Source organism: Ligilactobacillus sp. LYQ135, from assembly GCF_053711055.1.
Map to the genome: position 1 here is coordinate 115,343 of NZ_JBSJYT010000002.1, position 186,059 is coordinate 301,401.

185 protein-coding genes, 13 tRNA genes, 1 rRNA gene, 1 pseudogene and 1 other annotated feature (1 of these 201 cut by a window edge) are annotated in these 186,059 nt (G+C 32.4%); of the genes and pseudogenes, 27 read left to right on the forward strand and 173 right to left on the reverse strand.

The genetic code is table 11. The annotated features are described in order from the left end of the window. A protein-coding gene (yidC, locus tag ACWCL1_RS02510; RefSeq protein ID WP_454545360.1) for a membrane protein insertase YidC crosses the window boundary here: on the forward strand, positions 1-667 show its 3' portion. Its footprint begins 257 nt before the window's first position; only the last 667 of its 924 coding nucleotides appear in the window; its start codon lies beyond the left edge, outside the window; the stop codon is at positions 665-667. Between the two features lie 28 nt (positions 668-695). Here yidC and ACWCL1_RS02515 read toward each other — a convergent pair whose 3' ends face one another. The 5 genes from ACWCL1_RS02515 to ACWCL1_RS02535 all read right to left on the reverse strand — a co-directional run bounded on the left by ACWCL1_RS02515 (position 696) and on the right by ACWCL1_RS02535 (position 9,846). Beyond that, positions 696-2,198: a HAMP domain-containing sensor histidine kinase gene (locus ACWCL1_RS02515; RefSeq protein ID WP_454545361.1), complete on the reverse strand. Its 1,503-nt coding sequence runs from the start codon at positions 2,196-2,198 to the stop codon at positions 696-698. Position 2,199: 1 nt separating this feature from the next. Next, positions 2,200-2,886, reverse strand: a complete 687-nt coding sequence (locus tag ACWCL1_RS02520) for a response regulator transcription factor (protein WP_454545362.1) — start codon at positions 2,884-2,886, stop codon at positions 2,200-2,202. Positions 2,887-2,988: 102 nt separating this feature from the next. Then, positions 2,989-4,413 carry an NADP-dependent phosphogluconate dehydrogenase gene (gndA, locus tag ACWCL1_RS02525; protein ID WP_454545363.1) on the reverse strand — a complete coding sequence of 475 codons (1,425 nt, stop codon included), beginning with the start codon at positions 4,411-4,413 and terminating at the stop codon, positions 2,989-2,991. A gap of 63 nt (positions 4,414-4,476) precedes the next feature. Continuing rightward, complete coding sequence (gene clpX, locus ACWCL1_RS02530) at positions 4,477-5,709, reverse strand: ATP-dependent Clp protease ATP-binding subunit ClpX (protein ID WP_454545364.1); 1,233 nt, start codon at positions 5,707-5,709, stop codon at positions 4,477-4,479. Positions 5,710-5,895: 186 nt separating this feature from the next. Then, positions 5,896-9,846: an MMPL family transporter gene (locus tag ACWCL1_RS02535; protein WP_454545365.1), complete on the reverse strand. Its 3,951-nt coding sequence runs from the start codon at positions 9,844-9,846 to the stop codon at positions 5,896-5,898. A 240-nt stretch (positions 9,847-10,086) separates the two neighbouring features. Between ACWCL1_RS02535 and ACWCL1_RS02540 the strand changes: the two genes are divergently transcribed. Next, positions 10,087-10,725 (forward strand): TetR/AcrR family transcriptional regulator, encoded by a 639-nt coding sequence (locus tag ACWCL1_RS02540; RefSeq protein WP_454545366.1) that lies wholly within the window; start codon positions 10,087-10,089, stop codon positions 10,723-10,725. A gap of 46 nt (positions 10,726-10,771) precedes the next feature. Here the strand turns inward: ACWCL1_RS02540 and tig are convergent, their stop codons facing one another. The 5 genes from tig to rpsO all read right to left on the reverse strand — a co-directional run bounded on the left by tig (position 10,772) and on the right by rpsO (position 16,754). Continuing rightward, positions 10,772-12,082, reverse strand: coding sequence for a trigger factor (gene tig / locus ACWCL1_RS02545; RefSeq protein WP_454545367.1), 1,311 nt, complete (start codon positions 12,080-12,082; stop codon positions 10,772-10,774). Between the two features lie 167 nt (positions 12,083-12,249). After that, complete coding sequence (gene tuf, locus ACWCL1_RS02550; protein WP_454545368.1) at positions 12,250-13,437, reverse strand: elongation factor Tu; 1,188 nt, start codon at positions 13,435-13,437, stop codon at positions 12,250-12,252. 179 nt (positions 13,438-13,616) lie between these two features. Beyond that, the gene (locus ACWCL1_RS02555; RefSeq protein ID WP_454545369.1) at positions 13,617-14,516 is read right to left on the reverse strand and encodes a CDC27 family protein; all 900 of its coding nucleotides are present in this window, start codon (positions 14,514-14,516) and stop codon (positions 13,617-13,619) included. Between the two features lie 85 nt (positions 14,517-14,601). Beyond that, the gene (locus tag ACWCL1_RS02560) at positions 14,602-16,338 is read right to left on the reverse strand and encodes a ribonuclease J (protein WP_454545370.1); all 1,737 of its coding nucleotides are present in this window, start codon (positions 16,336-16,338) and stop codon (positions 14,602-14,604) included. Between the two features lie 146 nt (positions 16,339-16,484). After that, entirely contained in the window at positions 16,485-16,754 is a 270-nt protein-coding gene (gene rpsO, locus ACWCL1_RS02565) for a 30S ribosomal protein S15 (RefSeq protein ID WP_454545371.1), read from the reverse strand. Between the two features lie 262 nt (positions 16,755-17,016). Here rpsO and rpsT point away from each other — a divergent pair, with 262 nt between their 5' ends. Next, on the forward strand, positions 17,017-17,271 hold the full coding sequence (gene rpsT, locus ACWCL1_RS02570; protein WP_454545372.1) for a 30S ribosomal protein S20: 255 nt from the start codon (positions 17,017-17,019) through the stop codon (positions 17,269-17,271). Between the two features lie 34 nt (positions 17,272-17,305). Here rpsT and holA read toward each other — a convergent pair whose 3' ends face one another. The 13 genes from holA to ACWCL1_RS02635 all read right to left on the reverse strand — a co-directional run bounded on the left by holA (position 17,306) and on the right by ACWCL1_RS02635 (position 28,625). Further along, positions 17,306-18,319, reverse strand: coding sequence for a DNA polymerase III subunit delta (gene holA, locus ACWCL1_RS02575; RefSeq protein WP_454545373.1), 1,014 nt, complete (start codon positions 18,317-18,319; stop codon positions 17,306-17,308). Then, entirely contained in the window at positions 18,306-20,027 is a 1,722-nt protein-coding gene (locus ACWCL1_RS02580; RefSeq protein ID WP_454545374.1) for a ComEC/Rec2 family competence protein, read from the reverse strand. Before ACWCL1_RS02580 ends, holA begins: the two co-directional genes overlap by 14 nt. Before the next feature lie 239 nt (positions 20,028-20,266). After that, a complete protein-coding gene (locus tag ACWCL1_RS02585; RefSeq protein ID WP_454545375.1) occupies positions 20,267-20,551 on the reverse strand; it encodes a hypothetical protein in 285 nt (94 codons plus the stop codon). Beyond that, a complete protein-coding gene (locus ACWCL1_RS02590) occupies positions 20,542-21,024 on the reverse strand; it encodes a ComE operon protein 2 (RefSeq protein ID WP_454545376.1) in 483 nt (160 codons plus the stop codon). Before ACWCL1_RS02590 ends, ACWCL1_RS02585 begins: the two co-directional genes overlap by 10 nt. 30 nt (positions 21,025-21,054) lie before the next feature. After that, positions 21,055-21,723 (reverse strand): helix-hairpin-helix domain-containing protein, encoded by a 669-nt coding sequence (locus ACWCL1_RS02595; protein WP_454545377.1) that lies wholly within the window; start codon positions 21,721-21,723, stop codon positions 21,055-21,057. Positions 21,724-21,827: 104 nt separating this feature from the next. After that, complete coding sequence (locus ACWCL1_RS02600; RefSeq protein ID WP_454545378.1) at positions 21,828-22,865, reverse strand: SepM family pheromone-processing serine protease; 1,038 nt, start codon at positions 22,863-22,865, stop codon at positions 21,828-21,830. Beyond that, positions 22,855-23,337: a pantetheine-phosphate adenylyltransferase gene (gene coaD, locus ACWCL1_RS02605; protein ID WP_454545379.1), complete on the reverse strand. Its 483-nt coding sequence runs from the start codon at positions 23,335-23,337 to the stop codon at positions 22,855-22,857. Before coaD ends, ACWCL1_RS02600 begins: the two co-directional genes overlap by 11 nt. A 3-nt stretch (positions 23,338-23,340) precedes the next feature. Beyond that, on the reverse strand, positions 23,341-23,904 hold the full coding sequence (gene rsmD, locus ACWCL1_RS02610) for a 16S rRNA (guanine(966)-N(2))-methyltransferase RsmD (protein WP_454545380.1): 564 nt from the start codon (positions 23,902-23,904) through the stop codon (positions 23,341-23,343). Further along, positions 23,901-24,218 (reverse strand): YlbG family protein, encoded by a 318-nt coding sequence (locus ACWCL1_RS02615; RefSeq protein ID WP_454545381.1) that lies wholly within the window; start codon positions 24,216-24,218, stop codon positions 23,901-23,903. The genes rsmD and ACWCL1_RS02615 overlap by 4 nt, the downstream gene beginning before the upstream one ends. A gap of 7 nt (positions 24,219-24,225) precedes the next feature. Next, positions 24,226-25,431, reverse strand: a complete 1,206-nt coding sequence (locus tag ACWCL1_RS02620) for an FtsW/RodA/SpoVE family cell cycle protein (RefSeq protein WP_454545382.1) — start codon at positions 25,429-25,431, stop codon at positions 24,226-24,228. Between the two features lie 165 nt (positions 25,432-25,596). Further along, positions 25,597-27,438, reverse strand: a complete 1,842-nt coding sequence (typA, locus tag ACWCL1_RS02625; protein WP_454545383.1) for a translational GTPase TypA — start codon at positions 27,436-27,438, stop codon at positions 25,597-25,599. Between the two features lie 131 nt (positions 27,439-27,569). Beyond that, on the reverse strand, positions 27,570-28,343 hold the full coding sequence (locus tag ACWCL1_RS02630; protein WP_454545384.1) for an inositol monophosphatase family protein: 774 nt from the start codon (positions 28,341-28,343) through the stop codon (positions 27,570-27,572). A gap of 3 nt (positions 28,344-28,346) precedes the next feature. Then, positions 28,347-28,625, reverse strand: a complete 279-nt coding sequence (locus tag ACWCL1_RS02635; protein ID WP_454545385.1) for a UPF0223 family protein — start codon at positions 28,623-28,625, stop codon at positions 28,347-28,349. 99 nt (positions 28,626-28,724) lie between these two features. Between ACWCL1_RS02635 and def the strand changes: the two genes are divergently transcribed. Continuing rightward, positions 28,725-29,282 (forward strand): peptide deformylase, encoded by a 558-nt coding sequence (gene def, locus ACWCL1_RS02640; protein WP_454545386.1) that lies wholly within the window; start codon positions 28,725-28,727, stop codon positions 29,280-29,282. 44 nt (positions 29,283-29,326) lie between these two features. Here the strand turns inward: def and ACWCL1_RS02645 are convergent, their stop codons facing one another. Beyond that, positions 29,327-29,812 carry a hypothetical protein gene (locus tag ACWCL1_RS02645; RefSeq protein ID WP_454545387.1) on the reverse strand — a complete coding sequence of 162 codons (486 nt, stop codon included), beginning with the start codon at positions 29,810-29,812 and terminating at the stop codon, positions 29,327-29,329. Between the two features lie 213 nt (positions 29,813-30,025). Here ACWCL1_RS02645 and ACWCL1_RS02650 point away from each other — a divergent pair, with 213 nt between their 5' ends. The 3 genes from ACWCL1_RS02650 to ACWCL1_RS02660 all read left to right on the forward strand — a co-directional run bounded on the left by ACWCL1_RS02650 (position 30,026) and on the right by ACWCL1_RS02660 (position 32,996). Further along, positions 30,026-30,238 carry a DNA-directed RNA polymerase subunit epsilon gene (locus tag ACWCL1_RS02650; protein WP_454545388.1) on the forward strand — a complete coding sequence of 71 codons (213 nt, stop codon included), beginning with the start codon at positions 30,026-30,028 and terminating at the stop codon, positions 30,236-30,238. Positions 30,239-30,241: 3 nt separating this feature from the next. Further along, positions 30,242-31,921 carry a ribonuclease J1 gene (gene rnjA, locus ACWCL1_RS02655; RefSeq protein WP_454545389.1) on the forward strand — a complete coding sequence of 560 codons (1,680 nt, stop codon included), beginning with the start codon at positions 30,242-30,244 and terminating at the stop codon, positions 31,919-31,921. Between the two features lie 118 nt (positions 31,922-32,039). Further along, positions 32,040-32,996 (forward strand): diacylglycerol/lipid kinase family protein, encoded by a 957-nt coding sequence (locus tag ACWCL1_RS02660; protein WP_454545390.1) that lies wholly within the window; start codon positions 32,040-32,042, stop codon positions 32,994-32,996. A gap of 28 nt (positions 32,997-33,024) precedes the next feature. On the opposite strand, the gene recD2 is transcribed toward ACWCL1_RS02660, so the two are convergent. From recD2 to ACWCL1_RS02785, 25 genes are all read right to left on the reverse strand, one after another. After that, the gene (recD2, locus tag ACWCL1_RS02665; RefSeq protein WP_454545391.1) at positions 33,025-35,436 is read right to left on the reverse strand and encodes an SF1B family DNA helicase RecD2; all 2,412 of its coding nucleotides are present in this window, start codon (positions 35,434-35,436) and stop codon (positions 33,025-33,027) included. Between the two features lie 4 nt (positions 35,437-35,440). Further along, on the reverse strand, positions 35,441-36,106 hold the full coding sequence (locus ACWCL1_RS02670; protein WP_454545392.1) for a tetratricopeptide repeat protein: 666 nt from the start codon (positions 36,104-36,106) through the stop codon (positions 35,441-35,443). A gap of 13 nt (positions 36,107-36,119) precedes the next feature. Beyond that, complete coding sequence (locus ACWCL1_RS02675; protein WP_454545393.1) at positions 36,120-36,776, reverse strand: histidine phosphatase family protein; 657 nt, start codon at positions 36,774-36,776, stop codon at positions 36,120-36,122. A gap of 135 nt (positions 36,777-36,911) precedes the next feature. Then, the gene (gene mnmA / locus ACWCL1_RS02680; protein ID WP_454545394.1) at positions 36,912-38,042 is read right to left on the reverse strand and encodes a tRNA 2-thiouridine(34) synthase MnmA; all 1,131 of its coding nucleotides are present in this window, start codon (positions 38,040-38,042) and stop codon (positions 36,912-36,914) included. 119 nt (positions 38,043-38,161) lie between these two features. Next, complete coding sequence (locus ACWCL1_RS02685) at positions 38,162-38,503, reverse strand: DUF1831 domain-containing protein (protein WP_454545395.1); 342 nt, start codon at positions 38,501-38,503, stop codon at positions 38,162-38,164. 21 nt (positions 38,504-38,524) lie between these two features. Then, positions 38,525-39,682 carry a cysteine desulfurase family protein gene (locus ACWCL1_RS02690; protein WP_454545396.1) on the reverse strand — a complete coding sequence of 386 codons (1,158 nt, stop codon included), beginning with the start codon at positions 39,680-39,682 and terminating at the stop codon, positions 38,525-38,527. A 3-nt stretch (positions 39,683-39,685) separates the two neighbouring features. Continuing rightward, complete coding sequence (locus tag ACWCL1_RS02695; RefSeq protein ID WP_454545397.1) at positions 39,686-40,378, reverse strand: 5'-methylthioadenosine/adenosylhomocysteine nucleosidase; 693 nt, start codon at positions 40,376-40,378, stop codon at positions 39,686-39,688. 11 nt (positions 40,379-40,389) lie between these two features. Further along, positions 40,390-40,761 carry a hypothetical protein gene (locus ACWCL1_RS02700; protein ID WP_454545398.1) on the reverse strand — a complete coding sequence of 124 codons (372 nt, stop codon included), beginning with the start codon at positions 40,759-40,761 and terminating at the stop codon, positions 40,390-40,392. Positions 40,762-40,766: 5 nt separating this feature from the next. Further along, a complete protein-coding gene (locus ACWCL1_RS02705) occupies positions 40,767-41,309 on the reverse strand; it encodes an NUDIX hydrolase (protein WP_454545399.1) in 543 nt (180 codons plus the stop codon). A 124-nt stretch (positions 41,310-41,433) separates the two neighbouring features. Further along, the gene (gene ileS, locus ACWCL1_RS02710) at positions 41,434-44,229 is read right to left on the reverse strand and encodes an isoleucine--tRNA ligase (RefSeq protein ID WP_454545400.1); all 2,796 of its coding nucleotides are present in this window, start codon (positions 44,227-44,229) and stop codon (positions 41,434-41,436) included. Between the two features lie 248 nt (positions 44,230-44,477). Beyond that, positions 44,478-45,239, reverse strand: a complete 762-nt coding sequence (locus ACWCL1_RS02715) for a DivIVA domain-containing protein (protein ID WP_454545401.1) — start codon at positions 45,237-45,239, stop codon at positions 44,478-44,480. 200 nt (positions 45,240-45,439) lie between these two features. Continuing rightward, entirely contained in the window at positions 45,440-46,222 is a 783-nt protein-coding gene (locus ACWCL1_RS02720; protein WP_454545402.1) for a YlmH family RNA-binding protein, read from the reverse strand. Positions 46,223-46,226: 4 nt separating this feature from the next. Continuing rightward, positions 46,227-46,481, reverse strand: coding sequence for a YggT family protein (locus ACWCL1_RS02725; RefSeq protein WP_454545541.1), 255 nt, complete (start codon positions 46,479-46,481; stop codon positions 46,227-46,229). A 15-nt stretch (positions 46,482-46,496) separates the two neighbouring features. After that, positions 46,497-46,928, reverse strand: coding sequence for a cell division protein SepF (locus tag ACWCL1_RS02730; protein ID WP_454545403.1), 432 nt, complete (start codon positions 46,926-46,928; stop codon positions 46,497-46,499). A 17-nt stretch (positions 46,929-46,945) separates the two neighbouring features. Further along, a complete protein-coding gene (gene ftsZ, locus ACWCL1_RS02735) occupies positions 46,946-48,199 on the reverse strand; it encodes a cell division protein FtsZ (RefSeq protein WP_454545404.1) in 1,254 nt (417 codons plus the stop codon). Positions 48,200-48,237: 38 nt separating this feature from the next. Then, on the reverse strand, positions 48,238-49,587 hold the full coding sequence (ftsA, locus tag ACWCL1_RS02740; RefSeq protein ID WP_454545405.1) for a cell division protein FtsA: 1,350 nt from the start codon (positions 49,585-49,587) through the stop codon (positions 48,238-48,240). A gap of 128 nt (positions 49,588-49,715) precedes the next feature. Then, the gene (locus tag ACWCL1_RS02745) at positions 49,716-50,564 is read right to left on the reverse strand and encodes a cell division protein FtsQ/DivIB (RefSeq protein WP_454545406.1); all 849 of its coding nucleotides are present in this window, start codon (positions 50,562-50,564) and stop codon (positions 49,716-49,718) included. Positions 50,565-50,581: 17 nt separating this feature from the next. After that, positions 50,582-51,676, reverse strand: a complete 1,095-nt coding sequence (gene murG, locus ACWCL1_RS02750) for an undecaprenyldiphospho-muramoylpentapeptide beta-N-acetylglucosaminyltransferase (RefSeq protein WP_454545407.1) — start codon at positions 51,674-51,676, stop codon at positions 50,582-50,584. Then, positions 51,673-53,052, reverse strand: a complete 1,380-nt coding sequence (murD, locus tag ACWCL1_RS02755) for a UDP-N-acetylmuramoyl-L-alanine--D-glutamate ligase (RefSeq protein WP_454545408.1) — start codon at positions 53,050-53,052, stop codon at positions 51,673-51,675. Before murD ends, murG begins: the two co-directional genes overlap by 4 nt. 19 nt (positions 53,053-53,071) lie before the next feature. Further along, positions 53,072-54,025, reverse strand: a complete 954-nt coding sequence (gene mraY, locus ACWCL1_RS02760; protein WP_454545542.1) for a phospho-N-acetylmuramoyl-pentapeptide-transferase — start codon at positions 54,023-54,025, stop codon at positions 53,072-53,074. 25 nt (positions 54,026-54,050) lie between these two features. Then, complete coding sequence (locus ACWCL1_RS02765; protein ID WP_454545409.1) at positions 54,051-56,204, reverse strand: penicillin-binding protein; 2,154 nt, start codon at positions 56,202-56,204, stop codon at positions 54,051-54,053. Continuing rightward, positions 56,204-56,563, reverse strand: coding sequence for a cell division protein FtsL (gene ftsL / locus ACWCL1_RS02770; protein WP_454545410.1), 360 nt, complete (start codon positions 56,561-56,563; stop codon positions 56,204-56,206). The genes ACWCL1_RS02765 and ftsL overlap by 1 nt, the downstream gene beginning before the upstream one ends. Before the next feature lie 24 nt (positions 56,564-56,587). Next, positions 56,588-57,538 (reverse strand): 16S rRNA (cytosine(1402)-N(4))-methyltransferase RsmH, encoded by a 951-nt coding sequence (gene rsmH / locus ACWCL1_RS02775; protein WP_454545411.1) that lies wholly within the window; start codon positions 57,536-57,538, stop codon positions 56,588-56,590. Positions 57,539-57,547: 9 nt separating this feature from the next. After that, entirely contained in the window at positions 57,548-57,979 is a 432-nt protein-coding gene (gene mraZ, locus ACWCL1_RS02780) for a division/cell wall cluster transcriptional repressor MraZ (RefSeq protein ID WP_454545412.1), read from the reverse strand. Positions 57,980-58,308: 329 nt separating this feature from the next. Then, positions 58,309-58,668, reverse strand: coding sequence for a DUF3397 domain-containing protein (locus ACWCL1_RS02785; RefSeq protein ID WP_454545413.1), 360 nt, complete (start codon positions 58,666-58,668; stop codon positions 58,309-58,311). A 150-nt stretch (positions 58,669-58,818) separates the two neighbouring features. Between ACWCL1_RS02785 and ACWCL1_RS02790 the strand changes: the two genes are divergently transcribed. Then, positions 58,819-58,941: a DUF4044 domain-containing protein gene (locus ACWCL1_RS02790; RefSeq protein WP_454545414.1), complete on the forward strand. Its 123-nt coding sequence runs from the start codon at positions 58,819-58,821 to the stop codon at positions 58,939-58,941. A gap of 21 nt (positions 58,942-58,962) precedes the next feature. On the opposite strand, the gene ACWCL1_RS02795 is transcribed toward ACWCL1_RS02790, so the two are convergent. The 11 genes from ACWCL1_RS02795 to ACWCL1_RS02845 form a co-directional block, all read right to left on the reverse strand. Further along, positions 58,963-59,673: an aspartate/glutamate racemase family protein gene (locus ACWCL1_RS02795; RefSeq protein ID WP_454545415.1), complete on the reverse strand. Its 711-nt coding sequence runs from the start codon at positions 59,671-59,673 to the stop codon at positions 58,963-58,965. 5 nt (positions 59,674-59,678) lie between these two features. After that, complete coding sequence (locus ACWCL1_RS02800; protein WP_454545416.1) at positions 59,679-60,935, reverse strand: carboxylate--amine ligase; 1,257 nt, start codon at positions 60,933-60,935, stop codon at positions 59,679-59,681. Then, on the reverse strand, positions 60,928-62,472 hold the full coding sequence (locus ACWCL1_RS02805) for a UDP-N-acetylmuramoyl-L-alanyl-D-glutamate--2,6-diaminopimelate ligase (protein WP_454545417.1): 1,545 nt from the start codon (positions 62,470-62,472) through the stop codon (positions 60,928-60,930). The genes ACWCL1_RS02800 and ACWCL1_RS02805 overlap by 8 nt, the downstream gene beginning before the upstream one ends. Positions 62,473-62,583: 111 nt before the next feature. After that, complete coding sequence (gene asnB, locus ACWCL1_RS02810; RefSeq protein ID WP_454545418.1) at positions 62,584-64,470, reverse strand: asparagine synthase (glutamine-hydrolyzing); 1,887 nt, start codon at positions 64,468-64,470, stop codon at positions 62,584-62,586. Between the two features lie 86 nt (positions 64,471-64,556). Beyond that, positions 64,557-65,492 (reverse strand): alpha/beta hydrolase, encoded by a 936-nt coding sequence (locus ACWCL1_RS02815; RefSeq protein WP_454545419.1) that lies wholly within the window; start codon positions 65,490-65,492, stop codon positions 64,557-64,559. Positions 65,493-65,601: 109 nt separating this feature from the next. Beyond that, on the reverse strand, positions 65,602-66,408 hold the full coding sequence (minD, locus tag ACWCL1_RS02820; protein ID WP_454545420.1) for a septum site-determining protein MinD: 807 nt from the start codon (positions 66,406-66,408) through the stop codon (positions 65,602-65,604). A gap of 2 nt (positions 66,409-66,410) precedes the next feature. Continuing rightward, on the reverse strand, positions 66,411-67,088 hold the full coding sequence (locus ACWCL1_RS02825) for a septum site-determining protein MinC (protein WP_454545421.1): 678 nt from the start codon (positions 67,086-67,088) through the stop codon (positions 66,411-66,413). A 16-nt stretch (positions 67,089-67,104) separates the two neighbouring features. Beyond that, positions 67,105-67,617, reverse strand: a complete 513-nt coding sequence (gene mreD / locus ACWCL1_RS02830) for a rod shape-determining protein MreD (RefSeq protein WP_454545422.1) — start codon at positions 67,615-67,617, stop codon at positions 67,105-67,107. 9 nt (positions 67,618-67,626) lie between these two features. Then, positions 67,627-68,478 carry a rod shape-determining protein MreC gene (mreC, locus tag ACWCL1_RS02835; RefSeq protein ID WP_454545423.1) on the reverse strand — a complete coding sequence of 284 codons (852 nt, stop codon included), beginning with the start codon at positions 68,476-68,478 and terminating at the stop codon, positions 67,627-67,629. 94 nt (positions 68,479-68,572) lie between these two features. Then, on the reverse strand, positions 68,573-69,571 hold the full coding sequence (locus ACWCL1_RS02840; protein ID WP_454545424.1) for a rod shape-determining protein: 999 nt from the start codon (positions 69,569-69,571) through the stop codon (positions 68,573-68,575). Between the two features lie 113 nt (positions 69,572-69,684). Next, a complete protein-coding gene (locus ACWCL1_RS02845; protein WP_454545425.1) occupies positions 69,685-69,894 on the reverse strand; it encodes a cold-shock protein in 210 nt (69 codons plus the stop codon). Positions 69,895-70,089: 195 nt separating this feature from the next. On the opposite strand from ACWCL1_RS02845, the gene ACWCL1_RS02850 reads away from it, so the two are divergent. Beyond that, positions 70,090-70,836 carry a sulfite exporter TauE/SafE family protein gene (locus ACWCL1_RS02850; protein ID WP_454545426.1) on the forward strand — a complete coding sequence of 249 codons (747 nt, stop codon included), beginning with the start codon at positions 70,090-70,092 and terminating at the stop codon, positions 70,834-70,836. On the opposite strand, the gene radC is transcribed toward ACWCL1_RS02850, so the two are convergent. From radC to ezrA, 7 genes are all read right to left on the reverse strand, one after another. Beyond that, on the reverse strand, positions 70,806-71,477 hold the full coding sequence (gene radC / locus ACWCL1_RS02855; protein ID WP_454545427.1) for a RadC family protein: 672 nt from the start codon (positions 71,475-71,477) through the stop codon (positions 70,806-70,808). The genes ACWCL1_RS02850 and radC overlap by 31 nt on opposite strands. A gap of 44 nt (positions 71,478-71,521) precedes the next feature. After that, complete coding sequence (locus tag ACWCL1_RS02860) at positions 71,522-72,175, reverse strand: HAD family hydrolase (protein WP_454545428.1); 654 nt, start codon at positions 72,173-72,175, stop codon at positions 71,522-71,524. Further along, the gene (locus ACWCL1_RS02865) at positions 72,175-73,494 is read right to left on the reverse strand and encodes a bifunctional folylpolyglutamate synthase/dihydrofolate synthase (RefSeq protein ID WP_454545429.1); all 1,320 of its coding nucleotides are present in this window, start codon (positions 73,492-73,494) and stop codon (positions 72,175-72,177) included. The genes ACWCL1_RS02860 and ACWCL1_RS02865 overlap by 1 nt, the downstream gene beginning before the upstream one ends. Before the next feature lie 92 nt (positions 73,495-73,586). After that, positions 73,587-76,271, reverse strand: coding sequence for a valine--tRNA ligase (locus ACWCL1_RS02870; RefSeq protein WP_454545430.1), 2,685 nt, complete (start codon positions 76,269-76,271; stop codon positions 73,587-73,589). A 54-nt stretch (positions 76,272-76,325) separates the two neighbouring features. Continuing rightward, positions 76,326-76,547 (reverse strand) — a binding site (T-box leader). Between the two features lie 42 nt (positions 76,548-76,589). Continuing rightward, the gene (gene thiI / locus ACWCL1_RS02875; protein ID WP_454545431.1) at positions 76,590-77,807 is read right to left on the reverse strand and encodes a tRNA uracil 4-sulfurtransferase ThiI; all 1,218 of its coding nucleotides are present in this window, start codon (positions 77,805-77,807) and stop codon (positions 76,590-76,592) included. A 15-nt stretch (positions 77,808-77,822) separates the two neighbouring features. Beyond that, positions 77,823-78,971 (reverse strand): cysteine desulfurase family protein, encoded by a 1,149-nt coding sequence (locus tag ACWCL1_RS02880; RefSeq protein WP_454545432.1) that lies wholly within the window; start codon positions 78,969-78,971, stop codon positions 77,823-77,825. A gap of 134 nt (positions 78,972-79,105) precedes the next feature. Then, complete coding sequence (gene ezrA / locus ACWCL1_RS02885) at positions 79,106-80,824, reverse strand: septation ring formation regulator EzrA (RefSeq protein WP_454545433.1); 1,719 nt, start codon at positions 80,822-80,824, stop codon at positions 79,106-79,108. A gap of 367 nt (positions 80,825-81,191) precedes the next feature. On the opposite strand from ezrA, the gene rpsD reads away from it, so the two are divergent. Together rpsD and ACWCL1_RS02895 are read left to right on the forward strand one after the other, a co-directional pair. Further along, complete coding sequence (gene rpsD / locus ACWCL1_RS02890) at positions 81,192-81,797, forward strand: 30S ribosomal protein S4 (RefSeq protein WP_454545434.1); 606 nt, start codon at positions 81,192-81,194, stop codon at positions 81,795-81,797. A 100-nt stretch (positions 81,798-81,897) separates the two neighbouring features. Beyond that, complete coding sequence (locus ACWCL1_RS02895; RefSeq protein ID WP_454545435.1) at positions 81,898-82,362, forward strand: YueI family protein; 465 nt, start codon at positions 81,898-81,900, stop codon at positions 82,360-82,362. A gap of 54 nt (positions 82,363-82,416) precedes the next feature. Here the strand turns inward: ACWCL1_RS02895 and ACWCL1_RS02900 are convergent, their stop codons facing one another. Together ACWCL1_RS02900 and ACWCL1_RS02905 are read right to left on the reverse strand one after the other, a co-directional pair. After that, the gene (locus tag ACWCL1_RS02900) at positions 82,417-82,653 is read right to left on the reverse strand and encodes a hypothetical protein (protein ID WP_454545436.1); all 237 of its coding nucleotides are present in this window, start codon (positions 82,651-82,653) and stop codon (positions 82,417-82,419) included. 273 nt (positions 82,654-82,926) lie between these two features. Further along, on the reverse strand, positions 82,927-84,930 hold the full coding sequence (locus tag ACWCL1_RS02905) for a hypothetical protein (protein ID WP_454545437.1): 2,004 nt from the start codon (positions 84,928-84,930) through the stop codon (positions 82,927-82,929). Between the two features lie 112 nt (positions 84,931-85,042). Between ACWCL1_RS02905 and ACWCL1_RS02910 the strand changes: the two genes are divergently transcribed. The 5 genes from ACWCL1_RS02910 to ACWCL1_RS02930 all read left to right on the forward strand — a co-directional run bounded on the left by ACWCL1_RS02910 (position 85,043) and on the right by ACWCL1_RS02930 (position 89,147). Beyond that, positions 85,043-86,332, forward strand: a complete 1,290-nt coding sequence (locus ACWCL1_RS02910; protein ID WP_454545438.1) for a replication-associated recombination protein A — start codon at positions 85,043-85,045, stop codon at positions 86,330-86,332. 298 nt (positions 86,333-86,630) lie between these two features. Continuing rightward, a complete protein-coding gene (locus ACWCL1_RS02915) occupies positions 86,631-86,924 on the forward strand; it encodes a hypothetical protein (protein ID WP_454545439.1) in 294 nt (97 codons plus the stop codon). A 73-nt stretch (positions 86,925-86,997) separates the two neighbouring features. Further along, entirely contained in the window at positions 86,998-87,504 is a 507-nt protein-coding gene (locus ACWCL1_RS02920) for a universal stress protein (protein ID WP_454545440.1), read from the forward strand. A gap of 106 nt (positions 87,505-87,610) precedes the next feature. Beyond that, on the forward strand, positions 87,611-88,150 hold the full coding sequence (locus ACWCL1_RS02925; RefSeq protein ID WP_454545441.1) for a cysteine hydrolase family protein: 540 nt from the start codon (positions 87,611-87,613) through the stop codon (positions 88,148-88,150). A gap of 22 nt (positions 88,151-88,172) precedes the next feature. Next, the gene (locus ACWCL1_RS02930) at positions 88,173-89,147 is read left to right on the forward strand and encodes a glycosyltransferase family 8 protein (protein WP_454545442.1); all 975 of its coding nucleotides are present in this window, start codon (positions 88,173-88,175) and stop codon (positions 89,145-89,147) included. A 24-nt stretch (positions 89,148-89,171) separates the two neighbouring features. Here ACWCL1_RS02930 and ACWCL1_RS02935 read toward each other — a convergent pair. The 24 genes and pseudogenes from ACWCL1_RS02935 to ACWCL1_RS03050 form a co-directional block, all read right to left on the reverse strand. Further along, a pseudogene (locus ACWCL1_RS02935) lies at positions 89,172-90,201 on the reverse strand (zinc-binding dehydrogenase). Further along, the gene (locus ACWCL1_RS02940; protein ID WP_454545443.1) at positions 90,182-90,607 is read right to left on the reverse strand and encodes a MerR family transcriptional regulator; all 426 of its coding nucleotides are present in this window, start codon (positions 90,605-90,607) and stop codon (positions 90,182-90,184) included. Before ACWCL1_RS02940 ends, ACWCL1_RS02935 begins: the two are co-directional and overlap by 20 nt. A 102-nt stretch (positions 90,608-90,709) precedes the next feature. Further along, positions 90,710-91,258, reverse strand: coding sequence for a DNA-3-methyladenine glycosylase I (locus ACWCL1_RS02945; protein ID WP_454545444.1), 549 nt, complete (start codon positions 91,256-91,258; stop codon positions 90,710-90,712). A 255-nt stretch (positions 91,259-91,513) separates the two neighbouring features. Beyond that, a complete protein-coding gene (locus tag ACWCL1_RS02950; RefSeq protein ID WP_454545445.1) occupies positions 91,514-92,668 on the reverse strand; it encodes a D-alanine--D-alanine ligase family protein in 1,155 nt (384 codons plus the stop codon). A gap of 87 nt (positions 92,669-92,755) precedes the next feature. Next, positions 92,756-93,745 carry a DNA-processing protein DprA gene (locus tag ACWCL1_RS02955; protein WP_454545446.1) on the reverse strand — a complete coding sequence of 330 codons (990 nt, stop codon included), beginning with the start codon at positions 93,743-93,745 and terminating at the stop codon, positions 92,756-92,758. A gap of 142 nt (positions 93,746-93,887) precedes the next feature. After that, the gene (locus ACWCL1_RS02960) at positions 93,888-95,090 is read right to left on the reverse strand and encodes an FtsW/RodA/SpoVE family cell cycle protein (protein WP_454545447.1); all 1,203 of its coding nucleotides are present in this window, start codon (positions 95,088-95,090) and stop codon (positions 93,888-93,890) included. 31 nt (positions 95,091-95,121) lie between these two features. Continuing rightward, positions 95,122-95,340: a DUF2969 domain-containing protein gene (locus ACWCL1_RS02965; protein WP_454545448.1), complete on the reverse strand. Its 219-nt coding sequence runs from the start codon at positions 95,338-95,340 to the stop codon at positions 95,122-95,124. A gap of 12 nt (positions 95,341-95,352) precedes the next feature. Beyond that, positions 95,353-95,640 (reverse strand): membrane protein insertion efficiency factor YidD, encoded by a 288-nt coding sequence (gene yidD / locus ACWCL1_RS02970; protein ID WP_454545449.1) that lies wholly within the window; start codon positions 95,638-95,640, stop codon positions 95,353-95,355. A 4-nt stretch (positions 95,641-95,644) separates the two neighbouring features. Continuing rightward, positions 95,645-96,640: a rod shape-determining protein MreB gene (gene mreB / locus ACWCL1_RS02975; protein ID WP_454545450.1), complete on the reverse strand. Its 996-nt coding sequence runs from the start codon at positions 96,638-96,640 to the stop codon at positions 95,645-95,647. A 153-nt stretch (positions 96,641-96,793) separates the two neighbouring features. Then, a complete protein-coding gene (murA, locus tag ACWCL1_RS02980) occupies positions 96,794-98,101 on the reverse strand; it encodes a UDP-N-acetylglucosamine 1-carboxyvinyltransferase (RefSeq protein ID WP_454545451.1) in 1,308 nt (435 codons plus the stop codon). Between the two features lie 13 nt (positions 98,102-98,114). Then, positions 98,115-98,357, reverse strand: coding sequence for a DUF1146 family protein (locus ACWCL1_RS02985; protein ID WP_454545452.1), 243 nt, complete (start codon positions 98,355-98,357; stop codon positions 98,115-98,117). Positions 98,358-98,515: 158 nt separating this feature from the next. Continuing rightward, on the reverse strand, positions 98,516-98,938 hold the full coding sequence (locus ACWCL1_RS02990) for a F0F1 ATP synthase subunit epsilon (RefSeq protein WP_454545453.1): 423 nt from the start codon (positions 98,936-98,938) through the stop codon (positions 98,516-98,518). Between the two features lie 13 nt (positions 98,939-98,951). Further along, positions 98,952-100,361, reverse strand: a complete 1,410-nt coding sequence (gene atpD / locus ACWCL1_RS02995) for a F0F1 ATP synthase subunit beta (protein WP_454545454.1) — start codon at positions 100,359-100,361, stop codon at positions 98,952-98,954. An 18-nt stretch (positions 100,362-100,379) separates the two neighbouring features. Continuing rightward, positions 100,380-101,327: a F0F1 ATP synthase subunit gamma gene (locus ACWCL1_RS03000; protein WP_454545455.1), complete on the reverse strand. Its 948-nt coding sequence runs from the start codon at positions 101,325-101,327 to the stop codon at positions 100,380-100,382. 18 nt (positions 101,328-101,345) lie between these two features. Further along, positions 101,346-102,857 (reverse strand): F0F1 ATP synthase subunit alpha, encoded by a 1,512-nt coding sequence (gene atpA, locus ACWCL1_RS03005; protein WP_454545456.1) that lies wholly within the window; start codon positions 102,855-102,857, stop codon positions 101,346-101,348. Between the two features lie 15 nt (positions 102,858-102,872). Further along, positions 102,873-103,418 carry a F0F1 ATP synthase subunit delta gene (locus ACWCL1_RS03010; RefSeq protein WP_454545457.1) on the reverse strand — a complete coding sequence of 182 codons (546 nt, stop codon included), beginning with the start codon at positions 103,416-103,418 and terminating at the stop codon, positions 102,873-102,875. Next, positions 103,405-103,926 carry a F0F1 ATP synthase subunit B gene (atpF, locus tag ACWCL1_RS03015; protein WP_454545458.1) on the reverse strand — a complete coding sequence of 174 codons (522 nt, stop codon included), beginning with the start codon at positions 103,924-103,926 and terminating at the stop codon, positions 103,405-103,407. Before atpF ends, ACWCL1_RS03010 begins: the two co-directional genes overlap by 14 nt. 53 nt (positions 103,927-103,979) lie before the next feature. Continuing rightward, a complete protein-coding gene (gene atpE, locus ACWCL1_RS03020; protein ID WP_454545459.1) occupies positions 103,980-104,204 on the reverse strand; it encodes a F0F1 ATP synthase subunit C in 225 nt (74 codons plus the stop codon). Between the two features lie 30 nt (positions 104,205-104,234). Then, on the reverse strand, positions 104,235-104,954 hold the full coding sequence (gene atpB / locus ACWCL1_RS03025) for a F0F1 ATP synthase subunit A (protein ID WP_454545460.1): 720 nt from the start codon (positions 104,952-104,954) through the stop codon (positions 104,235-104,237). Between the two features lie 297 nt (positions 104,955-105,251). After that, complete coding sequence (gene upp, locus ACWCL1_RS03030) at positions 105,252-105,881, reverse strand: uracil phosphoribosyltransferase (protein ID WP_454545461.1); 630 nt, start codon at positions 105,879-105,881, stop codon at positions 105,252-105,254. Positions 105,882-105,950: 69 nt separating this feature from the next. After that, the gene (locus tag ACWCL1_RS03035) at positions 105,951-106,949 is read right to left on the reverse strand and encodes an L-threonylcarbamoyladenylate synthase (RefSeq protein ID WP_454545462.1); all 999 of its coding nucleotides are present in this window, start codon (positions 106,947-106,949) and stop codon (positions 105,951-105,953) included. Positions 106,950-106,963: 14 nt separating this feature from the next. Further along, on the reverse strand, positions 106,964-107,806 hold the full coding sequence (gene prmC, locus ACWCL1_RS03040) for a peptide chain release factor N(5)-glutamine methyltransferase (RefSeq protein ID WP_454545463.1): 843 nt from the start codon (positions 107,804-107,806) through the stop codon (positions 106,964-106,966). Continuing rightward, positions 107,799-108,884 (reverse strand): peptide chain release factor 1, encoded by a 1,086-nt coding sequence (prfA, locus tag ACWCL1_RS03045; protein WP_454545464.1) that lies wholly within the window; start codon positions 108,882-108,884, stop codon positions 107,799-107,801. Before prfA ends, prmC begins: the two co-directional genes overlap by 8 nt. A 16-nt stretch (positions 108,885-108,900) precedes the next feature. Further along, positions 108,901-109,497, reverse strand: a complete 597-nt coding sequence (locus ACWCL1_RS03050) for a thymidine kinase (protein ID WP_454545465.1) — start codon at positions 109,495-109,497, stop codon at positions 108,901-108,903. Between the two features lie 192 nt (positions 109,498-109,689). Here ACWCL1_RS03050 and ACWCL1_RS03055 point away from each other — a divergent pair, with 192 nt between their 5' ends. The 3 genes from ACWCL1_RS03055 to ade all read left to right on the forward strand — a co-directional run bounded on the left by ACWCL1_RS03055 (position 109,690) and on the right by ade (position 113,644). Then, entirely contained in the window at positions 109,690-111,039 is a 1,350-nt protein-coding gene (locus ACWCL1_RS03055; RefSeq protein WP_454545466.1) for a MurT ligase domain-containing protein, read from the forward strand. Continuing rightward, entirely contained in the window at positions 111,039-111,743 is a 705-nt protein-coding gene (locus ACWCL1_RS03060) for a type 1 glutamine amidotransferase (RefSeq protein WP_454545467.1), read from the forward strand. Before ACWCL1_RS03055 ends, ACWCL1_RS03060 begins: the two co-directional genes overlap by 1 nt. Positions 111,744-111,964: 221 nt before the next feature. After that, positions 111,965-113,644 carry an adenine deaminase gene (gene ade / locus ACWCL1_RS03065; protein ID WP_454545468.1) on the forward strand — a complete coding sequence of 560 codons (1,680 nt, stop codon included), beginning with the start codon at positions 111,965-111,967 and terminating at the stop codon, positions 113,642-113,644. Positions 113,645-113,691: 47 nt separating this feature from the next. Here the strand turns inward: ade and manA are convergent, their stop codons facing one another. The 3 genes from manA to ACWCL1_RS03080 all read right to left on the reverse strand — a co-directional run bounded on the left by manA (position 113,692) and on the right by ACWCL1_RS03080 (position 116,394). Next, positions 113,692-114,657, reverse strand: a complete 966-nt coding sequence (gene manA, locus ACWCL1_RS03070) for a mannose-6-phosphate isomerase, class I (protein ID WP_454545469.1) — start codon at positions 114,655-114,657, stop codon at positions 113,692-113,694. Between the two features lie 77 nt (positions 114,658-114,734). After that, a complete protein-coding gene (locus ACWCL1_RS03075) occupies positions 114,735-115,730 on the reverse strand; it encodes a serine hydrolase domain-containing protein (protein WP_454545470.1) in 996 nt (331 codons plus the stop codon). Continuing rightward, positions 115,705-116,394, reverse strand: coding sequence for a histidine phosphatase family protein (locus ACWCL1_RS03080; RefSeq protein ID WP_454545471.1), 690 nt, complete (start codon positions 116,392-116,394; stop codon positions 115,705-115,707). The genes ACWCL1_RS03075 and ACWCL1_RS03080 overlap by 26 nt, the downstream gene beginning before the upstream one ends. Positions 116,395-116,529: 135 nt before the next feature. On the opposite strand from ACWCL1_RS03080, the gene ACWCL1_RS03085 reads away from it, so the two are divergent. After that, positions 116,530-116,865 (forward strand): hypothetical protein, encoded by a 336-nt coding sequence (locus ACWCL1_RS03085; protein WP_454545472.1) that lies wholly within the window; start codon positions 116,530-116,532, stop codon positions 116,863-116,865. 42 nt (positions 116,866-116,907) lie between these two features. Here the strand turns inward: ACWCL1_RS03085 and ACWCL1_RS03090 are convergent, their stop codons facing one another. Then, positions 116,908-117,174 (reverse strand): LysR family transcriptional regulator, encoded by a 267-nt coding sequence (locus ACWCL1_RS03090; RefSeq protein WP_454545473.1) that lies wholly within the window; start codon positions 117,172-117,174, stop codon positions 116,908-116,910. A 156-nt stretch (positions 117,175-117,330) separates the two neighbouring features. Between ACWCL1_RS03090 and ACWCL1_RS03095 the strand changes: the two genes are divergently transcribed. Both ACWCL1_RS03095 and ACWCL1_RS03100 read left to right on the forward strand, forming a co-directional pair. Continuing rightward, positions 117,331-117,403: transfer RNA gene (locus ACWCL1_RS03095), tRNA-Gln, on the forward strand. Between the two features lie 263 nt (positions 117,404-117,666). Continuing rightward, positions 117,667-118,470, forward strand: a complete 804-nt coding sequence (locus tag ACWCL1_RS03100; protein WP_454545474.1) for an NAD kinase — start codon at positions 117,667-117,669, stop codon at positions 118,468-118,470. Between the two features lie 1,171 nt (positions 118,471-119,641). Here the strand turns inward: ACWCL1_RS03100 and ACWCL1_RS03105 are convergent. From ACWCL1_RS03105 to ACWCL1_RS03135, 7 genes are all read right to left on the reverse strand, one after another. Then, positions 119,642-119,995: a DUF1304 domain-containing protein gene (locus ACWCL1_RS03105; RefSeq protein ID WP_454545475.1), complete on the reverse strand. Its 354-nt coding sequence runs from the start codon at positions 119,993-119,995 to the stop codon at positions 119,642-119,644. A gap of 545 nt (positions 119,996-120,540) precedes the next feature. Continuing rightward, positions 120,541-121,083 carry a hypothetical protein gene (locus tag ACWCL1_RS03110; RefSeq protein WP_454545476.1) on the reverse strand — a complete coding sequence of 181 codons (543 nt, stop codon included), beginning with the start codon at positions 121,081-121,083 and terminating at the stop codon, positions 120,541-120,543. Positions 121,084-121,296: 213 nt separating this feature from the next. Beyond that, positions 121,297-121,569 (reverse strand): hypothetical protein, encoded by a 273-nt coding sequence (locus ACWCL1_RS03115; protein ID WP_454545477.1) that lies wholly within the window; start codon positions 121,567-121,569, stop codon positions 121,297-121,299. Between the two features lie 508 nt (positions 121,570-122,077). After that, entirely contained in the window at positions 122,078-122,389 is a 312-nt protein-coding gene (locus tag ACWCL1_RS03120) for a hypothetical protein (RefSeq protein ID WP_454545478.1), read from the reverse strand. Positions 122,390-122,601: 212 nt separating this feature from the next. After that, positions 122,602-122,898, reverse strand: coding sequence for a hypothetical protein (locus ACWCL1_RS03125; protein ID WP_454545479.1), 297 nt, complete (start codon positions 122,896-122,898; stop codon positions 122,602-122,604). Positions 122,899-123,030: 132 nt separating this feature from the next. Beyond that, positions 123,031-123,103: transfer RNA gene (locus tag ACWCL1_RS03130), tRNA-Glu, on the reverse strand. A gap of 240 nt (positions 123,104-123,343) precedes the next feature. Continuing rightward, the gene (locus ACWCL1_RS03135) at positions 123,344-123,946 is read right to left on the reverse strand and encodes an XTP/dITP diphosphatase (protein WP_454545480.1); all 603 of its coding nucleotides are present in this window, start codon (positions 123,944-123,946) and stop codon (positions 123,344-123,346) included. 126 nt (positions 123,947-124,072) lie between these two features. On the opposite strand from ACWCL1_RS03135, the gene ACWCL1_RS03140 reads away from it, so the two are divergent. After that, entirely contained in the window at positions 124,073-124,651 is a 579-nt protein-coding gene (locus ACWCL1_RS03140; RefSeq protein WP_454545481.1) for a DUF2507 domain-containing protein, read from the forward strand. 14 nt (positions 124,652-124,665) lie between these two features. On the opposite strand, the gene ACWCL1_RS03145 is transcribed toward ACWCL1_RS03140, so the two are convergent. From ACWCL1_RS03145 to ACWCL1_RS03370, 46 genes are all read right to left on the reverse strand, one after another. Further along, on the reverse strand, positions 124,666-125,637 hold the full coding sequence (locus tag ACWCL1_RS03145) for a ribonuclease Z (RefSeq protein WP_454545482.1): 972 nt from the start codon (positions 125,635-125,637) through the stop codon (positions 124,666-124,668). A 98-nt stretch (positions 125,638-125,735) separates the two neighbouring features. Then, positions 125,736-128,096: an endonuclease MutS2 gene (locus ACWCL1_RS03150; protein WP_454545483.1), complete on the reverse strand. Its 2,361-nt coding sequence runs from the start codon at positions 128,094-128,096 to the stop codon at positions 125,736-125,738. A gap of 26 nt (positions 128,097-128,122) precedes the next feature. Then, positions 128,123-128,623, reverse strand: a complete 501-nt coding sequence (locus ACWCL1_RS03155; RefSeq protein WP_454545484.1) for a CvpA family protein — start codon at positions 128,621-128,623, stop codon at positions 128,123-128,125. A gap of 13 nt (positions 128,624-128,636) precedes the next feature. Beyond that, the gene (gene zapA, locus ACWCL1_RS03160) at positions 128,637-128,882 is read right to left on the reverse strand and encodes a cell division protein ZapA (protein ID WP_454545543.1); all 246 of its coding nucleotides are present in this window, start codon (positions 128,880-128,882) and stop codon (positions 128,637-128,639) included. A 124-nt stretch (positions 128,883-129,006) separates the two neighbouring features. Then, positions 129,007-129,312: a DUF1292 domain-containing protein gene (locus ACWCL1_RS03165; RefSeq protein ID WP_454545485.1), complete on the reverse strand. Its 306-nt coding sequence runs from the start codon at positions 129,310-129,312 to the stop codon at positions 129,007-129,009. 10 nt (positions 129,313-129,322) lie between these two features. Then, positions 129,323-129,763 carry a Holliday junction resolvase RuvX gene (gene ruvX / locus ACWCL1_RS03170; protein WP_454545486.1) on the reverse strand — a complete coding sequence of 147 codons (441 nt, stop codon included), beginning with the start codon at positions 129,761-129,763 and terminating at the stop codon, positions 129,323-129,325. Then, entirely contained in the window at positions 129,751-130,029 is a 279-nt protein-coding gene (locus ACWCL1_RS03175) for an IreB family regulatory phosphoprotein (RefSeq protein ID WP_454545544.1), read from the reverse strand. Before ACWCL1_RS03175 ends, ruvX begins: the two co-directional genes overlap by 13 nt. A gap of 162 nt (positions 130,030-130,191) precedes the next feature. Next, positions 130,192-132,834 carry an alanine--tRNA ligase gene (alaS, locus tag ACWCL1_RS03180; protein ID WP_454545487.1) on the reverse strand — a complete coding sequence of 881 codons (2,643 nt, stop codon included), beginning with the start codon at positions 132,832-132,834 and terminating at the stop codon, positions 130,192-130,194. Positions 132,835-133,090: 256 nt separating this feature from the next. Then, the gene (locus ACWCL1_RS03185) at positions 133,091-134,422 is read right to left on the reverse strand and encodes a DEAD/DEAH box helicase (RefSeq protein WP_454545488.1); all 1,332 of its coding nucleotides are present in this window, start codon (positions 134,420-134,422) and stop codon (positions 133,091-133,093) included. Then, positions 134,415-135,383 (reverse strand): DHH family phosphoesterase, encoded by a 969-nt coding sequence (locus tag ACWCL1_RS03190; protein ID WP_454545489.1) that lies wholly within the window; start codon positions 135,381-135,383, stop codon positions 134,415-134,417. Before ACWCL1_RS03190 ends, ACWCL1_RS03185 begins: the two co-directional genes overlap by 8 nt. 58 nt (positions 135,384-135,441) lie before the next feature. After that, complete coding sequence (gene dinB, locus ACWCL1_RS03195) at positions 135,442-136,521, reverse strand: DNA polymerase IV (RefSeq protein ID WP_454545490.1); 1,080 nt, start codon at positions 136,519-136,521, stop codon at positions 135,442-135,444. 127 nt (positions 136,522-136,648) lie between these two features. Further along, positions 136,649-138,121: a glucose-6-phosphate dehydrogenase gene (gene zwf, locus ACWCL1_RS03200; RefSeq protein ID WP_454545491.1), complete on the reverse strand. Its 1,473-nt coding sequence runs from the start codon at positions 138,119-138,121 to the stop codon at positions 136,649-136,651. Positions 138,122-138,193: 72 nt separating this feature from the next. Beyond that, positions 138,194-138,952, reverse strand: coding sequence for an enoyl-ACP reductase FabI (gene fabI / locus ACWCL1_RS03205; RefSeq protein ID WP_454545492.1), 759 nt, complete (start codon positions 138,950-138,952; stop codon positions 138,194-138,196). A gap of 17 nt (positions 138,953-138,969) precedes the next feature. After that, entirely contained in the window at positions 138,970-139,749 is a 780-nt protein-coding gene (accA, locus tag ACWCL1_RS03210) for a carboxyltransferase subunit alpha (protein ID WP_454545545.1), read from the reverse strand. Between the two features lie 10 nt (positions 139,750-139,759). Next, positions 139,760-140,596, reverse strand: coding sequence for an acetyl-CoA carboxylase carboxyltransferase subunit beta (locus tag ACWCL1_RS03215; RefSeq protein WP_454545493.1), 837 nt, complete (start codon positions 140,594-140,596; stop codon positions 139,760-139,762). Further along, positions 140,596-141,960 (reverse strand): acetyl-CoA carboxylase biotin carboxylase subunit, encoded by a 1,365-nt coding sequence (accC, locus tag ACWCL1_RS03220; RefSeq protein ID WP_454545494.1) that lies wholly within the window; start codon positions 141,958-141,960, stop codon positions 140,596-140,598. The genes ACWCL1_RS03215 and accC overlap by 1 nt, the downstream gene beginning before the upstream one ends. Positions 141,961-141,962: 2 nt before the next feature. Further along, entirely contained in the window at positions 141,963-142,391 is a 429-nt protein-coding gene (gene fabZ, locus ACWCL1_RS03225) for a 3-hydroxyacyl-ACP dehydratase FabZ (protein WP_454545495.1), read from the reverse strand. A 1-nt stretch (position 142,392) separates the two neighbouring features. Further along, a complete protein-coding gene (locus tag ACWCL1_RS03230) occupies positions 142,393-142,818 on the reverse strand; it encodes an acetyl-CoA carboxylase biotin carboxyl carrier protein (protein ID WP_454545496.1) in 426 nt (141 codons plus the stop codon). 2 nt (positions 142,819-142,820) lie between these two features. Beyond that, the gene (gene fabF / locus ACWCL1_RS03235) at positions 142,821-144,053 is read right to left on the reverse strand and encodes a beta-ketoacyl-ACP synthase II (protein WP_454545497.1); all 1,233 of its coding nucleotides are present in this window, start codon (positions 144,051-144,053) and stop codon (positions 142,821-142,823) included. 12 nt (positions 144,054-144,065) lie between these two features. Then, positions 144,066-144,794, reverse strand: coding sequence for a 3-oxoacyl-[acyl-carrier-protein] reductase (gene fabG / locus ACWCL1_RS03240; protein ID WP_454545498.1), 729 nt, complete (start codon positions 144,792-144,794; stop codon positions 144,066-144,068). Next, positions 144,794-145,747, reverse strand: a complete 954-nt coding sequence (locus ACWCL1_RS03245) for an ACP S-malonyltransferase (RefSeq protein WP_454545499.1) — start codon at positions 145,745-145,747, stop codon at positions 144,794-144,796. The genes fabG and ACWCL1_RS03245 overlap by 1 nt, the downstream gene beginning before the upstream one ends. A gap of 5 nt (positions 145,748-145,752) precedes the next feature. Further along, complete coding sequence (locus ACWCL1_RS03250; RefSeq protein WP_454545500.1) at positions 145,753-145,998, reverse strand: acyl carrier protein; 246 nt, start codon at positions 145,996-145,998, stop codon at positions 145,753-145,755. Between the two features lie 20 nt (positions 145,999-146,018). Continuing rightward, positions 146,019-146,993: a beta-ketoacyl-ACP synthase III gene (locus ACWCL1_RS03255; RefSeq protein ID WP_454545501.1), complete on the reverse strand. Its 975-nt coding sequence runs from the start codon at positions 146,991-146,993 to the stop codon at positions 146,019-146,021. A gap of 16 nt (positions 146,994-147,009) precedes the next feature. Continuing rightward, positions 147,010-147,450 carry a MarR family winged helix-turn-helix transcriptional regulator gene (locus ACWCL1_RS03260; protein ID WP_454545502.1) on the reverse strand — a complete coding sequence of 147 codons (441 nt, stop codon included), beginning with the start codon at positions 147,448-147,450 and terminating at the stop codon, positions 147,010-147,012. Between the two features lie 75 nt (positions 147,451-147,525). Continuing rightward, positions 147,526-147,975, reverse strand: coding sequence for a 3-hydroxyacyl-ACP dehydratase FabZ (fabZ, locus tag ACWCL1_RS03265; protein ID WP_454545503.1), 450 nt, complete (start codon positions 147,973-147,975; stop codon positions 147,526-147,528). Positions 147,976-148,444: 469 nt separating this feature from the next. Next, positions 148,445-148,939, reverse strand: a complete 495-nt coding sequence (gene tpx / locus ACWCL1_RS03270; protein ID WP_454545504.1) for a thiol peroxidase — start codon at positions 148,937-148,939, stop codon at positions 148,445-148,447. 79 nt (positions 148,940-149,018) lie between these two features. After that, complete coding sequence (gene yajC / locus ACWCL1_RS03275; protein WP_454545505.1) at positions 149,019-149,384, reverse strand: preprotein translocase subunit YajC; 366 nt, start codon at positions 149,382-149,384, stop codon at positions 149,019-149,021. Positions 149,385-149,466: 82 nt separating this feature from the next. Next, positions 149,467-150,612, reverse strand: a complete 1,146-nt coding sequence (tgt, locus tag ACWCL1_RS03280) for a tRNA guanosine(34) transglycosylase Tgt (RefSeq protein ID WP_454545506.1) — start codon at positions 150,610-150,612, stop codon at positions 149,467-149,469. A 17-nt stretch (positions 150,613-150,629) separates the two neighbouring features. Beyond that, a complete protein-coding gene (gene queA, locus ACWCL1_RS03285) occupies positions 150,630-151,676 on the reverse strand; it encodes a tRNA preQ1(34) S-adenosylmethionine ribosyltransferase-isomerase QueA (protein WP_454545507.1) in 1,047 nt (348 codons plus the stop codon). Positions 151,677-151,691: 15 nt separating this feature from the next. Beyond that, entirely contained in the window at positions 151,692-152,699 is a 1,008-nt protein-coding gene (gene ruvB / locus ACWCL1_RS03290) for a Holliday junction branch migration DNA helicase RuvB (protein WP_454545508.1), read from the reverse strand. A gap of 35 nt (positions 152,700-152,734) precedes the next feature. Beyond that, on the reverse strand, positions 152,735-153,340 hold the full coding sequence (gene ruvA, locus ACWCL1_RS03295; RefSeq protein WP_454545509.1) for a Holliday junction branch migration protein RuvA: 606 nt from the start codon (positions 153,338-153,340) through the stop codon (positions 152,735-152,737). Between the two features lies 1 nt (position 153,341). Beyond that, entirely contained in the window at positions 153,342-155,303 is a 1,962-nt protein-coding gene (gene mutL / locus ACWCL1_RS03300; RefSeq protein WP_454545510.1) for a DNA mismatch repair endonuclease MutL, read from the reverse strand. Between the two features lie 15 nt (positions 155,304-155,318). Continuing rightward, on the reverse strand, positions 155,319-157,919 hold the full coding sequence (gene mutS, locus ACWCL1_RS03305; RefSeq protein WP_454545546.1) for a DNA mismatch repair protein MutS: 2,601 nt from the start codon (positions 157,917-157,919) through the stop codon (positions 155,319-155,321). Positions 157,920-158,114: 195 nt separating this feature from the next. Next, the gene (gene rny / locus ACWCL1_RS03310) at positions 158,115-159,680 is read right to left on the reverse strand and encodes a ribonuclease Y (RefSeq protein ID WP_454545511.1); all 1,566 of its coding nucleotides are present in this window, start codon (positions 159,678-159,680) and stop codon (positions 158,115-158,117) included. 217 nt (positions 159,681-159,897) lie between these two features. After that, positions 159,898-160,962, reverse strand: coding sequence for a recombinase RecA (gene recA / locus ACWCL1_RS03315; protein WP_454545512.1), 1,065 nt, complete (start codon positions 160,960-160,962; stop codon positions 159,898-159,900). A gap of 69 nt (positions 160,963-161,031) precedes the next feature. After that, positions 161,032-161,508: a CinA family protein gene (locus tag ACWCL1_RS03320; protein WP_454545513.1), complete on the reverse strand. Its 477-nt coding sequence runs from the start codon at positions 161,506-161,508 to the stop codon at positions 161,032-161,034. 128 nt (positions 161,509-161,636) lie between these two features. Beyond that, on the reverse strand, positions 161,637-162,230 hold the full coding sequence (gene pgsA, locus ACWCL1_RS03325; protein WP_454545514.1) for a CDP-diacylglycerol--glycerol-3-phosphate 3-phosphatidyltransferase: 594 nt from the start codon (positions 162,228-162,230) through the stop codon (positions 161,637-161,639). A 34-nt stretch (positions 162,231-162,264) separates the two neighbouring features. Continuing rightward, entirely contained in the window at positions 162,265-163,284 is a 1,020-nt protein-coding gene (locus ACWCL1_RS03330; protein WP_454545515.1) for a RodZ domain-containing protein, read from the reverse strand. A 78-nt stretch (positions 163,285-163,362) separates the two neighbouring features. Further along, entirely contained in the window at positions 163,363-164,088 is a 726-nt protein-coding gene (gene ymfI, locus ACWCL1_RS03335) for an elongation factor P 5-aminopentanone reductase (RefSeq protein ID WP_454545516.1), read from the reverse strand. A gap of 1 nt (position 164,089) precedes the next feature. Continuing rightward, entirely contained in the window at positions 164,090-165,379 is a 1,290-nt protein-coding gene (gene yfmH, locus ACWCL1_RS03340) for an EF-P 5-aminopentanol modification-associated protein YfmH (protein ID WP_454545517.1), read from the reverse strand. Continuing rightward, positions 165,379-166,653, reverse strand: coding sequence for an EF-P 5-aminopentanol modification-associated protein YfmF (yfmF, locus tag ACWCL1_RS03345; RefSeq protein ID WP_454545518.1), 1,275 nt, complete (start codon positions 166,651-166,653; stop codon positions 165,379-165,381). The genes yfmH and yfmF overlap by 1 nt, the downstream gene beginning before the upstream one ends. A gap of 13 nt (positions 166,654-166,666) precedes the next feature. Then, on the reverse strand, positions 166,667-168,976 hold the full coding sequence (locus ACWCL1_RS03350) for a DNA translocase FtsK (protein ID WP_454545519.1): 2,310 nt from the start codon (positions 168,974-168,976) through the stop codon (positions 166,667-166,669). Between the two features lie 12 nt (positions 168,977-168,988). Then, the gene (locus ACWCL1_RS03355) at positions 168,989-169,501 is read right to left on the reverse strand and encodes a tRNA (cytidine(34)-2'-O)-methyltransferase (RefSeq protein WP_454545520.1); all 513 of its coding nucleotides are present in this window, start codon (positions 169,499-169,501) and stop codon (positions 168,989-168,991) included. 187 nt (positions 169,502-169,688) lie between these two features. Continuing rightward, a complete protein-coding gene (locus tag ACWCL1_RS03360; RefSeq protein WP_454545521.1) occupies positions 169,689-170,555 on the reverse strand; it encodes a methyltransferase domain-containing protein in 867 nt (288 codons plus the stop codon). Beyond that, complete coding sequence (locus tag ACWCL1_RS03365; RefSeq protein ID WP_454545522.1) at positions 170,545-171,045, reverse strand: aminoacyl-tRNA deacylase; 501 nt, start codon at positions 171,043-171,045, stop codon at positions 170,545-170,547. Before ACWCL1_RS03365 ends, ACWCL1_RS03360 begins: the two co-directional genes overlap by 11 nt. Positions 171,046-171,057: 12 nt before the next feature. Beyond that, a complete protein-coding gene (locus ACWCL1_RS03370) occupies positions 171,058-171,408 on the reverse strand; it encodes a PTS glucitol/sorbitol transporter subunit IIA (protein WP_454545523.1) in 351 nt (116 codons plus the stop codon). A 164-nt stretch (positions 171,409-171,572) separates the two neighbouring features. On the opposite strand from ACWCL1_RS03370, the gene ACWCL1_RS03375 reads away from it, so the two are divergent. Then, positions 171,573-172,595: a lactonase family protein gene (locus ACWCL1_RS03375; protein WP_454545524.1), complete on the forward strand. Its 1,023-nt coding sequence runs from the start codon at positions 171,573-171,575 to the stop codon at positions 172,593-172,595. Positions 172,596-172,616: 21 nt separating this feature from the next. Continuing rightward, positions 172,617-173,210, forward strand: coding sequence for a copper homeostasis protein CutC (locus ACWCL1_RS03380; RefSeq protein ID WP_454545525.1), 594 nt, complete (start codon positions 172,617-172,619; stop codon positions 173,208-173,210). Positions 173,211-173,267: 57 nt separating this feature from the next. Here the strand turns inward: ACWCL1_RS03380 and ACWCL1_RS03385 are convergent, their stop codons facing one another. From ACWCL1_RS03385 to ACWCL1_RS03395, 3 genes are read right to left on the reverse strand one after another with little or no spacing between them, the layout of a single operon-like run. Beyond that, the gene (locus ACWCL1_RS03385; RefSeq protein WP_454545547.1) at positions 173,268-174,158 is read right to left on the reverse strand and encodes an RluA family pseudouridine synthase; all 891 of its coding nucleotides are present in this window, start codon (positions 174,156-174,158) and stop codon (positions 173,268-173,270) included. After that, positions 174,148-174,954, reverse strand: coding sequence for an NAD kinase (locus ACWCL1_RS03390; RefSeq protein ID WP_454545526.1), 807 nt, complete (start codon positions 174,952-174,954; stop codon positions 174,148-174,150). Before ACWCL1_RS03390 ends, ACWCL1_RS03385 begins: the two co-directional genes overlap by 11 nt. Further along, positions 174,951-175,598, reverse strand: coding sequence for a GTP pyrophosphokinase (locus ACWCL1_RS03395; protein ID WP_454545527.1), 648 nt, complete (start codon positions 175,596-175,598; stop codon positions 174,951-174,953). Before ACWCL1_RS03395 ends, ACWCL1_RS03390 begins: the two co-directional genes overlap by 4 nt. A gap of 160 nt (positions 175,599-175,758) precedes the next feature. On the opposite strand from ACWCL1_RS03395, the gene ACWCL1_RS03400 reads away from it, so the two are divergent. Further along, entirely contained in the window at positions 175,759-176,370 is a 612-nt protein-coding gene (locus ACWCL1_RS03400) for a DsbA family protein (protein ID WP_454545528.1), read from the forward strand. Positions 176,371-176,425: 55 nt separating this feature from the next. Here the strand turns inward: ACWCL1_RS03400 and pepF are convergent, their stop codons facing one another. The 8 genes from pepF to ACWCL1_RS03440 all read right to left on the reverse strand — a co-directional run bounded on the left by pepF (position 176,426) and on the right by ACWCL1_RS03440 (position 184,083). Further along, positions 176,426-178,231, reverse strand: a complete 1,806-nt coding sequence (gene pepF, locus ACWCL1_RS03405) for an oligoendopeptidase F (RefSeq protein ID WP_454545529.1) — start codon at positions 178,229-178,231, stop codon at positions 176,426-176,428. Positions 178,232-178,279: 48 nt separating this feature from the next. Continuing rightward, positions 178,280-179,176, reverse strand: a complete 897-nt coding sequence (locus ACWCL1_RS03410; RefSeq protein WP_454545530.1) for a competence protein CoiA — start codon at positions 179,174-179,176, stop codon at positions 178,280-178,282. Between the two features lie 42 nt (positions 179,177-179,218). Further along, the gene (locus tag ACWCL1_RS03415; protein WP_454545531.1) at positions 179,219-180,004 is read right to left on the reverse strand and encodes an adaptor protein MecA; all 786 of its coding nucleotides are present in this window, start codon (positions 180,002-180,004) and stop codon (positions 179,219-179,221) included. Between the two features lie 112 nt (positions 180,005-180,116). Further along, entirely contained in the window at positions 180,117-180,515 is a 399-nt protein-coding gene (gene spxA / locus ACWCL1_RS03420; RefSeq protein ID WP_454545532.1) for a transcriptional regulator SpxA, read from the reverse strand. Positions 180,516-180,876: 361 nt separating this feature from the next. Then, positions 180,877-181,047 (reverse strand): hypothetical protein, encoded by a 171-nt coding sequence (locus ACWCL1_RS03425; RefSeq protein ID WP_454545533.1) that lies wholly within the window; start codon positions 181,045-181,047, stop codon positions 180,877-180,879. A gap of 92 nt (positions 181,048-181,139) precedes the next feature. Next, positions 181,140-181,418 carry an MFS transporter gene (locus ACWCL1_RS03430; protein ID WP_454545548.1) on the reverse strand — a complete coding sequence of 93 codons (279 nt, stop codon included), beginning with the start codon at positions 181,416-181,418 and terminating at the stop codon, positions 181,140-181,142. Between the two features lie 11 nt (positions 181,419-181,429). Then, positions 181,430-181,636 (reverse strand): hypothetical protein, encoded by a 207-nt coding sequence (locus ACWCL1_RS03435; RefSeq protein ID WP_454545534.1) that lies wholly within the window; start codon positions 181,634-181,636, stop codon positions 181,430-181,432. A gap of 680 nt (positions 181,637-182,316) precedes the next feature. Further along, the gene (locus tag ACWCL1_RS03440) at positions 182,317-184,083 is read right to left on the reverse strand and encodes an MFS transporter (RefSeq protein WP_454545535.1); all 1,767 of its coding nucleotides are present in this window, start codon (positions 184,081-184,083) and stop codon (positions 182,317-182,319) included. Between the two features lie 156 nt (positions 184,084-184,239). On the opposite strand from ACWCL1_RS03440, the gene ACWCL1_RS03445 reads away from it, so the two are divergent. Then, positions 184,240-184,788 (forward strand): TetR/AcrR family transcriptional regulator, encoded by a 549-nt coding sequence (locus ACWCL1_RS03445; RefSeq protein WP_454545536.1) that lies wholly within the window; start codon positions 184,240-184,242, stop codon positions 184,786-184,788. 113 nt (positions 184,789-184,901) lie between these two features. On the opposite strand, the gene ACWCL1_RS03450 is transcribed toward ACWCL1_RS03445, so the two are convergent. The 12 genes from ACWCL1_RS03450 to rrf all read right to left on the reverse strand — a co-directional run bounded on the left by ACWCL1_RS03450 (position 184,902) and on the right by rrf (position 186,055). Beyond that, positions 184,902-184,985 (reverse strand) — tRNA-Leu (locus ACWCL1_RS03450). A gap of 38 nt (positions 184,986-185,023) precedes the next feature. Further along, positions 185,024-185,094: transfer RNA gene (locus ACWCL1_RS03455), tRNA-Cys, on the reverse strand. Between the two features lie 24 nt (positions 185,095-185,118). Further along, positions 185,119-185,190 (reverse strand) — tRNA-Gln (locus tag ACWCL1_RS03460). A 9-nt stretch (positions 185,191-185,199) separates the two neighbouring features. Next, a tRNA-His gene (locus ACWCL1_RS03465) sits at positions 185,200-185,273 on the reverse strand. A gap of 13 nt (positions 185,274-185,286) precedes the next feature. Further along, positions 185,287-185,357: transfer RNA gene (locus tag ACWCL1_RS03470), tRNA-Trp, on the reverse strand. Positions 185,358-185,367: 10 nt separating this feature from the next. Next, positions 185,368-185,450: transfer RNA gene (locus tag ACWCL1_RS03475), tRNA-Tyr, on the reverse strand. A 1-nt stretch (position 185,451) separates the two neighbouring features. Beyond that, positions 185,452-185,527: transfer RNA gene (locus ACWCL1_RS03480), tRNA-Phe, on the reverse strand. Positions 185,528-185,582: 55 nt separating this feature from the next. Next, a tRNA-Val gene (locus ACWCL1_RS03485) sits at positions 185,583-185,655 on the reverse strand. A 6-nt stretch (positions 185,656-185,661) separates the two neighbouring features. Then, positions 185,662-185,733: transfer RNA gene (locus ACWCL1_RS03490), tRNA-Glu, on the reverse strand. An 18-nt stretch (positions 185,734-185,751) separates the two neighbouring features. Then, positions 185,752-185,843: transfer RNA gene (locus ACWCL1_RS03495), tRNA-Ser, on the reverse strand. A 16-nt stretch (positions 185,844-185,859) separates the two neighbouring features. Next, positions 185,860-185,932 (reverse strand) — tRNA-Asn (locus ACWCL1_RS03500). Between the two features lie 6 nt (positions 185,933-185,938). Then, positions 185,939-186,055, reverse strand: a 5S ribosomal RNA gene (rrf, locus tag ACWCL1_RS03505). Positions 186,056-186,059 lie beyond the last annotated feature (4 nt).

The following is a 186,059-nucleotide window of genomic DNA, read 5'->3' on the forward strand; positions in this document are numbered from 1 at the left end:
AATTCAACAAGAAAAAGTGGCTGCAATTCAGCCTCAACTAGTTGAATTACAAAAACAAGCTAAGAATGCACAAACACAAGAAGAACAAATGGCATTAAGTCAACAAATGATGTCATTGTATCGAGATAATGAAATCTCTATGACTGGTGGGATTGGTTGTTTACCACTTTTAATTCAAATGCCAATTTTCGCTGCATTGTACGCAGCCATTCAATATTCTCCAGAATTATCACATTCAACCTTTTTCGGAATCAATCTTGCAGGAAGAAGCTTTACCTTTGTAGTATTAACATTTTTAATTTATGCACTTCAAGGGTGGCTATCAACTCGTGGATTACCTGAAAGTCAAACAAATAGAATGACTACAGGAATGATGATGATTTACACACCTGTAATGTTTGCTTTCATGACATGGATTGCACCAGCTGGTTTAGGACTTTATTTCTTTGCTGGAGGAATCATTGCATGTTTCCAAACATTACTAATTAACGGAATGCGTCCAAAAATTAAAAAAGAAATTGAAGCGCAAATGGCACAAAAAAATAAAAATAAGCCTAAAAAAGTTGAACCAGTTAAAACTAAAATTCAAAATGCACAAAACAAAGCCGTTGAAACTCATAATTTAAATCGGCAAAGAAATGCTGGAAAACAAAAGCGAAACAAATAAAAAAATCGTGATTAAAATCACGATTTTTTTATTTTGCTAAGAGTAACTGAACTCTAAAAATAGATCCTTGACCTTCTACACTTTCCACGTTAATTTTGCCATGATACCCTTCAACTAAACGATGTGCAATCGACAATCCTAGCCCATTACCACCTTTATTTCGACTCCGTGCTTTATCAACCCGATAAAATCGATCAAAAATTTTTTTAATATTTTCCTGAGAAATTCCTTCTCCAAAATCTTGAACTAAAAATTCAACATATCGTGTATTTTTTGACATTGTGATGTGAATTTCCTTTCGTTCAGTTGAATACTTAACCGCATTATCTAACAAAATAATTAAAATTTGTTCTAAGTGATTCCGATAAATTTTAACTAGGGTTTTTGCTTTTAAATCATTATCTAAAATTATTTGAAAATCTGGATGAATCATTTTAAAATCATTATAAACTTGTAATCCCACTTCACGTGCATCTGAAACTTCATTTCCATATTGAATTTCAACTTGTTCTGCACGGGATAAATCTAACATTTCTTGAACTAAATTTTTCATCCGATCAATTTCTTGCAAAGATGCTTTAATTGATTCATCCAAAACTTTGGGATCATCTTTCCCCCAACGCTTTAGTAAATCAAGGTGCCCTTGAATAATTGCAACTGGCGTACGCAACTCATGTGAAACATCTCCCACAAATTGTTGCTGTTGTTCAACATATCGTTGCATTCGATCAAGCATTTCATTAAACATTACTCCTAATTGAGCAAGCTCATCTCCACTTGATATTTTTGGAACGCGCACATTTGACAATGCCTTGGCTTCATCATCATCTTCATTGATTTGATCAATCGTTTCATTGATAGTATCAATTGGTTGAAGAAGCACCGATGAAAGCCAATAACTCATTAATGCAATTGCAAAACAAACGGTAATCCCACAAATAATAAATAAAATCAATAATTTATGGTGAATGCGATCATATTCACTTAACTTATCTGTAATTTGAATATAACCAATCACTTTTTTAGTTTGTTTTGATTTAACTGGTTTTCGCATTACTAAAATGGAATGTCCATTTTTCTTAAAGCGCTCTTCTTGATTTTTAGAAACTTTCTTGAAATTAACGTTTTCTTCGCGGGTGGCATACAGTTGTTTGCCCTGCTGATTATAAATTCCAACAACAATGTTTTCAGGAGCAGCAGATTTAATGAAAGAATCTTTATACGGCGTTTCATCTCTTGATGGCTTAGCTAAATAACTAATATTAAAAGAATGCTGAATATCTTCTTGTGATAAATTTTTAGAATATACAGATAATTTTTTCTCCGTTGCATTCATTGCATTTTTTGTATATGTGTGTTGCTGTTCTAACAATATGTTAGAGAAACTTTGAAATAACAAAATTGCAAAAATTGCAAAAATCAAGGTTGCTCCAATCGCTGTTCCAATCGACCACTTTAATTTTAAAGAAACAGTTTTAGCAGGCCTTTTAGACTCAATTTGATCTGCATTAATTACTTCACGCTTTCCCATTTTACGAACGCATTACATACCCAGTTCCACGAACAGTTTGAATATAACTATCTTCACCAGGACGGTCGATTTTATTTCTTAAGTATCTAATATATACATCAACTACATTAGTTTCGATTTTACTTTCATAACCCCAAACTTTTTTAAGTAATTTTTCACGTGCTAAAACAACATTAATATTCTCCATTAATGTTAATAAAAGTTCATATTCGCGCTTAGTAAGCTCAATAACCTCATTTCCACGACGAACCACTCTATTTTCTTTTTCAATGGTTAAATCACGATACGTAACAGTAGTTGCTTTATTAGCACTTCCTTGTCCTTCTAAATCGACACGTCTTAAAACTGCTCGTAAACGCGCAAGTAATTCTTCAATTGCAAATGGTTTAATAATATAATCATCTGCTCCATGATCAAGTCCTGAAACACGATCAATCACTGAATCACGTGCAGTCATCATGATGATTGGAGTAGTTTTCACTTGACGAATTCGCCGACAAACTTCTAATCCATTCAATCCTGGAAGCATTAAGTCAAGTAAAATTGCATCCCATTTTTCATTTAACGCTAAATCTAATGCTTCTCGTCCATCATAACAAACTTGAGTATCATACCCTTCGTGTTTTAATTCTAATTCTACAAAACGTGCTAAATTTTCTTCATCTTCAACAATTAAAATTCTACTCAACACATTCACTCTCCTGTCATTAAACTAAAAGCGCCACGAGCTAACGCGATTTACCATGAACGGTGATGCGAATAGGACGCGACGCCTTTTATTTTTTATAATCTATTCTTCGGGATACCATTCGTAGTGATAATTACCTTCGCGATCTGTACGTTCATAAGTATGTGCGCCAAAGTAATCTCTTTGAGCCTGAATTAAATTGGCTGGAAGCCGTTTTGCTCGATATTGATCATAATATGTGACTGCACTTGTAAAACATGGACATGGAATCCCTGCTTTAACTGCTAGTAACACAATTTCACGCACATCATTTTGATAACCACCAACTACTTCTTTAAAATAGTCATCTAACAATAAGTTATCTAATTTTGGATTTTTTTCATAAGCATCTGTAATTTTTTGTAAAAATTGAGCTCTAATAATGCAACCTGCACGCCAAATTTTCGCTAAATCACCTAATTTAATATCCCAATGATAATTATCAGATGCAACTTTAATTTGTTCAAATCCTTGAGCATAACTCATAATCTTACTAAAATATAAAGACTTACGAATTTGTTCAATCACTTGATCTTTATTAAGTTCACCAAGATCAATTTGAGGAGCTGATAAAACCTTACTTGCAGCTACACGTTCATTTTTCATTGCAGAAATATACCGTGCATAAACCGCTTCAGTAATTAATGTTTGAGGCATTCCTAAATCAAGTGCACTTTGAGAACTCCATTTTCCAGTTCCTTTATTTCCAGCACTATCAAGAATAACATCAATAATATCTTTTCCAGTTTCTAAATCATCTTTTCGAGTTAAAATTTCAGCAGTAATATCAATTAAATAACTATTTAATTCTGAATCACGCCATTGATCAAATACGGCAGCAATTTCTTGATTAGACATTTTCAAAATTTGCTTCATTAAATCATAACTTTCAGCAATTAATTCCATGTCCCCATATTCAATTCCATTATGAACCATTTTCACATAATGACCTGCTCCATTAGGTCCAATATAAGTTACACAAGGTTCATCATCTTCAGGCGCTTTGGCTGCAATTTGTTTTAAAATTGGAGCCACTAATTCATATGCTTCTTTTTGTCCTCCTGGCATTAATGAAGATCCTGTTAAAGCTCCTTTTTGACCACCAGAAGTCCCCATTCCAATAAAATTAATTCCAGAATGTTCTAATTCTTGATTACGGCGCATTGTGTCTTTAAAAAATGTATTCCCACCATCAATTAAAACATCGCCTTCTTCTAAATATGGCAAAACGTTTTGAATTGTAGAATCAGTTGGAGCACCTGCTTTTACCATCATTAAAATTTTTCGTGGTTTTTCAATTGATTCGACAAATTTTTCCATTTCATAGTTAGGAATAAAGTTTTTATCGCTATGATCTGCCATAACTTTCTTTGTATACGTTGAATCCCAGTCATAAACTGCTACTTTATAACCTTTACTTTCAATATTTAAAGCAAGGTTTTTTCCCATTACGGCCATTCCAATTACGCCAATTTGTGCTTTTTCCATTCTGAAGCCTCCCGCATTTCATCTAATGCCTATTTTAGCAAAAATTAATTTTATGGAAAAGTCCTATTTATTATTTGACATAATAATTTCCGGTTTTCCTGTTCCCTTAACAGTATCGCCAGTAATAATAACTTTTCCAATCCGTTCATTACTTGGAGTTTCATACATTACATCCATCATTGTATGTTCAATAATTGAACGTAACCCACGTGCACCTGTATTTCTTTTAATCGCTAACTTAGCCATTTCATCTAATGCATTATCAGTAAATGATAGTTCCACATCATCTAAAGCCATTAATTTTTTATATTGCTTTACCAATGCGTTTTTAGGTTCAGTTAAAATTCTAACTAAATCATGTTCATTTAATTTTTCAAGTGAGGTTAAAATTGGTAATCGACCAATGAATTCAGGAATTAAACCAAATTTCATTAAATCTTCAGGAATAATTTGTTGCATTAAACTCTTTGATTCATCAATTCCTTGTTGTGAATCAGTTCCAAATCCAATCGTTTTATCTCCTAAACGATGTTTAACAATTGATTCAATTCCATCAAAAGCACCACCAACAATAAATAAAATGTTAGTTGTATCAATTTGAATTAATTCTTGTTGGGGATGTTTGCGTCCCCCTTGAGGAGGAACTGAAGCCACTGTTCCTTCTAAAATTTTAAGTAACGCTTGTTGAACTCCTTCTCCAGAAACATCCCGTGTAATTGATACATTTTCAGCTTTTTTAGCAATTTTATCAATTTCATCGATATAAATAATGCCACGTTCAGCCCGTTCAATATCATAATCTGCATTTTGGATCAACTTAAGTAAAATGTTTTCAACATCTTCCCCTACATAACCAGCTTCAGTTAAAGTAGTCGCATCTGCAATGGCGAACGGAACATTTAAAATTTTAGCTAAGCTTTGAGCCAAATAGGTTTTCCCTGAACCTGTTGGTCCTACTAAACAAATATTACTTTTTTGCAACTCAGTATCATCATCTAATGAAGAGGTAATTCGTTTATAGTGATTATATACTGCAACAGCTAAAATCTTTTTAGCATTCTCTTGACCAACCACATATTGATTTAATGTATCAACAATTTCCTTTGGCGTTGGAATTTTTGAAAAATCACTTGCCATTTCATTTTGCTGCTCTTGTTTGATAATTGATGAAGCAACCGCTACACATTCATCACAAATATATACTCCCGGACCAGAAATCATATTTTTGACTTGCGATTCGGATTTACCGCAAAATGAACATCTAATTTCATCTTGAAAATCTTTATCTTCACGCATAATAATCTCACCTTATACTCTTGTTCAAAATCAATACATATATCTTAACAAATTTTAATTGTTTAAGCTAATTTTTGGCTTTTAAAATTTTTTCAAATTAGGCATTTGATTTGCTTTTAACTTTAACTACAAAATTTAATAACAAAAAAAGATTGTGAAAAAAATCACAATCTTTTCTATTGAATTCTAATTTTTATTCTTTGGCGTTCCCATTTTATCTTTAATTGGATACGTCAAACTCAAAAGACTTGGAATAATTGTTGGAATTGCAAATACTAAAATTGTTAATCCAATAATTACTACCATCGCTACTTGAATCAATGTTAATACTCCAGATGGCATTAAAGCAGCAAACGTTCCACTTAAAATCAATGCTGCAGAAACAACAACAGCTCCAATTTCAGTTGACGCTTTTACAATGCGTGCTCCTGGAGTAGCCGAAGCACTATCATATTCTTGATACTTCATCATCAAGAAAATACTATAGTCAACACCTAATGCAATTAACATAATAAAGCTAAAGAATGGAGTGTTCCATGTCAACATACTTTGACCTAAGAAGGCTTTACTAATTAAATGCGTAATATCCAATGCCATAATATATGTTAGTAATAATGTACCTAAAATATAGAATGGTTGTAGGATTGAACGTGTAATTAACATCAATGCTAACAAGATACCTGTCAACATAATGATTGCCGTTCTAATAAAGTCTTTAGATGCAATGTTACGTGTATCGTTAATGTATGCAGTTTGTCCACCTAAGGCTACTTTTGCACTTGAAAGTGATGTTCCTTTAATGGATTTATTAACTAAACTTTGAATATTTTCAACAGTATGCATTGCACTTAATGAACTTGGATTTTCATCTAATATAATTGTAAATTTCACAGCATGTAAGTCTTGTGACATGTATGAATCAATTGCTTTTTGGTATTCTTTACTCTTCAATACATCTTTTGGTACATAGTAAGTATCTGCAGCTGCGGAATTCTTCAATCCTGTTAAGTAATTATTTGCTGTACCTAAACCAGAATTAATCTTATTAGCACCTGCACTTGCTGATGAAAGTCCATTTTCTAAAGTTCCAATTTGCCCAACTAATCCACTCATTTGATTGTACATTTGTCCCAGTCCATTAGTTAATGTTCCTTGGTTTTGTGCTAATAATGTTGCTCCTGATGAAATTTGAGAAGCACCAGATTGTAATGCTGGAGTATTAGCTGCAAGTTGATTTGTACCTGAACTAAGTGCCGAAATTGCACCAATCATTGTAGGCATTTGAGCTTGCATTGAACCAATTCCATTTGTAACTTGGTTTGAACCATTTGCTAATTGTGAGACTGCACTCGTTAGTGTAGGCACTTGTGAACCTAGTTGATTCAATCCGCTATTTAATGCATTTGCTCCATTATTAAGTTGATTTGCACCATTAGCGGCTTCTGTTACTAATTGTTGCATTTGTCCAGTTGCTGAACTTAATTGATTCAATCCATCAGCAACTTTTCTTGAACCAGAAACTAGTCCTTGTTGTCCTAAAGCATTATTAATTTGTTGTAATCCTTGAACCGCTTGATTTAACTTATCTAATGCTTGTAATGAAGCATTATTAGCTTGAGTTTGATTTTGCGCTAATGTCTTAATACTACTTAATTGATTTCCAAGTGATTGTAATTGAGTTAATTCACTTGATAGTGTATTTCCATTTGAAGATACACTTTGCATATCATTTTGTAAGTTTTGAGCACTCGTAGTGGCACTATTAATGCTATCATTCAAACCACTTAACATTTGTTGTTGCTTTTGTCCAATTTGACTTGATGTATCTTGTAATGCAGAACGTAAAGCTTGTTCTTGTTGAGAAGTAAGTGCTTGTCCACCTTGTTGATTTACAGCATTAACAATATTATTAATATCTGAATCGCTTAGTGCATTTCCACTACTTACAGAAGATGCATCTTGTTTCAATTGATTTAATGAATTTTGTAGATCAGCTGCATCACTTTTGGCTTTATCACTACTTGAAGATAAGGCCTGAGCTGATTTTTGAATATTAGCAAGATCAGGCGTTGATGAGTTATTCAATTGTGCCAACGCTTGATTAAGTTGATTTAAACTATTCTTCAATTGGGCAATTTGAGAAGTATCCATGTTTTGCGCTTCAATTTGTTGTTGCATTTGACTCAAACCATTTGCAATTTGATTTGCACCACTTTGAAGTTGTGAAACACTTGTACTTAATTGGTTTACTTGCCCACTATTTTTAACAGCATTTAACTTATTTGCAAGCTCACTTGTACCATTCGCTAATTGTTGTCCACCATTTGTTAGTTGACTTACTCCGCTACTTAAAGAACCTGTTTTTTGATTTAATGTAGCTAAACCATTACTTACTTGACTAGAGCCAGAGTAAAGTTGATTTACTCCTGAACTTAGTCCATTCGTAGCACTTGATAATTGGTTCATACCAACATTTAGTGTATAAACACCATTAGCATACGTTGCCATTCCACTATTTAAAGTTGCCGCCCCGTTTGCTAATGTATTTGCTCCTGATTGAAGTTGTTGACTACCTGTATATAATTGTTGCACTCCAGATAATCCAGCTTGAACATTAGCACTCTTCAATTTATTATTAGCTTCATCTAATCCGCTACTAATTTGAGTTAGTCCTTTACGTGCATCTTTAGTTCCACTTGTAACTGTTTTTAACTGGTCTTTAACGTATAATTGTTTTAATTCTGAGCCACCTGGTTCTGTAACCGTAGCAACAGTTTTTACTCCTTTAATTCCTTTAATTTGATGAGCTAATTCATCAATTTCTTTTAAATCTTCCTCATTATTTAGTGCATGATCTGTTTTTAAATAAAGAGTCGTTGGTTCTGCTGTTCCCTTTGAAAAATGTTTCTCAACTACTTTAAATCCTTGTTTAGCAGGAACCGAATCATTTAATTCAACTAATGTGTCATAATTTAATGGTGTACCTTTAGATAGTAAGAATGGTAATGCACATAAAGCTGTAATTAATAAACCAAGAAATGGCATTTTAACCATTGTTTTGGAAATATTATGCCACATTTTATTTGTAGATGATCCATTAAATTGTTTACTTGGCCAGAAAATGCGTTTACCTAAAAGGGCCATAAAAAATGGATTTAATGTTAGTAAAGCTAACAACAAAATTGCAACCGCAACTGCTACTCCAACTGCTGAACGGTAAATACTAAATTTAGCTAATCCTAACGTTGAAAAACCAATCAAAACTGATGAACCACTAAATAAAATTGTTTTTCCAGCGATCTTCAATGATCTTCGCGTGGCCTCTAGCGAAGATAGTCCTTTACTTAATTCTTCTTTAAATTGGTCAAACATTAAGATGTTGTAATCCGTTCCAATCCCAAATAAAACAACCACCATAAATACTTGAGTGAAGTTTGATAATGGAAAATTAAAGTGTTCAGATAAGTTCATTACTAAACTCAATGAAATTAACATTGAAATTCCAACTGAAAGTAATGAGAAAATTGGAGTCAATGGTGACCGGAAAATAAATGCTAATACAATAAAAATAAATACAATTGTAATTGCCTCAGTCTTTTTAATTCCTTCTTGAGTTTCATTAATGAAATCATCATTTAAAATATCACTTCCGGTTACACAAGTCTTCACTCCTGGGGTCTTAGCACCCTTAGTGATTAATTCACGTGTTTTAGTAACCGTAATATTTTTATCAACATTTAATTGTAAAAGCTCAGTTGTTTTATCCTTTGAAATTAACTGCTCTTTTGTATATTGATTTTCGTTTGGAGCAGTCATTGACTTAATGTGATATTTCTTCTTTTGTACTCTTAATGAATGAATCGTATCGTCAATATTTTCTTTTTGAGAATTTGTTAATTTTTTATCTCCATTGCTAAAAACAACTACAACTTGGCGAGTATTGTCTTGATGACGTCCCCAATGATTTTGAATTGTATCCGCAATTTGACTAGTAGTTGAACTTGGCAATGTAATTTGGCCCTTTTCACGAACCAATTTATTAATATTAGGCATTGCAACTAAAGAAGCAATCAATAAAATTAACCAAATAATTGCTTGAACTATGTATCGCTTTTTAGTGCCCTTTTTTTCCTCCATTTTTGATCCCTCTTTCTCATTTAAAATAGACACAGTGTTGTTTTACATTTACATAATATATCTCATTAATGAAATAAATGCAATCATCATTTTCTTTGAAATGTTGATTTCATTCCACTTATATTTGCATTTTGCAATTTTAAGCAAAAAATAATAGCAACAACCTGTTGATTTTATATTGTTTTTTATTATCAAACAATTATAATATTAATGGATATATCAAAAGGAGTGAATTTGTTCATGCATCAAAAAGTCGCAACAACTGAAAAAAAAATTAAGGCTGCATTTATTTATCTTGTAAATGAAAAAGGGTTAAATCACGTTACTGTAAAAGATATCACTGAAGCAGCCCATATTAATCGTAGTACTTTTTATAAGCATTTTGTTGATAAACCAGCTTTAGTTGAACATTATGAGAAACAATTTTTAGACCATGTACGTAATTCTTTAAATGTTGAATCTTTACACCAAAAATCCGAAAAAGCAGCGATGATTTCAAATTCTAAAGAAATGCAAATGAAATTGTACTCTACTATTAATCAAATTATTGAATATGTCTATGATGAACTTGAATTAGCTAAAGCACTGATCGGACCAAATGGTGATTCCTTTTTTGAAGAAAGAATTAAAAAACTTTTAAATGAAGTCTTAAATTCTGATTTGGTTTTTTTAAAAGGTTCACCACGATTAACTCGTCTTATTCCTGATGATTATGCGCATGAAATTATCATTTCAGAACTTTTAAGTATCATTAAACTATGGTTAACCAAAAATAACCCTGAACCTCCTCAAGAAATTTCAGAAATTATTATCAAGACTAGATATTTAAGTCCTCATGACATCCTTGAAGTTAACGATTTTAAATATCAAGAAGATTAATATGTAAAATAAAAAAACCGCTAATTGCGGTTTTTTTAGATAATGATTACTTATCTTCTTTCTTTTCTTCTAAAACTTGTTTAGCAGAACTTGTCATTTCATCAACAACCTTACGGATGGCAATGTCATGTTTCAACATATCATCAGATAATGCTGAACGTACGGCCTTTTCATCCATACCATATTGTGATGCTAAACTTTTAATTTCGCTTTCAATTTCATCATCTGAAATTTCAACGTCTTCTTTATCAACAATTGCTTCTAACACAAGATTTGTTTTTACACGTTCTTCAGAGCCTTCACGGAATTGTTTGCGTAAATCTTCTTCTGATGTACCAGTTAATTTGAAGTACATATCAGGATTGATTCCTTGTTGTTGCATGCCACTGAAGTATTGATCCATTTGACGTTGAACGTCATCTTCAATCATTGCTTCCGGAATGTTACCAATTGTGGCATTTTCAACAGCTTTAGAAATAGCTTCTTCTTGAACAGCATTTTTAGCAGCTGCTTCTTTTTGATCTTTGATTTGATCTTTAATTTTTGCCTTTAATTCTGTTAATGTATCAACATCTTCGTCGATATCTTTAGCAAAATCGTCATCAAGTTCAGGAAGTTCTTTTTCTTTAACCTCATGAATAGTTACATCAAATACAGCATCTTTACCTTTTAAGTCTTCTGCTTGGTAATCTTCTGGGAATGTTACTTTCACTTCAACTTGATCGCCAGCTTTGTGACCAACTAATTGATCTTCAAAACCTGGAATAAATGTATTTGATCCTAATTCAAGTGAGTAATTTTCTGATTTACCACCTTCAAATGGCTTACCATCAACTTTACCTTCAAAGTCAATTACAACTGTATCACCATTTTCTGCAGGTTCATCTTCTTTTAAAACAAGTTCTGCTTGTTGTTGACGACGCCGTTCTAATTCATCTTCAACTTCTTTATCAGATACTTCTGTTGAGTGTTTCATAACTTCTAAGCCTTTATATTCGCCCAATTCAACTTCTGGTTCAACAGTAACCTTAGCTGAAAGTACCCATTCAGAACCCTTTTCCATCGATTCAACATTAATTTCTGGTTGAGCTACTGGCTTAATCTTAGCTTCAGAAACAGCGTTAGCATAAGCTTCTGGTAATAATGCATTCAATGCATCTTGATATAATGCTTCTTCCCCATACATTTTATTAAAAATTTGACGAGGAACTTTTCCTTTACGGAAACCTGGGACATTTAATGACTTTTTAACTTTGTTAAAAGCAACGTCCAATCCTTCTTTAATTTTATCTGGTTGGATTTTGAAGGTTAACTTACCGTTATTTGTACCTTCTTCTTTTTCCCACTTAACAGACATGTTATTCCCTCCGAACTACTAATTTTATACAATAAATAGTATCTGTATATTAATTAAGTTTACCCTAGATAACGCTAATTGTAAATGAAATCTACTAAAATTCCAAGAATTAATCTTTGAATATAAAAAAAAGTCTGGCAAAGCCAGACTTTTTAATTAAGTTTGAATTAGTCAAGGATGTCTGAAACAACACCGGCACCAACTGTACGGCCACCTTCACGAACTGTAAATTTAAGACCTTTTTCAATAGCAACTGGTGCGATTAATTCTACTGTAAATGTTACGTTATCGCCAGGCATAACCATTTCTACACCTTCTGGTAATTCGATAACACCTGTAACGTCTGTTGTGTGGAAGTAGAATTGTGGACGGTAGTTTGAGAAGAATGGTGTGTGACGTCCACCTTCTTCTTTAGTTAAGACATAAACTTCACCTTTAAATTTCTTGTGAGTTTGGATTGAACCTGGTTGAGCCAATACTTGACCACGTTCTACTTGGTCACGGTTAACACCACGGAGCAATGCACCGATGTTATCGCCGGCTTCACCCATGTCAAGTGTCTTACGGAACATTTCAACACCTGTGATTGTTGTCTTAAGGATTTCATCCTTCAAACCAACGATTTCAACTTCGTCACCAACTTTAACTGTACCACGATCTACACGACCTGAAGCAACAGTACCACGACCTGTGATTGTGAAGACATCTTCAACAGGCATTAAGAATGGCTTATCTGTTGGACGTTCTGGTGTTGGGATGTATTCATCAATTGTATCCATTAATTCCATGATCTTAGCTTCAGCATCTTTGTCACCTTCCAATGCCTTCAAAGCTGAACCACGAATTACAGGAATATCATCACCAGGGAAGTCGTATTCACTTAATAAGTCACGAACTTCCATTTCAACTAAGTCTAACAATTCGTCATCATCAACTAAGTCTGTCTTGTTTAAGAATACAACGATGTATTCAACACCAACTTGACGAGCAAGTAAGATGTGTTCACGTGTTTGTGGCATAGGACCATCTGTTGCAGCAACAACTAAGATAGCACCATCCATTTGAGCAGCACCTGTGATCATGTTCTTAACATAGTCAGCGTGTCCTGGAGCGTCGATGTGAGCGTAGTGACGTTTTTCTGTTTCATATTCAACGTGAGCTGTGTTGATTGTGATACCACGTTCACGTTCTTCTGGAGCAGCATCGATTGAAGCGTAATCTTCAGCTTGTGCTAAACCTTTTTCAGCTAAAACTTTTGTAATAGCTGCTGTTAAAGTTGTTTTCCCATGGTCAACGTGGCCGATTGTACCAATGTTAACATGGGGCTTTGTTCTTTCGTAATGTTCTTTTGCCATTAAAATGAACCTCCTGAATTTTTCCAAAGATATCCACAAAAAATGTTTGCTGATAATCTTTTGCTATTATTATACTACTTCTCCTAAATAAAACCAAGATGTAAAATGGTTTTATCTTAAAAAGAAGAATCCTTGATTCATTATATAAGTGAATTCCAGGTTTGTAAATAAAAAAATGATTAATTTTGTAAATAATCGAGTTTATTTAATTCATTTTCAATTTTTGACCTTACTTTCTGCTCATTTTTATTCAAATCGGTTTTATTATTTAATAAAATGTTAACTAAAAATTGAACATCTAATTTGTCTAAGTCTGAATATAAAATCATTAATTTTGTTTTTGTTTCACTTAAAATTTTCAACTTCAAATTTTCTGAAATATTTTTTGATTCTAAGATCTTTTTTTGAACTACGTTAAAAATTTCAAATTGTTCTAATGGTTTAAGTGTCGCTAAATTTATTTCCACTACTTCATTCTTAAAATTTCTTACTTTAACTAAAGTACTGGAAACTTGACGCAGTGTGTCAAGTAACGTCATTCGAACTAAGCATAAAACATTTTCATCAAGTAACACACTTTTAGTATTTAAATTTAATTCTTGGGGACTTAGTAACTCCAGTTGTTTTATTATTAGTTGCTGTTCCTTAGGATCAAATGCTGGTAAATATTTTAATTTTCTTAAAATTTCCTTCTTTTTTTGCTGTTTTTGCTTTGTTAAATATGCAGGATAATTCTTTAATCGCTTAATTAATTCCTCCTTTTCAATATCATTTAAATAGCATTTTAAATTTTGAAAAATTTTAAATGCTGTCAAAATTTTACCAGCATGTAACAATGCATTGAAATATTCATAAAATTTAACATCATCTTCAATATAATCATTGAGATAATCATTTGCTACTAAAATTGCTTGATCCCAATCATGATTTCGCAATAAAGCATGAAATAATAAATAATTATTTTCTAAACTATTTGTTCTAATATAGTTCTTTTCATATATTTCAATTGCTTGCTTATAATTTTTATTCTCTAAAAAATGCTGTGCCTGTTTAAGTATGTCATATTCGTTTTTTTTCATAAATTCATCCTTAATTAAAAATAAGCTCATTGAGCTTGATACCATTTTTTATATCTAAAAATTATTCAATGAGCTTAATTATATTTTATTTACTTTTTTGTTTTGACTTCTTTATATTATTTGGTTTCCCTTTATTTCTGCGTCCTTTTTTGGGATATGATTGGTTAATTTCCATAATTACGGGCATAATTACTGGATGACGTTTAGTTTGCTCATATAGAAAATGATTTAACTGATCACGAATATCTTGTTTTAAATGCGTCCAATCAAATTCTTTATTATCTAAATTGCTTTGAACAACTTTAGTTACAATTTTACGACTTTCAGCCATTAAATCTCGACTTGATTTCACATAAACAAACCCACGTGAGGTAATTTTAGGAGTGTCTACAATTTTACGTTTTTTACGATCAATTGTAACTACTGCAATAAAAATACCATCTTCAGCTAATAATTTACGATCACGTAAAACAATATTTCCAATGTCACCTACTCCAATTCCATCAATTAAAGTATTAGTAGCATCAATTGATTGAACTAGTTGGAATTTTTCATGTGCATATTCTAAAACATCACCTTTATTTACTAAAATCACATTTTCATTTGGAATACCAATTTCTAGTGCACATTCTTTAGTTGCATATAATTGCCGATATTCTCCTTGAACTGGAATTAAATATTGTGGTTTTAGTAAGTTAATCATTAATTGAATATCATTTCGACTTGCATGTCCTGATAAATTCAAATTGTCTGAAATTGTTTTTACATCTGCACCTGATCTAAAAATCATATCACGAGTTTTAGCCATATTAGTTTCCATTGCTGGAGATGGTGTGCTTGTAACTACAACTAAGTCACCTGCATGCAATTTTACTGATTTATGGCGTGCCAGTGCCATTTTTTGTAATGATTTCATTGGTTCCCCTGAACGACCGGTTTGTAAAATTACTAATTGGTGATCTTTATACTTATCAATGTCCTTCACATCAATTAGCATATCATCTTCAGGAAGATGTAATTTATCTAATTTCATTGCGGTACGCACAATTTTTTCAACATCATGTCCAATCAAAGCCACCTTACGTTCATTAGTAGCTGCTGCATTTAAAACTTGTTGAATTCGCGTAATATTGGAAGAATGTGCTGATACTATAATTCTTCCATTGTGATATTCAAACACTTCCATAATGTAATCAAGAACATCTTTTTCATTTTCAATTTCAATTGGATTTTCAGCATTAGTAGAATCACTTAATAATGCTAATACTCCTTGACTACCAATTTCTGCAATTCGAGCAAAATCCGTTTGATAATCCTTAGTTGCAGTTTGATCAATCTTGAAATCGCCAGTATATACAATATTTCCATGTTGAGTTTGAATTACAATTCCTAGTGAATCAGGTACTGAATGAGTCGTTTTAAAAAATGATACTGTTACATCATTAAAATCAATTTCCGTTTGTTCATCAATTACATGAAAATCATTAAATTTACGTGCTTTAGTTTCATTTTCACAAGCAATTTTAGCAAGTGCAATGGTTAATTCTGAACCAAAGACTGGAACTGAATGTTTACTTACAAAGTAAGGTAATGCACCAATTGCATCTGCATGCCCATGTGTTAAGAAAATCCCTGCAATTTTGCTTGCATTTTCTTCTAAATATTCAAAATTAGGAATTACAATATCAATTCCTAGTAGTTCATTTTCAGGATACATTAATCCACAATCTAAAACAAAAATTTGATCATCGACTTCAACAGCATACATGTTTTTTCCGTTTTCACGTACACCGCTTAAAATGTCGAGCTTAATATCACTCATAATTTCACTCCTAAATGCTTAATTAATAACCGTTCTTGTATCTTATGTTTTAGTATACCACATTTATTAAATTAATTTGCATTCAATGAATATTAGAAATAAAAAAAGAAGCTTTGACATCATAGTCAAAGCTTCTTTCAGTGAAATTAACGACGTAAGCCTAAGCTCTTGATTAATTCACGATAACGTTGAACATCTGTATTACGTAAGTATGCAAGCAAGTTACGACGATGTCCAATTTTCTTCATTAAACCACGTTGAGCAGCAAAGTCTTTTTTGTGTTCCTTTACGTGATCATTTAATTCGTTAATGTCTGCAGTCAATACAGCGATTTGAACTTCTGCTGAACCTGTATCGCCTTCATGACGTGCATATTTCTTCATGATTTCGTTTTTCTTTTCTTGTGAAATAGCCATTTCAATTTCCACCTTTCAAAATTTTGTAGCCTCACACCGAGTAAGGCGTTGGTGAATCGTTACAAACTCAGTAAGAGGTCAATAAAATTAATACGCTCTTTAGTGTACCTAATTTCTTTTTAAATTGCAAGTTAATATTAAAAAAATTGCTAGCGCTCTTTCTTTTTAATATTGCATTGTTTAATTTACTCTTGTATAATTACTTGTGTTATAGTTTAATAATGACCGATAACGGAACTTTTATAAGTGGAGGTGAATTTGGATGCCAATCATTAAATCTGCTATTAAGCGTGTAAAGACAAATGAAAAAGCTAATGATCGCAACTCAGCACAACTTAGCAAGATGCGTACAGCTGTAAAGAAATTTGAAAAAGCTGTAACTGCTGGTGCTGACAACATCGAAGAACTTCACCAAGCAGCTGTTTCAGCTGTTGATAAAGCTGCATCAAAAGGTCTTATCAAAGCTAACAAAGCTGCTCGTGATAAGTCAAGAATGGCTGCTCGTTTATCTAAATAATAAAAAAGACTGTGAATCTTCACAGTCTTTTTTATTATTTTATTTTTAGTAGGAACAATTGAAAAAGTAACTCTGGATCTTGATTAGTCGATTTCATTTTTTGCTCATTGTCAACTAAACCTAAATACGCACTTTTTAAATCCAATAACTGAAATTGATTTACTTTTCGCATTGCTAACTTGACCCGATATGGATGAATTTTAAGCATACTTGCAATACTTCCTTGAGCATAGCCATTATTTCGTAAAATCTTAACTTGTAATAATAATCTAAATTGCCCTAATAAAATTGCATTAATCTTTAAAGGTTCTTCTTTTTGTTGAATTAATTCGTGATACATTTGAAGTGCTTGGGAAACTTGATGTTTCATTACTAAATCAACTAAGTCAAAAACATTTTGTTCAAGCGATACCGGAACTAATTGTTGCACTTGATTAAAAGTAATTAACTTTGTCTGATTAGTAGCAATTTTGAGCTTAGTTAACTCTTTCATTGCCAAAGTTAAATTTGAGTTAGTTTTCTCAAGTAAACTTTCTAATGCCCTATCTTCAATTTTAAATTGCTCATTTTCCAAAGTTTTTAGAATTGTCAACTTCACATCTTTTTCAGAAAGTTTTTGATTATCAATAACAACTGCATTATTCTTTAATTCCTTAACAATTTTTTTCCGTTCGTCCAACTTTTCATAAGTAGCAAAAATCACTAGAATGCTTGATTGTTGAGGATAATTTATATATTGAATTAGTCCATTAAGATCATGTTCGACTTTTGTTTTTTTATTATCTGCTGTTAAAAAAAATGGATTATTAACCATTACTAATCTTTTTTCTCCAAAAAAAGGTACAGATAAAGCATCATCTAATGCTGTACTTAATGAAACTTCTTCCATATCATATTGACCTACGTTAAATTGTCGCTCTTCATGAGGAATTAAATTTAAAAAGGCATTTCTAATTTTTTGCGTTTGAAATTCCTCATCTCCAATTACTAAATATACTGGTGCTATAGTTGAGGAATTAAGTTGTTTTAATAACTCATTGACCTTCAAAATATGCTTTCTCCTTCACAAATTTTTCTATTTTTAGTTTCTTTTGATCTACAGTAATTTTAATCATTCCATCACGTGCAGTTGACAAATAGGGAATATTTAGTTTATTTAAAGTATCTAAGGTACTTTGATCTGGGTGATGGTAGCGATTATTTCTCCCAGCTGAAATAATTGCTAAGTGTGGTTGAATTTGCTCAATAAATTGTGGATTAGACGAAGTTTTACTCCCATGATGCCCATTTTTCAAAATATTAATTTTTAAAGTAGGATATCGTTTTAAAATTTCAAGCTCGCCTTTTTGATCTAAGTCTCCCATAAATATAAAACGATAACGCGCAAATTTCTTATAAAGAACAAGTGAGTCTTCATTAGTTCCTTTACCTGAAGTAAATGGATGTAAAATTTTAAGATTGTTTTGTGCTTTTACATCTGTTGTTACTGGAATTATCTCGCATTTTTGATTCAGCTGTTTTAGGCGTTTTTGAAATGTCACTAATTTTTCCATTCCTGCTGGAACAAATATTTTTTGTCCAATACTCGGAAAATTTCCTACATGATCAGTATCTTGATGAGTTAAATATAAACCGCTAATTTTATTAATTCCTTTACTTAACAAATAATTAGCTATTATTGTTTGTCCTTGAGTCTTTGATAACTCTTGACTATTATTTTTAAAGTTTAATTTACCTCCAGTATCAATTAAAATAACCTCTTTATTAAACTTTTCTCGAATTAAAATACTATCGCCTTGTCCAATATCAAAACAAACAACCTCATCTTTAAAGGGGTAGTGGATGCTAATATAACTTCCGATATATATTAAAATTAGGATTCCCCATTTAAATTTTAAAAATTTCTGCTTTTCAAGTGTAAATAAAATTAAAATAATTATTAAACACATGATTGAAGATAATTTACCAAAAGTAATAATTGTTGGTAACATACTGCACTTTTCAATCAGTATATTAAATATGCCTAAAATTAATGCGCTTCCCCTTCTTAAAAATGGAATCAATGCACCGATTAAGGTTATGGGAAAAATGATCTTCTCAAAGATAAATCCGAATATTACTGAGAAAAACGTAGTTAAAACGTTCCATTGATACGTAGCATTCAAAATGATAGGCATACTAAAATTGTTTAATTTAAAGCTAGTTTTAACCAAATTAGTTTCACTTGTACATAACAAAATGAATGTCATCAAATAACTCAATTGAGCACCTAATGTTAAAAATGTTGCTGGATATTTAATTAAGTAGCAAATTACTACAATGCTCCAACTTTCTATTCCAACAAGTCTATTTTTAAGTAGAAAAGTTGATAATATTCCTAACCAAATCATCCAAATCGCACGTGTTAAACTAACATTATTCCCACCTAAAATCCAATAAAACGGAAAAATGATGAGTAATAAAATATTGATCGTTTCTTGGGCAACCTTAAATCGTTGTAAAAGATAACTTAGATATTTTTTGATAAAGAAAGCATGCAATCCAGAAAGACAAAATAAATATAGCAATCCTAATTTTTTTATGTTTTCGTTTACGTGGGCAAAATCTTCATCTAAAATTCCTAAAATTAATGCTTTAGAATACTCATTTAAAGGAGTTGGAAAACTTTCAAATTTTTGAACTAAAACGCTGCGTAATTGATGAATAGTATTTTGAATTTGAAAATTTTTATTGAATTTAACTTCTTTAATCGCCAACTTCTGTGCCCAAATCACTGTTTTAATATTTTTACTAAGTAAAAATTTAGAGTAGTCAAATTGATTTTCATTTGTTGGCTTAGTAGGTGCTTTTTGCTCGCCAGATAAAGTTATCTTTACTAAACCAGTTAACGATTTTAAATTTAATGAATCATCTTTAGGTTCATTGTAAAAAACTTGAACTTTTTTAGAATTTCGTAGATTGATTACCTCAATTTTAATTGACCCATTTGTCTTTTTTATTTTATCAGCATATGCATAAACCGTTTCATTACTGATCCTTTTTTAGGTTCAACTTTTTGTGAAAAAAATACTGAATTATATTGAATTTGAAATCCCCACCAAAAAATGGCAGTAACAATGCATCCTCCAATTAATTTCCAGTGTCGTGTTAACAAAATTCTTCCAAATAAAATAATTAAAATTATCTTGGATAAAATCCCTGAATTAAGCAAAAAATTATTAATCGCAATTGCTTCTAGTGCACAGAACAATAAATAATATTTTCTCGTTTTTAATTCCAATTTTCTTTAGCAACATCAACAACTGATTGTAAATATTGTGGATTTATACTAACTTGCTTACATTCCACTTTTTTCTTTTTTAATAAGGAGAGCGCATATGGATCATTATGATAGTTTCTTAAATAGTAAATTTTCTTAATTCCCGCTTGCAATAACATTTTAGTACATTGCAAACATGGAAAATCTGTTACATAAATTTCAGCATTAGCAGTTGGGATTCCAAATTTGGCACATTGTAAAATTGCATTCATTTCTGCATGAATGGTTCTTAAGCAATGACCATCTACCATATAGCAGCCTTCATCAATGCAATGTACATCACCTGAGACAGAACCATTATAACCGCCTGCAATAATTCGTTCATCTCTAACTAAGATTGCTCCTACTGATAATCTTTTACAAGTCCCACGCATTGAAAGTAAAATTGCTTGGGCCATAAAATATTGATTCCATGGAATTCTCTTATTTTCCATAACCTTACCTCCATTTATTTTAGTATAACATTAAACACAAACTTGACTGGCAAGTTTTTGATAACTTTTTTCACCAATTCCATCAATGTTTTTCAATTCTTCTGTACTTTTAAAACCTCCATGTTGTCGTCGATAATCTAAAATTTTTTGCGCTTTTTTCTCTCCTACTCCATCCAGTTGTTTTAATTGCTCTAATGTTGCAGTATTTAAATTAATTTGTCCTGTGCTTTGCTGTCCGGAATTACTAGTTATCCTTTCCTGGTTTTTAGATGCTTCTCCGCCATTTTCAATTGGGATTACTTCTCCTTTACGTGGAACATATATCACCATTTGATCAGTAAGTTTTTTTGCTAAATTAATTCGATTTGAATCTGCACCATCAATAAAACCTCCTGCTTTTTCAATCGCATTTCCAACTCGTTGATTCATGCCTAATTGGTATGCTCCTGGATTTTTAACAGCTCCTTTAACATCAACATATATTTCATTTGAAAGACTATTTATTGAAAAAAAATGCTCAAAACTCATTGTTGAAAATTTCTTTGAATCATACTCTGAAAAATTGTCATCCGTTTGTTTTGAATCTGTTTTTTGATTAGATATTGGCCAAAACACAACCATTCCAATTGCTCCAACTAAAACACTAATAATTATTTTGGTCTTATATTCTTCCCAAAATTCTAAAATTTTTTCAATCATTAAAATTCCTCTTTCATTTAAATTACGTCACAGTCAAAGGTGCCGCTACTGATAACTTACGCAAAAAAAATAGTTATTCAGAAAAATCTGAATAACTACTCTAATTAATTTGTATGTTCTAAATATTTAACTGCATCTTCAAAAGTCTGAACTGGTACAATTTTCATTTTAGTGTGAATCTTTTTAGCAGCTTGTTTAGCTTCTCGGTAATTAGTTTGCAAATCTGGATAGGCTTTTTTCACAGCCTTTGGAATTGGATTGTTAGGAACAAAGAAAACAGTAGCACCTGATTTAGCTGCCGCCACTACTTTTTTATCAGCACCTCCAATATCTCCCACTTGACCTTTAGCATTGATTGTTCCAGTTCCAGCAACTTTTCTACCATGAAGCAAGTTTTGATTGGTTAAATCATTATAAATTTGAAGTGCCATCATTAAACCAGCAGATGGGCCTTCAATCCCATCCATATCTGCTGAAACCTTTATTGATGTCTTTACTTTAGTTCGATCCGTTAAAGTGATCCCAATTCCATATTGCTTGGTTCCTTCTAATTTCTTAGTTTTACCAGTTAAAGTTTTATGTTTACCGTTACTTTCAACTCCGATGGTAATTTTAGAATTTTTAGGAAGACTCTTAATATAATTAATATAACTTTGTGAATCATCAAAATGCTTTCCATTTACAGATTCAACTGTATCTCCTACATGCAATTTTCCTTTAAAACTTGAATTAGGCATCACTGACATTACATAAAGTCCTAAATATTGCCGTTTTACTGATTTATTTGCTGCCTTAAATGCAACGTATTCAGCTTCATTGATAGCATTTTGCATATAATACTCTTGAATTTTTTGATAATCTTCTTCTGAATTTCCTTGATAAATATCTTCTGCACTATTTCGTTCAGCAAAAGGATTTAAATAACTTAAAGCATATGATAATGGAGTTGCACGCATTTCCCGAATATAAACTAGCATTAATTTACCAGATTTATTCTTACTATCCTTTACTTTAATATATTGTGAAATATTTTCAGCCGCTCCAGGTAATTCAATATAATATGGAATTGGCAAAAAAACAGTAACTAGAATAAAGACTGAAACAACTGTCCATAAAATTATTTTTTTCACTTTATTTTTCATTGATTTTTCCCTCGATTGCCTTTGCAACATTTAACGGAACAAACTTTGAAATGTCTCCTTTAAATTTTGCAATTTCTTTAATTAATGAAGATGAGATTTCGTTATATTGAGGAGATGAAGGTAACAAAAGCGTTTCAATTTGATCATCTAGTTTGCGATTCATAACAGCAATTTGTTGTTCAAATTGATAATCATTCACATTACGTACTCCACGAATAATCACATCTGCGTTAATTTGTTTAGCCAAATCAACTGTTAGACCTGTTTTTACTTCAACAACTGAAACATTTTTTAATTTCTTAATTTCATTTTCAATTAAAACTAGTTTCTCTTCAGGTGAAAACATGGATTTTTTAGTTATATTAGTCATTACTGCAACTACTACTTGATTGAAAATCTTACTTGCACGTTTAATTAAGTCCAAATGGCCATTAGTAATAGGATCAAAACTCCCAGGAAATAAAGCCTTCACTTGCTATTCTCCTTTTCTTTTATACTGATAAATTGTAACAATTGTAATACCATAGACCGCTTTTTTTAACATTTCAAAATGATCAATTGTTTCAGGAAGCTGTGCATTTTGATCGGTTTCACAAATAATAAATGCACCATCGGTTAATAAATTTAACTCTTCTAATTTAGATAAGTTTTCAATTATTTTTTGTTGTGCATATGGTGGATCTAAAAACACATAATCAAACTGAACGCTCATAGTTGTAAGTTTTAAAAGTGCTTTAGTTGCATCCATCTTTAAGACATTAAATTTTTGTGGTTCTTTAGTAATTTGAATATTTTCTTTAATTGTCTTAATTGCTTGATATTGACGATCAATTAAGTATGCTTGACTAGCTCCTCTAGAAACTGCCTCTATACTTAATGCTCCACTTCCAGCAAATAAATCTAATACATTGCCACCATCAAAATATGGCCCAATTATATTAAACATTGATTCCTTTACCTTGTCAGTAGTCGGACGCGTTTTCATTCCCGGAACTGCCTTTAATTTTCTTCCACCGTATTGGCCTGCAATTATTCTCATTTAACTTCACTCTTTATTTTTTTAAATTTTTCTTGATCTTCTTCCGTTAATTTATAGTGTTCTTGTTCATTACTATCGCCATAATCTACCTTGAGAAAAGGACGATTTGATAATTCAACTTTTTTTACAAATCGCAACTTATTAAGCCGTTCCACAGTATCTTCAACCTTGTCTTGATCCATATATATGATGACATACTTCATTCTTTTAGAAATATATTGAATATGACCAAATTTCCGCAATTGCCGACTTTGACGTAAACGATATAAATAAACAATAACTCCTTGACGTGGATTTTCTTTAAACTTTTCCATAAATACCTCACTTATTTCTGTAACGATCAAATGGATTATATTCAGTATGTCGTTTTTGATTTGCTGAAATATTCATGACCATTCCTAACATCATCGATAAGACAATCATACTGGATCCACCATAAGAAACAAACGGTAACGTTACCCCGGTAATTGGCAAAATTCCAATGACAGCCCCAATGTTAAAGAAAGCTTCAACAAACATAAATGTCCCTGCTCCAAAACAGAATAAGCGATTGTAAATATTATTTGAGCGAATTCCTACCAAATAAATTCTCAAAATAATAAATAAAATTAACAAAATAACAACTGTAGCTCCTACAAAGCCAAGTTCTTCAGTTGTTACGGATAAAATAAAATCAGTGTATGGTTCTGGTAAATAACCTCTTTTTTCAATACTATTACCTAACCCTAAACCAAAGAAGCCTCCATTACTAATTGCATAGTATGAATTAACCAATTGTCGTCCTGCTCCTTGAACATACTTAAAAGGATGATAAAAAGCAGTAAAGCGTTGAATTCGATAATCCGTGGCATTTTGAAGAAAACCATTTTGAAAAAAGCGTGGAATTATCAATATAGCTGCGAAAAGTATAATTAAAATTAAAAGGAGTCTTGTATTACTAAACTTATTAAATTTACTTGTTTGCGGATCGCGATAAGCCAAATACATAATTACAATGATGGCAAAGTTAATCATAAAACCACCTGTATCTGGTTCAAACAAAATTAATGCTAAAATGAGTGCAATTACTAGATACGGTTTTTTCCCATGATGAAGAATCCCTTGATTACGTCTTTCATACCAATTTGTAAAAGTATATGAACAAAATAAAATATTGTATAGTTTAGCAATTTCTGAAGGCTGAATACTAATCGGGCCTAGTGAAATCCATCCATTTGCACCATTAATTGCAGTAGTAAAAAATTTTGCAATAACTAACAAAGCAATCACAACAGCAGCTTCAATCCCAAGAGCAGTTGGACTTACCCACAACTTAGTTTTAGCATGCGCCATCATAAATACAAGAAAAATACCAATTAAGACATATATCATTTGTTTTACCATATATGAAGTTGTACTTCCGCCTACATATGATAAGTTAATCGAACTAGCTGAATACACCATAATAATTCCAATCACACATAAAACCATATATGGAATAAATAGCATCCAGTCAAAGTATTTTACTTTTTCTTTTAGATTTTTCATAAATAATATTAGGCTATAAAGTGATTAACACCTAATGCTTAACCACCTTTCTGTGTAATTTAAATACTCCTTGAAATTATACCACACCAATTAAAAACGTGAAAATCAATAAAAAAGCAGTTAAAAGATCAATTAAGACCTTCTAACTGCTTTTATAATGCTAAATTATTGTTTAGCTTTTTTATCTTTTTTTGCAGCCTTTTCACGTGCATTTGTATTCAATATTCGTTTACGTAAACGTAAATGATGTGGAGTTACTTCCAACAATTCATCCTCATTTAAAAATTCCATGCTTTCTTCTAATGTAAGATGTTGTGGAGTTTTAATTGTTGCTGTTTGGTCCTTAGCAGCAGCACGCACGTTAGTTAAGTTTTTACCTTTTGTAACGTTAACTGAAATATCGCGTTCACGAGAAGACTTACCAACAATCATTCCTTCATAAACTTCTGTACCTGGATCTACATAAATTGTACCACGACCTTCAACTCCCATAATTGCATAGGTAGTTGCTTTTCCTTGATTAATAGAAACTAAGGCACCATTTCTTCTACCAGGTTCCCAGTTACGAATTACTGGCTTGTATTCTTCAAAAGTATGGTTCAAAATTCCATATCCACGTGTCATTGATAAGAATTGTGAATCATATCCAATTAAACCACGAGTTGGAACTGAAAATTCTAATCGAGTTTGACCATTTCCATTTGGTTCCATGTTCTTCATTTCACCTTTACGTTGAGCCAATGAATCGATAATTGAACCAGTATATTCATCTGGAGTATCAATGATTACATTTTCAAAAGGTTCACTTAATTTACCATCAACTTCACGGTAAATAACTTTAGGACGAGATACAGCCAATTCAAAGCCTTCACGCCGTAATTCTTCAATTAAAATTGATAAGTGCAATTCCCCCCGTCCAGAAACTGTCCATGCATCTGGAGAATCTGTATCTTCAACTTTTAATGAAACATCAGTATGAAGTTGTTTTCTTAAACGATCTTCTAATTTGCGTGCAGTTACATGTTCACCGTCTTGACCAACAAATGGTGAATCACTTTGCATAAATGTCATTTGCAATGTAGGGGGATCAATCCGTAAAATTGGCAATGCTTCAGGATGATCAACTGGACAAACCGTTTCACCAACATTAATTTCTTCCATTCCTGAAACCGCAATTAAATCGCCGGCTTTAGCCTCTTGGATTTCAACTTGGTTAAGTCCCATAAAACCAAATAATTTTGTAACCCGGAAGTTTTGTTGTGAACCATCAAGTTTCATAACTGTAACTTGATCACCAACCTTAATTGTTCCCCGGAATACGCGTCCAATTCCAATTCGACCAACAAAGTCATTATAATCTAACATTGCAACTTGGAATTGAAGTGGTTCATCAGAATTATCAACTGGAGCAGGAATAGTATCCAAAATTGTTGTAAAAATTGGATCCATTGTATGTTCTTGTGTTGCTGGATCTGGATCCATTGAAGTTGTTCCATTCATTGCTGATGCATAAATTACTGGGAAGTCTAATTGATCTTCATCTGCACCTAATTCAATAAATAAATCTAAAACTTCATCAACAACTTCTTCTGGACGAGCACCTTCACGGTCAATTTTATTAATTACTACGATTGGTGTTAAGTGTTGTTCTAAAGCCTTCTTCAAAACAAAACGTGTTTGTGGCATTGTTCCTTCAAAGGCATCCACAATTAGTAAAACACCATCAACCATTTTCATAATCCGTTCAACTTCACCACCAAAGTCAGCGTGACCTGGAGTATCTAAGATGTTGATTTGTTTATCACCATACTTAACAGCAGTGTTCTTTGAAAGAATTGTGATTCCCCGTTCTTTTTCAATGTCATTTGAATCCATTGCACGATCGCTAATTTCAGTATGTGAATCAAGTGTGTTTGACTGTTTCAATAATTCGTTAACTAATGTAGTTTTACCATGGTCAACGTGCGCAATAATAGCAACGTTGCGAATATCTTCACGTCTTTTCAAATTTTTTCTTCCTTTCATTTCCATTTCAAACAACTAAAAAGTGCATCAACATTTTCATAAAAACTGAAAAAACAAATTGCTTTTTCATGAATTCTCATAAAAAAACTGTGACAAATTGCCACAGTTAATTTTTAGGCATGAATAATTTGATTAATTTCCGTTTGAGCGCTTTTTGTCGCTACTAATACAACTTTTGATGATAGCACATTTATATCACTGCCGTCAATTGCCTCAACGGTTAATCCTAAACTTTCAGCTAAAATTTTTCCAGCTGCAAAATCCCATGCATGTAGTTTTGACATATAACCAATATTCTTACCTGTTAAGACATGGATAAATTCAATTCCTGCACTTCCATACATTCGAATTCCTGAAGCTTTACGTGCAATTTCAAATGGATGAAATTCATCATGGATCAACATTGGTAAACCAATGCCTAATAATCCATCAGCAAGTGATTTATTTGCAGGGACTTTTAATTTTTCATAATTTTTGTATACTCCCATTGAAGCACCACCCCAATATAAATCGCCATTGATCATATCCATAATATATCCCAAAAGTGGTTTTTGATTTTGATAAACTGCAATCATACTTGCAAAGTGATCTTTTTGTTTTACAAAATTCATTGTTCCATCAATTGGATCAATTACAAAGAATAATTCTCCTGCATCTTTTAAAGCATCCTTTTCGCTTTCTTCACCCATTATTTTAGCTGTAGGAAAGCTTTGCTTTATATTTTCTATATAGTATTTTTCAACTGCTTTATCCATATTTGTAACTAAGTCTTTTCGGTTGGATTTAGTTTCAACATCTAACTTTTGATTAAAACTTGTCAATACCATTTCACGTGCATGAAACATTAACTCTTTAATTTTTTCATCAATAACTTGCCACTCTGTCACTTTTTATTCCTCCACTTTAATAAATTTTTTAGACGTATTTTGGACTGCTTTAATTGCACGATAAATACTAAATCCTGAAACTTTTTGATATTGGTGATCAATTCTTTTTTGATCTGCAATTGCCGGTTCAATTTGTTTAAAGTCTGCTACTTTTGCTAAAAATTCTGTTTTTGAAACGCCGGTTGTATAAGCATTTTCAACTTCAGCATAAAACTCAACCATTTTAATAATTTCTTCTTTTGACCAATCCGGCATTAATGGATATTCAAAATTTTCACTCATAATGACGCCTTCCTTAAGAATATTTAAACTTAACTCTTAAATTTATTATACTTTGTGATATTATAAGTGGTAAAGAATTAATTTTGGGAGGGATTAAAAGTGATTACAATGGATAGTATTATCCGTGAGGGTCATCCTACTTTACGCAAAAGAGCAGAAAAATTAACTTTTCCATTATCTGATGAAGATCGGCAATTAGCCCACGATTTGATGGAATTTTTAGAAAACAGTCAAAATGAAGAAATTGCTGAAAAATATCATTTACGTGCAGGCGTTGGTTTAGCTGCCCCTCAAGTAAACCGTTCTATTCGAATGACTGCAGTACTTGTTCCGGGTGCTGAAAATGAAGATCCAATTTTTAAACATATCTTAGTTAATCCAACAATTGTCAGTGAATCAGTTCAAAAAGCTGCTTTAGCTGAAGGCGAAGGTTGTTTATCTGTTGATCGTGATGTTCCAGGATATGTTCCTCGCTCTGCTCGTATTAAGTTACGATGGTTTGATTTAGACGGAAACAAACATGAAGAACGTTTACGTGACTATCCTGCAATTGTTGTGCAACATGAAATTGATCATTTAAATGGGATTTTATTCTTTGATCATATTAATGATGAAAATCCATTTACTGCTCCTGAAGGAACAATGCTTTTAGAATAAAATAAAAAAATTGCATTAAAGCTTTTGACTTTAATGCAATTTTTTTATTTAATTTTATCAGATTTTTGCACATCTTCTACATATGCCCATGTTTCTTCATTAATTATATGTGATACATCAATGTGTAAAACATTTGAAAATATCCAAATATCCGAAACATAAAACACAAGATGTTCCTTATAGGCTTTTAATTGATGCTTTTCAGCATATTTTTGCAAATTAAACTGAACTTCTGCTTTAATTTGAGGCAAATCTACAATTTTAATTCCAGGAACTTCAAGTGAAAATTCAAATGCGGTTACTTTACTACCCCATACACTAGAAACAAATTCAGAATTAAACTGAGTATCACTTTTCTTTAATTCAAGTAAATTAACATGATGGATAGCGTAAGAAAAAGCCTTATTAGTAATTTTTTGACTTTCTTTTTGCATTAAAAAAAGTGCCCGTTTCCGTTTTTGATTTCGAATAATAATCAAGAGTATTAACAATGCTATAATTAATAAAACTATTAAAAAATATTTAACCATTTCCATCACCTACTACATTAATTATAATTCATATATCCGCAAATATCTAAAATTAATTTCTAAAATGAATTCATTTAGCTTTTCTATACTTAATCATTACGATATGCTAAAATATAGATAACTATTGTGTATGCAATTCTAGTTCGGAAGTTTTAATTTATTTGCAAACTCTTACTTAAATGTAAGAAATATTTTTTAAAGGAGAATTTTATAATGATTTTTAAAGTATATTATCAACCTACTAAAAGAATTAACCCTCGTCGGGAAAACACTGAAACTTTATATCTAGAAGCTAAATCTGAAGTTGAAGCTCGCTTGCTTGTAGAAGAACATACCGAATATAATGTAGAATTCATCGAAGGACTAGATGGAAAAGCATTAGATTACGAAAAGCAAAGTGAGAACTTCAAAATAACGGAGTTTTAACCTATGAAACAGTTTAAGGTTAAAAATAATGAAACTGCTGTATTTGCAATTGGTGGTTTAGGTGAAATTGGAAAAAATATGTATGGCGTTCAATTTCAAGATGAAATTATTGTAATTGATGCTGGGATTAAGTTTCCTGAAGATGATTTACTTGGAATTGATTACGTAATTCCTAATTTTCAATATCTAGTTGCAAATAAGCAAAAAATTAAAGCTTTAGTGATTACCCATGGTCATGAAGATCATATCGGGGGAATTCCTTATTTACTTAAACAAATTAATGTTCCAATTTATGCAGGGCCTCTCCCACTAGCTTTGATCAAAAGTAAACTTGAAGAACATGGGTTACTTAGAACTGCAGAATTACATGAAATTAATGAGGAAACTGTTTTAAAATTCAGAAAAACAAGTATTTCCTTCTTTAGAACAACTCACTCAATTCCTGATACTTTAGGTGTAGCAGTTAAAACACCTTCTGGTACAATTGTTGAAACCGGTGATTATAAGTTTGATCTAACTCCTGTTACAAACCAGCCACCTAACCTTCAAAAAATGGCAAAATTAGGTTCTGATGGGGTTTTATGTCTTCTTTCCGATAGTACTAATGCTGAAGTGCCTGATTTTACTAAATCCGAAAAATGGGTAGGCCATTCCATTCGGCATATTTTTGAAAAAGTTGATGGCCGAATTATTTTTGCTACTTTTGCTTCAAATATTTCACGAATTCAACAAGCAACTGAAGCAGCAATTAAACGTGGACGTAAAATTGCAGTATTTGGACGTAGTATGGAAGCGGCTATCGTTAATGGACGCGAGTTAGGTTACTTGAATATTCCTGAAGATGCAATGGTTGATGCTCGTGAAATTAACAATTTGCCTGCTAATCAAGTAATGATCTTGTGTACTGGTTCTCAAGGTGAACCAATGGCAGCTTTGAGTCGCATTGCTAATGGGACTCACCGGCAAGTTAATATTCAACCTGGAGATACGGTTGTCTTTTCAAGTTCTCCAATTCCAGGTAATACTACAAGTGTTAACCGTGTGATCAATGAATTAGAAGAAGCCGGTGCTAACGTTATTCATGGTAAAGTTAACAATATTCATGCATCTGGTCACGGTGGACAAGAAGAACAAAAATTAATGTTACGTTTAATTAAACCTAAATACTTCATGCCAATTCATGGTGAATACCGGATGTTAAAAATTCACACTGAATTAGCTGAACAATGTGGTGTCCCACAAAAACGTTCATTTATTTTAGAAAATGGTGATGTGCTCGCGTTAACTGCGGATTCTGCTCGGGTAGCAGGACACTTTAATGCTAGTGATGTCTATGTAGATGGTTCTGGAATCGGTGATATTGGAAACATCGTTTTGCGCGACCGCCGGACTTTATCTGAAGAAGGATTAGTTGTTGTTGTAGCTACTATTGACATGAAAAAACGGCGCATTGTTGCTGGTCCCGACTTTTTATCACGTGGTTTCATTTACATGCGTGAATCTGGGGAATTAATCAGTAAAGGCAAACGTCGAATTTCAAGAACTATAAATCGAGTTTTAAAAAACAATAAAAAAGTTACTGAATCAATGATTAAGGATGCAATTATTTCAGACCTACAACTATTTTTATTTGAACAAACTGAACGTCATCCAATGATTTTACCAATGTTAGTTACAATTTAACAACATCAAAATAATTAACCAGGCTATATAGCCTGGTTAATTATTTTATTAATGCTTGTAATTTTCCCATAACATTGGGATAATTAACACAGGAAATGGCTTGAAAGGAGTTGAGAGAATGAAATCTTTTTTTATTATTGTAAATCCCCATGCTAATTTTGGTAAGGCACGTGAGTCATGGAATCAAGTTAAAGAACAATTATCACAAGAACAGATTGATTTTCGTTCTCAAGAAACTAATAAACCTGGAGATGCACAAGAATATACCCAAAATTTTTTAAGGCAACTTAATTATCACGATTATGACAACTACGTTATTTTGGTCGTTGGTGGCACGGGAACATTAAATGAAGTTTTAACAGGAATAAAAGAAGTTGATATTACTAATATGCCACTTGGGTTTATTTCTGTTGGACAACATCATCAGTTCGCTCAACAAATTGGAATTGCACGTAACCCTTTAGTTGCACTAAAACAAGTTTTGAATGCAACTGAAGCCATCGACTACTCTTTAGTACAGTATTATGAATCTAATCATGAAGAAACTGGCTATTTTTTGAATAATTATTCAATTGGGATGAATGCCCTTTTATCAAATTTGCGTAAGCGCAAAAAGAAAAGTTGGCTTTCACGTCACTTAGCTAAAATTTCAAATTTCATTACTCTTTGTAGTGCTTACTACAATAGTCCTGATTCTTTTAAAATTACAGTACGTATTGGTCATAAATATAAATTTTATAAGCATGGATTTATTATCAATTTAAAAAATCATGCCCATGAAGCCGACTTTTCAAATGATACTGATCCACTTGATTTAATTATCGTTGATAAAGTTAATATTTTTGTTTTTATATTCTTTACGATTTTCGCCAAATTTAAAAACCCGACTAACCTCTCATTTGTTCATCGTTTTAAAGCACATAATCTTCACTTAACAGTAGATTCGCTGGAACAAACTGAAATTGATAGCCGTGAAGTCGGTGGTAAATATAATGACTTATATATTAAAATTGTTAAATATCCATTTTGGATAAATATTGATAGTGTCTCCTTAAAAGAACGTCGAAAAAAATAAGGGATTGTTTAAAACAATCCCTTATTTTTTAGTTTTCCATAAAATCACTTGGTTTAACTCCTTGCATCCCAATTAAAGGATCAATTAATCCTTCATTGATCATTTTCAATGTTAAAATAGGCTCACTATTATCTTTTATTTCTAATTGCTTGGCTTGAGGCTTTTCAACGCCAAATGCACTTAAAATCATTTCTTGCAAACCGGTTTGGCGATTAGATGAAACTGTTTCAACACATTTTTTAAAAGCAGATACTTCACCAAGTAAAACTAATTTTTTCTTTGCTCGACTAATTGCTGTATATAGCAAGTTACGAGCAAACATGCGGGCAAATTGACGCACCATTGGTAAAATTACTAACGGAAACTCTCCTCCTTGTGATTTATGAATTGACATGCAATATGCTAATGTTAGTTGGTTCCATTCTTTTCGCTCATAACTAACTTCATTACCATCAAAATCAACAATAATTTTATCTACTGGAATATGTTTTTTGGCATCTTTTTGATCAATTCCAATAATCTTGCCAATATCACCATTAAAAATATTATGTTCAGGATCATTAACAAGTTGCAAAACTCGATCACCAATTCTAAAGACTTGATGATTAACTTCAATTTCTTTTCTTCGCTGTGCAGGTGGATTAATAATTGCTTGAAGTTCCCTATTCAAATTATCAATTCCCGCACTTCCCTTGTACATTGGAGCTAAAACTTGTAAGTCATCCACACTGTTTCCTTTATCAATCCATAACTGAACTACTTGTCGCAGTACTTGAGGCACTTGAAAAGCATTACACTCAATAAAAGAACGATCAGGGTGTTGAGCAGTAAAATCAAAAGGTAATTTACCTTCTTGGATACTATGTGATAATTCAATAATTGAAGAATCTTTAGACTGACGATAAATTTTAGTAAGTTCTTTTTTAGGAATTTGGTCTGAAGCCAACATATCAGCAAAAACTTGCCCAGGTCCCACTGAAGGCAATTGATTTTTATCTCCAACAAAAATTAACTGCATTCCAATTGGGATTGCCTCAAGTAAAATATCCATTAATTCAGTATCAACCATTGAGGTTTCATCCACAATTAATAAATCACCAGCAAGTTCATCTAATTTTGTCTCTGATAAATCTTCATCATGTCCATTAATCCCTAATAACCGATGAATAGTTCGGGCTGATAAAGCAGTTGTTTCCGTCATTCTTTTTGCTGCTCGCCCAGTTGGTGCTGCTAGCAAAATCGGAGAGTTTTTTAAATTTTCTCCTTGTTTAATTACCTCTAAGTCAACTTGATTTAATTTCGCAAATAATTCTACAATCCCATTAATAATGGTTGTTTTACCTGTTCCAGGTCCACCAGTTAGCAGAAACACTTGTGAATTAATCGCTGTAAAAATAGCTTCTTTTTGGATTTGATCAAACTTAATTTGCAGTTTTTTCTCAACGTTATCTAATTTCTTTTTTAACTGCGTTAAATCATAGTTTAAAGGCTTTTGATTTTTTATAATAGCATAAAGTTTATTAGCAATTCCCCGTTCTTCTTGAAACAGTTTCCTTAAATATATATGGTGATGATCAATTACAATTTTATGTTGTTTTTCAAGTTCTAAAATTTGGTCAGCAACTTCAGACGGATCAATTGTAATTTGACGTCCTTTTTCAAGTAATTTAATAGAGCTTTCAATTAATTCCTTACTTTGCACAAAAGTATTTCCGTTTTCAAAGCATAAATCATTAATAACTTGAAAAATTGCTCCATTGATTCGAACTGGAGAATCTGCTTTAATTCCCATTTCTTTTGCAATCTGATCTGCCTTAATAAATCCAATCCCTTCAATGTCAATTGATAATTTGTATGGATTTTCATTAATAATATCTAAAGCTTTTTCATGATACTTAGCAAATATCTTAGCAGATAAGTTACTTGAAAAACCATAATTATTCAATCCAATAATAATTGAATCTGCTTGATTATTATCTTTAACCCCTTCTTTTAATGTTTGAGCTTGGCGCTTACTTAAACCTAAATTATCAGCTCTTTGAGGGTCTTGTATTAATAACTGTAAGGCATTTTCACCTAAAATTTTAACAATCCGTTCTGCGGTCTTCTTTCCAATCCCAGCAAACTTTTCACTTGAAAAATAGTTAATGAGTCCTTCAGTTGTATCTGGCATATTGACTTCATATGTGTCCGCTTTAAATTGTTTTCCATAACGCGGATGTTCAACTAAATGTCCTATAAATTTATATTCATTTTCTTCTTGTAAGTTTGCAAAATTGCCTGTAACTGTGATTGTATGCTCTTTCCATTTAAAGCTAGCTTTTTTTACACTGATAAGGAGCACTTTATAAAAACTATCTGGACTTTGAAAGAAGATACTCTTTACTTTCCCTTCAACATATTGCTGATTATCATCATTAATTAATTGCATTTGCTCCATTTAATTAATCATCCTTTAAGTTAATTGTCTTTTGAATATCTCCTAAACGTTCTTTCATTTTATTAAAGTATCTTTCATCAATTTTCTTAGCTTTTTCAAAATATTCTTGCCCTGCTTGAGGACTTTCTTGAGTAAATTCAATTAAACCCAGTTGAAATAACGTATGTGCATCTTTGTAATCAATCTCTAATGCTTGTAAGTAAAAATTTTTAGCTGTCTTTAAATCTCCTAATGCCAGTAAACAGTCCGCAACTAATTTTTTAGGAGCTTTATCTTGAGGTAACTGATCACTTGCTGTTAAAGCAAATGCCATTGCTTGCTGATAGTTATTTTGAGCATACATTGATTGAGCAATCATCAAATATGCATTGCCTTTTAATTCATTGTTTGAAACTTGTTGAAATTCTTCAATTGCTTCTTGATAAAGACCAGTACTGTAAAAAACATTCCCTAAGCCATAATGTAATAAACTTAGTTCTTTATCATTTTCAAAAATTGTTAATGCCTTTTTAAACAATTCTTCTGCTTGAGGAAAACTTTGCATCTCAGTTAGAAGTGTCCCTAACTCATAATAATTTTGCACATCATATGGATTTTGGTCAATTTTATGAATTAATTTCTTCGTTGTTTCTTCTGCTTTTTTTTGTTCTTGCTTTCTTTTATCTGTCATTTCAATCAATTCCTTAAATAATATCGCTTGAATCTAATTTACGTTTTAAGTAATCTGTTTTATTCCATGCGATACACTTAAAATTATTTCCATCAGCCGTTTTTAAAATTGTAGTACTTGTATTAGCTAATCCGCCTTTATCCCGAATATGTGCCAAAGGAATTCCAATTAAATGTCTAATTTCAGCTCCTAAGGCCGCCCCATGACTAACAATTAAAATATTTTCATCAGGATAACGATCATAAATTTCCTTAATTTTTGGAGTCATTCGCTTAAATAAGTCTTCATATGATTCACCATTAATAATAGTAGGATCATATTTATCAGGATGATGTCTGAAATTTTTTACTTGTTCAGGATACTTAGCTTCGGCATCCGTAAACTTCATTTTTTCCATTTTTCCTAAGTTAAATTCCATGAAAGCTGGATTTGCTTCAATTTTTAATCCTGGTTGATCTAAATTTTTTAACAATTCTTGTGCAGTAGTCAGCGTTCTTTTTAATGGACTACAATATATTTTAACAAAATTGATATTTTTTAAATAATCTGCAAGTTCTTTAATTTCTGTATAGCTTTCTGGCAATAAAGGAGAATCTCCCTTTGATCCTTGATAGCGTCCTTCTAAATTCCATTCAGTTTTTCCATGTCTTACAAAGTAAAAAGTTGTCATTTCCTTAATTCCTTCGATATATAGTTAGTTTTATTATATACCAAAACCCAATCATGAAAAACTATTCTCTCTAAAACCAAGCAGCAAAATAAAAGCAGACTGCAACTTACGTTACAGCCTGCTTTTATTTTTTAATTATACATATTGCAATAATTTCCCATTTTGATATGCATGATCAATTGTACCACTACCGATACATTCTTCACCATCATATAAAACAACTTCTTGTCCTGGAGTAATTGCACGAACAGGATCATCAAATTCAATTGTCATCTTAGAATTATCTTCATTTAAATGCACTCTTACTCCTGAATCTTTTTGACGATATCTAAATTTTGCAGTACAATGAAAATCTTTCCCCCGTCCTTCAATTGGAGCAATAAAATTTGTTTTTGTTGCATCTAAACTTGTCGCATAAAGATGTTCGTTATGATAACCTTGTCCTACATATAAAGTATTAGTTTTAATATCCTTACCAACTACAAACCATGGCTCATTACTTTTACCATCGCCACCAATTCCTAAACCACGTCGTTGTCCAATGGTATAGTTCATTAAACCAAAGTGTTCTCCTTTAACTTCACCATCAAATGTTTTCATTACACCTGGTTTAGCTGGTAAAAATTCACTTAAAAATTTGCTAAAGTTTCGTTCTCCAATAAAGCAAACTCCAGTTGAATCTTTTTTCTTTGCAGTTGCTAAGCCTGCTTCTTCAGCAATTTTTCTCACTTCTTCTTTAGGCATTCCACCGATTGGAAACATTGCTTTTTCCAAATGTTTTTGTGTCAACTGACTTAAAAAGTAAGTTTGATCTTTATTAGGATCAGCTCCTCGTAAGAGATGAATTGTACCATCTTCATCACGTTTTACTTGTGCATAATGTCCCATGGCAATATAATCTGCATCTAATTCCATGGCATAATCTACAAAAGCTTTAAACTTAATTTCACTATTACATAAAATATCTGGATTAGGCGTTCTTCCATGCTTATATTCATCTAAAAAATATTCAAATACACGATCCCAATATTCTTTTTCAAAATTTACAGAATAATATGGAATACCAATTTGAGCAGCAACCTTAGCAACATCTTGATAATCTTCAGTCACTGTACAAACGCCACTGTCATTTTTTTCATCCCAGTTCTTCATGAAAACACCAACGACATCATATCCTTGTTGTTTTAATAAATAAGCACATACGGATGAATCTACGCCACCGCTCATTCCAACAACTACACGGATTTTACTTTTATCTTTTTTCATGAACTCACCATCATTTCATTTAGATTCTGAATCATTAACGATTTGAAGGTCGTTTTGTTCAGTAACTACCATTATATACACGCGAAGTCCTCTTTGCAAGAAAACTTCCTTATAGTAAGTTAAATTTTTTCAATAATTTGTCGTTCAATTAAACTATCAATAATGTAGTTTAATTGCTCTAAATGAACATCTACATCTTTACCTTTATGAATATCCACTTCACGCATTCCATTTGCAGTAGTTGTAGCCATTTTAAATTTAGTCAATTCCGACTCGATTGTTACTTTAAATTTAAATCCTTGATTGTAAGGTGAAGATGGATCTAAAGAACGTTCTAATTGAAATTTACCGTTCTTTGATTCAGTAAAACCTACATCTCGTAATGAGTATTTCTTGATTTCAGGAGATAAGCGATATTTTTGAGAATCTCCTTTAATTTGAACTGTATCTGAATATGCCATGTTAACTTCCTCCAATTATTTTTACATTCTAATTTTAAAACGATCAATTATTTTTGCAATCGTTTCAACTGTTTGATCAATTTCTGCAATCGTGTTTTCTCCCCCAAAACTAAAGCGAATTGATTCTTTAATTCGTTGAGAATTCTTCCCATACATTGCAATTAAAACATGTGATGGTCCTAAAGAACCTGCTGTACAAGCTGAGCCAGCTGCAACTGCAATCCCATTTAAATCTAAATTCGTAATAAATGCATCATTTGGAATTGCTTTAAACCAAATGTTTAAAATATGAGGTAATTCTCCTTCATCCATTTTACCATTAATTTCAAAATCAATTTGATGTTTTATTAGTCCATCAACTAAGCGATGCTTAAACTCATAGTATTTTTTTCTTCTAATTTCTTTTTCGATTGAATTATCAATTTCAACTGCCTTTGCAAATCCAGCAATTGCGGGAACATTTTCTGTTCCTGCTCTGCGCATTAACTCTTGATCTCCACCTTTAATATATGAAGGAAATTTAATGCCATCACGTTGATATAAAAATCCTAAAAACTTAGGTCCATTTAATTTATGAGCAGATGTTGACAATAAATCAATCTTATCTTTTTGAACATCAATATCTAGTAAACCATATGCTTGCACTGCATCTGTATGAAACCATGCATTTGTATTTTCAACGATTTCTCCAATTTCATGAATTGGCATTTTACTGCCCACTTCATTATTCCCCATCATGATTGAAACTAATATTGTATCATCTCGTAAAGCATTTTTTAAATCAGTTAAACTAATTTCACCATCTTTATTTACAGGAAGATATGTTACTTCAAATCCTTGTGTTTCTAAATATTGCATTGGTTTTAAAACTGCTTCATGTTCAATTGCAGTCGTAATAATATGACGACCTTCATTTTTTCTTTTCATAGCTGTTTGAATAATCGCTGTATTATCACTTTCAGTTCCACCACTAGTAAAAATAATTTCATTATCAAATTTTGCATTGATTGATTGTGCAATTAAATGACGACTTTGATCTAAAACAGACCGCGCTTGTCTTCCAAAGTAATTAATTGCAGAAGCATTGCCAAAATTTTGAACCATTGCTTGACTAATTGTTTCCACTACTTGTGGATCCATTGGTGTAGTTGCAGCATTATCCAAGTAAATTCTATCCATTTTTTATCCTTCCTTTGATAATAAGGTTAAAAGCATTTTAGCAGATCTTTTACCTGCATCAATAATAAATTCATCAAACGATTGACTTGCTTCTTCATCAGCAGTATCTGACATTGCCCGAATTACTAAATGTGGAATATTAAACTCATAAGCTACTTGTCCAACAGCAGCCCCCTCCATCTCACAGCAAAGTGCTTGGGGAAAAATTTCTTTAATTTCATTAATCCTATCTTTAGAATTAACAAATTGATCTCCAGTTACAATTAATCCCTCATGAATTTTTATTTTATTTTCAACTGCAGCTTGACTTATTTTAGTAATTAAATTTTTATCTGCTGGAAAAATTTGTGGTTGACTAGGTAATTGACCCATTTTATAGCCAAATGCAGTTGCATCAGCATCATGATAAGCTGTTCCGGTAGATAAAACTAAATCTCCTACATGTAATCCCTCACCAATTCCACCAGCAGACCCGGAATTAATTACACAATCAACATTGAAATTTTGAATTAAAAATGCAGTTGTTATCCCCGCTTGAACTTTCCCAATTCCACTTTGAACTAAAACCACATCATTATCAAAAATTTTTCCGGAATAATAGTGCATGTCGCCAATATTTTGTCCTTGAACTTCTTTTAAATTTGCAAGAAGTTCTTTGATTTCTTCTTCCATTGCGCAAATAATACCATATTTCATAATTGTTCCTCCTAAAAATTAACAAATCGCATAAACAAATAAGTTAAAACAATTAGTCCGATTAAAATGTAAATTGCACGGTTTAGTTTTTTTCCTAAAACTTGTGCTTTACGTTCATTTTCTTCATCAATACTTTTTTGTCGTTGAGAAACACGTGATAATTCTTCTTCCTTCGATTCTGGTTCCTCTAAAGGAGCAGTTGTTTTATTCTTTTGGTTTAATTTATTTTTTATGTTTTTCCATAAAGCATTTTTTTCGTCACGTGCTTGATGACGTCGTAATGGTTCTTCTTGTGAAATTTTATTTTGCTTTGCTTGACTTCTTCTTAAAGGTTGTTCATCATCTTGATCATAAAAATGACGTTCTTCATCGTTTAAACTCATATAAATTACCCCATCATTTGCCAAAACATAATTGCCATTAATGTTTTAGCATCACAAATTTCGCCTCGATCAATTGCTTTTTGCACTTCCATTGGTGACAATTCTACTAATTCTAAAAATTCATCTTCATCCTGTGGTAATTTTTCTTTAACTGCTTTCAAGTTAACTGCATGATATAAATACATGATTTCATCTGCAAATCCAGGAGAAGTGTAAAATTTAGTTAATAGTTCAAATTGGTCAGCTGCAAAGCGTGTTTCTTCATTTAATTCTCTTCGTGCTGTTTTTTCTGGATCATCTTGTTCATTTGGCTCGATTTTACCAGCTGGAATTTCTAAAGTTACTTGCCCTAAAGGTGCACGCCATTGCCGAATCAACACTAATTTATTACTATCAGTGACTGCAATTACACCAACTGCACCTTGATGGCGTACGATTTCACGTTGTGCTTTTTTTCCATTGGGAAGTTGAACTTGCTCTTCATACAAATGAACCACTTTACCATTAAAAATTTCTTTTGTTGATAATACTTCTTCTTTAAATTCCATATTACTCTTCCTTAATTATCCGCTTTAAGTTTAATAATAGCAAAGAATCACTAAAAAATATAGTCACCCATTTGCTCAATCAATAAATAAAAAGGTTCCAACCTTTGTTGCAACCTTTTATTAATTAATCTTCTAATCCTTCTGTTACTGCTTCTGGATAATCCTTACGTACAATTTGAGCACAGTGTGCACATAATTGTGGCAATTCTTGATCGCTTCCAATATCGTTTTTAATCATCCGACAACGTGGACAAACTTCACCTTGAGCCTTGTTAATTTTTACCTTAACTTCATCATAGTCTTGTGCATCTTCAGGTGCATCAACAATTGGAAGGATTTGTAAATCAGAAACAATCAATGCTTGGCGAATATCTGCATTTAAATTATCTAATTCTGTTTTAACGCCTTCTGTTACATATAGTTCAACTTGGGCTTCAAAAGATTTTCCAATCATCTTTTCATCCCGTGCAATTTCTAATGATTTATACACATTTGAGCGAATCTTCATGAAACGTTCCCAATTTTCAAGTACTTTAGCTTGACCATCATAGTAATTTACACCTGGCATTTCAGCCAATTGAACAAAATCTTCGCCTTCATGCAAGTATTCCCAAACTTCTTCAGTTGTGTGTGGAATAATTGGCGTTAATAATTTTGCAAGACGAACAACAATATCATATAACACTGTTTGCATTGAACGCCGTTTAAGTCCATCTTTTTCTTCAATATAAATTACATCTTTAGCAATATCTAAATAGAAAGCAGATAAATCAGTAGTAATAAATTTAATTACTTTTTTGAAAATATCATTAAATTCATAGTTAGCATAATCATCTAAAATTTCTTTTGTAAATTGATTTACCTTAATTTCCATGTATTGATCAATTGCTTCTAATTTTTCAAATGCAACTTCATTAGTTTCAGGATCATAATCTGCTACATTTGATAATAAGAAACGGAATGTATTTCTAATCTTCCGATAACTTTCAGCAATTTGTTGGAAACTTCCCATTGAAACACGCACGTCAGCAGAAGTATCCGCACTTAAGACCCATAACCGAATGATTTCTGCTCCCATCTTTTTAATAACATCATCAGGAACAATGGTATTTCCAAGCGATTTACTCATTTTATGACCCTTACCATCTAATGTGAATCCTTGTGAAATTACGCTCTTGTATGGTGCTTGATCTGAGACAGCTACACTTGTAATTAAGCTTGAATTAAACCAACCACGATATTGATCAGATCCTTCAAGTACTAAATCAGCTGGATATGTTAAATAATCACGTGCTGCTAGTACACCTTGATGAGATGAACCAGAATCAAACCATACATCCATAATATCCATTTCTTTTGTAAAAGTACCATTTGGAGAATGTTCGCTCGTAAAGTTTTCTGGTAGTAAATCTTTAGCATCTTTTTCAAACCAAATATTAGAACCATGCTTTTCAAATAATTGGGCAACATGTTCAATTGTTTCTGGAGTCATAATTGCTTCGCCATCTTCAGCATAGAAAATAGGCAATGGAACTCCCCAAACACGTTGTCGTGAAATTACCCAGTCTCCTCGATCACGAATCATATTGTGAAGACGTTTTTGTCCCCATTCAGGAGTAAAATTAACTTGATCAATTGCATCTAAAATATTTCCCCGAATTTTATCAACAGATGCAAACCATTGAGGAGTTGCACGGAAAATAATTGGCTTTTTAGTCCGCCAATCGAATGGATAACTGTGTTCATAATCCATTTGCTTAATTAAAGCATGCGTTGCCTTTAATTTGTCCAATGAAACTTGATTAGCGTCTTCATAAAAGACTCCTTCAAAGTCTTTTCCAGCTTCTTTTGTCAAGTACCCTTTAGCATCAACTGGAGCAAATACATCTAATCCATATTTCATTCCCACTTTATAATCATCTTCACCAAAACCAGGAGCAGTATGAACTAATCCAGTTCCGGCATCTAATGTTACAAAATCACCTAACATTACAACTAAACTTCTTGTATCATCAAATGGGTGTTGGGCCTTCATATTTTCTAAATCTGAGCCTTTTACAACTTGAAGAGTCTTAATATCATTCCAACCAAATAATTCCGCATCTTTTTCAAGTAATTCGGTTGCAATTACAAATTTGCGTGGATCATCATCATGTTGAATTACTGAATAATTAAAGTCAGCTGATACTGTAATTCCCTCTGATCCTGGAATTGTCCATGGAGTAGTTGTCCATACTACCATGTATGTATCACCATCTAAAATGCCTTTGCCATCAATAATTTTTTCACCATAAAATGCTGAAGGAGAAGTTACGTCATGATATTCAACTTCAGCTTCGGCTAATGCTGATTCACTTGACCATGACCAATAAACCGGCTTACGTCCTTTGTAAATTAGACCTTTTTCAACCATCTTACCAAATACTCTAACTTCTTGAGCTTCAAATTTTGGATCTAAAGTTACATATGGGTTATCCCATTCAGCAGAAATTCCTAGACGCTTAAAGTCTTTTCGTTGTTTATCAACTTGTTTTAAAGCATACTCACGACATTTTTCACGAAATTCAGCTGTTGATAATGATTTACGATCAACACCTTGTTTCTTTAGTTCTTGTTCAATTGGTAATCCATGAGTATCCCAGCCTGGAACAAATGGGGCGCGAAATCCCATCATTGACTTAGCACGCACAATAAAGTCTTTTGAAATCTTATTCATTGCATGTCCCATATGAATATTTCCATTCGCATATGGAGGGCCATCATGAAGAACAAATGAAGGTTTACCCTCATTTAATTTTTGCCGACGTTCATAAATCTTATTTTCTTCCCATACTTTTTGGCGTTCAGCTTCTTTTACTGGAAGATTTCCACGCATTGGAAATTTAGTTTTTCCCATATTTAAAGTTTTTTTAATTCGCATAATGTTCTCCTTTCATACAAAAAAATCCCGTCCAACAAGGGACGAGATTTCCGTGGTACCACCCAAATTTAAGATAAAAATATCTTCTCAAGTCATTATTAACGGTAATGAACCGATCATTCTTACTGTAACTTCAGAATAATAACATTTTAAGATGATAATAAATTTATAGGGAATTATCAGTCTTTCACCATCTACTGACTCGCTTTAACTATATAAATTTATTGTGTTCTTAAATCTTTTGACTATTAATTTTGATCATCATCAGCAAAATGTTGACCAGTTACATTATCATTATTGTCAACAACATCTTGCTTATCATCATTATCTGGGAAAACTACAACTGTTTCTGCTTGCCCATTATCAGCAGGAGTTGATTGCGGTTCTGCTTCAACTGGTTGGAAGTTAAATTCTTCATCATCTTGAACTGGTTTAATTTCCTTAGCAGTTTCCTTATCAAGTGTTTCATCTTGACGAATTGCATCTTGAATTTCTTCATAACTGCTTGTCTTACCTTGTTTCAAGATTTCATCCCATTCACTACCCTTAACAACTTCTAATTGTGATTCCATCATTACTTGAAGTTTTTGACGGAAAATTCGTGCTTGTTTACGTAAGTCATCAGTTTCAATTGCTAACTTTTTAGCTTTTTTAGATGCTTCATCAATAATACTACGTGCTTTTTCATTAGCTTGATCAATAATATCTTGACCTTGCTTTTGAGCTTCACGATTAATAATTTCAGCTTCACGTTGTGAATTTGCTTTAACCTTATCAGCAGCTTCTTGAGCAACAATGATTGATTGGTTGAGTGAATCTTTTAAGTCATTAAAATACTTTAATTTCTCTTTATTTTGATTCAAACTTTCACGTAATGCATCATTTTCTTGAATTAATGCTTGGTAGTCTTTATTAACTTGATCTAAAAATTCATTAATTTCATCTTGATCATATCCACGTAACTTTACGTGAAATTCTTTATTGTTAATGTCCATGGGAGTTAAAACCATCCCTGTCACCTCCACTATTTTTAAAACGCTTCTCTATAAATTCAAATTCATTACAAAAGATATTTTTCACAATTAACGCTAAGTAAGAGTTAAAAGCACTTATATTTACATAATTTTACGTTAAATTATTGATTAAAAATATCTCTAAATTAAAGCGATCTGCTTATCATTCATTCTACCATTAAAACAATCTTTTAGAATTATTTTTTTATAATTGAAAGCAATACTTTAAATTTTTGTTTGCGAGTTTGTCCTATTACGTCATCCAACCGAATTCTTCCAAACCTACGTACTGAAATGATATCCAGTTTATCCACTAAATAATCTGGCTTATTAATGTTTGTCCAGTTAACTTGTACTTTAGAATTATTAATTAACTCTTTAGTACGCGTACGTGATATATGATATGCATTTGAAACTAAATTATCTAATCTCAAAGATGAAGTTAACAACGTTAATTGTTCCCATGCATTCACTGGATTTAAAACCAAATTTAATGATTGTGCTTCCATTTTAACGTTGACTTTACCAATATGAGTAATTTGATCAATTAAAAATCGACTAATTTTAGTTTCAGTAAGAACTTGCCAGTTTTGGCCATCAGTGATGATATCTCCAATCACATCACGCCGAATCCCAGAATTAGCCAAAGTCCCTAAAATCTGACCATGATGTAAATTAGCAAATTTAATTGGATATTTTATTTCTAGCAAAGCTAATTCAAAGTCGCTTTTTTCATATTGATAATAATTAGGATAAAAAATCACCCGTTTACGATCAGCGTGATGATAACCACCAAAACTTGCCATCTTAATTTCAAACTGACTGCCAATTAATGTTTGAGCAATGAATCTTTCACGTGGATTAAAAAAATCCGTTAAAATGGGTTGATAATTCAATTGAGCTTTAGCAATTAACTCGCCAATTTTATCAATAGTTTCACGTTCGTCCGCTTTAAAATGTTGATAAACATTCTCATTCATAATTTTATGCACCAAATAAAATTCGAATAATATAAACTAATCCATATTCAACAAATTGTAAAACAAATAATGCAACAATTGGTGAAAAGTCAATATTAAAAATTGGCGGAATAAAGTGAAATAAGTCTAGAAAAGGTTCAACTATGCGACTTAAAAAATAACCAAATTTTGTTTGAATAGCACCTGGAAACCAAGTCATCAAACAATATACAACAATTGCTAAGGTATACAAATTAAACAATGCACTTATTATAGCTATCACTTTTCACTCCTATTAGAAATCTCGAATTTTAGTTGACTCCATAAGCATTCCTTCTACTGAAAAGTCTGCTGGAGTACATAGAAAAATTTCTTCACCAATACGTTTAACATCACCATTAATGGCAAATACAACACCTGATAAAAAATCAACAATCCGATGGGCTTGTTGATCATCCATTCGACTAAAATTCACAATTGTGGCTTGACCATCAAGTAATCTAGTTGAAATTTGCTTTACATCAGAAAACATCCGTGGCTCAAATAACATAATTTTCTTTTGGATATTTTCATTTTTTCCAACAATTGACATTATTTTACTATTCCGTTGATTTCCTTGAGGAACTTCATTTTCCGATTTATTTATTTGATTATTATCATAATAATCTTCCGTTGCTATCCCATCTTCTCCATTGAAAAAACGATTAATTTTTTCAGCTAGCGACATGATTCAAGCCTCCTTTATTATTTACGACGGTGGCGTAAGAATGGTGGCATGCTGTCATCATCATCATCACTATAATTAGTATTTGATGAATCTGATCCAAATACATCAAAGTCTTTCTTTTCTACATTATCAAAATTGTTGCGTTGAGATGAACTAGGACGAAGATTGTTATCATTCATCTCTGTAGTAATGTCCCAATCAGCCAATGGATCGTTATTACGTTGACTATTACTATTTGAAACTGATTGATTTTGTGAAGCAGAATTATTTAAAATTCCATTTGACATAGATGATTTAGTTACACTTTTACGTGTATTCCGCTTTTTATCAATACCTGTAGCAATTACAGTAACCACAACTTCATCTTCTAAGTTTTCATTAATTGATGTACCAAAAATGATATTAACATCACTTGAAGCGGCATTTGTTACAATTTCAGAAGCTGTTTGCGCTTCAAACAAGCTCAAATCAGGCCCTCCTGTAATATTTAACAAGACTTGTTCAGCACCATCAATTGATACTTCTAATAATGGAGATGAAATTGCTTTTTTAGTTGCTTCTTCAATTCTATTTTCACCATTTGCAGAACCAATTCCCATCAATGCAGAACCTTTATCTTTCATCACAGTAGTTACATCCGCAAAATCAAGGTTAACGTAACCTGGTGAAGTAATTAAGTCAGTAATTCCTTGAACACCTTGACGTAAAACATTATCTGCTTCTTGGAATGCTTGTAACATTGGAGTTTTCTTATCAACAATTTCAAGCAAACGATTATTAGCAATAATAATTAATGTATCAACGTGTTCTTTCATTTTTTGAACACCTTCAGCAGCAAAACGTGCACGCTTTGGTCCTTCAAATGAGAACGGACGAGTTACAACACCAACTGTTAAGGCACCCATTTCTTTAGCAATCTTAGCAATCACTGGAGCAGCTCCTGTTCCTGTTCCACCACCCATACCAGCAGTTACAAAGATCATATTTGCTCCTTGTAAGGCTTCTGAAATTTGGCTTTCACTTTCTTCAGCTGCCTTTTCACCAACATCTGGATTAGCACCAGCACCTAAGCCACTTGTTAATTTAGGTCCTAATTGAATTTTTGTTTCTGCATTTGAGTTCTTTAAAGCTTGAACATCTGTATTAGCTGCAATAAATTCAACACCTTTTACATCTTCTGAAATCATTCGGTTTACGGCGTTACCACCAGCACCACCAACACCAATAACTTTGATGTTGGCTTTGTTGTTTTCATCTACTTCGTAGTCCATTTAGTTCTCCTCCGTTGTATATTAAATTCCATCCTTAACTAATCAAAGAAATTGTTAAATTTATCTTTGAATGAAGAAAAAATATTTGTCTGTTTCTTTGGCTTTTCAGCTTTTTGTGTTTGTCCTTGTTTTGGTTGAGTCTTTGTACTCTTCAGATTAGTTGTTTTCTTAACTGGTTTCATTGAAGGGGCTGATACTTCTTGATTTGAAGTATCAATATTTGTCAAAGTACTTTTTACAACCATATTAATTTCATTTTGATGAGTTGTATCCTCAATCAAGCCAATCACTTGAGAGAATTGAGGTGCCCGTAAATTCATTTCTTGAGGATAGAAAACCTTTACTGGAACACCAAAAATTTCTTGGGCTAACTCAGTTACACCTTGCAAAGCAGCCATTCCACCAGTTAGAACAACTCCACCTGGTAATTGGAAAGCATTAATACTTCCTAAAGCTTGCTTAATTTTTTCGAAAATTTGACGCATGCGTGCTTCAATGATTTCTGAAAGATATTCTTCAGTCACCATCTCATCTTCTTGCTGACCAACAACTTCAACAGGAATTGAATCTTCTGCTGAAGCCATTTCAGCCAACGCATAGCCATAATTTCTCTTTAATGTTTCTGCGTTTTCAAATGAAGTGTTTAACACAATTGAAATGTCGCGAGTTACATAATCGCCGCCTTCTTGATCAACATATGTGTACTTCACTTTATGATCATGTACAACAGCAGCAGTTGTTTGTCCACCACCTAAATCGATCAAAACCGCTCCAAAGTCCTGTTCAGCATCACTTAAGGCATATTTTGACAACGCAATTGGTGCAACTACAATATCTTGAATTTTAAGTCCTGCTTTTTGTACACATTTACGAATATTGTGTAATATCGTCTTTGGACCTGTGTACATTACACCTTGCATTTCTAACCTAACGCCCATCATCCCACGTGGATCTTTAATGTTGTCAATATCATCAACGAAAAATTCGTCTGGAACAACATCAATAACATCACGTTCAGGTGGAAGATTTTGCACTAACGCTGCACGTGTGACTTCATGAACATCTTCATTAGTAATCTCAGTTGAATTTCCATCTTGACCATTAACAGCAATCATTCCCTTGCAGCGTTGAATTTGAAGCATATTTGCAGGAACTCCTACCGTTACACTGTCAATTTCAATATTGGCTTTTTGTTCGGCTTGTTTTATAGTTTCTTTAATTGTAGCAACCACTTGATCAATGTCTACAATCACACCTCTAGACAAGCCTGCAGAATGCGAATTACCATAGCCAATGATATTTAACTGGCCATTGAGATACTCAGCAATAACGACTTTGATCGAGGTTGTTCCGATGTCCAATCCTACGTAAATTCCAGAATTTTCCACCTTATAATCCTCCAATCCAGTTACTTTTTATTATTATTCAAGAAAATATCTTAATATTTAAATTTTAACACATCAATACACTATTTTACTACCTTCAATCAAGGATTTCATCTTCTTTTTGATAAATATTAATTTTTATCTTTATCATATGGATATGAATATGCTCCGACTTCTAAATCAACTACTCCTTTATAGTCCATCTTAGATACAATGCTTGGATAATACTGCATTTTTTGAGCAAAATTTTGAGTGGTTGCAATTACTTGATTGCCATCATTCATATATAATTTTACTTTTCCTGGATCAGCTTTAGTTGGCTCCAAATGGATTTCAGAAATACTTTTTTTCAAATTAGGTGATAGTTGATCAAACTGTTTAGTCATTTCCTTTAGTTCATCATTATTTTTGAAATTATAAAATACAGGATAATTCCCTGAAGGATTATCAGAACCATAACTGTCAATCATTCCTGATGAAGTAAGTTTATAGTATTTATTTCTTTTGACTACAAAACCAATTGTAGGATATTCCTCAATATCAATTTCAACGTGACTACCATTATATTTAATAGTAGCTTTTTTTACTGACGGAACTTTTTTATGGATGCGTTCTTCAATCTTGTCAGTTTGTGGCCAAACTCCAACAAGTGATTCATAGTAATGTAAATCACTTGCCTTTACAACTGCTAAACGCGTTTCCGTATCCTTAGTATTAACTGTTACTGATAGTATCCGACTAAAAGGTAAAATAAAAAATAGTGAAGCAGCAAAGATTACTCCAAATACACTCATTAATATAATCGTTCCTTTGGCTAATCTTTGCTTTCTTAAATTGTTTGTCCGGGGTAATTTTTTTGCAAAAGAACGTGCATCCACTTTTTTCTTTTTAGTTTTTAATTGCTGTTGTCGCTTTTTCTGAGCTTGTTCCCATGGAGTTAACGCTTCTTTTGTTTTTCTTATTTTAAATGATTTTCGCATTTTCTATGCCCCTATCATTATTTGCTAATTAAATCTTCTAATACATTATATAAGCGATCAGCAGCATCTCTTACTCCTACTTGATAAGCACTTTGAGCCATTTTTTGCCGGAGTTTTTCATCATTCATTAAATCATTAACTTTTGTTGCTAAAGTAGTGCCATTCAAGTCACTTTCTTTAATCATTTCAGCTGCATTTTTATTCACCAAACTCATTGCATTTTTTGTTTGATGATCCGCAGTTACATATGGACTTGGAATTAAAATTGAAGGAATTCCTAAGGCTGTGATTTCAGCTAAACTAGTTGCTCCCGCACGACCTACAATTAAATCAATTTCCGGTAAAAGTTGTGGCATATCCGCAATATAAGGTTCAATTACTACATTATCTGGAATTTGCATTCCAGATGCCTTTTTCATAATTGCATCATAATGTACTCGCCCAGTAACAAATAAAACTTGAAAATCTTTATCAGCAAATGATTTAGCTGCTTCTAATGCAGATTGATTGATTTTTTCTGCACCTCTAGAACCACCAAATATCAAAACTGTTCTTTTGTCATCACTTAAATGATATCGCTTTAATCGATTTTGTTTTGTTATATGAGCAACTTGTTGAGCACGCGGATTTCCTGTAAACACAACTTTCTTTGCAGGAAAAGCAGCTCTCACATCATCAAAACAAATTGCCACTTTGTTTGTAAAATGGCTTAAAAATTTATTAGTTACTCCTGCAACACTATTTTGCTCATGAATAACCGTTGGAATGTGCATTTGTGCAGCAGCAAAAACAACTGATCCACAAACATAACCACCTGTTCCCACAACAACATCTGGTTTAAACTCTTTAATTATTTTTTTTGAAGCTTGAATGCTTTTTAAAAATAAGTAAACTGTCTTAAAATTTTCTAGTGATAATGAACGTTTAAACCCTTGAATTTCAATCGTTTTAAAATCAATTCCTGCATCAGGAACAATGCGACTTTCTAGCCCCTTTTTTGTTCCAACATATAAAAATTTTGAAGAAGGTTCTTTTGCTTTAATTTCTTCAATTAATGCCAATGCAGGATAAATGTGACCGCCTGTTCCGCCACCAGAAACAAGTATTCTCATTGTTTTTCCCTCCACTGTTCTTCTAATTTTTCAACTGCTTCAATATATTTATCACCACGAACTTCAAATGTAGGCCATTGATCCCAGCTAGCACAAGCAGGTGAGAGTAAAATAACATCGCCTTTATGGCTTAAATCATAAGCAAGTGGCACAGCTGTAACTACATTTTTTGTTTTCATTATTTGTTTAATCCCTGCTTTTTTTGCTGCATTTGCTAATAAATCAGCGGTCTGTCCAAATACTATCATAGCAGCAACATGTTCTTTTAATACAGGAACTAATTCATCAAATGTATACCCACGATCTAATCCACCTGCAAGCAACACAACGGGTTCTTTAAATCCAGACAATGCTTTTAAAGTTGCTTCCGCATTAGTTGCTTTAGAATCATTATAAAATTTTCTTTCATTAAATGTTGTTACATATTGAGTTCGATGACGTACTCCCGTAAAGTTTTTTAAAATAGTTATAATATTGTCTGTTGATTGCCCCATTATTTTAGCAACGGCAATTGCTGCAAGTGCATTTTCAATATTATGTGTACCTGGAGCTTGAAGATCATTTACATTGATAATTTTTTCATCACGATAATATAAATAATCTCCCTCTTGATATGCACCTTTTGTACTTTGCTTTGTTCTTGAGAATGGAATAATTTGAGCCTTAGATTGTTTACTTAAAACTTGCCATTCTTTTTCATCCCAATTAACTATAAAATAATCATCTTCGGTTTGATTCATTGTAATCCGCATCTTAGCATCAACATAGTTTTGCCGTGATCCATGCCAATCAGTATGAGCCTCATAAATATTAGTCAATACCGCAATATGTGGATGCAAATCAGTAATTCCCATTAACTGAAAACTTGACAACTCTGTCACCATGACATCATCTTTAGTAGCCTTTTGGGCAATTTCCGTAGTAGGAATCCCAATATTTCCGGCTGCATAAACTTTTCCTTGAGAACGTCCATAATTTAACATTGCAGTTATCAATGTTGTCGTTGTTGTTTTTCCGTTAGTTCCCGTAATTGCAACCATCGGGCTTTCCAGTACTTCATAGGCTAATTCTGGTTCAGTAATAACTTTAATTTCTTTTTCCAATGCTTTTTTTACAAGTGGATTACTATATGGAACAACAGGATTTTTTACAACTACATCAACTTGATCAACTAAATTTAAAGGATGTGATCCTATCACAACTTTTGCTCCCAAGCTTTCAAGTTCATTAACTTGTTGCATATTTGGTGTGTTCGTTTTGTCATTAACGGTTACATTAGCACCTAATTTAATCAACAGTTTTGCAGAGTTCACACCACTTTTTCCTAATCCAATGACTAGTACATTTTTATTTTGATACGAATCAATTTTCTTCATATATACTAAACTTCCTTAATTACAAAATCACTGCTAATGAAATCCCAGCAGCAATTAATCCAACTAACCAAAAGACAATATCGATTTTCCACTCATTCCAGCCACACATTTCAAAATGATGATGAATTGGACTCATTTTAAAAATACGCTTACCGGTTAGCTTGAATGATGTTACTTGTAAAATTACACTGGCAGTTTCAATTACAAAGATAATCCCAATAATTAATAATGATAATTCATGGTGAACTAAAATTGAAACAGCTGCTAAAGCACCACCTAACGCTAATGATCCCATATCACCCATAAAAATTTTAGCTGGTTTATGGTTGAAGAATAGGAAAGCTACTAACGCTCCCATTACAGATATACAGAAGATCAAAATTCCATATTGTTTCTGAGCCCAAGCAATTACTGCGTATGCACCAAAAGCAATAATTGATTGTCCGGCAACTAAGCCATCAATCCCATCTGTTAAGTTAACTGCATTTGAAAAGCCTACTAACCAGAACATTACAAATAATACAAAGACAAATCCTAAATTGATTTCATGACCGAAAAATGAGATTGAAAATGGTAGTCCTTCAAAATGATAAACCATCAAAAAGATGATTCCACCTAAAATTTGACCCGCTAATTTTTGCCATGGTTTCAATCCCTCATTTTGCTTTTTCCACAATTTAATTGAATCATCCCAAAAACCAAGAAATCCATATAGAATTAAAATAAAGTCTAATATCAAAACATTTGGATTCAAACAATTAAACATCCAAGGAACAAGAATAGCGGTAAAAATAATTACAAAATTAAATACAAACCCGCCCATTGTAGGAGTTCCGGATTTTTTTTCATGCCATTTTGGTCCCTCTTCACGAATCATTTGTCCTTGATTTTTTCTATGTGCATAGTTGATAAAAAGCGGTAAAAATATCGCCGTTAAGATTAAACTCATAAAAAATGGAACTAGTAATTTCATAAATGTCATTTCTCAATCTCCTTGTCTATTGCAGTGCAATATTAACTTGTTGGTTTTTCTTTACTGCAGTATTTGCGGAAACGCTTTGTGACTTAACAAATCCTGAACCATCAAAATGTACTTTGATTCCAAGCATATTTGCAAGTGTAGTAACATCATTTCTTGACCATCCAGTCATATCTGGGATTGTCTCTGTACCATTAGTTACTAAAATAACTTTAGATCCTTTCATGATTGTTTGGCCTGCAGAAACTGATTGTTTATCAATTTTTACACCATTTCCACATACAATTACATTTGCATCAATTTTCTCTAGTTGTTTCTTCGCAGTTTCTACACTTAATCCTTTTACATTTGGTACTTCATTATTAGTAGCACCGGTTCCTTTAGTTGAATCATCATCTAATGTTTGTTTTAACATTGGATTAAAAATCGTTGCTAGCATTTTAGTAGCTGAGCCTTCGCTTCCAAAGGTTTGCGGTTGTTGCATTGTAACATATAAAATATATTTTGGATCGTTTAATGGTGCCATCCCTGCAACTGAGAAAATATAATTAGTTTCACCTGTCATATATCCTCCACCTTTTGGATTAGCAATTTGAGCTGTCCCCGTTTTTACTCCAACATTATATCCATCAATTTTATATGCTTGTCCTGTACCATTCTTATCAGTGATAACTTCACCCATCATTTCACGAACTTTTTTCGCCGTAGATGCAGTTACTGGATGACCAACTACTTTACGCTTAGATTTATATACTGTTTTTCCATTATTTGGATTAACAATTTTTTTAACTAATCTTGGCTGAACCATTGTACCATCATTAGCAATTGCAGTAAATCCTTGCATCATTTGCATTACTGTAACATCAATACTTTGACCATATGCCGTATTAGCTTGATCAATTGGATAGGTATATCCAATGTATCCTTTTGCTTCATTTCCTAATCCAGGAGCATCAACTGGTTTTAAAAAGCCAAATGCTTTTAAATATCTTAACCAACGTTTAGATCCCATTTGTTGTTCTAAATGGGCCATCCCTACATTTGATGAACGAATGAACGCTTGACGATAAGTGATTGTTCCCCATCCCGATCGATTCCAATCATATACATAAGCACCATCAATATTATATTTTCCTGAATCAAAAGTTGCATTTTCATTATATATACCACTATTAATTGCGGCTGCCATTGAAAAAATCTTCATGGCAGAACCTGGTTCATAAGTAGATTCTGTCAAATTATTTGTCCATGCAGAATTTAATCCTGTTTTAGTTTCCGGATTAAAGGTTGGCCGTTGACTTGCAGCAATAATTTCACCCGTTTTAGCGTTCATCAAGACCGCATTTATGTTTTTTGGATGATAAGCATTTTGAGCTTTTGTCAATAAAGTTTCAAGATAATTTTGTAAGTGACTATCTAAAGTTGTATAAATATTATCACCATTTTTTACTGGCCGAGCAACTGATTTTGTCCATGGTAATTTAGTTCCTACACTATCTGTTTTCTCACTTTTAACACCATTTTTACCTGAAAGTAACGAGTTATATTCTTTTTCCAATCCCATAATTCCCACTAATTTATCATTTTCATTTTCAGCAATTCCAATTAAGTGGGACGCAAATGTTCCATTAGGATAAAGGCGTGCTTGTGATGGAGTAAATTCAATTCCTGTAATATTGGCTTCTTGGATTCTTTTTTTTGTTTCCAATGAAATGTTTTTACCTGCAGATCCTAACTCAACTTGATATACATTTGAATTTTTAGGTGAAAGAATCTTTTTAACTTCCGAATAAGATGTTCCTAAGTTTTCACTAAGTACTTTAGCAGCCTTATTTTTATCTGAGTCTTTCAAGTAAGCCGGTTTACCATCATATGTACGTGCTTCTTTTGAAAGAACAACATAAACAGAGTAAGTCGTCGTATCCTCTGCCACTACTTGATTATTAGCATCATAAATTGTTCCACGTTTTGCTTTGATTTCTGTACGTTTAGCATACAACTGCTCTACTTTTTCTTTTAGGTTGACACCATCTGCCCGATGAAAAATGCCGACATAAAAAAAGCGGAGGATAATCAATACAAAAACACTAAGAACAATGAAAAAGACAACTTTTCCAAACTTTTTACTATCTTCTGTATTTTCTTTTATCTCGCGCTTATTTTGATTATTCATTATTTAGTTACATTCCTTGTATTTTGTTCATTCAATGACAATCCATCTTTTTTTGCAATTCCAGTTAAGCGACTTCGACTTGATAATTCGCTAACTTCTTGTTTAATATTAGAATTTTTGTTATTCAATGTTGTAATTTTAGTAGTTACATCTTGAAAATTACTTTGAGCAGTATTCAAATTAGTTGAGGATGCAATTGTTAAACAACCTAGCACTGTGATCCATCCTAAAGATGTACAAATCGCTAATCGTTCTCTTCTTTTGTACTTTCTTTTTTGAATTTCAAGTGCTGAAACTTGTTGATTATTTTTTTGTCTTTGTTCTGTTTGTTTAACAATTTTCCGTGCTGCTTGAGCCATTATTTATTCACAACCTTATCTATCCTATTTTTTTATTCTTTCAATTACACGTAACTTCGCAGAATGTGCCCGATGATTTGATTGAATTTCGGCATCTGTAGGTATAATTGGTTTTTTAGTAACCAATTTGTATTCAACCTGAAATTCATCTGGAATCACTGGTAATCCTGGTGGTAAGTCTTTAATTTGACTATTTTCTTTAAAAATATTTTTTACAAGTCGATCTTCCAATGATTGAAATGTGATCACACTAATCCTGCCATTTATCTTTAGCAAATCTAATGCATTTTCAAGTGATTCTTCTAAAGCTCCAAGCTCATCATTAACAGCAATTCTTAATGCTTGAAAAACTTTTTTAGCAGGGTGCCCGCCTTTACGACGTGCTTTTGCTGGAATTCCAGCTTTAATCAATTGAACTAATTGAGTAGTTGTTTCAATTGGTTCTTTTTGTCTTGCTTGCTCAATTTTTCGTGCAATTAATTTTGCAAAACGTTCTTCACCATATCTTGAAAAAATTCGTACAAGATCATTAAATGACCACTCATTAACGATTTCTTTCGCAGTCAATGATCGCGTTTGGTCCATGCGCATATCTAATTGTGCATCTAACTTATAACTAAAACCACGACTAGCAACATCAAACTGAGGTGATGATACTCCTAAATCATATACAATTCCATCAACAGCAGTTACCCCCCAATTATTTAAGGCCTGCTTAATATTACGAAAATTATTTTTAATTAAAACTAATTTTCCTTTGTCAATTTCAGTGGCTAATTGTTGTTGATTGTAATCAATTGCTGTTTGATCTTGATCAAATGAATATAATCTCCCACTATCATTTAATTGAGATAGTATTTTTTGGGTATGTCCACCACCACCAAGGGTACAATCAACATAAACGCCATTTGGCTTAATATTTAATTGTTCAACAGCTTCATTTAATAAAACTGTTATATGATTAAATGTTGTCATATGTACTCCTTAAAATTCAAAATCAATCATATTTTCAGCAATTTCATCAAAGTTTTCTTCCGCTTCATCTGTAAATGATTCCCACCGTTTTTCTGCCCAAATTTCAATTCGGTTTGAAACGCCAACAATCACACATTTTTTATCTAATGCAGCATGCTCACGAAGTGTTTTGGGAACATTAATTCTTCCCTGTTTATCAAAATCACTTTCCGTCGCAGCTGAATAAAAAAAACGAACAAATGAACGCGCATCGCGTTTATTTAAAGGTAATTTTTTAAGATTTTCTTCTAAAACTCGCCATTCACTCATTGGATATCCAAACAAACATCCATCCAACCCGCGCGTGATTACGAAATCACTTCCAAGTTGTTCACGAAATTTCGCTGGAATAATTAATCGACCTTTTGCATCGATTGAATGTTTGAATTCACCCATGAACACGAGCTTTCACCACCTTCCCAATTACCTCTATGAAACATCTTACCACATTCCCCCACTTTCAACCACCTAGTATTTAAGAAAAACCACTTTAAAAAGGTTAAATTTATATTACAAAATATTTTTACATTAAAAATACCGTCATATCAACAATTGTATTCTTATTATTAAGGATTTAAAGAGTGGGGATTAGGTGGGAAGTAAGCAAGATATTTGACAAATTATCTTAGTATAGTGGTTAAAAATCATAAAATGTGATCCCACGTGGCTAATAAAAGAGGCTGTGACTTACGCCACAGCCTCTTTCAACTTCAATTTTTCTAATTTAATATTTAAAAAATTGATAAAATTTTAAATATTAACAAAATGATATAAGTAGCAAATATTAATAAATCTGCTACTCGCCAAAACCGAATTAAAAATTTTTTATAAATAATCTGTCCTTCCAAGGTTGCATATAAAATTGTCATTGCTAATCCATATGCCGAAAGCGCACAAATTAAAAATGGAATAATTGATAATCCAATTAAATTTTGTGATAAAAAGTGAATTGCAACTAATAAAAATAAACTAAATATATCTAGCACTTTAAATCGTGGAAATTTTTTATATAATATTTTCTTATTCAAAAAAGATAATACGATCCACACTAATATTAAAATCAATAGTTGAATATACCATTCTTTTATCATCCAAAAACCTCATTCGCTTCAAAAATAACTCATTGTTTAATTATATAAGCTATTATGTAAATTTTCAATTTACCACCTTCCTCAAATTGACATTTACTGATTATAAAATGTATAGTAGTTTTGTATATTGAATTTAAAGGATGATTTATTGTGGCAAAGAAAAAGAAAGAAAAAAAATCAACATTTCAAAAGATCACTATGGTTGTTGTTTGGTTAATGCTTATTTTTACAATTGGAGCAGTTATTTTAGGTTCTGTAAGTGCATTTATGTAAAAAAATAAGAGGCAATACCTCTTATTTTTTTTGTAATTTCAATGCTTTTTCTAATGTTCTTTCAACTAAAACAATTTGCCCATCAATAATTGGCATATCATCAATTGGCTCGCGTTCTTGTGCTAATGACAACTCTGTACAACCTAAAATAACTACATCTGCATTCATTTCATTAAGCATTGTTGCCACAAGTCCATGGAATAACTGCCGATCAACATAATTATGTTCTTTAATGTCAGTATAAATCAATTCATTAACTTTTGCTTGAATACTGTCAGTTGGGCCGACATACTCATATCCGGCTTTTTTAATCTCATTTTCATATACATGATCAACAATCGTTCCGTGCGTTGCTAACAATCCAATTCTTTTTACATTAGGATATTTTTTACCAATTTCTTTGACCGCTTCACGTGGCATGTGCAAAATTGGAATATCTGTAAGTTTTTGCAAATCATCATAAAAATAATGAGCTGTATTACATGGTAATGTAAAAAAGTCTGGTTTCAGTGTTGCTTGTTGTTTAATATCTTCTGCTAAAGAAGGATAAGGACTTGGTTTAGTATTATCCAATAAATACGTTGTTCTATCTGGAACAGTTGCGTGATTTACTAAAATATAATTTAAGTAGTCCTGATCTTGATGAGCAACAATTCTTTTATTTAATTGATGGATATAACTTTCTGTTGCCATTGTTCCCATGCCACCAATAATTGTAAAAAAGTTTTTCATTAAACTCATCCTTTGTTTTCATTAAAGTAACGCTTAAAGTTCTTTTTATAGTTATGTTCCATCCATTTTAATAATGCCCAGCGTTTTGGATTCATATCTTTATCATAACGATATGTCATCCCATAGCGTTTATGATCAATTAAATCCAAGGCCCGTTCTTTATCACCATTTTGGCGAGCATATTTCTTAAATACGCTCACTGGAACACCTAACCATAACTGGTGCTTATTAGCATCTTTATTACCATAAACCGTTGGTGCATCTTTTAATTCATGTGTAACATAATCTTTCACAACCCAAGAAGCTAAATTGTAACCATTTAAAGTTACAAAGAAACTACTTCTTCCTTGACGTAAATTAATTTCAAAAAGTTTATAAGTATTATCACGTGAATCATACTTCATGTCAAAATTAGCATAACCCGTAAATTTAATTTCTTCTAAAAACTTTTGGAATCGTTGGTAAATATCTTTATTGTATTCCGGCAAAATCGCAACATAATTTCCAATTGCTGCTGGAGATGGATCTTCTAGTAATGGATGTCCCAAACACATCATTTTTACATGGTGATCTTGATCAACATATGCATTTAAAACACGCATATTACTATCATCACCTGGAATAAAGTCTTGCAAAATAAAATCAGACTGATATCCATTTGTATATGCTTGTTGTAAAATTTTATCTAATTCTGGACGCGATTTAATTCGATAAGCTTTTTTACGTCCTTCAAAATGAATATCTACCCATTCTACACTGTTCGATGGTTTTAATGCCACAGGATAATCAAAGGGTTGTTCAATTGGATCTTTACTTTCCCACATTTCCTTTGTAATTACCTTAGTTTTAGGATATGGTAAATCATATTGATCACAAATTTTATAAAATGATTCTTTTTTGTTTAACTTACTTAAAAGATCATAATCAATGTATGGACAAATAAAGACATCTGAAAGCTCATCTTTATGTTTAGAAATTAACTCTGCATAACCATCGCCACATCCAATTAAAATAACTGGTTCTTCGTGGCCTTTATATCTTTCCTTAATTTTCAGCATATTTTCAATCCAAGTTGGATCATCTGAAAAACCATCAATTAATTCAAGATCAACAATCTTAGTAAAGCGTGTAGGCGCTAAGGGTTGCTCAGCAAACGCCTTTACAGGCTTATTGGTTAATTCATAAAATGAACGCGCCATTCCGTAAACATTAAAATCGCTTCCTAATAAAACTGGTGTAAAATTTGGTAACTTATTATTCATCTTCTAATCCTTCCACAATTTTTTTTGCAACATTTAAATCATTTGGATATGGAGTATCAACTCCATTAATTTTTTGATACTTGTCTTCACCTTTTCCTGCTAAAACAACTACATCAGAAGGTTTACTCATCATAATTGCTTTTTTTATTGCTTTTTGGCGATCAAGTTCAAATTCAACTTTAACTTTAGTGTGATCAATGTGTTGATCAATTTCTTTTGCAATTTTCATTGGATCTTCAAAGCCCGGATCATCACTTGTTAAAATTGCAATATCAGCTCCCTCACTTAAAGCTTTGCCAAAGCCTTCTCGCCGAGAAACTCCCTTATTTCCAGTTGATCCTACAACTACAATCAACCGCTTTACTTTTGTTTGTGCTTTTAAAAATTCTAATAATGCATGCAAACTTGCATAGTTATGTGCATAGTCAATGTAAATTAATCCATGTTTTTTAGTATGCACCATTTCCATTCTACCAGCAACTTTAACAGTTTCTAATCCAACTTGAGCATTTTCCTTAGTTGCCTTGGCTAAAAGTGATGAAATAATTGCTGCTGCGGCATTGCCTTCATTATAATCTCCTGGAATGGTAATTGTATAATTATCTTCTAAATTCAGTTTTTTCGCTTTATTAGTTAAAGCCACTAACTTAAACTGATTACTAATCAAAGTTTCTTCAATATTTTCAACTTTAATATCAATAGTATTGCCATCTGGTAATTGTTTTTTATTTAAATGAGTATAAGTATATAAAGCTGAACTTTCCACATCTGATTTAGCAGCATAGTATACTTCTTCAAAATAGTTTGTATCTGCATTTAATAAACAAATTTTAGAGTTAGCAAATAATTGTTTTTTACAAAAAAGATAATCTTCAAAAGTGGGATGCTCATTTTCGCCAACATGATCAGGTGAAATATTTAAGAAAATTCCAACATCAAAAGTCAAACCAAATACCCGACTTTTTTTATATGCTTGAGAAGAAACTTCCATTACCAAATGAGTCATTCCATTATCAATGGCCGCACGCATATCATGATATAAATCAAGTGATTCTGGCGTTGTTAAGTTAGATTTAAAAGTATCTTCAGCTTTGGGACCAATTACTCGATCAACTGTAGAAAATAAAGCAGTACGGTGTTGGAGTGCTTGGTCTAAAATTCCTTTAGTAAAGTATGCACTTGTAGTTTTTCCTTTAGTTCCAGTGATTCCGATAATAAACAATTCATTTTGTGGATATTTATAATACGCTGCGCTTAATAAAGCCATTGCTTTTTGTACATCTGAAACAATTAAATATGCCACCTTTGAATTAGTTTCATATTTTGTTTCCGCAATATATCCGGTTGCACCATTTTGAAGTGCATTTATTAAATACTCTTCTTTGAAATTTCCCTTACAAAAAAATAAAGTATTAGCTTTTACTTTTCTGGAATCATATGCAATTTCATCAAAAGATTCTTGATTACCATTAAATGATTCTTTTAGTAAATTATGCTCTTCTAAAATGATTTTTGCTTCTTCTAAACAAAGCGCCATTCTCTCCACCTTCACTTAACATAGACTTCTTCATATTATTATTTCATATTTTAAAACGAAAATAAACCGAATGGACTTAATTAATTAAAATAATTCCACTCGGTTTATTTTTTAATCTAATGATTGTGTATATTGAACTTTATCAATTGTGTCTGCATTTGTATCTTCTGGGAAATATACTTGGTACCATAAAATAAAAGTATAAATTGTGAAAATCTTTTGCATACTTGATTTCCCATTAATATGTTCTTGAAGTACATCTAATAAGGCATCTGTATCAAAGAATTTCTTTGCCACATCAGAAGTAAATGCATCTTCAATTCGTTTTCTAAACTTATCTTCTTTAATCCATGAAGCAATTGGAGATGGGAATCCTAGTTTTTCCTTCTTGGCAACTCGATCTGGTAATTCAGATTCAGCTGCTTTTCTAAAGGAAACCTTAGTTTCATCTCCTTTAATCCGCGTATTGATTGGCATCGTTGACGCAAACTCAGCTACTTTTTTATCAACTAATGGCGTACGCACTTCAAGTGAGTTAGCCATACTCATCCGATCTGCTTTATGTAAAATGTCGTATGGAAGCCATGTATTAATATCAAAGTATTGTTCTTGAGTCATTTCATCTTTATTAGCAACTTCATCAAAAATATGCTTTGTGTATGTTCCTGTGTCTAAATTAAGACTTTTATCTTTTAAAATCTTATTACGTTCATCATAATTATAAACGTAATTTACTCGATAATAACGTTCATACAACGGTTGTGCTCCACGTTCTAAAAAACGTTTTCCATGGAAACGTGGTAAACCAGAAACAGCTTTAGCCATTGCATTTCTTAAGAAATGTGGAACGGCTTTTTGATATTTTTCAAATGGACGTGCTTCTAAGTAAGTATTATATCCACCAAAGAATTCGTCTGCTCCCTCACCTGATAAAGCAACTTTAACATGTTTACTAGTTTCTTTAGATAAATAGTAAAGTTGCATTGCAGAAGGATTAGATAATGGTTCATCCATGTAATACATAATTGTTGGCAAGATATCAAAGTAATCATTACCATCCATTGTAATCCGTGTATTTTTTTGACCAATTTCATTTGCAAAACGCGTTGACCAGTCTAATTCACTATACTTAGAATTATTAAATCCAAGAGAAAATGATTGCACTGGTTTAATTTTAGCAGCTTCATTTAATACAAAACTAGAATCAACTCCACTTGATAAGAAACTTCCAACCTCAACGTCAGCTACCATGTGAGCCTTAACTGATTCATCAACAATTCCCTTAATTTTTTCGGCATCTTGATCAATCGTTTGATTTTTATCAATGTGATCATAGTTAAATTTATAATATTGATAAATTTCAGTATTACCATCTCGATGAATAAAGTATTGACCTGGTAATAATTTATATACATGTTTAAACATTGTATCTTTTGATGGAATAAATTCAAAACTTAAGTGAACTGGCAAAAGTTTTTCATTAAACTCTTTAACAAATTTTGGATGATCTAAAAATGTTTTAATTTCCGATCCCCATAAAAATGCTTTTCCATCATCATAGTAATATAATGGCTTAATTCCAAAGTGGTCACGTGCACCAAAAATTTCATTTTTTTCTTGATCATAAATTACGAATGCATACATTCCACGTAACTTATCAAGTAACTTTGCTCCCCATGCATCATACCCATGAAGTAGTATTTCGGAATCAACATCTGTCTTAAATTCATATCCTAATTTAATTAATTCTTCACGAATTTCCTTATAATTATAAATTTCACCATTAAATGTTAATACTTTAGTTTGTTGAGGATTAATCATTGGTTGACGTCCATGGTCCAAATCAATGATTGATAATCTTCTAAATCCCATTGCAACATTTTCATCTGTAAAATATCCATAATCATCTGGACCACGATGTTTAATTCGATTAGCCATATGAACGATTGTATCTTCTGGAATATCTGTTTGGTTCACATATCCAACAAATCCGCACATATATAAACACCCTTTCTTAGTTAATTTCTATATCAATTTACTTCACTAGCACTTATCATTGTATCATACTTCAAACTTCGAAAAAATTATTTGTTCAAATATTGTTCAAAAAATCGTCCAACTTTTCGCTTATATTCTTCATAATGATTTCTCAAGGAATGTGCATGATCTGTATTTTTAGTTATCCAAATTTTCTTAGGTGCATTTGTTGCATTATAGTTTTGATAAACCATATTTGTTTTAACAAATGTATCACTATCACCATGAATAAAGAAAATTGGTAATTTATTTTTTTTCAGTTGGTTTAAAGTATTTGCATCTTTAAAATTATATCCTATTAAAGGCTGTGCCAAATATGAACCGACTTGCAAAATTGGAGTTGCAGGTAAATGGTAATCATCAGTAATTACATTATCAAATTCTTGATAAACACTACTAAAACCGCAGTCTTCAACAATGCATTTAACTTGTGGTGGTAATTTTTCACCGCTTACATTCATTACTGTTGCTCCACCCATACTTACACCAAACAACCCAATTTTCACATTGGAACCTTCACGCTTAACAACTTGATGAATCCATTTAACATAGTCTAATCGATCAAGCCAACCAAAGGTCATATATTTACCATCTGATTTTCCACTTCCGCGATCATCAGGTGCAAGGACATTATATCCTAACTCATGAAACATTTTAATATAAGGTGCCATAATTTGAGAATTCTCACGCCATCCATGTGCAACTACAATTGTCTTATTGGTCTTTTGTGCCGCTGGAACATAAATAGCAACCAACTTGATTTTATCATTTCTAGCAGCTGTTTCATGCCAAGTTTGCTTTTTTGTTTTGTCTAACCATTCAATCGCTTGACGAGTTGGCTTATCAATTTTTTTAGTTGTACGTCCAAAGCCATAGCTAATAAATCCATAGCATACTGCTAAAAATGCAACAATTAAAATAATGGCTATACTTATTAGTATTTTAGGCCATAGTTTACGCTTTTTCTTTTCTTTTTTTGTCATTTTCTCTTCCCTGTTCTCTCTTATAGTAAAATAAAAAAGGTGACAAATGCTTTAAGATGGCAAGTTTTGTTTTCATAAACCGCGATATAAAGCCTGTCACACTAAAAAATTATTTTTTCTTAAACCAATCTCCAATTTTTTGGAAAAAGTTCCGTTGTTGTTGTTCTTTTAATGACATTAATGGCACCGTTTCTCCTTCTAATCGCCGTGCGATATTACGGTATCCTTGTCCGGCCATGCTTTTATCATCAAGCACAACTGGTTCGCCTTTATTAGACGAACTAATTACGTCTTCATCATCAAAAACAATTCCTAAAAGTTTAATTGATAAGTGATGAGTAATTTCATCAACATCCATCATATCTCCGTCATTAACCATATGCTTCTTAATGCGATTAATTACAAGCATTGGAGGTTCTTTTAAGTCTTGTTGTTCAAGTAATCCAACTACCCGATCTGCATCGCGTACCGATGAAATTTCAGGAGTTGAAACCACAATTGCTTGATCAGCACCAGCAACAGCATTCATAAAACCTTGTTCAATTCCAGCTGGACAATCAAGTAAAATATAGTCAAAATCTGGACGTAACTGCTCAACAATTTCTTTAACTTCTGCGGGTTCAAGTGCGCTTTTATCAGTATTTTGGGCAGCTGGCAATAAATAAAGTTTATCATCAAAACGTTTATCTTTAATTAATGCTTGGTGTAATTTGGCACGTCCATTAGCAACGTCTACAATATCATAAATAATTCGATTATCAAGTCCTAAAACAACATCTAAATTACGTAACCCGATATCTAAATCAATTAAACAAACTTTTTTATCCATCAACGCCAAAGCTGTTCCTAAATTAGCTGAAGTTGTGGTTTTACCAACACCACCCTTACCAGATGTGATCACAATTGATTTTCCCATAATTAAAGTCCTCCAATTTTAGCATAAATCTTTGGCCGTAATTTTTTTAATTCCTCTAATTTTAAATATGAAATCTTATGTAAATCATTTACATAAACTACGGGCTCAAAAGAATCTTTGCGATTATCATCATCAAAAATTGTTACTAAATCTGCAATTCTCACTTGTTGTGCAGCACTAATATTACCTACAATTACGGCACTTTCATTATCAGGATAACCCGCTGAAACGATTCCTTCAACATTCCCTAATAAATAAACATTTCCAGTCGCTTGCAATATTCCGCCTTCATGTATTATTCCAGTAAATAATACATCACCTTCAATTGTTCTTACTTGACCGTTACGAATAATATCAGCATTTAAATGAATTGTATTTTTTTCAATTAAATTAATTGCCTCATCTTTTTCAATTACATCGGATTTTATTTTATGAATTGAAAATAATGGATAGTCTGTAAATGTATCCTCAATTTTTTTACGTTGATCTGCAGATAACAAACGTAATCTTGTTTTAATGCTAAATTCAACTTTTTCTGCATCAAATTTTGAATTATCCTTATATAGTTTTGCAAGTAACTCTTTTAAGTCAACTAATATTTGTTCAAAACTTGCATCACTGTGCAATACTAACTCGTATCCGTCTTTGTGACCTTTTAAAGAAATTGCTTCACTTGGCACTAAAAGTTCCACCTTTCTATGAATACTTTAGAAATAATTTTTTCAATGGATAATACAAAATTACAAATAATGCTAAGTTAACCGCTAATGTTGGACCAAGAGTGCGTCCAATAAATGTTGTTGTTGAAACTGAGGTTAAACCAATTAAAAGATTCATTGCATATCCCATTGTCGTTAAAATTGTGATATCAATTAAATAAATTAATAAGAGAACAACAAATGATGGCTCAAAAAATTGAACAATCCATCTAGTTATATATACCATTAAAGGTAATAAAAGAATATAAATACCTAAAATTCCAGTATAATACATATCATATATAAAACCGGCAAAGATTACCCATGGAATCATATGCTCCACTTCACCAAAACAAATTGCCATAAAGATCCATAATAAAACCGAACGACATTCAGCAAACGACGTTGGGGTAATCATCCAACTTGAACATACATGGGTTAATGTTCCATCCAAAAAAACTGCAATAAAAAGTCCAATTGGAAAAATATATCTCATTTTTGGAATTCGCATGATGCACCTCTAATCTTGCCGTTTAGCAACTGTAACTACATTTAAATTAGTCATATCTGCTGCAGGTTTAATGTAAATTTTTGTAGGAAGTCCATTCCCTTGATTAACTACTTTTTGGACCGTTCCGACAAATAATCCTTTTGGTGTAGTTCCACCTAACCCAGAAGTAATTACTTTAGTTCCACTTTTAACTTTTTCTTTTGATGTAATTTGTCCCATAATTAACAAATTTGTATCTGTATTATATCCAGTGATTAATCCATTAACCGTCTGTCCATCATCATCAATTAATTGTACCGCAAAACGATCATCTGAATCATCTTGAGTAGTAAGTAGTTCTACCTTACTATTATTTTTATTAACTTCTGAAACTCGTCCGATAATTCCCTTATCTGACATCACAGCTGATCCTTTAGTAATTCCCGCATTAGATCCTTTGCTAATTACAATTTGATTTTGCCAAGTTGAAGGTGCCCGCGAAATTACGTAAGCTGAGATCTTTTCATATGATGTTAAACTTTTGTTTAAAGAAAGTTGTTGTTTTAACTGTTTATTTTCTTGCTTTAAAGTTTCATTTTCAACCTGTAATGCATTCATATCATCAACTTTCTTCTTTAATTGGGCATTTTCTTGATATGTATCAACTAAATTGGAAACTGAATTTCCAATTTTAGCCACTCCTTCAATGGGAGCATTTACAACTTCATCCACTACTGCAGCGGCACTATTACCAAAATTTTGAATAAAAGATGGAGTTGCCCGATCATTTCGGACAAAAATCGAAAATGCAACCAATAAGAATGCAATAATTAATGATACTAATGTAATTACAAGTTTCTTATTGAAAAAAGGTTTTTGCATCTATAATCCTCCTCAAAATAAAAATCGTATCAGATTTTAACCGGCGAATCCAAACTTCCAACCACTTAAAATGATACGATTTTCACCGTCAGTGCTATTTCATTACGTCGATGTTCTTTAATGATTCTCCTGTTCCAATTGCAACACAATCAAGTGGTTCTGAGGCAACAAACACTGGCACTTTAGTTGCTTCTGAAATAACTTCTGGTAAATGTCTTAATTGTGCTCCGCCACCAGTAAGAACAATTCCATGATCAATAACATCTGCCGCAATTTCTGGAGAAGTTTCTTCTAATGTCTCCTTAATAGCAGTGATAATTGCTTGAACGACTTCTTGAATCGCTTTTGCAACATCTTCTGACTTAATTTCAACTGTTTGCGGAAGACCAGATACTAAATCGCGTCCCCGTACACTTTGACTTTCTAAGTTTTTCGCTTCTTCAATACTTGCAGAAGCAACATCAATTTTTAATTGTTCAGCAGTCCGTTCCCCAATCAATAAATTATAATGTGAGCGAACATAAGCAATGATTGCTTCATCAATGCGATCACCAGCCATTCGAATAGAACGACTAGAAACAATTCCTCCAAGAGAAATTGTCGCAACATCAGTTGTTCCGCCACCAATATCAACAACCATACTTCCGGTTGGATCCATCACTGGTAACCCTGCACCAATTGCAGCAGCAAATGGTTCTTCAATTACATATGCATCCTTAGCACCAGCAACTTTAGTTGCATCAATTACTGCTCTTTTTTCAACTTCAGTAACACCACTTGGAACACAGACCATTACATCTGGCTTTCCTGAATGAGGTTCAATTGATTTTTCAATATAATATTTCATCATTGAAACCGTGGTATCATAATCTGCAATAACCCCATCTTTCATTGGGCGAATTGCAACAATACTTGCTGGTGTTCTTCCAATCATTGCGCGTGCTTCTGATCCTACAGAAACAATTTCATCTGTTTTTGTATTTTTAGCAACAACAGATGGTTCTCTTAAAACAATGCCTTTTCCTTCTGAATAGACAATTGTGTTGGCTGTTCCAAGATCTATTCCTATATTTTTTGCACCAAATCCGAACACTCTTTCTCATCCCTTCATCCGAATCAATAAACATAAATTCCATTAATTTTTACATTTAGTAAAATTATACCACAGTTAAAACCAATGCTAAATAATAAAATTACTCAAATTAATTAATCATTGATTGGCATAACTTCAACTGCCTGCATCCCTTTTTTGCCTTCAATTTCAACAAACTGAACTCGTTGATTTTGATCAAGTGTTTTATATCCTGCAGACGTAATGGCTGAAAAATGAACAAATAAATCTTGTTTGCCATCATCAGGGATAATAAAACCAAAGCCTTTCTTCTTATCAAACTGGTGAACAGTCCCTTTTAACATTGTAGCCCTTCTTTCCTTATGCTAGAAAATTTTATCATAGTCGATTTTTTTTAACAAGAACAACCCTACTTAACTTTGATCAACTTTGTTAGATATGATTTGAAACAATTCAATATTGTTTACATTATCTATTTATCAAATCAGATGATATAATGCAAATGATTAAATATTAAGGAGGGATTTGCTACGGAAAGCATGATTTTTACTATTATTATCGCATTTTTATCTGCACTTATTCAAATTACTGGGGGTTTTGGTTTTGGTTCATTATTTGTTCCTTTTGTTGCCTTACTAATTCCCTATAAGGATGCCACAATGATTTCAGTTTTAACATGTATGTTTTTACAAATCACTGTGGTCATTCGTTACTTTAAAAAAATTCAATGGGATTCAATTATTGTTCCTGCACTTGTTTCATTTATTACCACTAGTATTGGGGTACACTTAATGGTTAGTTTTTCATCTAGTACAATGGCAATTTTACTGGGAATATTTTTATGGATTTTAGCACTATATTTAATTTTTATTTCTCCAAGGGTTCACTTATCAAAAAATATTCCAACTAAAGTAGCGGTTGGTGCATTAAGTGGTTTTACTGGAGGAATGTTTGCAGTTGGCGGACCTCCAATGGTTGCATATTATAATTCTGTTATTGATGATTCAATTACCTACCAAGCAACGATTCAAACATATTTTTTCATTACTTCAATTGTGATTTTGATTAATGATTTAATGTATACCAAGTTTACCGTTAAACTTGCAAGTCTTTCAGTTGCTTCGGTTTTTGGTTGCTTAATAGGAACATTCATTGGTACTAAAATTTTAAACAAAATTTCAATGACTACTGTAAGAAAAATTGCATATACCGTAATGATTCTTGCAGGAACATATAATTTAATTAAAGGATTTATTCAAATTAATCGATTCTCACGAAAACTATAGTAACTGTTTCGTCCAATTACAAGATGATCAAGTAGTTCTATTCCTAAAAGATCACCTGCCTCGGCTAAACATATAGTTAACTTTTTATCATTATCGGAAGGCTCAATATTACCACTTGGATGATTATGTGCAACAATAATTTTAGCTGCGCTATGTTGGATTGCTACTTTAAAAATCTCACGGGGATGAACCGTTGCTTGGTTTAAAGTTCCTTTGAAAATATCTTTTTCATAAATCACTTGATTTTTAGTATCTAAGTATAAGGCATATAAAACTTCTTGCTTATATAATCTAAGTTTACCTTCAAGATATTCGCCTGCTACTTGACTAGAACAAATTTGACCTAAAATTAAAGGAAGTCCTTGATGACAACGTTTAGCAAATTCGCATAAAGCAAGCATTTTATTAGCCTTACTTTGAAATTTAAAATATCGTTGCCAATCAAGTAATGAAAGATCAAGCATTTGATGATATCCTTGATTTTCATTAAAAAAGCGGTCTGTGATTTCCTTTGCACGTTGCAAAGAACTAAACTGATTAATAATATAAAAAAATAGTTCACGATCACTTAATTTTTCTGGACCGTATTTTTGAATGATTTTTTCAAAATATTCATTTTTTAATTGATTATTAAATGCCATAAAAATCCCTCCAATTTATATATACGCAAATTGGAGGAATTTTTTTATTTTTCAATAAATTTAATTACTTCATTAAGGTCATTTTTAATCGCTAATGTATGCTTCTTTTCAAATTCTGTAGGTTGAATGTAATCAGGAACCATAATAACTGGAATTTGTGCTTTATTTGCCGCCTGAATTCCATGAAGAGAATCTTCAATAATAATCGTTTGCTCTTTATTTGGCTTTTCTGCCATTTCCCATGCCTTTAAGAAAATATCAGGAGCAGGTTTTGCTTGTTTAACATCATTCGCAGAAACAATAAAATCGAAGTGATTTTCAAAATGATTTTCTTTCAAGTAAAAATCAATGTCTTGACGATAGTTACTTGACGCTAGTCCATACGTAATTTGATGTTCTTCTAAATACTGAGCTAAATCTAAAAAACCAGGTTTAAATTTAAGTAATCCCTCTTTTACTGCTGGAATAATTTCTTGACGACTTAATTTCATAAACTCCTTAATCTTTTGGGCATCACCATAATCTTTAACCATCGTTTGATACATTAAATCATAACCACTACCAATAAATTGTTTATAGTAGTCAAAGGTAAATTTCATATTTAATTTTTCTGCTGCTTTTTGATCTGCTGCAAAATACATTTTTTCAGAATCAAAAACAACTCCGTCCATATCAAAAATAACTGTAGTTATATTCATTAATCTTCCTCCTGTGTTGTGAAATAGCTTCTTACTTCAGAAATAAAGTAAAGTGATCCCGCAAATAATATCATATCATTTGAATCCATCTTTTGAACCGTTTGGACTAAAACATTTTGCCATTGATCATTGATATTTACTTGAGGAAATTTAGCATGTATTTCTTTTAAATCTGCAATTGGTCGGGGACTATTAAATTTTGTCAAAGTCACTTCAACATTTTTTAACGATAATAACTTACTAATCATTTCATCTGGCTGTTTGTCTGCTAAAATCGATAGGATTATGTAAATTTTGTGCTTTTTAAATCGTTGTTGAAGTAATGTTACTAATTGATCCATTGCTTGGATATTGTGAGCTCCATCAAGCACAATTAATGGAGATTCATTAACTTTTTCAAATCTCCCAGGCCAGTTAGTTTTTTGTAAAGCGCGGTTAATTTCATTTTTTTGAAACTCCCATCCTTCACGTGCTCCTAATTCAAGTACTGCAGTTAAAGCAAGTGCAGCATTTGAAATTTGATAATCTCCCATTAAACTCAGCTCTAGTTTATTAAAACAATAATCTTTAAATCGATATTTAAAACATTCACCCCATTTTGAAGTTTGTTGTTTTTGAACTTGAATTTCATGATTAATTTGAAAAACGGGGGCTTGCATTGCTTGAGCTGTTTGCATAATTTCTGCATTAGCCGTTTTATCATCAATTTGACCAACAATCACTGGCACTTCATCTTTAATAATCCCAGCTTTATTACGTGCAACATCTTTTATGGTTGGTCCTAAATATTTTAAATGATCAGTTCCAACATTAGTAATCACCGTTACTAGTGGTGAAATTATATTAGTAGAATCATACGTTCCACCTAAGCCCACTTCAATTACTGCATAATCAACCTTTTCTTCGGCAAAATACTCAAACATAATTGCTGTATCAATCTCAAATTCAGTTGGACCGCCCCCGTGATTTTCCCAGTCTTGATCCATTTGCGCTACAATTGGTTTAATTTTTGCAACTAATTTAACCAGTTTTTCATCTGAAATCATTTCACCATTTATACAAATCCGATCATTAAATTTAATAATAAATGGAGATGTAAAAGTGCCAACTTTAAAACCTTTTTCCATTAATAACTGACGAGTAAAGGCTGTTGTTGAGCCCTTCCCATTGGTTCCTGTAATATGAATCATTTTTAATTTTTTTTGAGGATTTCCTAGCCGTTCACAAAAATCGCGCATCCGTTCAAGTGTTGGAATTTTTTTAAATTGAGTTCTTCCATGAATAAAAGCTAGTGCTGCTTGATAATCTAAATTTTCCACTTTTATCTTTTCCTTCTTTAAGTCAAGTTGATAATTCTCCTTTATTTTAAAAAAAGAAGATTGCATTTGCAATCTTCTTAAATTCAATTTAACTAATCATCTAGTGCGTCTAATTCTTCTTGCAGTTCATTAATTCGATTATTTGTAGCTGCAAGTTTTTCTTTATATCCTACTAATTTTTCGCGTTCTTTATTAACAACAGCTTCAGGAGCATTTTGTACAAATTTTTCATTGCCAAGTTTCTTTTCGCTCCGAATAACTTCTTGTTCAAGTTTTTCAGCTTCAAGTTGAAGACGCTTGATTTCTTCATTCAAATCAATCAAATCAGCAAGTGGTAAGTATACTTCTGCTCCGGTAATAACTGATGTCATTGCTAATTTGGGTGTTTCTACATCTGCACTGATTTCAAGATGTTTGGGATGACAGAAACGTTCAATGTAATCCTTGTTATCCTCAAAGATTTGTCTAGTTTCATCATCTTTTGTCTTAATTAAAATGTCAATTGCCGATGACATTGGTGCATTTACTTCTGAACGACTATTTCGTACGGATTTAATCAATTCGATTAAATTTTCCATTTGTCGTTTAGCATTATCATCTTCAAATTCAACATGTTCTTCTGGATATTTAGCTACTACCAATGATTTACCTTCATGTGGCATTGATAACCAAATTTTTTCAGTTACAAATGGAATTACTGGGTGTAATAAGCGCAATGTTTGATCTAATACATAGCATAAAATTGCTTGCGTATTCTTTTTAAGTTTTTGATTTGAACCAGCAAGATTTTCTTTGGCCATTTCAATATACCAATCACAAAAATCATTCCAAATAAAGTTATATAGTGCTCGTCCAGCTTCACCAAATTCAAATGTATCAAAGAAGTGGGTTACATCTTTAACAGTGTCATTTAAACGGCTAATAATCCATTTATCAGCTAATTGCCATTCTTCTTTTGCAGGCAATTGAGCTTTAGTATCTTCATCTAAATTCATGATCACAAAACGACTTGCGTTCCAGATCTTATTAATGAAGTTCCAAGCACCATCCATTTTCTGATATGAAAAACGAATATCTTGACCAGGAGTCGAACCAGTTGTTAAGAACCAACGTAATGCATCCGTTCCGTATTTATCAATCACATCCATTGGATCGATTCCATTTCCAAGTGATTTGCTCATTTTTCTGCCTTGTTCATCACGAATTAATCCGTGTAATACAACATTTTTAAATGGAGCTTCACCAGTAAATTCTAAACTTTGGAAGATCATTCGTGACACCCAGAAGAAAATAATGTCATATCCCGTTACTAATGTGCTTGTTGGGAAGTAACGCTTAAAATCTGGTGCTTCAGTATCTGGCCAACCCATTGTTGAAAACGGCCATAAAGCACTACTAAACCATGTATCCAATACATCTGGATCTTGTTCCCAGTTTTCTTCATCTTGAGGTGCTTCCATTCCAACATAAGTTTCACCAGTTTTTTTGTTGTACCATGCCGGAATACGATGTCCCCACCAAAGTTGCCGTGAAATTACCCAATCATGAACATTTTCCATCCATTGATTCCAAGTATGTTCAAAACGTTTTGGCACAAAGTTAACAGCATCTCCATCTTTTTGGTTCTTCAAAGCTAATTCAGCTAATGGCTGCATTTTAACAAACCATTGAGTTGATAAACGTGATTCTACTTGTACGCCTGTTCTTTCAGAATGGCCAACACTATGAACAATTGGTTCAATTCTTAACATATAGCCTTCTTCTTCTAAATCACTCACAATTGCTTTGCGTGCTTCAAAACGATCCATACCTTCATACTTACCAGCATTAGCATTCATCGTAGCATCTTCATTCATTGTATTGATTCTCTTTAAGTCATGGCGATTACCAACTTTAAAGTCATTAGGGTCATGTGCTGGGGTAATTTTTACCATTCCCGTACCAAATTCTGGATCAACATATTGATCAGCAATAATTGGGATGTGGCGTCCTTGAAGTGGAAGGATCACTTCTTTTCCTACCAATTCTTTATAGCGTTCGTCACTTGGATTAACCGCAACGGCAACATCGCCAAACATTGTTTCTGGACGAGTAGTTGCAATTTCAATATAATTTTTACCATTAAAAGTGAATTCTGGATCAACAAATGGGTATTTTACATGGTAAAATGCTCCTTCATCATCTTGATGAATAACTTCAATATCTGATAAAGCTGTTCGTGCCTGTGGATCCCAATTAATGATGTATTCTCCACGATAAATTAAGCCTTTATTGTATAAATCAACAAAAACTTTCCGTACAGCTTTAGACAAACCTTCATCCAAAGTAAAGCGTTCCCGATCGTAATCAACTGAAATACCTAACTTTTCCCATTGTTGATGAATAATATCACTATATTCATGAACCCAATCCCATACTTTTTCAATAAATTTTTCTCGGCCTAAGTCATAACGACTCACACCTTCTTCACGTAATTGAGCTTCAACTTTAGCTTGAGTAGCAATTCCAGCATGGTCAGTTCCTGGAATCCATAATGTATCATATCCTTGCATTCGCTTTTGTCGAATTAACATATCTTGTAAGGTATTGTCCCAAGCATGCCCTAAGTGTAATTTTCCCGTAACATTTGGTGGTGGAATTACAATTGAATATGGTTTAGCTTTTTTATCACCATTTGGCTTAAACAAACCTTCTTCAACCCATTGTTGATACCGACCAGGTTCAACTTGTTTGGGATCATACTTTGTTGACATATCAACTTCTCGCATTAAAAACATCCTTTCTTTCGTTTACAAGAGACTCGGTGAGAATAAAAAAAGCACCGTCATCCAAATTAGGACGACAGTGCCGTGGTACCACCTAAATTGAAAATAAACTCATTTATTTCCCGCTTAGCTGCTTACAATAACGAACTTACAGTAGTCCGGTTATTCCTAATCCGTTCAGAATAACAGCTCCCAAGCTACTAGATTAAAATATTTTTTAAATCTTCTCAGTTACCGATCTTTCCTGTAAAAAATAAATTTTAATCCACTCTTGTTCATCACCTATATTGTTTATTCTAGCTTGAAGAAATATTTTCGTCAAGATTGAGATTAAAGAAGCTCAGCAAAATCAGCTTGATTAGAATTCATAAATTCATCAGATGATTTAATTTCTGTAATTTGAATTCCTTCCAATGCTCGTTGCATTAATCCTTCAACATCTAAACGTTCTTCATACATTCTTGCCTTGTCAATTCTTGGCTTAGTTTTAGGAGCTGGAGGTGCAAAAATAGTACAACAATCTTCAAATGGTTGAATTGATAAATCAAATGTATCAATTTTTTGAGCAATTTCAATGATTTCATTTTTATCCATTGAAAGTACTGGACGTAATACTGGCATAGTAGTTACGTCATTGATTGCTGCCATACTTTCAAGTGTTTGTGAGGCTACTTGTCCTAAAGCTTCTCCATTAAAAATCGCAAGTCCTTTGCGTTTATGAGCAATTGCTTCGGATAAACGCAACATAAATCTGCGTTGAAGTGTCATTAAATAACCTTCTGGAACAGAATGTTTGATTGTTTCTTGAATTTCTGTAAATGGAACTTGAATAAATTTAATTGTTCCTACATATGGAGTTAATTTAGCTGTTAATTGTTTGGCTTTATTTAATGCTTGTTCACTTGTGTATGGTGGACTAAAGAAATGCACCATTTCAATTGCAACGCCACGTTTCATTGCCAAATATCCGGCAACTGGAGAATCAATTCCCCCAGAAAGCATCAACATTGCTTTACCAGCAGTTCCTACTGGCAAGCCACCAGCGCCTTGAATCTTATCATATGAAAGATAAATCCCATCAGGTCTGACTTCACATCGAAGAGTTACTTCTGGATTTTTCATTTTAACATGAATATCATCAAAAGCCTGTAAAATTGCTCCACCAAGAAGATCATTCATGTCATTAGTATCGTACTCAAAGTGATGATCTGAACGCCGAGTATTAATTTTAAAAGTTAATCCAGAATGATACTTTTCTTTCATCATTTCAACTGCGACTTCTTTTACTTTATTAACATTGCGTTCAACTTTAACTGATGGAGAATAATTTTGAATGCCAAACACTTGACCTAATCGTTGCATAACTGCCTTTGAATCTTCACCGTTAAGTTGAATGTGCATACGGTCACGTCGCGCAGTTATTTTTAAATTAGGAAATTCATGAAGTGCTTGGCGTACGTTATAACCTAAACGATCAATAAAATTTTTACGATTCTTTCCTTTAGTTGATAATTCACCATAACGAACCATAATTTCTGAGTATTGCATTTTTAGCCTCCTCTATTATGAATTAATCATCTTAAACTTCTCATATAATTGATCAAATACTTGAATAAATTCATCTGCTTGTGCCATTGTATTATGTTCATCTAAACTAATTCGGACAGCTGATGTTGCTATTTTTTCAGGAACTTTCATTGCATCTAATGTACCTGCAATCGTACCTTTTTTTGAAGAACATGCACTTGTAGTTGAGATATAAATACCATAATTTTCAAATGCATGTACAATTGTTTCGCCCCGAACACCATCAATCGTGAAACATAAAATATGGGGTGCAAAACTGTTATCATCTTTTGAAAAAAGATGCACTTTATCAAATTGCTTAATATGATTATAAATTTTATCCTTAATTTGACGTTGTTTTTTCACTTTTTGATCTTCATTATCAAGTAATAAGCGAAGTGCTTTGGCCATTCCAACAATTGCGGGCAAATTTTCGGTTCCACCACGTAACCCTTTTTCTTGTCCTCCGCCATCAATTAATGGCTGAATCATTCGTCCCCGCTTTTTATACATAAAGCCAACGCCCCGTGGAGCATGAAATTTATGCCCAGAAAAAGTCATTAAATCAATTCGTGAATTGTTCAGAAATTGAGCAACACCTTTTCCAATCGCCTGAACTGCATCAACATGAAAATGAATTTTAGGGTATTTTTCTAATACTTGAGCAATTTGATCAATTGGTTCAATCGTTCCAATTTCATTATTAATTGCCATAATTGAAACTAAAATAGTATCTTTACGAATCGCTTTTTCTAAGTCAGTTGCTGAAACTCTTCCATTTTTATCTACCGGCAAATAAGTGACTTCAAAACCTAAACGTTCTAAATGTGCCATTGTATTTAAAACCGCAGGATGTTCTACACTTGAAGTAATTAAGTGCTTCCCATATGGTCTTTTTTCCATTGCGGTTCCTTTAATTGCCCAGTTATCACCTTCACTACCACCACTTGTAAAATAAATTTCATCTGGAAAAACTTGCATTAAAGTGGCAATTTGCTTGCGGGATTGTTCAAGTAAATTAAATGCCTGTTCTCCCCATGCATGTAATGAAGAAGGATTTCCCCAAATGTCTTGACTCACTTTGTTATACGTTGCCAATACTTGATCATCTACTTGCGTAGTTGCACTATTATCAAAGTAAATCATTTATTTAATTCTTCCTTTCTATCAATATTTATCTACTACTATTATTCTGGTACGACTCATTGTTAATTTAATCATCTTACTTACATTTTGTAAAGTTTACTGCAATAAAAAACTGGACAAATTGTCCAGTTTTTTTAATTCATTGGATATTGTCGTTGAGCCTGTTCCTTTGTTTCATAATCATCTGTGATTCGTTTATATGCACCTGGTTCAACTTCTTCAACCGCATTTGAAATTACATCCAATGCTTCAACATAATTATATTCGCGATTAAATAAGTGATTGGCTTTTTTATATGCTTCAGCCACTTCTGGATAACGTGTGCGATAACGGTTAGCATATTGCAAGAATTCTTCTGTTAATGTTGCACAATCAATAATCTCTTTTGTTTTATCACCTAAAACATCTAAATCTGATTGAAGCGTAATTAATCCTTTAGTAATTTCATCCATATTAATTTGAATTTGGTTTAATTGATTATCCATTGCTTCAATTTCATCACTGACTTTAAAGAAATAATCAGTGTATTCAGATGAAAGCCCCGGAAGATTTAACTTCTCAATATCGCGTCTCATCCGATGTATTTCCAAATCAAAACCTTGAACTGCACGTTGCGCTTCTTTTTCTTCTTTCCATAAGTTAGCAACACCATCATTAATTTCTTTTTGATGTTTTTCAATGCGAGTCAATTTTTCAATATTATCTTTTTGTTTCTTCAGTTCATCAGAATAAATTACACCTTCTGAGCGTTGTTTGGTAAAAGCATCAAAATCTTTCCGAATTGATTGAATTTGAACTTGAAGATCATGTGCATCTTCAAGCTCATTATGAGTCAATTCATAATTTTGAGCCAATCGATCTAAATTAATTAATAACTCATGTTCTTGACTTTCAGCATGTTCGATAAACTCTTGATAGTAACGATAGTTTTTTTCGACGACTTTACGTGCACGGTATTCAGTATCAACAGTTTCATAAATCTCATCAATTGACTCAGTTAGTTGATCATTAATTTGTTCTGCACTTTTAACATTAATTTTTTGTAAATTAACTAGGTTTTTATCTACAAGTTTTTGGATTTCAGTTAATTTTTTCTTCAAGTTTTCATGGAAAACATATTTTTCCTTCAATAACTGATCAACTGCTTGATTAAGCTCTTGAATTTGTTCAGGAAAGACATTTTTTAAATTCTTATATAAAGGTGGAATTTTTTCCACTTTTGCTTCCATTTCATCAGTAGCTTTTTGTAATTTAGCAAGTGGTTTAGCTGATTTTACATAATCGCCACTTTCCATTAACTTAGTATAATCATTAAATTGTTGTTCTAAACTTCCAAGTTGTTCTTCTAATTTATCACTACTTGGACCAAATGAAAAACTTTTAGCAAGTAATGTCTTGCGTAATTCTTTATACTTTTCACTTAACTTTTCAACCGCTTGTTGATGTTCTTCTGTAACTTTTCTAATGTTATCAAGTTTATCTTTAATTTCCTTAAACTGAGCAGTGCTTGCAGATAATTTTTCATCTACTTCTGCTAACTCATGATTTACTCGTCCAAATTGATAATGCGTATTTAATTCTGTTAGGTCATTTAAAATTTCTGAAACTTCTGGAAGTTTACGATTGATAATTTCGCGATAATCTTTATCAAGTTGCTCAAACTCAGTTAAACTATCTCCTGATAAATTTAAATGACTAATTTTTGCTAATTCTTTTTCTAATGTTTTGTCAGTAATTTCTCTTACTTCTTCTTGGTAATTTTCAATTTTTTTAGCGTTGCGTTGCTTGTACAAATATACAGCTAAGTAAATCACAAGCGCAGCAATTACCAATGAAACCAAAAAGATAACCATAAAATCCCATCCTTTGCCACGTGGCAGTTATTTTATTTCACATTGCAATACAATGTTTTTTCTCATTAATAATACACAGATTCAATTATAACATATAAAACATATTTCTAATTCGCTTTTTTTTACTATTTCATTAACAAATTTACTATTATCTTTTTATTGACTTTTTTTTTTAAAATTGTTAAAATTTCATGCGTGTAAAATAATGCAGCAGTAGATGGTAAGCACGTCAACAGTTGATTGCCTTAATGGTTCTGCAAGTAACTTTTCGGCTGCAAAAGCGAACGTCTAAAATCAACTGCACGAATACTAAATCTACATCGTTATTTTACTCCATAATATTATATTTTTTTGGAGGAATTTATTTATGTCTCGTTATACAGGTCCATCATGGAAAGTTTCTCGTCGTTTGGGAATCTCTCTTACAGGAACAGGTAAAGAATTATCACGTCGTCCATACGCACCAGGTCAACATGGCCAAAACCGTCATAAATTATCAGAATACGGTTTACAATTACGTGAAAAGCAAAAATTACGTATGATGTATGGTTTAACAGAACGGCAATTTGCTAACACATTTAAACGTGCTGGTAAGATCCGTGAAGGAAAACACGGTGTTAACTTCATGATTCTTTTGGAACAACGTTTAGACAATGTTGTTTACCGTTTAGGTTTAGCAACAACTCGTCGTCAAGCTCGTCAATTAGTTAACCATGGTCACATCACTGTTGATGGTCATCGTGTTGACATTCCATCATATGAAGTTAAACCAGGTCAAGTAATTTCATTACGCGAACGTTCAAAGAACTTACAAATTGTTAAGGATGCTTTAGAAGCAGTTGTTGGTCGTGCTCCATTTGTTACATTTGATGATGATAAAATGGAAGGCTCATTAGTTCGTTTACCTGAACGTGACGAATTAGATGCAAACATCGACGAATCACTTATCGTTGAATACTACAACAAACTTTAATTTTTGTTGGCATCAAAGAGATTGCGCATGCAATCTCTTTTTTTGTCTTTTCAAATTTGATAAAATATGCTTACTAAAGGATTTCAAAGGAGACATTATTATGGCTGACGAAATGCAAGATCATATGAATAAGGCAATGTATGGTGCCCCTAAAGTTAAACCTGATGAACAACGCAAATACTTAGGAACTTTTAGAGAAAGAGTCGACTTAACGGTTACATTTGCTCAGTTAAATTCTAATAATTACTATGATGCTTTAGAAGAAGAATTAACTAAACATCCAGATTACCGCATGACTATTAATGGTCATGTTAATGAATCTCAATTAAGTAAACTTCTTCAACTTGCTAATAAAACTAAAGTTGCATTTACTTGCAATACTGATATGTCACTTGCACATGGAGCTGATGATTTTGCAATTGTTTTTGCCGATAAAACTCAAGCAATCAATCACGACGTGATTGATATTGCTCAGTTATATCCTAATGCAACTCACCAAGTTGAAAAAGCAACTGCTCCTAAAAACAAAAAACATTTTTCACTAAAAAATCTATTTCATTTATAAAAAAACTGTGGCTAGCAAAGCCACAGTTTTTTTGCATTAATTAATATTTAATTCTTACAATCCAAAGTCAATTTGAGCACGTTGTACATATTTATACATTGAATCCCAATCATCAAATAATGTATTGGCGCTAATGAATTTATCCATTTTATGTTTACTTAATTTATCTAAATCATCTTGATTATTAATACCTAAAACTTCAAGTAGTTCATCAATACTTTTAAAATTAGTATATCTTTTCATTAATCTTTCTGGAAACAAATCATGAAATTCATCAATTTTTTCTTCCATATTATCCTTCTTTTCTAAAAGATCTATCTTTATTATGCCATGTTTGTTTTTTTATTAGCTGATTTTACTGATTAAATTACCGCAGTTTTTCTTTAACATTAATTTAAAGACTTTGAAACCTACTATGTTTTAATAAAGATGTAGCGTAAGTTACATGTTGTTTTAATGTGTTAATATTGAAAAAAATGAAAATTAATAATCAATAACCTCCACTATCTAAAATATTAAAAAAAAGCAATTGCGAAATTGAATTCACAATTGCTTTTTAATTTTTTATTTTAAGTTATTAATAATTTTTGTAGCAACATCCCGATGCTGATTTAGCAACATATCAGTATGCTTTTTTATATTGGCTATCGCATGTGCACTTAAAAATGTCATTAATTCCGGATGACTTGGAATCAATTTTTGATATAAATTATCAATAATAATATCAATAAATCCATCCGCTAATTTCAACTTTTTAGCAATTTTTTCAATCATTTCAATATAAGAAGCATCAACATCACCAAGGGCATCTAAACTTTCGAAGCGAGTTCCGGTAAATGAATCGTATCGCAATAAATACTGTACTCCTCGAGGGACCACCTGATCTAATTTTAATCCTTGTCCCACAATTACTTGATGTTCATTTCGTCCAATTGTAATTTGCTTTTGTTCAATTAATTTTCCTAATGAATCACGCCCATTCCCAACTACATTTTCTGGAATCCGCTCAATTAAACTGACTACTTTACCATTTAAAAGCATTGCTTGGTAAGTTGAACCTGACACTACTTGTTCAACTAAAACCTTCGGTGTTTCTTTAAGCATTAAATTAACGCTTTCTAAAAATTCACGCTTAGTAGGAGCCATCCGATATAATGTTCCTTGAACATTAGTATGGTTCAATGCGTTTTTAATTACAATAGCTTTTCCTTTAATTAAAGTGAAGATGCGCGTTGCTTGATCAATATTTTTAATTTCCCAAGATGTAGGCACTTGGACGGCTAAATCACCAATTAGTTGTTTTGCAACTTGTTTTTCATTCCATAAATCACTCAACACTTGAGCACTTTTTTCACCTTGAAAACCATCTTTCATATATTTACCATTAATTTTCACGATATCTTGTTCTGGAGAAATGACTTGATAGTCAATTCCTTGATCAAATGCTGCTTGTAAAAGACATAGAGTATTTTCAGAAAGAGAACTTTCATATTCATTGTTTGAATTGTTCGTAAAGTGCTGCTTAATATACTCAAATGCTGTTTGCCCACCTTGTTGTCGTAAAAACAAAGCAGCTGCAGTTTGCATTACATCATCTAACTTATCCTTCAATTGTAAGTATGCACTCTTCCAATGCTGATCATAACTATACTTACATGCAAATTGATTAATATCCTCCAATAAATTACGCATTTCTTGTCTATATTGTGGTCGCTTAAATGGATTTTCACCTGCCGTAACTAGATCCATTTGACGTGCTTTTTGCATTGTTGAAATTAAATCTTCATTTTTTATTCCTGTCCCCATTAAGAAATAACCAACTAATACATTAACTAACTCTAAAATACTTGGTTCAATCATCCCTAAAGTACCTGGATTTAAGTCAATATTTTTTAAAGTTAGTGCAGTAATTCCTTGATTTTTATCAAATTGCCCCTCAATCCACACTTTAGCGGCTGCATCCTTACTTCGTAAAGTCTTTTTTAATGTTGTTAAATCAAATTTATAATCTTTTTCTGTCAACAAAGTGCGCGTTTCATATGAGCGTCTTGGTCTCATTCTTTCATTTCCGTCTGAATCCCATTTATATGGAGAGGCAGCTGTTAAGTAAGTTAATAAATATTCAATGCGTTCAAACCCCTGAGCAATCTTTAAATAAATTTGATTTCTAAAATCGTAATAATCTAGTTTATACTGCTTAAATTTACGATTATATAATTCAGTAAATAGTTCTTCTGGAATACGCACTGACAAACTTGTATTCGTTTTTAAATCACTTGATAATGGCCATAAGTATTGATTATCTTTTAAATGCTTCTTTAAAAAGAAGTTTCGCATTTTCAAATCCGTCTTTAATTCCTTCAAGTTTTGTTCATGTGAATTCGTTAAAGTAACATACTTTTCACTAGTTTTTACATATTGATTATCTTGATTTGTTAGCGGAATTTCGATTGGCATTCCATTTTGATCAACTAATAAAAATGTTTGAACTGCTTTCCACTTTAAATTATCCAAAACACCAACAAGTTCTTCTTTTTCAATTGTTTGTCCAATTTCATCTAATTTCATATCTATCATCCTATAATTAAACGATTTACTTTTATTATACCTAATCTTTGCATTAACTTGTAGCTTTCAAACGTGCTATAATACTAGAAAATTAATTGAAAGGAGTTAAAGTATGCAACCACTAGCATATCGGATGCGTCCACAAAATTTAGATGAAATTGTTGGGCAACAAAATCTAGTTGGCCCTGGAAAAATTATTCGGAGAATGGTTGATGCTAAATTACTTTCATCAATGATTTTATATGGACCTCCTGGCACTGGCAAAACCAGTATTGCAAGTGCAATTGCTGGTTCTACTAAATACGCTTTTCGTAAATTAAACGCTGCGACTGATTCAAAAAAAGCATTGGAACAAATCGTTGCAGAAGCAAAAATGAGTGGCACTGTGATTTTAATGTTAGATGAAATTCATCGTTTAACTAAACCTAAGCAAGACTATTTACTTCCTCATTTGGAAAATGGTCAAATTATATTAATTGCCGCTACTACTGAAAATCCATATATTTCGATTAACCCTGCAATTCGCAGTCGAACTCAAATTTTTGAAGTGAAACCTTTATCAGAAGATGATATTAAAACTGCTCTTTTGCGTGCCTTGCACGACAAAAAACGCGGTTTAGGTGAATATCATGTAAAACTCGCTGATGATGCATTACTTCATTTATCAAGAGCAACCCATGGCGATTTAAGAAGTGCTTTAAATGCATTAGAATTAGCAGTAAAATCTACACCTCAAAGTAAGGATGATCAAATTCATGTTACTTTAAAAATCGCTGAGGAATGTGTGCAACGCAAAGCCCTTATTCATGATAAAAATGGCGATGCTCATTATGATGTCATTTCAGCATTTCAAAAATCAATCCGTGGATCTGATGTAGATGCCGCCTTGCACTATTTAAGTCGACTTGTTGATGTTGGTGATTTGCAAAGCATTACTCGCCGTTTATTAGTAATTGCATATGAAGATATTGGTTTAGGTAATCCTCAAGCTGCTGCTCGTACTGTGGCTGCAGTTAATGCTGCCGAAAAAGTTGGCCTTCCTGAGGCCCGAATTCCTTTATCAGTTGCCGTAATTGATCTTTGCTTATCTCCAAAATCAAATTCTGCGATTTCTGCTGTTGATAATGCTCTAACTGAAATTCATCATGGAAATTATGGTGAAATTCCAAATTGGCTAAAAGATTCACACTATAAAGGTGCAGAAAAACTTGAACATGGAATTGGATATAAATATCCACATGATTATCCCCATGATTGGGTTGCACAACAATATTTACCTACTAAAATTAAAAACCATCATTATTACGAACCAAAGAAAAATGGTAAATATGAACGGGCATTAGCAGAACAATATGAGCGAATTGAACAAGCTAAAAAACATCATTTTAAGTTTGATCAATAATTTTTATTTGAAAAAAACACTGTGAGGGTTTATGATAATGATACAAGAATTTCTATGGTGTACGCGTTGTCTTATCAATGTATGGTTGACCGAACACTTTTAAACATGCGCGTCGCGATATTTGGTGGCTGGCAGGCCATTTCACTTGGGAACCAAAAGCCATCTTAAGGACGCAATTTTGTTGATCCTGCGGGTTCAACTACAAAAGACGATTAACGGCACCAATGGAGTAAAAGAGATCGGAATATCCGGTCTCTTTTTTGTTATAATTAAATCAATATATTTTTGGGAGGTTAATATGTCAATTACTGTTCGCATTTTAATTTGGTTACTAAGTTCAATTGTTATTTTTATGGGATTTTATCTTTGGAATCATCGTAATAAATCATTTTTAGTATTTCATCCTGAAAAACATCTTTCACTGTCAATTATTCTTAAAATTATTAGTTTATTATTATTATTAAGTGGAAGTCTTACATTAATTGCTAGTTTTCAATCCAATACAATTTTTTTCATTACAATGATGTTAATTGATGTCTTTCTAGTATCAATTTTGTCTTTTATCTTGATGCTTTATGTCTTTGTTCAATAATCATAAAATGATTTCGCTTTCTTTTTTTATATAAATTTTGTAGAATAAAGATGAGGATAGGAAGGTGATTGTCATGTTACAAAGTTATAAAAGTATTTTAGTTCCAATTGATGGCTCATATGAATCAGAATTAGCATTTAAAAAAGCAATCAATGTTGCTAAAAGAAATGGTGAAGAAACTGCCCTTCATTTAGTTCATGTTGTTGATACGCGGGCATTTCAAAATATTTCAAGCTTTGATACTACAATGGTTGAACAAGTTACTGAAACCGCTAAAAAGACACTTGAAGGATATGTAGATGAAGCTAAAAAAGCTGGCGTTAACAACGTTGATTTTTCTGTTGAGTATGGAGCCCCTAAAGTAATCATCGCTAAAGATATCCCAGATGAAAAGAAAATTGATTTAATTATGATTGGTGCTACTGGTTTAAATGCAGTTGAAAGAATCTTAATTGGTTCTGTTACTGAATATGTTACTCGGACTGCTCAATGCGATGTTTTAGTTGTTCGCACAGACTTAGAAAATAAACCAGCTCTTACAAGAGATTTAATTAAAGCAAACCGTAAAGATAGTTTATAAAAAGTGTAATAAAAACTAAAACCCATCGAACTAATTTTTTAATTTAAAGTTCGGTGGATTTATTTTGCTGATTATCACACTTATAAAGTTTAAGGAGTTTATCATTATGAAGGATGCTATCGTCGTAATTGATATGGTCAATGATTTTGTGACTGGAAAATTTAAGAATCCCAATGCACAAAAAACGATTCCACACTTTAAAGATTTACTTAAGCTGGCTCATTTACATAATATTCCAGTAATTTATGTTTCAGATGCACATTTACCACAAGATCCGGAACTTAAAATTTGGGGTGAACATTGCATGCAAGGAACTTGGGGTGCTGAAATTATTCCAGAGTTAACTCCACAAAAACAAGACTACTCACTTCAAAAAAGAACATACTGTGCTTTTTTTGAAACAGGACTAGATAGTTTACTACGCGAATTAAATGTTAACAATATCATTTTAACCGGCGTAGTTACTAATATTTGCATTATTAATAGTGCAGCAGCTGCTTTCTTTAATGGTTATAATATAATTATCCCTAAAGAAACAACTGCAGCAACAGAAGATGCGCTTTGCTATTCAAGTCTTGATTACATGCACGCAAACTATAATGCGAAAGTTATTTCCATTAACGAACTAAAAACATATTATAAATAATTAAACATAAGGAAGAAATACTATGATAAAACAAGAAATTCCTGTATTTTTTACAGTTGATAATAATTTTACACCATATTTAACGGTGGCAATTCAATCATTAATTGAAAATGCTGATCCAAATAATAACTATCACGTTTATGTTATTCATCGCGGATTAAGTGCCAAAAATCAACAACTTTTAAAGTCAATGGAAACTACTAATGTTAAAGTTGATAATCGTTTAATCGATATTGACTTAAGCATTATTCAAGATCGTGAAGAAAATTATTTAAAAGTTGACTTTTTTACAAGAACAATTTTTTATCGCCTCTTTTTAGCTGATATGTTTCCTCAATATGATAAAGGGATTTACATCGATGCTGATGCAGTTATTTTATCCGACTTAAAAAAACTATATGATGTAAAGCTTGGTGATAACTTAGTTGCTGCTACTGAGGATAATTCAATCAAGTATGTTGAACCAGTTCATGTATACATTAAAGATGCTCTTGGATTACCTTTCAAAGACTATATTAATTCTGGAATGCTTATAATTAATATGAAAGCATTTCGCGAAGAGCACTTTACAACTCATTTTCTTAATTTAATGAAAAAATATTACTTCTATTGTGTTGCAGTTGATCAAGATTACTTAAATGAAATTGCTAATGGCCGAATTTTATACCTTGATAATAAGTGGAACGCAATGCCTAAAGATCACAAATATGATGATGAAGAAATCAAGGATCCTAAAATTGTTCACTATAATTTATTTTATAAACCTTGGTATTTTAAAGGCATCATGTATGAAAAATATTTCTGGAAATATGTTGATAAGTGTCCTTGTGCTGACTATATTAAAGAACAAAATGCTCACACAACTGATGAAAAACGTAAAACAGAAAAAGCTAAGTTTGATAAGCTATTTGCCAAATGTTATGATATTGCCAAAGCAGATAATACCTTTAAACATGCTCGTGAAAATGGAGAACAGATTCAATTAATTAAGAAGTAAAAAAGCGCCAAAGGCGCTTTTTTTTTACATCTTAATTAATGCTTTAATTGTTTTTCGATCCGCCATATCTTGATAAGCCTGATTAATTTCATTAAAATCATATGCTTTTGTAAAAACTTTTCCCGGATTAATTTGACCATCTAGAACCGCTTTTAGTAATTGTTGTTTATCGTATGTCGTCACTGATGCAGGTCCACCTGCAATTTGAACATTGCGATAAAATGTTTGTGCAGGATCCATATTATCAACATGTGGTAAGCCAACACGACCAATTTTAGCTCCTAGACGTGCACATGCAATTGCTTGATTGAAAGATTGCTTTGCACCTACACATTCTAAAACTGCATCAGCACCATTGTTACCAGTTAATTGCATCACATGTTGAATTGCTTCTTCTTCACGTTCACTAACAATGTCAGTAACTCCAAATTCAACTCCTAATTGAGCACGGTCTTCATGATGACTCATTAAAATAATTTGTTTTGCTTTGCGCATTTTAGCTGCAATTACTGCACATAATCCAACTGCACCATCACCAATTACCAAAGCAGTATCTCCCTTTTGAACATTAGCTGTTCTGGCTGCATGATATCCTGTTGCCATTACATCAGCTAATGTTAATAACGAATTTAACATTTCTTCAGTATAATCAGTGGGCTTTCCTGGAACTTTCACTAAAGCCCATTGACCATATTGAAAACGCATATATTCAGCTTGAGCATCGGAACTGAAATTAACTTCATGGTTTAAGCAAACTCCATCATAACCTGCTAAACAAGCAGCACAATGACCACATCCATGTGTAAATGGAGCAATTACAAAATCTCCTTTTTTTTACAGTTGTAATTGCTGCACCTGTTTCTTCAACAATTCCAAGTGCCCTCATGTCCATCATTAATCAAGTGCTCATCATGCCGATAAGCCCATAAATCCGAACCACAAACGCAAGTCCGAATCACCTTGATGATTATACATCTTCATCATTTTGAATTGTTGGTTTAGCAGCTTCCTTTATTCTAATTTTCCCCTTGCCTTCAAATGTTGCGATTCTCATTATCAACATCTCCTTTAAAAATTAGTTTATGTTGAATGTACGGATCAATTTGATCTTCAGCAAATTGAAATTTACCGTCATAAATATCAAGCTTATGATTAATAAGTGCAATGGATTGTTGAATTTTTTCAATCTCACGTTGCATTCGATTCCGCTCGTTTTTTAAAATTTCTTTACGTGCATCAATGGTTTGATGGCGGTCTTCTAAAAAGAGCTTTGTATATTCTGCAATGGCTTCTACTGACATTCCTGACTTACGAAAGTAAATCCAGTTTAAGTCATAGCCCGTATAATCACGATAACCATTTGCGTCCCGATGAACTGGCGGAATCAATTTTTCTTGTTCATAATATCTTAATGTATTTGGCGTCAAATTTAACTTTTTACTGACTTTTGAAATATTCATAAATATCACCTACATTCAATGATCACATTTTTATAATAAACCTTCATGTGCACTATAAGGCAAGAGTTAATTTAGAAAAATTTTATTATACCGACTCATGTTTTATTTGTTCTCACATCCTACCAAATGATCATTTATAACTCCCACCATTTGTAAATATGCATACATACTTTTAGATCCAACAAAACAAAAGCCTGCTTGTTTCATCTTTTTTGCTAGGAAGCGTGATAACTCACTTTCAGTTGGAATTTGAAATTCATTTGTCCATTGATTATTAATTATTCGATTATTTGTGCATTCCCACACGATTTTTTCTAAAGTATATCCATTTTGATGCAACCGGATTAAATTTTTAGCATTATCAAGCACTGCTTTAATTTTTCTTTGATTATTAATTGATCCAGGAATCTTTTTTTGAAAATAAGGGTCATTTTGATCGAAATTAGCTAAAATTTGTGCATCAAAATCAAAAAAGATTGTGTTTAAAATTTTTTCTTTATCTAATATCACCTGCCATTTTAATCCACATTGAAATGTAAGTAAACATAGTCGCCGAAACATTTCCTTTTCTTCGTGAATTGGCTTGCACCAAACTTTATCATGAAATTCTTGCATATTCTTCTTTGCATTATATGTCCATGGACATTTCATTAGATCACCTCCACTATACATATACGCAAATAACGAAAAAATTCTAAAAAAATATAAAAAATTAAAACAAGCAAAAACATACAAAAAAGAAGTTGTGACAAAACATTAGAAAAGGGTATGCTGTAAGGAAAAATCCGAACGAATCACGCAGTGAAGATTCGGAGGTTTTTGAACTTACAGGCATGCCCGTTTGTTTTGGAGCACGATTATATGGATATAGAAAAAAAGCTGTGACATATGTCACAGCTTCCTATCTTAGTCACGGTGTTGTCCGTTTTTGTCTAATAAACCTTTACCTAATTTTTCTGTTCCTAATTCTGTAAAGTCATAATGTAATTTAGCATTATCATTAAATTCATCAATTGCAAGTTGAATTAATTTATCAATTAATTCTGAGTAGCTAATTCCTGAAACTTCCCATAATTGTGGATAAAGTGAAATATTTGTAAACCCAGGTAATGTGTTTACTTCTCCTAAATAAGGCACATCATTTTCATCAACTAAGAAATCCATTCGTGCTAATCCGCGGTTGTCTAATGCTTTAAATGCCTTAATTGACATTTCTTGAATTTCCTTAGTTAATTTTTCTGGTAACTCAATTGGAATTTCAAATACAACTCCAGAAGCATCTACGAATTTATTATTATAGTCATAGAATTCGTCGCCATTTACATCAACCGCACCTAGTTTTGAATACTTTGGATCACGATTTCCTAATACAGAACATTCTACTTCACGTGGACTCTTAATTGCTTCTTCAACCATTACTTTATAGTCATAGCGGAAAGCTTCATCAATTGCTGCTTCGTATTCTTCTTTTGAAGAAACTTTATTGATTCCCACTGATGAACCTTGACGTGCTGGCTTAACAAAAACTGTTTCACCTAATTCAGCTGTAATTTTGCTATATGGGAAATCTGCACGTGTTTCTGGTGTAACTACCACATACTTAGTATTACGAACACCATGTAATGTCAATAATTGCTTAGTTAAATCCTTATCAAATGAATTTGCAGAAGCTGCAATTCCACTTCCAATCCAAGGTTTATTTAAAAGACGGAATAAACCTTGAACTGTTCCGTCTTCACCCATATTTCCGTGAATAACTGGATAAAATACATCAACATCCTTAACTTCTGATAAGTTTTGGATATTTGCTAAAGGATTTGAAAAATCAACATCTTTAGTTGCTTCTGCAACAACTTCATCTTCAGGTTCACCATTAAAAATTCTTAATGAGTCTTTATTTCCTAATAAAAATCCTTCTTTAGTAAACATGAAAACTGAAACTTTGTATTTATCTTTATCCAATGCATCATAGATATTATGTGCTGATCGTTTAGAAACATCATGTTCTGATGAATTTCCACCAAAGAACAATGCAATATGTAATTTTTTGTTATTATCCATTTATTTTATCACCTTTTGTATAAATTTTCGTACATAACTTGAGTTTTTATTATATCATGAAATCAATAAAATTTCATTTGAAACTCTTTAGAATAATTGAATTTGCCTCAACTGTTTATCTCTTTTACTTTTTCTTAAAAATTTAATTCTTGATTCTGCCATAACATGTTCAAATTTGCGTAAACTTTCCTTATCCCATAGAGGAAAAGCTTGTTGTTTGCGAATAAATTCTTGATTGCCAATAGCTTGCGGTATGTCCATTACATTTTTGATTTTAGGATATTGACGGTGATCTAACATTGCAACTGGTCTATTTTGTCTAAGCGCATGCTGTAAAGCAGATTCTGTTTTTCCATTTTGATCAGTTTCAACAACTACTAAGCCATCTGCTAAGCCACTTTCCCACTCATCTCTTGCTGCTAAAAACTGTCGGCGTACAATTGCACCCAAACTAAAAGTTGACATCAATGCGCCACCATGTCTTAAAATTTCAGTTGCTAATTGTTCATTTTCCTTAGGATAAATGGGTTGTTCCAAACTATGTCCTAAAATAGCTACTGTAGTTCCTTGAGCCTCTAATGCACCTTGATGAGCAGCTGTATTAGTTCCAATTGAAAGTCCACTAATGATGGTTAAACCATCATTTGCAAATTGATAAGCCATCCTTTGAGACATTTTATACCCCAATTCGGTTGGTCTTCTAGTTCCAATAAAAGCTACTGAAGGCCCTTGCAAAGCTTTGACATTACCTTTGACATAAATAATTAAAGGAAAATGTTTCAAACTTCGTAAATTATCTGGATAATCATTATCTTGATAATTTAAAACGATCATTCCCTTTTCACGTGACTTTTGTAGCAACTCATGTGCTTTGATTAGCATATTTTGCCATAATTGATAATTTAATGTGCCTTCATTTATTCGCTTGTTAATTACTGAATTTTGTTTCATATTACTAAATTCTTTAAGAATCGCTTGAGGAGAGATCGCCTCAAAAAAATTTAAAATTGTTTTTGGTCCTACTCCTTTAATCATTTCTAATGCTAAAATCAATTCTGTAAGTTGATCATTATTCATTTTTGACTCTTTTCTATACATATTTCATCTTTAATTAAAGTATAAAATCTTAGGTTAGATTATCCAAATATTCACTCCTAAAAAAAGACTGTGAAACACAGTCTTTTAAATAAAAAGTTTTAATTTTTATCAATACTTCATTTTAGCTAAAGTCTGAATTATTACTAAACATATAACTCTTATGATGATACCTCATTGACATAATTAAACCAATCCCAATCATATTACCAATCAAGGAAGATCCCCCTTGACTAATAAATGGTAATGGAATCCCTGTTAATGGAAGTAATCCGATACTCATCCCAATATTTTCAAACACGTGGAACAAGATCATCATAATAACACCTGTAGAAATATATGCATAGAATTCATTACGTGTTTCAAAAGTAACTTGAACCATTTGAAAAATTAGTAGCAAGTAAATAAAAATTAATACACAGCCACCAATAAATCCAAAGTCTTCTCCAATTACAGAGAAAATCATATCTGATTCACGAACTGGAACATACACATTTGAAACATTAAAGCCTTTACCAAATAATTGTCCTGATCCAATGGCTTCAATACTGCGCCATAATTGATAACTGGATCCAGTAGTACTATTTTCAGGATGTAACCATGCATCAATTCGTTGAAATTGATAATTTTGGAAGCCAAGATGAAGTAAAATACTTCGATCAAAAACTGCAAGATAAAGTGCTAAACCACCTAAAAGTGCAAAGCCACCAAAAATTGGTGCAATGATTTTCCAAGAGATTCCTGAAACTAAGACCATTCCACCAAAAATTGCAAGGAATACAAGTGTTGTCCCAAAGTCATTTTGTAATTTTAACAAAATGACAATTGGTAAAGTCCATAAAACCATCTTTCCAAGCAATCTCCAATCAGTTTGAAGAGTATGCTGTGGATTTTCCGAGTTATGCTCTACAATAACCCGCGCCAGCATCAAAATATACGCGGGTTTCATTACTTCAGACGGTTGAAAAGTTAATGATCCAATTGCGAACCAGCTTTTAGCACCCGTTTGAGCTGCATATGAGCGACTATATAAAAACAGTAGCAAAAACAGCAACATAATTCCGATTCCGTACGCAATTGGTGCAATTTTCCAAAGTTGTTCCGCATCAAATTGCATAATGATGACCACTGCAATAATTCCGAAAACATACCACATTGCTTGTGATACTAATGCTCTTGTTACATTCGTATTACTAGTATCATGTTCAACGGCAACATAAATCGATAACATTCCAATTACTGCCAAAACGAGAACAGAAAATACAATTCCCCAGTCAATCCGATCATCATTACTTTTGACTCTACGATTACTTTTACTATTACCCAATTTATTGACTCCTTTGCGTAATGCGTAATTATTATGAATGTAAGTGGTAATGACTGATTAAAAGATTAACAGCTTCTTCATGACTTTTTGCATTAAATGCATCGCCACTTGGAAGACTGGCGATAAATTTATGATCTTCATCTTTAATTGTTCCTAAAGATTGATCGCCTAATTTTAACTCAGAGATTTTTTCTCCATTAATTATTTTTTCATCTTCAATCAATTCAATTGTTTTTGTTTTTTTTGACACCTAATTACCTCCTTACTTTTCATCATCATAAAAAAAGTTTTCTTTCGGGTCATCTTTCCAGCTATTATTTCGCTGTAAAGAAAAATGATCTGGAAGCGGATCATATCCACCTTTTACAAATGGATTACACCTTAAAATTCGCGCAATTCCCATCAAAAGTCCTTTAAATGTTCCGTATTTTTTTAAAGCTTGCAAAGTATAATTAGAACATGTTGGATAATACCGACAACTTGGTGGAAATAAAGGCGAAATAAATCTTTGATATTGCTTTACTAGCCAAATAAAAAATTTTTTTAACATTTAACTATTTATTTTGACCATTGCTACCTAAAAGTTTCTCTAATAAAATTCCTGTTCCAATAGCAACATCATCAAGTGGAGTTTCTGAAATATGAACTGGAATATTTAAATTGTCTATTAATAATTGATCTAAACCATCAAGTAATGCACCGCCACCTGTCATCATGATTCCATGATCAATTGTATCAGCAGATAATTCAGGTGGAATAATTCCTAACACTTCTTTAGCAGCATCAACCACATTCATCATTGTTTCATTCAAAACAGGTTCAATATCATCTGATTTCAATGTAATTGTTCTTGGCAATCCAGTTACTGTATCACGTCCTCGAACATCAATTTCTTCATTACGATGACCTTTAATCACTGTTCCAATTTCAATCTTAACTTTTTCAGCTGTCCGTTCACCAATTTGTAATCCATGTTCTTTTTTAACAAAGTTTAAAATGTCCATATTTAAATGGTCACCAGCCATTTTTAATGAACGACTTGCTACGATATCGCCAAGTGATAAAAACGCAACGTCGCTTGTTCCCCCACCAATATCAATAACCATATTACCAAATGGCTTAAAAATATCTAATCCTGCACCAATTGCTGAAACTTTAGGTTCTAATTCAAGGTAAACATTGCCACCACCAATTTTTTCTGCAACTTGTCGAATTGCTTTGTGTTCAACATCAGTTGTATTAGTTGGGCAACAAATCATAATATTTGGCTTAGACATAAAACCTTTCACATTTAACTTTTTAATAAAATATGAAAGCATTTGTTCTGTGATATCAAAATCTGCAATTACTCCATCCTTCAATGGTCGAATTGCCCGAATACTTCCAGGTGTTCGTCCTACCATTTGATATGCTTCAGATCCAACAGCCAAGACTTTATTAGATTTTGAATTTATCGCAACAACAGAAGGCTCATTTAAAACGATTCCTTCTCCTTGAATATTTATTAACACATTTGCTGTACCTAAATCAATTCCAATGTCTTTTGCCATATAAATTCTCCTTCAATAACTCATTACTCAAATTAAGGATATATCTAAATTATTATACCACAGAAATAAGAGTCAATTAAAAAAATTTCAAAAATAACAGCAAAACTCAAAATAAAAAAGAGATCGGACTTACTTCCAATCCCTCTTTAATAATTAGCTATTTTCAACAGCTGATTCAACTTTCATTTCAGCTTCAGTGATATCATTTACACGTTTAATCTCAGCCCCCAAAGCAGAAAGCTTTTGATTAAAATGCCAATATCCACGATCAAGATACTCTAAATGAGTAACTTGAGTAATTCCTTTTGCAATTAATCCAGCTAATACTAATGCTGCAGCTGCACGTAAATCAGTAGCTGCTACTTCTGAACCACTAAAATCAGTTGGTCCACTTAAAATTGCTGCATTTCCTTCAATCTTAAAATTAGCATTCATTCGACGTAACTCTTCTAGATGCATAAACCGATTTTCAAAAACCGTTTCTGTTAATGTACTTGTTCCATTAGCTGCCAACTGAGCTACACTAATTTGAGGTTGCATATCAGTTGGAAAACCTGGGTGAGGTAACGTCTTTACATTTACTGCCTTTAATTCAGCCGGTCCAATCACTCTAATTCCATTTTCTTCTTGAATAATTTGAACACCCATTTCCTCAAGTTTTGAAATTAAAGGTTTATTGTGTTCTTCAATTGCATCTTTAATCAAAACATTTCCTTGAGTAATTGCTGCTGCAACCATAAAGGTACCTGCTTCAATTCGATCTTGAACAACATAATGTTCTGTTCCATGAAGATGATCTACACCTGTAACTTTAATGGTTTCTGTACCTGCTCCAGTAATTTTGGCACCCATTTTATTTAAAAAGTTTGCTAAATCAACAATTTCCGGCTCACGTGCAACATTTTCAATGATTGTGGTTCCTTGAGCTAAAGTTGCTGCCATCATTATATTTTGAGTAGCACCTACACTTGGAAAATCTAAGTAAATATTTGCACCTTTCAAACCATCCGTTGTTGCTTCTATGTAACCATCATCACGAATGATTTTAGCTCCCATTGCTTCAAGCCCTTTTAAATGAAGATCAATTGGTCTTGACCCAATTGCACATCCACCTGGCATAGCAACCTTAGCATGTTTTACTCGCGCTAAAAGTGGTCCTAATACTACAATTGAAGCTCTCATTTTTGAAACATATTTAAAAGGTGCTTCATATGATAAATCTCCCGTTGAATCAATTGCAATTTCCTTTGCTTCTTCATCAAAGCCAACTTTTACATTCAAAAAGCGAATTACATTATTCATTGTAAATACATCTGACAAGATGGGAACATTTTTTAAAACTGTACGGCCCTCAGTTGGTAAAATTGAAGCTGCTAAAATTGGTAAAACTGCATTTTTAGCGCCTTCAATTTCAACTGTACCTTTTAACTTGTTTCCACCACGAACAATTATTTTTTCCAACACTAATCCTCCATTACAATAGATATCCTAAATTTCTAACACTATCAATGAAGTTTAGGAAGAATTGACTAACTAGAAATCCGATAGCCGTTGAAACTAGTACGAGAACCAATTTAAATGCCTGTTGCTTACTTTCGTTCACATAGTAGTCTAAACGCAGACTTCGTAAAGCTATAAATGCAATTAAAATAAACATAAAATTACTAATTAGGTTTAACAGTGCGTTGATTCCGATTTGTCTCATACTATCCCTCATCCCTTAGCTTGAATTTATAATATCATATTTGCCATTTAGATAACAATATTACAAGCCATATTTTGGCAAACATTAATATTCTTTGCGTAAATTCCGCTAGCATTTTCAATATTATTACATAAAAAAAAGCGGTGATTAAATCACCGCCAGTAAATACTTTATTTAGTATTTGAAATTTTAATTCGATTAATTGCACGTTTCAATGAAACTTCAGCCCGTTTCAATTCATCAACATCGTGTGCATTTTTAGCTTGTTCAATTCGCTTTTCAGCACGATCACGTGCACGTTTTGCTCGTGATGTATCGATATTTTCTTTACGTTCTGCTGCTGAAGCAACAATTGATAATACATTATCAGAAAACTCTAAAAATCCACCACTAACAGCAATTTCATCATACTTGTTTTCAGCAGTTTGTACCCGAATTTCATCGATTGCAAGTGATGCTAAAACTGGTACGTGATTAGGCATGATCCCAAGTTCACCTTCAATTGTTTTACAAATCACAAATGAAGTCTTTTTTTCATACACTTTGCCATCAGGAGTTACAACAGATACGGTTAATTCAGGTTTGTCACTCATTTGAGACCCCTCCTTAATCGAGATTTTCTGTCATTTGTTTTGCTTTCTTGATTACATCTTCAATTGGTCCACATGAACGGAAAGCATCTTCTGGTAAATCATCGTATTTACCTTCCAAGATTTCCTTAAAGTCCTTAACAGTCTTTTCAACTGGAACATATGAACCTGGTTGACCTGTAAATTGTTCAGCAACGTGGAAGTTTTGCGATAAGAAGAACTGAACTCTACGTGCACGTGCAACAACTACTTTTTCTTCATCAGATAATTCATCCATACCTAAAATAGAGATAATATCTTGTAATTCACGATAGCGTTGCAAAATGTGTTGCACTTCAGTTGCAACTTTATAGTGTTCTTCCCCAACAATTTCAGGCGCTAAAGCACTTGAAGTTGATGCCAATGGGTCTACGGCTGGGTAAATCCCTTGTTGTGTTAATGAACGTTCCAAGTTAGTAGTTGCATCCAAGTGAGCAAATGTAGTTGCAGGAGCAGGATCAGTATAATCATCAGCTGGAACATAAACAGCTTGAATTGATGTAATTGATCCTTTCTTAGTTGAAGTAATTCGTTCTTGTAATTGACCCATTTCAGTTGCCAATGTTGGTTGATAACCTACGGCAGAAGGAATCCGGCCAAGCAAAGCTGAAACTTCTGAACCAGCTTGTGTAAACCGGAAAATATTATCAATGAATAACAATACATCTTGGCCTTCAACATCACGGAAGTATTCCGCAATTGTTAATCCTGTTAATGCAACCCGCATACGAGCTCCAGGTGGCTCATTCATTTGTCCAAAGACCATGGCTGTTTTTTCTAAAACACCTGATTCTTTCATTTCATAGTAAAGGTCATTACCTTCACGTGTTCTTTCACCAACACCTGTAAATACTGAAATCCCATTATGTTCTTCAGCAATGTTGTGAATTAATTCTTGAATTAAAACGGTCTTACCAACACCAGCACCACCAAATAAACCTGTTTTTCCACCTTTGATATAAGGCTCTAACAAGTCAATAACCTTAATCCCAGTTTCCAAAATTTCTGTTCCGGGATGTAATTCATCATAAGCTGGAGCATTCCGGTGAATTGGATTACGTTTATGATCATCACTAAATTTAGGTCCATCATCAATTGTGTCACCTAAAACGTTAAATACCCGTCCAAGTGTATCATCACCTACTGGAACGCTAATTGATGAACCTGTATCTGTAACTTTAGTACCACGTACTAAGCCATCAGTTGTGTCCATCGCAATTGTCCGCATTACTCCATCACCAAGTTCAAGAGCAACTTCAATTACTAAGTTTGTTCCATCCTCGCGTTTTACATGAAGCGCGTTATTGATCTTAGGCAAAGATTCATCTAAAGGGAATTGAACGTCAACGACAGGACCGATAACTTGAACTACTTTACCAGTACTCATTCGTAAATTCCTCCCATATTATTCTAATGCAGCCTGTGCACCTGTAATTTCAGTAATTTCAGTAGTAATAGCACTTTGACGTGCACGGTTATACTGCAATTGTAATGAAGAAATAATATCATCTGCATTATCAGATGCTGACTTCATCGCAGTTGAACTAGATGCATGTTCAGAAGTTTTTGCATCTAAAATTGCGCCATAAACTAAACTTTCAGCATATTGAGGCAAAACAACTTCCAAGATAGCATCTTGTGAAGGTTCTGTATCATATTCAGGCGTAAACTTACCACTTGCTGAATCGCTTAAAGCGTCATCTTCCATGTCACCTACATTTTCAGCAGTGATTGGCAACATTTGTTCAGCACGAAATGCAGATGTCAGTGTATTAACAAAGTGGTTATAGCATACATATAATTTATCATATGCTTCACCGGCAAACATGGTTACAATTGTTTGCACAATTGGACGGACTTCTTTAAATTTAGGAACATCATTTACACCAGTATATTCATAGCCAATGTTGTATCCCCGTTGTTTAAAGAAATCAATTCCTGTATTACCGATTGCTAAAATCACAATATCATCTTTTTTGTTTTCAGCTTGACTCACCTTTTGAATTAAATTCATTGTTTCTCTTAATACAGTTGAGTTATAGCTACCAACTAAGCCACGATCAGACGTAATTACAACAATTCCAATTTTCTTAACCGGACGTTGTTGTAACATTCCTAATGTATTAATTCCATTAGCATTGCTAGACATACCTGAAGTACTATCTAATAAATGTGATTTGGCAAGATGAGTAATTACACTTCGAATCTTGGCGGCATAGACTTGATAACCTTGAGTATGTTTTTGAATTTGATTTAACTTTACAGTTGATACCATTTGCATGGCATTTGTAATTTGTTGCGTTTTTTTAGTAGAACTAATTCGACGCTTAACATTTTGTAAAGATTCAGCCATCAGCCTTCACCACCCTTTCTATTTCTTACTTGCTTGAAATGTATCTGCAAATTCTTTAATTGCTTCATCAAGCTTTTTAGTATCTGGTAAATTACCAGTCTTTTTGATTTCATCAAGTAAATCTTTATGGTTACTATCAAAGTAATCAAACATTTCATTTTGGAATCTTAAAATATCATCTACTAAGACATTGTCTAAGAATCCATGAGTTAATGCATAAAGAATCAAAACTTGTTTTTCAACAGGTAATGTCTTATGCAATGGTTGTTTTAATACTTCTACTGTACGACGTCCACGATTCAATTTAGCTTGAGTAGCTTCATCTAAATCTGAACCAAATTGAGTAAATGATTTCAATTCATTATATGAAGCTAAATCCAAACGTAATGTTCCGGCAACTTTTTTCATTGCTTTAATTTGCGCAGCTCCACCAACCCGGGAAACTGAAGTACCGGCATCAATCGCTGGACGAATTCCAGCATAAAATTTATCACTATCTAAGAAGATTTGTCCATCTGTAATTGAAATAACGTTAGTTGGAATGTACGCTGAAACGTCTCCGGCTTTAGTTTCAATAAATGGTAAAGCTGTCATTGAACCTCCACCAAGCTTATCATTTAACTTAGCAGCACGTTCAAGTAACCGTGAATGCAAGTAGAAAATATCGCCAGGATAAGCTTCACGACCAGGTGGTCTTCTCAAAATCAATGATAATTCACGATAAGCATCAGCTTGTTTTGATAAATCATCATAAACAATCAAAACATTTTGACCATTAAACATGAATTCTTCACCCATTGCAGCACCTGCATAAGGAGCAATATAAAGCATTGGTGCAGGTTCTGATGGTCCCGCTGAAACGACAATTGTATAATCCATTGCTCCAAATTTACGTAAAGTTTCTACTTGTTCACGTACAGTTGATTCTTTTTGTCCAATTGCAACATAAATACAAATCATATCTTGATCTTTTTGATTGATAATTGTATCAATTGCAAGTGAAGTTTTCCCAGTCTTTCGATCCCCGATAATCAATTCACGTTGACCACGACCAATTGGAACTAAAGCATCAATCGCTTTAATCCCAGTTTGAAGTGGTTCGGAAACTGATTGTCGATCCATAACACCAGGTGCTTTTCGTTCTACTGGACGTGTTTTATCAGTTTTAATCTCGCCTAACCCATCAATTGGTTGACCTAAAGGATTAACAACCCGACCAATCAATTCTTTACCAACAGGAACTTCCATAATACGGCCTGTCCGCTTAACTGTATCGCCTTCGCGAATTCCGTCGAAATCACCTAAAATAACGATCCCAACATCTGTTGATTCCAAGTTTTGAGCCATTCCATAAACTCCATTTTGGAATTCTACTAATTCACCGGATAAGGCGTTATCGAGACCGTTAGCACGAGCAATACCATCACCAATATATGTAACAGTACCAACTTCATCAACAGATAAATTTTCTTGATAATCTGCTAATTGTTTTTTAATAAGAGCACTGATTTCCTCAGCCTTAATGCTCATAAAAGTCTCACCTCTTTATCTTTTTAATAACAGACGTTTAACTTGTTCAATTTTAGATCTGATTGAGCCATCATAAATATGATTTTGTGATTGTAAAATCACCCCACCAATAATGCTTGGATCAACCTTTTCATCTAAAATAACTTGATTTGCATCTTCTAACTTAGCAAACGTTTTTGCAAGTCGATCTTTTTGTTGCTCATCAAGTGCAATCGCTGTTCTTACGGTTGCACGAACAATTTTACGCTTTGCATCATATTGTCTGTTAAACTCATCGATGATTGCTTCTAAGTTAGAAATTCGATGGTAATCAAATAACATATTTAATAAATTAGCCACTAAACTTGAAGCATTTTTAGTAATTTCATTTAAAGTATCTTTTTTTACTTTTTCATCGATTTGAGGACTTGTCATAAAAACGACTAATCCAGGTTCTTTCTCTAAAGCTGCTTTAATTTGATTTAATTCTTCTGCCGTTTCAGCAAGCGAATTTTGTTCTTGCGCAACTTCAAAAAGGGCTTTGCCATAACGACGTGCAACTGTTGCATTATCTATTGCCATTTTGCTTTCCCAACCCTTCAATATATGAATCAACGATTTGTTTTTGACTTTCTTGATCCAATTCTTTTTGAATAATCTTCGAAGCAATTTCAATAGATAATTCAGCGACATCGTTTTTTACGCTAGACAAGGCATCTTGCTTTTCTTGTTGAATGTCTTTTTTAGCGTTGGCCTTCATTGTCTTAACTTCTTCATTTGCAGCATTGACAATTGAAGCCTTTTGTTGTTCACCATTTTGTTTTGCACGATCGATAATGTCTGCAGCTTCGTTTCGTGAATCATCTAAAGCAGCTTGACGTTTTTGAGCTAATTCTTCAGCTTCTTTGCGTGCTTTTTCAGCTGAGTCAATATCATTTGAAATTTTTGTAGCCCGTTTATCCATCATTTCTGTAACTGGGCCCCATGCAAATTTTTTAACGATCAATACCATTACAATGAATAAGACTAAATAAAAAAGAAAGTCTCCCCATTGTACGCTAGCATCGCCAAGTAAAAATGTTGAATACATCTATTGACACCTCCTTCATTCAAGAATAACTGTTGTTATTTAATGTAGAAGGCCTATTTAGCGTATAACATGAATGCAATAACAATTGCAATAATAGGAACAGCTTCAACTAAACCAACACCAATGAACATCTTTGTTTGTAATCTGCTTTCTAATTCTGGTTGACGTGAAACTCCTTCAATCATTTTTGAAATAATTAAACCGTTACCAATACCTGTACCTAAAGCTGCAAGCCCTGCTGCAAGTCCTGCACCTAGTAAAGCTAATCCTGTTGTCATATATTACATCCTCCTTATGTATATGTGTAATTATTCTTTTTCGACCTTTTGAGTAATATAAGCCATTGTCAATACTACGAAGACATAGGCTTGGATTGATCCAATAAAGACGGAGAATCCTTGCCAAATCATTTCTAACAAAGTCGCCGGCACAAATGATACTAATCCAAATGATTCGCCTAATTGGAAAATCAATTTTACCAATACTTCACCCGCAAAAATATTACCATATAACCGAAGCGCTAACGTAATGAAGTTAGTAAATTGTTCGATAATTTTAATTGGTAATAATGCTGGAGCAGGACTTAAGAAAGTATTCTTTAAATATCCTGAAAATCCAAAACGATTGATTCCAACAACATGAGTAATTACTAATACCATGAATGCTAAAGTCAATGTTGTCATTGGTGAAGCGGTTGGACTTTTTACATATGTGACGTCTCCAACTACAAATTGAATAGCCAATCCTAATTGGTTAGATACGAAAATAAAGACAAATAGTACAAATGCAAATAAACCGTATTTATCCCCTTCTGAATCTGGAAGTGTTGATTTAACAATTCCATTTGTAAAATCAACAATCCATTCGAGAACATTTTGTTTGCCGGTTGGTTTCATCTTTAAATTGCGTGATAGCCAAATCAAAACACTACAAACAATAATTGCTGCTACAATTCCAGAAACACAGTTCCCTACATCAAAAGATAATCCTCCAAATAGCTTGACAATTTTCGTTCCGTCATCAAACACCAAGTCTCACCTCTTTTCAGTATATGATAGGTTGAAACGTTATGGTCGAACCTTAAATTGTTTGATTCAAAGATGGACAATCTCTGAATACAACTTTCATAATACCACCAATCCAAACAAATCACAAAGCCAATTTTCGCGTTTACCCTGTATCATTACTTACTTCTTGCAATAAATTGTAAGCGTTTATCTCTTTATATCACATGGCTTTAAACCGCTAGTTAATGGCATTTTTATAATTGATAAATTCATTAATTAAATTTATAGATCCATATGTTAATATAAATTTCATCTATTTTATTTAGTTCCAAATAAGCGGTCTCCAGCATCCCCTAAACCTGGAACAATATATCCATTTTCATTTAAATGATCATCTAAAGCCGCTGCATAAACATCAATATCTGGGTGGGCTTTGCGCAATGTTTCGACTCCTTCAGGAGCGGCAACTAAACATACGAACCGAATAGATTTTGCTCCCCGCTTTTTCAAAGCATCAACTGCTGCAACAGCTGAACCACCTGTAGCTAACATTGGATCAACAATAATCATTTCGCGTTGATCTAAATGATCAGGCATCTTCACAAAATACTCATGTGGTTGTAATGTTTCTTCATCACGATACATTCCAATATGCCCAACTTTGGCTGCTGGCAACAATTCAAGAACACCGTCAACCATTCCTAAACCTGCACGTAAAATTGGTACAACGACCACTTTTTTACCTGCGAGTTTTTTTTCAACGGCTTTGGCAACTGGAGTTTCAACTTCAACATCTTCTAACGGCATGTCACGTGAAACTTCATAAACCATTAATTCAGCAATTTCATTAACAATTTCACGAAATTCACGTGTACCACAGTCTTTATCCCGAATAATTGTTAACTTATGTTGAATCAAAGGATGATCCAAAACTTCAAATTTTCCCATGCTTAACATCTCCTTAATTTAATTTTAATTTCGGTTCATTTTTATTTTATCGAAATTTATTTCTTTTGGCTACCTTAAACGCAAAGTTTGGTTGTCACTGGCCTTTTTCAAATGATTCATATAAGCCTCGCCAATCCCACTTGAATTGAATTTTTGCGATAAAATTAACTTTACATGTTTGTCATTATCAAGAAAGCGAATCGCTGCAAAAAACTTTTGGCTAGCTGTCGTTACATCAGTGCCTAAATTGAAAAATTCTAATTTTGATGGAATATTTTCTAATATTTCATCCGTAGCCATAATTCCAATTTTTTCATTTTGATTAACTGCCCATTCAATTGCTTCTTGCCATTCAGTGCTATTAACCATTAAAATTTGAGCATTTGGTTTATAGTGCTTAAATCGAGTTGCAGGCACTTTAGTTGTTTGCTTTGGCAGATGAACTTTTTTACCTAAAGTTGTTTCAATTGTTTGTGCACTAATGGCTCCCAATCTAATCAGTGTAGGCTGGCTTTGACTCAAATCAATAATCGTTGACTCCATTCCTACTGCAGTAGGACCATCATCAACTATTCCGGCAATTTTTCCATTCATATCATGCAATACATGTTGAGCGGTTGTTGGACTTGGTTTTCCTGAAAGATTAGCAGAAGGCCCCACAATTGGAGTTTGAGCCGCTTGAATCATTTGTAACGTAACTTGATTATCTGGCATTCTAAATGCTGCTGTTTTTAATCCCCCAGTTACAATTGGAGATAGCGAATGAGGCTTAACTTTAAATATCAAAGTCAATGGTCCTGGCCAAAATTTATTAATCAATTTCATTCCATCTTCACTAATTTCATCTACAAAGCGTTTAACCATTTCAATTGAGGATACAGTTACATTTAATGGATTTTTAGTTGAACGGCCTTTTGCTTGAAAAACTTTTCTAACTGCATCTTCATTCGTCGCATCAGCTCCTAAACCATAAACCGTTTCTGTGGGAAAAGCAATTAACTTTCCTAATTTTATGTCTTGAGCTGCTTTTTTTACCTCATTAGGCTGATAGATTCGGGTCTTTTCCATTTTATTCCTACTTTCTAAAATTTAATTCTAACCATCCGATCATGTCCATTAATGTCTTTTTTGAGATCAATTTTAGCATGTATAAATTTTTTTTGAAAAATTTCTTGAACCATTTTTCCTTGCTTAAACCCAATTTCTAAATACATAACTGCATTATTATTTAAATATTGTTCACATGTTTGTGCAATTCGCTGATATATTTCAAGACCGTCATTAGCTGCAAATAAAGCTTGATGTGGTTCATGCTCTAATACACTTTGATCCATATATTGAACTTCATTTTCACTAATATATGGTGGATTTGAAACAATCACATCAAATTTAGTATTGATTTGTTCAAAAAGATCACTTTGAATTAAGTCAACCTTTAAGTTCAAATTCTTAGCATTTTCATTTGCTACTTTCAAAGCCGCTGATGAAATATCTGATAAAGTCACATCCCAATTTTTTCGATAAGATTTTAAAGCTAAGCCAATGGCACCTGTTCCCGCTCCAATATCCAATATCCTTTGAGGATTATTTTGTGGAAAATCCTTTAAAATCCATTCAATGAGTTCTTCTGTTTCCATTCGTGGAATTAAAGTATCTTTTGTCACATTAAAAGGTAACCCATAAAACTGTGTTTCACCTAAAATATATTGAACGGGCCATCCTTTTTGATACAAAACCACATTGTCTTTAAACTGATCAAAATCTTTTTCCTTCATTTCATCCCGCAAGTGAAGAAGTAAATCAGTGGTTGTCCACTTCATTTGTCCTGTTAGTAATAATTCAATTGCTGTTTTAGTTTCTGAATCTTCTTTTTTGATAAAAGAAAAAGCCCACTGCTGGGCCTTTAAGTAAGTCATTTTATTCATTTTGCAATTTCTCCAATGCCTTAGTTTGATCATATAGCACTAAAGCGTCAATGATGTCATCTAATTCACCATTCATAATCCGATCTAATTTATTTAATGTTAAACCAATTCGGTGATCGGTTACTCGATTTTGCGGATAATTGTATGTTCTAATTCTTTCAGAACGATCACCGGTACCCACAGCTGACTTCCGGTTTTCATCATATTCAGTTTGTTCTTGTGATTTATAGTAATCATATACTCGTGCTTTTAAAATCCGCATTGCTTTTTCGCGGTTTTGTTGTTGTGAACGTTGATCTTGCATTGAAACAACAATTCCTGTTGGCAAGTGAGTCATGCGGACAGCAGATGATGTTTTATTAATATGTTGTCCCCCAGCACCACTAGACCGGAAAACATCTACCCGAATATCTTTTGGATCAATTTCAATTTCGATGTCCTCTTCTTCAGGCATTACAACAACTGTGGCAGTTGAAGTGTGGACTCGTCCAGCTGATTCAGTTACTGGAACCCGTTGAACCCGATGAGCTCCACTTTCATACTTCAACTTAGAATATACATTCTTCCCATTAATAAGAAGAACAATTTCTTTAAAGCCACCTACTTCAGTTAAGTTTTTATCAATAACTTCAATTGACCAACCTTGTCTTTCAGCATATTTACTATACATTCCAAATAAATCTGCAGCAAATAAACTGGCTTCATCACCACCAGCAGCTCCACGAATTTCCATAATAATGTTTTTATCATCATTAGGATCTTTAGGAATTAGCAAAATTTTAATTTCATCTTCTAATTTAGCTTTTTCTTCTTTTGAAGCTGCCAGTTCTTCTTTTACCATTGAAGTCATTTCGTCATCATCAAGACCTGCATTTAGCATTTCTTCATCATCTTTAATTTGTTGCGTTACTTTTTTATATTGATTATATTTCTCAACTGTTTCACGTAAATCTGCCATTTCTTTTGACAATTTTGTAAATCGATTTGTATCTGCAATTACATCAGGATCTGAAAGTAATTCTCCTAACTCTTCATATCGATCTTCAAGCATTTGCAAACGATCAAATAATCTATCCATTTTTTCCTCCAACTATTTATTGTTTTTCTTTAATTTCATCTACCGGTGGATTGAAGTAATGGCGCCGGCAAACTGGGAAGTAAGCTTCATTCCCACCAATCATAATTTGTTCACCTGAATATACTGGTTGTCCATCGTTAATTCGTAAATTCATTGTTGCTTTTTTATTACAAAACCAACAAATTGTCTTCATTTCTTCAATTTTATCAGCATAAAGTAGTAAATATTTTGAACCTTCAAATAACTCATTGCGAAAATCGTTTTTTAATCCAAAGGTCATAACTGGAATATTAAGTTCATCAACTACTTTAGTTAATTGCAAAACATGTTTTTTCTTTAAAAATTGAGCTTCATCAACCAGTACACATGCAATTTTTTCTGATGCATTTTTTTGATGCACATAATCATAAACATCAGTATCGTCATATATTGGAGTAGCAGATCTTTTCAATCCTATTCGACTTGAAACAAATCCTACTCCATCACGATTATCCAAAGCACTTGTCATTAAAATAACTTTTTTATCTTGCTCTTCATAATTATGTGCAACTTTTAAAATTTCAATTGACTTACCACTGTTCATTGCACCATATCGAAAAAATAATTGTGCCATTCAATTCACTTCCCATTTTTGCATTCTCTTCTAGTATATACGATTTATGATTAAATTTCACTGGTAATTCTAACTTTAACTAAATTGCGTTCAAATCTCCCCTATTGTATATCTTCTAAAGTCCGATTATAATTTTTTATGCAATTTATGATAAAATACAAAAAGAATACCTATATTGTGGAGGAATTTAATATGTCAATTAAAAGCAGTCTTGCAATTGCTGCTGGTAAATCATCCCACTGGTTTTTGCATAATTTTATGCACGGTGGGACTTCTTTGCCTGGAAAACTTACCTTAGCAATTGATCCTGATGTTTTGCAAGCATTAGCAAAGGATTATGAAATTATCATTGTAACCGGAACTAATGGAAAGACTTTAACTACTTCCTTAACAGTTAAAGTACTTTCTGCAAAATATCAAAACATTTTAACTAATCCAAGTGGTTCAAATATGAAGCAAGGGATTGTTACTGCTTTTTTAACTGCTAAAAAAGTCAAAAGTGGCAAGAAAATCGCAGTACTTGAAACTGATGAAGCTAACGTTCCATTAATTTCACAATACGTTAAACCAAGTGCATATGTTTTAACTAATCTATTCCGTGATCAACTTGACCGTTATGGTGAAATTTACACTACCTATAATAAAATTTTAAAGGGAATCAAAATGCATCCTGATGCTAAAATCATCGCTAATGGGGATGAACCCCTCTTTAATAGTGTAAAATTACCTAACCCAACGGTTTACTATGGATTTAATAATCAACCTGACCAGGATCAAAAAGCGCCTGCTAATACCGATGGAGTTTTATGTCCAAAATGCCATCATATCATTCGGTTTAAGAGCAGAACTTATGGTAATTTAGGTAAATATTATTGTCCACACTGTGGATTCAAGCGACCTGAATTAACTTATGAAGTAACTGAAATCATTGATCAAACTCCTCAATCATCCACATTTAAAATCAATGGTAATGAAGTTACTCTTCATATTGGTGGAACTTATAACATTTATAATGCACTAGCTGCTTATGCAGTTGGAAGCGAATTTGGACTTTTACCATTTGAAATTACAAAAGCACTTAGTATCAATGATCAAAAAATCTTTGGTCGTCAAGAAATAATTAAAATTGGTAATAAAGAAATCACCTTAATTTTAGTTAAAAATCCTGTTGGCTTAGATCAAGTTCTGCAAATGATTAAAACAGATTCGAAACCATTTTCATTAGCTGTTTTATTAAATGCAAATTATGCAGATGGAATTGATACTAGTTGGATTTGGGATGGTTCGTTTGAAGAATTACCATTTGAACACATTCCTTCAATTTTAGCTGGTGGTGAACGGTATAAAGATATCACCTTCCGCTTAAGAGTTGCTGGTGTTCCTGAAGATAAATTCCATCAACGGGAAAATCTAACTGACGCTGTTAAATTTATTGAACAAATGCCAACAGATCATGTATATGTATTAGCCACATATACTGCAGTTCTTCAATTACGTAAATTACTTGCAGATCAAGGCTATATCAAAGGAGGAATGCACTAATGAAATATGAATTGCGTTTAGCACATCTTTACGGTGATTTACTAAACACATATAGCGATGTTGGTAACATTTTAGTAATGCAATACTACGCTAAACAAATGGATACTGATATTGATGTAACTTTAGTTTCTCTTGATGATATCTTTAAAGCAGATGATTTTGATATTGCATTGTTTGGTGGTGGTCAAGATTTCGAACAAAAAATTGTCTCAAAAGACTTGCCAAATAAACATGATGAAATTCAAAAATTTATTGAAGAAGATAAACCTTTACTTGCAATTTGTGGTGGTTACCAAATGCTTGGCAAATACTATGTTGGTGCAGATGGTACTAAAATCCCTGGGTTAGGTGTTTTAAGTCATTGGACTGAAACCCAAAAAGATAATCGATTTATCGGTGATGTAGTAATTCAAAATGAAGAAACTGGCGAAAAATATCATGGTTTTGAAAACCACAGCGGCGTAACTTACCTTGGTGAAAATGAACGTCCTTTAGGAAAAGTTCTTAAAGGAAATGGTAACAATGGTCAAGATGGATCAGAAGGTGTCATTTATAAAAACACTTATGGAACTTACTTCCATGGCCCTATTCTTGCTCGTAATGGTAATCTTGCTAAAAGACTTTTATTATGTGCTTTAAAACAAAAATATCCTAATGAAAATTTTGCTGCACAAGAGGCTTTAGAGATTAAACCAACATACTAATAATAATTTAAAATGTTCGGATTAACTTTCATATCAATTCGAATATTAATGTGATAAAAAATAAATTATTTAATAATTAGAACCATGTAAAGATTTACATGGTTCTTTTTTGTTTGTGATTTATTTAATTTCTTACTTTTTTTCACTAAAATCTTAATTTTTACACTCTTTACAGATTAAATTAGCTTGCGTAAAATTAAGACAATTTATACGTAAGGATGATGATCGTGCAAACTGTTGATTTAAAAATTACTAGTAATCATGTACTAAATGTATTTTCAAGAACATTTGAGCCTAATGTTTTATGGATCAATGATGGTAAAATTGTTGCCACTGGAAAACAACCCGCTTTAATTGCGAATTCCACATTAGATTATTCTGATAAATATCTTGTTCCAGGATTTATTGATGCACATGTTCACATTGAAAGTTCTCTAGTTAAACCTAGTGAGTTGGGAAAGCTTTTATTGCAACAAGGAACAACCTCAATCTTTGCTGATCCCCACGAAATTGCCAACGTTTATGGTACTTATGGCATTGATTACATGCTCAGTGATGCTGAAAATTCGCCCTTAAATACTTTCATTATGCTTCCTTCCTGTGTTCCTTGTACTAATTTTGAACATAATTACGAAAAACTCAATTCATCTAAATTACTTCCTTATTATGAAAATGCTCAAGTACGCGGCTTAGCTGAATTAATGGACTTTCCTGCAGTTGCTAACCGTGATCAAGATATGCTTCAAAAAATTGCAGATTGTTTAAATCACAATCGTCAAATTGATGGGCATGGAGCTGGATTATCTCGTTATCAACTTGATATTTTTCGTCAAAATCACATCTCAACCGATCATGAATGCACAACTCCAAAACAAGTTTTAGATCGTATTAATGAAGGCTTTTTCGTATTTTTACGTGAAGGAACTGTAGAACGCGATTTAGATAACATCATTTCCGTTGTAAATGAGTCAAATGCACAACGTTTTGCCTTTTGTACTGATGATAAGTTAATTAATACATTAATCGATGAAGGTGGCATTAATTTTTGTATCAAACAAGCAATTCAACATGGTGTTCAACCCGAAACGGCATACACAATGGCAAGTTACAATGCAGCGTTAGCACATCAAACTCCTCATATTGGGGCTTTAAGTACTAATTATAATGCTGATATCGTTGTTTTAGACGATTACCATACTGTTAAAGTTAATACCGTCATAAAAGATGGCCTTTTATTAGATCAATTTTCTCAATTAACTAAACCATCAACCATTACAAACTCAATGAATTATAAGTTAACTAAAAAGCAACTTGAGTTACCAATTAAAACCAATAAAGCTCATGTAATTGAAATCATCCCTAACCATATTGAAACTAAACATTCTATTATTAATGTGCCTACTCAAAATCATTTATTTATTCCTAATACGCAACAAGACCTGCTAAAAATTGTTGTAGTTGAAAGACACCATCAACTTGGAACTGTTGGAGTTGGAATTGTACATGGATTTAAACTAAAAAATGGTGCGGTTGCATCAACAATTGCACATGATTCTCATAATATTATTGCAGTTGGAACTAATGACGATGATATTTTTGCAGCCATCAACCATTTAGGAGCTGTTAATGGAGGAATTACCTTATTTAATCACCAAAAAGAAATCGCGACAATGCCACTTCCAATTGCAGGCTTAATGTCTGATAAACCATATCAACAAGCTGTTGAAGAACTTAATCAGATTACCGCAACATATCATCAGCTTAGTGATCCAATTGACTTTGATCCTTTTATTACATTATCGTTTTTAGCCTTACCAGTTATTCCGACTTTAAAGATTACTGATCAAGGTTTGTATGATTTTGATCAGCAAAAATTTATTTCTGTAGAAACGGAAGCATAAAATATGCAAATAAAATAAGGTTGCACTGAAAAAGTGCAACCTTATTTTTAAGCTTCTTTTCCTGGTTCAGATGCGATTATTTGAAGATTACCTTTTAATGTCCATGTTTTTACATCAAATGGTAAAATAAAATGCATTCCTTTTTTGATGGAATATTCTTTATTATCTACAGTTATCGTTCCTTTACCATCTAATACCGAAACCAAAGTATAAGGAGCTTCTTTTCGTTCAAATGTTCCTTTACCATCTTCAAGTTTCCATTCATAAACTGCAAAGAATTTAGTTGATACAAATTGAGTAACTTGAACGTCTCCTACAAGATAATGTTTTTGCTTTAATTGCGGATCTTTATGAGGAACATTTGTACAATCGGTTGATTGTTTTAAATGCAATTCACGTTTTTTACCATTATTTGCATCTATGCGATCAAAATCATACAAACGATAAGTAGTATCTGAACTTTGTTGCGTTTCGAGCACCATAATTCCTTTTCCGATTGCATGAACTGTTCCACTTGGTACATATAAAAAGTCGCCAGCATGAACAGGAACTTTTCGTAATAAATGATCCCAATCATGTTCATCGATCATTTTTTGTAATTCTTGGCGTGACTTGGCATTATGACCATAATACATTACAGCACCTTCATCAGCTTTAATTACATACCAGCATTCTGTTTTTCCTAGTTCGTTTTCATGTTCTTGAGCATATTGATCATCTGGATGCACTTGAACTGAAAGATCTTGTTTTGCATCCAAAATTTTGGTTAATAGTGGAAATACATCACCTTTCGCATTTCCAAAAACTTCGCGATGATTTTGCCAAACCTCATCAAGTGTTTCACCTTTATAAGGACCATTTTCTACAATTGCTGGACCATGTTCATGTGCTGAAATTGCCCAGCACTCTCCAGTATGATCACTTGGAATATCATATCCAAATTCAGTTTTTAATCGATTTCCACCCCATATTTTTTCTTGAAAAACTGGTTTTAAAAACATTGGTTCTGTCATCATATACTACCTTCATTTCATAAATGTATATACATTTATTTTAGCAACACTTTTTCCAAATGTAAACGCAATCATTTCTATAAAATAAACTTTTCTACAATTTGATCACGCCGTTTTAAAAATTCTTCATTGTCACTACTTGGATGAACCCGATTAGTTAATACAATTAATCCTCGATGCTTTTGTTTATTTAATACTATGAAAGTTCCAGTATATCCTGTATGGTAAATCCAAGGAGTGCGATCTTTTTTAGAAAAACGCAAATCCCAACCTAAAGAACGACCTAAATGGTGCGTTGTCCAATCTTTAAAAAGTGAATCAATGGTGGTAGTCTTTAAAACTTTATTTTGACAACGATCACCAAAAATCCATTCAGAGAATTTAATTAAATCATTTAATGTCATAAATAAGCCGGCAGAAGCACAGTGTTCTTTTAAAATAAATGCTTTAGGATCATGTACACTTCCCTGAATTAGTCCTCGCTTTTTAGTCACTTCAGTCGGCACACAATTAGCTTTTACTGGATTAAAAGTACTTTCCATTAAATTTAGTGGCTTTAAAACTTCATTAGTAATAACTTGGTGGACATTTTGCTGATAGATTTGTTCAATAATTTGTCCTAACATAATCAATCCCACATCTGTATAGACTACTTTTTGATCAAACCACTCTGCTACAGGAAGCGCATCAAGCGCAGCTAATAATTGATCTGCAGGTAATTGATTACGATGAGGAATGTATCCTGAAATTGCTGATGTGTGAGTTAGTAGATGTCTTAAAGTAACCCGTGAATCTTTAAAAAGAGGAATAAAATCACAGACCCGATCATCTAAAGAAAGCCTTTCTTCTTCAACTAAATGCAATATTACACTCGTTGTTCCAACTACTTTTGTTAAGGATGCAACATCATAAAGCATTCCCCAATGAAGTGGTTTTTCTGTGGGAACCAATTGACTTTTTCCAAAAACTTCAACTTCAGTTTTTTCTTTATCAAGAATTGCATATGAAATTCCGGGAACAACTTTTTCGGTCACTAGTTTTTTTAAATCATTTTTTACATCGTGATCTAACATTCAAATCCTCCTGTTTCAGTTGATTAATATATTGAATTTTAAACTCCCCATTTTCATAATCTACTAAGCTTGCTCTTGAATTATCTAACAAGAAAAGTGGGACATTTCCATATAAATTTTCAATAAAATTAGATAAGATTAATCCATGAGTTACAATTAAAATATTGCATTCTTGATCGCCATACTCATCACCAATTAACTTCAATGCTCGTTTAAACCGTTTATTTAAATGTGCTGAATCTTCAATTTTTTCTGTTCCATCCATTGTCCTAAAAATTTTAATTAGTTCACTAACATGCTCCTCGTTTAAAAAAGCACGCAATATCTTTTTTAACCCCAATGTCCGTAATGCTTGAGGGATCAATTTTAAATTTTTAGCTTCTTCAAATTGACCAAAACTCATTTCACGTAAGTCTGGATCTTGATATACAGGCGGAATTCTCCGTTTATTTTCTTCTAAAATGTATTGTGCAGTATCTTGAGTGCGTTTTAAATCACTCGTAAAAACAACCTTGAATTGAATATTCCTTAACTCATATCCTAACCGCTTAGCCATCCGAATTCCCCGTTTTGTTAATGGGGAATCAGTAATGCCTTGTAAACGTGCTTCCCGATTTAATTTTGTTTGTCCGTGTCTGACAAGGTAGAAATGCACAACTGCCACTATAAAATTCCCCTTTCGTAGCTACTAATTATTTCTATTATAAACCAAAGATAGGTTCTATATAAGCTATCATGATTACTCTTTTTCAAAATTCCTGTTAAAATATAATTAACTTATTGGAGAGAAGGATTTATTGTGGAATTAAAATATGATCCAATTTACACTACTTTAAAACAAATTAACAACCATCCTAATATGATTCTTAAAACTAAAAATCCTTATAGTAATGTAATTCAGCTTTTCATTTCAGACTCAATTCCAATTAATGATGCATCATTTTATTTTCCTACAAATAAATTAATGGTTAATCGTTTACCTGACAGTTTTGTCCAAGATCATCGTAATCTTTTGGAAAAATATTGGCACCACACACATGCATTTGAAAAAAATTTCACTTTTAAAGAAGTTTGGGCAACAACTGCCCACTTAAACACAGCTAAAGCATTTTTAATTGAACTATCCTTTGAATGAAAATAACCTAAGATTAATCTAAATTAATCTTAGGTTATTATTTTAATCATCTAAATCTTCTTCAATGTTTAACCCATACAAATCATTAACTGGTTCATCCTTTTTAACTTGATGCACAACAACTAATGCAATTGCACCTTTTGCAGAAACATATCCAGCAAATTGGGTAATTTCTTCAACTTGATAAACAAGACCATCAGCATTATAAATATATTGACCTACTTCAGGCATCACTTCAAATTCAGCTTTATTCATTCGATAATAATCTTCATTATGAATATCGTGCATCACAATTAATACTTTATGCATCTTTCTTGCCTTCCCTCTTTAAGCTTTTGTTAATATTATACATGACAAAAAGAAGTTGAACACTTTAAATTTATTGTTCGGTTAAAACTTAATAATTTTCTTATGCCACTAAAATCTTGACATTCGATCTAATTTAAACTAAAATGATTAAGAAATTGGGTATTCGCCAAATTGGTAAGGCAGTGGACTCTGAATCCATAACTTACAGGTTCGATCCCTGTATACCCAAATTAAGCTATTATATACATGGTTGAAGAGCGATAAACGTTGAGTTTATGGCTTTTTTATTTTTTGTATGTCGTTTAAAAATGATGTGTAAAGATACTAAAGAGACCCTAAATTATAAATATGTTTGTCCGTTCTTATAATTACAAGAAATGATATAATAAATTTTATATATTAACAAATTATGAATTTGCTAGCCACATTTTTATGAGGGCTTTTTTATTTTATGATAGCAAAATGTGATACTAACTATAAAGGAGCTTGTTTATGATAATAGGTATATATACTAATAACCAACCACAAACATTAATGGTTAAAGAAAAAATAATTAATTTACTAAATAAAAAATCAATTACAGTAAATAATAAAAATCCTCAAATTGTAATCTCAATAGGAGGAGATGGAACTTTTTTAGGAGCATTTCATAAATATAGTTATTGCATAGATAAGATAACATTAGTGGGAATACATACAGGACATCTAGGATTTTATACTGATTGGTCAAATAACAACTTAGAGAAACTAGTTGATTTAATTATTAATACTAGTCCTAAAATAATTAGTTGCCCAATACTAAATGTTAATATTGAATATTTAACTGGTGCATCACAAACGCTATTGGCATTAAATGAATCTACCATACGTAAAAACAATTGCCAAACACAAGTTGCAAATGTTTATATTAATGGAAACTTTTTTGAAGAATTTCGTGGAGATGGTCTTTGCTTTTCAACTCCTACAGGTTCAACTGCATATAATAAATCAATAGGAGGCGCTATTATCGACCCTGATATTGAAGCTTATCAAATGTCAGAAATTGCTTCATTAAATAATGTAGTTTTTCCAACATTAACATCATCAGTTATAGTTCCCAAGAATAAAAAAATTTGTGTAGAATTATTAAACCCTGATAATACATCACTAACTGTTGATCAAAAACTTATTGAAACCCCCATTAAAAAAATAACTTTCTCACTATCTAAATCTAAATTAAGAATTGCTCATTATTGTAAGGATAATGACTTTTGGGAAAGAGTTCAACATTCTTTTATAGGAACTAGTAAAAAATAAATTACTATTTAAAATCTACAAACCACATTTCTTCAATGTGGTTTGTTTTTATGTAGTTTACCTCTATTCAGTCAGTATAATTATAAATAGTTAAATTTTACTTAAATATCCCCCGCCGTACATTTACAAACAGGAAAGCGTGCAATGGAACTTTCGCTCACACAGAATACATTTTTGAATACCAAAATTTTTCAGAACCTATCATAACTTAGCAAAAACTTCACAAACCTTGATATATCAATAAATAACCTCATTTTAACAATCTGCTATATATGCTCCAATTCCTACAAAATAGCGTTAAAGGTGTGAACAAAAATTATAGCAAGCGTGAACAAAATTGTATTATGCAAATTACTATTATCAATGATATATGTTAGCATTTGTTAGCATTCTTATAGAATGCATCCAATTATATAAAACAACGCCATATTTTAACATTATAGGCGTTTTTATATTGATAAGTGTAATTTATACTAAATGGTTTTTAAAACTGCTATATGAATAAATTAAAACATCAAAAAAAGCCCTCATCACTAACTGATAAGAGCTAAAAGTAAAGGAATAAATATCTTTATAATTTACACCATTCATCATTATTAACTATAAATAAAAACTTCGCTCACTTTCAGGAGCGAAGCACTGGTTGATATTCTTTCACTCACTTACTAGAATAAAAGCTCTTCATCAACCATCTTTAGTATAGTTTCTTTGTTCTAAAAGTACAACTATTTGCTCCTAAATTTCATAATTAAACTTTCATATATAATAAAAAGCTCTCAATGCCAACGCAATGAGAGCAAAAATTACAATATTTTAGCAAAATAATTTCATGGTTTAAATATAATATACCTGTCATCTACATTCAATAAAAAGAGACGTCTTGCAACACCTCTAATAATAGATATCCCCTAAAAGTGTAATTTAAGTACATTTGTTATTCTAACATAGTAAATAATTTCAGTGTTAGTATTTGCTACTGATAACAACTTTACATTAATAACATTTAAAACCGCTATAAACGCCGATATTTAGCAATTATCACTATATTAAAAACCTTGATATTGTAAACTTTTGTAAACCTTATTTATGCTATTTTTCTATCGTTTCTAAACATGGATAATTAAATAAAATAAAAAAACTGGAGATTATCCAGCTTTGCTTAAATTTTATATTAAAAAAATAATGTCATTAATGCTAATATAGGCAAGCCACCTTGTGTAACGATTATTTTTTTCTGACTTATAATACTGCCATATATTGCTACTAATATGATATAGACTAAAATCATTAGTATAATCAACTTACTGTCATAGATTAATCCCATTAAAAGCATAGGAGCTAGTAGTAAATTATAAACACCTTGATTTTTTATTAAGGTATTAACATAACTGTTGTCTAATTCATTAAGTGGAATTTTAAAAATTTTACTTGTTGTTTTTGATTTCGGAATAATTGTTTCAATGGTAAATATAAAAATACATTCAATCATTATTGCTACAACTAGTCCCTTAGTTAGCAAATTCATATTATCCTCCTTATGTAATTTAATAGAGTAAAGATTTATTTTATCATAAAATTTTTCAGAATGCCCCTACCAAAAATATTTTTATTTCTGTCTTTTTAGCAAGAAATAATGGTAATGTGTGCGCTCTTCCATCTTTATAAAACGGGGCGGGGATAAGATCGTACTTTTGACCAAAAGTAATAAGCCAATAATAATTACATTTGAGGATGCATTAGAAGTGATTAAAAAGTTTTAAAAACGAATTTATTGTAAAAGTATGCGCGTGTCCGCTCCTAGCACAATATTTCATTAAAATTTTTTACCCAGGAGGCCATATTCTAACGTTACAATCGTTTTTATATTGATAAGTGTATTTATTATATACTAAACGGCTTTTAAAATTGCTATATGAATAAATTAAAACATCAAAAAAGCTCTCATCACTAATAATGAGAGTAAAAAGTACAGTTAATATTATAACTAAAAATATTTGTAAATTAAAAATATTGCCAAGAAGAAGATCATTGTTATTATTATTATTGTTATATATGCTAATTTAATATGCTCTATAAAAAAACATACATTCTGTTTAAATATTCGGGAAATCTTTCAATTCTATTATTTATATCATCAAAAAATTTGTTTAAATATGATTTACTTAAAATAGAACCAAGGACTGACAAAGATAGTACTAGAACTGTAATAATTGGTCCCACTAGCGCTTTGAATAAATCTAAGTTGTCAACACCGATACTTTTGTATAAAGTGACAATAATATCCGTTGTTATAGAGAATATTAAGTCCATTGCTAAAAAAAATATTACAAGCAAAGTAAAAAGAGTAGTAGTTAAGACTATAATTTTATACATTATATTAACAATATAACTAGCTACTATATCAAGTACACTTAATAATTTATAATATTTATTTTGATTACTACATTTATTTGACTCTCCAATTTTTTCGTATCCAAAAATACATTGCATCATAAACACAACAACGAAAAATATTATATAAAAAACTATATATACTAAGAAAACTTTTATTATATTCTCGGGTATTCTATTCAAGTTGTATATTTTCTCAATGTTAATTGAACTAACAGCCATCTTAAAACACCTCCCTTATAGTATCTTTATTATTGTAGTTACATTAGTAACATCTAAAATCGCTATAAACGCCTATATTTAGCAATTATCACTATATTAAAAGACGCGATTTTGTGAAACTTTGTGAAATTTTTATGTCAGGTTTTGTCAGGTTTATTGTTGGGGTTTGTTAGATAGTAAAAAATAACCGTGAATAATCACGGCTACAATATTTTATTTAACTTGGTTATATAGATATTTTTTAAAGCCTTTTAATTTATCTTGAATATTATTATATTCAGCTTCATTTGCCATTTCGGGATATTTCTCACAACATTCTAAATAATCATCAAAGCTTAAACCAGCAGCAATCAAACCAATTTCTAACTGTAAGCTATTTAAATGTTGATTGAGTTTCTTAGTATTATCTAGCAAGTTATTATATTCTCTTATCTCTTTATTATATTTTTCAATTTCATCAGGATCATTTAAATCATTGATAATCATTTTATTTTTACATATCAGATTAAATGGAAATTTAAAAGTGTAGGTTCGCTTTGCAGTTATTTGTTTAAAGCTGTGTCGAATAGTATTTATTTACTAAATCATTAATATTATATATGACTGTTTGTGTTAGAAACTTAACAGAAATTGTATTACCATTAATGGTTATTATTCCTGTTGAATCAGAGGTTACTTGTCAATGACATTATTTAAAAACATAATGTCTTGTGAAGATACATTGCTTGGACCATTATATGCATTTACATAGGCAAGCATTTCAATAACATCTTATGATGGCAAATTCTCATTAGTAGCTACCTAATTAATATGTATATATGTATTAATTGATAAATAAACTTTAATATTCGTAATTTACAGAATAAAATGATTAATAATAAAAAATTAATCTTTTGAATATTTATGAGGTAAAATTTCATTTCTTGATATTAATTTCTATCTAATAAAAAAAGACCACAACTTACTGTAGTCTTTTTTATTATTTAATTTTGTTTTATACAGTATGATGAACTGAAATGAATAAGTTATTATTAGTTAGGTCTTCCATTGAAATTTTAGTTTGTTCAACTCCTACATAGGAATCGCCAACTTTTTCATACAAATATAATTTATCGTGACTTCCACTTAACATTGCTTCAATGTCAGCTCTAATCATTTCCCCATCAATATTGGAATCTTGTTCTCTTACTAAAGAAACAACATTGGACATTACAATTGGTTCAATCATTCCATTTAAATTTTTCTCATTATTTTCAATAACATCATAAACTAATTGTTCATGGTTAGTCTTTCTTCTTTCAGACATAAAATCATCCCTTTCATGGCAAAGTATATCATCTTTGTCATCAAAACCGGAATATTAAGCATTTTTATACAAAAAAAGCTTCGTTCCTTTCCTTAGAGGAACGAAGACTTCAGTTGAATTGCTTTCACTCTCCTACTAGAATAAAAGCTTTCTTCATCAACCATCTTTATAGTATCTCATTGCTCATCATTATTCAAACAATAAGTCCTGAACTATGCATTTACTTTTGAAAATGCCTTTGCATGTTTTTTCAAATAACGAAGTAATTCGGTTTCGTTATCAAATTCACGTGGATGATGTTGTCCATGTAATCGTAAAATAATTTTATTAATTTTAATTCGACCAGTCCAAGTATATGTGTGATCTACAATAAAGCGATTATTTAATTTCTTTCCTTTTTCACCAAATTTTAGCACGTATACTTTCTCAGGAACGATTAATGGATTAACGTGCTCTTTTTCATATTCAACCCCATGAGCTCTTAAAAAATGTTTTGTTTTTTTAAGCATGTTATTCCTCCTTACCTGATTTTATTATTCTCTACCTAATTATAGCAGCATTTCAATAACATTCTATTAAAAAGCATCTATATAATAATATACTAAAAGACTGTGATTCGCACAGTCTTTTTGTCAATATTATCACCCGTACGGGGATCGAACCCGCAACTCCGCCTTGAGAGGGCGACGTCTTAACCAATTTGACCAACGGGCAAATTTACTTCTACTATGATATCACAATTTTCATAAAAGTCAAATCAATGACTTTTATAATTTTTAATAACAAAGTAGCATAATGTTACGAATAAAACCAAACACCAACATAAACTAAATATGCCAACTAGTGTAAAAAATTGAATATTGAAAATTCCTCCTCCTACTAATGTTACTAAAGTAAAAATGCTCCACTTAACCAATTTAATCTTTAAAGATTTGATTTCATTCTCCATTTGACTTAATCTTCCCACCAATTATCAAAATCATTCATTAAATTGCGGACTGCTTTTCCCCGATGACTTACCTTATTTTTTTCTTCAGTTGAAACTTCCGCAAATACCTTCTTTAAGTCAAATGAATAGAATAGTGGATCATATCCAAATCCCTGATTTCCGCGTTCTTCTTCTAAAATTTTTCCTTGAGCTTCTCCACTTACACTTAAAGCTTTTTTATGTGGATGAGTTACTACAATTGAAGTGTAAAAATGAGCTGTTCTTTTCTCAGTTGGAATGCCTTGTAATTCCTTTAATAATTTTTGGCGATTAGCTTGATCATCATGATCACCGGCATAACGAGCTGAATATATTCCTGGTGCTCCATTTAAGGCATCTACACAAAGGCCTGAATCATCTGCTAAAACGGTCATATCAAATTTTGTAGTTAATGCTTGGGCTTTAATAGTCGCATTTTCTTCAAAACTAGATCCATTTTCAATAATTTCAGGAATTTCACTAGAATCTAAATCCAACAATGTAATAACATCAAATCCTTTTGGCTCAAAAATTTTTCTATATTCAATTGCTTTTCCTTTATTTTTAGTTGCGATCAAAATTTTTCTCATCAAATTATGCCTTCCAGTCCTTAAATTTATTTTTATTTTATCATTCATTTAACAATTTAGTAAGAATTTTATCAAATAAAACGGTATAATGAATAGTAATAGCTAATAATTTGCAAGGAGTTTACCATGGAAACTAATTTTTATACAAAAACATTGTCAAATCAAAGTGGTACCACTTTTGGAAGCGAAATTTTACGTGATATTTTAGTTCCTGCCTTAGTAGGACATAATGAAGATATTTTATATTGGTCTGGGAAATTAATTGCTCGCAAATTATTACTTGCAAGCAACAGTGATTTACGTTTATTTTTTGAATATGCTGGCTGGGGTAATCTAAAACATGTTAAATCCAAAAAAGATCTTCATGTTTTTGAACTTAGTGGTGAATCAATCAAAATGCGGCTATCAGTTGATGAAAATGCTGATTTTAAAATTGAAGCTGGTTTTATTGCTGAAACATATCAACTTCATGACCACCACGTTGCAGAAGCTTCAATTGATAAAATTGATAAAGATAAAAAAATCGTAACTATTAGCATTCACGTTGATCCTCAAACTTCTATTAATGAAGAAAGTACAAGTGAACCATTCTCAATGATTGAATTTGATAAAGTTCAAAAAGAGGCTCAGCGAGTTTCTTCTGATTCTTCAAATGAAATAACTGAAAAAGTTAAGAATGAAGAAGATCAAAAAACAGCGGATTAAAATCCGCTGTTTTTTTACTCTTCTGTTTTAGTTTCAATGATTGTTGGTTTTGCAAAATTTTGATCAAAATTAAGTGTGAAATGCATATGATCTTTTCCTAAAATCGTATTTGGGAAAAGGTCAGTTGCGTTTTTCAAATATTTTTCTGGGTGCCGCATTGCTTGTGAGTAATGTGTTAATACCATTTCTTTTACATGACCCTTTTTGGCTTGTAATGCAGCTTCTGCAAAAGTCATATGCATTTTTTGTTTTGCTTTTTCTTCATCATCATTTGAACCAAAGTTTGCACAACTTAAAAGCAAATCTGATCCCTCAATAAACTTTGGAATTTCAGGTGTTGGACGAGTATCTGTAACCCATGAAACTCGCATTCCTTTGCGTGCATCTCCTAGAACCATTTCTGGAGTATAAGTTTTTCCTTCAAATTCAACTGGTTCATGCTTTCTTTGCAAATCTCCCCAAATTCGTTGCGGAACTTGGTTTTCTTTAGCTTTTTGAGGATCAAATTTAGGATTACGTTTTAAATCAACGCGGTATGCAAAATTTGGTCGCGTATGTTTTACGGGAAGTGCACTAATTGATAATTCACCATGGATCCACTTATTGTTAATTACAATTGGTTCATTTGGTTTAGGATCCTCAATAATATTAATGTCATAGTTTAACCATGGCATAATTACCCGAAATCCTTTCATCACATCTTTGATTCCCTTAGGTCCAATTAATGTGATCGGTTCAGTTCTTCCAGTATTACTTGTAGTTCCTAAAATTCCTTGAAGTCCAATTACATGGTCTCCGTGTAAATGCGTAATACAAATTACATCTAATGACTTAAAACCACTTCGAACGGCACGCATTGAAACACCAGTGCCTTCACCTGCATCCATTAAAATTTTACGTCCCTTATATTCAATAATCGCTGATGATAAATAACGATCTGGCAACGGAATACTGCCACCAGTTCCAAGTAATGTTACATCAATCATTGAACTTACCTCTTTTCTTTAATTTTCTACATATAACGTTACGCTATTTTGCAGTAAATGTACAAAATAAAGATTTATAAGTTCATTTAATTCTATGATTACTTAAAGTTAACGATTGTCGCACCATTTCCACCAGAATTAGGTGGAGCATAATTAAAGCTTTTAACTGCTTTATTATTTTGTAAATACTGTTTAATTGCTTGTTGTAAGGCACCTGTGCCTTTTCCATGAATAATCGTTACTGAAGGATAACCTGCAAGTAATGCTGAATCAATATAACGATCAACACTCATTAATGCCTCTTCTTTTGTTTGTCCTCTTAAATCAAGAGTAGTTGATAATCCGACAGAAGAACTGCGCTTAACCTTTACGCTTGAATGCATTGTTTTAGGTTCTTCAACCTTAATTTTTTCTAAGTCATCAGTTTCAATTTTCATCTTTAAAATGCCTAATTGAACTTCCCAATGATTATCATCAATTTTTCGTAATAAAACACCTTTTTGTCCATAAGACTTAACGAGTACATCATCATTTACATGAAATTCTTTTTGATTTTTAGCACGTTTTAATACCTTATTTTTCTTCAAATTAAGGGGTTGTTCTAAATTATTTAATTTCGTTTTAGCATCTACTAGCTCGCTTTCCTTTACTGCATTAACGCCATTTATTCGCATTTTCCGTAAATCCGCAATAATTTTGTCCGCTTTCTTTTGTGCTTCAACTACAATCTCATTAGCGTGTTTTTTAGCTTGATTTAATTGCATTTCTTTTTGACTTTCAAATTTTTCAAATTCAACTGATAAATCATGATGTAATTTTTCGGCTTCTTTAAGATGTTTTTTATAAAATGCTTGTTTTTCTTCTGCATCATGTCGCTTTTGCACTAAATCTGAAATCATTTCATTAAGATCTTGACTATCTTGACCTACCAGTTGCCGTGCAGTTTGCACAATTGTTTGCGGCAATCCTAATCTTCTTGAAATATCGAAAGCATTACTTCTTCCTGGAATTCCAATTAACAAATGATAGGTAGGTTGAAGAGTTTCACTATCAAATTCCATTGAGGCATTAATTGTTTGTGGCCTTTCAAAACCATATGCTTTTAGTTCTGGATAATGGGTAGTTGCAACTACATAACTTCCCTTAGCTCCAATTGCATCTAAAATTGCTATCGCTAAAGCGGCTCCTTCTTGAGGATCAGTTCCTGCACCTAACTCATCAAATAATATTAATGACTCAGCAGTCATTTGCTTTAAAATTTCTACAATATTAGTCATATGTGATGAAAAGGTACTTAAACTTTGTTCAATGGACTGTTCATCACCAATATCCGCAAAAATATTATCAAATATTCCAATGCGACTTTCTTCGTTTGTCGGAATAAATAATCCCGATTGTCCCATTAACTGAATTAATCCTAATGTTTTTAAAGTAATCGTTTTTCCACCTGTATTAGGTCCTGTAATTACAATTGCTTGATAATCTTTCCCTAAAGCAATATCATTTTTCACTACAGTTTTAGGATTAAGAAGTGGGTGCCATGCTTGTCGTAAATAAATGTCATTTTCTGGAGAAATTTCTGGCAAAGCACCATTAATTTCCTTAGCATACTGTGCTTTAGCATTAATAAAATCCATTTGTCCTAAAATTAATGCATTTTGTGCTAATTCACGAGTATAAGGAGCGATTAATTTTGAAAGTTCTTTTAAGATCCGCTGAATCTCTTCTTTTTCAGCTAATTGTTGTTGCTTTAACCGGTTATTTAAGTCAACAATGGATTGAGGTTCAATAAATAAAGTTTGTCCTGAGGCACTTTGGTCATGCACAACTCCTCCAAACTGACTGCGATTTTCAGCTTTAACTGGAATTACATAACGATCATTTCGAATTGTTACTAATGAATCACTTAAATATTTTGCTTTACTTCCCCGCGTTAAACTTGATAATTTATCCCGAATCAATCTTTCAGTATTTTCAATTTGTTTTCTTAAACTTTTAAGTAAACTTGATGCATCATCTGTAACGTGACCATCACTTTCAATTGACACTAGTAATTGTTTACTTATTTCAGGAATTGTTTGGAGTTCTTCATTTAGTTTTGAAACATACTTTAGCTCAATTTCCTCATCTGCTAATTTTCTAAAAAAGTTTTTAATTACATTAGTTGCTCGTAAAACCTTAGCAATCATAGCTAATTCTTTACCATTCAAGGTAGCATTGATTTCAAGCCTTTTTAATTGCGCTTTAATATCTAATAATTGAGACATTGGAATGCCACCTTTTAATCGTAAAAGATCCGCTCCATCTTGAGTTTCATTCAAATTTTGTTGTACTTCTACAATATCTGAACTAGGATGTAAATTCAAAGCTAACTTCTGTCCATTTTCAGTTACAGTATATTCCGCTATTTTTTGACGAATTTTATCATATTCAAGTGTTTTCAAAATTTTAGGATTCACTTAACATCCTCCTTTCATCACTAAATTTAATCAGAATAATTATTAAAAATATCTTTTGAAAAAATTGGTGTTTTCGTTAAAATCCATTGAGCTACAGTTGATTCTTGCACACTTTGCTGTACACTTGTATTTGGCCAAGCTGACATTAATAATAAACCAAAGAAAATTACAATATACATTAAAAGAGTCGACAATGCTGCACCTGCAAGAGCATTTACTTGTGAAATTAATGGTAACTTAGTAATTCCATTAATTGTACGTGCAATTATGCGATATACAATACTGCCTAAAATTGCAATTATCCAAAATGATAAAACTTGATAAAATAAATTGGAAAAATTTGCATTGTCACTTAATGACGGAAAAATTCCTGCTAAAGCCACTCCCATTGGCTTAGCTAAAAAAATAGCTAATAAAAATACAACTACATACCCTGCTACACTCATTAACGTCATTAGTAAACCACGTTTAAATCCAAAGCGAAACGCAATAATTAACAGTAAAATAATAATTAATGTTATTAACATTTAACCACCTACATTAATCTAACTGTGCTTTTAATTTATCCAACTCTTCTTGTTTATCTAATTGATCTGAAACCGCATTGATTGCTAATAAAAGTGCGGCTTTTTTTTCTGATAATGATGGCATCATTTTTTTTATTGTTGCTAATTCTTGATTAGCAACTTCCATCACTGCATTCATATGTTCTGGAGTACTTTTACCAATAATTGTAAATTCTTCTCCATCAATTTCGACTTTAAATCTTCTCTTTCTTTCTGGCATTGCAATCCACCCTTTCAAAAACTCAATATCTTTAATTTTAGCATATTTCGTCATTATTAGTTGCTACTAAAAGAAAAAAGCTGCGCATAAATGCTCAGCCTTTTCTTATAAACTTACTTTTATTTTATTGCATATTTTCGTCATTCAAGAAAGTATCAAGAACACCTTCAACCATATCCCATTCTTCATCACTTTCAATGTCATATAATTCAGCATCAGTTGCATCCCCGTTTTCATCTGGATCAAATGCAAATGCCAAAACATCGACTTGTTCTTCTGGTTCTGAGCCAGCTGGAATCAATAAAATATATGATTTACCATAATCTTCTGATTCAAATGTAAATAAAATTTCATATAAACTTTCATTGCCTTGATCATCAACAAGAGTAATTAAGTTATCTTGTGCTTGATCTTGATTTTTTTTCGCCATTTTAATCCTCCTATAGTAAATTAACTAGTTTTCCCTTGCGATCGAGATAGTTTTGTAAAATTAATGTTGCAGCTAATTTATCAATTACTTGATATCTTTTCTTACGTGAAGCATCTGCTTCTTCAATTAACATTCTTTGTGCTTCAACGGTAGTTAATCTTTCATCTTGATAATCAATTGGTAAATCAAGTTTTTGTTGAAGCATTTCTCCATAATGCTTAGCTGCTTCAACGCGTGGGCCTGAGGTATTATTCATATTTTTAGGCAAGCCTATCACAAAACCCACAACGTCATTTTGATGAGCAAGTTCAACAATGCGGTCAAGTCCAAAAATTTCTTCATCTTCATTAATGCGAACAATTTCCACACCTTGAGCCGTCCATCCAAGTTGGTCACTTACAGACACACCAACTGTTTTTGAACCAACATCTAGTCCCATTATTCGTGCCAATTAATATTCATATCCTCTCTTTTAAGATATGAACGAACTAGTTCTTCAATAATTTCATCACGTTCATATTTTCGAATTAAGTTGCGTGCATTTTCAGCCCGGGGGATATATGCAGGATCACCTGAAAGAAGATACCCAACAATTTGGTTAATTGGGTTATACCCCTTTTCTTCTAAAGCATTGTATACTGTTTGCAATGTTTCATGGATTTCTTTGCGTTCACCTTGATTGTAATCAAAAAAAACTGTTTTATCTGAACTCAAAATCGACACCTCCCGTGACATTTCACAATTCCATTTTACTAGAATTCTCTTCAGGTAACAAATAAATATTTTATATTGCTTTGATAATGCAATACAAACTGCTAAAAGTCAACTATTTTGTTTACTCATTATAAAAAAGCTGGATAAACCAGCTTTTTTATCAAACTATTTTTCAAGCCACTCTTTTGCTTTTGTTAAAGCATCATTTAAACCTGCAGGATTCTTACCACCAGCTTGGGCTAAGTTTGGTCGGCCACCACCGCCACCACCTACTAATGGGGCAATTTCTTTAATTAAATCTCCTGCTTTTAAGCCTGCTTTCATTGCCGTTTCACTCATTGCAGCAATCAAGTTAACTTTGCCATCATCTGTTGCAGTTCCTAAAACTAAAACATCTGATAAATTCTTTGATTTCCATTGATCAGCCAATTGGCGTAATTGACTCATTCCCGAAACTTTTACTGTAGCTGCAATTAAAGTCTTGCCATTAACTTCTTGCACATCTTTAAAGACATCATTGGCTTGTTGACTTGCAAACTTATCTTCTAGTGCTTGTTTTTGTTGTTCTAATTCTTTAACTTGAGCCAAAGTTTGGTCAACTTTATGAGGCACATTTTTAATTTGAGCCACTTTCAATTGATCAGCAACTTGATTTAACAATTGGTTACGTTGTTCTAAAAATTCAAAAGCTTCTTTTGAAGTGACCGCTTCAATTCTACGAACACCTGCACCAACACCAGATTCTGAAACAATCTTAAATAAACCTAACTCACTTGTATTATTTGCGTGATTTCCTCCGCAAAATTCCATTGAGTAGTCTCCAATTTTTACAACTCGAACTTCATCGCCATACTTTTCACTAAATAAGGCAATTGCGCCCATCTTCTTTGCAGATTCAATATCGGTTTCAATTGTTTCTACTGGAAGTTCAGCCCAAATCTTGTCATTTACAATTTTTTCAACTTGTTTTAAATCTTCTTCAGTTACAGAGCCAAGATTTGTGAAGTCGAATCGTAAATATGTTGGTTCAACTAATGAACCTGCTTGATGAGTATGTTCACCTAAAACATCACGTAAAGCTTGATCCAATAAGTGAGTTGCAGTATGATTTTTTCTTACCTTATCATGACGTTTTTTATCAACTTCTAATTGATAATTTGCATCCTTAAACATCTTTTTCAAGACTTTCACCGTATGCATATTTTGTCCATTAGGAGCATGTTGAACATCTGTAACTTTAGCAACTACTTCATCATTTTCGTCTTTAATGATTCCTTGATCTGCAACTTGACCACCCATTTCAGCATAAAATGGAGTTATTGAAAAAATCATCTTAACTTCTTGATTAGCATCAATTTCATCTACCAATTGATCATCGCTAATAATATCTTTTAAGACTCCCATGGCAGTTAACCGATCATAACCAACATATTCACTTTCAGTTTTAATATCAGTTAATAATCCGTTTTGAACTCCCATTGATTTTTCGCTTGAACGCGCATTTCGTGCACGTTTCTTTTGAAGATCCATTTCAGCATCAAATTCAGTTTCATTTACACCTAAACCTGCATCTTGAGCATATTCAAGTGTAAGTTCCAATGGAAAGCCATAAGTATCATATAGCTTAAATGCTGTTTTTCCATCAATTTGAGTTTGGCCTTCTTTTTTAGCACTTGCAATCACTTGATCTAATAATTGCATTCCATCCTTCAATGTATTGTTGAAACGTTCTTCTTCCATTTTAATAACTTTTTGGATAAATTCAGCTTGTTCCAAAACTTCAGGATATGCAGATTGCATAATTTTACCAACAACGGGAACAAGTTTATACAAGAATGCCCCATCAATTCCTAATTTTTGTCCATGAAGTTCGGCACGCCGAATTAATCTTCTAATTACGTATCCACGTCCTTCATTTGAAGGTAAAGCGCCATCACCAATGGCAAATGTAATTGCACGGGCATGATCTGCAATCACCTTAAATGAAACATCATCTTCAACATTTTGACCATACTTTTTACCTGCAGACATTGCAGCTGTTTTTTTTATAATTGGCATAAATAAATCTGTTTCAAAGTTCGTTTTAGCATGTTGGAAAACTGAAACAACCCGTTCTAAGCCCATTCCCGTATCAATATTTTTGTGAGGAAGAGGTTCATAAGTGCCATCTGGCTTATGATTAAATTCAGAAAAAACAATGTTCCAAATTTCAAGATAACGTTCATTTTCGCCACCAGGATAATTTTCAGGATCATCTTCAGCGACATTATTAAATTCTTGACCACGATCATAAAAAATTTCTGAATCCGGGCCACATGGACCTTCACCAATATCCCAGAAATTATCTTCAACTTCAAAAATATGATCTTCAGAAACGCCTACTGACATCCAAACTTTCTTAGAATCTTGATCTTCTGGATAAACAGTAATATAAAGTTTTTCTTTATCCATGTCGAACCATTCTGGACTAGTTAAAAGTTCCCATGCCCATGTAATTGCTTCTTTTCGGAAATAATCTCCTACAGAAAAATTACCAAGCATTTCAAATAATGTATGATGCCGAGCAGTATGTCCTACGTTTTCAATATCGTTTGTCCGAATTGATTTTTGAGAACTGGTTAACCGATGATTTTTAGGAACAACTGTTCCATCAAAATATTTCTTCATAGTTGCAACTCCAGAATTAATCCACAACAAAGTTGGATCATCTTGAGGAATTAAAGGTGCACTTTTTAAAACATCATGTCCTTTAGTTTTAAAAAAGTCGAGATACATTTGCCGAATTTCAGCACTTGATAATTCTTTCATAAAAATTCCTTTCCGTGAAAAATAAAAAGCATCATTGCATGTAAGGACGCCAAAGCGCGGTACCACCTTACTTGCAACGATACTAATCGAAACCACTTTAATTTATTTAATTGCTAATTCATTAACAGGGAGCAAATATAAAATAATATTAAACTTTCACACCAACCAAGTTTTCTCTGAAACATCATTATTATATCCATATCCTATTATTCCTAAAACAGTATAAGAAAAAATCATTAAATTGTCAATTGACCACTTACTTTTTGCGTGCTTGTTTTCTCGCTTGACGTTGTGCAATTCTGCGTTTTTGTTGTTGATCTCGCTTAATTGCACGCTGAATTTTTTTCTTGTACCCTGGTTTATGTTTCTTCTTTTGTTTATTGACCATTCCCTGCAATTTAGGATCCATTTTTTCACGTGTTCGTTGCCGTTTTTGTCGCCGATTGCGATCATATGAATCAACAATTTCACCATTTTTAATTGCCTTAGGCTTGAATTGAATTCCTAAATTTTCAAGTTCTTCAATTTTATCTTCTTCACTTGGATCATACAATGTAATTGCAGTTCCGCTTAATTTATTTCTTCCAGTCCGACCAACTCGGTGAACAAAAAATTCTAAATCAGTTGGTAAATCATCATTAATTACATGGGATACCCCTTGAATATCAATTCCACGTGCTGCTAAATCAGTAGCAACTACATATTGATATTCCAAATTTTGAACTGCTTTCATAGTACGTTTCCGTTCACGAGGTTGCAATCCACCATGAATTTTAGCAACTTTTAATCCTTGATGACGCAAATAATCGGTTAACTCATCTGCTCTTTCCTTAGTATTTGTAAATACTAAGGCTAAATATGGTTGTCCCATTGTAAGTAACTGATGAATCAAATGATTACGATTACGTCCTTTGGTTGAAATCAACCAGTTATCAATTGTGTCACTGATAATCGTTTGATTCTTAACGATTTCAATAACAGGATTTTCCATATATTTATTCAAAAATGGCTTTAATTTTTCTGGAATAGTTGCTGAAAAAACCATCATTTGCAAATCTTGTGGCAAAGATGAAGCAATTGCATCAGTATCATCTAAAAATCCCATATCTAATGTCATATCAGCTTCATCAACTACAAATTGCTTAACTTCATGAACATCAAGTGATTGAGATTTAATTAAGTCTAAAATTCTTCCCGGAGTACCTATTACAATTTGAGGTTGATTTTTAGTTAGTTTCTCAATTTGACGTTGTTTATCAGTTCCACCAACGTAGTTTTGAATACTAATTGGCTCTTCTGAAAAATGTGCAATTTGCTTAGCAGCATCATAAATTTGATATGCTAATTCACGACTAGGAGTTGTAATTACGGCTTGAACATTTTTAACTGGCATTAATTGCTGAAAAATTGGTAATAAAAATGTATGGGTCTTACCACTTCCAGTTTGAGATTGTCCAATTACGCTTTCACCTTTTAAAATGGTTGGAATTAACCGTGCTTGAACTGCAGTTGGCTGCTCAAATCCCATCTTTTTTAAAGCAGTATTTATAAATGGCTTAAATTTATAATCTTCAAAACTTTTATTCATCATTTTCTCCTGTATATGAAGCTGCTAACTGATCCATTTTATTAACAAACTCATTCAATTGTTCATCAGTTAAAGTATCCATTTTGGCACCACTTGCAAGTGGATGACCGCCACCGCCATATTCTTTAGCTAATCCATTAATAACAGGACCTTTTGAACGTAAATTCAAACGATATACTCCATCTTCGTCTTGAACAAATAATGTCCAGCAAAGGACTGTATCAATTTTACCAAGCACTGATACGATTGGAGCAGTTCCTGCAGGGCCTAAATCATATTGTTTAATTAAATCATGCGTTAATACAATGTAAGCTGCATGATGTTTCGTGATTTTCATATTTTCCCACACATATGCTGATAACTTAGCAATTCCTGGAGTAATTTCATCTAGTTTTCGATTCATTTCCGCTGCATCAATTCCATATTCGAATAATTGAGCAGTAATTCGCAATGTATGTGCAGAAGTATTATTAAACATAAACCGACCAGTATCGCCAATAATTCCAGCATATAACATTGCAGCTGCTTTCTTGTTCAAAACTAACTGACCATTTGAAGCATTTACCAAGTCAACAACCATTTCAGATGAACTAGAAGCATTTGTATTTACCCAGTAAATATCACCATAAGCATCGTCATTTGGATGATGATCAATTTTAATTAAAAATTTTCCGTTTTTATATCGTTGATCATCAATTCGAGGAGTGTTTGCGGTATCAATTGCAATCACCAACGCATCTTTATAAACGTCATCATCAATTTGATCCTCTGTTGTTATCCAAGTTAAACTAGGATTTTCTTCACCTACTTGAAAAACCTTTTTTTCTGGGAAATTATTCCGAATAATTTCAGCTAATCCACCTTGAGAACCATAAGCATCTGGATCTGGATTTTCATGACGGTGAATAATAATTGTATTGTATTTTTTAATTTGTTCAATGATATCTTGTTGAACTGCCATTTTTCTACTCCTCTCAAAAAATTCCTAATTAAAAGTATACAAAGAACCTTCAATTTTTTCAAAGTTCTAATTTTACATTTTCAAAGTCAAGTGGGTCTAAATTTGTCATTGTTAATCCTAATAAACGCACATCAATTTCATTATTTTGAGTATCATCAAATAATTGTCGTCCATAATATTCAATTGAATCAACTTGATTCGGAATATAATCATCAAAAGTAATTCTTTTAGTAATCGTTTGAAAATCACTGTTTCTAACTTTAATAACTAAAGTTTTTCCATGTTTTTGTTGTCGCTTTAGCTCATGAACAAGTCGATTGGCTGTTAAATTTAACTGCTCATCAACTTGTTCATTTGAACTTAGTGGCTGGTCAAAAGTTCGCTCACTTCCAATTGATTTACGCTCACGTTGCCATTCAATCGGACGCTCATCAATTCCTCGCACTCTTTGATATAAAATATGTCCCATCTTACCAAACTCAGTAATTAAGTCAATTTCACTCCATTGATATAAGTCTTCACCATTATCGATGCCTAATTGACGCATTTTAGGAGCAGTTTTTTTACCAACACCTCTAAATTTCTCAATTGGCAATGGAAATAAAAAATCAAGGACATCTTCTGCTTGAACAACTGTTAATCCTACTGGTTTACGATAATCAGATGCTAGTTTAGCTAAAAATTTATTATATGAAATTCCAGTTGAGCAGGTTAAATGAACTTTATCATATATTTCTTGCTGTAATCGATGTGCTAAAGTTACTGGTGAATTAATTTTCAATTTATTATCAGTTACATCTAAATATGCCTCATCAAATGCCACTGGTTCAACTTTATCTGTATATTGATGAAATATTTCATGAATTTGCTGAGAAACACGCTTATATTTAGGAAAATCAGGTCTTTTAAAATATGCCTGTGGACATAATTTTAGCGCTTTTGAAGCACTCATAGCAGAATGAACACCATAAGAACGTGCAATATAATTAGCCGTTGCAACTACTCCGCGGCCATTTGTATGTTGTGGATTGCGTGAAATTACAAGCGGTTTATTTTTTAATTGTGGGTTATCGCGCATTTCAATTGAAGCATAAAATGCATCCATATCAACATGAATAATTTTACGTGCTTGCTTCATTATACCTGACCTCCTAATTAATGTATAATCATTTTATACCGAATATTTGTTCGGGTCAATGATTATAATAAGGTGTCAAACTAACGGATTAAAAAAGACTGCAACTTGCGTCACAGTCTCTTTATTATCAATATCTTAGTGGATTAAACTCCCAATAGTTCCCATCGTGAATTAATAATTCATCTGCTTCACGCGGTCCCATTGTGCCACAATCATAGTTAGGAAAAATGGCAGGATCTTCATTGGATTCATTCCATGCTTTACGAATGGCATCAATAAATTTCCATGAGTAACGCACTTCTTCCCAATGAACAAAATTCGTTGAATCTCCTTTAATTACATCTAATAAGAGCTTTTCATATGCTTCAGGAGTACGTGCTTTTATTGTAGAGTTATGCTTAAAGTTCAACTTCACGCTACTTACCGGATAGTTTTCTTCGCTAACTTCTTTTTCATTTAGTCGTAAGCTAGTTCCTGGAGTTGGATCAATATTAATTGTTAATACATTTGAATTCAATTTCTCATTTGAAAAAATATTATTAGGCATATCTTTAAAGACAACATCAATGCGAGTTCCCTTTGTAGCCATTCGTTTACCAGTTCGAATATAAATCGGCACTCCTGCAAAATTCATGTTATTAACAAAAATTTTACCTGCTACAAAAGTTTCTGTCATTGAATTTTCGCTAACTTGACTTTCATCCCGATATGCAGGCATTCCATGAGCTGCCCCGTACTGTCCACGAACAAAATTGCGCCGAACCTCATCAGGTTCATAAATTTTTAATGCTTTCAATGCACTAATTTTTTCGCGTTCAATATCAACATCTTTATATGCAACCGGAGCATTCATTGTTAACAAAGAAACTAATTGTAAAATATGATTTTGAACCATATCTCGAAGTGCACCAACATTTTCATAATAGCCGGCACGCTCCTCTACCCCTAGGACTTCTCCTAAAGTAATTTGAATATTTGAAATATAGCGATTATTCCATAAAGAACTAAAAATTGGATTGGCAAACCGAATTGCATAAATACTTTGTGCCATTTCTTTTCCTAAATAATGATCAATTCTGAAAATATCTTTCTCATCAAAATATTGTGCAATATCATTATTTAATGCTTGTGCACTTTGCAAATTATGGCCAAATGGTTTTTCAATAACTAAACGATTAAATCCATTATCCGTAACTAATTTTTGTGATCTTAAATGTTGAGCGATTGTTCCGAAAAATATTGGTGACATTGCTAAATAAAAAATTCGGTTACCACCAATTTGGTACTTTTCATCCAATTTATCAGCTAATGCCTTCAAAGTTTCATAATGTGCCGTATCGTTAACATTATGTGCTTGATAATAAAAGTGACTTGCAAATTGATTAATTTCAATTGCATTGTTCTCCATTCCAGCAACACTATTACGTACAACTTCTTGAAGACGTTCATCTGTCCAAGGACGCCGTGCAGTTCCAATTACTGCAAATTCTTTTTTCAAAAATCCTTTTTGATAAAGATTAAATAATGCTGGATATAACTTTCGTTGAGCTAAGTCACCGGTTGCACCAAAAATAATAAATAATGATTTACGTTCTTTCAAAACAATCCCATCACTTTCAAGTTAATTTTACATTTTTATTGTACTATAAAAATAACTTTCGACAAGCGCTTTTTAAATTAGGTGGACACCTTTATCAACATAGATAACATCCCCAACGACACCTGTAGATAAATCACTCATTAAAAATGCACAAGTTCCGCCAATTTCATCTAAAGTAACTGAATGTTGATCAACAGTACGATTTTCTGATTCTTTAAGCAAATTAGCATGATCAGCAACTCCTGTAACTGCTAAAGTCTTCATTGCTCCTGCAGAAATGGCATTTACACGTACACCATATTTTCCCATATCACGCGCCAAATAGCGGACACTAGATTCTAATGCAGCCTTTGCAACTCCCATTACATTGTAGTTTGGAATTGCCCGTGTTGATCCCATATATGTCAATGTCACAATACTTGCTGGATCATTTAAAATCTTTTGGCCATACTTAGCAACTGCAATTAATGAATATGCTGAAATATTTTGAGCTAAATCGTAACCTTCTCGACTAGTACTCATAATGTCGCCTTGTAGTTCATCTCGATTAGCATAGGCAATTGCATGAACAATTCCATCAATTTTGCCAAAACGTTCTTGAACTTCATTAAAAGCTTTTTCAATATTTGGATCTTCAGCAACATCACATTCAATTAGTGCTTGCTCATTATTAACAAGTTTTTGAATACTTTTCTTCATGCGTTCATTTTGATATGTATAAATTAATTTGGCGCCTTCTTTTTCCATTACTTGAGCACATCCCCAAGCAATGGAGCGTTTATTCGCAACACCCATTACTAAAATCTTTTTTCCACTTAATAAGTTACTCATCTGACTGCCCCTTACCTTTAAAATTTCCGAAAACGTGCATGGCGTTGATCTAATAGATCTTCAATTGATAGACTTTGCAATCGTTTCAACTCTGTTTGTAAAACAAGTGCAATTTCATCACAAATTTTTTGATGATTTTCACATTCCGGAATGATGCCTTCAATTACTTTTTGATTTAATAATTTTTCAGGATAAAGTTGTAAAACTTCAGCAGCCTCATCGGCTCTTTTGCTATCTTTCCATAAAATTGAAGCAAATCCTTCTGGAGATAATACTGAGTACATACTGTTTTCAAGCATCCAAACTGAATCACCGCCAGCTAATGCTAATGCTCCTCCGCTGCCGCCTTCACCAGTAATGATGGTAATAATTGGTGTTTGAAGTTCACTCATTACCATTAAGTTTTTAGCAATTGAGTAACCTTGACCTTGTTCTTCTGCTTCTTTTCCTGGATAAGCACCTGCTGTATTTACAAAAAGAATCACTGATCGATTAAACTTTTCGGCTTGTTTCATCAAGCGTCGTGCTTTTCGATATCCAGCTGGAGTAGGACATCCAAAATGACAATCAAGCCTTTCTTTAACTGAATTTCCTTTATTTGTAGAAATCACTGTTACTGCTTGATCTTTAAAGTATGCTAAACCACCTAAAATTGCAGGATCATCTTCTGTTGCACGATCGCCATGTAATTCAAAAAAATCAGTAAAAATCCCATTAATTAATTCAATAGCAGTAATCTTATCTTTTGCACGTGCTTTTTCAACAATTTGAGCTGCATTTTTTTTCGTGTTCACTATTAAGATCCTCCTATCGATTTAACTTAATTAATTTCTCAATTATTTCTTTTTCATGTTTTCGTTCAACAATTTCGTCAATGAAACCATTTCTCATTAACGTTTCAGCAGATTGAAGATCATCTGCAATTTTTTGATGCATTGTTTGTTCAATTACTCTACGACCAGCAAATCCAATTAGTGCATGCGGTTCCGCTAAAATAATGTCACTTTCATTTGCAAAACTAGCGGTTACTCCACCAGTAGTTGGATCAGTTAGAATGCTTAAATAAAATAATCCTGCTTGAGAGTGGGCTTGAATTGCTTGCGTTATTTTTTGCATTTGCATTAATGAAAAAATTCCTTCTTGCATTCGTGCACCCCCAGAAGCTGTAAAAATAACTACTGGAAGTTGTTGTTTAGTAGCATACTCAAATAAACGCGTGATTTTTTCGCCAGTCACACTTCCTAAAGATCCCATAATGAACCCTGGATCCATAATTCCTAAAGCAAATTTTTGTTCCTTGATTTTAGCAATTCCAGTCAAAATGGATTCATCGATTTCTGTTTTTTGTCGACAATCTTGAATCTTTTTTTCATAATTAGGAAAGTCAATTGGATTTGTTTCTGGAATTTTTTCTCTAAATTCATCAAAATCATCCACTAACCAATCCAATCGTTCACGTGCCCCAATTCGAAATCCAAAACTACAATATGGACAAGTTTTGTATCTTCCAAGATTTTCAGCAAAAATTTCTCGATGACACTTAGGACACTTTACCCATAAGCCATCTGGAACTTTTTTCATTGCCTTAGCATTAGCCTTGATATGTTGTTCACTTATCCGACTTTTCTTATCATAAAGTTGCATTATAAGTCTTCCTTCCATTTAGGTAAGAATTGTTTTTCAAGATAATCAGTTGTTACATTTCCACTTTTAAAAACCGGATCTTCAAGGAAAGCTTGATGAAATTTAACATTCGTTTTGATCCCTTTTATTACTAACTCAGATAGTATGCGTTTCATTTTAGCAATTGCTTCATCTCGCGTTCGTCCCCACGAAATGACCTTAGCAACCATTGAATCATAAAATGGTGAAACTTTTGCTTGAGGATATAACTCTGTATCAATACGAACACCTAAATTTCCAGTAGGTAAATATAAGTATTCAACTGTCCCTGCTGCTGGACAAAAATTGTTTGCTGGATCTTCTGCGTTAATCCGACATTCAATTGCTACTCCATGTGCTTCCAATTTTCTTTGCGTAAATGGTACTTTTCCTCCATTGGCAACTTGAACTTGTGCCTTAACAATATCTTGACCAGTTACCATTTCACTAATGGTATGTTCAACTTGGATGCGGGTGTTCATTTCCATAAAATAAAAATGATGTTCTTCATCCATTAAAAATTCAATTGTACCTGTGTTTAAATAGTCAAGTGACTTCGCTGCTTGAATTGCAATTGTTCCAAGTTGCTTACGTTCATCATCATTTAAAATTGAGCAAGGAGTTTCTTCAATAACTTTTTGCTTATTTCTTTGAATAGAACAATCTCTTTCAGGAAAATACACTGTATGTCCCATTTTATCGCGAAAAATCTGTACTTCTAAATGCTTTACATTACTCATTACTTTTTCAAGATACATTCGATCATCATCAAATGAAAGTTGAGCTTCCCGTTGCGCTTGTTTAAACGCTTGTTTCATTTCTTGATCATCATTTACTAAACGAATTCCCTTGCCACCGCCACCTGCAGCAGCTTTTAACATTACCGGATATCCTACATTATTTGCTACCTTAAGTGCTTGTTTCACATCCGAAATAAATCCTTTGCTTCCCGGAATCACTGGAACATTACTTTCTTGCATTCTCATCCGTGCATTGGCCTTATTTCCCATTAACTCAATTGTTTCTGGGCGTGGTCCAATGAAAACAATGCCACATTGTTCACATAACTTTGCAAATTGACTATTTTCAGATAAAAATCCAAATCCTGGATGAATTGCTTCAGCGCCAGTTCCAATTGCCGCAGCTAAAATCGCCTTCATGTTCAAATATGAATGTTGTGGTTTACTATCACCAATGCAAACTGCTTCATCTGCTAATTGAACATGTAAACTTTCTTGATCTGCTATAGAGTAAATTGCCACTGTTTTAATATTCATTTCTTTTAACGAACGAATTACTCGTACTGCAATTTCTCCTCGATTTGCAACTAAAACTTTTTTAAACATTTTTAATCTCCGATCATAAACGTTAATTCTGCACTACATGCTTTATCATCATTCAAATAAGCAATTCCTTTACCAGTCCCAATGTGACTGCGCAATTTAGTTAATTCGACTTCTAATATCAATGTATCCCCTGGACGAACCATTTTATGAAAACGGGCACTTTTAATACCTCCAAAATAAGCTGTTTTCCCCTTAAATTCATCCATTGATAAAAGTGCAACTGCTCCGGTTTGAGCTAATGCTTCAACGATTAATACTCCCGGCATCACTGGATTTCCAGGAAAATGGCCATTAAAAACTTCTTCGTGTGCAGTTACATTTCGAATAGCTGTTGCCTTTTTACCTGGTTGTAAATCGATTACTTTATCAATTAAAAGCATCGGATAACGATGTGGAATTATACTTTTAATTTGATTTATATCTAACTCCATTTTATCCTTCCTTTACTTCAAATAATGGTTGATCAAATTCAACCATTTCTTCATTAGTAACTAAAACCTTAGTAATTTCTCCTGAAACATCGCTTTTAATTTCTGTCATCATCTTCATGGCTTCAACAATGCAAACTACATCGCCTGCTTTAACTTTTTGACCAACTTTGACATATTCTTCTTTCCCTGGCTCTGGTTGCAAATAAACCGTTCCAACCATTGGGGATTTAATTTGGATAGTCCCACTTGGCTGTGGTTGTATTTCAGTAGTTGTTACTTTTGGAGATAAATTTTCAACTTGATGATTATCAATTACTTTTTCATTTTTACTTAAATGTAAATGGAAATTATCATCATTTATTTCTAAGTCGCGTATACTTGATTGATTAAATTTATCAATAATTTGGTTGATTTGATCAAAATCCACTTTTATTCACTCCATCTTCTAAATGCTAATACTGCATTATGTCCGCCAAACCCAAATGAGTTACTTAATGCATATTCTGCACTATCATCATGAGTTGCTTTAGTAATAACATTTAAGTTACATTTTTTATCTTGATTAGTCAAACCGATATTTGGAGGTAAGATTTGTTGTTCCAAAGCTGCAACAGTCAATACCGCTTCAATCGCACCTGCAGCCCCTAATAAATGTCCTGTCATTGATTTAGAACTGCTGACTTTTACTTTATTATTTTCTCCAAATAACTGTTCAATAGCAAGCGATTCGCCAACATCATTAGCGTAAGTTGAAGTTCCGTGTGCATTAATATAACTTACATCTGCAGGTGAAATTTGAGCTTCGTTTAAAGCAAGTTGCATTGCACGTGCTTGTTGCTTACCAGTTGGATCTGGTGAAGTAATATGATATGCATCACAATTACTTCCATACCCTACAATTTCACCTAAAATTTTTGCATTTCGTTTTTGAGCATGTTCCAAACTTTCAATTACAAGTGCACCAGCACCTTCTCCTAAAACAAATCCTGAACGATTTTCGTCAAATGGTATTGATGCTTTGTTTGGATCTGTTTCTTTGGACAAAGCATTTAAAGCGGCAAATCCAGCAATTCCAATTTCATTAACAGAAGCTTCAGAGCCACCACAAATCATTACTTGAGCCTTACCATCTTTAATCTTTTGATATGCTTCACCAATTGAATTTGTTCCAGTAGCACATGCTGTGACAATTGCAGTGCAAATATTTTGTGCTTTAAATTTAATTGCAATATTACCAGCCGCCATATTAGCAATTGCAGTTGGTACAAATAAAGGAGATACTCGTTGAGCTCCTTTATCATGCATTTTAATAATTTGCTCTTGAATAGTCGTCAAGCCACCAATTCCAGAACCAAAAATCACTCCTAAATCTTCACTTGCAGTATTTTCAGTAGTAATTTCAGCCTGCTTCATTGCTTGAGTAGCTGTATCTACTGCATATTGTGAAAAAAGATCCATCCGTTTAGCTTGTTTTTTACCAACAAATCTTTCAGGATCAAAATCTTTAACTTCGCCTGCAACCGTAATTCCTGTATTAGTCGCATCAAATTTTGTAATCGGTGCTATTCCATTTTTACCTGCATTTGCATTTTTCACAAATGTAGAAACATCATTTCCAATTGGAGTAATTGCACCTAAACCGGTAATTACAACTCTAGTCATTGTAAAGCCTCCTTACATTGCCATTCCGCCATCTACATTAATTACTTGTCCTGTAATGTAATCATTTTGTGCAAAGAAAACGGCACATTCGGCAACTTCCTCAGGTGTTCCTAGTCGCTTAAGCGGAATTTGTTCTTTAATTTCTTTTTGGCGTTTTTCTCCAATTGCTTTGGTCATGTTACTTTCAATCATTCCAGGAGCAATTGCATTACACCGCACATTGCGTAAACTACCTTCTTGAGCCAAACTTTTAGTTAAACCAATTATTCCTGCCTTACTTGCTGCATAATTAGCTTGTCCAATATTTCCATGTTCACCAACAATACTTGCCATATTGATAATGACACCAAAATGCCGTTTAAGCATTTTGCGAAAAATTGGCTGACTTACGCGAAATGTCCCCGTTAAATTAGTATTAATGACCTCATCAAAATCCTTTTCTTTCATGCCAATAACTAATTTATCACGATTTATTCCTGCATTATTAACCAAAACATCGATTTGAAGATCATTTTCATCTAGTGCCTTAATCATTGCCTTAACGTCTTTTGAATCTGAAATATCAGCTTTTATAAAAGTACATTCAACTCCATACGCTTTAATTTCTTCAATCATTTCCGTTGGTTCATGGCGTGCATTTAGTACAATATTAGCACCATTTTGAGCAAACTTACGTGCAATCGCTGCTCCAATTCCCCTTGATGAACCTGTTACCAACACAGTTTTATCTTTTAAATCCATTATTTTTCTCCTGCCTTTTCAATAAATTTGGCATATGTCCGATAGTTTGTAATTCGTTCACGTTCTAAGGACGAATCAATTTGACGTGTAAAAGTAGATAAAGTTTTGCCTGCCCCAATTTCAACAACTGCATTAACATCATAATCTTTAATCATTGTTTGCATACATATTTGAAAATGAGTTGGACTAATCACTTGTCGAGCTAATGTGTCAGCAAGTTGATCTGTTTTAAATGGTTTTCCAGTAGTATTACTTAATACTGGAATTGAACTATCTTTAAAGTGAATTTTATTTAAGTGCTTCTCTAAAATATTACTTGTATCTTGATAAAGCGGGGTATGAAAAGCGCCATTCACTTTTAATGCCACAATTTTATTGGCTAACTTTTTTTGTTCAACTGCTATAACTAACTTTTCAATTCCTGAAATAGTTCCTCCAGCTACAATTTGCTGAGGTGAATTATAGTTAGCAATTTGAACTAAATTTTGGTCATTAGCACTAATTTGGTGACATAATTTTTCAATTTCAGCAATATCAATAGGTTTAACTAAAGCAACCATGGTACTTTTATTTTTAAGGCTATCTGCTTGCATTGCCTGTGCTCTAACTTTTAGAAGGCGCATTCCTTCTTCAAAAGATAATTTTTGACTAGCAATCAATGCAGTATATTCACCTAATGAAAGTCCCACCATCGCTTGTAAATTTAAATCTTTACAATCAGCTTGAAGCATTGCATAAAAACCTAAACTCACTGCTACTAAGCTTGGCTGCACAAATTCAGTTTTTGAAAGTTCATTATGTTCGTTTTTTAAAATCGATAATAAATCTAAACTCAATACCTCACTTGCAGCGTCAATTACTCTTTGAAACCGAGTATCATTTTCATAGCAATCTAATCCCATTGCTGTTTTTTGTGCTCCTTGACCACTAAATAAAATTCCCCAGCATTCCATTTTAATTAATCCTTGTTGTCAATTTGTTTTTGTACATATGCAACTACATCGGCAATTGTTTCAACATCTTCGTCTGATTCTAATTCAATATCAAATGCATCTTCTAGTTCATTCATAATTTCAAAGAAATCTAAACTATCAGCATCTAAATCGTCTTTAACATTTGATGTCATCTTAATTTCTTCTTTGTCTAAATCTAATTGTTCTGCTGCGATTTCTTGTACTTTTTCAAAAATTTGTTCTTCTGTCATGTTAAAAATCTCCTCTAAAATTATAATTTAATGATTTGGCTTCCAATTGTTAAGCCACCACCAAAGCCTGAAATGATGATTGTTTGACCTTGATGTAATTTCTTTCTCTCTGATAGATCCGCTAATAAAAGCGGAATACTTGCTGCCGAGGTATTGCCATAAAATTCCATGTTAGTTGGGAATTTTTCAATTGGCTGACCTATTTTTTTAGCAATTGATTTAATGATTTTGATATTTGCTTGATGCAAAATAAAATAATCAACTTCATTCAAATCAACATGATTATTTTGACATAATCGAATAATTGATACTGGAACTTCACTTGTTGCAAATTTATATACCGCTCTTCCATCCATTTCAAACGGATGAAATTTGGTAAAATCTGTTGGTGGAAAACTTTCAAGTGGTTTAGTTTCACCTGCCACAAGTTTATTTCCTAATTCTCCAAATGTTTTTAAATCGGTCCCATAAAATGCTTCAGTTTCTGAATTATTTTCTAATAGTGCACCTGCTGCACCATCTCCAAACAAAACTGCACATGTGCGATCTGTCCAATCAACTTCTTTTGAAAGAACTTCACCACCGATTACCATTGCATATTTGCTATTTGAAAAACGCATTAATTTTTGAGCTATATCTAGCCCATAAATAAATCCAGAACAAGCTGCTGAAATATCAAATGCAACTGCATTTTGAGCATTAATGTTTCCTTGAACAATTGCACCAGTAGATGGTGTACATGTATCTGGAGACATTGTTGCCACAATTATCAAGCCAATTTCATTTGCATTAATATGAGTTTGAGTAATCAATTTTTCAGCTACCTTTGTGCATAAATCTGAAGTATTTTCTGTTAAACTAATCCGTCTTTCTTTGATTCCAGTTCGAGAACTAATCCATTCATCGGATGTATCCATGATTTCACTTAAATCATCATTGGTAACTCGAAAACTTGGAACATAGCTTGCAAATTGTCTAATTTGTACATTTTTCAACTTAATTACCTCACTGTTATGAGTGAGCTTTTAAAAATGCCTCCAAGTTGCGAACCGCCTTATAGATTGTATCAACTTCTCCTTGATCTAAATCCATCAAAAAACTTTTAACCATTTTTCGATGAAATGCTTCATGTGCTCGATATACAAGTCGACCTTTAGGAGTCAATCCTAAACGAATAACTCGACGATCATCACTTGCCGGAATTCGACGTACATAATTTTTACGAACTAAACGATCAACGGTCGTTGTTAAGGTTCCCGGAGTTAAATGCAACTTTTTAGCGACTTCTGAAGCAGTTTGATGACTATACATTGTAATTGCTTTAATTGCATGGACTTCTTTGATACTTAAATCTTTAAAGCTACTCTTTTTTAGCTCTTTTTCTTCAATCCACATAATATCTGCATAAATTCGCTTCAATGCATCATCAATATATTGTTCACGCTCATTCATTTTTGTTACCGCCCTATCTTTTTGCTGTCCAAATATTTTGTCTATCAAAATAATATCAAAAAATAAGGCTTTTTACTACTTAACCTGTTCATCTTTTAATGAAACAATAAACATTAATTCCGCTGAACATACAACTTTTCCGTCCACATACGCTTTAGCATCAACCATCCCCATATTTTCACGCGTTTTGGTTATAGTTGTTTCTAATTTTAAAACATCTCCAGGACGGACCATGCGCTTAAACTTAGCCTTATGAATTGCTCCAAGATAAGCAGTTTTATTTTGAAACTCTTTTGATTTTAAGATCAAAATAGATGCCACTTGCGCAAGTGTCTCGATAATCAAAACACCTGGCATTACTGGATTTCCAGGAAAATGCCCCCGAAAATATGACTCATTGATGGTTACATTTTTGGTTGCCAAAATTCTTTTGCCATCTTCAAGTTCATCAACATAATCCACATAGCAAATTGGATAACGATTCGGAATGATCTCCATTATTTCTTGGGCATCCATTATTTTCATAAAATCACCCCTTCGATTTATTTCGAACATCAAAATATTCGATGTACAAAGCCTACCTTGATTAGCCTTCAATGTCAAGCGTATTTCTTAATCAATTATTTTGTTTATTTAAAAATATTAATATTATCATTAAAATTGCCTTGAATACTTTGATACTTCAAAATATCTATTAGTTTCGCCTTAAATTACCTTCTATTAAATTAACACTGGTCAAAATCCTCTCTTAAATTTATTATCCTTAAATAAGATTTACCTTATTTAGTTGGCAAAAAAATTTTTACAATTTATTTTTGTTATCAAAGTATTTTTAACTAAAATCGCTTATGGAAATTAATTAGCAAATTAAATTATTTGCCGATTTAAATATGCAATATATATTTTCATTTTCTACTAAAAAAAACGTATCAAAATGATATGTTTTTATGTGAACAGTATTTTTTGATGTGAATTAAAATTTTTTATATAACCATTATTTATATTTCCGCAGAAATTTTAAAACTTGTGAATAGTTAGGCTCTTGACTAAGTTCTTTAATTAGTTCTCGATAAACAATTTTTCCGATTTGATCAACACACCATACACTGCGTGCATCTATTTGGTTGGTTTCAATAAAAAGCCCCATTGTCTTTCCAAATTCAAAATTTTGATCTGAAAGCATTACCATTTTCGTTACACCTGCTAATGCACACCACTTTTGCTGTTCTGCAGGAGTATTAGTAGAAACCGTATAAAAATCAACATTTGAAAATTCATTGACATCCTTATTAAATTTACGTGTTGATAAACTACATATTGGTGTATTAATATTAGGAACAACATTAATCAGCGTCATCTTTTGGTGAATTTGTGCACTTGTTACTTGAATGTCATTTTCATTCGTCAAATTAAATGTTGGTAATTTATCATTGACATTGAGCGGTTCTTTATTAGTTTTTAAAGTGGTACCTTTTTTCGTAAAGATCATTTTAACCATCTCCTTGTATTCCAAAGATACTAAACAAAAAAAGAAGTTGCAATTTTAATGCAACTTCCTTAATCAACAATTATTTTTCATCTTCATTGTCTGATGTTTTTTCTGCTGATTCTTCTTTGCTTTCGGCTGGCTTTTCAGCAGGTTTTTCGTCACTTTGATTTGCAACCGGAGCTGATTGAACATTGCCAATTGCGTTTAAACTGAATAATAAGAAAATTCCATCACAATCAAGAGTAACTGTCTTGTTAGCTTTATCAATGCTGTCAATTACACCGTGTAAGCCACCACGAGTTACAACATGATCGCCTTTTTTCAAATTGTTGATCATGTTTTGCCATTGTTGTTGTTGTTTCTTTTGGGGTCTAATCATTAAGAAATACATGATGGCAAATAATAATACCAACATGACAATTGAATAGATTCCTCCGCCGTTCATATAATTCACTCCCTCATATTAAACAATACAATATCAACTATACCAAGAAATCCACTAAGATACTAGTCCTCAAAGTAATTTATTAAAAATTCTTAGGATTACTTACATTTAATCCATATTGTTCGAAGAAAGCTTCTTTAAATTCTAATAAATTATCATCTAAAATTGCTTGTCGCACTTGTTGCATCAAATGTGTGAGGAAATATAAGTTATGGTAACTTGTTAAGCGAATTGCTAAAGTTTCTCCAGCTTTAAATAAATGCCGAATATAAGCACGGGTATAGGTTTGACATGCATAACAATTACAATTATCATCAATTGGTGAAAAATCGTGCATATACTTGGCATTTTTTACTACCAATCGTCCATGTGAAGTCATACATGTACCATTTCGTGCAATTCGAGTAGGTAAAACACAATCAAACATGTCTACTCCACGAATTACACCATCAATTAACGCATCAGGTGAACCGACTCCCATTAAATAGCGTGGTTTATTTTCAGGAAGCAATGGTGTTGTAAAATCAAGCACACGGTTCATTTCAGTCTTAGATTCACCTACAGATAAACCACCAATTGAATATCCTGGAAAGTCCATAGAAACTAAATCACGTGCACTCATTTCACGTAAGTCTTTATGACCTCCGCCTTGAACAATGCCAAATAAGGCTTGTCTATCTGGATTTTTATGTGCCTTTAATCCCCGTTCAGCCCAACGACTGGTCCGTTCAACTGATTTTCTAATATAATCATAACTTTCAAAAAAGGGAGGACATTCATCAAAGCTCATCATAATATCTGCCCCTAAAGCATTTTCAACTGCAATTGCTTTTTCGGGTGAAAGAAACATTTTTTGTCCATTTAAATGATTTTTAAAATGAACTCCTTCTTCAGTAATATTACGTAAATCAGCTAAAGAAAAAACTTGAAATCCACCTGAATCAGTTAAAATTCCTTTATCCCAATTCATAAATTGATGTAATCCACCCGCTTCTTCAACTAACTGTTCACCTGGACGTAACCATAAATGATACGTATTTGAAAGGATAATGTCGGCTCCTAAATCTTTTAACTCTTCCGGAGTCATTGCTTTTACTGTCGCTTGGGTTCCAACGGGCATAAAAATTGGAGTTGGAAAGGTTCCATGTGGAGTAATAATTTCCCCTAACCGTGCTCCTGTATGCTTTTCTTTTTTAATCAAGCGGTATTTAATCGCTGGTTCAGTCATTAAATTCCTCCTCATCCTTATTTATGAATAAACATTGCATCTCCAAAACTAAAGAAACGATATCTTTCTTGAACAGCATGATTATATGCATTTAAAATATTTTGCCGTCCTGTAAATGCAGCTACTAACATTACTAAAGTTGACTTAGGCAAATGGAAATTAGTAATAAATGCATCAACTACTTTCCATTCATAACCTGGTTTAATAAATATATTAGTCCAACCACTATCAGCTTTAATCTCACCGTTAAATTTTGTACCAATTGTTTCCAATGTTCGAATTGAAGTTGTTCCAGTTGCCACAATGCGTCCTCCATTACGCTTAACTTCGTTTAGTGTTTGCGCTGCTTCTTCTGAAAGACGATAAAACTCACTGTGCATCTTATGATCTTCAATATTTTCTTCACTTACTGGTCTAAATGTCCCTAGTCCAACATGTAAAGTTAAATAAACTAGCTTCACGCCCTTCTCTTCAACTTTCTGCAAAAGCTCTTTTGTCCAGTGGAATCCAGCAGTTGGAGCTGCTGCTGAACCAACTTCTTTTGAGTAAACTGTTTGATATAATTCTGGATCGTCTAACTTTTCTTTAATATATGGTGGAAGTGGCATTTCTCCTAATTTATCAAGAATTTCCATAAAAATTCCATCATAATGAAACTCAATCATCCGTCCACCATGTTCTAGTTCTTCTGTGACCGTTGCTGTTAATTCTCCATTTCCAAATGAAATTTTAGTTCCCACTTTAGCGCGTCTTGCTGGTTTAACAAGCGTTTCCCACTTATCACCTTCAACATTGTTTAATAATAAAACTTCTAAGTGACCGCCAGTATCTGGTTTAATTCCGTAAATTCGTGCAGGCATTACCCGTGAATCATTCATAACAACGGCATCACCTGGATTTAAATAATCGATGATATCATAAAAATAATCATCTTTATATTCGCCAGTTTTAGCATTTAGTACTAACATGCGTGCTTCATCACGTTCTTTTAATGGTGTTTGCGCAATTAATTCTTCTGGTAAATTATAATCAAAATCGTCTGTTTTTAAATGTTCTTCACTCAACTTTAGTCACCTTTCCTAATTTTCTTTTGTTAATCCTAAGTGTTGATATGCTGCATTTGTAACAATTCTTCCACGCGGAGTTCGTTTTAAAAAACCAATTTGTAGTAAATATGGCTCAATGACATCTTCAATCGTATCAGTTTCTTCACCTACATTGGCAGCAATTGTTGATAACCCTACTGGACCACCATTATACAATAAAATCATTGTTTTTAAGAGCTTACGATCATTATCATCTAACCCTTTTTCATCTACTCGTAATAATTGCAATGCATAGTCAACAATTTCTTTATCAATTTCATCTCTTTGAGAAACTTGTGAAAAATCACGAACACGTTTTAATAACCGATTAGCAATCCGCGGAGTGCCCCGTGAACGCCGTGCAATTTCATGAGCACCTTCCTCATCAATTTTAGAATTAAATACTTCAGCAGAACGTTTTACAATTGCTGTAAGTTCTTCTTCAGTATAGTAATTCATATGTCCTAAAATTCCAAAACGAGCCCTTAAAGGTGCTGACAACATGCCCGCTCGGGTTGTTGCACCAATTAATGTAAATGGCGGTAAAGGAAAATGAACCGGATGTGCAGTAGTATCTTGTCCAACAATAATATCAATATAAAAATCTTCCATTGCTGAATATAAAATTTCTTCCACATTTTTAGGAAGACGATGAATTTCATCAATAAACAACACATCACCTGGCTCCAGTTCATTTAAAATTGCAACTAAGTCGCCGGGCTTTTCAATTGCAGGCCCAGTTGTTGTTTTAATATTAACTTGCAATTCATTTGCAATTACTGTCGCTAAGGTCGTTTTTCCTAATCCCGGTGGACCATAAAGTAACACATGATCAAGTGATTCTTCACGTTGTTTAGCTGCTTGAATATAAATCGTAATTTCATCTTTAATTTTTTGTTGTCCAATATATTGATTTAAAAATTGAGGACGCAAACTTAATTGATTAAATTCTTCTACTTGATCTAAACTTTCACTTGATAAAATGCGTTCGTCATCTGCCATTTAAATACTCCTTTCATCTAAAATTTAGCTTATTTTTATTTCTTTAATACTAATTTCAAAGCTGCACTCAAGTACTCATCCGTTGACTTACCGTTAAAACTTTCAAGCTTTTTAGCAACTTTTTTTACTTCTGTTTTAGTATATCCCAAACTTAACATTGCTTCTAATGCTTCTTTAAGGAATGGTGATTCTTCATCAAAATTCAATGCCAAATTTTGTTGATCAATAATTGGCGTTGGTGTTTGAATATCATCCATTTTCCCTTTTAGATCAAGAATGATTTGCTTAGCTGTTTTTTTACCAATACTTGGGAATTTTGTTAAATAAGCTTCATCATTAGCATTGATCGCAGCAACAAAACCACCTTGATCATTAGTGGCTAAAATTGCTAGTGCACTTTTAGGACCGATTCCAGAAACACTAATTAATTTTAAAAATAATTGTTTTTCAGCTAAATCAAAAAAGCCATATAAGGTAACATCATTTTCGCGAACAGCTTGATAAACATATACCTTTTGCGTTTGGTTTTCTTGATATCTAAATGGATTTGCCACTTGAACGCGATAGCCAATTCCATTAACTTCAACAACAATATAGTGCGGATTAACCGCTGTGATTGCTCCAATTAAATATTCGTACATCTTAATCTCCTGAATTTTTCACATCACGTAAAGACCGATGCGAATCTTGAATACGTTTAAACATTTTTTCTAAGTCCGTATTTGTAAATTCTACTACTGTTGGACGCCCATGAGGACAATTAAAAGGATTTTGACATTCTTTTAATTGTTTCAATAAAGCAACTGCTTGTTTAGTTTCTAAATGATGATTAGCTTTAATTGACTGTTTACAGCTAATCATAATCGCCGTTTGTTTTCTAAATTTTGAAATTGTCAATTTCGGATTTTGTAAACAAGCATCAATTAAATCACGAATGGTTTGTTCTTCATTTCCTTGAGGAATCCATGCAGGATGCTCATGAACAATATAAGTATTTTGTCCAAAATCTTCTAAGTGAATTCCTAGTTGTAAAAGTTTATCTTTATTTTCTTCAATCTTAAATGCTTCACTTGCTGAATAAGTTAATACAAGTGGAATTAACATTTTTTGTTGATTTTCAGTTATATTTCCAATTTCTTCCCGGTAATACTCATACTTAACTCTTTCTTGAGCAGCATGTTGATCAACAATATAAAATTCCTCATCAGCCTCAGCTAATAAGTAAGTTCCATGTAATTGACCAATATATTTTAAATTTGGAAATATTGAAGTACTTTTAACTGAATCTTTCTTTACTTCTGAAACTAACTTAGTTTTAGAATCATTTGGTGTTTTTTCAACTACATATTTAGTATCCCACTTTTTAACTTTTAAAGAAGTTAATTCATTTGCATTTTTGATTACCAGTGGATTATCAAAATACTGTGGCGTAAATTGAGATTTGATTTTTTCTTCTTTTGGTTTCGAAGAATTTCCAAGTAAAGCATTGAGAACCTCTTTATGTTCAATTTGTTTACTTTCATACATAGTATTTGACTCATTAAAACTAATTTCTAATTGAGTACTTTGAGGACGTTTATGTGTTTTTAAATTATCAACTGCATTTGGAATTAAATTTTCTTGAGCAATTTGTTCATAAATTTGTTTACTAATTAATTGCGTTAATTGTTCTTCTTTACTAATCCGAACTTCTTGTTTAGTAGGATGAACGTTAACATCAACTAATAATGGATCAAGTTTAATATTTAAAACTGAAATTGGATAACGTCCCACCATCAACTTTGATCCATATCCTTTAATGATTGCTTTTGCCAGTTGATTATTTTTTATTGCACGTCCATTCAACAAAATATTAATGTAATTTTTAGATGCCCGCGTTAATTTAGGTAAGGAAGTTAATCCATTAATTTCAAAATCAGCATCCCTACCACTAAAAGCAATCATTTGCTTAGCATTAGCCACTCCATAAATTGCACTGACAACTTGTAGTAAGTTACCATTTCCAAGTGTTTTTAGCAATGTTTTACCATTATTAACTAATGAAAATGAAATTTCAGGATGCGCTAAAGCTAACCGATTAACAGTATCTGTAATCACTGATAATTCCGTTTGAGGCGAACTTAAATATTTTAAACGTGCTGGAGTATTATAAAATAAATGCTCCACACTAATTCGTGTCCCCGTTTTTCCACCAAAAGCATCATGTGCTAAAATTTCGCCACCTTTAATATGCAATTTTGAACCAATTTTTTGTCCTTGAGGCATTGTTTCTAAAGTGACTTCTGCAATTGATGCAATACTTGGTAAAGCTTCACCTCTAAAGCCTAATGTCCATACCCTAAATAAATCATCACGACTTTGAATTTTACTTGTAGCATGTCGTTGAAATGCAATTTCAACATCATCATCTTCAATCCCAATACCGTTATCAATTATTTGAATTCTTTTTAATCCGGCATCTTCAACTAAAATATCAATTTGGGTACTTTGAGCATCAATTGCATTTTCAGCCAATTCCTTTACAACGGATGCTGGTCTTTCAACTACTTCACCTGCCGCAATTTGATCAGCCAAAATTGCTGGCAATTCATGAATTTTCCCCATTATTGGCTCCTTCAATTATTTTTTGCGCATTAGTTTTTCTTGCCATTGATAAACTTTATTCATCACTTCCAAAGGGGTTAGTGACATCAAGTTAGTTTCTTTAATATCTTGTAATAGTTTTTGTTCAGTTAAATTAATTTCAGCTTTTTCTGGTTGGAAAAGTGAAAGCTGTTCATCAATAGTTGTATTTTGTGGTTTTGTTTCTTCTAACTTAGATTCTGCCTGTTTTTTGCTTTGTTTTGAAATCGTAGATGACTTAGCATCTCCTTCTAAATCACTTAAGATGATATCTGCACGCTTAAGTAACTTTTCAGGCATCCCTGCTAATTTTGCAACGTGAATTCCATAAGATTTATCGGCTGGTCCAGCTTGCATCTTGTGTAAAAAGATTAACTCACCATCTTTTTCAACTGCACCTACATGTACGTTCGTTAATTGTGGCAATTTCTGATCCAAAACCGTTAATTCATGATAATGAGTTGAGAACAGTGTTTTAGCATGAACATTATCATGAATATATTCAATAATTGCTTGAGCTAATGCCATTCCATCATAAGTAGCTGTTCCTCTTCCAATTTCATCAAATAAAATTAAGCTATTTTCACTAGCTTTTTCAATTGCTTGATTAGCTTCCTTCATTTCCACCATGAAAGTTGATTCACCTGAAATTAGATCATCTGCTGCCCCAATTCTAGTAAATATTTGATCAAAAATTGGCATTTGAGCTTCACTAGCGGGAACAAAGCAACCGATTTGAGCCATAATTACAGTTAAGGCTAATTGACGCATGTAAGTACTTTTCCCTGACATGTTGGGACCAGTAATTAAAAGAATCGTTTGCTGTTCATCCATCAAAATATCATTCGGAACATAACTTTGCTTTCCAATGACTTGTTCAACTACGGGATGCCAGCCATCTTTGATTTTTAAATTATGACTATTTTCACTTAGTTGTGGTTTTACAAATTGATGATTTTCACTTACGCTTGCAAAACTTTGAAGTACATCTAGTTTTGCAAGTGCCTGTGCCAGTTTTTGTAATCGTTTAATTTGATCTTTAATTTGTTCACGAATATCTACAAATAATTTATATTGCAAATCATATGCTTTTGTTTCGGATCCTAAAATTAAAGATTCTTTTTCTTTTAATTCAGGTGTAATGAATCTTTCTGCATTAACTAAAGTTTGTTTTCGTTGATAGCGTTCAGGAACCTTACTTACATTTCCTTTTGAAACTTCAATATAATAACCAAAAACCTTGTTATATCCAATTTTTAAGTTATGAATGCCTGTTTTTTGGCGTTCCTGTTCTTCAAGTTCAGCTAACCAATTTTTACCATTTTTCATCGCATCCATGTATTGATCTAACTCGTCATCATATCCTTCGCGAATTAAATTTCCATCAGTAACTGAAACAGGGGGATCATCAACAATTGCTTGCTCAATCAAATCCGCAACTTCTTCAACTGGATCTAATTCTTTTAATAACTCATCATAAATGCTGTGATCATTTAATTGTGCTAACAAATATCTAATTTGTGGAACATGCATTAGTGATGTCTTTAATTGAATCAAATCACGTCCATTAACATTTCCAAAAGCTACTTTACCAGCTAAACGCTCTAAATCATAAACATTTGTGAGTTCGTCTTGTAAATTATTTCTTTCAAAGAAATGATCCATCAAGTCTTGAACCACTACTTGCCGCTTTTCAATTTCCTTTTTGGATAATAGTGGTCGTGAAATCCATTGTTTCAATAATCGACCACCCATTGCAGTTTTAGTTGAGTCTAAAATCCAAAGCAATGTTCCTGATTTTTTACCTGTTCGTGAATTTTGAAGTAATTCTAAATTACGTTTGGCGAAACGATCTAATTTTAAAAATGCAGATGGTTCATAGTGAACTGCTCGTTGTAAATGAGCTAATGCGCGCTTTTGAGTTACATTTAAATACATTAATAAATGTTTAATCACTTTTGCTTCAACGTCAGCAGAAATATCTTGAGTAGCATATGAAAATTCAGACTTTTCCACCACTTCATTTTGATTTGAAACCAAAATTTTTAACTTATTCATTGTCTCAATGACACTTTGTGAAACAGAATCATCAACAACAATTTCTTTTGTCTTTAAACTAGTTACTTCATTAATTAAACTATCTATTCCAGTTAAAGTGGTTACTTTAAGTTCTCCCGTTGATAGATCAACATATGCAAAACCAAAATGATGAGCCGCATCTTCATGAATTGCAGTTAAATAATTATTTTCAGTCGCCTCATTTGCTGATTCATCCATTAATGTTCCTGGAGTAACTAATTGGATTACTTCACGTTTAACCATTCCTTTAGCTGATTGCGGATCTTCCATTTGCTCACAAATGGCCACTTTATATCCTTGATCAACTAAAATATCAATATAATTTTGTACCGCATGATGAGGAACACCACACATTGGAATTGAATCTTTAGAGTTGCGATTACGTTGAGTTAACGTTAATTCTAAAATTTGTGATCCTTTAATTGCATCATCATAAAACATCTCATAAAAGTCGCCCAAACGATAAAACAAAAAAGCATCTGGATATTGCTTTTTAATTTCCATATATTGTTCCATCATTGGAGTTAATTTCGCTTTTGCCAAATCGGTCCAATCCTTTCCTCATCTTATTTTTCATCCTTTTATTTTAACATTTTTCTAGTCATTTTTGTGCTTTATTTAATATACAAATAAGAGACCGTAACCTTCTCGTCACAGCCTCTTATTTATTTTGCAATGCTTCAAAACTATTGATTAAAAAGTCTTGTTACATCTCTATCTTGCATATTCAGTTGCTCGTGTTTCTCGAATAACCGTAACTTTAATGTTTCCTGGGTATTCAAGTTCATTTTCAATTTTATTTTTAATATCCCGAGCTAAAACTGTTGCTTCAAGATCATTAATTTGTTCTGGTTTTACAATTACACGTACTTCACGTCCCGCTTGAATTGCATAACTCTTACTTACACCTTCAAATTCATTTGAAATTTCTTCTAATTTTTCAAGCCGGTGTAAATAATTTTCCAATGATTCACTTCTTGCTCCTGGACGCGCAGCAGAAATTGAGTCAGCCGCTGCCACTAAAACAGCAATTACTGACTTAGCTTCAACATCACCATGATGAGAGGCAATTGTGTTTATCACCACTTCATTTTCATGGTACTTCTTCGCTAATTCAACCCCGATTTCTACGTGTGAACCATCAATTTCATGATCAACAGCTTTACCTATATCGTGTAATAATCCCGCGCGTTTCGCTAATGTAACATCTTCTCCTAATTCGGCCGCTAAAACACCTGCAATTTTTGCAACTTCAATTGAATGCGTTAAGACATTTTGACCATAACTAGTCCGATAATTTAATCGACCTACTGTTTTGATCAAGTCTGGATGCATTACATTCAATCCTAAGTCAAAAATTGTTTCTTCACCAATTTCGCGGATCTTATTATCCATTTCACGAGTTGCTTTATCAACCATTTCTTCAATTCGTGCAGGATGAATTCGTCCATCTTGGATTAACTTTTCAAGTGCCATTTTAGCAATTTCTCTTCGAACTGGATCAAAACCACTTAAAAGTACGGTATCAGGAGTATCATCAATAATTAAATCAATTCCCGTTAAAGTTTCAAAAGTACGCACATTGCGTCCTTCTTTACCAATGATACGTCCTTTCATATCATTATTAGGCAAAGTTACTACAGATACTGTTGATTCAGCAACTGTATCGGCTGCACTCCGTTGAATTGCTTGAGCAATTAAGTCTTTAGCATTTTGTTCAGCACGTGCTTTGGCTTCATCTTCACTATCTTTGATCATTTGACCAAGTTCATAATTTAAACTTGCCTTAGTTTCTTTCATGATTTGTTGCTTAGCTTCTTCAGTTGTAAGTGCCGCAACTTCTTCTAATTTATCATGTTGTTGTTGAATAAGATCTGTTACTTTTTGACGTTGACGTTCAATTTTTTGTTGATCAGAGTTTAACTGATTTTCTTTTTTATCAATTGATTGCTCCCGCTTTTCCAACATTGAATCTTTGCGATCCAAATTTTCTTCACGTTGAATTAAACGGTTTTCTTGTTTTTGAATTTCAGTTCTTCGTTCTCTTAATTCTTTTTCAACCTCAGAACGATAGCGGTGAGTTTCTTCTTTAGCCTCAACAATAGCAGCTTTCTTTTGTGTTTCTGCTTCTTTTTTAGCAGTCTTTACAATTCCTTCAGCTGTTTGAGTTGCTTCATCTAAACTTGTTTGATAAAGTTTTACTCGCCTTTTATCTCCAAGAACAAAACCAGTAATCAAAGTCAAAACAGCGATGGCGAGGATTACAACTATTTCTGTCATGATTGTACCTCCACATCGATGTGAGAGTTTTTTACTCCCAATTTAATTTTATTTGTTTATTACACACATATATTTATTTTAGTTGTATATAACAGAAAATGTCAATATAAATTACTAGCCAATTCTTAAAATCTTCCTTAAATCACAATGTCAAAAAAATCATGCAATTTTTGCAATATAAATAGGCTGTGCAAAATGCACAACCCATCATCTATAATTATTTTTTCTTAGAATCTTTATTGTCTTTTTCTTGGTCGTCTAGTTTTAAGTCTAATTGCTTTTGCTCTTCTTCAGTTGCAATTCCATAAGCTTGACGAACTTTCAAGGTAACTTCTTTCATCATTTCAGGATGTTCTTGTAAATACCGTTTAGCATTTTCACGTCCTTGCCCAATTCGTTCTTCACCATATGAGAACCATGAGCCACTCTTCTTAATGATGTCTTTTTCAACTGCCATATCAAGTAATTCGCCAGTCTTAGAAACCCCTTCACCATACATGATATCAACTTCTGCTTGCTTAAATGGAGGAGCAACTTTATTTTTAACTACTTTAATGCGAGCGCGATTTCCAATTACATCTGAGCCATCTTTAATTTGTTCAGCACGCCGAACTTCTAAGCGAACGGTTGAATAAAATTTCAAAGCACGCCCACCAGGTGTTGTTTCTGGATTACCAAACATTACGCCCACTTTTTCACGAATTTGATTAATAAACAATGCAATTGTCTTGGTTTTATTAATTGTTCCTGAAAGCTTTCGTAATGCTTGTGACATTAAGCGAGCTTGTAAACCTACGTGTGAATCTCCCATTTCACCTTCAATTTCAGCACGAGGAACTAAAGCAGCAACTGAGTCAACTACTACAATGTCAATGGCACCAGATGACACTAAAGCATCCGCAATTTCTAAACCTTCTTCACCAGTATCTGGTTGAGAAAGCAACAAGTCATCAATATTAACACCTAAAGCAGTCGCATAAGCTGGATCTAAAGCATTTTCCGCATCAATATAAGCAGCTGTTCCACCCATTTTTTGAACTTCTGCAACTGCATGTAAAGCTACCGTTGTTTTACCTGAACTTTCAGGACCATAAATTTCAACAATTCTTCCCCTTGGATAACCACCTACCCCTAATGCTTCATCTAAAGCAAGTGAGCCAGATGGAATTGTGGAAACTTGAGTATCTGCTTTTTCGCCCATTCTCATAATGGAGCCCTTACCGAAGTTCTTTTCAATTTTCTTTAATGCAGCATCTAAAGCTGCTTGTCTTTCATCAGCCAATCCTTTTCCCTCCTTAATGGAAATAATTATCATGTTAGAATTATAACAAATTTCAAGCACAAATGCGAACTAACGTTTGTGATTAGAGTTTAAATTTGCCTTAAGTAATTGAAAAGCTTTAATGATTGCATTTGCTGTATTTTGATTTTCAGCTTTAAATGGTACAGGGATAGTTTCTACATCTCCATGAGTATTAGCAAGTGCTATCCAAAAAATATTTTCATCTTGATTTTTTACAATTCCGATCCCATAGTCAGTTCGTAATTTTTTTTGAATTTGCCTTGCCATCCATGAAACACTTACCTGACTTTTAGTTCCACTAGCATTTAGAATTTGATAAGGAATATCTAGCAATGCATTTTTAGCATCATCACTTGGTGCGATAATTGCACCTGCAAAATTACTATAATGATCTAAAATTTGTAAAGCACTGCACATGCTAAAATCCATTGCAATTGCTAATGAATTTTGTTGTTGCATCAATTCATCCATTCCATCCGCAACTACACTCAAAACTTTTTGCGGCTTTTCAATTGCAGCACTCATTAAAAAAATCCTCCTCATTTAATAGATACGCTTTTAATTGATTTTTTTTAGACAAAATAGAGGCTAGAATACTTCTTCTAGCCTCTCCAATATAATCATCATATAAATGAACTTATTTTACAATCATTTTACTTCTTTTTACCGAATGAATCTGCAAAAATAAAGCGTGCTTTATAAAAATATTCAATTCCAGAGTATACCGTAAAGAATAAGCATACATATAGTAAAATCTCACCGATTGGGACTTGAATATTTGCAAAAAATACATTATTTAAAAATAAGAAAATAATCGCAAACATTTGAGAAGCCGTTTTAATTTTCCCTGGCATCTTAGCAGCCATTACTTCTCCGTTATTTTCAACGACAATTAATCTTAATCCAGTTACTGCTAATTCACGACAAACAATAATTGATGCTACCCATGCTGGTACTTTGCCCATTTGAACTAAAATAATAAAAGCTGTCATTACAAGCATTTTATCAGCTAAAGGATCTGCAAATTTGCCAAAATTAGATACTAAATGTTGTCGCCGTGCAATCTGCCCATCAATAAAATCTGTAATCGATGCAATTGCAAAAATCAAAGCACCAATTAAACTTGTTATTTCAATTGGAGTTCCTGCAACAATTACAAAACCCCAATTTAAAGGTAGCAGTAAAACCAACATAAATAACGGGATTAATAAAATCCGTAATACGGTTAACTTATTAGGTAAATTCAATTTTTACACCTCAATTAAAATTTTCATCTTACCATTAGTAATTATTGGTTGTTTGATTATTAGTTGTAGTACTTGCTGTTGTACCATAGTTATTTGTTGCTTGGCTGGTTGTATTATACATATTATTGGTTGTACTATACGTATTTGTAGTATTAGTTGTAGTTGTTGTATCTGTTGAACTACTGTCACCAAATGTAATCACAATTTTACGTACAGTTAAGGATGAATTTTGAGCCAAGAAGTTCAACTTTTGCCCATTAATTTTAATTCCAGATACATTTGAATTTCCAATACTTAAAGTAACGCTACTTGTCCCTTCAGGAACTGTAATTGTCCGTGATCCACCTGATTGTAAGGTTCCTTGCCATGTTTGAGTACCTCCAACATAAACAGAATCCCATGATGAACCTCCATTAGCTGAAAGTTGAATCTTGTTGGTTGACGGTGCATTTTGAACATTATATGTAAAAGTTGAACCACTTGAAGAAACATTCACAATCTTTTGTTTTTCAGATTTCTTAGAACTTGTTTTTGATTTAGGAGATGCTTTTGCCTTCTTACTTTTACTTGTTACATCTTCAGAAACTGAAATCTTTGTACTTGCCTCTTCAATTTGTTGATTTTTAGCTTTTTCGTGATTTCCCCATGCAACCACATATACCGTTCCTAAAATTGCCACTACAATTACAACAATAATAATTGTAGGTAAGTATTTTGATAATTTCGCTGTCCAGCTTGTATCTTCAGCTTTTGTATTGAGTTGTTCACGTTTTTGAACCCTTGAAGTTGTAGGTTCCTCTAATTTATTATTTGATGGTTGTGTTCCTAATTCTTCATCAACTTCTTCTACAATTTCATCTGGATTTAACCCAACCGTTTCAGCATATTGTCTTGCAAATGCGCGAACATAAAAATTCCCTGGTAATGCTGAATAATTACCTTCTTCAATTGCAATTAAGTAACGCTTTTGAATTTTGGTTGTTTGTTGTAAATCATCAAGCGTTAATCCCTTTGCAATTCTTGCATCTTTTAACTTTTGACCAACACCGCTCATTAAAAATCCACATCTTTCTTAAAATAATTTAATCTGATTCAATTTAATATTATATATAAGTAAGTATATCATATGCGATTAATCTAACCAACCGCCAGTCACATATAAAGTTTGGCCAGTCATATAACTTGCTTTTTTATCTAGCAAAACTTTAACCCAATAACTAATTTCTGCTGGATTGGCTAAATGTCCTACAGGAATTTCCTCTTTTATAGCTGTTAAAGTTTCTTCATCAAAATTAGCATTCATTTGAGTATCAACTGCTCCAGGTGCAACGGCATTTACTGTAATGTTCAATGAAGCAACCTCTTTACTGTATGCTTTTACAAATGTATTAATTGCTCCTTTTACCATACTATATGGCACTTCCATTGCACTTCCAGTTTTTCCATAGATTGAACTAATGAAAACAATTCTTCCATAATCATTTTGTGCTAGTTTTTCTTCTAGACGCTGCAGTAGTAATACTGGCATTTGGAGTTGAATTTTTAAAATTTGCTCAATTTGTTCTTTAGGAAAGTCTTTAAATAATTGATAATAAGTTGTTCCTTGAGCAAAAATAACTGCATCTACACTAAAAATTGAATCTACAATTTGATCAATACAGTTTTCATCTAATAAATCTGCCTTAATTGGAATAAAATCTTGTTTAGGATAATTTTGATTCAACTCTTGATAAAGTTCATTGGTCTTTTTTTCATTATGTGCAAAATGTAAGTACAATGACCATCCTTCTGCAGCTAAATCCAATGCAATTTGGGTCCCAATATCACCAGAACTTCCAATTACTAATGCCCATTTCATTTTATGACTCCTTTGGATTAATTACAAACTCTGTAATTTCTTCTTTTTTAAATAAATCATTCGCTAACTGAACAAGATCAGTAATTGTTAAATTAGCAATCAATTGAGGAACATCAAAGATCGTTTTTTCACCATACAACCACTTATCAAACCGATCAGCAATGCCTTCATTATAGTTCATACTTTTAATATATCTGCCAATAAATTCATGTTTCATATATTCAAAAACATCTTTTTGTTGCATTAACTTCGTATCTGCATTTATTAAAATGTTAAGCAATGCATCCTTAGTTTTTTCAACATGATTAGTTTCTGCATTTAAAGTTACAAAATTAAATCCATCTTCAATTTGAATTTCATAATTAAAACTACCATCAATAATTCCTTCATCATAAAGATATTGGTAATCTTTTGCTGATTCTCCAAATAATAATTCCATGGTAAGTTCTAATGCTGCGCGATAAATTAGCCTTCCACTTTGTTTAATTGGCGTTTTTTTACGAATTCCAATTCCTAAAATAGGTCGTTGCACACTCATTTGTTTTTGTCCAAATGGAATTACTGGTAATAAGTTATCAAATAAGTTGTTTTGTTGAATTGGATGTTTTTGAGTACTTATTTTGGCTTCTTGATGTTTTATTACTTGGATAATTTTTTCCAAGTCAAAATTTCCCACTAACATCAAACTCATATTAAATGGCTGGTAAAATTCGTGGTAACATTCATATAGCATTTCAGGAGTAATTTGTTGAATTGATTCAACACTGCCTGCTATATCAGTCGTTAACACTGTTTTAGGATATAAATTACTAATTAATCCAAAAAGCAATTGCCAACTTGGATCATCTTCATACATTTTAATTTCTTGAGCAATAATCCCCTTTTCTTTACTCACCGTTTTTTCACTAAAGAACGGATCTTGCACAAAATCTAATAAAGTTTGAGTACACTTATCAACATTATCTGCTGTTGAAAAAATATAACTAGTTCTTGTAAAACTTGTAAATGCATTCGAATCTGCTCCGTATAGTGCAAACTGATCAAAAGCATCGTAATCCTTTTTTTCAAATAACTTATGTTCTAAAAAATGAGCAATTCCATTAGGATATTTTTTCATTGCATGTTGTCCTTGAGAAATAAATTCATTATTAATGGAACCATACCGTACTGTTAAAGTACCATAAGTTTGATGAAATTTATCCCGTGGAACTAAATTCACATTTAAGCCATTTGAAAGATTGAGAATAAACAAATTTTCATTAAATAAATCATAATTGATCTTCTTTATCATTATATATCCTCTCCCTTCAAAAAGAACTCTGCTTGCAATTTCATTTTAGAAGCTACATTTTGAACTGCTTCACGCGTAACTTGTTGAATTGCCTCGCATTGATATTCATAGCTTAAATCTTGTTCCACTAAACTACTTAAAACCTGTTGTTCAATAATACTAGATGGATTATCAAGCATTCGTTTTCTTCCATTAATTAATTCCATCTTGATTTTAGTTAATTCATCATCCGTAAAATTTCCCTTTTTTAAATCACTGACTTGTTGTTGAATTAAGTCAACGACCTTATCTTTATTTTCTGCTTGAATACCCGTTTGAATTAAAATAATAGTTCGAAAAGCAGAATAACTACTATCAGCATAATATGCTAAACTTTCTTTTTCTCTAACATTTCTAAATAATTTTGACTGTGGACTTCCTCCAAGCATTGCATTAAAAACAACTGCATCAAAAAATAGTTGCCCTGCTTGAGAATCAATTGGTAATTGATATATTAAATCCAACTTACTTTGGCGAACGTTTTGAATCATCGTTTGTTTTTTGACATTAGGATAAACTGCTTGGTGATATGAAATTTGATTTGCAATTGATGGCATTTGAGAATGAGCCTTAAATTCAAAATTTTTTAATTCTGCCTTTAAATCATCTAACTCTAAATCACCCATTACCGTAATTTGAACATAATCTTGTGTTAACATTTCAAAATAACTTGCAGTTAAATCTTGATTGTTAATTGCTTCAAATTCTTTTTGTGATCCATATGGTACATACTTTTGAATTTCATCTTTAAAATAAAGTTCTTGGATTTTTAAAATTGCTTCTGATTGTTTATTATCATTAATGCCTTTAATATATGTCATTAAATTTTCTTTTTGTCGATTGAAAATTTTCTGACTAAACATATTGTTTTGAATATTTTGATGAAAAATCATTTCGTTTAAAAATAAAATTGAATCATGCAACAAGTTTGATTTCCCAGGCAAAAATCTTGGATTTATAAAACTATAAACAAAGTTGAGGAGACTCACATTCCCCTCAACTTCGGTATTAGTTCCAAAGGTTGCTCCATACAATTTAGCCAACTCAATCGTAATTTCATGTTGATTACGATATTTTTGTGAAGTACTTTCTAACATACTTGCCAATAATGTTCTTTGTGCAAGTTCTTTTTTATCATTTAATTCTTTAATAAAAGAAACCATTAATTGAACAGATTTAAATTGGGTATTTTTAATAAAATTAACCCGAACTCCTGGAAATAATTCAAAATTCACACATATCCCACCTTTAATCATCTTCTTTAGAAGGAAGATAAACTTTCCGTGGTTTGCTTCCCTCTTGTGGTCCAACCATTCCTTTTTCTGTTAAATCATCTACAATGCGTGCTGCACGATTATATCCAATTTTAAATCGCCGTTGCAATAATGAGATACTTACCTTTTGTTCTTTTTGAATAAAATCAATCACTTGATCAAATAATGGATCATCACTTGATGATGTTTCCGTTGTACTTTCATTAACTTCTTCATCACTAACTGCTAGGTTTTCGTCATATTCTGCAACTGCTTGCTCTTTAACAAAGGATACTACCTTTTCAACGTCTTTATCTGAAATGAACGCCCCTTGAACTCGAACTGGTTTTTTACCAACTAATTTAAAGAGCATGTCACCTCTTCCTAAAAGTTTTTCCGCACCATTTTGATCAATAATCGTTCTTGAGTCAGTTCCACTAGAAACTGCAAATGCCATTCGTGAAGGTACATTGGCCTTAATTAATCCCGTAATAACATCAACAGATGGCCGTTGAGTTGCAATAATCATGTGAATTCCTGCAGCACGTCCCATTTGAGCAATTCTAATAATAGCTGCTTCTACTTCATTAGATGAAACCATCATTAAGTCAGCAAGTTCATCAACAATTCCAATAATATATGGCATTGTTTTTTCACTGGCTTCCATTGATTGTTGTTGATTTTGAATTAATCGATTGTACCCATCAATGTTACGCACACCAACATTGGCAAACGTTTCATATCGTCGTTCCATTTCAGCAACTAATTTATTTAATGAAATTGCCGCTTTTTTAGACTCTGTCACGACTGGAGAAATTAAATGCGGAATCCCATTGTAAACCCCTAATTCTACTTTTTTGGGATCTACCAACATTAATTTTACCTCATCGGGCGTACAATTCATCAATAAACTTGTAATAATCCCATTAATTGCGACTGACTTTCCGCTACCAGTTGCTCCCGCAATTAATAAGTGAGGAGTTTTAGTAATATCTAACGTAATTAATTTTCCAGAAACATCTCTTCCTAAAGGAACTTCTAGTAAATGATGGGGCCTTTTTTGCTCTGCACTAATTACATCTTTAAATGAAATTGTTGCAACTTTTTTATTAGGAACTTCAATTCCAATTAAAGATTTTCCAGGAATTGGGGCTTCAATTCGAATATCTTTTGCAGCAAGTGCCAATGCTAAATCATCTGTTAAATTTACAATTTTAGAAACCTTAACTCCAATTGCTGGGTGTAATTCATACTTAGTTACTGATGGCCCTAAAATTGTATTTTTCAATTCTGCTTCTACTCCAAAACTTTTTAGTGTTTTTTTCAAAACTTCTTGGTTATGCTTAATTTCTTTACGTTCATCGCTTTGATCAGTTGGAGGAACTTCTTCAAGTAGTTGAGTTGAAGGAAGTTCATAATCTTGATTAGTTACTTTAGCTGAATTTACAGGTGAATCTTGAATTTCTGTTGAAGTACTTTGATTTGATTCATGATCCCACGTATCTGTTTGAACATCTTCTTTTTCAACAATCGGTTCTGGTAAATCCTTTTTTTCTGGCTCAACTAACTCATCTTGTGGCATTGATACTTGATTAACATCAACTTGTTCATTTTTTATTTCAGAAGCATTTTTAGTGGTTTGCTTATGTTCAAAACTTGAAAGAATTGAATGGAATAAAACTTTCAAGTTTTCAAAACAAAAAACGATTCCTTTTCCAACTAACATTAGAAAATGACCAATTGCTTGTGCTACTTGACTAAATGAAATCCCAAGTAAAATACAAATTCCACTACCAATTAAAATTGCACTTAGTAAATATGATCCAAATTGTGCAAGTAAAAAATAACTGACTGAATACAAAATTGCCCCAATCATTCCTCCGCCAACTGCACTTCCAAGACTTGCTTCACTAATATCATTTGCTAAATATTGCCATGTCACGGAAATGAAATGATTGTGTAAATCTAATTTACTAAAAAGAAATGCTTCTAATCCTAAAACGATTCCTAAAGTTATTAGTAAAAAACTACTCCAATACCGTGTTTTCACCTGTGGTTCTTTACCATAAATTGTTAAATACACCCCAAATAGTAAAAGTAAAACTATCCCAATTAAATATGCATCTCCAATTAGTACTCGAAATGCATTAGCAATTAAAGTTCCTAAGTATCCTAAATGAAAAAATCCAAAAACACTAATAACACAAAGAATTAATCCAATAACATGTTCTGAAAGTACTTGTGTTTTCTTTTTACTTGTTTTTTTTCTATGCGTTGTTTTCTTTCCTTGTTTTTTAGTAGTCATAACCTTCCTCAATTATTTTAGCTTATCATTTTCATACGTATGCGTTCTATCTAAATTTGGAAATCCTTGTTGTCGTAAAACTTCATAAATAACAATTGCAGCAGTATTTGAAAGATTTAATGCCCGAATATGTTCATCATTTTGCGGAATTCGAATACACTTCTCAGCATTTTGCCGCATAAAATTTTCGGGCAAGCCAGTTGTTTCTTTTCCAAATAAGAAATAGTGATCCTCATTTATATCAGTATAATCTGGATCTGTATAAGTTTGTTCAGCAAATTTAGAGACAATATATAATTTTTTTAAATCTGGAACCGTCTTTAAAAAATCTGGTAAATTTTTATGGTAAGTAATTTTTACTTTATCCCAATAATCCAAACCTGCACGCTTTAAATATTTATCATCCGTTGAAAAACCAAGTGGTTCAATTAAATGTAAATGAGTGTTAGTTCCTGCACATGTTCTTGCAATGTTTCCAGTATTAGCAGGCATTAAAGGTTCAAATAAAGCAATATGATTCGTCATGTAAGTCTTCCTTTCAATTTTTTAAGCCATAAAAAAAGCGTAACCGTTCGGTGTGGGCACGGCGAACAGCTACGTTAATGAAGTACAATTATTTAATAACTAACAACTGGCTAGTTAATTATTAACAACCGTTTTCTTATCAAAGATAATACCACCATCTTTTACATTTGACAAGACTTTTAATAAATTATTTACAATATGCAATTAAGAGTGAAAAGTCAACTGTTACATACTCTAATGGTGTTTTTAAAATTTCCTTTTCATCCATTGAACTTCCCCACTGTAATGGAGTCATTTTCACTAAATCATGTGCTAATTTTGTATTTAGTGGGAACTTATACTTTACATGTTCAATTTCACTATTAGGATACATTTCTTTAAAATGTTTTAACACGGCTTGATTATCATAAGAATAATTCGGATCATCTGGTGTGTATAATCGATGGCGCAATTCAATAAGATAATGTGAGTTAGGAATGACTTTTAGTAATATTCCATTGGGCTTTAACACCCGGTTAAATTCTTGGTATGCAGATGGAGTTAAAATATCAAGCAGCACATCAAAACTATCATTTTGAAATGGCAATGCTGTTATATCTGCAATACAAAAGAAATTGCTCATTTCTTGTTGGGTTGCAAGATTAATCGCTTCTTTTGAAAGATCAAATCCAATATAGTTATCATTAAACTTCTTTCTTGCAAATGATAACTCACTTAAAGCGGTTCCTTCACCACATCCTGCATCTAAAACATTTAAATCATTATCAGGAAAATGCGCTAAAATTAACTCTAAAATTCCATCAAAAAATCCATGTTGAAGTAAATTACGCCGCGCTGTCCACATTTCTTGATTATCATAATCATTTGTAGTTTTGCGTTTTAATAAGTAAAGCGTCCCTTTTTTAGATAAATCAAAGCGGTGATCTTTAATACAAGCAATACTGTATTCATCAATATCTTTAAACGCTGCATCACAGTAAGGACACTTAAACAAATGCAAATTTTGTTTTAAAAATAATATAGCTTGATCGATTTTTTTCAGTTTAACGTTCAACTTTAATATAATTTCCTTTCACAAGATCAACCAAATCTGTTTGCTTTAATCGCACAGAACGTCCCAACTTACCAGCAGAGACTGAGATTTTTTCAAATGGTTTGATCCTTTCATCAAAATATATTGGAAACCCCTTATAAAAACTAATTCCAATTGGTGTATTAGCTCCATGAACGTATCCGGTAATTTTTACAAGTTTTTGGTTATCTGCTAGATGAACCTGCTTTTTACCAAGTTGCTGAGCAACTAATTTCAAATTAATTTCTGTTTGAACTGGTAAACAAATCACTAAATAGTCTTTAGTATCATTATTAGCTTGTAATACAATTGTTTTTAAAATACTATCGGGATCTATTCCTTGATTTTTCGCTTCTTCTAATGCAGCTTGACCTCGTTGTACCCAGTTAAAATTTTTTTCTTCGTAATCAATTTGATGTTCATCTAAAATACGTTCTTCATTTGTCTTTTTTAATTTTTTCTTTTTTGCCACAACAATTGCCTCTTACTTAATTACAATTTGAGAGCCCACTTTAATTTCAGGAAAATCAGTTGGAGTTAAGTAAATTGCATTACTGCGGGGTTCGCTTGAAACGGGAGCAAAGACCAAAACAGTATGGTGAATGTCTTGAAAATTATTTTCAACTAGTTCGCCTACATGTGCGATATTATATGTTTGATCATCAATGGTTAGAGTCATTTGCGTTGTTATTTTAAAAGAATCTGCTTGCTTTATTTTTTGAATTACTGAAACATCTTTTAATCTAGCTGAAACTTCTGGTCCAAATAATATTACTAAATTATCTTTCTTGTTTAACGCTTGTTTTCCAATTGAAAGCACTTCTGTTTTAATCATTTGATTCACCTCTTTTTTATTTTATCATAACTAAATTCTTTTCGCAGAATGAAATTTAAAACGCTTTACTCAACTATTTGGTAATGGTTTAAATGCACTTTTGCATCAGTCTGATCACCTAAAATGATATAATTAATTATAACTTAACCAGGGAAGTGATTAATTTGAAAGAAACAGTTTATTTTGGAACATATACAAAGAAAAAGAGTCAAGGAATTTATCGTGCTACACTTGACACTGAAAAACAAAATATCTCTGCTCCAACTCCAATTATTACACTTGGAAATCCCACATATTTGATTTTAACTAATCAAAATTCACTTTTATCAATTGCAACTGAAGGAGATTTTGGTGGAATTACTCATTATTTTCTTCCGGACGATTCTTTTGACTTAATTTCAGATCCACTCACTAAAGGATCAAGTCCTTGTTATATTAGTTTTGACTCAAAACGTAATTTAGTTTTTGCTGCCTACTATCATCGCGGCACAGTTGAAGTTTATAAATTAAACTCAGATTTAACTTTAACATTAACAGATACAATTAAACATAAGGGTAAAGGACCAAGAAAAGAACAAAAATCTGCTCATATTCACTTTGCAGATTTAACTCCGGACGGTCGTCTTGCTGTAGTTGATCTTGGAAATGATACTTTAACTACATATGATGTTTCAAATGAAGGCAAGCTAACTGAATGTGCACTTTTAGAATTTGAAGGTGGATTTGGCCCTCGACATTTAGTTTTTGCGCCAAACAATGAATATGCATATCTTGCTGCTGAACTTAGTAGTCAAGTAGCCACCTTGAAATATGATAGTAAAACAGGTACATTTAGTATTATTGATGTTTTGAAAACAATTCCCCATGATTGGAATGAACACAATGGTGTTGCAGCTATTTGCATCTCTAGCGATGGCCACTTTATTTACGTTTCAAATCGCGGTCATAATTCAATTGCAATTTTCAAGGTTCAAGCAGATCACACTCTTCAATTAATTGAATTTGAAAGTACTCGTGGAGATTTTCCGCGTGATTTTGCACTTGATAATAGCGAAAAATTTTTGCTAGTTGCTAATCAAAATAGTGATAATGCAACTTTATTTACACGTAATCAACAAACCGGAAAGCTTCAATTTATTCAAGAAATTCCATTGCCTGAAGGGGTTTGTGTTTGTTTTCAAAAATAAAACTGCAGAAAGGATAACCTTATGATTATTAAAGAAAAAGCTGTTGCAACGATCAGCGAATTATCTCAAATTAATAATTTTCAAAAAGTTCAATTAAATAATAATAATACTACCGTTAGCAAAGGTTTTATGGCTGAAGCGATTAAGTATACCCGTGAAAAAAATCTTGCTACAGAGGCACTAATTCGTCCCCATAACGGCAATTACATGTACAATGACTCAGAAGTCAAAATTATGGAAGCTGATATTTTTGAAACACAAGCATTGGGATTAGATAGCATTGCAATTGGTGCGCTTACATCAGATCACCAACTGGATAAAGATGTATTAAAACAGTTAATTGCTGCAGGTGGCGGCATGCAAGTGACTTTGAATCATGTTTTTGACCAATTAGATTCACAAGCCCAATTTAAAGCCATTGATTTTGCAAATGAAAATGAAATTGACTATATTTTAATCCATGCTGATTTTGATTCAGAAGAATTTTTAAGCCATTTAAAAAAATTAGTTAACTATAATCAAGGATCCACTCAATTAGTTGTCACTGCATCAAATGAAGCTAAGTTAACTGCTTTGTGTAATGAACTTGGATTACATCAATTACTTGTTGATTAATCTGAACTAAAAAATAGACTATGATTTTGGTTGTTTCAAAAATCATAGTCTATTTTATTATCCTAATTCTAAATATTTTTGCATATCTTTTGGGAATGATGCTTTAAAATGCATCATTTTCTTTTTAAAAGGATGGTAAAATTCAATTTCGCTGCAATGTAATCCTTGTCTTTGAAGTGGCATAGCAACCTTTCCGCCATATAGCGTATCTCCTACTAAAGGATGACCTAAATAACTACAATGAACCCTAATTTGATGAGTTCTGCCTGTATGCAATTGAATTTTCGCTAATGTGCTATTGGCAAATTCTTGTTTAACCCAGACCTCTGTTTGAGCCTTTTTTCCATCACTTGTTACTTGGCGTTTAATTAAGCTTCCTGGAAATCTTCCAATGGGCTCATTAATCATCAAGTGATCTTCAGCTAAGTGGCCGCTTAAAATCGCTAAGTATGTTTTCTTTATCGAACGAGAAGTTAATTGTTGCGTTAATATCGCAGTAGCATAGCGATGTTTTGCAAACAAAATAATTCCAGAGGTATCTCGATCCAGTCGCGTCACAACGTGAGGAATAATGTCATCATATCCACGTAACTTATAGTATCCATATACTCGATTAACCATTGAATCTTTTTTCTGCGGAATAGAAGGAATTGAATTCACGTGTGCAGGTTTATTAACTATTAAAAAATCGCGGTCTTCATACATAATATCCAAAGGTATAAATGAGGGAATTAGTTCATTTTTTCGATTCTTTTCAGGTGGGAAAACAATTGACACTACTGTATTAGGATTAATTTTGTCAACTTTACGATTTTCACTACCGTTTATCAGTAATTGACCACCATTATTACGTACTTTTGCCATTAAATGCCGTGAAATTCCTTGATTCTTAATAAATGTCTTTAACTTTAAAGGATCATTTCCAGAATATTTAAAATCAATCTTCATAAATATCACCAATAAATGCTTCTTGAACGCGTCTCCAAAATGTCGTGTGTCGGTATTTAGCAAACCGAATTTTCTTCTTTGAAATTTTAAGCTTAACTTCTTCTACGTCTCGACCATATATGTTTTCTTGATCAATTGTCATAAAATAATCACTTGTTTGACTAGGTAAAATTGTAATCCAATCATTCGGTTCAATAATTAGTGGCGAACTAATTGTCCGGTAAACCAAGTTATTTAATGAACCAATTTCAGTTAGTTGAATTGCATCTAAACTTGGATGAATCACTGCACCACCAAGAGATTTATTATATGCTGTAGATCCCGTTGGAGTAGATACACAAAGCCCATCTCCACGAAAATGTTCAAATAATTCGCCACTAATATACACATCTGCAGCCATTGTCATCCCAATTCTTTTTAAAGTGGCTTCATTTAAAGCTAAATGTCTTTCTGGAAGTATTTTGCCACGATATCGTATGGCTACATCTAAAAGAGGGTATGAAATTGATTGTCCATTATCAGATTGTAAACTAATGATTAAATCATCAATTTCATCATCACGCCAATCAGTATAAAAGCCTAAATGTCCAGTATGAACACCAACAAATCGAATTTGTTCAAGCTGCTTTTCATAGTGATGAAATGCTGATAATAATGTACCGTCTCCCCCTACTGTAATTACAATTTCAGGATTCTCATTATCTAAGATAAAATGTCGTTCCAAAAATTTTTGAATCAACTCACTCTTAATTTTTAATGAATGTTTCGTATCATTCGCAAAAATTCCGATTCTCATTTCTTGTCCTCTTTTATGTTTTGATTTACCTGCATTCGTTTAGCAAAAAGCTCCTCTGCTTCTTTTATATCATCATGAATATTTGACATTTCTGTATCTAGTAAAAATGCCGCCTCAGCAGTTTTTCTTAGGCGTTCTTCAATTTCAGGTGGAAAATTTCCTTTATATTTATAATTCAATGAATGCTCAATGGTTGCCCAAAAATTCATTGCAAGCGTTCTAATTTGAATCTCTGCTTTTAAATTCTTTGTCCCATCAACTAATTCAACTGGATAGTTAATAATAACATGATATGAACGATATCCACTTGGCTTTTTATGAGCAATATAATCACGTTCTTCAATTATTTGCATATCATGACGTTTTCTTAATAATCCCACAATTTCATAAATGTCATCTACAAATTCACACATAATTCTAACTGCAGCAATATCTTCCATATCAACACCTAAATTTTCTGGAGCAATATGTCTCCGGTGCATTTTTTCTAAAATACTTTCTTTTGTCTTAACTCTTCCAGTTACAAATTCAATTGGACCATGATTATTTCCATAGCTTAATTGTGATTTTAAAGTATTTAATTTTAACTTTAATTCTGAAACTACTTGTTTATATGGTGCTAAAAATTCTTCCCAATTATCCATTTTGTTTCTCCCTGAATCCTATCTGTAGATATTCTAACACACATTTTAATTTTACTTGCTAACATTAACTGATTTCAATAGAAAACATATTTATTGCAAATTTACAACTTTTTCATTAAAGTAAAGGGTGGATAAATTTGATGCATGGGGGACAATAAATATGTTAGAGGTATATTTATTTATTAATCCAATTAGTGAAACTTGCTATCAAACTGAAAAAAAGATTATTAATTTGTTAAATCAATCGCACCAAAAAATTCGCTTTCGCGTTTTACCATTATTAACCTTGAATACAGTAAAATATGCAATGGATCATGCCGGATTGCCATGCAAGATGCGCAATATGGTTGTAGATACCCTCTATCATGCCTCACTTGATTATGAAGCAGCATTGTTTCAAGGACAAAAACGCGGACGAGAATTCTTATTGAATATTCAAAAATCAACTCTTAACCATAACTTTTCTTATACTGATCAAATGGTTCATGAAGTTGCTCAAAAAAGCAAGTTAGATTGGGAAACATTTGAACTTGATCGTAAATCTGATTTGGCTGTTAAAACATTTCGTAAGGATCAACAAATTGCAGCTGAAATGGAAATTACAACTTATCCGACTGTCATAATTTCAAATACCGAATATCCAAGCTATGCTTTTTCGCTTGATCCTCAAAAATCATTTGATGCATTTGAAAAGCTCATTTTGCATCCAGATGAAACTCTTTTAGGAGTCAGTCAACATCACCATTTGCATTCAACTAAATTAAAAGAATAGTTACTCATAAAAAAGGAAAATAGGCTGTGACCTTCATTAAGTCACAGCCTATTTATTATTTTTTAATTAATAACTTTTCAAGCTGATTTAATCTCTTCTCAAAAACAGCAAAAGCTTTATCTAAATATTCTTTATTAGTCATATCTACGCCTGCTTTTTTCATCACTTCCACTGGATAAGCCGAACTTCCTGCTTTTAAATAATCTAGGTAAGCTTTTGTATGAAGTGGACTATCATCTTCAATTCTTTGAGATAATGTTGTTGCCGCTGCAAATCCAGTTGCATATTGATACACATAAAAATCATAATAGAAATGTGGTATTCGCATCCACTCCATTGAAATTTCAGCATCATTATAAATTGCTGGCCCATAATATTGTTGGTTTAAATCACCATAAAATTTAGAAATTGATTCAGCAGTTAATGCTTTTCCAACTTGATCTTGCTGATGAATCCATTGCTCGAATTCTGCAAACTGAGTTTGTCGAAAAACAGTTCCTTTAAATCCATCTAAATAGTGATTTAAAATATAAGCTTGGACTTGAGGATCTTCTTGTGTCTTCAATAAATAATCCGTTAGTAAGTTTTCATTGGTAGTAGATGCAATTTCAGCAATAAAAATTGGATAATCTCCATATTGATAAGGTTGATTATGTGTGGTGTAATAACTATGAATACTGTGTCCCATTTCATGCACTAATGTATATAGATTTTCAATTCCATCTTGCCAGTTTAATAAAATATATGGATCTGTATCATAAGTTCCAGATGAATATGCTCCAGTTCTCTTCCCTTTGTTCTCTACAACATCAATCCAACGCTCTTTAAAGGCTATTTTAACATGCGTTAAATAATCATCACCTAAAATTTTTAAAGCCTCTAATGCTTTTTTTTGAGCTTCTTCATATGTAAAACTTAAGGGACTTTCACCTGTGATTGGAGTGTATAAATCATACATATGAACTTGCTTTAAATTAAGCAGTTTTTTGCGTAATTCTACATACCGATGTAAAAGTGGTAAGTGCGCATGCACTTCTTCAATTAAAACATCATATACAGTTGTGGGAATATGGTTAGCAGCTAAAGCGGCTTCTTTAGCTGAATGATATTTATGGACTTTTGCTTGATAATTTTGAACTTGAACTTGGGAAGTTAAAGTTGTCGCAAAAGTATTTTTAAAACTACCATAGGTTTTATATAATGCTTGAAATGCATTTTTTCTCACTTCTTGATTGGTTGATTCCAATAATTTACTGTAAGTTCCTTCTGATAATTGAATCTTTTGATGATGATCATCTTCAACTACTGGAAAAGTTAAATCTGCATCACTCAACATTTCAAATGTTTTTTCTGGTGCTTGAAAAATATTGCCTGCAGCTGCTAACAAAGCTTCTTGTTCATCACTCAAAAGATGTTCTTTTTGAGAACGCATTTCATTTAATAAATGAATATATTGTTTTAACGCAGGTTCATTAGCAATAAGTGCTGTAAATTTTTCGTCTGAAATATGAACTAATTCTGGTTGAAACCAAGCCGTTTTTTCACCAATAATAGTACCTAAGTTTTCTGCTTCACTTTTTAATTTTTGATACGTCGAATTTGTAGTATCTTGATCATTTTTCATTGACGCAAACACTGCAGCTTTTTCGTACTTACGATAAATCGCTAAGTATAATTGAAGTGCTTTTAGTAAACCGTTACTAGCTAATTTGCCTTTATATTCTTCAAATTCAGTTAACTTTAATTTAATTTCTTTTTCGTCTTTATACCATTCTTCCAAAGATGAATATACCTTTTCTAAGTCCCATGTCAATTCAACCGGAACTGCTGAACGTTTAGGTAATTGCTTTACTTCTACCATTTTGATCACCTCTTCTTTATTTTATCAAACTAAATTAATTTGCCAACTTTAAAAACTAACAAATGGCATATCCCAAAAATAATCTTGATCTTCTAATTTTAAAAATTCTCCTACTTTTTTATAAAAAGCTCCATGACGATAAATTGGCTCTTCATAAGCCGCACTAAAAAATTTTTGAGTTATCATTTGAAAATCTTTTTTCATCAAATAGCATTGTGTTTTTAAAGTAAACATTGGTCCTTTATTTTTGTAACAATTAGTTTGAAATCTCTTATATTGCTTTCTTCTTAATGTCGAATTTAAAGTATGTGAAAAATTACCACTGTAGTTTTGCATGAATTTACGTAACGTTCTTAAATTATAGAAATATTTAATTTGATAGATTAACGGTAAAAAATCAGCTTTATGAATTTGATAATATAATTCTAGTCGTTGTTTTTCCGCATTTAGATAAATATAGTAAAATCCCAAATTTTTCTTGTAGTGAAAAAATTGTGCAGTTTGCTGCGAAATCATTCTTTTCAAGCAGTATCGTTTACCTACAAACCAATAATAATTGAATCCGGATTTTTGGTAGCCATAACATCTTTGCCAAAGCTTCTGCGGTGTAATCGGTGAACATTGATATTCTAAAATCAAATTTCTTCGATTTCTTGAATGGCATAGTAAATCTGGCCGTTGGTTAATCTGTCCTAAATATGCTTCCACTTGAACGGTATATCCTAGTTCTGTCATCCACTGTGCTAATAATTCTTTTCCTTGTTGATGAATTTGACTTTCACCAATTTTTTTATGTAAAAATTTATTCTTATGAGCAAAGTACTTTGTTTTTTTATTATTTTTAATTATCATTGATTGGCCGCAAACTGGACAGTAATATTGATTATTTTTAATAACTTGAGAAATATGAACTAACTGTTGTTTAGAATTATGTGCATAAAACAAAAAAACCACCCCATTTGTTATATTCGCAAATGAGGCGATTTTTTAGCTAAAATAATATTTTAACCATTCAAAAGCTTTTTCGCTTTTAATTAACTTTCCATGTTCAGCAATTACTGCAGGAGCAACATTGACAATTTGACCAAATTCTGAAAAGCCAGCCATTACATCACTGACAGTTCCTTCAGTAATAAAATTATCAGTAAAAGCTATTGTCATATAAAATTTACCATTTTCCTCAAATAAACTTGAGTTAAATTCAACAGTTAGATTTAAATTAGAAACAGCGCCAATAACATCATCAAAGGTTTTAAATTCAACTACTCGCATGATTCTAACTGGAAAATGTGGATCGATATCTTCATTATTTCCTTGTGAATTGTCTGAGTTATTTTTCAAAATATTATTTGCGTGTTCAGATAATGCACTACTTAATTTTTCCGGGTCATGTAACTTATTTTTTAAAATATTAGCCACATCTTTATCAAGTCCCATTTTATCTAAATCATCATCGGTTACATTAGACAACATTACACTATTATTATCATCAAATTTAGCATCTCCTGGAAGATTATACTTTTCAGCTTCTTCAGGATCAACTTTAGTGATAAACAGTTCAACACCATCACCACTTGGAACAAGTTGAAATGTTACAGCCCCATGATTTCGAAATTCATGCTCTGTATCGACTTCATCTAAAATGCCATAAAAGAATTCTTCAACATCTTTTTGGTTCCCAATTAAATCAATAATTGAAATATCGCGTTCTGCTAAATCTTCTTTAGTCAAAATTACGCGCATTGTATTTTCATTAATTTTTTCTTTTTCCATAAAGAGAACCTCCCTTCAAAAATTCTCTAGGAATTCAGATACTATCATATCACATTATTAAAGAAAAAGGCTACCCATCACGAGTAACCTTTGGTTTTATTCCAAGATTTAATTAAAACCCTGCCAACTTTTGTGCACGTTCTAATTCAAGAACACGTACTTTACGTGGCAAGAAACGTCTAATTTCGTCTTCATTGTATCCGACTTGAAGCCGTTTGTCATCCATAATAATTGGACGGCGTAAAAGTCCAGGATTTGATTGCAATAATTCAAACAACTGTTGTAATGGCAAATCGTCAATATCAACATTCAAATCTTGGTAAGCTTTTGAACGTTTGGAAATGATCTCTTCGGTTCCATTCTCAGTCATTTGTAAAATTTGCTTAATTTCATCTATACTAAGTGGATTGGAAAAAATATTTCTTTCAGTAAAAGGAATATCATGATCTTTTAACCAGGCGCGAGCTTTTCTACAAGAAGTACAACTTGGTGATGTATATAAAGTAACCATATTTATTCGCTCCTCTACTTTAACCCATATCCAAATAACTACCTTACATTTACTATTATACACTTTTTTCAACATAGTAGTAGCCATATCATAAAAAAACATAATTTCTTCAACATATTTTAATTTATATATTTTTTTAATATCACCCTATAGATATTGATATAACAGCATTTGGCTAAAAATATCCACAAATATTAATTGCGCTTTCATTCGTTTTTTTATTATAGTTACTTTAAATTAAAAATTATCAAAACAATGAGAAAAAACTCTTTATAAAGTCACTTTTTCCGCATAAATATCTTAACAAAAACAATCCGCAAAAGTTATATAAATCACTTTTAATTCACTTCGTTTAAAAAAGTTAAAGATTAATTTCTTGTGATGTTTTGTTCTTCAAAAACATTGCAATAACTAAGCATAAAATCATAATAATAACTGTACTTCCATCTACTACATACTCTTTAGGTAAAGCATTTAACTCATTTACATTAACTTGCATATAAACTAGCGTAATTCCACTAACTCTAATCAAGTAAGTTAACATAATTAGATAAATATTAGTTGACGTATTAAACCATAGCATTGGATTTGTAGAAATAACGGCTAACCCATACCCAACATATGCTAACTTTTTACTCCAAACAAATCATATAATCTTCCTGAAATTGGTGATAAAAATGCCATCATTAATGCTCCTGGCAAAAGTAATAGACCCAAAACCATTGCTGATAATCCTCGTACTTCTTGACTATACAGTGGAATAATTAATTCTGGTCCCATCATTGCAATTGCTGAAAGTGCAGCTAAAATGGCCACTTTCTTAAAGGATTTTACTTTAAATACACGTAATTGTAATAGCGGAACTTGAAGTTTAAATTGACGTAAAATGAATACTCCCGTTATTCAAATTCCTACTAAAAATGTCTTAAAACAATTCCTCCGTTTTTACTAGTTTCTTCTAGTGAAGAAAAACTATATAATAATGCTCCTAATCCAATTGAAGAATATATTACTGATAAAATATCAATTGACATTTTCTGTTGTGAGGTTACATTTTTAATTTCAAAAAAACTAAAAATAATCGTTAATCCGATAATTGGAATTAATATTATGAATAACATTCTCTAACTATAATGATCAACAATATATCCTGACAAGTTGACCCTAAAGCTAGTCTTAAACTAACTACTATTCCTGAAATTCCTAATGCTAATCCCCCGCTTTTCAGGCGGGAAAATTAATGCAATCACATTTTGAATTAAAGGCATACTAATTCCCACTGACACTGCCTGAATAATTCTTTCAAGTAATAAAATCAAGAAATTGAGAGCCTGAACAGCAATTAAAGTTCCTATTAAAAAGATTGACATTACACTAATAAATAATAGCTTTAATTTAAATCTATTAGTAATAATATTCAGCAATTGGCATTGTGATACCCGCCGCCAGTAAATAACCTGTACTTAGCCACTATGCTGTCATTTAAGAAATATGTAATTCTTCCATAATAATTGGCAATGCATTATTTAACAATGTCTCTGAAAAAGAAGTAATAAATCCTCCTAAAAGTAATACCATCATCATTTTGATTTTATCTCTCACATCATCAACCTCCATATCTAAAATAAAAAAAGCTGGATAAAATCCCGTCTTTCGACGACATCTTATCCAGCTTATACCAAAGATATAACCTCTCCGATGAACAGTATTCATATTTTACATGCTATATTCTAGCAAATTTTTTACTGATTAATAAATCTAAAAAATTTTATTAAGTGTATAGTTTAGTTAATAGCTTGCATTAATTATTTTTCTTTTTAAAAATAAATACCGGAATAATAGAAATCAAAGCCAGTGGTGCTGTCCACTTATATACATTTAGAAATGCATATTTGATTTCTTTTTTTGCTCTATTATGAACCTTATTTATTATAAAATGAATATTATTATTAATTTTGTCTTCTTTTTTATTAATTTGTTCATTTATTTTTGTAGTGATCGTCGTCTTAATCTTATCAATCAACCTTTTCTTTTGTTCCGGTGAAAAAGTATCAACTGAAACATTTTTTTGCTTACATATTAATAGTAGTTGCTTATTAGCAATTTTATTAATAATAATACTTCGTTGAGCTTTTGAAATTTTAATTGATTTTGCTTTAATATTATTACTAGAAAATGACTTTGCTTTATTCCCACTGTTGTCAAGTTTTGAATGAAGTTTATCCTTAAGTTTATTTTTTACACTTTGCGATAAATCTACTTTGGATACTTCTGAAAGTCCATAATTAAGCAATGTCTTTCTTGCAGTTGTAGCATTAGCAGTTAATATTGACATAAAGATTGCTATAGCTAAAACTAAACCTGTTTGTCTTAAAACATTAGCAACACTTTGAGAAGCAGTTAATAGTTTCCCTTTAAAATCAGCTGCCGCAAATACATTAGCAGGCCCCGCAATTACTCCATATCCAAATCCTAATAAAACACATGCCCAAAATAGTTTCATTTTCCAGCCATCATACATATTTCCAATTAAAACATAACTTGCAAAGATAGAAATAAATCCTATGATAATCATCAATTTTGTATTAACTTTTTTCATAATTAATGATGACAATACAACAAATACAAATACTGCAATTGAATATGGCAAAATCGCAATAGCTGCGTGCAACTCAGACAATCCTTCTGCTTTAACTAAATATGTAGGCATTAAAATTGCAAAACCGCCTAAAAAGAAATTACATAAAATTAAAGTCAGTGATGCTGCATTAAAATTTCTACTATTAAATAATTTCATATCAATCATTGGAACTTTAACCTTTTTTTCTACAATAATGAACAATATTAAAGAAATTATTGAAGTAATAAACAAACTAACGATAGCAAATGAATTCCAGTGCAAATCTTCCCCTTTTATTAAAGCTAAAGTCAAGGTAAACATCATTATCATGCTTAAAATTGCACCTAAAAAATCCAAGTTATCTTTCTTTTTACCATCATTTTTTACTCTCTTTAATGACATTACAAAAGGTAAAATGATGATAGTAATTGTTAAAAATGGAACATTGATGAAAAAGACCCATCGCCAACCATAATATTGCGAAATCCAACCACCTATAGTAGGTCCAATAGCAGCCGCTAATCCTTGTATTCCACCTAAAAGTGCAACAATTTTATTACGTTGTTCTACATCCACTGAAGCTAAACCAATGGTAGTAGCTAATGGCAAAATAATTGCTGCTCCAATACTTTGAACAATTCTACCAAAATATAAAAAAGGTAAATCACGAGAAATGCCACTAAAAATTGAACCTATTGTAAATAAAAGTAATCCATACAACATATAACGATTTTGTCCTTTTAATTCTGCCATTCTTCCTAAAATTAAAGTAAGCGAGGCAAAAACAATTGTATATAAATTTACAGCCCATGATAATTGATCTAAACTTGCATTTAAACCTGATTCTATTTCAGGAAGAACAATCGTCATTATTGTAGTATCTAACATACAAAAAAATGTACCCATGCATAATATCATTAAAATCATATTTTTCTTAGTTTTACTCATCTTTTCTCCTCCTGTTACAAATGTGTCCTTTTGTTACTGTTGTATCATGATTACATTTTTAGTATAGTAAGTACTGTAAATAGAAACAATATTTTCTGATTAATCTTAACAATAAACACAGTTATACTATTTTTGTAACAGAAAGGAAGGAATTTTATGTCTACTAGAATTTCAGAACAGACTAAAGAATGGTTAACAGAAGCATTATTTTCATTAATGCAACATAAAAAGTATACTCAGATATCCGTAACAGAAATATGTAATACTGCACAATTATCTCGAAAAACTTTTTATAGAAAATTTAAATCAAAAGATGCTGTATTAGAAAATTATTTTGATAAGATTATTGCAAAATATATCTTATATGTTAAGCAAGATATTCCAAGCGATTTTAATGACTTTATTAATAAGTTTTTTATATTTTGGGAAAAAGAAGAAAAAAATCTTAAAACTTTACAAGAAAATCACTTATTAATTCTACTGTTACAAAGGTTTAACAAACAAAGTACTGATCTATATAAAACTATTAACATTCCATGGCATTTATCTTCAAATGAAACTGAAAAAATTTCATTCATATTATTATATTCTATTGGAGGTTTTTGGAATATCATATCAAATTGGCTAGAAACACATGATACGCTACCTGCTAAAAAACTTTCTAAACTAGTTAGAGATGCTCTTTCTCAGATGATTGCATACTAAATATAAAAACAAAAAGTCCTAGATTTACATAAATCTAGGACTTTTTTAAACTAAAAATTAACGTAAAAAAACCTAATAAAAAAGGATTATTAACAATTAATAATCCTAAAATATACCGGTGATCGGGGTCGAACCGATACGTCCTAACGGACACTGGATTTTGAGTCCAGCGCGTCTGCCAATTCCGCCACACCGGCATGAATTAAACTTTAACGCCCTTAAGACAATTAATTAAAGGCGGTAACCGGATTTGAACCGGTGATAAAGGTTTTGCAGACCTCTGCCTTACCACTTGGCTATACCGCCATCAAAAAGGATCAAATCCTTAAATTGGGCTAGCTGGATTCGAACCAGCGCATAAAGGAGTCAAAGTCCTTTGCCTTACCACTTGGCCATAGCCCAATAAAAAAGGGCGATAAGTGGGACTCGAACCCACGCGTGCCGGTGCCACAAACCGGTGTGTTAACCAACTTCACCATTATCGCCATAAAATATAAGCAGGGATAGTAGGAATTGAACCCACACTGACGGTTTTGGAGACCGTAGTTCTACCTTTAAACTATATCCCTATAATAAAAATGGAGGGGAGTGGATTCGAACCACCGAACCCGAAGGAGCGGATTTACAGTCCGCCGCGTTTAGCCAGACTTCGCTACCCCTCCGTGGTGGCGCGGGACAGAATCGAACTGCCGACACAAGGAGCTTCAATCCTTTGCTCTACCGACTGAGCTACCGAGCCACAATATATTTGTATGATACCAAATATTTATAAAAAATGCAATCTTAAATTGCAATGGAGGATACAGGGCTCGAACCTGTGACCCCCTGCTTGTAAGGCAGATGCTCTCCCAACTGAGCTAATCCTCCATAAAATGACCCGTACGGGATTTGAACCCATGTTACCGCCGTGAAAGGGCGGTGTCTTAACCACTTGACCAACGGGTCATCTAAACTTATTACTTACGGAGAGTAAGGGATTCGAACCCTTGAAACAGGTCATTACCCGTTTACATGATTTCCAATCATGCTCCTTCGGCCAACTCGGACAACTCTCCATGCAATAATTTAAAACTCCGGCAGGCGGACTCGAACCGTCGACACCCTGATTAACAGTCAGATGCTCTACCAACTGAGCTATGCCGGAATAACAGCACGGCGACTTCCTACCCTTGCAAGAGGCGTTCCTCTAACTACTCTCGGCGTTTTGAAGCTTAACTGCTGTGTTCGGAATGGGAACAGGTGTATCCTTCAAGCCATCATCACCGCACTAT

Bases quoted from the DNA above. Each gene is read 5' to 3' on its own strand.
- ACWCL1_RS02515 (WP_454545361.1), bottom strand. From the start codon at position 2,198: ATGGGAAAGCGTGAAGTAATTAATGCAGATCAAATTGAGTCTAAAAGG.
- gndA (WP_454545363.1), bottom strand. From the start codon at position 4,413: ATGGAAAAAGCACAAATTGGCGTAATTGGAATGGCCGTAATGGGAAAA.
- clpX (WP_454545364.1), bottom strand. From the start codon at position 5,709: ATGCGTGAAGATAAAGATTTTCAAGATGAAATTAGATGTTCATTTTGC.
- ACWCL1_RS02535 (WP_454545365.1), bottom strand. From the start codon at position 9,846: ATGGAGGAAAAAAAGGGCACTAAAAAGCGATACATAGTTCAAGCAATT.
- ACWCL1_RS02540 (WP_454545366.1), top strand. From the start codon at position 10,087: ATGCATCAAAAAGTCGCAACAACTGAAAAAAAAATTAAGGCTGCATTT.
- tig (WP_454545367.1), bottom strand. From the start codon at position 12,082: ATGTCTGTTAAGTGGGAAAAAGAAGAAGGTACAAATAACGGTAAGTTA.
- tuf (WP_454545368.1), bottom strand. From the start codon at position 13,437: ATGGCAAAAGAACATTACGAAAGAACAAAGCCCCATGTTAACATTGGT.
- ACWCL1_RS02555 (WP_454545369.1), bottom strand. From the start codon at position 14,516: ATGAAAAAAAACGAATATGACATACTTAAACAGGCACAGCATTTTTTA.
- ACWCL1_RS02560 (WP_454545370.1), bottom strand. From the start codon at position 16,338: ATGAGTGATATTAAGCTCGACATTTTAAGCGGTGTACGTGAAAACGGA.
- rpsO (WP_454545371.1), bottom strand. From the start codon at position 16,754: ATGGCTATTTCACAAGAAAAGAAAAACGAAATCATGAAGAAATATGCA.
- rpsT (WP_454545372.1), top strand. From the start codon at position 17,017: ATGCCAATCATTAAATCTGCTATTAAGCGTGTAAAGACAAATGAAAAA.
- ACWCL1_RS02590 (WP_454545376.1), bottom strand. From the start codon at position 21,024: ATGGAAAATAAGAGAATTCCATGGAATCAATATTTTATGGCCCAAGCA.
- ACWCL1_RS02595 (WP_454545377.1), bottom strand. From the start codon at position 21,723: ATGATTGAAAAAATTTTAGAATTTTGGGAAGAATATAAGACCAAAATA.
- ACWCL1_RS02600 (WP_454545378.1), bottom strand. From the start codon at position 22,865: ATGAAAAATAAAGTGAAAAAAATAATTTTATGGACAGTTGTTTCAGTC.
- rsmD (WP_454545380.1), bottom strand. From the start codon at position 23,904: ATGAGAATAATTGCAGGCCAATACGGTGGAAGAAAATTAAAGGCAGTT.
- ACWCL1_RS02615 (WP_454545381.1), bottom strand. From the start codon at position 24,218: ATGGAAAAGTTTAAAGAAAATCCACGTCAAGGAGTTATTGTTTATTTA.
- ACWCL1_RS02620 (WP_454545382.1), bottom strand. From the start codon at position 25,431: ATGAAAAATCTAAAAGAAAAAGTAAAATACTTTGACTGGATGCTATTT.
- ACWCL1_RS02635 (WP_454545385.1), bottom strand. From the start codon at position 28,625: ATGAGTGAAAATTTTGAATATCCATTAATGCCGGATTGGTCAAAAGAA.
- ACWCL1_RS02645 (WP_454545387.1), bottom strand. From the start codon at position 29,812: ATGGTTAAATATTTTTTAATAGTTTTATTAATTATAGCATTGTTAATA.
- ACWCL1_RS02650 (WP_454545388.1), top strand. From the start codon at position 30,026: ATGATTTTTAAAGTATATTATCAACCTACTAAAAGAATTAACCCTCGT.
- rnjA (WP_454545389.1), top strand. From the start codon at position 30,242: ATGAAACAGTTTAAGGTTAAAAATAATGAAACTGCTGTATTTGCAATT.
- ACWCL1_RS02660 (WP_454545390.1), top strand. From the start codon at position 32,040: ATGAAATCTTTTTTTATTATTGTAAATCCCCATGCTAATTTTGGTAAG.
- recD2 (WP_454545391.1), bottom strand. From the start codon at position 35,436: ATGGAGCAAATGCAATTAATTAATGATGATAATCAGCAATATGTTGAA.
- ACWCL1_RS02670 (WP_454545392.1), bottom strand. From the start codon at position 36,106: ATGACAGATAAAAGAAAGCAAGAACAAAAAAAAGCAGAAGAAACAACG.
- ACWCL1_RS02675 (WP_454545393.1), bottom strand. From the start codon at position 36,776: ATGACAACTTTTTACTTTGTAAGACATGGAAAAACTGAATGGAATTTA.
- mnmA (WP_454545394.1), bottom strand. From the start codon at position 38,042: ATGAAAAAAGATAAAAGTAAAATCCGTGTAGTTGTTGGAATGAGCGGT.
- ACWCL1_RS02685 (WP_454545395.1), bottom strand. From the start codon at position 38,503: ATGGCATATTCAGATACAGTTCAAATTAAAGGAGATTCTCAAAAATAT.
- ACWCL1_RS02690 (WP_454545396.1), bottom strand. From the start codon at position 39,682: ATGGATAGAATTTACTTGGATAATGCTGCAACTACACCAATGGATCCA.
- ACWCL1_RS02695 (WP_454545397.1), bottom strand. From the start codon at position 40,378: ATGAAATATGGTATTATTTGCGCAATGGAAGAAGAAATCAAAGAACTT.
- ACWCL1_RS02700 (WP_454545398.1), bottom strand. From the start codon at position 40,761: ATGAGTTTAAACGATGAAGAACGTCATTTTTATGATCAAGATGATGAA.
- ACWCL1_RS02705 (WP_454545399.1), bottom strand. From the start codon at position 41,309: ATGGAATTTAAAGAAGAAGTATTATCAACAAAAGAAATTTTTAATGGT.
- ileS (WP_454545400.1), bottom strand. From the start codon at position 44,229: ATGCGAATTAAAAAAACTTTAAATATGGGAAAAACTAAATTTCCAATG.
- ACWCL1_RS02715 (WP_454545401.1), bottom strand. From the start codon at position 45,239: ATGGTTTTAACTCCCATGGACATTAACAATAAAGAATTTCACGTAAAG.
- ACWCL1_RS02720 (WP_454545402.1), bottom strand. From the start codon at position 46,222: ATGAATGAGAATGTTTATCAACATTTTAAAGCGGACGAACGTGAAACT.
- ACWCL1_RS02730 (WP_454545403.1), bottom strand. From the start codon at position 46,928: ATGTCGCTAGCTGAAAAAATTAATCGTTTTTTCAATGGAGAAGATGGG.
- ftsZ (WP_454545404.1), bottom strand. From the start codon at position 48,199: ATGGACTACGAAGTAGATGAAAACAACAAAGCCAACATCAAAGTTATT.
- ACWCL1_RS02745 (WP_454545406.1), bottom strand. From the start codon at position 50,564: ATGCGAAAATCATTTAAAATAAGAAAAACAAAAGAAGCGTTAACTCCA.
- murG (WP_454545407.1), bottom strand. From the start codon at position 51,676: ATGAGAATACTTGTTTCTGGTGGCGGAACAGGCGGTCACATTTATCCT.
- murD (WP_454545408.1), bottom strand. From the start codon at position 53,052: ATGAAGAAAATTGATTCGTATCAAAATAAAAATGTACTAGTCATTGGA.
- mraY (WP_454545542.1), bottom strand. From the start codon at position 54,025: ATGAAATTACTAGTTCCATTTTTTATGAGTTTAATCTTAACGGCGATA.
- ACWCL1_RS02765 (WP_454545409.1), bottom strand. From the start codon at position 56,204: ATGAATAATCAAAATAAGCGCGAGATAAAAGAAAATACAGAAGATAGT.
- ftsL (WP_454545410.1), bottom strand. From the start codon at position 56,563: ATGGCTCAAGCAGCACGGAAAATTGTTAAACAAACAGAACAAAGACAA.
- rsmH (WP_454545411.1), bottom strand. From the start codon at position 57,538: ATGACAACATTTAATCATATAACAGTTTTATTAAATGAAGCTGTTGAA.
- ACWCL1_RS02785 (WP_454545413.1), bottom strand. From the start codon at position 58,668: ATGATAAAAGAATGGTATATTCAACTATTGATTTTAATATTAGTGTGG.
- ACWCL1_RS02795 (WP_454545415.1), bottom strand. From the start codon at position 59,673: ATGAAAAACTTTTTTACAATTATTGGTGGCATGGGAACAATGGCAACA.
- ACWCL1_RS02800 (WP_454545416.1), bottom strand. From the start codon at position 60,935: ATGAATAATAAGTTACCAAATTTTACACCAGTTTTATTAGGAAGCGAT.
- ACWCL1_RS02805 (WP_454545417.1), bottom strand. From the start codon at position 62,472: ATGGCGCTTTGTTTAGAAGAAGCAAAAATCATTTTAGAAGAGCATAAT.
- asnB (WP_454545418.1), bottom strand. From the start codon at position 64,470: ATGTGCGGATTTGTTGGATATGTGAACCAAACAGATATTCCAGAAGAT.
- ACWCL1_RS02815 (WP_454545419.1), bottom strand. From the start codon at position 65,492: ATGACAAAAAAAGAAAAGAAAAAGCGTAAACTATGGCCTAAAATACTA.
- minD (WP_454545420.1), bottom strand. From the start codon at position 66,408: ATGGGAAAATCAATTGTGATCACATCTGGTAAGGGTGGTGTTGGTAAA.
- mreD (WP_454545422.1), bottom strand. From the start codon at position 67,617: ATGCGAATTCCAAAAATGAGATATATTTTTCCAATTGGACTTTTTATT.
- mreC (WP_454545423.1), bottom strand. From the start codon at position 68,478: ATGCAAAAACCTTTTTTCAATAAGAAACTTGTAATTACATTAGTATCA.
- ACWCL1_RS02845 (WP_454545425.1), bottom strand. From the start codon at position 69,894: ATGTTAAAAGGGACTGTTCACCAGTTTGATAAGAAGAAAGGCTTTGGT.
- ACWCL1_RS02850 (WP_454545426.1), top strand. From the start codon at position 70,090: ATGATTTTTACTATTATTATCGCATTTTTATCTGCACTTATTCAAATT.
- radC (WP_454545427.1), bottom strand. From the start codon at position 71,477: ATGGCATTTAATAATCAATTAAAAAATGAATATTTTGAAAAAATCATT.
- ACWCL1_RS02860 (WP_454545428.1), bottom strand. From the start codon at position 72,175: ATGAATATAACTACAGTTATTTTTGATATGGACGGAGTTGTTTTTGAT.
- ACWCL1_RS02870 (WP_454545430.1), bottom strand. From the start codon at position 76,271: ATGTTTTTAATGCGAGAAGTTGATATGTCAACAAAGTATGATCCCAAA.
- thiI (WP_454545431.1), bottom strand. From the start codon at position 77,807: ATGCAATACTCAGAAATTATGGTTCGTTATGGTGAATTATCAACTAAA.
- ACWCL1_RS02880 (WP_454545432.1), bottom strand. From the start codon at position 78,971: ATGATTTACTTTGATAATAGTGCAACTACGCAAGTAGATGATCAAGTA.
- ezrA (WP_454545433.1), bottom strand. From the start codon at position 80,824: ATGGTTATCTTTTTGGTTTCATTGGTAATTGCTGCGCTTGTGATTTAC.
- rpsD (WP_454545434.1), top strand. From the start codon at position 81,192: ATGTCTCGTTATACAGGTCCATCATGGAAAGTTTCTCGTCGTTTGGGA.
- ACWCL1_RS02895 (WP_454545435.1), top strand. From the start codon at position 81,898: ATGGCTGACGAAATGCAAGATCATATGAATAAGGCAATGTATGGTGCC.
- ACWCL1_RS02900 (WP_454545436.1), bottom strand. From the start codon at position 82,653: ATGGAAGAAAAAATTGATGAATTTCATGATTTGTTTCCAGAAAGATTA.
- ACWCL1_RS02905 (WP_454545437.1), bottom strand. From the start codon at position 84,930: ATGAAATTAGATGAAATTGGACAAACAATTGAAAAAGAAGAACTTGTT.
- ACWCL1_RS02910 (WP_454545438.1), top strand. From the start codon at position 85,043: ATGCAACCACTAGCATATCGGATGCGTCCACAAAATTTAGATGAAATT.
- ACWCL1_RS02915 (WP_454545439.1), top strand. From the start codon at position 86,631: ATGTCAATTACTGTTCGCATTTTAATTTGGTTACTAAGTTCAATTGTT.
- ACWCL1_RS02920 (WP_454545440.1), top strand. From the start codon at position 86,998: ATGTTACAAAGTTATAAAAGTATTTTAGTTCCAATTGATGGCTCATAT.
- ACWCL1_RS02925 (WP_454545441.1), top strand. From the start codon at position 87,611: ATGAAGGATGCTATCGTCGTAATTGATATGGTCAATGATTTTGTGACT.
- ACWCL1_RS02930 (WP_454545442.1), top strand. From the start codon at position 88,173: ATGATAAAACAAGAAATTCCTGTATTTTTTACAGTTGATAATAATTTT.
- ACWCL1_RS02940 (WP_454545443.1), bottom strand. From the start codon at position 90,607: ATGAATATTTCAAAAGTCAGTAAAAAGTTAAATTTGACGCCAAATACA.
- ACWCL1_RS02945 (WP_454545444.1), bottom strand. From the start codon at position 91,258: ATGAAATGTCCATGGACATATAATGCAAAGAAGAATATGCAAGAATTT.
- ACWCL1_RS02950 (WP_454545445.1), bottom strand. From the start codon at position 92,668: ATGGATAATAACAAAAAATTACATATTGCATTGTTCTTTGGTGGAAAT.
- ACWCL1_RS02955 (WP_454545446.1), bottom strand. From the start codon at position 93,745: ATGAATAATGATCAACTTACAGAATTGATTTTAGCATTAGAAATGATT.
- yidD (WP_454545449.1), bottom strand. From the start codon at position 95,640: ATGTTAAAAAAATTTTTTATTTGGCTAGTAAAGCAATATCAAAGATTT.
- mreB (WP_454545450.1), bottom strand. From the start codon at position 96,640: ATGGCAAAAGACATTGGAATTGATTTAGGTACAGCAAATGTGTTAATA.
- ACWCL1_RS02985 (WP_454545452.1), bottom strand. From the start codon at position 98,357: ATGAGGGATAGTATGAGACAAATCGGAATCAACGCACTGTTAAACCTA.
- ACWCL1_RS02990 (WP_454545453.1), bottom strand. From the start codon at position 98,938: ATGAGTGACAAACCTGAATTAACCGTATCTGTTGTAACTCCTGATGGC.
- atpD (WP_454545454.1), bottom strand. From the start codon at position 100,361: ATGAGTACTGGTAAAGTAGTTCAAGTTATCGGTCCTGTCGTTGACGTT.
- ACWCL1_RS03000 (WP_454545455.1), bottom strand. From the start codon at position 101,327: ATGGCTGAATCTTTACAAAATGTTAAGCGTCGAATTAGTTCTACTAAA.
- atpA (WP_454545456.1), bottom strand. From the start codon at position 102,857: ATGAGCATTAAGGCTGAGGAAATCAGTGCTCTTATTAAAAAACAATTA.
- ACWCL1_RS03010 (WP_454545457.1), bottom strand. From the start codon at position 103,418: ATGGCAATAGATAATGCAACAGTTGCACGTCGTTATGGCAAAGCCCTT.
- atpF (WP_454545458.1), bottom strand. From the start codon at position 103,926: ATGTATTCAACATTTTTACTTGGCGATGCTAGCGTACAATGGGGAGAC.
- atpE (WP_454545459.1), bottom strand. From the start codon at position 104,204: ATGACAACAGGATTAGCTTTACTAGGTGCAGGACTTGCAGCAGGGCTT.
- upp (WP_454545461.1), bottom strand. From the start codon at position 105,881: ATGGGAAAATTTGAAGTTTTGGATCATCCTTTGATTCAACATAAGTTA.
- ACWCL1_RS03035 (WP_454545462.1), bottom strand. From the start codon at position 106,949: ATGGAAAAGACCCGAATCTATCAGCCTAATGAGGTAAAAAAAGCAGCT.
- prmC (WP_454545463.1), bottom strand. From the start codon at position 107,806: ATGAATAAAATGACTTACTTAAAGGCCCAGCAGTGGGCTTTTTCTTTT.
- prfA (WP_454545464.1), bottom strand. From the start codon at position 108,884: ATGGATAGATTATTTGATCGTTTGCAAATGCTTGAAGATCGATATGAA.
- ACWCL1_RS03050 (WP_454545465.1), bottom strand. From the start codon at position 109,497: ATGGCACAATTATTTTTTCGATATGGTGCAATGAACAGTGGTAAGTCA.
- ACWCL1_RS03055 (WP_454545466.1), top strand. From the start codon at position 109,690: ATGTCAATTAAAAGCAGTCTTGCAATTGCTGCTGGTAAATCATCCCAC.
- ACWCL1_RS03060 (WP_454545467.1), top strand. From the start codon at position 111,039: ATGAAATATGAATTGCGTTTAGCACATCTTTACGGTGATTTACTAAAC.
- ade (WP_454545468.1), top strand. From the start codon at position 111,965: ATGATCGTGCAAACTGTTGATTTAAAAATTACTAGTAATCATGTACTA.
- manA (WP_454545469.1), bottom strand. From the start codon at position 114,657: ATGACAGAACCAATGTTTTTAAAACCAGTTTTTCAAGAAAAAATATGG.
- ACWCL1_RS03075 (WP_454545470.1), bottom strand. From the start codon at position 115,730: ATGTTAGATCACGATGTAAAAAATGATTTAAAAAAACTAGTGACCGAA.
- ACWCL1_RS03090 (WP_454545473.1), bottom strand. From the start codon at position 117,174: ATGCATAAAGTATTAATTGTGATGCACGATATTCATAATGAAGATTAT.
- ACWCL1_RS03100 (WP_454545474.1), top strand. From the start codon at position 117,667: ATGATAATAGGTATATATACTAATAACCAACCACAAACATTAATGGTT.
- ACWCL1_RS03105 (WP_454545475.1), bottom strand. From the start codon at position 119,995: ATGAATTTGCTAACTAAGGGACTAGTTGTAGCAATAATGATTGAATGT.
- ACWCL1_RS03110 (WP_454545476.1), bottom strand. From the start codon at position 121,083: ATGGCTGTTAGTTCAATTAACATTGAGAAAATATACAACTTGAATAGA.
- ACWCL1_RS03115 (WP_454545477.1), bottom strand. From the start codon at position 121,569: ATGATTATCAATGATTTAAATGATCCTGATGAAATTGAAAAATATAAT.
- ACWCL1_RS03120 (WP_454545478.1), bottom strand. From the start codon at position 122,389: ATGTCTGAAAGAAGAAAGACTAACCATGAACAATTAGTTTATGATGTT.
- ACWCL1_RS03125 (WP_454545479.1), bottom strand. From the start codon at position 122,898: ATGCTTAAAAAAACAAAACATTTTTTAAGAGCTCATGGGGTTGAATAT.
- ACWCL1_RS03135 (WP_454545480.1), bottom strand. From the start codon at position 123,946: ATGAGAAAAATTTTGATCGCAACTAAAAATAAAGGAAAAGCAATTGAA.
- ACWCL1_RS03140 (WP_454545481.1), top strand. From the start codon at position 124,073: ATGGAAACTAATTTTTATACAAAAACATTGTCAAATCAAAGTGGTACC.
- ACWCL1_RS03145 (WP_454545482.1), bottom strand. From the start codon at position 125,637: ATGATTGATGTAACATTACTTGGAACTGGTGGCAGTATTCCGTTGCCA.
- ACWCL1_RS03155 (WP_454545484.1), bottom strand. From the start codon at position 128,623: ATGTTAATAACATTAATTATTATTTTACTGTTAATTATTGCGTTTCGC.
- zapA (WP_454545543.1), bottom strand. From the start codon at position 128,882: ATGCCAGAAAGAAAGAGAAGATTTAAAGTCGAAATTGATGGAGAAGAA.
- ACWCL1_RS03165 (WP_454545485.1), bottom strand. From the start codon at position 129,312: ATGGCGAAAAAAAATCAAGATCAAGCACAAGATAACTTAATTACTCTT.
- alaS (WP_454545487.1), bottom strand. From the start codon at position 132,834: ATGAAAGAATTATCAAGTGCTGAAATTCGGCAAATGTATCTCGACTTT.
- ACWCL1_RS03185 (WP_454545488.1), bottom strand. From the start codon at position 134,422: ATGAATAAAAGTTTTGAAGATTATAAATTTAAGCCATTTATAAATACT.
- ACWCL1_RS03190 (WP_454545489.1), bottom strand. From the start codon at position 135,383: ATGGCAGTTCAACAAGATATCATTGAACAAATTAAAAAATACAATACA.
- dinB (WP_454545490.1), bottom strand. From the start codon at position 136,521: ATGAAGCAAGCACGTAAAATTATTCATGTTGATATGGATGCATTTTAT.
- fabI (WP_454545492.1), bottom strand. From the start codon at position 138,952: ATGAGTAACTTATTAAGTGGAAAAAAGATTTTAGTAATGGGTGTTGCG.
- ACWCL1_RS03215 (WP_454545493.1), bottom strand. From the start codon at position 140,596: ATGCAACTTTATGATAAGAAAAGTCGGATAAGTGAACAACATATCAAG.
- accC (WP_454545494.1), bottom strand. From the start codon at position 141,960: ATGTTTAAAAAAGTTTTAGTTGCAAATCGAGGAGAAATTGCAGTACGA.
- fabZ (WP_454545495.1), bottom strand. From the start codon at position 142,391: ATGGAGTTAGATATAAATCAAATTAAAAGTATAATTCCACATCGTTAT.
- fabF (WP_454545497.1), bottom strand. From the start codon at position 144,053: ATGACTAGAGTTGTAATTACCGGTTTAGGTGCAATTACTCCAATTGGA.
- fabG (WP_454545498.1), bottom strand. From the start codon at position 144,794: ATGGATTTAAAAGATAAAACTGTGTTGGTAACAGGTTCATCAAGGGGA.
- ACWCL1_RS03245 (WP_454545499.1), bottom strand. From the start codon at position 145,747: ATGGAATGCTGGGGAATTTTATTTAGTGGTCAAGGAGCACAAAAAACA.
- ACWCL1_RS03250 (WP_454545500.1), bottom strand. From the start codon at position 145,998: ATGACAGAAGAACAAATTTTTGAAAAAGTACAAGAAATCGCAGCAGAA.
- ACWCL1_RS03260 (WP_454545502.1), bottom strand. From the start codon at position 147,450: ATGAATGAGCGTGAACAATATATTGATGATGCATTGAAGCGAATTTAT.
- fabZ (WP_454545503.1), bottom strand. From the start codon at position 147,975: ATGAAAATAATGGATGCCCAAGAAATAATGGAGATCATTCCGAATCGT.
- tpx (WP_454545504.1), bottom strand. From the start codon at position 148,939: ATGATCTTTACGAAAAAAGGTACCACTTTAAAAACTAATAAAGAACCG.
- yajC (WP_454545505.1), bottom strand. From the start codon at position 149,384: ATGAACGGCGGAGGAATCTATTCAATTGTCATGTTGGTATTATTATTT.
- tgt (WP_454545506.1), bottom strand. From the start codon at position 150,612: ATGACTGAACCAGCGATTAAATACCGCTTGATTAAAAAAGAAAAGCAT.
- ruvB (WP_454545508.1), bottom strand. From the start codon at position 152,699: ATGGCAGATGACGAACGCATTTTATCAAGTGAAAGTTTAGATCAAGTA.
- ruvA (WP_454545509.1), bottom strand. From the start codon at position 153,340: ATGTACGAATATTTAATTGGAGCAATCACAGCGGTTAATCCGCACTAT.
- mutL (WP_454545510.1), bottom strand. From the start codon at position 155,303: ATGGGGAAAATTCATGAATTGCCAGCAATTTTGGCTGATCAAATTGCG.
- mutS (WP_454545546.1), bottom strand. From the start codon at position 157,919: ATGATGGAACAATATATGGAAATTAAAAAGCAATATCCAGATGCTTTT.
- rny (WP_454545511.1), bottom strand. From the start codon at position 159,680: ATGACAGAAATAGTTGTAATCCTCGCCATCGCTGTTTTGACTTTGATT.
- ACWCL1_RS03320 (WP_454545513.1), bottom strand. From the start codon at position 161,508: ATGAGTGCTGCAATTGAAAAGCCGCAAAAAGTTTTGAGTGTAGTTGCG.
- ACWCL1_RS03330 (WP_454545515.1), bottom strand. From the start codon at position 163,284: ATGAGCGGTGTTGGTCAAAAGTTAAAAGATGCAAGAATTGCAAAGGGA.
- ymfI (WP_454545516.1), bottom strand. From the start codon at position 164,088: ATGAAATGGGCATTAGTAATTGGAAGTTCTGGTGATATTGGGACCCAA.
- yfmH (WP_454545517.1), bottom strand. From the start codon at position 165,379: ATGATAAAGAAGATCAATTATGATTTATTTAATGAAAATTTGTTTATT.
- ACWCL1_RS03350 (WP_454545519.1), bottom strand. From the start codon at position 168,976: ATGACTACTAAAAAACAAGGAAAGAAAACAACGCATAGAAAAAAAACA.
- ACWCL1_RS03355 (WP_454545520.1), bottom strand. From the start codon at position 169,501: ATGACGAATCATATTGCTTTATTTGAACCTTTAATGCCTGCTAATACT.
- ACWCL1_RS03370 (WP_454545523.1), bottom strand. From the start codon at position 171,408: ATGATTAAAACAGAAGTGCTTTCAATTGGAAAACAAGCGTTAAACAAG.
- ACWCL1_RS03380 (WP_454545525.1), top strand. From the start codon at position 172,617: ATGATTATTAAAGAAAAAGCTGTTGCAACGATCAGCGAATTATCTCAA.
- ACWCL1_RS03385 (WP_454545547.1), bottom strand. From the start codon at position 174,158: ATGAAGATTGATTTTAAATATTCTGGAAATGATCCTTTAAAGTTAAAG.
- ACWCL1_RS03390 (WP_454545526.1), bottom strand. From the start codon at position 174,954: ATGAGAATCGGAATTTTTGCGAATGATACGAAACATTCATTAAAAATT.
- ACWCL1_RS03395 (WP_454545527.1), bottom strand. From the start codon at position 175,598: ATGGATAATTGGGAAGAATTTTTAGCACCATATAAACAAGTAGTTTCA.
- ACWCL1_RS03400 (WP_454545528.1), top strand. From the start codon at position 175,759: ATGTTAGAGGTATATTTATTTATTAATCCAATTAGTGAAACTTGCTAT.
- pepF (WP_454545529.1), bottom strand. From the start codon at position 178,231: ATGGTAGAAGTAAAGCAATTACCTAAACGTTCAGCAGTTCCGGTTGAA.
- ACWCL1_RS03415 (WP_454545531.1), bottom strand. From the start codon at position 180,004: ATGGAAAAAGAAAAAATTAATGAAAATACAATGCGCGTAATTTTGACT.
- spxA (WP_454545532.1), bottom strand. From the start codon at position 180,515: ATGGTTACTTTATATACATCACCAAGTTGTACTTCTTGTAGAAAAGCT.
- ACWCL1_RS03435 (WP_454545534.1), bottom strand. From the start codon at position 181,636: ATGTTATTCATAATATTAATTCCAATTATCGGATTAACGATTATTTTT.
- ACWCL1_RS03440 (WP_454545535.1), bottom strand. From the start codon at position 184,083: ATGAGTAAAACTAAGAAAAATATGATTTTAATGATATTATGCATGGGT.
- ACWCL1_RS03445 (WP_454545536.1), top strand. From the start codon at position 184,240: ATGTCTACTAGAATTTCAGAACAGACTAAAGAATGGTTAACAGAAGCA.